203 protein-coding genes, 4 tRNA genes, 2 pseudogenes and 1 riboswitch (2 of these 210 only partly in view) are annotated in these 225,699 nt (G+C 69.2%); of the genes and pseudogenes, 103 read left to right on the top strand and 106 right to left on the bottom strand.

What is annotated here, in order from left to right:
• The 4 genes from ACV7NL_RS12830 to ACV7NL_RS12815 form a co-directional block, all read right to left on the bottom strand.
• A protein-coding gene (locus tag ACV7NL_RS12830; protein WP_056180508.1) for a DUF5076 domain-containing protein crosses the window boundary here: on the bottom strand, positions 1–159 show its 5' portion. The gene continues 123 nt to the left of window position 1, outside the view; only the first 159 of its 282 coding nucleotides appear in the window; its start codon is at positions 157–159; its stop codon lies off the left edge, out of view.
• A 59-nt stretch (positions 160–218) separates the two neighbouring features.
• Complete coding sequence (locus ACV7NL_RS12825; RefSeq protein ID WP_463355875.1) at positions 219–1,661, bottom strand: pyruvate dehydrogenase complex E1 component subunit beta; 1,443 nt, start codon at positions 1,659–1,661, stop codon at positions 219–221.
• Between the two features lie 100 nt (positions 1,662–1,761).
• The gene (pdhA, locus tag ACV7NL_RS12820; RefSeq protein WP_056180180.1) at positions 1,762–2,868 is read right to left on the bottom strand and encodes a pyruvate dehydrogenase (acetyl-transferring) E1 component subunit alpha; all 1,107 of its coding nucleotides are present in this window, start codon (positions 2,866–2,868) and stop codon (positions 1,762–1,764) included.
• A gap of 146 nt (positions 2,869–3,014) precedes the next feature.
• Positions 3,015–3,326 carry an FtsB family cell division protein gene (locus ACV7NL_RS12815; RefSeq protein ID WP_463357120.1) on the bottom strand — a complete coding sequence of 104 codons (312 nt, stop codon included), beginning with the start codon at positions 3,324–3,326 and terminating at the stop codon, positions 3,015–3,017.
• Positions 3,327–3,536: 210 nt separating this feature from the next.
• Here ACV7NL_RS12815 and ACV7NL_RS12810 point away from each other — a divergent pair, with 210 nt between their 5' ends.
• Together ACV7NL_RS12810 and mntR are read left to right on the top strand one after the other, a co-directional pair.
• Positions 3,537–4,424: a LysR family transcriptional regulator gene (locus ACV7NL_RS12810; RefSeq protein ID WP_463355874.1), complete on the top strand. Its 888-nt coding sequence runs from the start codon at positions 3,537–3,539 to the stop codon at positions 4,422–4,424.
• A gap of 106 nt (positions 4,425–4,530) precedes the next feature.
• The gene (gene mntR / locus ACV7NL_RS12805; protein ID WP_056180515.1) at positions 4,531–4,983 is read left to right on the top strand and encodes a manganese-binding transcriptional regulator MntR; all 453 of its coding nucleotides are present in this window, start codon (positions 4,531–4,533) and stop codon (positions 4,981–4,983) included.
• 40 nt (positions 4,984–5,023) lie between these two features.
• Here mntR and ACV7NL_RS12800 read toward each other — a convergent pair whose 3' ends face one another.
• From ACV7NL_RS12800 to ACV7NL_RS12790, 3 genes are read right to left on the bottom strand one after another with little or no spacing between them, the layout of a single operon-like run.
• Complete coding sequence (locus tag ACV7NL_RS12800; protein WP_056479995.1) at positions 5,024–5,941, bottom strand: transglutaminase family protein; 918 nt, start codon at positions 5,939–5,941, stop codon at positions 5,024–5,026.
• Positions 5,938–8,457, bottom strand: coding sequence for a circularly permuted type 2 ATP-grasp protein (locus ACV7NL_RS12795; protein WP_463355873.1), 2,520 nt, complete (start codon positions 8,455–8,457; stop codon positions 5,938–5,940). Before ACV7NL_RS12795 ends, ACV7NL_RS12800 begins: the two co-directional genes overlap by 4 nt.
• Positions 8,454–11,738 carry a transglutaminase family protein gene (locus tag ACV7NL_RS12790; RefSeq protein ID WP_463355872.1) on the bottom strand — a complete coding sequence of 1,095 codons (3,285 nt, stop codon included), beginning with the start codon at positions 11,736–11,738 and terminating at the stop codon, positions 8,454–8,456. Before ACV7NL_RS12790 ends, ACV7NL_RS12795 begins: the two co-directional genes overlap by 4 nt.
• Before the next feature lie 472 nt (positions 11,739–12,210).
• Between ACV7NL_RS12790 and ACV7NL_RS12785 the strand changes: the two genes are divergently transcribed.
• Complete coding sequence (locus ACV7NL_RS12785; protein WP_056180195.1) at positions 12,211–13,359, top strand: zinc-binding metallopeptidase family protein; 1,149 nt, start codon at positions 12,211–12,213, stop codon at positions 13,357–13,359.
• Between the two features lie 28 nt (positions 13,360–13,387).
• On the opposite strand, the gene ACV7NL_RS12780 is transcribed toward ACV7NL_RS12785, so the two are convergent.
• The 5 genes from ACV7NL_RS12780 to ACV7NL_RS12760 all read right to left on the bottom strand — a co-directional run bounded on the left by ACV7NL_RS12780 (position 13,388) and on the right by ACV7NL_RS12760 (position 16,598).
• Positions 13,388–13,783 carry an acyl-CoA thioesterase gene (locus ACV7NL_RS12780; RefSeq protein ID WP_056180198.1) on the bottom strand — a complete coding sequence of 132 codons (396 nt, stop codon included), beginning with the start codon at positions 13,781–13,783 and terminating at the stop codon, positions 13,388–13,390.
• A 145-nt stretch (positions 13,784–13,928) separates the two neighbouring features.
• Positions 13,929–14,060, bottom strand: coding sequence for a hypothetical protein (locus ACV7NL_RS12775; protein WP_282103519.1), 132 nt, complete (start codon positions 14,058–14,060; stop codon positions 13,929–13,931).
• 185 nt (positions 14,061–14,245) lie between these two features.
• Positions 14,246–14,542, bottom strand: coding sequence for a hypothetical protein (locus tag ACV7NL_RS12770; protein ID WP_056180201.1), 297 nt, complete (start codon positions 14,540–14,542; stop codon positions 14,246–14,248).
• A 163-nt stretch (positions 14,543–14,705) separates the two neighbouring features.
• Complete coding sequence (locus ACV7NL_RS12765; protein ID WP_056180205.1) at positions 14,706–14,891, bottom strand: YegP family protein; 186 nt, start codon at positions 14,889–14,891, stop codon at positions 14,706–14,708.
• Positions 14,892–15,098: 207 nt separating this feature from the next.
• Positions 15,099–16,598 carry a DEAD/DEAH box helicase gene (locus ACV7NL_RS12760; protein ID WP_463355871.1) on the bottom strand — a complete coding sequence of 500 codons (1,500 nt, stop codon included), beginning with the start codon at positions 16,596–16,598 and terminating at the stop codon, positions 15,099–15,101.
• Between the two features lie 444 nt (positions 16,599–17,042).
• Between ACV7NL_RS12760 and ACV7NL_RS12755 the strand changes: the two genes are divergently transcribed.
• Complete coding sequence (locus ACV7NL_RS12755) at positions 17,043–18,473, top strand: lipopolysaccharide biosynthesis protein (protein WP_463355870.1); 1,431 nt, start codon at positions 17,043–17,045, stop codon at positions 18,471–18,473.
• Positions 18,470–19,660 (top strand): GNAT family N-acetyltransferase, encoded by a 1,191-nt coding sequence (locus ACV7NL_RS12750; protein WP_463355869.1) that lies wholly within the window; start codon positions 18,470–18,472, stop codon positions 19,658–19,660. The genes ACV7NL_RS12755 and ACV7NL_RS12750 overlap by 4 nt, the downstream gene beginning before the upstream one ends.
• Before the next feature lie 8 nt (positions 19,661–19,668).
• Here the strand turns inward: ACV7NL_RS12750 and ACV7NL_RS12745 are convergent, their stop codons facing one another.
• From ACV7NL_RS12745 to ACV7NL_RS12730, 4 genes are all read right to left on the bottom strand, one after another.
• Positions 19,669–20,550 (bottom strand): prephenate dehydrogenase/arogenate dehydrogenase family protein, encoded by an 882-nt coding sequence (locus ACV7NL_RS12745; RefSeq protein ID WP_463355868.1) that lies wholly within the window; start codon positions 20,548–20,550, stop codon positions 19,669–19,671.
• Between the two features lie 201 nt (positions 20,551–20,751).
• Positions 20,752–21,135 (bottom strand): hypothetical protein, encoded by a 384-nt coding sequence (locus tag ACV7NL_RS12740; protein ID WP_463355867.1) that lies wholly within the window; start codon positions 21,133–21,135, stop codon positions 20,752–20,754.
• 16 nt (positions 21,136–21,151) lie between these two features.
• Entirely contained in the window at positions 21,152–21,406 is a 255-nt protein-coding gene (locus ACV7NL_RS12735; RefSeq protein ID WP_056180219.1) for a hypothetical protein, read from the bottom strand.
• 135 nt (positions 21,407–21,541) lie between these two features.
• The gene (locus ACV7NL_RS12730; protein ID WP_463355866.1) at positions 21,542–21,868 is read right to left on the bottom strand and encodes a hypothetical protein; all 327 of its coding nucleotides are present in this window, start codon (positions 21,866–21,868) and stop codon (positions 21,542–21,544) included.
• Between the two features lie 205 nt (positions 21,869–22,073).
• Between ACV7NL_RS12730 and sseA the strand changes: the two genes are divergently transcribed.
• Entirely contained in the window at positions 22,074–22,922 is an 849-nt protein-coding gene (gene sseA / locus ACV7NL_RS12725; RefSeq protein ID WP_056479964.1) for a 3-mercaptopyruvate sulfurtransferase, read from the top strand.
• Positions 22,923–22,932: 10 nt separating this feature from the next.
• Complete coding sequence (locus tag ACV7NL_RS12720; RefSeq protein WP_463355865.1) at positions 22,933–23,787, top strand: urease accessory protein UreD; 855 nt, start codon at positions 22,933–22,935, stop codon at positions 23,785–23,787.
• Between the two features lie 7 nt (positions 23,788–23,794).
• On the opposite strand, the gene nikR is transcribed toward ACV7NL_RS12720, so the two are convergent.
• Positions 23,795–24,292: a nickel-responsive transcriptional regulator NikR gene (gene nikR, locus ACV7NL_RS12715; RefSeq protein WP_056180230.1), complete on the bottom strand. Its 498-nt coding sequence runs from the start codon at positions 24,290–24,292 to the stop codon at positions 23,795–23,797.
• Between the two features lie 105 nt (positions 24,293–24,397).
• On the opposite strand from nikR, the gene ACV7NL_RS12710 reads away from it, so the two are divergent.
• From ACV7NL_RS12710 to ACV7NL_RS12630, 17 genes are all read left to right on the top strand, one after another.
• Positions 24,398–25,411, top strand: a complete 1,014-nt coding sequence (locus ACV7NL_RS12710; protein WP_463355864.1) for an ABC transporter substrate-binding protein — start codon at positions 24,398–24,400, stop codon at positions 25,409–25,411.
• 89 nt (positions 25,412–25,500) lie between these two features.
• Complete coding sequence (locus tag ACV7NL_RS12705) at positions 25,501–26,484, top strand: ABC transporter permease (protein ID WP_463357119.1); 984 nt, start codon at positions 25,501–25,503, stop codon at positions 26,482–26,484.
• A complete protein-coding gene (locus ACV7NL_RS12700; protein WP_056180236.1) occupies positions 26,481–27,419 on the top strand; it encodes an ABC transporter ATP-binding protein in 939 nt (312 codons plus the stop codon). The genes ACV7NL_RS12705 and ACV7NL_RS12700 overlap by 4 nt, the downstream gene beginning before the upstream one ends.
• Positions 27,419–28,222, top strand: a complete 804-nt coding sequence (locus ACV7NL_RS12695; RefSeq protein ID WP_463355863.1) for a creatininase family protein — start codon at positions 27,419–27,421, stop codon at positions 28,220–28,222. The genes ACV7NL_RS12700 and ACV7NL_RS12695 overlap by 1 nt, the downstream gene beginning before the upstream one ends.
• Positions 28,206–29,579, top strand: a complete 1,374-nt coding sequence (gene glnT / locus ACV7NL_RS12690) for a type III glutamate--ammonia ligase (RefSeq protein WP_463355862.1) — start codon at positions 28,206–28,208, stop codon at positions 29,577–29,579. Before ACV7NL_RS12695 ends, glnT begins: the two co-directional genes overlap by 17 nt.
• A 103-nt stretch (positions 29,580–29,682) precedes the next feature.
• Positions 29,683–30,489 carry an urea amidolyase associated protein UAAP1 gene (locus tag ACV7NL_RS12685; protein WP_463355861.1) on the top strand — a complete coding sequence of 269 codons (807 nt, stop codon included), beginning with the start codon at positions 29,683–29,685 and terminating at the stop codon, positions 30,487–30,489.
• 12 nt (positions 30,490–30,501) lie between these two features.
• Positions 30,502–31,137: an urea amidolyase associated protein UAAP2 gene (locus ACV7NL_RS12680; RefSeq protein WP_056180249.1), complete on the top strand. Its 636-nt coding sequence runs from the start codon at positions 30,502–30,504 to the stop codon at positions 31,135–31,137.
• On the top strand, positions 31,137–34,679 hold the full coding sequence (gene uca / locus ACV7NL_RS12675; protein WP_463355860.1) for an urea carboxylase: 3,543 nt from the start codon (positions 31,137–31,139) through the stop codon (positions 34,677–34,679). The genes ACV7NL_RS12680 and uca overlap by 1 nt, the downstream gene beginning before the upstream one ends.
• 4 nt (positions 34,680–34,683) lie before the next feature.
• Entirely contained in the window at positions 34,684–36,513 is a 1,830-nt protein-coding gene (gene atzF / locus ACV7NL_RS12670; protein ID WP_463355859.1) for an allophanate hydrolase, read from the top strand.
• 119 nt (positions 36,514–36,632) lie between these two features.
• Complete coding sequence (locus ACV7NL_RS12665) at positions 36,633–38,858, top strand: glycosyltransferase family 2 protein (RefSeq protein ID WP_244476785.1); 2,226 nt, start codon at positions 36,633–36,635, stop codon at positions 38,856–38,858.
• A gap of 118 nt (positions 38,859–38,976) precedes the next feature.
• Positions 38,977–40,296 carry an SLC13 family permease gene (locus ACV7NL_RS12660; RefSeq protein ID WP_463357118.1) on the top strand — a complete coding sequence of 440 codons (1,320 nt, stop codon included), beginning with the start codon at positions 38,977–38,979 and terminating at the stop codon, positions 40,294–40,296.
• A 167-nt stretch (positions 40,297–40,463) separates the two neighbouring features.
• Positions 40,464–40,865, top strand: a complete 402-nt coding sequence (gene sdhC / locus ACV7NL_RS12655) for a succinate dehydrogenase, cytochrome b556 subunit (RefSeq protein WP_056180262.1) — start codon at positions 40,464–40,466, stop codon at positions 40,863–40,865.
• A 12-nt stretch (positions 40,866–40,877) separates the two neighbouring features.
• On the top strand, positions 40,878–41,291 hold the full coding sequence (gene sdhD / locus ACV7NL_RS12650) for a succinate dehydrogenase, hydrophobic membrane anchor protein (protein ID WP_463355858.1): 414 nt from the start codon (positions 40,878–40,880) through the stop codon (positions 41,289–41,291).
• A gap of 47 nt (positions 41,292–41,338) precedes the next feature.
• Positions 41,339–43,180, top strand: coding sequence for a succinate dehydrogenase flavoprotein subunit (sdhA, locus tag ACV7NL_RS12645; protein ID WP_463355857.1), 1,842 nt, complete (start codon positions 41,339–41,341; stop codon positions 43,178–43,180).
• A 25-nt stretch (positions 43,181–43,205) separates the two neighbouring features.
• Positions 43,206–43,451, top strand: coding sequence for a FitA-like ribbon-helix-helix domain-containing protein (locus tag ACV7NL_RS12640; protein WP_056180274.1), 246 nt, complete (start codon positions 43,206–43,208; stop codon positions 43,449–43,451).
• A 5-nt stretch (positions 43,452–43,456) separates the two neighbouring features.
• Positions 43,457–44,290 (top strand): type II toxin-antitoxin system VapC family toxin, encoded by an 834-nt coding sequence (locus tag ACV7NL_RS12635; RefSeq protein WP_463355856.1) that lies wholly within the window; start codon positions 43,457–43,459, stop codon positions 44,288–44,290.
• Positions 44,290–45,093 carry a succinate dehydrogenase iron-sulfur subunit gene (locus tag ACV7NL_RS12630; protein WP_056180281.1) on the top strand — a complete coding sequence of 268 codons (804 nt, stop codon included), beginning with the start codon at positions 44,290–44,292 and terminating at the stop codon, positions 45,091–45,093. Before ACV7NL_RS12635 ends, ACV7NL_RS12630 begins: the two co-directional genes overlap by 1 nt.
• A 131-nt stretch (positions 45,094–45,224) precedes the next feature.
• Here the strand turns inward: ACV7NL_RS12630 and ACV7NL_RS12625 are convergent, their stop codons facing one another.
• From ACV7NL_RS12625 to ACV7NL_RS12615, 3 genes are all read right to left on the bottom strand, one after another.
• Positions 45,225–48,389: a multidrug efflux RND transporter permease subunit gene (locus ACV7NL_RS12625; RefSeq protein ID WP_056180284.1), complete on the bottom strand. Its 3,165-nt coding sequence runs from the start codon at positions 48,387–48,389 to the stop codon at positions 45,225–45,227.
• 3 nt (positions 48,390–48,392) lie between these two features.
• The gene (locus ACV7NL_RS12620; protein ID WP_463357117.1) at positions 48,393–49,706 is read right to left on the bottom strand and encodes an efflux RND transporter periplasmic adaptor subunit; all 1,314 of its coding nucleotides are present in this window, start codon (positions 49,704–49,706) and stop codon (positions 48,393–48,395) included.
• 350 nt (positions 49,707–50,056) lie between these two features.
• Positions 50,057–50,509, bottom strand: coding sequence for a hypothetical protein (locus ACV7NL_RS12615; RefSeq protein ID WP_463355855.1), 453 nt, complete (start codon positions 50,507–50,509; stop codon positions 50,057–50,059).
• A gap of 247 nt (positions 50,510–50,756) precedes the next feature.
• Here ACV7NL_RS12615 and ACV7NL_RS12610 point away from each other — a divergent pair, with 247 nt between their 5' ends.
• The gene (locus ACV7NL_RS12610; protein WP_056180290.1) at positions 50,757–51,329 is read left to right on the top strand and encodes a L,D-transpeptidase; all 573 of its coding nucleotides are present in this window, start codon (positions 50,757–50,759) and stop codon (positions 51,327–51,329) included.
• 66 nt (positions 51,330–51,395) lie between these two features.
• Complete coding sequence (locus ACV7NL_RS12605) at positions 51,396–52,196, top strand: TSUP family transporter (RefSeq protein ID WP_056180294.1); 801 nt, start codon at positions 51,396–51,398, stop codon at positions 52,194–52,196.
• A gap of 75 nt (positions 52,197–52,271) precedes the next feature.
• Here ACV7NL_RS12605 and ACV7NL_RS12600 read toward each other — a convergent pair whose 3' ends face one another.
• Both ACV7NL_RS12600 and ACV7NL_RS12595 read right to left on the bottom strand, forming a co-directional pair.
• Positions 52,272–52,484: a DUF4287 domain-containing protein gene (locus tag ACV7NL_RS12600; RefSeq protein WP_056180297.1), complete on the bottom strand. Its 213-nt coding sequence runs from the start codon at positions 52,482–52,484 to the stop codon at positions 52,272–52,274.
• Positions 52,485–52,584: 100 nt separating this feature from the next.
• A complete protein-coding gene (locus ACV7NL_RS12595) occupies positions 52,585–53,553 on the bottom strand; it encodes an SMP-30/gluconolactonase/LRE family protein (RefSeq protein ID WP_463355854.1) in 969 nt (322 codons plus the stop codon).
• Positions 53,554–53,660: 107 nt separating this feature from the next.
• Here ACV7NL_RS12595 and ACV7NL_RS12590 point away from each other — a divergent pair, with 107 nt between their 5' ends.
• Positions 53,661–54,572, top strand: coding sequence for a LysR family transcriptional regulator (locus ACV7NL_RS12590; RefSeq protein WP_463355853.1), 912 nt, complete (start codon positions 53,661–53,663; stop codon positions 54,570–54,572).
• Here ACV7NL_RS12590 and ACV7NL_RS12585 read toward each other — a convergent pair.
• Positions 54,548–55,594 (bottom strand): MaoC family dehydratase, encoded by a 1,047-nt coding sequence (locus ACV7NL_RS12585; RefSeq protein WP_463355852.1) that lies wholly within the window; start codon positions 55,592–55,594, stop codon positions 54,548–54,550. The two genes, ACV7NL_RS12590 and ACV7NL_RS12585, sit on opposite strands and share 25 nt — an antisense overlap.
• Positions 55,595–55,689: 95 nt before the next feature.
• The gene (locus ACV7NL_RS12580) at positions 55,690–55,992 is read right to left on the bottom strand and encodes a YggT family protein (RefSeq protein WP_056180307.1); all 303 of its coding nucleotides are present in this window, start codon (positions 55,990–55,992) and stop codon (positions 55,690–55,692) included.
• 121 nt (positions 55,993–56,113) lie between these two features.
• On the opposite strand from ACV7NL_RS12580, the gene ACV7NL_RS12575 reads away from it, so the two are divergent.
• Positions 56,114–56,189: transfer RNA gene (locus tag ACV7NL_RS12575), tRNA-Ala, on the top strand.
• Between the two features lie 82 nt (positions 56,190–56,271).
• Here ACV7NL_RS12575 and ACV7NL_RS12570 read toward each other — a convergent pair.
• Complete coding sequence (locus ACV7NL_RS12570; RefSeq protein WP_463355851.1) at positions 56,272–56,622, bottom strand: DUF3140 domain-containing protein; 351 nt, start codon at positions 56,620–56,622, stop codon at positions 56,272–56,274.
• 342 nt (positions 56,623–56,964) lie between these two features.
• Positions 56,965–57,372 (bottom strand): hypothetical protein, encoded by a 408-nt coding sequence (locus ACV7NL_RS12565; RefSeq protein WP_056180313.1) that lies wholly within the window; start codon positions 57,370–57,372, stop codon positions 56,965–56,967.
• 266 nt (positions 57,373–57,638) lie between these two features.
• Between ACV7NL_RS12565 and ACV7NL_RS12560 the strand changes: the two genes are divergently transcribed.
• Complete coding sequence (locus ACV7NL_RS12560) at positions 57,639–58,133, top strand: HD domain-containing protein (protein WP_463355850.1); 495 nt, start codon at positions 57,639–57,641, stop codon at positions 58,131–58,133.
• Positions 58,134–58,246: 113 nt separating this feature from the next.
• Here ACV7NL_RS12560 and ACV7NL_RS12555 read toward each other — a convergent pair whose 3' ends face one another.
• From ACV7NL_RS12555 to ACV7NL_RS12540, 4 genes are all read right to left on the bottom strand, one after another.
• Positions 58,247–58,543 (bottom strand): hypothetical protein, encoded by a 297-nt coding sequence (locus ACV7NL_RS12555; protein ID WP_056180319.1) that lies wholly within the window; start codon positions 58,541–58,543, stop codon positions 58,247–58,249.
• A gap of 339 nt (positions 58,544–58,882) precedes the next feature.
• A complete protein-coding gene (locus ACV7NL_RS12550) occupies positions 58,883–59,056 on the bottom strand; it encodes a hypothetical protein (protein WP_200940895.1) in 174 nt (57 codons plus the stop codon).
• Positions 59,057–59,196: 140 nt separating this feature from the next.
• The gene (locus ACV7NL_RS12545; protein WP_056180321.1) at positions 59,197–59,856 is read right to left on the bottom strand and encodes a 3-oxoacid CoA-transferase subunit B; all 660 of its coding nucleotides are present in this window, start codon (positions 59,854–59,856) and stop codon (positions 59,197–59,199) included.
• A gap of 23 nt (positions 59,857–59,879) precedes the next feature.
• Entirely contained in the window at positions 59,880–60,608 is a 729-nt protein-coding gene (locus tag ACV7NL_RS12540; protein WP_056180324.1) for a CoA transferase subunit A, read from the bottom strand.
• A 390-nt stretch (positions 60,609–60,998) separates the two neighbouring features.
• Here ACV7NL_RS12540 and ACV7NL_RS12535 point away from each other — a divergent pair, with 390 nt between their 5' ends.
• On the top strand, positions 60,999–62,879 hold the full coding sequence (locus tag ACV7NL_RS12535) for an AsmA family protein (protein ID WP_247634673.1): 1,881 nt from the start codon (positions 60,999–61,001) through the stop codon (positions 62,877–62,879).
• A 28-nt stretch (positions 62,880–62,907) separates the two neighbouring features.
• On the opposite strand, the gene ACV7NL_RS12530 is transcribed toward ACV7NL_RS12535, so the two are convergent.
• From ACV7NL_RS12530 to ACV7NL_RS12515, 4 genes are read right to left on the bottom strand one after another with little or no spacing between them, the layout of a single operon-like run.
• Positions 62,908–63,681: an ABC transporter permease gene (locus ACV7NL_RS12530; RefSeq protein WP_247634672.1), complete on the bottom strand. Its 774-nt coding sequence runs from the start codon at positions 63,679–63,681 to the stop codon at positions 62,908–62,910.
• Positions 63,678–64,577, bottom strand: coding sequence for an ABC transporter permease (locus ACV7NL_RS12525; protein WP_463355849.1), 900 nt, complete (start codon positions 64,575–64,577; stop codon positions 63,678–63,680). Before ACV7NL_RS12525 ends, ACV7NL_RS12530 begins: the two co-directional genes overlap by 4 nt.
• Before the next feature lie 2 nt (positions 64,578–64,579).
• The gene (locus ACV7NL_RS12520; protein WP_463355848.1) at positions 64,580–65,668 is read right to left on the bottom strand and encodes an ABC transporter ATP-binding protein; all 1,089 of its coding nucleotides are present in this window, start codon (positions 65,666–65,668) and stop codon (positions 64,580–64,582) included.
• Between the two features lie 16 nt (positions 65,669–65,684).
• Positions 65,685–66,377, bottom strand: coding sequence for a Crp/Fnr family transcriptional regulator (locus ACV7NL_RS12515; RefSeq protein WP_056180343.1), 693 nt, complete (start codon positions 66,375–66,377; stop codon positions 65,685–65,687).
• A gap of 209 nt (positions 66,378–66,586) precedes the next feature.
• Between ACV7NL_RS12515 and ACV7NL_RS12510 the strand changes: the two genes are divergently transcribed.
• From ACV7NL_RS12510 to ACV7NL_RS12485, 6 genes are all read left to right on the top strand, one after another.
• Entirely contained in the window at positions 66,587–68,461 is a 1,875-nt protein-coding gene (locus ACV7NL_RS12510) for an ABC-F family ATP-binding cassette domain-containing protein (RefSeq protein ID WP_056180346.1), read from the top strand.
• Between the two features lie 512 nt (positions 68,462–68,973).
• On the top strand, positions 68,974–69,957 hold the full coding sequence (locus tag ACV7NL_RS12505) for an alpha/beta fold hydrolase (protein WP_463355847.1): 984 nt from the start codon (positions 68,974–68,976) through the stop codon (positions 69,955–69,957).
• A gap of 70 nt (positions 69,958–70,027) precedes the next feature.
• On the top strand, positions 70,028–70,462 hold the full coding sequence (locus tag ACV7NL_RS12500) for a GlcG/HbpS family heme-binding protein (protein WP_463355846.1): 435 nt from the start codon (positions 70,028–70,030) through the stop codon (positions 70,460–70,462).
• A 7-nt stretch (positions 70,463–70,469) separates the two neighbouring features.
• The gene (locus tag ACV7NL_RS12495; RefSeq protein WP_463355845.1) at positions 70,470–72,068 is read left to right on the top strand and encodes a peptide ABC transporter substrate-binding protein; all 1,599 of its coding nucleotides are present in this window, start codon (positions 70,470–70,472) and stop codon (positions 72,066–72,068) included.
• The gene (locus tag ACV7NL_RS12490; protein WP_463355844.1) at positions 72,065–72,988 is read left to right on the top strand and encodes an ABC transporter permease; all 924 of its coding nucleotides are present in this window, start codon (positions 72,065–72,067) and stop codon (positions 72,986–72,988) included. The genes ACV7NL_RS12495 and ACV7NL_RS12490 overlap by 4 nt, the downstream gene beginning before the upstream one ends.
• The gene (locus ACV7NL_RS12485) at positions 72,985–74,067 is read left to right on the top strand and encodes an ABC transporter permease (protein WP_463355843.1); all 1,083 of its coding nucleotides are present in this window, start codon (positions 72,985–72,987) and stop codon (positions 74,065–74,067) included. Before ACV7NL_RS12490 ends, ACV7NL_RS12485 begins: the two co-directional genes overlap by 4 nt.
• Here the strand turns inward: ACV7NL_RS12485 and ACV7NL_RS12480 are convergent.
• Positions 74,051–74,305, bottom strand: a complete 255-nt coding sequence (locus tag ACV7NL_RS12480) for a hypothetical protein (protein ID WP_463355842.1) — start codon at positions 74,303–74,305, stop codon at positions 74,051–74,053. The two genes, ACV7NL_RS12485 and ACV7NL_RS12480, sit on opposite strands and share 17 nt — an antisense overlap.
• A 130-nt stretch (positions 74,306–74,435) precedes the next feature.
• On the opposite strand from ACV7NL_RS12480, the gene ACV7NL_RS12475 reads away from it, so the two are divergent.
• Both ACV7NL_RS12475 and ACV7NL_RS12470 read left to right on the top strand, forming a co-directional pair.
• Complete coding sequence (locus ACV7NL_RS12475) at positions 74,436–75,923, top strand: MFS transporter (protein ID WP_056479863.1); 1,488 nt, start codon at positions 74,436–74,438, stop codon at positions 75,921–75,923.
• 96 nt (positions 75,924–76,019) lie between these two features.
• On the top strand, positions 76,020–76,328 hold the full coding sequence (locus tag ACV7NL_RS12470; protein WP_463355841.1) for a hypothetical protein: 309 nt from the start codon (positions 76,020–76,022) through the stop codon (positions 76,326–76,328).
• Between the two features lie 4 nt (positions 76,329–76,332).
• On the opposite strand, the gene ACV7NL_RS12465 is transcribed toward ACV7NL_RS12470, so the two are convergent.
• Positions 76,333–76,821, bottom strand: a complete 489-nt coding sequence (locus ACV7NL_RS12465) for a nucleoside deaminase (protein ID WP_463355840.1) — start codon at positions 76,819–76,821, stop codon at positions 76,333–76,335.
• Between the two features lie 156 nt (positions 76,822–76,977).
• On the opposite strand from ACV7NL_RS12465, the gene ACV7NL_RS12460 reads away from it, so the two are divergent.
• The 4 genes from ACV7NL_RS12460 to ACV7NL_RS12445 all read left to right on the top strand — a co-directional run bounded on the left by ACV7NL_RS12460 (position 76,978) and on the right by ACV7NL_RS12445 (position 82,139).
• Positions 76,978–77,181 carry a CsbD family protein gene (locus tag ACV7NL_RS12460; RefSeq protein ID WP_056180530.1) on the top strand — a complete coding sequence of 68 codons (204 nt, stop codon included), beginning with the start codon at positions 76,978–76,980 and terminating at the stop codon, positions 77,179–77,181.
• A gap of 1,126 nt (positions 77,182–78,307) precedes the next feature.
• On the top strand, positions 78,308–80,332 hold the full coding sequence (locus ACV7NL_RS12455; protein WP_463357116.1) for a pseudouridine synthase: 2,025 nt from the start codon (positions 78,308–78,310) through the stop codon (positions 80,330–80,332).
• Positions 80,329–80,886, top strand: coding sequence for a 16S rRNA (guanine(966)-N(2))-methyltransferase RsmD (gene rsmD, locus ACV7NL_RS12450; RefSeq protein ID WP_463355839.1), 558 nt, complete (start codon positions 80,329–80,331; stop codon positions 80,884–80,886). The genes ACV7NL_RS12455 and rsmD overlap by 4 nt, the downstream gene beginning before the upstream one ends.
• 125 nt (positions 80,887–81,011) lie before the next feature.
• Positions 81,012–82,139 carry a spore photoproduct lyase family protein gene (locus ACV7NL_RS12445; protein ID WP_463357115.1) on the top strand — a complete coding sequence of 376 codons (1,128 nt, stop codon included), beginning with the start codon at positions 81,012–81,014 and terminating at the stop codon, positions 82,137–82,139.
• 13 nt (positions 82,140–82,152) lie between these two features.
• Here the strand turns inward: ACV7NL_RS12445 and ACV7NL_RS12440 are convergent, their stop codons facing one another.
• The gene (locus tag ACV7NL_RS12440) at positions 82,153–82,548 is read right to left on the bottom strand and encodes a winged helix-turn-helix transcriptional regulator (protein WP_463355838.1); all 396 of its coding nucleotides are present in this window, start codon (positions 82,546–82,548) and stop codon (positions 82,153–82,155) included.
• Positions 82,549–82,624: 76 nt separating this feature from the next.
• On the opposite strand from ACV7NL_RS12440, the gene ACV7NL_RS12435 reads away from it, so the two are divergent.
• Positions 82,625–83,236 carry an FMN-dependent NADH-azoreductase gene (locus tag ACV7NL_RS12435; RefSeq protein WP_463355837.1) on the top strand — a complete coding sequence of 204 codons (612 nt, stop codon included), beginning with the start codon at positions 82,625–82,627 and terminating at the stop codon, positions 83,234–83,236.
• Positions 83,237–83,839: 603 nt separating this feature from the next.
• Here the strand turns inward: ACV7NL_RS12435 and ACV7NL_RS12430 are convergent.
• The 4 genes and pseudogenes from ACV7NL_RS12430 to ACV7NL_RS12415 form a co-directional block, all read right to left on the bottom strand.
• Positions 83,840–84,926, bottom strand: a pseudogene (locus ACV7NL_RS12430) (IS256 family transposase).
• A gap of 283 nt (positions 84,927–85,209) precedes the next feature.
• Positions 85,210–88,452 (bottom strand): DEAD/DEAH box helicase, encoded by a 3,243-nt coding sequence (locus ACV7NL_RS12425; RefSeq protein ID WP_463355836.1) that lies wholly within the window; start codon positions 88,450–88,452, stop codon positions 85,210–85,212.
• Positions 88,453–88,936: 484 nt separating this feature from the next.
• A complete protein-coding gene (locus tag ACV7NL_RS12420; protein ID WP_463355835.1) occupies positions 88,937–89,329 on the bottom strand; it encodes a hypothetical protein in 393 nt (130 codons plus the stop codon).
• The gene (locus tag ACV7NL_RS12415; RefSeq protein WP_463357114.1) at positions 89,223–89,519 is read right to left on the bottom strand and encodes a toll/interleukin-1 receptor domain-containing protein; all 297 of its coding nucleotides are present in this window, start codon (positions 89,517–89,519) and stop codon (positions 89,223–89,225) included. Before ACV7NL_RS12415 ends, ACV7NL_RS12420 begins: the two co-directional genes overlap by 107 nt.
• Positions 89,520–89,995: 476 nt before the next feature.
• On the opposite strand from ACV7NL_RS12415, the pseudogene ACV7NL_RS12410 reads away from it, so the two are divergent.
• Positions 89,996–90,871: pseudogene (locus ACV7NL_RS12410) on the top strand (IS630 family transposase); the annotation flags it as partial.
• On the opposite strand, the gene mutL reads toward ACV7NL_RS12410, so the two are convergent.
• Positions 90,871–92,820 carry a DNA mismatch repair endonuclease MutL gene (gene mutL / locus ACV7NL_RS12405; protein ID WP_463355834.1) on the bottom strand — a complete coding sequence of 650 codons (1,950 nt, stop codon included), beginning with the start codon at positions 92,818–92,820 and terminating at the stop codon, positions 90,871–90,873. The pseudogene ACV7NL_RS12410 and the gene mutL overlap by 1 nt on opposite strands.
• 161 nt (positions 92,821–92,981) lie before the next feature.
• On the opposite strand from mutL, the gene ACV7NL_RS12400 reads away from it, so the two are divergent.
• Positions 92,982–94,070 carry a glycosyltransferase family 61 protein gene (locus tag ACV7NL_RS12400; protein ID WP_463355833.1) on the top strand — a complete coding sequence of 363 codons (1,089 nt, stop codon included), beginning with the start codon at positions 92,982–92,984 and terminating at the stop codon, positions 94,068–94,070.
• 4 nt (positions 94,071–94,074) lie between these two features.
• On the opposite strand, the gene ACV7NL_RS12395 is transcribed toward ACV7NL_RS12400, so the two are convergent.
• Complete coding sequence (locus ACV7NL_RS12395; RefSeq protein ID WP_463355832.1) at positions 94,075–95,103, bottom strand: KpsF/GutQ family sugar-phosphate isomerase; 1,029 nt, start codon at positions 95,101–95,103, stop codon at positions 94,075–94,077.
• Positions 95,104–95,806: 703 nt separating this feature from the next.
• Here ACV7NL_RS12395 and ACV7NL_RS12390 point away from each other — a divergent pair.
• Complete coding sequence (locus tag ACV7NL_RS12390) at positions 95,807–97,090, top strand: outer membrane beta-barrel protein (protein ID WP_463355831.1); 1,284 nt, start codon at positions 95,807–95,809, stop codon at positions 97,088–97,090.
• A 139-nt stretch (positions 97,091–97,229) separates the two neighbouring features.
• Here ACV7NL_RS12390 and ACV7NL_RS12385 read toward each other — a convergent pair whose 3' ends face one another.
• The gene (locus tag ACV7NL_RS12385) at positions 97,230–97,826 is read right to left on the bottom strand and encodes an AprI/Inh family metalloprotease inhibitor (protein WP_056180395.1); all 597 of its coding nucleotides are present in this window, start codon (positions 97,824–97,826) and stop codon (positions 97,230–97,232) included.
• 280 nt (positions 97,827–98,106) lie between these two features.
• Between ACV7NL_RS12385 and ACV7NL_RS12380 the strand changes: the two genes are divergently transcribed.
• Positions 98,107–99,219: an acyltransferase family protein gene (locus ACV7NL_RS12380; RefSeq protein ID WP_463355830.1), complete on the top strand. Its 1,113-nt coding sequence runs from the start codon at positions 98,107–98,109 to the stop codon at positions 99,217–99,219.
• Positions 99,220–99,918: 699 nt separating this feature from the next.
• On the opposite strand, the gene ACV7NL_RS12375 is transcribed toward ACV7NL_RS12380, so the two are convergent.
• The 5 genes from ACV7NL_RS12375 to ACV7NL_RS12355 form a co-directional block, all read right to left on the bottom strand.
• Positions 99,919–101,916, bottom strand: a complete 1,998-nt coding sequence (locus ACV7NL_RS12375; RefSeq protein ID WP_463355829.1) for a methyl-accepting chemotaxis protein — start codon at positions 101,914–101,916, stop codon at positions 99,919–99,921.
• 156 nt (positions 101,917–102,072) lie between these two features.
• Positions 102,073–103,317, bottom strand: coding sequence for a cytochrome P450 (locus ACV7NL_RS12370; protein ID WP_056479817.1), 1,245 nt, complete (start codon positions 103,315–103,317; stop codon positions 102,073–102,075).
• Complete coding sequence (locus tag ACV7NL_RS12365) at positions 103,314–104,606, bottom strand: NAD(P)/FAD-dependent oxidoreductase (RefSeq protein WP_463355828.1); 1,293 nt, start codon at positions 104,604–104,606, stop codon at positions 103,314–103,316. Before ACV7NL_RS12365 ends, ACV7NL_RS12370 begins: the two co-directional genes overlap by 4 nt.
• Positions 104,603–104,869, bottom strand: a complete 267-nt coding sequence (locus ACV7NL_RS12360; RefSeq protein WP_463355827.1) for a ferredoxin — start codon at positions 104,867–104,869, stop codon at positions 104,603–104,605. Before ACV7NL_RS12360 ends, ACV7NL_RS12365 begins: the two co-directional genes overlap by 4 nt.
• Positions 104,870–104,918: 49 nt before the next feature.
• Positions 104,919–105,401 carry an N-acetyltransferase family protein gene (locus ACV7NL_RS12355; protein ID WP_463357113.1) on the bottom strand — a complete coding sequence of 161 codons (483 nt, stop codon included), beginning with the start codon at positions 105,399–105,401 and terminating at the stop codon, positions 104,919–104,921.
• Positions 105,402–106,167: 766 nt separating this feature from the next.
• Between ACV7NL_RS12355 and ACV7NL_RS12350 the strand changes: the two genes are divergently transcribed.
• A complete protein-coding gene (locus tag ACV7NL_RS12350; RefSeq protein WP_463355826.1) occupies positions 106,168–108,249 on the top strand; it encodes a TonB-dependent receptor in 2,082 nt (693 codons plus the stop codon).
• Positions 108,250–108,392: 143 nt separating this feature from the next.
• The gene (locus ACV7NL_RS12345; RefSeq protein ID WP_463355825.1) at positions 108,393–108,695 is read left to right on the top strand and encodes a hypothetical protein; all 303 of its coding nucleotides are present in this window, start codon (positions 108,393–108,395) and stop codon (positions 108,693–108,695) included.
• Positions 108,696–108,844: 149 nt separating this feature from the next.
• On the opposite strand, the gene ACV7NL_RS12340 is transcribed toward ACV7NL_RS12345, so the two are convergent.
• Both ACV7NL_RS12340 and ACV7NL_RS12335 read right to left on the bottom strand, forming a co-directional pair.
• Positions 108,845–109,219: a DUF6481 family protein gene (locus tag ACV7NL_RS12340; protein WP_056180422.1), complete on the bottom strand. Its 375-nt coding sequence runs from the start codon at positions 109,217–109,219 to the stop codon at positions 108,845–108,847.
• Between the two features lie 277 nt (positions 109,220–109,496).
• The gene (locus ACV7NL_RS12335; protein WP_056180426.1) at positions 109,497–109,706 is read right to left on the bottom strand and encodes a cold-shock protein; all 210 of its coding nucleotides are present in this window, start codon (positions 109,704–109,706) and stop codon (positions 109,497–109,499) included.
• Positions 109,707–110,412: 706 nt separating this feature from the next.
• Between ACV7NL_RS12335 and ACV7NL_RS12330 the strand changes: the two genes are divergently transcribed.
• A complete protein-coding gene (locus ACV7NL_RS12330) occupies positions 110,413–112,344 on the top strand; it encodes an autotransporter assembly complex protein TamA (RefSeq protein WP_244478313.1) in 1,932 nt (643 codons plus the stop codon).
• A 200-nt stretch (positions 112,345–112,544) separates the two neighbouring features.
• On the top strand, positions 112,545–116,831 hold the full coding sequence (locus tag ACV7NL_RS12325; protein ID WP_463357112.1) for a translocation/assembly module TamB domain-containing protein: 4,287 nt from the start codon (positions 112,545–112,547) through the stop codon (positions 116,829–116,831).
• A gap of 31 nt (positions 116,832–116,862) precedes the next feature.
• On the opposite strand, the gene ACV7NL_RS12320 is transcribed toward ACV7NL_RS12325, so the two are convergent.
• Positions 116,863–117,063: a hypothetical protein gene (locus ACV7NL_RS12320; protein WP_056180429.1), complete on the bottom strand. Its 201-nt coding sequence runs from the start codon at positions 117,061–117,063 to the stop codon at positions 116,863–116,865.
• Between the two features lie 149 nt (positions 117,064–117,212).
• Here ACV7NL_RS12320 and ACV7NL_RS12315 point away from each other — a divergent pair, with 149 nt between their 5' ends.
• Together ACV7NL_RS12315 and ACV7NL_RS12310 are read left to right on the top strand one after the other, a co-directional pair.
• Positions 117,213–117,716, top strand: a complete 504-nt coding sequence (locus ACV7NL_RS12315; RefSeq protein WP_247634649.1) for a peptide deformylase — start codon at positions 117,213–117,215, stop codon at positions 117,714–117,716.
• Positions 117,717–117,823: 107 nt separating this feature from the next.
• Complete coding sequence (locus ACV7NL_RS12310; RefSeq protein WP_156633810.1) at positions 117,824–118,261, top strand: hypothetical protein; 438 nt, start codon at positions 117,824–117,826, stop codon at positions 118,259–118,261.
• Between the two features lie 74 nt (positions 118,262–118,335).
• Here the strand turns inward: ACV7NL_RS12310 and ACV7NL_RS12305 are convergent, their stop codons facing one another.
• Positions 118,336–118,479, bottom strand: a complete 144-nt coding sequence (locus ACV7NL_RS12305) for a hypothetical protein (protein ID WP_463355824.1) — start codon at positions 118,477–118,479, stop codon at positions 118,336–118,338.
• A gap of 181 nt (positions 118,480–118,660) precedes the next feature.
• On the opposite strand from ACV7NL_RS12305, the gene ACV7NL_RS12300 reads away from it, so the two are divergent.
• Positions 118,661–118,894, top strand: a complete 234-nt coding sequence (locus ACV7NL_RS12300) for a hypothetical protein (RefSeq protein WP_338011490.1) — start codon at positions 118,661–118,663, stop codon at positions 118,892–118,894.
• A 34-nt stretch (positions 118,895–118,928) separates the two neighbouring features.
• Here the strand turns inward: ACV7NL_RS12300 and ACV7NL_RS12295 are convergent, their stop codons facing one another.
• From ACV7NL_RS12295 to ACV7NL_RS12250, 10 genes are all read right to left on the bottom strand, one after another.
• Positions 118,929–119,138 (bottom strand): hypothetical protein, encoded by a 210-nt coding sequence (locus tag ACV7NL_RS12295; protein WP_056180441.1) that lies wholly within the window; start codon positions 119,136–119,138, stop codon positions 118,929–118,931.
• Between the two features lie 216 nt (positions 119,139–119,354).
• A complete protein-coding gene (locus ACV7NL_RS12290; protein WP_056180444.1) occupies positions 119,355–120,029 on the bottom strand; it encodes an HAD family hydrolase in 675 nt (224 codons plus the stop codon).
• A gap of 119 nt (positions 120,030–120,148) precedes the next feature.
• Entirely contained in the window at positions 120,149–120,436 is a 288-nt protein-coding gene (locus ACV7NL_RS12285) for a hypothetical protein (RefSeq protein ID WP_056180551.1), read from the bottom strand.
• Between the two features lie 186 nt (positions 120,437–120,622).
• Positions 120,623–121,162 carry a DUF2934 domain-containing protein gene (locus tag ACV7NL_RS12280; RefSeq protein ID WP_463355823.1) on the bottom strand — a complete coding sequence of 180 codons (540 nt, stop codon included), beginning with the start codon at positions 121,160–121,162 and terminating at the stop codon, positions 120,623–120,625.
• A gap of 65 nt (positions 121,163–121,227) precedes the next feature.
• The gene (locus ACV7NL_RS12275; protein WP_056180451.1) at positions 121,228–121,506 is read right to left on the bottom strand and encodes a hypothetical protein; all 279 of its coding nucleotides are present in this window, start codon (positions 121,504–121,506) and stop codon (positions 121,228–121,230) included.
• Between the two features lie 77 nt (positions 121,507–121,583).
• Complete coding sequence (locus ACV7NL_RS12270; protein ID WP_056180454.1) at positions 121,584–121,985, bottom strand: hypothetical protein; 402 nt, start codon at positions 121,983–121,985, stop codon at positions 121,584–121,586.
• The gene (locus ACV7NL_RS12265; RefSeq protein WP_463355822.1) at positions 121,982–122,377 is read right to left on the bottom strand and encodes a hypothetical protein; all 396 of its coding nucleotides are present in this window, start codon (positions 122,375–122,377) and stop codon (positions 121,982–121,984) included. Before ACV7NL_RS12265 ends, ACV7NL_RS12270 begins: the two co-directional genes overlap by 4 nt.
• A gap of 292 nt (positions 122,378–122,669) precedes the next feature.
• Positions 122,670–123,128, bottom strand: coding sequence for a hypothetical protein (locus ACV7NL_RS12260; RefSeq protein ID WP_463355821.1), 459 nt, complete (start codon positions 123,126–123,128; stop codon positions 122,670–122,672).
• Positions 123,129–123,196: 68 nt separating this feature from the next.
• Positions 123,197–124,453 (bottom strand): class I SAM-dependent RNA methyltransferase, encoded by a 1,257-nt coding sequence (locus ACV7NL_RS12255; protein ID WP_056479792.1) that lies wholly within the window; start codon positions 124,451–124,453, stop codon positions 123,197–123,199.
• A complete protein-coding gene (locus tag ACV7NL_RS12250; RefSeq protein WP_463355820.1) occupies positions 124,450–125,286 on the bottom strand; it encodes a TlyA family RNA methyltransferase in 837 nt (278 codons plus the stop codon). Before ACV7NL_RS12250 ends, ACV7NL_RS12255 begins: the two co-directional genes overlap by 4 nt.
• Positions 125,287–125,554: 268 nt before the next feature.
• Here ACV7NL_RS12250 and ACV7NL_RS12245 point away from each other — a divergent pair, with 268 nt between their 5' ends.
• Positions 125,555–127,246 carry a CYTH and CHAD domain-containing protein gene (locus tag ACV7NL_RS12245; protein WP_463355819.1) on the top strand — a complete coding sequence of 564 codons (1,692 nt, stop codon included), beginning with the start codon at positions 125,555–125,557 and terminating at the stop codon, positions 127,244–127,246.
• A gap of 23 nt (positions 127,247–127,269) precedes the next feature.
• Here the strand turns inward: ACV7NL_RS12245 and rlmB are convergent, their stop codons facing one another.
• On the bottom strand, positions 127,270–128,100 hold the full coding sequence (rlmB, locus tag ACV7NL_RS12240) for a 23S rRNA (guanosine(2251)-2'-O)-methyltransferase RlmB (RefSeq protein ID WP_244476781.1): 831 nt from the start codon (positions 128,098–128,100) through the stop codon (positions 127,270–127,272).
• Between the two features lie 157 nt (positions 128,101–128,257).
• On the opposite strand from rlmB, the gene ACV7NL_RS12235 reads away from it, so the two are divergent.
• A tRNA-Glu gene (locus tag ACV7NL_RS12235) sits at positions 128,258–128,333 on the top strand.
• Positions 128,334–128,552: 219 nt separating this feature from the next.
• On the top strand, positions 128,553–128,810 hold the full coding sequence (locus ACV7NL_RS12230) for a hypothetical protein (RefSeq protein ID WP_244476780.1): 258 nt from the start codon (positions 128,553–128,555) through the stop codon (positions 128,808–128,810).
• Positions 128,811–128,877: 67 nt separating this feature from the next.
• On the opposite strand, the gene ACV7NL_RS12225 is transcribed toward ACV7NL_RS12230, so the two are convergent.
• The 4 genes from ACV7NL_RS12225 to ACV7NL_RS12210 form a co-directional block, all read right to left on the bottom strand.
• Positions 128,878–129,351, bottom strand: a complete 474-nt coding sequence (locus tag ACV7NL_RS12225; protein ID WP_056185878.1) for a Ros/MucR family transcriptional regulator — start codon at positions 129,349–129,351, stop codon at positions 128,878–128,880.
• 330 nt (positions 129,352–129,681) lie between these two features.
• Positions 129,682–131,043, bottom strand: coding sequence for an NTP/NDP exchange transporter (locus tag ACV7NL_RS12220; RefSeq protein WP_463355818.1), 1,362 nt, complete (start codon positions 131,041–131,043; stop codon positions 129,682–129,684).
• On the bottom strand, positions 131,040–131,765 hold the full coding sequence (locus tag ACV7NL_RS12215; protein WP_463355817.1) for an NADPH-dependent F420 reductase: 726 nt from the start codon (positions 131,763–131,765) through the stop codon (positions 131,040–131,042). The genes ACV7NL_RS12220 and ACV7NL_RS12215 overlap by 4 nt, the downstream gene beginning before the upstream one ends.
• Entirely contained in the window at positions 131,755–132,696 is a 942-nt protein-coding gene (locus ACV7NL_RS12210) for an aldo/keto reductase (RefSeq protein WP_056479780.1), read from the bottom strand. Before ACV7NL_RS12210 ends, ACV7NL_RS12215 begins: the two co-directional genes overlap by 11 nt.
• 392 nt (positions 132,697–133,088) lie before the next feature.
• Between ACV7NL_RS12210 and ACV7NL_RS12205 the strand changes: the two genes are divergently transcribed.
• Entirely contained in the window at positions 133,089–133,460 is a 372-nt protein-coding gene (locus ACV7NL_RS12205) for a PilZ domain-containing protein (protein WP_463355816.1), read from the top strand.
• A gap of 145 nt (positions 133,461–133,605) precedes the next feature.
• On the opposite strand, the gene ACV7NL_RS12200 is transcribed toward ACV7NL_RS12205, so the two are convergent.
• Positions 133,606–134,502, bottom strand: a complete 897-nt coding sequence (locus ACV7NL_RS12200) for a GGDEF domain-containing protein (protein ID WP_463355815.1) — start codon at positions 134,500–134,502, stop codon at positions 133,606–133,608.
• Between the two features lie 461 nt (positions 134,503–134,963).
• A complete protein-coding gene (locus tag ACV7NL_RS12195; protein ID WP_463355814.1) occupies positions 134,964–137,621 on the bottom strand; it encodes an MGH1-like glycoside hydrolase domain-containing protein in 2,658 nt (885 codons plus the stop codon).
• Positions 137,622–138,036: 415 nt separating this feature from the next.
• Here ACV7NL_RS12195 and ACV7NL_RS12190 point away from each other — a divergent pair, with 415 nt between their 5' ends.
• From ACV7NL_RS12190 to ACV7NL_RS12180, 3 genes are all read left to right on the top strand, one after another.
• Positions 138,037–139,344: an alpha/beta hydrolase gene (locus ACV7NL_RS12190; RefSeq protein WP_082507974.1), complete on the top strand. Its 1,308-nt coding sequence runs from the start codon at positions 138,037–138,039 to the stop codon at positions 139,342–139,344.
• 262 nt (positions 139,345–139,606) lie between these two features.
• A complete protein-coding gene (locus tag ACV7NL_RS12185; RefSeq protein WP_056186573.1) occupies positions 139,607–140,020 on the top strand; it encodes a DUF1236 domain-containing protein in 414 nt (137 codons plus the stop codon).
• A 179-nt stretch (positions 140,021–140,199) separates the two neighbouring features.
• A complete protein-coding gene (locus ACV7NL_RS12180; RefSeq protein WP_463355813.1) occupies positions 140,200–141,078 on the top strand; it encodes a LysR substrate-binding domain-containing protein in 879 nt (292 codons plus the stop codon).
• An 84-nt stretch (positions 141,079–141,162) separates the two neighbouring features.
• Here ACV7NL_RS12180 and ACV7NL_RS12175 read toward each other — a convergent pair whose 3' ends face one another.
• Positions 141,163–142,176, bottom strand: coding sequence for a zinc-binding alcohol dehydrogenase family protein (locus tag ACV7NL_RS12175; protein ID WP_463355812.1), 1,014 nt, complete (start codon positions 142,174–142,176; stop codon positions 141,163–141,165).
• A gap of 266 nt (positions 142,177–142,442) precedes the next feature.
• Here ACV7NL_RS12175 and ACV7NL_RS12170 point away from each other — a divergent pair, with 266 nt between their 5' ends.
• Complete coding sequence (locus ACV7NL_RS12170) at positions 142,443–143,393, top strand: ketopantoate reductase family protein (protein WP_463355811.1); 951 nt, start codon at positions 142,443–142,445, stop codon at positions 143,391–143,393.
• Positions 143,394–143,866: 473 nt separating this feature from the next.
• Positions 143,867–144,697, top strand: coding sequence for an alpha/beta fold hydrolase (locus ACV7NL_RS12165; protein WP_463355810.1), 831 nt, complete (start codon positions 143,867–143,869; stop codon positions 144,695–144,697).
• A 60-nt stretch (positions 144,698–144,757) separates the two neighbouring features.
• On the opposite strand, the gene ACV7NL_RS12160 is transcribed toward ACV7NL_RS12165, so the two are convergent.
• Positions 144,758–144,904, bottom strand: a complete 147-nt coding sequence (locus ACV7NL_RS12160) for a hypothetical protein (RefSeq protein WP_463355809.1) — start codon at positions 144,902–144,904, stop codon at positions 144,758–144,760.
• On the opposite strand from ACV7NL_RS12160, the gene ACV7NL_RS12155 reads away from it, so the two are divergent.
• A complete protein-coding gene (locus ACV7NL_RS12155) occupies positions 144,896–145,348 on the top strand; it encodes a cupredoxin domain-containing protein (RefSeq protein ID WP_463355808.1) in 453 nt (150 codons plus the stop codon). The two genes, ACV7NL_RS12160 and ACV7NL_RS12155, sit on opposite strands and share 9 nt — an antisense overlap.
• A 36-nt stretch (positions 145,349–145,384) precedes the next feature.
• Here the strand turns inward: ACV7NL_RS12155 and ACV7NL_RS12150 are convergent, their stop codons facing one another.
• The 3 genes from ACV7NL_RS12150 to ACV7NL_RS12140 form a co-directional block, all read right to left on the bottom strand.
• The gene (locus ACV7NL_RS12150; RefSeq protein ID WP_244478436.1) at positions 145,385–145,903 is read right to left on the bottom strand and encodes a hypothetical protein; all 519 of its coding nucleotides are present in this window, start codon (positions 145,901–145,903) and stop codon (positions 145,385–145,387) included.
• A gap of 332 nt (positions 145,904–146,235) precedes the next feature.
• Positions 146,236–146,670, bottom strand: coding sequence for a hypothetical protein (locus ACV7NL_RS12145; RefSeq protein WP_056186580.1), 435 nt, complete (start codon positions 146,668–146,670; stop codon positions 146,236–146,238).
• A 65-nt stretch (positions 146,671–146,735) separates the two neighbouring features.
• A complete protein-coding gene (locus tag ACV7NL_RS12140) occupies positions 146,736–146,978 on the bottom strand; it encodes a hypothetical protein (protein WP_056185912.1) in 243 nt (80 codons plus the stop codon).
• A gap of 242 nt (positions 146,979–147,220) precedes the next feature.
• Here ACV7NL_RS12140 and ACV7NL_RS12135 point away from each other — a divergent pair, with 242 nt between their 5' ends.
• The 5 genes from ACV7NL_RS12135 to ACV7NL_RS12115 all read left to right on the top strand — a co-directional run bounded on the left by ACV7NL_RS12135 (position 147,221) and on the right by ACV7NL_RS12115 (position 152,656).
• Entirely contained in the window at positions 147,221–147,811 is a 591-nt protein-coding gene (locus tag ACV7NL_RS12135) for a hypothetical protein (protein ID WP_463355807.1), read from the top strand.
• Positions 147,812–147,948: 137 nt separating this feature from the next.
• Positions 147,949–148,150, top strand: a riboswitch (cobalamin riboswitch).
• Between the two features lie 106 nt (positions 148,151–148,256).
• Positions 148,257–150,407 (top strand): TonB-dependent receptor, encoded by a 2,151-nt coding sequence (locus ACV7NL_RS12130; protein WP_463355806.1) that lies wholly within the window; start codon positions 148,257–148,259, stop codon positions 150,405–150,407.
• A 245-nt stretch (positions 150,408–150,652) separates the two neighbouring features.
• Positions 150,653–151,549, top strand: a complete 897-nt coding sequence (locus ACV7NL_RS12125; RefSeq protein WP_463355805.1) for a glycoside hydrolase family 16 protein — start codon at positions 150,653–150,655, stop codon at positions 151,547–151,549.
• 36 nt (positions 151,550–151,585) lie between these two features.
• Entirely contained in the window at positions 151,586–151,867 is a 282-nt protein-coding gene (locus tag ACV7NL_RS12120; RefSeq protein ID WP_463355804.1) for a hypothetical protein, read from the top strand.
• A gap of 123 nt (positions 151,868–151,990) precedes the next feature.
• Positions 151,991–152,656, top strand: coding sequence for a L,D-transpeptidase (locus ACV7NL_RS12115; protein ID WP_056185924.1), 666 nt, complete (start codon positions 151,991–151,993; stop codon positions 152,654–152,656).
• Between the two features lie 129 nt (positions 152,657–152,785).
• On the opposite strand, the gene ACV7NL_RS12110 is transcribed toward ACV7NL_RS12115, so the two are convergent.
• Both ACV7NL_RS12110 and ACV7NL_RS12105 read right to left on the bottom strand, forming a co-directional pair.
• The gene (locus ACV7NL_RS12110; protein ID WP_463355803.1) at positions 152,786–153,139 is read right to left on the bottom strand and encodes a hypothetical protein; all 354 of its coding nucleotides are present in this window, start codon (positions 153,137–153,139) and stop codon (positions 152,786–152,788) included.
• Between the two features lie 349 nt (positions 153,140–153,488).
• Positions 153,489–153,980, bottom strand: a complete 492-nt coding sequence (locus tag ACV7NL_RS12105) for a phasin (RefSeq protein WP_056185929.1) — start codon at positions 153,978–153,980, stop codon at positions 153,489–153,491.
• 231 nt (positions 153,981–154,211) lie between these two features.
• Between ACV7NL_RS12105 and ACV7NL_RS12100 the strand changes: the two genes are divergently transcribed.
• The 6 genes from ACV7NL_RS12100 (at position 154,212) to ACV7NL_RS12075 (ending at position 163,687) form a co-directional block, all read left to right on the top strand.
• A complete protein-coding gene (locus ACV7NL_RS12100) occupies positions 154,212–156,986 on the top strand; it encodes a sensor histidine kinase (protein ID WP_463355802.1) in 2,775 nt (924 codons plus the stop codon).
• 114 nt (positions 156,987–157,100) lie between these two features.
• Positions 157,101–157,370, top strand: a complete 270-nt coding sequence (locus tag ACV7NL_RS12095) for a hypothetical protein (protein ID WP_463355801.1) — start codon at positions 157,101–157,103, stop codon at positions 157,368–157,370.
• Between the two features lie 146 nt (positions 157,371–157,516).
• Positions 157,517–159,466 carry an acetate--CoA ligase gene (gene acs / locus ACV7NL_RS12090; protein ID WP_056185935.1) on the top strand — a complete coding sequence of 650 codons (1,950 nt, stop codon included), beginning with the start codon at positions 157,517–157,519 and terminating at the stop codon, positions 159,464–159,466.
• Between the two features lie 128 nt (positions 159,467–159,594).
• Positions 159,595–159,903 (top strand): DUF485 domain-containing protein, encoded by a 309-nt coding sequence (locus tag ACV7NL_RS12085; RefSeq protein WP_056185939.1) that lies wholly within the window; start codon positions 159,595–159,597, stop codon positions 159,901–159,903.
• Entirely contained in the window at positions 159,900–161,594 is a 1,695-nt protein-coding gene (locus ACV7NL_RS12080; protein ID WP_056185943.1) for a cation acetate symporter, read from the top strand. The genes ACV7NL_RS12085 and ACV7NL_RS12080 overlap by 4 nt, the downstream gene beginning before the upstream one ends.
• Before the next feature lie 335 nt (positions 161,595–161,929).
• Entirely contained in the window at positions 161,930–163,687 is a 1,758-nt protein-coding gene (locus ACV7NL_RS12075; protein WP_056185946.1) for an MFS transporter, read from the top strand.
• Between the two features lie 49 nt (positions 163,688–163,736).
• Here ACV7NL_RS12075 and ACV7NL_RS12070 read toward each other — a convergent pair whose 3' ends face one another.
• The 4 genes from ACV7NL_RS12070 to ACV7NL_RS12055 all read right to left on the bottom strand — a co-directional run bounded on the left by ACV7NL_RS12070 (position 163,737) and on the right by ACV7NL_RS12055 (position 169,695).
• Complete coding sequence (locus tag ACV7NL_RS12070) at positions 163,737–165,113, bottom strand: DUF2252 domain-containing protein (protein ID WP_463355800.1); 1,377 nt, start codon at positions 165,111–165,113, stop codon at positions 163,737–163,739.
• A 69-nt stretch (positions 165,114–165,182) separates the two neighbouring features.
• Positions 165,183–166,781, bottom strand: coding sequence for a bifunctional phosphoribosylaminoimidazolecarboxamide formyltransferase/IMP cyclohydrolase (gene purH, locus ACV7NL_RS12065; protein ID WP_463355799.1), 1,599 nt, complete (start codon positions 166,779–166,781; stop codon positions 165,183–165,185).
• 79 nt (positions 166,782–166,860) lie between these two features.
• A complete protein-coding gene (locus tag ACV7NL_RS12060) occupies positions 166,861–168,642 on the bottom strand; it encodes a heparinase II/III family protein (RefSeq protein ID WP_463355798.1) in 1,782 nt (593 codons plus the stop codon).
• Between the two features lie 198 nt (positions 168,643–168,840).
• Positions 168,841–169,695 (bottom strand): tetratricopeptide repeat protein, encoded by an 855-nt coding sequence (locus ACV7NL_RS12055; RefSeq protein ID WP_463355797.1) that lies wholly within the window; start codon positions 169,693–169,695, stop codon positions 168,841–168,843.
• 137 nt (positions 169,696–169,832) lie between these two features.
• Here ACV7NL_RS12055 and ACV7NL_RS12050 point away from each other — a divergent pair, with 137 nt between their 5' ends.
• Complete coding sequence (locus ACV7NL_RS12050; protein ID WP_463355796.1) at positions 169,833–171,290, top strand: leucyl aminopeptidase family protein; 1,458 nt, start codon at positions 169,833–169,835, stop codon at positions 171,288–171,290.
• A gap of 7 nt (positions 171,291–171,297) precedes the next feature.
• Here the strand turns inward: ACV7NL_RS12050 and ACV7NL_RS12045 are convergent, their stop codons facing one another.
• Together ACV7NL_RS12045 and ACV7NL_RS12040 are read right to left on the bottom strand one after the other, a co-directional pair.
• Entirely contained in the window at positions 171,298–172,275 is a 978-nt protein-coding gene (locus ACV7NL_RS12045) for an EcsC family protein (protein ID WP_056480227.1), read from the bottom strand.
• Complete coding sequence (locus ACV7NL_RS12040) at positions 172,272–173,702, bottom strand: AmpG family muropeptide MFS transporter (RefSeq protein ID WP_463355795.1); 1,431 nt, start codon at positions 173,700–173,702, stop codon at positions 172,272–172,274. Before ACV7NL_RS12040 ends, ACV7NL_RS12045 begins: the two co-directional genes overlap by 4 nt.
• A gap of 316 nt (positions 173,703–174,018) precedes the next feature.
• On the opposite strand from ACV7NL_RS12040, the gene ACV7NL_RS12035 reads away from it, so the two are divergent.
• Together ACV7NL_RS12035 and ACV7NL_RS12030 are read left to right on the top strand one after the other, a co-directional pair.
• Positions 174,019–175,170, top strand: a complete 1,152-nt coding sequence (locus ACV7NL_RS12035; RefSeq protein ID WP_056479721.1) for a PAS domain-containing protein — start codon at positions 174,019–174,021, stop codon at positions 175,168–175,170.
• Positions 175,167–175,619 carry a response regulator gene (locus ACV7NL_RS12030; protein ID WP_463355794.1) on the top strand — a complete coding sequence of 151 codons (453 nt, stop codon included), beginning with the start codon at positions 175,167–175,169 and terminating at the stop codon, positions 175,617–175,619. Before ACV7NL_RS12035 ends, ACV7NL_RS12030 begins: the two co-directional genes overlap by 4 nt.
• 8 nt (positions 175,620–175,627) lie before the next feature.
• Here the strand turns inward: ACV7NL_RS12030 and ACV7NL_RS12025 are convergent, their stop codons facing one another.
• The gene (locus tag ACV7NL_RS12025; protein WP_463355793.1) at positions 175,628–176,128 is read right to left on the bottom strand and encodes a pilus assembly protein N-terminal domain-containing protein; all 501 of its coding nucleotides are present in this window, start codon (positions 176,126–176,128) and stop codon (positions 175,628–175,630) included.
• Between the two features lie 421 nt (positions 176,129–176,549).
• Between ACV7NL_RS12025 and ACV7NL_RS12020 the strand changes: the two genes are divergently transcribed.
• The 10 genes from ACV7NL_RS12020 to ACV7NL_RS11975 all read left to right on the top strand — a co-directional run bounded on the left by ACV7NL_RS12020 (position 176,550) and on the right by ACV7NL_RS11975 (position 186,506).
• Positions 176,550–176,720, top strand: a complete 171-nt coding sequence (locus ACV7NL_RS12020) for a Flp family type IVb pilin (protein WP_463355792.1) — start codon at positions 176,550–176,552, stop codon at positions 176,718–176,720.
• 197 nt (positions 176,721–176,917) lie between these two features.
• Positions 176,918–177,424 carry an A24 family peptidase gene (locus ACV7NL_RS12015; protein ID WP_463355791.1) on the top strand — a complete coding sequence of 169 codons (507 nt, stop codon included), beginning with the start codon at positions 176,918–176,920 and terminating at the stop codon, positions 177,422–177,424.
• Between the two features lie 122 nt (positions 177,425–177,546).
• Positions 177,547–178,344: a Flp pilus assembly protein CpaB gene (gene cpaB / locus ACV7NL_RS12010; RefSeq protein WP_463355790.1), complete on the top strand. Its 798-nt coding sequence runs from the start codon at positions 177,547–177,549 to the stop codon at positions 178,342–178,344.
• A 34-nt stretch (positions 178,345–178,378) separates the two neighbouring features.
• Positions 178,379–179,869, top strand: coding sequence for a type II and III secretion system protein family protein (locus ACV7NL_RS12005; protein WP_463355789.1), 1,491 nt, complete (start codon positions 178,379–178,381; stop codon positions 179,867–179,869).
• A 104-nt stretch (positions 179,870–179,973) separates the two neighbouring features.
• A complete protein-coding gene (locus ACV7NL_RS12000; protein ID WP_056185985.1) occupies positions 179,974–180,708 on the top strand; it encodes a CpaD family pilus assembly protein in 735 nt (244 codons plus the stop codon).
• Positions 180,709–180,819: 111 nt separating this feature from the next.
• A complete protein-coding gene (locus ACV7NL_RS11995) occupies positions 180,820–182,064 on the top strand; it encodes an AAA family ATPase (protein WP_247634617.1) in 1,245 nt (414 codons plus the stop codon).
• 75 nt (positions 182,065–182,139) lie between these two features.
• The gene (locus ACV7NL_RS11990) at positions 182,140–183,594 is read left to right on the top strand and encodes a CpaF family protein (RefSeq protein ID WP_463355788.1); all 1,455 of its coding nucleotides are present in this window, start codon (positions 182,140–182,142) and stop codon (positions 183,592–183,594) included.
• Positions 183,591–184,559: a type II secretion system F family protein gene (locus ACV7NL_RS11985; protein ID WP_463355787.1), complete on the top strand. Its 969-nt coding sequence runs from the start codon at positions 183,591–183,593 to the stop codon at positions 184,557–184,559. The genes ACV7NL_RS11990 and ACV7NL_RS11985 overlap by 4 nt, the downstream gene beginning before the upstream one ends.
• A gap of 97 nt (positions 184,560–184,656) precedes the next feature.
• Positions 184,657–185,619, top strand: coding sequence for a type II secretion system F family protein (locus tag ACV7NL_RS11980; RefSeq protein ID WP_056479702.1), 963 nt, complete (start codon positions 184,657–184,659; stop codon positions 185,617–185,619).
• A gap of 209 nt (positions 185,620–185,828) precedes the next feature.
• Complete coding sequence (locus ACV7NL_RS11975; RefSeq protein ID WP_463355786.1) at positions 185,829–186,506, top strand: metallophosphoesterase family protein; 678 nt, start codon at positions 185,829–185,831, stop codon at positions 186,504–186,506.
• Positions 186,507–186,616: 110 nt separating this feature from the next.
• On the opposite strand, the gene ACV7NL_RS11970 is transcribed toward ACV7NL_RS11975, so the two are convergent.
• Complete coding sequence (locus ACV7NL_RS11970) at positions 186,617–187,906, bottom strand: calcium-binding protein (protein WP_056186003.1); 1,290 nt, start codon at positions 187,904–187,906, stop codon at positions 186,617–186,619.
• 544 nt (positions 187,907–188,450) lie between these two features.
• Here ACV7NL_RS11970 and lexA point away from each other — a divergent pair.
• Positions 188,451–189,203, top strand: a complete 753-nt coding sequence (lexA, locus tag ACV7NL_RS11965; RefSeq protein ID WP_056186006.1) for a transcriptional repressor LexA — start codon at positions 188,451–188,453, stop codon at positions 189,201–189,203.
• Here the strand turns inward: lexA and ACV7NL_RS11960 are convergent.
• Entirely contained in the window at positions 189,197–191,485 is a 2,289-nt protein-coding gene (locus ACV7NL_RS11960) for a ComEC/Rec2 family competence protein (RefSeq protein ID WP_463355785.1), read from the bottom strand. The two genes, lexA and ACV7NL_RS11960, sit on opposite strands and share 7 nt — an antisense overlap.
• A 171-nt stretch (positions 191,486–191,656) precedes the next feature.
• On the opposite strand from ACV7NL_RS11960, the gene gltX reads away from it, so the two are divergent.
• On the top strand, positions 191,657–193,078 hold the full coding sequence (gene gltX / locus ACV7NL_RS11955) for a glutamate--tRNA ligase (protein WP_463355784.1): 1,422 nt from the start codon (positions 191,657–191,659) through the stop codon (positions 193,076–193,078).
• A gap of 248 nt (positions 193,079–193,326) precedes the next feature.
• Positions 193,327–194,616, top strand: a complete 1,290-nt coding sequence (gene gltA / locus ACV7NL_RS11950) for a citrate synthase (RefSeq protein ID WP_056186163.1) — start codon at positions 193,327–193,329, stop codon at positions 194,614–194,616.
• Positions 194,617–194,674: 58 nt separating this feature from the next.
• Here the strand turns inward: gltA and cmk are convergent, their stop codons facing one another.
• Complete coding sequence (cmk, locus tag ACV7NL_RS11945; protein WP_056186166.1) at positions 194,675–195,307, bottom strand: (d)CMP kinase; 633 nt, start codon at positions 195,305–195,307, stop codon at positions 194,675–194,677.
• Between the two features lie 5 nt (positions 195,308–195,312).
• A complete protein-coding gene (aroA, locus tag ACV7NL_RS11940; protein WP_463355783.1) occupies positions 195,313–196,662 on the bottom strand; it encodes a 3-phosphoshikimate 1-carboxyvinyltransferase in 1,350 nt (449 codons plus the stop codon).
• 257 nt (positions 196,663–196,919) lie between these two features.
• Between aroA and ACV7NL_RS11935 the strand changes: the two genes are divergently transcribed.
• From ACV7NL_RS11935 to ACV7NL_RS11915, 5 genes are all read left to right on the top strand, one after another.
• Entirely contained in the window at positions 196,920–197,312 is a 393-nt protein-coding gene (locus tag ACV7NL_RS11935) for a TIGR02300 family protein (RefSeq protein ID WP_082503635.1), read from the top strand.
• A 172-nt stretch (positions 197,313–197,484) separates the two neighbouring features.
• Positions 197,485–197,560: transfer RNA gene (locus ACV7NL_RS11930), tRNA-Ala, on the top strand.
• 315 nt (positions 197,561–197,875) lie between these two features.
• Positions 197,876–197,951 (top strand) — tRNA-Ala (locus tag ACV7NL_RS11925).
• Between the two features lie 164 nt (positions 197,952–198,115).
• Positions 198,116–198,676 (top strand): hypothetical protein, encoded by a 561-nt coding sequence (locus tag ACV7NL_RS11920; protein WP_463355782.1) that lies wholly within the window; start codon positions 198,116–198,118, stop codon positions 198,674–198,676.
• 135 nt (positions 198,677–198,811) lie between these two features.
• Positions 198,812–199,240, top strand: coding sequence for a DUF2147 domain-containing protein (locus ACV7NL_RS11915; RefSeq protein ID WP_463355781.1), 429 nt, complete (start codon positions 198,812–198,814; stop codon positions 199,238–199,240).
• 57 nt (positions 199,241–199,297) lie between these two features.
• Here the strand turns inward: ACV7NL_RS11915 and alaS are convergent, their stop codons facing one another.
• Positions 199,298–201,961 (bottom strand): alanine--tRNA ligase, encoded by a 2,664-nt coding sequence (gene alaS, locus ACV7NL_RS11910; RefSeq protein ID WP_463355780.1) that lies wholly within the window; start codon positions 201,959–201,961, stop codon positions 199,298–199,300.
• 214 nt (positions 201,962–202,175) lie between these two features.
• Between alaS and ACV7NL_RS11905 the strand changes: the two genes are divergently transcribed.
• The 3 genes from ACV7NL_RS11905 (at position 202,176) to ACV7NL_RS11895 (ending at position 204,324) form a co-directional block, all read left to right on the top strand.
• The gene (locus ACV7NL_RS11905; RefSeq protein WP_056186178.1) at positions 202,176–202,592 is read left to right on the top strand and encodes an MAPEG family protein; all 417 of its coding nucleotides are present in this window, start codon (positions 202,176–202,178) and stop codon (positions 202,590–202,592) included.
• A gap of 104 nt (positions 202,593–202,696) precedes the next feature.
• Positions 202,697–203,986, top strand: coding sequence for a PQQ-dependent sugar dehydrogenase (locus ACV7NL_RS11900; RefSeq protein WP_463355779.1), 1,290 nt, complete (start codon positions 202,697–202,699; stop codon positions 203,984–203,986).
• A 2-nt stretch (positions 203,987–203,988) separates the two neighbouring features.
• Positions 203,989–204,324 (top strand): c-type cytochrome, encoded by a 336-nt coding sequence (locus ACV7NL_RS11895; RefSeq protein ID WP_056186184.1) that lies wholly within the window; start codon positions 203,989–203,991, stop codon positions 204,322–204,324.
• Between the two features lie 359 nt (positions 204,325–204,683).
• Here ACV7NL_RS11895 and recA read toward each other — a convergent pair whose 3' ends face one another.
• The 9 genes from recA to ACV7NL_RS11850 form a co-directional block, all read right to left on the bottom strand.
• Positions 204,684–205,775, bottom strand: coding sequence for a recombinase RecA (recA, locus tag ACV7NL_RS11890; RefSeq protein WP_056186188.1), 1,092 nt, complete (start codon positions 205,773–205,775; stop codon positions 204,684–204,686).
• Between the two features lie 142 nt (positions 205,776–205,917).
• A complete protein-coding gene (gene cckA / locus ACV7NL_RS11885) occupies positions 205,918–208,596 on the bottom strand; it encodes a cell cycle histidine kinase CckA (protein ID WP_056186191.1) in 2,679 nt (892 codons plus the stop codon).
• Positions 208,597–208,746: 150 nt separating this feature from the next.
• Entirely contained in the window at positions 208,747–209,814 is a 1,068-nt protein-coding gene (gene flhB, locus ACV7NL_RS11880; RefSeq protein WP_056186194.1) for a flagellar biosynthesis protein FlhB, read from the bottom strand.
• A gap of 23 nt (positions 209,815–209,837) precedes the next feature.
• On the bottom strand, positions 209,838–210,602 hold the full coding sequence (gene fliR, locus ACV7NL_RS11875; protein WP_056186196.1) for a flagellar biosynthetic protein FliR: 765 nt from the start codon (positions 210,600–210,602) through the stop codon (positions 209,838–209,840).
• An 18-nt stretch (positions 210,603–210,620) separates the two neighbouring features.
• Positions 210,621–210,887 carry a flagellar biosynthesis protein FliQ gene (gene fliQ / locus ACV7NL_RS11870; RefSeq protein ID WP_056186199.1) on the bottom strand — a complete coding sequence of 89 codons (267 nt, stop codon included), beginning with the start codon at positions 210,885–210,887 and terminating at the stop codon, positions 210,621–210,623.
• A gap of 72 nt (positions 210,888–210,959) precedes the next feature.
• Entirely contained in the window at positions 210,960–211,274 is a 315-nt protein-coding gene (gene fliE / locus ACV7NL_RS11865; protein ID WP_056479675.1) for a flagellar hook-basal body complex protein FliE, read from the bottom strand.
• 34 nt (positions 211,275–211,308) lie between these two features.
• The gene (gene flgC, locus ACV7NL_RS11860; RefSeq protein WP_056186205.1) at positions 211,309–211,719 is read right to left on the bottom strand and encodes a flagellar basal body rod protein FlgC; all 411 of its coding nucleotides are present in this window, start codon (positions 211,717–211,719) and stop codon (positions 211,309–211,311) included.
• Between the two features lie 30 nt (positions 211,720–211,749).
• The gene (gene flgB, locus ACV7NL_RS11855) at positions 211,750–212,172 is read right to left on the bottom strand and encodes a flagellar basal body rod protein FlgB (RefSeq protein ID WP_056186208.1); all 423 of its coding nucleotides are present in this window, start codon (positions 212,170–212,172) and stop codon (positions 211,750–211,752) included.
• Between the two features lie 359 nt (positions 212,173–212,531).
• The gene (locus ACV7NL_RS11850; protein WP_463355778.1) at positions 212,532–213,026 is read right to left on the bottom strand and encodes a nucleoside deaminase; all 495 of its coding nucleotides are present in this window, start codon (positions 213,024–213,026) and stop codon (positions 212,532–212,534) included.
• Positions 213,027–213,389: 363 nt separating this feature from the next.
• Between ACV7NL_RS11850 and ACV7NL_RS11845 the strand changes: the two genes are divergently transcribed.
• Together ACV7NL_RS11845 and fliP are read left to right on the top strand one after the other, a co-directional pair.
• Complete coding sequence (locus ACV7NL_RS11845) at positions 213,390–215,003, top strand: hypothetical protein (protein WP_463355777.1); 1,614 nt, start codon at positions 213,390–213,392, stop codon at positions 215,001–215,003.
• An 84-nt stretch (positions 215,004–215,087) separates the two neighbouring features.
• Positions 215,088–215,846, top strand: a complete 759-nt coding sequence (gene fliP, locus ACV7NL_RS11840) for a flagellar type III secretion system pore protein FliP (protein WP_463355776.1) — start codon at positions 215,088–215,090, stop codon at positions 215,844–215,846.
• An 86-nt stretch (positions 215,847–215,932) separates the two neighbouring features.
• Here fliP and ACV7NL_RS11835 read toward each other — a convergent pair whose 3' ends face one another.
• The 8 genes from ACV7NL_RS11835 to fliL form a co-directional block, all read right to left on the bottom strand.
• Positions 215,933–216,106: a DUF3606 domain-containing protein gene (locus ACV7NL_RS11835; RefSeq protein WP_082503634.1), complete on the bottom strand. Its 174-nt coding sequence runs from the start codon at positions 216,104–216,106 to the stop codon at positions 215,933–215,935.
• A 166-nt stretch (positions 216,107–216,272) separates the two neighbouring features.
• Positions 216,273–219,710 (bottom strand): hypothetical protein, encoded by a 3,438-nt coding sequence (locus ACV7NL_RS11830; RefSeq protein WP_463355775.1) that lies wholly within the window; start codon positions 219,708–219,710, stop codon positions 216,273–216,275.
• A gap of 134 nt (positions 219,711–219,844) precedes the next feature.
• On the bottom strand, positions 219,845–220,228 hold the full coding sequence (locus ACV7NL_RS11825) for a hypothetical protein (protein ID WP_463355774.1): 384 nt from the start codon (positions 220,226–220,228) through the stop codon (positions 219,845–219,847).
• A gap of 213 nt (positions 220,229–220,441) precedes the next feature.
• Entirely contained in the window at positions 220,442–221,065 is a 624-nt protein-coding gene (locus ACV7NL_RS11820; protein WP_463357111.1) for an invasion associated locus B family protein, read from the bottom strand.
• 165 nt (positions 221,066–221,230) lie between these two features.
• Entirely contained in the window at positions 221,231–222,049 is an 819-nt protein-coding gene (locus ACV7NL_RS11815; protein WP_463355773.1) for a MotE family protein, read from the bottom strand.
• Positions 222,046–222,567: a DUF6468 domain-containing protein gene (locus ACV7NL_RS11810; RefSeq protein ID WP_463355772.1), complete on the bottom strand. Its 522-nt coding sequence runs from the start codon at positions 222,565–222,567 to the stop codon at positions 222,046–222,048. The genes ACV7NL_RS11815 and ACV7NL_RS11810 overlap by 4 nt, the downstream gene beginning before the upstream one ends.
• 10 nt (positions 222,568–222,577) lie before the next feature.
• Positions 222,578–223,795 carry a flagellar motor switch protein FliM gene (gene fliM / locus ACV7NL_RS11805; protein ID WP_056186231.1) on the bottom strand — a complete coding sequence of 406 codons (1,218 nt, stop codon included), beginning with the start codon at positions 223,793–223,795 and terminating at the stop codon, positions 222,578–222,580.
• A gap of 92 nt (positions 223,796–223,887) precedes the next feature.
• A complete protein-coding gene (fliL, locus tag ACV7NL_RS11800) occupies positions 223,888–224,394 on the bottom strand; it encodes a flagellar basal body-associated protein FliL (protein WP_056186235.1) in 507 nt (168 codons plus the stop codon).
• Positions 224,395–224,664: 270 nt separating this feature from the next.
• On the opposite strand from fliL, the gene flgF reads away from it, so the two are divergent.
• Together flgF and flgG are read left to right on the top strand one after the other, a co-directional pair.
• On the top strand, positions 224,665–225,405 hold the full coding sequence (flgF, locus tag ACV7NL_RS11795; RefSeq protein ID WP_463355771.1) for a flagellar basal-body rod protein FlgF: 741 nt from the start codon (positions 224,665–224,667) through the stop codon (positions 225,403–225,405).
• A gap of 12 nt (positions 225,406–225,417) precedes the next feature.
• A protein-coding gene (gene flgG / locus ACV7NL_RS11790; RefSeq protein WP_056186239.1) for a flagellar basal-body rod protein FlgG crosses the window boundary here: on the top strand, positions 225,418–225,699 show its 5' portion. 510 nt of this gene lie beyond the right edge of the window; only the first 282 of its 792 coding nucleotides appear in the window; the start codon lies at positions 225,418–225,420; the stop codon falls past the right edge of the window.

The following is a 225,699-nucleotide window of genomic DNA, read 5'->3' as shown; positions in this document are numbered from 1 at the left end:
GAGGTCGGCCAGCAGGCGGCCCCAGGTCGCCGGATCGTCGAACGAGCGCCGCAGCGCGATGCTCACCGCGCCGTCGACGACGCTGGCCCGCAACACTTCGATGCCACCGTTCTCGATGGCATCCGGCGGGGCGGAGAGTTCTTCGAATTTCTGGGTCATCATCTCGTCTCCGGTCTCTCCCCGGACCGGGAAGAGTTGGAGGGGAACGCGCAACGTTCTCAGCGGTAGCAGACGGCCTTCACCGCCTCGATCACCTCGGCGACGTTGGGCAGCGCAAGCTTCTCGAGGTTGGCGGCGTAGGGCATCGGCACGTCCTTGCCGGTGACGCGCAGGACCGGGGCGTCGAGGTAGTCGAAGGCATCGACCATCAGGCGGGCCGAGATCTCGGCGCCGATGCCCGATTGCGGGAAACCCTCCTCCACGGTGACGCAGCGGCCGGTCTTCTTGACCGATGCCACCACCGTCTCGGTGTCCATCGGGCGAAGCGTCCGAAGGTCGATCACCTCCGCCTCGATGCCCTCCTCGGCCAGCGCCTGCGCCGCCTTCAGGGCGTAGGTCATGCCGATCGAGAACGACACGATGGTCACGTCCTTGCCGGTGCGGTGGACCCGGGCCTTGCCGATCGGCAGGACGAAATCGTCGAGCTTCGGCACCGGGAAGCTCTGGCCGTACAGGATCTCGTTTTCCAGGAAGATGATCGGGTTCGGATCGCGGATCGCGGCCTTGAGCAGCCCCTTGGCGTCGGACGCGGTGTAGGGCGCGATCACCTTGAGGCCGGGGACGTTGGAGTACCAGGCCGAGTAGTCGTGGCTGTGCTGGGCGCCGACGCGGGCCGCCGCGCCGTTCGGGCCGCGGAACACGATGGGGCAGCCGAGCTGACCGCCGGACATGTAGAGGGTCTTGGCCGCCGAGTTGATGATGTGGTCGATCGCCTGCATGGCGAAATTGAAGGTCATGAATTCGACGATCGGCCGCAGGCCCGTGAAGGCGGCGCCGACGCCGATGCCGGCGAAGCCGTGCTCGGTGATCGGGGTGTCGACCACGCGGCGGGCGCCGAACTCCTGCAGCAGCCCCTGCGTGATCTTGTAGGCGCCCTGGTACTCGGCGACCTCCTCGCCCATCACGAAGACGGCGTCGTCGCGGCGCATCTCCTCCGCCATGGCGTCGCGCAGGGCCTCGCGGACGGTCGTGGTCACCATCTCGGTGCCCTCGGGGAATTCCGCCATCACGGGCGCGGGCGCCTTGTTGGTGATGGTGGCGGGGGCGGCCGGGGCCTTGGGCGCATCGTCAGCGGTCTTGGCGCTCGGCGCCGGCCTCTCGGCCTGGCCCTCCGCCTGCATGTCGGGTGCAGGCGCCGCCTGTGCCGGGGCATCGGCCTTCGGGGCGCCGCCACCCGCCGCGGCGGCCGAGACGTCCTCGCCCTCGGCGGCAATGACGGCGATCGGCGTGTTGACCTTCACGCCCTCGGAGCCTTCCGCGATCAGGATCTTGGCCAGAATGCCTTCGTCGATGGCCTCGACCTCCATCGTCGCCTTGTCGGTCTCGATCTCGGCGAGCACGTCGCCGGATTTGACCGCGTCGCCCTCGTTCTTGAGCCACTTGGACAGCTTGCCCTCCTCCATCGTGGGAGACAGGGCGGGCATCAGGATGTCGGTCGCCATGGAATGCTCGTCGATCGAGGATGAGGCGGTCAGCCCTTCGGAGGCAGGGGCGCGGCCGCGCATGCGGGACGCGGCCCCCGTCTCCGACACGTGATGGGTCTCAGGCGCGGGCTTCCAGCAGGATGTCGGTCCACAGCTCGGAGGGGTCCGGCTCGGGATCGTGCGTGGCGAACTCGGCGGATTCGTTCACGGTCTCGCGCACCTTGGCGTCCGTGGCCTTGAGGTCGGCTTCCGGCACACCGTGCATCTCGATCAGGCGCTTGCGCACCATCTCGATGGGGTCGTGCTCCTCGCGCATCTTCGAGACCTCGTCCTTGGTCCGGTACTTGGCCGGATCGGACATCGAGTGGCCGCGATAGCGGTAGGTCTGCATCTCGAGAATGTAGGGACCCTCGCCCGAACGGGCGTGCTCGATCGCCCGGGCGGCGGCCTCGCGCACGGTGCGGACGTCCATGCCGTCGACCTGCTCGCCGGGAATGCCGAAGGAAATGCCGCGCCGCGAGAAGTCGGTCTGGGCCGAGGCCCGGGCCACCGACGTGCCCATGGCGTAGCGGTTGTTCTCGATCACGTAGACCACGGGCAGCTTCCACAGCTGCGCCATGTTGAAGCTCTCGTAGACCTGGCCCTGGTTGGCCGCGCCGTCGCCCATGTAGGTCAGGCTGACATTGCCGTTCTTCTTGTAGGCGTCGGCGAAGGCGAGACCGGTCCCGAGGGAGACCTGGGCGCCGACGATGCCGTGGCCGCCGAAGAACTGCTTCTCGCGGGAGAACATGTGCATCGAGCCGCCCTTGCCGCGGCTGTAGCCGCCGCGCCGGCCGGTCAGCTCGGCCATGACCCCCTTCGGGTCCATGCCGCAGGCCAGCATGTGGCCGTGGTCGCGATAGCCGGTGATGACCTGGTCGCCGTCGACCGAGGCCATCTGCATGCCGATCACGACCGCTTCCTGGCCGATATAGAGGTGGCAGAACCCGCCGATCAGGCCCATGCCGTAGAGCTGGCCGGCCTTCTCCTCGAAGCGCCGGATCAGCAGCATCTCGTGATAGGCGTGGAGGTCTTCCTCGCGGGTGAACTGGGGGGAATTCGCAGCCGGGGCATGGATCTCGGCCGGGCTCGCGGCCCCGCCGGACTGGCCCGCCTTCGCAGGTTCGCTGCTCTCCGGCGGACGTGTGTCGGAGGCGGCTCGGCCTGCATCCTTCGCGGCAACCATCGGCGGACTCCCCGGGGAACATCTGTTCTCATCGGGGTTCTAGGACACGCCCTTCGGGAAAGCGAGGCCGGCATCCCGACAGAACCGGGAAGTTGTCAGGCGGGGCCGGGATGGTTTCGCCGCGCTGTCCCGTGTCGCCGCGGGGGTCAGGGATCGATGATGACCACGTCGTTGGCATGGACACGGCCGAGCATGACCCGGGCGCGCTCCTCCAGGAGGTCGCGGTCGATCTGATCGCTGCGCAGCAGGGCCACCCGATGCTCCCAGATCGCCCGGTCGGCCTTCGCGGCGTTCAGTTCCTGGTTCAGGGCCCGGGCCTGGACCTTGAGGGCGCGCTTGGCCTCGAGGCCGCGATTCCCGCTCTCGGCCTGATGCACGAAGAAGCCCACGACGAGGCCCGACACGGCGTAGAGGCCGAGGGGAATCAGAACAGCACGGACACGACGACGGACCACCATGCGGGCACGATGCGCGCGTACGGTTAAGGAAGTCCTGACGCGACGATGAGGCTGGGCCATAATGTTCGAGGCCATGATGATCAGAACCAGCATGGAGATCAGAACCGGCATGGAGATCAGGACCAGCATGGCGATCAGGACCAGGGCGAACGAGACCATGCGGTACAGGGCCATGCGGCACAGGGCTCTGCGCACGGGTATGCGGATGCGATGATGCGGTTCGACCTCGTCGATCTCGGCCTGTTCCGCCACGTGGTCGAGGCGGGATCGATCACCCACGGGGCGGCCCGGGCCAATCTCGCGCTGGCCGCCGCCTCGGTGCGGATTCGCGCCATGGAGGAGACCCTGGGGGCGGCCCTCCTGACGCGCGGGCGCCAGGGCGTCGTCCCGACCCCGGCGGGGCGCAGCCTGCTCGCCCATGCGCGCGGGCTCCTGGAGCGGATCGACCGGATGCAGGAGGACCTGGCGGCGTTCTCCGGCGGCACGGTGGGGCAGATCCGGCTGGTCTCGAACACCAATGCGCTGACCGAATTCCTGCCCGAGGTTCTGAGCGCGTTCCTGGCCCGCCGGACCGGGGTCAGCGTCGATATCGAGGAGCGGACCTCGGACGAGATCGTCGGGCTGGTGGCCGAGGGCTCGGCCGATCTCGGCATCGTCGCCGGCACGGTGGATACCGGCGCGCTGGAGACCTACCCGTTCCGCCAGGACCGCTTCGTCATGGTGGCGGCTGCCGACCATTCCCTGGCGGCGCGGGACGCGGTCGTTTTCGCGGAGGTGATGGAGCATCCCCTGGTGGGGCTCGACCGCACCAGCGCGCTGACCCGGTTCCTCGCCGACAAGGCGGCGCGCACGGGGCGCCCGCCCATGCGGCTGCGGGTGCAGTTGCGCAGCTTCGACGCGATCTGCCGGCTCGTCGCCTGCGGCGTCGGGCTCGGCATCGTGCCGGAGACCACGGCGGCGCGGGCCGCCCGCACGATGCCGCTGGCCATCGTTCCGCTCGAGGATGCCTGGGCCCTGCGCGACCTCACCATCTGCGTGCGCTCGCTGGCCGACCTGCCGCGGTTCACGCGGGATTTTGTGGCCGACCTGCGCGGTTAAGGCGGCTTTCGGACGCCTGGGGGCTCCCATCAGGGACATCGCTTCGGTACAACCCGGCTCGGGCGCCTATCCCGGGCGCCTGAATTCGGGGGAGTTCGCCGGCCAGATGCAGGATTCGACCGCCCCCGCTCCCGATACGGCCCTCGTCGATCCCGACGTCCACGTGGAGAGCTTCCGGCAGGCCCGCGAGGCGCGCCGGCTCGAACTGGTGGAGGATTACGTCGAGCTGATCGCCGACCTGATCGGCGATGGCGGCGAGGCGCGTCAGGTCGACATCGCCGCCCGCCTCGGAGTGGCCCAGCCCACCGTGGCCAAGATGCTCAAGCGTTTGGCCGAGGACGGCCTGGTGCAGCAGCGCCCCTATCGCGGTGTGTTCCTGACGGAGGCGGGTCAGGCCCTGGCCGTGCAGAGCCGCGAGCGCCACCGCATCGTCGAGCAGTTCCTGTGCGCTCTCGGGGTCAGCCCCGAGATCGCGCGCCGCGACGCCGAGGGCATCGAGCACCATGTCAGCGCCGAGACCCTGGAGGCGTTTCGGCTGTTCACGGCGAAGTCGGCCTGACCGGTGCGAAATTCTTGCGGGGCGTGCGCCGGGGACCGGCTCAGGCCGGGACGGTCTGGGGCGCGGCGGCGGCCTCGGGCATCGGCTCGCCGTCCGGCACCACGTCGACCTCGACCTTGAGCTTCTGCGGACCGGACGAGGAGACGATGCCGTCGATGGGTGAGACATCGGTGTAGTCGCGCCCGCGCGCCACCACGATGTGATCGTCGCACATGCCGATGCCGTTGGTGGGATCGAGGCCGATCCAGCTGTCGCCGCACCAGACCGAGACCCAGGCGTGGCTCGCATCGGCGCCGCGCAGGCGCGGGCGCCCGACCGGTGGGATCGTCCGCAGGTAGCCGCTGACATAGGCGGCCGGCAGGCCGAGCCCGCGCAGGCCCGCGATCATGATGTGGGTGAAGTCCTGGCAGACGCCGGCCCTGAGGGCGAAGGCCTCGGCGAGGGGCGTGTGGACCGTGGTCGCCTTCGCGTCGAACCGGAAATCCGCCCGGATGCGCTGCATGAGATCGACGGCGCCCCCGTAGGCGCTGCGGCCGGGCGGGAAGCTGACGCGGGCATAGTCCGTCACAGCCGGCACCAGGGGCACGCGGACGCTCGGGAACTGGAAATGCACCGGCTCGTCGGGACCGAGGCGGCGTCCGGTGACGGACTCGTCGCGCACCTGCTCCCAGGCGCGGCCGGATTCAGGGGCGGGCAGCGGCGCGCGCTCGACGCGCACCCGCGACAGCGCCTCGACCCGCAGTTCGGTATGGGGCGCGTCGATCGTCACCACGGTCACGTCGAGGCCGAAATAGTCGCGCCGCACCACCCGCGTGCGCGGGTCGGGCGCGATCGTCAGGCTGCTCTCCAGCACCGTCTGGCCCTCGCCGTCGCGCGGGCGCAGGCGCAGGGCGCAGCGGGCGAAGCGGACCGGGCGGGCATAGCGGTAGGTGGTGAGGTGGCGCAGCGTATAGATCACGCGAGCCCCACCAGCTTCTCGGGGCGCAGGGCGTGCGGCCCGTTGGGGAAGTAGCGGGTGGCGATGGCGTCGGCGAGGCCCTCGACCGCGTTCTCGAGGCGGGTCAAGGCCGCGCCGTCGAACTCCGCCGCCTCGCCGGTGGCGAACTCGGCCGCGAGCCTGGCGGCGAGGCGCTGCTGCGGCTCGGGCAGCCCGTCGACCCGTAGGACCGGCAACTCCCCGAGATGCCGGACGATCGCCTCGACCTGGAAGGCCACCGACCGCGGATTGAACGGATCGAGCAGCACCATGTCGCGCACCGGGTCCAGGGCCACGCCCTGCAGGTACCGGGCGCCGAACGAGACGTGTGAATCGCACAGGGACAGCATCACGCCGAGATCCTCCGCCGTGGCCTCGTCGCCCGCAAAGCGCGTCGCGAAGGCGCAGGTGTTGATCGCCCGCTCGATGCGGCGGCCGAGATCGACGAAGTGCCAGCCGGCGGTGCGGTTCATGTTCTCCTGCGCCAGACCCGACAGGGCCGCGATGTGGCTGAGCGCCCGCTCGGCGAGGCTGAGCAGTTCCGCTTCCGAAAGGACGTGGCCCGCGTCGATCTCCAGCAGGTCCTTGAGATCGGCGAGGGCCCGCCAGGCCTCGCCCGACAGGCGTTCGCGCAAGGTTGCGGCGTTGGCCCGGGCCGACAGGCTGTGGCGCAGGGCCGAGCCGTAGGCGTCCGGGCCGCTCAGCGCCTGCTGGGCCAGGGCGGCGGTGGGCAGGTTCGGGGCCTCGATGGCACCCCACTCGTCGAGCAGCGCCCGGATGCGCAGGGCCGTCGGGGCCTTGGCGTCGCCCGCCATGTCGGCGATGACGGCGGAGCCGACGCTGCCCAGATGGGCGACGACGAGGCGGATCACCGCCTCGGCCCGCTCGACGTAGCGTCCGAACCAGAACAGGTTGTCGGCGGCCCGCGACGGCAGGTGGCCGGCGATGCGGCGCACCCGGGCGGAGCCCGGCTGGATCAGCGTCGCCGTATCGACCGGATCGCGCGACAGCACCCAGACATCGGCCGACTTGATGCCGGCGCGCATCTCCAGGGGCTCGACCTCCGGCCGCTCCGAGATGCGGCAGAAGCCGCCCGGCATCACGCGCCAGCCGTCCGGAGTCGCCGCCGCGAAGACGCGCAGCACGAAGGGGCGCGGCACCAGCCTGAGACCGCCGCCGCTCCGGTCCCAGCCCGGCATGGTGGCGAGCGGCATGGTCTCCTGGGCCACGTAGTCGAAGGGCCGGTCGCGCAGGGCCGCGAGCAGCCGGTCGCGCTCGGCATCGAGGGCGTGCGGGGCCAGGATCGCGTCGCGCACCGCGCCCTTCGGCGGGGTGGCCACCGGGCGCAGGCTCAGCCCGTCGAGGTTGTCGCGCACCTGCGCCAGGGCATCCGGGTCGCCGCACCACCAGGTTCGCGGCCCGGCGATCTGCAGGTCGCGGCCGAGGAAGTGTCGGGCGATGCCGGGCAGGTAGGCGGCCAGCGCGCCGGATTCGAGGATGCCGGAGCCCGGCATGTTGCCGACCACGAGACTGCCGTTGCGCAGGGCCTCCACGAGGCCGGGTACGCCGAGGCGGGAGCCCGGGTTCAGTTCGAGGGGGTCGATGTAGTCCGAATCGATCCGGCGCCACAGTACGTCGGCGCGCTTGAGGCCCGAGACGGTGCGGACATGCAGGGCGCCGTCCTGCATCACGAGGTCGTCGCCCTCCACCAGCAGCAGGCCGAGATAGCGCGCGAGCGCGGCCTGCTCGACATAGGTCGAGCTGAACACCCCGGAGGTGAGGAGGCAGATGCGCGGGTCGCTGCGCTCGGCCCCCACCGCGAGGCCATCGCGAAACGCCTGGAAGAAGGCCGCGAGACGCTCGACCCGGAGATCGGCGTGGAGGTCCGGGAAGGCCCGCGTCAGGACGAGGCGGTTCTCCAGCGCGTAGCCGGGGCCGGAGGGCGATTGCGTCCGGTCGGCCAGGATGCGCCAGCGTCCGTCCGGCCCGCGGGTGACGTCGGCGGCGTAGAGCTTGAGGTAGCGCCCGCCCGGCGGCGTGACGCCGACGAGCGGCCGCATGAATTCGGGGCTGCCCGCCACCACGGCGGCCGGCAGCAGGCCGCCGGCGACGAGCCGGCCCGCGCCGTAGAGGTCCGAAAGGATCGATTCCATCAGACCGGCGCGCTCGACGATGCCGGCGCTCAGGGCCTCCCAGTCCCCCTGCTCGATGACCAGCGGCAGCGATCCGAGCGGCCAGGCGTGCTCGCGCTTGTCGCCGTAGATCCGGTACGAGATGCCGGTGTCGCGGATACGGCGCACCGCCGAGACGAAGCGCGCGCCGATCTCCAGTTCGTCGAGGTCGCCGAGCCGGTCGAGGAAGCGTAGCCAAGCCCCCTTCGGCCGGCCATCGCGGTCCATGAACTCGTCCGGCACGCCCGGCTGCGGCCGATAGGCGGAGGTCCAGCGCGCGAGGCGCTCGGCCCGTCCCTGTCTCTCCGCCGTAGCCGCCTCGCTCATCGGGGCGTGACGCCCGGCGGGGCCGGCATGCGCAGGTCGAGCGTCATCGGGAACTCGCGGTTGGTCTCCTCCGGCGGCATCGCGATCTTGCCCGGGGTGTGGCCGTGGGCCTGGAAGCGGGCGAGGCGACGCCCCTCCGCCTCGTAGGTGTTGACCGGGAAGGTCTCGTAGTTGCGCCCGCCCGGATGGCTGACATGGTAACGGCAGCCCCCGAGCGACCGGCCGCTCCAGGCATCGAGGATGTCGATGGTGAGCGGCGAGTGCGCGGGGATCGTCGGATGCAGCGAGGAGGCCGGCTGCCACGCCTTGAAGCGCAGGCCCGCCACCGCCTCGCCCGAGGTCCCGGTGCCGGTCATCGGCAGGCGCCGGCCGTTGCAGGCGATGATGTGCCGGCCGGGGACATAGCCCTCGACCTTCACCTGCAGCCGCTCCACCGACGAATCCACGTACCGCACGGTGCCCCCGATCGCGCCCTCCTCGCCCAGCACGTGCCAGGGTTCGAGGGCCTGGCGCAGCTCCAGCTTGACGCCGCCCTGCTCCACCGTCCCGAACACCGGGAAGCGGAACTCGCGCTGCGCAACAAAAGCCGCCGGGTCGAAGTCGTAGCCGGCTGCCCGCAAGTCTTCCAGCACGCCGAGGAAGTCGGCCCACAAGAAGTGGGGCAGCATGAAGCGATCATGCAGGCCCGTGCCCCAGCGGACACAGCCGCCGGCCTGCGGCTCGCGCCAGAGCCAGGCCACGATGGCGCGCAGGAGGAGCTGCTGCGCCAGGCTCATGCGCGGGTCCGGCGGCATCTCGAAGGAGCGGAACTCGAGCAGGCCCAGGCGGCCGGTGGGGCCGTCCGGCGAGTAGAGCTTGTCGATGCAGATCTCGGACCGGTGGGTGTTGCCGGTCACGTCCACCAGGATGTTGCGGAAGATGCGGTCGACGAGCCAGCGCGGGATGTTGGGCTCGTCGGGCTTGGGCACCTGCGCCATCGCGATCTCGAGCTCGTAGAGCCCGTCATGGCGCGCCTCGTCCATCCGCGGCGCCTGGCTCGTCGGACCGATGTAGAGGCCGGAGAACAGGTAGGACATGGCCGGGTGGCGCTGCCAGTACAGCACCAGGCTCTTCAGCAGGTCGGGCCGGCGCAGGAACGGCGAATCGTTGGGGGTCGCGCCGCCCAGCACCACGTGGTTGCCGCCGCCGGTGCCGGTGTGGCGCCCGTCGGTCATGAACTTCTGGGCGCCGAGACGGATCTGGCGGGCATCCTCGTAGAGGTCGGTGGTGATCCGCACCGCGTCGCGCCAGGTCGGGGCGGGATGCACGTTGACCTCGATCACGCCGGGGTCGGGCGTGACCTTGATGACGTTCAGGCGCGGGTCGAAGGGCGGCTCGTAGCCCTCAATGTGCAGGGTCTGCTTCAACTCGGCGGCGGCACACTCCAGGTGGCCGAGCAGTTCCAGGTACTCGTCGACCCGCTGCAGCGGCGGCATGAAGACGTGCAGGATGCCGTCGCGCGGCTCCACCGCGAAGGCGGTCCGCACGGCCACGCCGGTGACGCCGGAGCCGTTGACGGTCTCGGGCCCGGGATGGCCTTCGGGCAGCGCATCGCGCTCCTCGAGCGTGTCCTGCGGCTGGTAGTAGGGATAGTGCTCCTGCGGCACGTGGGGCAGCGCGGAGAGCGGCAGGCGATAGCCCACGGGCGAGTCCCCCGGCGTCAGGAAGGCGTGGCCGCGGCGGAACTCCCAGGGCTCGGAGATCCACAGCCGGTCGGAATCCCCGTCCTTGCCGGTGGGCAGGCTGGCCAGCGGCAGGGCGTAGCCGGCGGCCTCGCCCAGTCCCCGCTCGAACACCCGGGCCATGCGGGCATTGGTCTCGGGGTTGGGGTAATGCGGCTCGGCGGTGGTGACGTTGACGGGCAGCTCGTCGCGCTTCTCGGTCCAGTAGACCGGGTCCTCGAAGGCCGGAAACACGTAGGCGCCGAGGCCGAGGCGCTTGGCGACTCCGTCGATCAGGTCCTTGGCCTTGTGGATGGTCGCGTCGCGCGGGCCGTCCTCGGCGGCGATCAGGTCGGCATCGGTCCAGACCGGCACGCCGTCCCGGCGCCAGTACAGGGCGAAGGCCCAGCGCGGCAGGCTCTCGCCCGGATACCACTTGCCCTGGCCGTAATGCAGCATGCCGCCGGGGGCGAAGCGGGTGCGCAGGCGCCGGATCAGCTTGTCGGCGAGGCCGCGCTTGGTCGGGCCGACCGCGGCCGCGTTCCATTCGGCCGATTCGAAGTCGTCGATCGAGACGAAGGTCGGCTCGCCGCCCATGGTCAGGCGGACGTCCTGCGCGGCGAGATCGGCGTCGATGCGCTCGCCGAGCGCGTCCATGGCGGACCAGACCTCCTCGGAGAACGGCTTGGTGATGCGCGGCGCCTCGGCCACGCGGGTCACCGTCATCTCGAAGCCGAACTCGACCTTCGCCGGCTCGGCGAGGCCCGAAATCGGGGCCGCCGAGGCGTAGTGCGGGGTGGCCGCCAGGGGGATGTGCCCCTCGCCGCAGAGGAGGCCCGAAGTGGCGTCGAGCCCGATCCAGCCGGCGCCGGGCAGGTAGACCTCGGCCCAGGCGTGCAGGTCGGTGAAGTCGGTGGTGGTGCCGGCCGGGCCGTCGACCGCCGTGGTGTCTGGCACGAGCTGGATCAGGTAGCCCGAGACGAAGCGGGCGGCCAGGCCGATGCGGCGCAGGATCTGCACCATCAGCCAGGCCGAGTCGCGGCAGGAGCCGCTCTTGAGCGTCAGGGTCTCGGCGGCACTCTGCACGCCGGGTTCCATGCGAACGCCGTAGGTGATCTCGCCCGCCACCTGGGCGTTGAGCGCCACCAGGAACAGCACCGTGTTGGGCTCGGCCGGCAGGCGCTCCAGGAAGGCGTCGACTTCCGGCGCCATGGCGTCGTCGAGGACGAGGTAGGGTTTCAGCTCGGCGGTGAGGTCGTCCGCATAGGTGAAGCCGCGGGCCTGGGCGTAATCCTCGACGAAGAAGTCGAACGGGTTGATCACCGACATGTCGGCGGTGAGGTCGACCTCGATTTTCAGCTCGGTCGTCTTCTCCGGGAAGATCAGCCGGGCGAGCCAGTTGCCGTTCGGGTCCTGCTGCCAGTTGATGAAGTGGTTCTCGGGCAGGACCTTGAGCGAATAGGCCGGCACGGCGGTGCGCGTGTGCGGCGCCGGGCGCAGGCGGATCACCTGCGGTCCGAGCGCGATCGGCCGATCGTAGGTGTAGTGGGTGACGTGGTGCAGGGCGGCTTTGATCGACACGGGGGCTCCCGCTGTATCTGGACAGGGCGCCGGACATGTGCGGGGCACGCACCGGCGGCGGAGAAACGGGGCACCACCCTGCGGTGACCCGGAAGAAGCTTCACCAGAGACATACGCGAACGGCGACCCGCACGCGATGGCCTTCGGAGCGATGGCCCGCCGGGCTGCAAGCCCTCGGGGCGACCCGCCCGCCGCGCCCGCCGCCGGCGGGCCGGAAGCAGCCAGGACGTGTACGGGCGCCATCGACTAGCAAGTTTCGTGCACCGCAGGCGCTTCGTGTGTGTTCCCGTATGCTGCCGGCATCCTGCCCCGGCGGGTCGGCCGGCAGTCCCGATGCGGTGCGGGGAACAGGAACTTCGCCCTCGGCCCATGCTTTGCCCCCCTGCCGCACGCGAATAGGCTATGAGGGTTCTTTCACGGGCGGCATGCGACGCGTGATCGACAGACAGGAAAGGCGTTTCGCGACGAATCCATGAAAATCTTCCAGTGCCAGGCCTGTGACCAGCCGATCAGCTTCGAGAGCACCCATTGCGAGAGCTGCGAGCGCCGGCTGGGCTATGCCTGCGAGATCCACGAGATGTCGGCCCTGGAGCCTGTGGGCGGCCTGTGGCACGCCTATGCCAATCCCGGACGCCGCTACCGCTTCTGCGCCAACGCCGATCACGACGCCTGCAACTGGCTGGTGCCGGAGGATTCGCCGAACCGCTACTGCATCACCTGCCGGCACAACCATGTCGTGCCGGATCTCTCGATCGCCTGGAACCTGACCCGCTGGCGCCAGATCGAGGCGGCCAAGCACCGGCTGTTCTACTCGCTCCTGCGGCTCGACCTGCCGCTGATGACCCGTGACGAGAACCCCACCACCGGCCTCGCCTTCGACTTCCTGGTCGATCCCTCCGAGAGCTACCAGATCGGACCGCCCGTCCTCACCGGGCATCGCAGCGGCCTCATCACCCTCAACATCGCGGAGGCCGACGATGTCGAGCGGGAGCGCCGGCGGATGCTGTTCGGTGAGTATTACCGCACGCTCCTCGGGCATTTCCGCCATGAGATCGGGCATTATTTCTGGAATGTGCTGGTTCGCTTCGACCAGAGCCTGTGGACCTTCCGGTCGCTGTTCGGCGACGAGCGGCTGAACTACTCGGGGGCGCTGCAGCGTCATTATGCGCACGGAGCGCCGGCGGACTGGGAGGAAGGCTACGTCAGCGCTTACGCCACGGCCCATCCGTGGGAGGATTTCGCCGAGACCTGGGCGCAGTACCTCCACATCGTCGACACCCTGGAGACCGCCAGCACCTTCGAGATGCGCGTGCGCCCACGCCTGCGCCACGGCCCGGCCGAGCCGGTGGTGATCGATTTCGACCCGTACCGGACCACGGATTTCAGCCGCATCGTCGAGGCCTGGCTGCCCCTGACCTACGCGGTGAATTCCCTCAGCCGCAGCATGGGCCAGCCGGCCCTGTTCCCGTTCAAGCTGACGCCGGCGGTGATCGCCAAGCTGTCCTTCGTGCATGAGCGCATCGAATCCGTCCGCTGCATGGGCAGCAACGATTCCGATGCCGACATCCTCAAAGCGGTGATTTCCGGCCTGCGCCAGAAGGTGGCGGCCCCGAACGCGTGAGGCGCGGTCCGACCGTCGCCGCGCTCGGTCAGGCGGTTTCGAGCGGACGCGGCCGGCCCTCGTCGTCGATCGCCACGAAGGTGAAGGTCGCCTCGGTGACCTGTTCGCGCAACTGCGTGCGAAAGCGCCGGGCCCAGGCCTGAACCTCGATCTTCATCGAGCTGCGCCCGACGCGCGCGATCCGGGTGTAGACGCAGAGCACGTCGCCCACCCGCACCGGGCGGATGAAGGTCATGGCATCGACCGCGACGGTGACCGCCCGCCCCTGCGAGCGCTCGACGGCCGCGATGCCCCCGGCCTGATCCATCTGCGACATCACCCAGCCGCCGAAGATGTCTCCGTTGGCGTTGGTGTCCGCCGGCATCGCGATGGTGCGCACCGTCAGGTCGCCGCTCGGGAGCCGCACCGCCTCGGTTTCCGCCATGATCCCACTCATTCCTACGTCCACGCCTACGTCCACGCCCAATCGCGCGCCGTTTCGCCTGCATTCCGGGGGCCAGCCCGCGTGGCGGCCGATCCCGCCCCGCACAGCGTTCCTCGGGAGAGACGCCGGACCGCGCTTCACCGCCTCAGGGTATCAGGTCGGCCAGTTTGAGCGCGCCCGCAAGGATCACGGCGGTGATCGAGACGAGGAGTTCGAGGGGGATCGACTCCCAGATCGGGCGCGCGGAGGCGCGCCGGGCGGCGATGGCGTTCATCATGTTCCCTCGGGAGCGATGCCGTCTGATGCGGATCGTCTCCGGCTCGGCAGTTTAGCGCAGGATGACGCCACTTCCCATCCGAAGATACGAATTTTAGTGCTCTAAACGACGACACCCGACCTTCGATTCACGAAGGCCGGGCCGCGAGAGATCAGACGTCCCCGAAGGGGACCGGTTCGGGACGCTTAGTAGTAGAAGCGGCGCGGGCCGTAGAAGCGGCGCGGACCATAGAAACGACGCGGGCCGTAGAAGCGGCGCGGGCCATAGTAGCGGCGGCCGTAGAAGGGGCGCGGGCCGTAGAAGCGACGCGGGCCATAGAAGCGGCGGCGGTAACCGTAATACTGCACGGTCTGTACGGCGGCCGGGGCAGCCTCGCTCTGGAGGGCGAGGGCGGGGCCGATGGGGGCGGCCGAAGCGCCCTGCGGCGCCGTGGCAGCGAAGCCTAGGGCCAGCAGCGCGGCCAGCACGAGTTTCCTCAGCACGTTTTCAACTCCCTGGATCTGTCGAGACTCGACATTCCGTGCCCGCTTGTCCGCGAGGCCCGGACGCAGAAAACGCACAAACGCCGAAAGCGTTTCCCTCGGCTCACCCAAGCGTGACCGTAATGGTCAATGAAGGCTTGCGAAGCATTGGGCGCCGACGCCCTCAGGCAATCTTGAGCGTCATGTCGACGACAGCGGCCTCGGCGCTGCCTTTGACCAGCGCGATCCCATGTTCGCAATCCTCCCGGCGGACGTAAGCTTCCGCCGAATCCGCGATGACGTTTCCGTTCTGAGACCGAAGGCGCCAGCGCCAGCCCCCAGCAGAATCCCTGTAGAGTTCAAACCGCATCGTCCCGCCTCCACGCGGCCGGACGCACCGTCCGGCTCACCCTGAAATGGCGAGACGCACCGCATTGGCAATGTCTCCTCTTGGCAACGTCTCCTCTTGGCAAAGCCTCCGCTGAGCGATGTCTTCGCTGCAACGCGGGTCCCGGACATGACAGCGCCGCCCCGGCGGACCGGGGCGGCGCTGCATCACGATGTCAGGAGACTGGGTTCAGGAACGCGGGCCGCGGTCGAGCCAGCCGATGGCGCGGCCTTCACCGCCGCCCTGCGGACGCGGGGTGCGGGGACGCTCGCCACGGGGCTCGGTGCGGGCCTCGCCGGCGCTGGCCGGGCGACGATCGCCGCGCGGCTCCTGGGGACGGGCGGCACCCTCGGGACGGCTCGGGCGTCCGCCGCCGCGGTTCTCGCCGCCGCGACCCTCGCCGCCACGCCCGTCGAAGCCACGACCCTGGCCGGGACGGCCACCCGGGCGGCTGCTCGGACGCTGGCCCTGGCGCTGGCCGGGACGCTGGCCGTTCGGCGCCGGACGGCGCTCCTCGGCCTGGGCGTTGTCGGCCGCTTCCTGGCGGGACGGCGGGGTGAAGCCCTCGGGGAAGGCGCCGACGGGGATCTTCTGGCGCGTGGTGCGCTCGATGTCCCGCAGGTAGGCCTTCTCCTCGTCGTTGCAGAACGAGATGGCGAGCCCGTTCGCCCCGGCGCGCGCGGTGCGGCCGATGCGGTGGACGTAGCTCTCCGGCACGTTCGGCAGGTCGTAGTTGATGACGTGGCTCACCGCTTCGACGTCGATGCCGCGAGCGGCGATGTCGGTGGCGACCAGCACCCGGCAGGACCCGTCCTTGAAAGCGGCGAGCGCCCGTTCGCGCTGCGGCTGGGACTTGTTGCCGTGGATGGCCGAGGCGTTGATCCCGACCTTCTCCAGGCCGCGGACGACGCGGTCGGCGCCGTGCTTCGTCCGGGTGAAGACGAGCACGCGCTCGATCACCGGATCGCGCAGAATGTGATTGAGCAGGGCCTGCTTCGCGCCGGTATGGGCGAAGATGACCTCCTGGGTGACGCGCTCGGCGGTGGTGGCGACCGGGGTCACCGCGACCTGGACCGGATCACGCAGATACTGGTCGGCGAGGCTGGCGATGTTCTTCGGCATGGTGGCCGAGAAGAACAGGCTCTGACGCTCCTTCGGCAGCATCTTCACGATACGCTTGAGCGCGTGGATGAAGCCGAGGTCGAGCATCTGGTCGGCCTCGTCGAGGACGAGGATCTCGACGGCCTCGAGGGTCAGCGAGCGGCGCTCGATGAGATCTATCAGGCGGCCGGGGGTCGCGACCAGGATGTCGACGCCGTTGGCCAGCGCCTTCTCCTGGCGGGAGATGGTGACGCCGCCGAACACCACGGTGTTGGTGAACGACAGGTATTTTCCGTAATCGGAGAAGTTCTCGGCGATCTGGTTGGCCAGCTCGCGGGTGGGCGAGAGCACCAGCACGCGGCAGCCGCGACGGATCGCCTTGCGCGGGGTCTCGGCGAGGCGGTGCAGGATCGGCAGCGCGAAGGCCGCCGTCTTGCCGGTGCCCGTCTGGGCGATGCCGCAGAGGTCGCGGCCCTGCATGGCGGGGGCGATGGCCTGGGCCTGGATCGGGGTCGGGCTCTTGTAGCCGGCCTCTTCCAGGGCGCGCAGCACGGGCTGGGCGAGGCCGAAATCGGTGAATTGGGTCAAGGAGGTACTTTCAGGCAGCGGGACCGTGCCGGACGCCCTCGTGGCGAGGGGAAACGTCGAAGAGTGTGGTCGGTCCGTTGAGCTGGAGCCGCCCGCGTGCTGGGGCAGTCCGGGTGCATGCACGTTGAAGAGAGGGGCTCAGGTCGCTCGGGGGCCGCAGATGCGATCCGGCAATCCGTCACGCAGCCCTCTCAAGCGGAACCATGACGGCCGCTGACGCTGCACCTGCGATATGAGCCTTCGCGCCTGCGAAGTCAATCCGTGTGGCCGACCTTGGCCGGCGGCCCACGCAGGGCGGGTCCTCCGCCCACGCATGCGGCGGCGCTGGCGCCAATGGAGGAAGCCGATACGGAGTAGCCGGATGCGGAATGATTTGACGCCGCCGCACCCGTGGGGTGTTACCTCTGATCCCGAGCCGGGCCGCCCGGCAGGTCACGGGTCCGGATGATCGCGCGCCACACCCTCACCTATGTCGGCTCGCGGGGCGTCGCCGCAGCCCTGAACATGGGCGCTCTCGCGGTGTTCACCCGGCTCGCGCCCACCGACGTGTTCGGGCTCTACCTGCTGGTGCTGTCCTGGGCGCTGGTGCTCTACAGCGCCACCTGCCAATGGCCGAAATTCTCGTTCTTCGCCCTCTATGCCGAGGACCGGGCCGCCGTTCAGGTCGGCACCGTGGTGCGCCTGCTCGGCGGCATGGTCACCCTCGCGGCCCTGGTGGCGGCCGGCGCTGCCGGGCTCGGGCTGCTGGAGCCGCGGTCGGCGCTGGCGATCTTCACGGCGGTGTTCGGCATGATGGCCTTCGAGGGCGCCGCCGAGATTGCGCGCACCCGCCTGGAGGTCGGCGCCGTCGCCCTTTCGGTGGTGATGCGCGCGGTCCTGGTCCTGGCACTGGGCAGCACTGCCCTCCTCCTCGGCGGCGGCGCCATCACCCTCCTGCTCGCCACCGCCGGCGCCAACATGCTGGCGGCCCTGCCCACGCTCTACGTCATTCGCGCTCTGCTGCGCGGCGGCGGCAGCTGGGCCGAGGCGCGCCGCCTTCTCGCCTATGGCTGGCCGCTGGTGCTCTCGTTCGGCGCCGCCGCCCTGGCCCAGACGGCCGACCGCCTCGTCATCGGCGCCAGCATCGGCGTCTCGGAACTCGGCGCCTACGGCGCCTTCGCCGACTTCCTGCGCCAGAGCTTCGTCGTGTTCGGCGACAGCGTCGCCCTGGCGCTGATCTCGATCGCCAAGCGCGATGCCCGCGACGGCGGCATCGCCACCGCCCGCCCGGTGCTGGAGGATGCCATCCGGCTGCTGACGGTGATCGCCGCCTTCGGTGCCGTGTTCTTCCTGGCCTTCGACGACATCCTCGTGACCCTGCTGCTCGGGCCGGATTACCGCGACACCGCCCTGCGGGTGGCGCCCCTGCTGGTCGCCGCCAGCATCCTGCAGATGTTCCGGTCGTATTATTTCGGGCAGGTGATCTATTTCACCCAGAAGAGCCACCTCGACGCGATCGCGTCGGTGACCCTGCTGATCGCCATCGGCGGCCTGTCGGCGGTGCTGATTCCGCGCCTCGGCGTCGAGGGAGCGGCCATCGCCATGGCGATTGGCCAGGGCCTCGCCTGCCTCGTCTTCATCCTCGGCTCCCGCGAACGCTTCCGCATGCCGGTGCCCCTGCGCGACCTCGCCGTCATCGGCGGGCTGGCGCTCGCCTGTGCGGGGGTGATCGCCGGGCTCGAGCGGCTCCCCCTCGATCCGGGTCTCGCCCTCGGCCTCCGCCTCGGCTGCCTCGCCCTGGTCTCGGCCGGGACGGCCTGGGGGTTCAACATCCTCGGCGTCGCCGATCTGCTGACGCGTCTCCGGGGGGGTCGCTCCCGCAGGGCCACCCCGTGAGCCGACCCGCGCCGAGCGTGGTCACGCCGGACGGGCTCGTGGTCTGCCTGCGCCCGATCACCGACGACGCGCCCTGGATCGCGGCCTGGCGCGACCTCGGCCACCGGGCGCTGGTCGACAATCTGTTCTACGATCCCGATTACGCGCGTCCCGCCTCCGCGGTCTTCGGGCAGGGCGTGCAGCTGGCGCTGGTGGGAGACCGTGCGCCCGAAGAGCCGGGCCTGCGCCTCGTCGCCGTCTGGCCCGTGCGGATGCGGCGCTGGCGCTGGGGTCTGCCGGTGAGCCTGGTCATGGGCTGGATGCATGATTTCGGCATCTTCGGTGCACCGCTCCTCGACGGCGCCGAGCCGGGTCGCGCCCTGGATGCGCTGTTCCTCGGCCTGAGCCGGCTCCTCGGGCCGCGCCTGATGCTGACGCACGTGCCGACCGCCGGCCCCTTCGCGGATCTCCTCTGGGGGCGCCTCGCCGCAGGCCGGCTGCGCCATGCCCGGTTCTGGCCGCATGAGCGCGCCTTCCTCGACCTGGCGGGCCGCGACGCCGCAGCCCGCGCCGCTTATCTCGCGCATCTCTCATCCCGCAAGCAGCGCAAGCTGCGCCAGGCCTGGGATCGCCTGAGCACGGACGGACCGATCGCCTTTGAGACGATCCGCGATCCCGCCGCGCTGCCTGCCGCCCTCGACGATTACATCGCGCTCGAGGGCGCGGGCTGGAAGGGCGCGCTCGGCACCGCCATCGCGGGCGATGCGGCCCAGACCCGGATGATGCGCGACCTCGTCCTGCGCTTCGGCGCGCGCGGCGGTGCCCGCATCGATCGCCTTCGCCAGAACGGCCGGACCCTCGCGGCGGTGGTCAGCTTCGTCACGCGCGAGCAGGTCTGGACCCTCAAGATCTCCTATGCGGCCGCGGCGGCCAAGCACTCGCCCGGCGCCCTCGCCTTCCAGCGCCTGACGCAGGCCATCGCCGCCGAGCCGGCGCTCACCACGGCGGATTCCTGCGCGCCGCCGCATTATCCGCTGCCCGAGACCTTCTGGACCGGGCGGCTGCCCCTCGCCCACATCCTCGTGGAGAGCCGCAGCGGCGATCCGCTGTTCGCCCTCGCGGTCCGCCTCGAGCGCGGGCGCGCCGAGGCCAATCGATGCCTCAGGGCGTGGCGCGACCGCCTGCGCCGGTTCCTGCCGGGCGGCTGAGAGCGGGGTCAGGCGGCGCGCACCGCGCGATCCTGGAGGTTTTGATCCTGGACGTTTTGATCCTGGATGGTCTGATCCTGGATATCCGCATCCTGGATATCCGCATCCTGGACTTCCCGATTCTGCCCCTCCTGATCCTGCCCCTCCGACAGGTCGGTGGCGAGACGTGCCGCGTGGGCGACGAAGCGGCGGCGGACCGCGCCCGCATAGGGATTGGCGCGCTCGATCGCCTCGAAGACTTCGGGCGCGTCGTGGCGCACCATCGCCACCGCCTGCATCAGCAGGTCGAAGCTGCGCGTGGTCATCCGGGTCGGCAGCGGCTCCATCTGCACCATCACCTTCGCGATCAGGTGGGTCAGGCCCTGGGCGGCGGCGGCGTCGCGGTCATGTGCCTCGGGCGTCGTCACGATGACGTCGAGCCCGAGCCGGCGGCGCAGGAAGGCGGCGACCCGCCGGGGCCGTCCACCGCGCACCGGGCAGAGCGCGATCTTCAGCCCGCGGATGCCGCCCTGCGCGCTCTGCGGACCGAAGAGCGGGTGGGTGGCGACGATCGCGACGTGACCCGGCAGGCCGGCACGCATCGCGTTCGCGGTGGCCACCTTCACCGAGCCGACATCGAGCACGAGAGCGCCCGGAGGCAGGTGCGGGCCGATCTCGGCCACGACCGCCGCGATCGCCGCGACCGGAACCGCCAGGATGACGACGGGACAGCCGGCGGCCTCGCGCAAGGTCGCCTGCGTGACGTCGTCCACCGATGCCGCGGACATGGCCGGATCGTAGGCCTGGATCGCGAAATGCGGCGCCAGATGGAGGGCGATGAGGCGGCCGAAGGCCCCAAAGCCGATCAGGCCGAGGGGAGGACGGAGGTGTGCGGGGAATGCGGACGACACGGACGGAACCTTGGTTGGAGCCGGGCCGTCGACGATGGTCCTGAGGAAGAGATCAACCGCCGACGATGCAGCGGTTGAGACATGACAAGCCCCGCGCCGCTAAGGGTGCGGCGCCGAATAGGAGGCGGGGCGGAACGACGTTGTCATGGTGCGAGCTTCTAGGGCGGGATCGCCGACGCGGTCAATCCGATCCGGCGCGCCTCACCAGCCGAAGCGGGCGATCGCGTCGAGGCGCGCCCGGATAGCGGCCTCGTCGCGTCCGAGGCCGGCGATTCGCTGCGAGAGGGCGTAGCAGGTCCCGCAGAACCCGAACTGCATCAGAGGGAGGCCATCGGCCCGTGCCCGTGCCACCGAGCCGATCAGGCAGGCGATGACGGGCTCGTCCGGCGGGAGGCCGAGGCAGTCCGCCCGGGGGCTTCCGAAGAACGGCCGGTTCGGCCAGGCCAGCGAGACCGCGGTGCCGCCGCGCCGGTCGGGTGCCGGCGGCACCGTGTAGCTGCGCAGGAACAGGGCGGCGAACAGCAGGACGAGGCCGGGCATCAGGAGGCCCGGATGGACGAGGGCGCGAAGGCGGGAGGTGGGCATGGCCGATTGCTCCCCGTCAGGCCGGTTCGTCGTACCGGCTCCAGCGGAACACTTCCGTGCCGGCCCCGTCGATGACCCGCACCGCCTCGGCCGGAGCGCCGGAGCGCTGCGGGGCACGGGCCCTGGCGAACAGCGTCAGCGCCCGTTCCTTGGCCGCCTCGACGGTGCCGGTGCGCACCGAGATGCGCTGGCGCACCGGGTCCTCGCCGCGCGCCCCGGCCTCGTCCTCGGAGGCGAGGACTTCGATGTGGTAGGTCTCGCGCGGGTTCACGACGGCTCCATCCGGCTGGCTCGGTCTCCACCATCCATACCCACAGGCGCCGGTCCTTGGCACCGGCGCCGGCCCGGCTGCGACGAAAAAGGCCGGGCCTGTCGGCCCGGCCCGCACGCGGTCCGGCGCGTCGGCTCAGCGCGCCGGGGTGCCGGTGGTGGGCGCCGAACCCGGCCCGATGCCCCGGCCGGCGCTCGGGATGGGGGCGGCGCTCGGGTTGCGGACGGCCCCGGCGCCGGGCGCCGTCCCGGTGGTCGCGGGCGATCCGCCGATGCCGCCTGCGGCGGGACTGCCGATCGTGCTGCCGGCTGTGCCGGAGTTGCCGACGGTGCCAGAATTTCCGACGGTGCCGGAATTTCCGACGCTGCCCGAGCCGGCACCCGGTGCGGTCGACTGGGCCTGGGCGGCGCCCCCGAGGGTGAGCGCGGCGGCGGTGGCGAGGGCGAGAGGGAGGTGACGCATTGGCGAGGTCTCCTGAACCGGATGGGATCGATCGTACCCCGTCAACGCGGTGCGGGATGGGCCGGTTCAGATCGCCGCCCGGTCCGCAAGGCGTGCAACACGCCGCCGGATGTGATTTGGTGGTGCCTCCCGCTTGACCCGAGGCGCAGTCCGGCGGGAAGCCGTTTCCCGGCGGAGCCCTCCGCCGCATCGAACAGAGAACCCCATGGCGACGACGCCCTTTGTCACGGCAGACTGGCTCCACACCCGGCTCGGCGCGCCCGACATCGTGATCCTCGACGGCTCGTGGTACCTGCCGGCCCAGGGCCGCGACGCCCGGGCCGAGTATCTCGCCGCGCACATCCCCGGCGCGATCCGCTTCGACATCGACACGATGAGCGACGAGACCTCTCCCCTGCCCCACATGCTGCCGCGCCCGGAGGTCTTCGCCTCGCGCATGCGGGCTCTGGGCATCGGCGACGGCGCCCACCTCGTGGTCTATGACGGGATGGGCCTGTTCTCGGCGCCGCGGGTGCGCTGGATGCTGAAGACCTACGGCGTCCGCGACGTCGAGATCCTGGACGGCGGCTTCCCGGCCTGGGTCGCGGCGGGCTATCCGGTCGAGGAAGGCGAGGGCCGGCTGCGCACCCGCCGTCACTTCACCGCACGGTTCGACAACGGCGCCGTGGCGGAGGCCGGGGACATCGCCCGCGCCCTCGACACCGGCAATGCCCAGGTCGTCGATGCCCGCTCCGGCCCGCGCTTCCGCGGTGAGGAGGCGGAGCCGCGCCCCGGCGTCCGCCCCGGCCACATGCCGGGCGCCCGCAACGTCCATTATTCCGCGCTCCAGAGCGGGGGGCGCCTGAAGGACGAGGCGGCTCTGCGCGCGGTCTTCGCCGAGAACGGCGTCGACGTGGGCAAGCCCGTGGTCACCACCTGCGGCTCGGGCGTCACCGCCGCCATCGTCGGACTGGCCCTGGAGACCCTGGGGCGTCCCCCCCGTGCCCTCTACGACGGCTCCTGGTCGGAATGGGGCTCGGACCCCGAGCGTCCCGTCGCCACCGGCCCGGCCTGAAGCCTCCGCCTTGCTGAACCCGGACCCTCCGGCGTGCCCGGTCGCCGCGCCGGAGCGGCAACGCTCGCAGGGGCGGATCCACCTGCGCGTCGCCTGCGCGGACGGGCACGACACCCGCATCCTCGACATCGGCGAGGGCGGCCCCTTGCGTCTGCGCCTGCCGCGCCGGCCGAAGGGGCCGTGCGAGGCGGTGCTGCTCAACACCGCCGGCGGCATCGCCTGCGGTGATGCGTTTCGCGTCACCATCGAGGCCGAGGCGGGCGCCGACCTGACCCTGACCACGACCGCCGCCGAGAAGGTCTACCGCTCCGACGGCCCGGTGAGCCGGTTCGAGACGCGGGTCACGCTCGGGGCCGGCGCCCGTCTCGCGCACCTGCCGCAGGAGACGATCCTGTTCGACCGGTCCGCCCTGGCGCGCCGCTTCGAGGCCGATCTGGCGCCGGATGCGCATCTCCTCGCCTTCGAGGCCGTCACCTTCGGGCGCACCGCCCGAAACGAGTCGATCACGCGCGGCCACCTCTCCGACACCTGGCGCATCCGCCGCGACGGGCGCCTCGTCTATGCCGATTCCCTGCGCCTCGACGGCGCGGTGTCGGACCAGCTCGCCCGGGCGGCCATTGGCAACGGCGCCCGCGCCATGGCGACGATGCTCGACGTCTCGCCCGCGGCGGAGGGCCGGCTGGACGAGGCCCGCGCTCTTCTCGACGCGGCGGGGGCGGAGGGGGTCGCGGCAGCGGCCAGCGCCTGGAACGGCCACCTCGTCCTGCGCCTCCTCGGCCGCGATCCGGACGCCCTGCGGAGCGTCGCCCAGCGCGTCCTCACCGCCTATCGCGGACGACCCCTGCCCCGGGTCTGGCAGAGTTAAGGGGCCGTCACGCCGGCGCCCCGGGGAACGGGTGGATCGGCGGGATCAAAGCCGCCACGAGTTCGAGTCGCCCCGAAATGACGCCGCGCTCGGTGATCATCGCGTCCGCGATGGTCTGGAGCGTGTCGGCCGGACCCTGCACCAGCACGACCTCCAGGGTCTGGTTGTGCATCAGGTGCACGTGCAGCGAGGAGATCACCTCGGCGATGAAGCGGCGCTGCAATTCGGCCAGCCGCTGCTGCAGCCCATGGGCGAGGTTGTCGTAGCAGAGCGTGATGGTGCCCACCATGACGCGGTCGCCGACCTCGTGCCGGTGCTCCACCAGAGAGCGGTGCAGGATCGTCGCCACCGCCTGGGAGCGGCTGGCGAAGCCGCGCTCGCCCACCATGGTGTCGAGTTCGCAGAGCAAGTCCTCGGACAGCGACAGGCTGATCCGGCTCACCGGCCGCTTGCGCGTCCCCTCGGCCTCCTCCGGGCCGGTCGCCGCGGTCGCGTTGTCGGACATCTGATTTCCTCCCACTCCGCCCATTCTGGCACGGCTTTTGTATCCGTGAAATCCCGTCGGTATTACGATTTCCACTGATCGTATTACGCGCCCTGGAGATCACAGATGCGCCTGTCCTCGGTTCTCGCCGCCACCCGCAGGAACGTCGCCGGCGGCCTCATGGCCCTGGGCCTGCTCGCAGTGCTGCCCGGCCCGGTCGCACCCGCCTACGCCGCCGAGCCCCTGCGCATCGGCTACAGCGACTGGCCCGGCTGGGTCGCCTGGCAGGTCGCCATCGAGAAGGGTTGGCTCAAGCAGGCCGGCCTCGACGTCACGTTCGAGTGGTTCGACTACTCCGCCTCCATGGATGCCTTCTCGGCGGGCAAGCTCGACGCCGTGACCTGCACCAACGGCGATGCCCTCGTGATGGGCGGCAATGGCGCCCGAAACGTCATGATCATGCTGACCGACTACTCGAACGGCAACGACATGATCATCGGCAAGCCGGGCGTGAAGGGGCTGGCCGAGCTGAAGGGCAAGAAGGTCGGTCTCGAAGTCGGCCTCGTCGAGCAGCTGCTCCTCATCAACGGCCTGAACAAGATCGGCCTGAAGGAGACCGACGTCACCTTCGTCAACGTCAAGACCAACGAGACGCCCCAGGTCCTCGCCTCCGGGGACGTGTCGGCCATCGGCGCCTGGCAGCCCATCGCCGGACAGGCGATGAAGGGCGCCGCCGGGGCCCGGCCGCTCTACACCTCCGCCGACGAGCCCGGCCTGATCTACGACGTGGTCACGGCGACGCCCGCGAGCCTCGCCGCCCGCCGCGCCGACTGGATCAAGTTCGTGGCCGTCTGGGACAAGGTGGTCGCCTACATCCAGGACCCGAAGACCCAGGCCGACGCCGTCGCCATCATGGCGGGCAAGGTCGGCATCGAGCCCGCGACCTTCACCCGCTTCCTCAAGGGCACCCGGCTCCTGACCCTGGCCGACGGCCGCAAGGTGATGGCCGATGCCGAGGGCTTCGGCTCGCTCTACGGGTCGAGCCGCTACGCCGACGCCTTCAACGTCCGGTACGAGGTCTACAAGGCCGCACAGGACGTGAAGGGCTACATCGACCCGGCGCTGACGGACGGCAAATGAGCGCCGCGCCGCGCAGCGACGAGAGGCAGCGCCCCATTCCGGTGGCCGGCGCGCCAGCGGAGGCGACCCGTGCCCGACCGGAGCAGGCCATGGCCGCGCCGGTGCGGACCGGCGCCCGGCGCCGCTCCTGGATCGGGGTCGCCCGGCCGCTCTCGACCCGGCGCCGGACCGTGCTGGCGGTGCTCTCCTTCCTGCTGCCGGTCCTGGCCTGGGCGGCGGTCTCCTACGTGCCGTTCCTGTGGCATCCCCTGGTGGAGGTGACCGAGCCCGGCGACGTGGCCTGGATGGAGCCCGGCATGCGGGTGCCGAAAGCCGCCTTCGCGGAGGAGGTCGCGATCGCGCGGGCCGCCAACGGCGCGGCGCCTGTCGGCATTCCCGCCAACCCGGTCTACCTGCCCGCGCCCCACGCCGTCGCGGCGGCGCTCTGGGCCTCCCTCACCGCGACTCCGACCCAGCGCGACGCGATCCGCCTGCCCCTGAGCCTGTGGCACTCGATCCAGATCATCGTGTGGGGCTTCCTGCTCTCGTCGGTGGTCGGCGTGCCGCTCGGCATCCTGTGCGGAGCGCAGCCGACGCTCGCCCGCCTCACCGAACCGGTGATCGAGTTCGTCCGCTACATGCCGGCCCCCGCCTTCGGGGCGCTGATGGTGGCGATCCTCGGCATCTATGACGGGCCGAAGATCGCCATCATCGTCATCGGGACCTTCTTCCAGCAGGTGCTGGTGATCGCCAACACCACGCGGCGGATCGAGCCGCTGCTGATCGAGGCCGCCCTGACCCTCGGGGCGCGCAACCTCCGCCTGATCCGCCGCGTGATCGTGCCGGCAATGCTGCCGCAGCTCTACCGCGACCAGCGCATCCTGCTGGGCTGGGCCTGGACCTACCTCATCGTCGCCGAACTGATCGGCACCTCGTCGGGCATCACCTTCTTCATCACGCAGCAGGCCCGCTACCAGCATTTCGACAACGTCTACGCGGCGATCCTCGTCATCGGCCTCGTCGGATCGGCCACCGACCTCGCCCTGGCGTGGATCGGGCGCTGGCTGTTCCCCTACGATCGGAGCGAGGCATGACGCGCGGGAGCACGATTCCCCTGCCGGTGGAGCCCTGCGACTACCGCACCCAATGCGAGCCGGTGCGGGCGCGCTTCGCCAAGCTGAAGAGCCGGGACGTGGCCCTGAGCGTCGAGGGGCTGGGCAAGGTGTTCCGCTCCGCCGGCGGCGAGACCACGGCCCTGCGGGGTATCGATCTCGTCACCCACCGGCGGGAATTCCTCTGCGTGGTCGGCCCGTCCGGCTGCGGCAAGTCCACCTTCGTGCGCATTCTCGCCGGGCTCGAGACAGCCAGTTCCGGCGTGGTCCGGGTCGGCGGCGTGCCGGTCTCCGGCCCCGGCGCCGATCGCGGCATGGTGTTCCAGGGCTACACGCTGTTCCCCTGGCTCAGCGTCCTGCGCAACGTCGCCTTCGGCCTGGAGGAGAACGGCACCCCCCGGCGCGAGGCCGAGCGCGAGGCCCGGCAATGGCTGGCGCTGATCGGCCTCGAGGCCTTCGCGGACGCCTACCCGCACCAGCTCTCGGGCGGGATGAAGCAGCGCGTCGCCATCGCCCGCGCCCTGGCCACCCGGCCGCGCATCCTCCTCATGGACGAGCCGTTCTCGGCCCTCGACACCCAGTCGCGGGCCCGGATGCAGGCCTACCTCATCGAGATCTGGCGCAAGATCGACATCACCATCGTGTTCATCACCCACGACCTCGACGAGGCCGTGCACCTCGCCGACCGCATCCTGGTGCTGAAGGCGCATCCGGGCGAGGTGGCCGAACTCATCGAGGTGCCGGTGCCGCGCCCGCGCAGCCCGGACCAGATGCTGGGGCCGGAATTCCGCGCCACCCGCGCCCGGCTCGACGCCTTGATCCACCCGGCGAAGGACGAGGCGGAGGCCGATGCCGACGAGCCCGCCGCCACCGCCCTCGTCACCCGCATGGCGCCGGCCGGCGACGAGGTCGAGTGATGGACGCCTCCGCCCTGCTCTGGGCCGACCGCACCTGGGAGGAGATCGCGGGCGACCTCGCGGCCGCGTCGCAGGCCGCGATCCTGCCGGTGGGCGCCACCGAGCAGCACGGACCGCATCTCGGCTGCGGCATGGATTTCGTGCTGGCCGAGCGCCTCGCCCACGCGGTCTCGGCGCAGACCCGCGTGCCGGTGCTGCCGACCCTGCCCTATGGCTGCTCGCTCGGCCACAGCCGGCGCTGGCCCGGCACCATCACCCTCGATCCCCTGGTGATGACCCAGGTGGTGACGCAGATCGGCACCTCGGCCTATCATTCGGGCGTCCGGCGCCTGTTCCTGGTCAACGCCCACGTCACCAACGCGGCCCCCTTGCGCTGTGCCCTGGAGATGCTGCGCGCCGCTCATGACGACCTGATGGTCGCCCTGGTGAACTCGGCGACGATCAGCGAGCGGGTGCGCGCGGCCCATTTTGCCGATGCCGCCGACTGGCACGCCAATGCCGCCGAGACCGCGCTGATGATGGCGACCGCCCCGGCCCTGGTCCGCCCGGACCGGATCACGGCCGCCGACGATCCCGACCGGACCGAGGGGCTGGTGTTCGCCCACCCGGTCAACCGCACCAGCCGCAACGGCGTCACCGGCCGTCCGTCGCAGGCGAGCCTCGCCGAGGGCGAGCGCCTGTTCGGCTGGATGGTCGCGGACCTCGCCGCTCTCGTCCGGCGCGGCCTCGCCGAGACCCCGCCCCTGTCCCCACCCGACGACCCATCCGGTCCAGAGGAGCGAGCCCGTGGCTCACACGACTGACATCGATCCCCATATCCGCGCGCTGCAGGACGACCTGCGGGGAAAGGGCGTGAAATACGTCATCGGCGCCTATGTCGACATCCACGGGGCCCAGAAGGCCAAGGTCGTGCCCATCGACCACCTGCCCCAGATGGCCGCCGGCTCCGAGCGCTACACCGGCTACGCCCTCGACGGCCTCGGCCAGGCCCCCAACGAGGACGAACTGGCCTCGGTGCCGGACCTCGCCCACGTGATCCAGCTGCCCTGGGAGCCGAAGCTGGCCTGGACCCCGGCCGACCTCACCTTCCAGGGCAAGCCCTACCCCCTCTCCACCCGTGTCGCACTGAAATCCGTGTTGGCCCAGGCGGAGGCGATGGGCTTCGGTTTCAACCTCGGCATCGAGTGCGAGATCTTCCTGCTGCGGCAGGCGGCGGACGGCTCGCTGCACACGCCGGTGCCGGACGATAAGCTGGTGAAGCCCTGCTACGACGTCCGCGGCTTCACCGACAACTTCTCCTGGCTCGACAAGGTCGCCACCACGATCAACGACCTCGGCTGGGACCTGTATTCCTTCGACCACGAGGATGCCTGCGGCCAGTTCGAGTTCGATTTCAACTACGCCGATGCGCTGACCATGTGCGACCGGCTGACCTTCTTCCGCATGATGGCGAAGCACTACGCCAAGGAGGAGGGTCTGCTGGCCACCATGATGCCGAAGCCCTTCGCCGACCGCACCGGCAACGGCGCCCATTTCAACATGTCGCTGTTCGACCGCGAGACCGGCCGCAACGCCTTCGCGTGCGACCCTTCGGCCGATCCGCGCGGCCTCGGTCTGACCGAGACCGGCTATCACTTCATCGGCGGCGTGCTGAAGCACGGCCGCGCCCTCTGCGCCGCCTTCGCTCCGACGGTGAACAGCTACAAGCGCCTCGTGCGCCAGGGCGCGATGGCGGGCTTCTCCTGGGCGCCGGTGTTCAACTCCTACGGCTCGAACAACCGCACCAACTCGGTACGGGTGCCGGCCGGCGGCGGGCGCTGCGAGAGCCGCAACGCGGACGGTGCCGTGAACCCCTACCTCGCCGCCGCCCTGGTGCTCGCCGCCGGGCTGGAGGGCGTGCGCGAGCGGATCAATCCCGGCGCGCCGAACGAGGACAATCTCTACGATCTCTCCGACGCCGAGCGCGCCGCCCGCGGCATCGATTTCCTGCCGCAGACCCTGATGGAGGCGGTGGAGGCCTTCGCGGCCGATCCCCTGGTGGAACGGACCCTGGGCAAGGCCCTGCGCGACGAGTTCATCCGCTACAAGACCGCCGAGTGGCAGGATTATCATCTGACCGTCAGCGCCTGGGAGATCGAGCGCTACAGCCACCTGTTCTAGGCGCCCTCCGAAACCCCCTCACCTGCCCGGCCGGGACGACCCGGCCCCGCGAACAGGGCTCACCATCGGCCGGGACGACCCGGCGGACGTTTGAGGAACGGGCATGACCACCACAGACCAGACGATCGCCGCGTACCGGCAGCGCTACGAAGCGCTGAAGCGCGCCGGGCAGGATCAGGCGCCCCGCGCCCTGCCGCCGTCCTCCCCGCACGGGCTGCCGCTCCCCGGCGCGGCCCTCCATGTGGAGACCATCCCGGGAGGCTGGTACTGGACGACGCATCTGGCGCGCGGCGAAGCCCTGCGCATCGCCCTCGCGCACGGCCCGGCAAGCGTCGCCCTGGTGGCCTGGAGCGCGGCCGACCCGTCCGAGCGGTTGAACTACGCCGACACCGTCAAGGTGCAGTGGACCACCGCCCTGCAGAAGGGCCGGGTTCTGTTCTCCGACATGGGCCGGGTGATGCTCGCGCTGACGGAGGATTCCTGCGGCGCCCATGATTCGCTGGCCGGGGGGTCGAACGCCGCGTCCAACGCCGCGCGCTATCCCGGCGGCCCCCACCGCAACACCCGCGACAACCTCGTCCTCGCCACCCTGAAGGCCGGGCTCGACCGGCGCGACATCCCGGCCCTGGTCAGCGTCTTCGCGCCCGTCGGCGTCGGGCCGGAAGGCCGCCTCGTGTGGAACGAGGCCGGACGCAGGGCCGGCGACTTCGTCGACCTGCGCGCCGAGATGGACCTGACCGTCACCCTGTCGAACTGCCCGCATCCCCTCGATCCGGCTCCGACCTATGCGCCGAACCCGGTCCAGGTCACGCGCTTCCGGGCGCCCGTCCCGGGGGCCGACGACCTGTGCCGCACGGCCACGCCGGAGGCCGTGCGGGGTTTCGAGAACAACGCCCGGGCCGGGTTCTGAGGGGAGATGACGATGACCGACGCACCCACCATCCTCGACGTCACCGTGATCCTCGACGTCACCGTGCCGGCCCAGGCACCCTGGTCCGGTTTCGTGCGCCGGGGCCAGACGATCCGCATCACCGACAGCGAGGGCTGCCAGGCGGTCGACACCCTGTTCTACCGGGCTGACGACATGGGCGAGCGCTATTCCTCCCAGGACACCGTGCGGGTGCAGGGCGCCGCCTACGTCACCGTCGGCACGCCCCTGGTGTCCAGCGAGGGCCGGATCATGGCCCGGGTCACCGCCGATTCCTGCGGGCGGCACGACACCTCGGCCGGGGCCTGCTCGTGCGAGAGCAACACCGTCCGCTTCGGCCACGCCACGCAGTACCTCCATGCCTGCCGCGAGAACTTCGCTCTGGAGGTCGCCAAGTACGGCCTGACCAAGCGCGACATCCCGCCGAACATCAACTTCTTCATGAACGTGCCGATCGAGCAGAACGGCGATCTCGCCATCGTCGACGGCGTCTCGGCGCCCGGCGACTATGTTGAGGTCACGGCCGAGATGGACGTGATCTGCGTGATCTCGAACTGCCCGCAGATCAACAACCCCTGCAACGGCTTCAACCCGACGCCGATCCGGGTCACGATCCGGGACGCGGCCTGATGTTCGACACCCTCCTGATCGCCAACCGGGGCGAGATCGCCCGCCGCATCGTGCGAACCTGCCGCCGCATGGGGATCACCTCGGTGGCGGTCTATTCCGATGCCGACCGCTTCACCCGCGGCGTGCTGGAGGCCGACCGGGCAGTCCGTCTCGGTCCGGCGCCCGCTGCCGAAAGCTACCTCGACGTCGAGGCCGTCATCGCCGCCTGCCGGGCCACCGGCGCGCAGGCGGTGCATCCGGGCTATGGCTTCCTGTCCGAGAACGTCGCCTTCGCCGAGCGGCTGGCGGACGAGGGCATCGTCTTCATCGGCCCCAAGCCCGAGCACCTCTCCGCCTTCGGACTCAAGCACACGGCGCGCGACCTCGCCCGGGCCAGCGGGGTGCCGCTCCTGGCCGGCACCGGCCTGCTGCCCGACCTCGCAACGGCTCTGCGCGAGGCCGAGGCCATCGGCTATCCGGTGATGCTGAAGAGCACGGCCGGCGGCGGCGGCATCGGCATGCGCCTCTGCGCTTCCGCCGCGGAGTTGTCCGAGCACTACGCCGCCGTCGAGCGGACGGCGCGGGCCAGCTTCGGCGACGCCCGGGTCTATCTCGAGCGCTTCGTCGGCGAGGCCCGGCACGTGGAGGTGCAGATCTTCGGCGACGGCGGCGGCCGCGTGGTGGCGCTCGGCGAGCGCGACTGCTCGCTCCAGCGCCGAAACCAGAAGGTGATCGAGGAGACCCCGGCGCCGAACCTGCCCGATGCGGTGCGCGCCCGCCTGCACGCGGCGGCCGTCGCCCTGGGGGCGAGCGTGGCCTACGCCTCGGCCGGGACGGTGGAGTTCATCTACGATCCGGTGCGCGAGGACTTCGCCTTCCTGGAGGTCAACACCCGCCTCCAGGTCGAGCATCCGGTGACCGAGGCGGTGTTCGGCATCGACCTCGTCGAGTGGATGATCCGCCAGGCCGCCGGCGAGGACGTCCTGGCGGATGCCGGTCCGCTGGTGCCGCGGGGCGCCGCCATGGAGGCGCGGCTCTATGCCGAGATCCCGCACGCCAACTTCGCCCCGAGCGCCGGCCTGCTCACCGAGGTGCGCTTTCCCGAAGGCCCCCGGATCGACGGTTGGATCGAGACCGGCACCGAGGTGACGCCGTTCTACGATCCGATGCTCGCCAAGATCATCGTCACCGGGGCCGACCGTCCGGCCGCGCTCGCGGCCCTCCGCGCGGCCCTCGACGGGACGGCGGTGTCCGGCATCGAGACCAACCGCGACTACCTGCGCACCATCGCGGGCTCCGATTTCTTCGCCGAGGGCCGGGTCGCCACCACCGCGCTGCGCGACTTCGCCTTTCATCCGCGCAGCGTCGAGGTGCTGCTGCCCGGTGCCCAGTCGAGCCTGCAGGAGCTGCCCGGGCGCATCGGCCTCTGGCACGTCGGCGTGCCCCCGAGCGGGCCGATGGATGCGCGCTCGTTCCGCGCGGCCAATGCCCGGGTGGGCAACCCGCCCGACACCTGTGCTCTCGAACTCACCGTCTCCGGCCCGACCCTGCGCTTCCACGCCGACACGATCATGGCTTTGTGCGGGGCGCGGATGCCGGCGACCCTCGATGGCATCGCGCAGCCCCACGACGCCGCCTTCCCCGTTCGGGCCGGCCAGACCCTCGTCCTCGGGGCGATCGCCGGCCCCGGACAGCGCAGCTATCTCGCCCTGCGCGGCGGGCTCACGGCGCCGATCGTACTCGGATCGCGCGCCACCTTCGCCCTCGGGGCCTTCGGCGGTCACGCCACCGGCGTGCTGAAGGCCGGCGACGTGCTGCATCTCGGGGCAGTCCCGGAAGTCCCGGCCGAGACCCCGGCGCCGGCGCCGCTGACCCACGACTGGACGCTCGGGGTGGTCTACGGCCCGCACGGGGCGCCGGACTTCTTCCAGGACGCCGACATCGCCGACCTGTTCTCGGCGACCTACGAGGTGCATTTCAACTCCGCCCGCACCGGCATCCGCCTGATGGGGCCGACCCCGCGCTGGGCCCGGGCCGATGGCGGCGAGGCCGGCCTGCACCCGTCCAACCTGCACGACAACGCCTACGCCATCGGGGCCATCGACTTCACCGGCGACATGCCGATCCTGCTCGGGCCGGACGGCCCCAGCCTCGGCGGCTTCGTCTGCCCGGCGGTGATCGCCCGCGACGATTTGTGGAAGATGGGTCAGCTCCGCCCCGGCGACCGGGTGCGGTTCGAGGCCGTGGCACGGCCGGAGGACGACGCGGCGGTGGAGCCAACCGCCGCCCTCCCGACGCCTGCGATCCGGCGCGGCTCGCCCATCCTGGCCCGGGACGAATCCGGTCCCGTCCCGGTGGTCTACCGCCGCCAGGGCGACGACAACCTGCTCGTCGAGTACGGGCCGATGGCCCTCGACATCGGCATCCGGATGCGCGTCCACCTGCTGGCCCAGGCGGTCGCCGAGGCGCGGCTGGCGGGGCTGATCGATCTGACCTCTGGCATCCGCTCGCTGCAGATCCACTACGACGGCGCGGCCCTGCCCCGGCAGCGCCTCCTCGGCACCCTGCGGGAGATCGAGGCCGGCTTGCCGCGGGTGGAGGACGTCACGGTCGAGAGCCGGATCGTCCACCTGCCGCTGTCCTGGAACGACCCGCAGGCGGCGCTGGCCATGCGCAAGTACCAGGAGCTGGTGCGCCCCAATGCGCCGTGGTGCCCCTCGAACATCGAGTTCATCCGCCGGATCAACGGGCTCGCTGACGAGCAGGCGGTCAAGGACATCATCTTCGACGCCCAGTACCTCGTCATGGGGCTCGGCGACGTCTATCTCGGGGCACCGGTGGCGACGCCGGTCGACCCGCGCCATCGCCTCGTGACCACGAAGTACAATCCCGCCCGCACCTGGACGCCGGAAAACGCCGTCGGCATCGGCGGCGCCTACATGTGCATCTACGGCATGGAGGGGCCGGGCGGGTACCAGCTCTTCGGCCGCACCATCCAGATGTGGAACACCTGGCGCACCACCCGGGAGTTCGTGCCGGGCCATCCCTGGCTGCTGCGCCCCTTCGATCGCATCCGGTTCTTCCCGGTCGAGCCGGCCGAACTGACCGAGGCGCGCGCCGCCTTCCCGCACGGGGCCTATCCCGTGACGATCGAGGACGGGACGTTCTCCTACGCGGCGCACCGCGCCGAACTGGCGGCGAACGCGCCCGAGATCACGGCCGCCAAGGCGCGCCAGCAGGCAGCCTACGAAGCCGAGCGCCAGCGCTGGAAGGCGGAGGGGCTCGACAGCTTCGTGGCCGAGGAGGCGATCTCGGACGGCACGGAGGATGCGATCCCGGCCGGCTGCGTCGGCGTGCCGACGACGGTGCCGGGCAATGTCTGGAAGCTTCTGGTAGCCCCGGGCGACGGGATCGCGGCGGGTGACACCGTGGCGATCCTGGAATCGATGAAGATGGAAATCGCCGTGGTCGCGCCCGTGGCCGGGACCGTGCGGGAGATCCGGGCCCAGCCCGGCCGGACCCTGCGCGGCGGCGACCTGGTCGCGGTGATCGAGGAGATCTGAACCCATGCTGCCCACGATCCTGGACATCGCGAGTCTGCGCGCGGCCTTCGCCGACCGGAGCCTCGATCCGGTCGGTCTCGCCGAGCTCGTTGCCGAGCGGATGGCGGCCGCGTCCGACCCGGCCATCTTCATCACGCCGGTGCCGCGCGCCGACCTGATCGCGGCGGCCCGCGCCCTGATGCAGGCGCACCCGGAGCCGAATTCCCTGCCGCTCTGGGGCCTGCCCTTCGCCGTCAAGGACAACATCGATGTGGCGGGCCTGCCCACCACCGCCGCCTGCCCGGCCTTCGCCTCCGTGCCGGAGCGCGATGCCGCGGTGGTGGCGCGCCTGAAGGCCGCTGGCGCCCTGGTGACGGGCAAGACCAACCTCGACCAGTTCGCCACCGGCCTGAACGGCACCCGCTCGCCCTACGGTGCCCCGCGCAGCGTGTTCAACCCCGATTTCGTCTCCGGCGGATCGAGTTCCGGTTCGGCCGTGGCCGTGGCGGCGGGGCTCGCCTGTTTCAGTCTCGGCACCGACACCGCCGGCTCCGGCCGTGTGCCGGCGGCCTTCAACAATCTCGTGGGCATCAAGCCGACGCCGGGGGCGCTCAGCACCACCGGCCTCGTCCCGGCCTGCCGCAGCCTCGACTGCATTACGATCTTCTCCGCCACCGTCGGCGACGGCATCGCCGTGCGCCGGATCGCCGAGGGCTTCGATCCGGCCGATCCCTATTCGCGGACCGCGCGGCCGCATCCGCTCCCGGGCACGGGCCTGCGCTTCGGGGTGCTCGGCCCCGCCGAGCGGGAGTTCTACGGCGATGCCGAGACGGCGGCGCTCTACGACGGCGCCATCGCCCGGCTCGAGCGCCTCGGCGGCGTCGCGGTGCCGTTCGACTACGCGCCGTTCCGCGCCATCGCCGCGCTGCTCTATGACGGCCCCTGGGTCGCCGAGCGGCTGGCGGCCATCGCCGAATTCTACGCCGACCACCCCGACGCCCTCGACCCGAGCGTGCGCGCCATCGTCGAATCCGCGAAGCGCTACAGCGCGGTCGACGCCTTCCGCGGCCGCTACGCCTTCGAGGCCCTGAAACGCCGCACCGACACCATCCTGGCCGATCTCGACGTGCTGCTGCTGCCGACCTCCCCGACCATCTACACGGTGGCCGAGATGCAGGCCGAGCCGATCGCGCGGAACAGCCATTTCGGCCGCTACACGAATTTCGCCAACCTGCTCGGCATGGCCGCCATCGCGGTCCCGGCCGGGTTCCGCCGCGACGGGCTGCCGGCCGGCGTGATGCTGGTCGGCCCGGGCTTCAGCGACGAGGCCCTGGCACCCTGGGCCGATGCGCTGCATCGCGCGCTGGGCGCGGGCATGAGCGCGGGCATGAGCGCGGGCATGGGCATCGAGCGCGGGCGCGCCCTACCCGAGGCGAGCCGGGTTCCACCCGTCGCCTCTGGGCAGATCCCCCTGGTGGTGGTCGGCGCCCATCTCACCGGGCTCGCGCTGAACCACCAACTTCAGGATCTCGGCGCCACTTTCCTGCGCGCCACCCGGACGGCGTTCGATTACCGGCTCTACGCCCTGCCCGGCACGGTGCCGCCGAAGCCCGGCCTCGTGCGCGCACCCGGCTTCGATGGCCCGGGCCTGGAGGTCGAGGTCTGGGGCCTCGATCCGGCGGCTTTCGGGCATTTCGCCGCCGCGATCCCGGCGCCGCTCGGCATCGGCAAGATCACCCTGGCCGACGGCGAATCCGTCTCGGGCTTCCTGTGCGAGGCGCATGCGGTGGCGGGCGCCCCCGAGATCACCCGGTACGGGGGCTGGCGCGCCTACCTCGCGGCCGAGTCGGCCTGAGACGGCCCCGGCCGCCCTTGCGAGGGTCGGCGGGCATGCCCTAAACCCCGGGCGCGGCGGGCTCAGGGCCTGCCGGCCGGCTCGGCCAGCCCTGAGCCCGCATCGAAGAGGATCCGGGTTTGCCGCGCATTCTACGCTGTCGCCTCGACCCGTTCAGCCAGATCGAGGCGGACGGTTCCCCCGACACGTGGCGCGCGACCGGGTCGGACCCGCATTTCCGGCTCTGGCCGGCGGCCGGACGCAGGCGTCATCGCGGCGGCTGGGTCCGCATCCGCGCCGACCTCACCGCCCTCGACCGGACCAAGCTCGTCCCGATCCTCTACGTCGATGACGGCAAGGGGTTTCGCGAGACGCTGACCATCCCGCTCGAGGCCGATGCCGCCGGCATCGACAACCTGGTGCACCTGCCCCGTCGCGTCCGCGGCCTGCGCCTCGATCCGATGAGCGGTGCCGGCCGCTTCCACCTCGGCCATGTCAGCCTGACGCATCTCGGCGTCGTCGGCGCCACACTGGAGACCGCCCGTCGACTTCTGGACCGGCTGCCGGCGGAGGCGCGCACGGCCGCCGGCATCGTGTCCGCGATCCGGGCCGCCGCGCGCGAACGACCGGTGCGCGACCTCTGGCGCGACTTCCGCGCCAGCGCCCGGCCGCGCCCCGTGCCAGCCTCCTACACCGCCTGGATCGAGAAGGTCGAAACCCCGTCCCGTCTCAGCGTGGCGGCGATGCGCGCCGAGATCGCGGGTTTTCGCCTGCGTCCGCGCATCTCGATCGTCATGCCGGTCTACGATACGCCGAAGCGCTGGCTGGAGGCCGCCATCGCGTCGGTGCAGGCGCAGGCGTACGAGGATTGGGAACTGTGCCTCTGTGACGACAACTCGCCGGCACCGCATATCTGGCCGATGCTCCAGGCCTACGCCGCCGCCGATCCGCGCATCAAGATCCATCGCCGCGCCACCAACGGCCGCATCTCGGGCGCTTCGAACGACGCCATGGCGCTGGCGACCGGCGCCTACATGACGCTGATGGATCACGACGACCTGATCCCCGACAACGCGCTCTACGCGTTCGCCCGCGTCCTGAACGCCGACGACACGGTCGATTTCATCTACTCGGACGAGGACAAGATCTCGATCGACGGCGTGCGCTACGAGCCGTTCTTCAAGCCGGACTGGTCGCCGGAAGCCCTCGAAGCCTGCATGTACACCGCGCATCTGGCGCTCTACCGCATGGACATCGTCCGGCGGATCGGCGGTTTTCGCGATGCCTGCAACGGCGCGCAGGATTACGACTTCGCCCTGCGCTACACCGAGCACGTCCGCAACGTCGTGCACGTGCCGAAGGTGCTCTATCACTGGCGCGCGATTCCGGGCTCCACCGCCCAGACCATGGACAACAAGGACTACGTCATCGCCGCGGCGATCCGAGGTCTGGAGGACCGTGCCCGGCGCACGGGCGAGCTCGACTTCGCCCGCCCGAGCGCGTTCAAGGGCTGTTTCGAGATGCGGCGCAGGCTGACCGCGCGCCCCCGCGTCTCGATCGTGATTCCCACCGCCGGGCGCGACAGCCTCGTCGGCGGCAAGGCGGTCGATCTCCTCGCCGCCTGCCTCGACAGCGTGGCGGCCCTCAGCACCTACCCCGACATCGAGTTCGTGGTGGTCGACAACGGCGACCTGCGCCCGGCAACCGAGGCGGCCCTCGTCCGCCACGGCGCCCGGCGCGTCACCTGGGCGGAGCCGGTCTTCAACGTGGCCGCCAAGATGAATCTCGGCGCCGCCGCGGCGAGCGGCGAAGTCCTGGTCTTCCTCAACGACGACATCGCCGTCATCACCCCCGACTGGATCGAGGCCCTGCTGGCGCAGCTGCAGATCCCCGGCGTCGGCGCGGTCGGCCCCAAGCTCCTGTTCGAGACCGGCGAGATCCAGCACGCGGGCGTCTCGATCGTCGATGCGACGCCCGACCATGTCCGGCGCGGCTATCCGGGCGACGATCCCGGGCACTTCTTCTCCACGGTGGGAACGCGCAACTATCTCGCGGTCACGGGCGCCTGCGTGATGGTGCGCCGCGCCGACTTCGAGAGTATCGGCGGGTTCGATGCAGGCTTCGCGGTCAATTACAACGACGTCGATCTGTGTCTTCGGCTGCGCGAGCGTAACCTGCGCAGCGTCTACTGCCCGCAGGCCAGCCTCTACCATTACGAGAGTCGCAACCGGGCACGCATCGTCGACCCGGCCGAGCACCGGCGCTTCCGGGATCGCTGGGCGGCGAAGCTCCCCCGCGATCCCTATTATGGCGAATGGTTCGAAGCCCTGCCGCCGACCTTCGAACTCGATCCCGCGCGCTTCTGAGCCTTCGCCGCGCGCGAAGGCTGAATCGGAAAATCTCGAATTGCGAACCGCTCCAAGGTAGGAGCAGTGTCCCGGCTCATCATCGGGATGGCAGCGGTCGATGCCGGCAGGGACGTTCATGGGCGGGGAGGCGACGGTCGCGGTGACCGCGCTCCTGCTCGTGCTCTGCATGGGCCTGTGGGCGAGCGGCCTCGTCGCCGAGATCGTCACCGCGATGCTGTTCTTCGCCGGCGCGATGCTGTTCCGGCTGGCGCCCCCCGCGACCGTGTTCTCGGGGTTCGCCTCCTCGGCGTTCTGGCTGGTCCTGAGCGGCATGGTGGTGGGGCTCGCCATGACGCGGTCCGGCCTCGGCGACCGTCTGGCGCGAAGCCTCTCGGGCCATCTTTCGGCCTCCTACCCGGCTTTCATCGCGGGCATCGTCGCCCTGTCCTTCGCCGTCGCCTTCGTGATGCCATCCAATCTCGGGCGCATCGCCCTGCTGGTCCCCGTCGTCCTCGCCCTCTGCGATGCCTTCGGCCTCGGTGCCGGCCGGGCCGGCCGCCACGGCGCCGTGCTGGCGGTGGGCCTCGCAACCCCCCTCCTCTCGGCCGCGATCCTGCCCGCCAACGTGCCGAATCTCGTGATGGCCGGCACCGCGGAGACGCAGTACGGGCTGCACATCGCCTACCTGCCCTACCTGCTGCTGCACGCACCGGTCCTGGCGCTGGCGAAGGGCGCCCTTCTCGTCCTGGCCATTCTCTGGCTGTTTCCGGATCGGCTCGACCCGGGCTCGACCGGCGCCGCCTCGGCGACCGAGCCCTTACCGCCTGAACCCCTGCGCCCCGAGGCCCGGCGCCTCGCCGTGATCCTGGCCGCCACCCTGGCCTTCTGGGTTACCGACAGCCTGCACAACATCGCCCCCGCCTGGGTCGGCCTCGTCGCGGCGATCCTGTGCCTGATGCCGCGCATCGGCGTTTTGCCGGCCGAGGCCTTCGGCGCGGTCAATCTGCGGACCTGCTTCTACGTCGCCGCGCTCCTCGGCCTCGTCGCCACCGTCAACGAGACCGGGCTCGGCGCCCGCCTCGGTCACGCCCTGCTCCACGTCGCGCCGCTGACGCCCGACGCCCCGGCCGCGAATTTCGCGATCCTGACCGGGCTGGCCTCAATCCTGGCCATCGCGGTCACGGCCAACGGCGCGCCCGCGCTCTACACCGCGCTCGCCGGCGAGATGGCCCGGGCCGGCGGCCTCGACCTGATGGCCGTGGTGATGATCCAGGTCGTGGGCTACTCGACCCTGTTCCTGCCGTATCAGGCGCCGCCCATCGTCCTCGCGATCGATCTCGGAACGGTGCCGCTGCGGGCCGCGACCAAGCTGACACTTGCCATGGGCTTCGCCTCGCTCGTCGTCGTCGCACCCCTGGATTATCTCTGGTGGCGTGCGCTCGGGTGGCTGCCATGAGGGTCCGGTGGACGAATGACGAATCGGCGGCTGTGTCGCATGTGCACTGCAGCAAGCCGGGGTTGCGCATTGGCGGGTGCCCGCTAGCACTTTAGAGACAGTCCAAATTTTTCTTGTGGCCCATCTGAAAAAAGGATGGCGCCGCCCAGTCGAGGACCTTCCGCACGATGGCTCCCACCGTCCGTCCCACGGTCGCCCAACCGCTCTCGCCCCATCTCCAGATCTACCGCTGGACCTGGACCATGGCGATGTCGGTGTTCCATCGCATCACCGGCACCGCCCTCTATGGCGGCTCGGCCCTGGTGGCGATCTGGCTGGTGGCCCTCGCCTCGGGTCCGGGCGCCTACGGCACCGTGGCCTGGTTCTTCGGTTCGATCGTCGGGCGCCTCGTGCTGTTCGTCTACACCTGGATCCTGATGCACCACATGCTCGGGGGCCTGCGCCACTTCATCTGGGATTTCGGCCACGGCCTCGACCGGGAGCGCCGCATGTGGCTCGCTCGCGGCACGCTCATCGGCTCCGTGATCCTGACTGTCCTGATCTGGGCGCTCGCCCTCGTGCTGCGCTGAGGAGCCGTCCCGATGGTCGATAACCGCCAGAACACCAACGTCACCATGCGTACGCCGCGCGCCCGCGTGAAGGGCCTCGGCGCCTCCGGCCACGGCGCCGGCCATTGGTGGCTGCAGCGGCTCACCGCCGCCTCCAACGCTCCCCTGATGATCGCGTTCGTGGTCATCGTCGCGCTGATGGCCAATCGCCCCTACCCCGAGGCGATCGCCCTGATGTCGCACCCGGCGGTTGCGCTCATCCTGATCCTCGCCGTGATCTCGGTCACGCTCCACATGAGGATCGGCATGCAGGTCGTCATCGAGGATTACGTCCAACACAAGGGACTGAAGCTCGCGGCCTTCTTCGCCAACAATTTCTACGCGGTCATCGTCGCCGTCGCCTGCCTGTACGCGATCCTCCGCGTCAGCCTCGGCAAGCTCGTCTAGCCCGGCACGCTCATCTGACCCGCATCCCGAACCCGAAGGATCTGCCCATGGCCACCAACGGAACCGCCACCAACGGAACCGCCAGCAACGGCAACGGCGCCCCCGCCTACACCATCAACGACCACACCTTCGACGTGGTGGTGGTCGGCGCCGGCGGCGCGGGCCTGCGCGCCACCGTGGGCTGCTCCCAGGCCGGCCTGCGTACCGCCTGCATCTCCAAGGTGTTTCCGACCCGGTCGCACACCGTGGCGGCCCAGGGCGGCATCTCGGCCTCCCTCGGCAATATGGGACCGGACGACTGGCGCTGGCACATGTACGACACCGTGAAGGGGTCGGACTGGCTCGGTGACCAGGACGCGATCGAGTACCTCGTGCGCAACGCCCCGGCGGCGGTCTACGAACTGGAGCATTGGGGCGTGCCCTTCTCCAGAACCGAAGAGGGCAAGATCTATCAGCGCCCGTTCGGCGGCATGACCACCGATTACGGCAAGGGCACCGCCCAGCGCACCTGCGCGGCGGCCGACCGCACCGGCCACGCCATGCTGCACACCCTCTACGGGCAGGCGGTGAAGAACCACACCAACTTCTTCATCGAGTACTTCGCCCTCGACCTGATCATGGACGAGGAGGGCCGCTGCCTCGGCGTCATCGCCATCGACCAGGCCAGCGGCGAGATCCACCGTTTCCGCGCCCAGCAGACCATCCTGGCCACCGGCGGCTACGGCCGCTCGTACTTCTCGGCCACCTCCGCCCATACCTGCACCGGCGACGGCAACGCCATGGTGCTGCGCGCCGGCCTGCCGCTGCAGGACATGGAATTCGTGCAGTTCCACCCCACCGGCATCTACGGCGCCGGCTGCCTGATCACCGAGGGCGCCCGCGGCGAGGGCGGCTACCTGACCAATTCCGAGGGCGAGCGCTTCATGGAGCGCTACGCTCCCTCGGCCAAGGACCTCGCCTCCCGCGATGTGGTCTCGCGCTCGATGACCATGGAAATTCGGGCCGGGCGCGGCGTCGGCAAGTCCAACGACCACATCTACCTGCACCTCGACCATCTCGACCCAGCCATCCTGCACCAGCGCCTGCCGGGCATCTCCGAATCGGCCAAGATCTTCGCGGGCGTCGACGTCACCAAGGAGCCGATCCCGGTGCTGCCGACGGTCCACTACAACATGGGCGGCATCCCGACGAACTATCATGGCGAGGTGCTGACCCTGAAGAACGGCAACCCCGATACGGTGGTGCCGGGCCTGATGGCGCTGGGCGAGGCGGCCTGCGTCTCGGTGCACGGCGCCAACCGGCTCGGCTCGAACTCGCTGATCGACCTCGTGGTGTTCGGCCGGGCCGCCGGGCTGCGCTGCGCCGAGATCGTCGAGCCGGGCGCCCGCCAGATGGACCTGCCGAAGGACTCCGCCGACAAGGCGCTCGCCCGCCTCGACCGCTTCCGCTACGCCAACGGTGGCACCCCGACCGCGCAGCTGCGTGCCGAGATGCAGAAGACCATGCAGAACAACTGCGCGGTGTTCCGCACCGGCGAGGTTCTGGAGGAGGGCAAGACCCTCATCCACAAGGTCGCCGACGGCATTCCGGACATCCACGTCAACGACCGCTCGCTGATCTGGAACACCGACCTCCTCGAGACCCTGGAATTCGACAACCTGATCGGTCAGGCCGTCGTCACCATGGAATCGGCGGCCAACCGCAAGGAGAGCCGCGGCGCCCATGCCCGCGAGGACTTCCCAGACCGCGACGACAAGGAATGGATGAAGCACACGCTCGCCTGGATGGACGACACGTCGAAGCAGGTCAGCATCGATTACCGCCCGGTTCACACCTACACGATGTCGAACGAGATCCAGTACATCGAGCCGAAGGCACGGGTGTATTGAGGACCACGGACTGGAGGCCCTCGCCATGGGCGAACTGATGATCAGGAACGTCGACGACGAGACTGTCCAGCAGATCTCGTCTCGGGCGAGGCGACATGGTCGTTCGATCGAGCATGAGGTTCTCACCCTGCTGCGCGACGGCCTCGCTGCGGAGCGTGCGGTGGTACTGCAGGACCGGGTGGCGCGCGTCGCGCGGATTGCCGCGATGGTTCCGAAATCGATCATGCAGACCGACAGTGTGGACCTGATCCGGGAGGATCGCGACAGGTGAGGTTCGTGATCGACACGTCGGTGGCGGTGAAGTGGTTCCTTCCGGAATCAGGGCACGACACCGCCGTGGCGCTGCTTGCGACGGAGGCCACGCTTCAGGCCCCCGACCTGATCTTCACGGAATTCGCCAGGGCGCTGCAAAAGAAGATTCGCCTCGGAGAGGCGGATTGGGAGGTGGCCAAAGAAAGCTGTGCGGCCCTTCCGCACCTGTTCGTATCCATTTCCCCGACCCTCGTTCTGTTCCAAAGGGCACTGGAGATCGCCGTGGCCATGAGCCACCCCGTTCAGGACTGCATCTTCCTCGCCTGTGCTGAACAGGCGGGATCATGCGTCGTCACCGCCGATCTGAAGCTGATCGAGAAAGCAACCGAACGCAATTTCGGCCATCTGCTGCTTGGCCTTGAGAACGCCGTGTCGGCGGCATCACGGAGTCAGGCATGGGTTGCGATTCCACAGGATCGCATCGACGGCATCGTCAGCTTGAGCGCTCAGGTCGTTGCAACCTTCGAACCTCTACGCGGGTCGTCCGCGGCATTGACCGAGCGCTACGTTTTCGTTCCGGCAAACGTTTCCGGTCCTGCCGTCGAGGCGCCGGACTTCCTACGACTCAAAAGCCTGATTGCAGATCTGCCGATTTCGGATCTGCGAGATCTCGTCACTGTCTGCTGGCTCGGACGCGGCTTCGACGGTGGTGATTGGATCGACATCCGGGAGCAGGCGGAACGCCTGATCGGCCCCGAGGACCGGAATTACGTGCTCTCGCTCGTCAGCTACCTGTCCGCAGGTCTCGAACGCGCCCGGGCCTCTCCATTCTCTCCAGATATGCACAGGGGTTCCTGATGGCTGAATTCACCCTTCCCAAGAACTCCAGGGTCACCGAGGGCAAGACCTGGCCTCGGCCCGCGGGGGCCAACAACCTTCAGGAATTCCGGATCTATCGCTGGAATCCCGACGACGGGAAGAACCCGCGCGTCGACGTCTACCAGGTCGACCGGGACGATTGCGGGCCGATGGTGCTCGACGCCCTGTTGTGGATCAAGAGCAAGGTCGACTCGACCCTGGTGTTCCGCCGCTCCTGTCGCGAGGGCATCTGCGGCTCCTGCGCCATGAACATCGAGGGCCAGAACGCGCTGGCCTGCACCATGGGCATCGACGAGTGCCAGGAGCACGCCAAGGGCAAGAAGACCGGCGCGGTGCGGATCTACCCGCTGCCGCACATGCCGGTGCTGAAGGACCTCGTTCCGGACCTGACCAACTTCTTCGCTCAGCACGCCTCGATCGAGCCCTGGCTCCAGACCGAGACGCCCGCGCCCGAGGGCGAGTGGAAGCAGACCCCCGAGGACCGGGCGCAGCTCGACGGCCTGTACGAGTGCATCCTCTGCGCCTGCTGCACCACCTCGTGCCCGAGTTACTGGTGGAACGGTGATCGCTTCCTCGGCCCGGCCGCCCTGCTCCAAGCCTATCGCTGGTTGATCGACAGCCGCGACGAGAGCACCGGCGAGCGCCTCGACGCCCTGCACGATCCGTTCCGGCTCTATCGCTGCCACACGATCATGAACTGCGCCAACGCCTGCCCGAAGAGCCTGAACCCGGCCAAGGCCATCGCGGAGATCAAGAAGATGATGATCGCCCGAGAGGTGTAGCTTTTCCCTCTCCTTGTAAGACTCACTGAAAAGGGCGCGCGGTTCTGAACCGCGCGCCCTTTTTAATTGTCCATTGCCCGATGTTCGTAGCCTGCCCTGAGGCCGCGCAGCGGCCTCAGGGTGGCGGCGTCCTACTCGGCGGGTGCGTGGTGCGGCACGTGCACGGCACCGGGCTCGGCCTCCGACCGGATGCCCTCGGTGGCGTCCTTGCGCCGGAAGATCCGCATCACCACCACGAAGAACACCGGCACGAACAGCACGGCCAGCACGGTGGCCGAGACCATGCCGCCGAGCACGCCGGTGCCGATCGCCTGCTGGCTCTTCGAGGCCGCGCCGGTGGCGATCGCCAGCGGCACCACGCCGAAGATGAAGGCCAGCGAGGTCATCACGATCGGCCGGAAGCGCAGCGTCGCCGCCTCGATGGTCGCGTCCACCAGGGAGGTCCCGGGCTTCCACAGGTCCTTGGCGAATTCCACGATCAGGATCGCGTTCTTGGCCGAGAGACCGATGATCGTGATGATGCCGATCTTGAAGTAGACGTCGTTGGGCAGACCGCGCAGGTAGACCGCCGCCACCGAGCCGATCACCCCGAGCGGGATCACGAGCAGCACCGAGAACGGGATCGACCAACTCTCGTAGAGCGCGGCGAGGCACAGAAACACGATCAGGATCGACAGCCCGAGCAGCAGCGAGGCCTGCGAGCCCGCCTGCTTCTCCTGCAGCGACTGACCGGTCCAGGCGTAGCCGAAGCCTTTCGGCAGCTGCTCCATCAGCCGCTCCATCTCGTTGAGCGCGTCGCCCGAGGTGTAGCCCGGGGCCGGCTCGCCGGTGATGCGGACCGACTGGTAGCCGTTGAAGCCGATGATCTGGGCCGGGCCGACGCCCCATTTCAGGTCGGCGAAGGAGGACATCGGCACCATGGTGCCGGAGGCGTTCTTCACCCCGTAATTCAGGATGTCGGCCGCCTTCAGGCGCTGCGCGTCTTCCGCCTGGACGATGACGCGCTGCATCTTGCCCCGATTGGGGAAGTCGTTGGTGTAGACCGAGCCGAGGTTGACCTGGATGGTGTTGTTGATCTCCTCGAAATCGACCCCGAGGGCGGCCGCCTTCTCGCGGTCGATGACGAGTTCCGCCTGCGGCGCCGGGGGCAGGCCCTCGACATAGACCTTCTGCAGGACGGGGCTCTTGCGGGCGAGCGACAGCAACTGCTCCTGGGCCGCCATCAGGGCCGAGTAGCCCTTCTGCGCGCGGTCCTGGAGTCGGAAGCTGAAGCCGGAGGCGTTGCCGAGGTTGTCGATCGGCGGCGGCTCGAGGGCCTGGATCACCGCGTCCTTGTAGGATGCCAGCGCCTTGTTGGTGCCCTCGATCAGCTTGGCGGCCGAGTTGTCGGCATCGCGCTCGCCCCAGGGCTTCAGGGTGACGAAGGCCTGTGAGGTGACCTGTCCCTGGCCCGAGAACGAGAAGCCGTTGACGACGGTCACGGTGGCGACGCCCGGCTGCGCCAGGAGATGTTCCTCGACCTTCTTCACCGCCGCCTCGGTGCGGTTGAAGGAGGAGCCGGGCGGGGTTTGGATGTCGACGGTGAAGAAGCCCTGGTCCTCCACCGGCAGGAAGCCCTCCGGCAGGCGCAGGAAGGCGTAGCCGAGGCCGATGACCAGGGCGAGGTAGACCAGCATGACCCGGCCGGAGCGCTTGATCAGGCCGGCGACGCCGCGGCCGTAGCGGGCGGTCTCGCGGTCCACCACCCGGTTGAACCAGCCGAAGATGCCGCCCTTGGAATGGCCGTGGCCCTTCTCGATCGGCTTCAGCAGGGTGGCGCACAGGGCCGGGGTCAGCGACAGGGCCAGCAGCGCCGAGAAGGCGATCGAGGTCACCATCGCGATGGAGAACTGGCGGTAGATGATGCCGACCGAGCCGGGGAAGAACGCCATCGGGATGAACACCGCGATCAGCACCAGGGTAATGCCGATGATGGCGCCGGTGATCTGGGTCATCGCCTTGCGGGTGGCCTCCTTCGGGGAGAGGCCCTCCTCGTTCATGATGCGCTCGACGTTCTCGACCACCACGATGGCGTCGTCGACGAGGATACCGATGGCCAGCACCATGCCGAACATGGTGAGCACGTTCACCGAGAAGCCGGCGAGCAGCATCACCGTGCAGGTGCCCATCAGGGCGATCGGGACCACGATGGTGGGGATCAGCGTGTAGCGGATGTTCTGGAGGAAGACGAACATCACGATAAAGACCAACACCACCGCCTCGACCAGGGTGTGCAGAACCTTCTCGATGGAGGCCTCGACCGCCGGGGTGATGTCGTAGGGGATGTCCCACTTCACGTTCGACGGGAAGAACTGCGACAGCTCCTCCATCTTGGCGCGGATGGCCGAGGCGGTCTGGAGGGCGTTGCCGTCGGGGGCCAGGGTCACCGAGATGCCGGCGGCCTCGCCGCCGTCGAGGCGGGTGGTGAACTTGTAGTCCTCGCCGCCGAGCTCGATCCGGGCGACGTCGCGCAGGCGCACGTTGGAGCCGTCGGAATTGGCGCGCAGCACGATGGCGCCGAACTCCTCCGGCGCGGTCATCTGGCCCTTCACGATGATGGGGAAGTTGACCGGGTTGCTCTGCGGGCTGGGCATCGCGCCGACGGCGCCGGACGCGATCTGGACGTTCTGGTTGGAGATCGCCTTCGACACGTCGGAGGCGTTGAGCGACAGGCCGCGCAGCTTGTCGGAATCGATCCAGATGCGCAGGCTGCGCTCGGTGGAATACAGCGTCGCGCGCCCGACGCCCGGGATGCGGCGGATCTCGTTGATGACGTTGCGGATCAGGAAGTCGCCGAGGGCGATCTCGTCCATCGATTTGTCGGGCGAGACCAGGGTGATGATCTGCAGGGTCGCGGCGGAGGCCTCCTCCACCAGGGTGCCCTGCTGGCGCACCTCCGCCGGCAGGCGGGCCTCGACGCGCTTGAGGCGGTTCTGCACCTCGACGCCCGCGAGGCTCGAATCGGTGCCGGGCTGGAATTGCGCGGTGATCTCGACCACGCCGAAGGCGTCGCTGGCCGATTCGAAGCTGAGGATGTTGGCGGCACCGTTCAGCTCATCCTCGATGAGCCGGGTGGTGCCGGTGTAGAGGTTCTCCACCGACGCGCCCGGATAGGCGGTCGAGAGCGCGATGGAGGGCGGCGCGATCACGGGATACTGCGCCACCGGCAATTGCGGGATCGTGAGCAGGCCGCCCAGGATGATGAAGAGGGCGACGACCCAGGCGAAGACCGGCCGGTCGATGAAGAAGCGAGCCATGGTTCAGCGCACCTGCGACACGGGCTTGGGGGCAGCCGTATTGGGTGCCGCCGTCTGGGGCGACGCGGGCTTGGGCGACGCGGGCTTGGGCGCCGCGAGCTTGGGCGCGCCCGGCGCCTCGGCGGCCTCGGGCTCCGGAACTTCGGTGTCGCGGGGCTTCGGCTCGGCGTCGGCGGTGGCGACCCGCAGCTCGACGGTCTTCACCTGCTGGCCGGCGGTGATCTTCTGCACGCCCTCGACGACCACGCGGTCGCCGGCCTTCAGGCCGGAGCGGATGACCCACTGGTTGTCGACCACCGGGCCGACCTCCACCGGCTGAAGCATGACCTTGCTGTCGTCGCGCACCACCCAGACCTCGGCTTTGCCGTCGTTGGTCCGCTGGATCGCCTGCTGCGGCACCGCGAGCGCATCGGTGTCGATGCCCTGCTTGATGCGGGCACGCACGTACATGCCGGGGAAGAGCTCGTCGTGCGGGTTCGGGAACAACACGCGCAGGGTCACCTGCCCGGTGCTCGGATCGGCGGTGACATCGGAGAACAGCAGCTTGCCGGCCGAGCCGTAGAGCGTCCCGTCATCCATGATGAGGTGGACGTTGGCGGTGTCGGCCGAGAGGCGCGAGAGTTCGCCGCTGGCGAGATCCCGGCGCAGCTTGTTCAGCTCGCCGACCGACTGGGTGATGTCGACGTAGATCGGGTCGAGCTGCTGGATGGTGGCGAGGTTGGCGGCGCCGCCCTGCTCCACCAGGGTGCCCTCGGTGAGCAGCGCGCGGCCGATGCGGCCGGAGATCGGGGCGCGGACATCGGTGTAGCCAAGATTGAGCTTGGCCCGGTCGCGCGTCGCCTTGGCGCCCGCGACCTCGGCCTGGGCCTGCTTCAGGCCCGCATAGGCGGCGTCGTATTGCGCCTGACTCGCGGTCTGGCGCGAGAGCAGCTGCTCCAGGCGGTCGGCCTGCTGTCCGGCGAGGACCTGCGCGGCCTCGGTCCGGGCCAAGGCGGCCTCGGCGCTCTGCAGCTCGACCTCGAACGGGGCCGGGTCGATCTTGTAGAGAACGTCGCCTTCCTTGACCAAGCTGCCCTGCTCGAAGGTGCGCTTCACCACGAGGCCGGAGACGCGCGAGCGCACCTCGGCGATGCGCAGCGGCGCGACGCGGCCCGGCAGGTCGCGCACGTAGGGAATCGGCTGTTCGCGGACGGTGACGATGCTGACTTCGGGCACCGGTCCGGGGACCGGGGCCGCCGCCTGCTGTTTCTGATTGCAGGCCGATAGGGCGACCAGGACGATGCCCGCGGCGAGCGCGGTCGGCCGGGCCCCGAACAGGCGGTGGTTGAAAGACGTCACGATCGCGTCGCTCCTGCGCAATTCCGGCGGATGGCCCGCAGACACGGGCCGGCATCGCCGCGTTCAAGGTCCGGGCCCCCTGATCGCCGCGCGCGGCTGGGGCCATGGCAAGCGCCGGGCCATTCTGCATGGCCGGACGTGGGGTGGTGGCGGTCACAGGTGCGGCGGCTTGGCCCGTGCCCAGGGGGCGCGGATCGGCCGGACCCGGTCCGAATCGTCCGATGACGAGGCTGGGATGGCGCACAATCTGGGCGTTCCGACGACGCAGGTTGTATTCGACACGAAAAAGTCAGGTCGAATCCTGCGTCCGCCGGAAAGCGGCAGACGGTTCAGGCCGGAAGGACGAGCCTGGGGGGCCGATCGGGGGGCGCGACCGCCCGTGTGGCGGGCGCCGGCAGGACGCGCGGCAGGACGAGGCGATCCGTCCGGTGCTCGGTCGCCTGCGGAATGCGCAGGGCCGCGACGTTGCTGTAGCTGTCGTCGAGGTCGATCAACGCGGCCGAGATGCGCAGGTTCGTGTCCCGATTCGGCGGCAGCGTCGAAGAGGCCATCACGGCCTGACGCTCGAAACCGCGCGGGACCTCGCCCGCCATCCGCAGGAGCGGCAGCACGGCGCAGACCAGAAGCAGCATCGCGAGGAGACCCGACGCGAGCACGCCGAAAGCCCGCAGGACCGGGCGCGCCAGGATCGGCGAAGCCCGAAGACGCCCGGGCGAAGCCGGGACGCGCTCGGGCGAAGCCGGTTCGGCGGCGCGCGCGGTATGGAAATCTGCGGAACTCACGGTTCCGAGTCTGGGGTCAAAGGGCCTTGGCCGCAAGTTCCTGCGGCATTGTGTCAGGGCGGACGGGCGGATCGGAGAGCCCGAGTCGCGGGCGTTGCCGGGATCACACAGGGGCGGCGCCTTCGATCCCGGCTCGGTTGACCGCCCTCTCCCATCCCGCCAAGGCTCTCGCCCTCGACCACATGCCTTCCGGACACGCCGGGCGCTCGCGCCTGCGCTCCCCCGGTTTTCGGCTGGAGGACAGACCATGCAGACGCGCCGCGCTCTCGCCGCATCCGCCCTGGCGGCGGCCCTGACCCTGGCGACCGGACCGGCCTTCGCCGGCAACCCGTTCGACAGCGGGCCGATCGCCGACTTCATGAACATCTTCAAGGAGCAGGCGATCCCGCGCGAGACCGTCGCCTGGAAGGGCGCCGAGAAGCCCGGCACCATCGTGGTCTCCACGAGTCAGCGCCGGCTCTTCTACGTGCTCGGCGGCGGCCAGGCCGTGCGCTACGGTGTCGGCGTCGGCCGCCAGGGCTTCTCGTGGTCCGGCGAGAAGACGGTGACGATGAAGAAGGAATGGCCGGATTGGCGCCCGCCGGCGCAGATGCTGGCGCGCCGGCCCGACCTGCCGCGCTTCATGGCCGGCGGCCAGGACAACCCGCTCGGTGCCCGCGCCCTCTATCTCGGCTCCTCGCTCTACCGCATCCACGGCTCGAACGAGCCCGAGACGATGGGCGCCGCCGTCTCGTCCGGCTGCATCCGCATGACCAACAAGGACATCGTCGACCTCTACGATCGCGCCAAGGTCGGCACCAAGGTCGTCGTCCGCAACTGAGGACGGCCACCACCCCGGCGAGACCGCCGCCGGCCGGCCTCGCTGGACCTGAGACGTGAGGACGGAATGATCTTCGGAGTCGATATCGGCCTGATCGCGGGTCTGTTCGCGGTCGCGCTGGCGGCCGGCTGCGTCGACGCAATCGCGGGCGGCGGCGGCCTCCTGACCCTGCCGGCTCTGCTGCTCGCCGGTCTCGATCCCGTCTCCGCCATCGCGACCAACAAGCTCCAGGGCAGCGCCGGCGCGGTCTCCTCCACCCTCGCCTTCGCCCGCCGCCGCCTGATCCACTGGCCGGACGCCTGGAAAATCGCGGTGAGCGCCGGCTGCGCCTCCATCGCGGGCGCGCTCTGCGTCAGCCTGCTGCCGCGGCCGGTTCTCGACGCGGCCGTGCCCATCCTTCTGGTGGCGATCGCGATCTACTTCGCCACCGCCAAGCGCATGAGCAACGAGGACGCCACCGCCCGCATCACGCCGAACTGGTTCGCCCTGACCTGGGCGCCGGCGGTTGGCTTCTATGATGGCGTGTTCGGTCCCGGTGCCGGGGCCTTCTACATGATCGGCTTCGTCACCCTGCTGGGGCTCGGCGTGGTGAAGGGCACCGCCCACACCAAGCTCGCCAACGCGGCGAGCAACCTCGGCAGCCTCGCCCTGTTCGCGCTCGGCGGCCACGTGGTCTGGGCCATCGGTCTGGTGATGGCGGTGGGCGCCTTCCTCGGCGCGCAGATCGGCTCGCGCCTGGCGATCCGCATGGGCGCCCGCCTGATCCGTCCCCTCCTCGTCACCATCGCGTGCCTGATGGCTCTGCGCCTCCTGTCCGATCCGGCCAATCCGCTGCGCCGCGCCGTGGCCGGATGGTTCGGGGGGTGATCGCCGAACGCGGTCGCCAGTAAAGCCGAGGGCTTAGCGAGCTTCGCTGCACGTCGGTGTCTCGGCGGGATGGCGTCACGCTTTCCGCGTCGCCAGGACATGCGCCACGATCGCGTTGGCATGTCCATGGCCCATGCCATGCTCGGTCTTCAGCATCGCGACGAGTTCCATGTGCCTCGCCGGAAGCCTGTCGAGAACGATCTGCTGCCAGAAGGCGATGGGCCGGCCATACGTCTTCTCGATCGACGGGAAATAGGAGGCCGGACCTTTGGTCGTCTCGGTTGCCACGGCGCGTCGTCCTTCGCGTGCAGACGGATGACTTCAATGTGAACAAGCCAACCTGAACACATCCTGCCGTCTTCTCAACCATTGCGCGGAGCCGGTCGGGTCACGGGCGGCCGGGCCGAAGGTAGCGAGCGACGCGCTGGCCGGTGAAGCTGGCGACCCAGACCTCGCCGCCGACCCCGAGGGCTCCGGTCGCGCCGCCGAAGCGGGAATCCCCGCCGCGCACGACGACACGGGTCGCCAGGGTTTCGGGATCGACCTCCACCACCGTGAAGGCCATCGGGCACGGCCGTCCGGCGGCCTCGCAGCCGAACACCGCGCGCGGCGTCGCGTTCTGGCCTGCCAGCAGCAGGCGTCCATCCGATCCCCAGCGCAGGTTGTCCGGAAGGAAGTCGAGGTCGACAGCGGTGATGCCGCCCTCCCCCGTCAGCGGGAAGCGCCAGAGCCGGCGCGTGGCCCATTCGGACACGATCACGAAGCGGCCATCGCGGGTGAGTTCGATCCCGTTGGCACCGGAGAGCGGGCGTGGGGCGATCGAAGCCCATCCGCCCTCGGGCGACCAGTGCCAGACCCCGCCGGTGGGCGTGCCGGCCTCGAATTTCGCCAGGAAGTCCGGATCGCCGGGATCGAACATGCTGGTCACGACGAAGCCGCCCTCCGGGGTCGGCGCGATGCCGTTGCCCCAGGTGCCCGGCGGCATCGCCACCCGGCGCACGGCCCGTCCGCGCGGGCCGGAGGGCGTCACCGCGAGATCGAAGATGTCGACCGCTTCGCCCGCGCCGTGATCGACGACGTAGAGCTCGAACGCGCCCGGGCCGGTGGCCCGGGTGTTGATGCCGTGGGGTGAGAACGTGCCGGCGACGGGGGCGCCCGTCAGCATGTCCGCCGAGGGAAACAGGGCGAAAGGCGGGCGGTCCGGATGCTCCGCATCCACGACGGAGAGGCGGCCGCCGCCGCCCCGGGGCGACGGCATGCTGCTGACGACGATCCAGGCGGTTCCGTCGAGGCGCACGAGATCCTCGGGATGGGGAACGTTCTCCACGAAGGCGTAGGGGGGCGTCGCGTGGTCCATGGCTGTTTCCGGTCGGGATGCGGGCGCTCAGGGTCCATCGCCGCAACTTTGGAAACAATGGCTCGCCCGGGACTGGCACTGCGGACGGATACGCTATGATCCCACACATGGACCGCCTCGCCGCCCTTACCGCCTTCGTCCGCACCGCCGATGCCCGCAGCTTCGCAGCCGCCGCCCGCACCCTCGGGCTGTCCCCGTCGGCCATCGGCAAGAGCGTCGCCAAGCTGGAAGCCGAATTGGGCGTCCGCCTGCTCCAGCGCACCACCCGGAGCGTCAGCCTCACGGCGGAAGGCGCCCTGTTCCTCGAACCGTGCCGCAGGGCGCTCGATGCCTTGGCCGAGGCGGATCTCGCCGTCAGCGCGGTGGCGTCGTCCCCACGCGGACGGCTGCGACTGAGCCTGCCGACGATCGGGTATCGCTTCCTGGTGCCGCTGTTGCCGCGCTTCGCCCGACTCTATCCCGACATCCGGCTCGATCTCGATTTCAGCGATCGGATGGTGGATCTGGTCGAGGAAGGCTTCGATGCCGCGATCCGCAGCGGCGTGCCGGCGGATTCGCGCATGGTCGCGCGCCGGATCGGCGGTTTCCGGATGGTGCTGTGCGCGGCGCCGTCCTACCTCGCGCGGGCCGGAACCCCCCGTGCCGTCGACGATCTGAGCGCCCATGCCTGCCTGCGCTTCCGGCAGGCATCGGCGGCGAACCCGCAGCCCTGGGTCCTGCGCGGTATGGCCGCGACGGCCGCCGACGCCTTTCCGACCCCCCTCGTCGCCAGCAACATGGAGGCCCTGCGCGCCGCCGCCATCGCGGGTCTGGGGATCGCCGCGATGCCGCGCTTCCTGGCCGCCGAGGCGCTGTCACAGGGCGCGCTGACGGAAGTCCTTCCGGAGGCTCTGGCCGAGGGCGGCGATTTCTGGCTCGTCTGGCCCTCGAACCGCCACCTGTCGCCGAAGCTCCGCGTCTTCGTCGACTTTCTGGTCGCGAATTTCGACGCGGATCAGCGCGGCATGAAGGCCCAGTAATCCAGGTCGAGGATGACCGATGGGTCGTAGCCGTCGCCGGTCTTGTCGGGGTGGTTGCCGCAGGGCTGGTTCTTGGTGGCGACGGTGCGCAGGCGCAGGGCGCCGATGTCGGTGCGGCCGGGCAGGTCGGCGGTCTCCAGCACCTCGCTCCAGGCATAGACGGTGTCGCCGGCAAACAGAGGGGCCACGTGGCGCCCGGCATTGATGCCCGCCAGCGCGAAGGCGTTGCCCAAACCGTTGAAGCTGAGGGCGCGCGCGAGCGAGATCACGACGCCGCCGTAGATCAGGCGCCGACCGAAACGGGTGTCCTTGGCCGCGTAGCCGTCAAAATGCACCTTGGCGGTGTTCTGGTACAGGCGCGTGGCGATCTGGTGCTCGGCCTCCTCCACGGTCACGCCGTCGACATGGTCGATCTTCTCGCCCACCACGTAGTCGCCGAAGCGGTGCGGCGAGCCGGCGAGTTCGACGTCGTAGGCGCCCGGATTCAGGGGCGGCAGGGCGCTCGCGAGGTCGGCCGGGTCCACCACCTTGGCGAAGGTCGGCACGTGCTCCTGCGCGATCGTCGCCTCGGGGTCGCGCTTCTTCACCAGCACCCAGCGGCAATAGCTCAGCACGGTCTCGCCCTGGGCGTCCGAGCCGGTGGAGCGCACGTAGACCACGCCGGTCTGGCGATTCGAGCTCTCCTTAAGGCCGATGACTTCCGACACGGTCGAGAGGGTCTCGCCCGGATAGACCGGCCGGCGGAAGCCGCCCTCGGCGTAGCCGAGATTGGCCAGCGCGTTGAGGGAGATGTCCGGCACGGTCTTGCCGAAGACCACGTGGAAGGTGAGGAGGTCGTCGAGCGGGCTCTGCGGATAGCCGATGGCGCGCGCGAAGGCGTCCGAGGATTGCACGGCGAAGCGGGGGCCGTAGAGCGCGGTGTAGAGCGCGACGTCGCCGAGGGTCACCGTGCGCGGGGTGGCATGGCGGATGGTTTCGCCGAGGCGGTAATCCTCGAAGAAGCGGCCGGGATTGGTCTTCATGATTCGGGCGTCCCTCGAACGGCGCGGCGGCTCGCGTTTCTTGTTGTGTCGGGCTGGGCGGCGAACCGGGACCGGCTCGCCGCCACGGTGCCGGGTCAGCCCGGATAGACGACGGTCTGGGTCGGCACGAACTCGTGCAGCAGGCGGCTCGCGAACAGCAGAAGCAGCACCAGCACGATCGGCGAGAGGTCGACGCCGCCGAGGTTCGGGAGAATGTTGCGGATCGGGCGCAGCACCGGCTCGGTGAGGCGGTAGAGCACCTCACCGATCTGCGACACGATCGGATTGCGCACGTTCACCACGTTGAACGCGACGAGCCAGCTCAGGACCGCGCTGGCGATGAGGACGTAGATGTAGAGCTGCACGACGGTGTCGAAGAGCCAGATGAAGGCGTTCATGCGCGGAAACGATGTCCTCGTGGCCCGCGCTCGCGGGACGCATCACGCGCACGCAAAGCTGCAGGATTTCTGGAATTGACAGGTCGACGTGGGCAAGCCTAAAAGGCCGCCACCCCGGAACGGGGCTGTAGCTCAGATGGGAGAGCGCCGCAATCGCACTGCGGAGGTCAGCGGTTCGATCCCGCTCAGCTCCACCAGGTTACCCCCAGGCGCGGGGGCTGCCGGTGGTTTTTTCCAACACCCTGCTCGCGAGACTCCGCGACGGCCGATCCGGTCCGGTCAGTCGTGCTTGAGCGGATCGTGGCCCCAGTTCATCAGCGACAGGCGCCAGGGCGAGTCCTTCACCGCGCTCTTGTCCTCCGGGCCGCCCTGCTTCAGGTGGCGGTGGACGTAGCCGACGACCTTCGCCATGTGGGCGTAATCGTCGTCGCTGAGATCGGCTTTCTTGGTCCTCAGCAGCGCGACGATGCGCCGGCCCTCGCGATGGCCCGTGGCCTCGCCGCCGCCCGTCTTCTGTCCGACGGACTGGCTCTCGTCCGTCTCCAGGTAGGCTTCCAGCTTGGCCGGGGTCATGTTCACGGCTTCGTGGAAGGCCGCGTAGGTTTCGGCGTGGTCGTCGGCCTTGGCCATAGTGTCGTCTCCCGAAAAGTCGGGCGAGAAACCGGGGCGAAACCCCGCGGGTTCCGCGCCCGCGACGGCGCGACCCGCACGCCTGGCCTCAGGCGATCAGCCAGGCCACCGCCATCACGCCGGCGAGGAAGATCCCGTACGTCGCCAGGACGGCGACGATCTCACGGTGCTGGATGACGAGGTTTTCAGAGGCGGACAGCATGGCGATATGGCCGGGTGTGGAACGAACCCACTCATGTCACGGTCGCCCTGAAAATTCGATGATCCCGACTACGGTGCCGGCGAGGAAATTGCCGATGTCTCCCGGCCGCCACAGCCGGGTCCGGCGACCCCCGTCGAGCCTCAGGCGGGAACGCCGGAGGGCTGGTCGAACAGGAAGCCGTCGATCGCCGGAATGGTGACGGCGAGGCCGGCCCCGGCGCCGTAGCTCGCCTTGGTGAGGCGCCACGGCGAATCGGTCCGCGCCCGGATGGCCTCGGAGGGACGCAGGCGGCGCGCCGTGCCGTCGGTCGCGATCTCTTCGATCGTTACGAAGCCGTAGACCTGGAGCCGGGCCGCGATGAGCTTCGTCTCTCGGTCGCCGGCCGCCACCGGGAGGCTGCCGGTGGCGTAGACCGAATCCATCAGCGCGCGCTGCTCGCTGCGGCGGGCCGCCAGACCACCCCGGGGTGCGGCCGCTTCCGTGTGCTGGGTGCGAAGGGCGCGTCGGAAGGGAACCACATTGTCCATCGTCGCCGGAACGCTGCCCATACGCCACTGTCCTCACGCTGTGCCCGAAGGCCGGGGAACGCCCCCTGATGATCCCTTGATTTCGATGGTTCCGCTTAATGGGCCGCTAACGCTGCCGGACGGCGGCGTCCCGTTTCCGGGCCATCGCGTTCCAGAGGCCCCGCGCGATGCGGCGATCGTCCGCGCGCGGGATGGTTTACGGTCCCGCGGAATCGGGGCAGACACGGCGGAAGCGGTCAAAACCGGGCGTTTCCGCGCCCGGCGGCGGCCCTGCCGAAGGACGCGTCATGGCATCCATCTTCGAGGCCCACAGCTTCGCGATCGTCGCGCATGCGGGACAGATCGATAAGGGCGGGCAGCCCTATATCCGGCACCTGGAGCGCGTCGCCAACGCCTCCGTGGCGCGGGCGGGCCATGCCAAGTCGGTGGATCGCCTCGCCCTCGATCCGATGCAGGTGATGCAGGCGGCGATCCTGCACGACGTCCTCGAGGACACCCCGACGACGCCGGTGGCCCTGCGCGCCGAAGGTTTCCCGGATGCGGTGATCGCGATGGTCGTGATGCTGACCAAGCCGCCGGAGCCGATGCCCTACGACGCACGCATCGCCGCGCTGATCGCCAAGGGCAATCTCGGTGCGATCCTGATCAAGATGTCCGACACCGAGGACAATCTCAGCCCGGACCGCACTCTCAAGGGCGGCGAAGCGCGGCGCGCGGCCTATGCCGAGGCCTTCGGTCGCCTGAAGGCGGCCGCCGCGTCCCTCGGCTACACGGGTGCCTGACGGCCCGACGACAAACGGCCCCACAGCCGTTCAGGCTGCGGGGCCGGATGTCACGAGGCGGCCCGTTCGCGAACGACCGGGCCGGTTGATTCAGCGCTGAGCTGATCGCGCGCTTACTTGCCGCTCGGGGCCGCGCCGCTGCCGGTCTCGCCGTTGCCGCCGGTGCTGCCGCCGGGCGCACCCACCGTCGCGGTGCTCGGGCCGCCCGAGGTTCCGGCCGGCGCCATCGTGGAGCCCGTGCTCGCCGGCGCGCCGGTGCGCTCCATCGACTTCTCGCTGTTGCTCTTCACGCTGCCCGGGTTGTTCATGTTGCCTTCCGCAGACCCGCCGCCGGCGGCGGTCTGGGCGAAGGCCGATCCCGTCAGGGCGAGGGCAAGGGAGCTGGCGATGGCAAAGGTCTTGATGGACATGCTGCGTTGTCTCCAAGTTCTTGGTATGTGGTGAAGTTCTTGGTATGTGGTGGACAAACGCGGCCGTGTCTCATTTGTTCATCCCGGCACGATGATTTTCACCGAGCGCGACAAACATTTAGCGTCATCTCAGTAAGGTGCCGTTTGACCGGCGGACTATTCAGCCTGGGCCGGTTCGCGTGCAATCCAGAGCTGTGACCATGGCCCGATGATCCGGTCTCGACGGGCCGTGGACGCGGCCGCGAGATCGTGCCCCGAGGGGGGCGGCTGGCGCCACCGGTCCGGCACCGGCGACGGGCGCGCGAGGCGGCTTGGACCGCCCCGCTCCTTGGGCTCCGCTCAGGTGTCGCTCTCGGCCCGGTCGGTGTTCTGCTCGGGCTCGTCGACGGTATAGCCTTCGAGCCAATCCGCGCTGTTCTGCGAGCCGGCCGGGTAGGGATTCGCGTCGTCGGGCTGCCCCGCCGCCTTGGCCGCCCGGCCTTCGTCCAGAACCTGCTTCGAAATCGCCGCCATGTGGTTCGCTCCCCTGTTGTCGTCCTGCGTCAGCTAGGGCGCCGAGCACGAGCGGGGACCGGCCGGACGGCAAAAACCCGCCGCGACGGTGCGTCGGGCGGGTTTGGAGGCTTGTTTGCGAGCGAGGCTGCCTGCGGCGATCAGGCGAGCTTGGTGGTGAACCGCCCGGTGGTCTTGCTGCGGATCTCGTCCTCTGTGACCCCGTCGGCGAGTTCGACCAGCGTCATGCCGCCGTCGCCCTTCTTGTCGATCAGGAAGACGCCGAGATCGGTGATGACCATGTCGACCACGTGGGTGCCGGTGAGCGGCAGGTCGCAGGCCTCGAGCAGCTTCGGGCTCTCCGACCCGTCCTTGCCCTTGGCGGTGTGCTCCATCACCACCACGACCTTCTTGACGCCGGCCACGAGGTCCATGGCGCCGCCCATGCCCTTCACCATCTTGCCGGGGATCATCCAGTTGGCGAGGTCGCCGTTCTCGGCCACCTGCATGGCGCCGAGGATGGACAGGTTGATGTGCCCGCCCCGGATCATCCCGAAGGATTCGGCCGAGGAGAAGTAGCTGGTGGTCGGCAGCGCCGTGATGGTCTGCTTGCCGGCATTGATGAGGTCGGCATCCTCCTCGCCCTCGTACGGGAACGGCCCCATCCCGAGCATGCCGTTCTCGGATTGCAGCTGCACGGACATGCCGTCCGGGATGTAGTTCGACACGAGGGTCGGGATGCCGATGCCGAGGTTCACGTAGAAGCCGTCCTGCAGCTCCCTGGCGGCGCGCGCCGCCATCTGTTCGCGGGTCCAGGCCATGATCGTGGTCTCCTTGTCGGCTCTCAGACGGCGGCGGCGGGCACGGCGGGCTCGCCGCGCGTGCGGGTGGTGCGCTGCTCGATGCGCTTCTCGCGCACCGGCACGTGAACCATGCGCTTCACGAAGATGCCGGGGGTGATGATGGTGTCGGGGTCGATCTCGCCGGGCTGCACCAGGTGCTCGACCTGCGCGACCGTGACCTTGGCGGCGGTGGCCATCATCGGATTGAAGTTCCGCGCCGTCTTCCGGTAGATCAGGTTGCCCTCGGTGTCGCCCTTCCAGGCATGCACGATGGCCAGATCCGCGAACAGGCCGCGCTCCATCACGTAGTCCTCTCCGTCGAATTCGCGGACATCCTTGCCCTCGGCGATCAGGGTGCCGACGCCGGTCTTGGTGTAGAAGGCCGGGATGCCGGCGCCGCCGGCGCGGATGCGCTCGGCCAGGGTGCCCTGCGGGTTGAACTCGATCGCCAGTTCGCCGCCGAGGTATTGCCGGGCGAATTCCTTGTTCTCGCCGACATAGGACGAGATCATCTTGGCGACCTGTCGGGTCTCCAGGAGCTTGCCGAGGCCGACGCCGTCGATGCCGGCATTGTTCGACACCACGGTCAGGCCCTTCACGCCGGACTCGCGGATCGCGTCGATCAAGGCGTCGGGAATGCCGCAGAGGCCGAAGCCCCCGCACATGATCATCATGCCGTCCTTCAGCACGCCGGCGAGCGCCGCCGTGGCGTCCGGATAAACCTTCTTCATGGAAGCCCTCCTGGTGGGTTTGTTCTTCGTCGGCGCGACCGTCACGCGAAAGTCGCGTCCTGCCAAGCCCTTGTGACGAGGCCGCCGTTACATTTCACAGGGCGCGGCATGCCGCCCGGCCTTTGAGCGCGTCGAACTCCGGCGGGCAAGCGATGTCCGGCGATGTGCGTGTTCACCCCCTCGGCGACGTGCATGCGTCTTCGGCGTGCATCCTTCTGCGCAGTGGATGAGACTCCCGCAGCCGGCCGGCTCGGGGAGACAAGCCGGCCGTCGAGGACTATCAGGGATGGTCGCCGGTTCATCCGGCGTCGCGGCTGCCCGGGGCCGATGGGCCTTTCCCCGCGACGATCGCGCACCGCGTCGCTCGGGTCAGGCGCCGGATGGAGTGGAATGCCGCTGCGCCGCATCCTATCGATACTGAGCCTCGGGGCGTTCGGAGCCGCCCTGGTGGCGGCCTGCCTGCCCTGGTCGGTCTCGACGCCGCGGCTGAAGGGCATCGTGGCCCGGGACTTCGTGCGCGCCTACGGGCTCGCCCTGACGGCCGAAGGTCCGACCGACGTGACGCTGCTGCCGCTGCCGCGCCTCGGCTTCCGGAACGTGACCCTCGCGTCGGGGGGCCGCGACGGGCCGGTCCTGGCGCAGGGCGGTACGCTGTCGCTGCAGCTCAACCTTCTCGCGCTGCTGACCGGGCGCCTCGACGTGAACACCCTGACGCTCGACGGGGCGGCGGTGCATCTGCCCGCCGGCGACGGGGATTCACGCTGGGCCGAGCCGATCCGCCTGCTTCAGGCCCGCCTCGCGGCCGACGGCGCCGCGCATCCGCGCCGGATCAGCCTGTCGCGCGCCACCGTCACGGGCTTCGATCCGCGCGACGGATCGCCCCAGACCGCCCGCGACCTCGACCTCACGCTGTCCTGGCCGCTCTGGAGCGCACAGGCCGAGCTGTCCGGCAGCTTCCAGTGGAGCGCGATGCCGACCCGGTTCACCCTCTCGGGCCTGCGGGTCGTCGACCTCCTCGACGGCGGCGTGACCCCCTTCGCGCTCTCCGCGACCTGGTCCGCCGGAACCCTGACGGCCGAGGGCAACGGCCTCGCCCGCGCCGACGGCCTGACGCTGACCGGCCTCGGACAGTTCGAGACGCGGTCCCTGCCGGAGACCCTGGCCTGGGCCGGCGGCACCGTTGCGCTCTCGCCCTTCGTCGGGGCGTTCGGTCTGTCGGGAAGCTTCGAGGTGGACGGGCGCCGCCTCCTCCTGCCCAACGTCCGGGTGTCGTTCGGCGACAACCAGCTCGAAGGGGCCGGCTCCATCGTCTTCGGCCCGGATCGGCCGGCGGTGCAGGCGACCCTGGCGGCCGAGACGCTCAATCTCGCCCCGGCCCTGGCCGACGTGCTCCGGACCGCCGGAATCACCTCCGTCCCCGAGGGCGCGCCGGACTGGCGCACGCGTCCCCTCGCCCTCGGCCCCTACACCGGCGGCGACCTCGACCTTCGGATCTCGGCGGGGGCCGCCCGGTTCGGACCGGTCCTGGCGGAGGATCTGGCGGCGAGCGTCCTGGTCCGCGCCGGAAACATCGAGGCGTCCCTCGGCCGCGCCACCCTGGCCGGCGGCACGCTGAAGGGGCGCCTCGTCCTGGCCGCCGTGCCTGGAAACCCGGCCGCGACCGATGCGCGGTTGCAGGGCGCCTTCGATCGGCTCGACCTCGCCGCCGTCCCGGCGGACCTGCGCCCGGAGCCCTGGATTCTCGGCGCCGCGCAGGGTCAGTTCCAGGCCGAGGCCTCCGGCGCCGATCTGCAGGCCTTCCTGGGTCAACTCGACGGCCAAGCGACCTTGGCGATCGACGGGGGCACCCTGGTCGGGTTCGACCTGACCGAGGCGGCCCTGCGCCATCGGGCGCCGGTCCGGCAGGTCGGGCGCACGGCCTTCGACCGCGCCGTCCTCGGCCTGCGCTTCCGCGACGGCGTCGGCGAGATCACCGAAGGCACGATGGAGGGCGTCCTGATGGCCGCCTCCCTGCGCGGGACCGTGTCCCTGCCGGACCGCCGCTGCGACACCCTGGCGGAGATCACCGCGCGCGGCGGCCAACCGGAGGGCGCCAAGCGGGCACCGATGCGCTTCCGCATCGCCGGGCCGTTCGGTGGCCTCGACGTCCAGAGCCTGACCCGGGAGACCGAGCCCGATCTGCGCGGCGGCGCCATGGTGCCGCCGAAAGGCCCGCGCAGCCCCGCCGCCGGATGGGCGCTCCCGGCCGGAGCCCGCGCCTACGCGCCGTGACGGGCCGGGGCGGCGACCCAGCCGCCGGTCAGGCGAGGCCCTTGCGACCGCTGAGCCACGAGGCGGTGAGGACGATGGCGGTGATGAGACCGACGAGCAGCGTCGAGGCCGCGTTGATCTCCGGGTTCACCCCGAGCCGGACCTGGCTGTAGAGCCGCATCGGCAGGGTGGTGGCCCCCGGCCCGGACACGAAGCTCGCGATCACGAGGTCGTCGAGGGACAGGGTGAAGGCGAGCAGGAACCCCGCCGCCAGGGACGGGGCGATCAGCGGCAGCGTGATGGTGGCGAAGACGCGGGCCGGGCTCGCCCCGAGATCGGCCGCCGCCTCCTCGAGCGCGCCGTCGAGCCCGTGCAGCCGCGCGCCGACGATCACGGCCACGAAGCCGAGGCCGAGGGTCGCGTGCGCCACCACCAGGGTCAGGATGCCCCGGTCGAGCCCGAAGCCCACGAACAGCAGCAGCAGGGACAGCCCGGTGATCACCTCCGGCATCACCAGCGGCGCGTAGATCAGGCCGGTGAAGAGGCGCCGGCCGGCGAAGCGCCCGCCCCGGTCCAGGGCCAGGGCCGCCAGGGTTCCGAAAACGGTCGCGAGGCTGGCCGCCGCCAGCGCCACGACGAGCGAGACCAAGGCCGCCTCCCGCAAGGGGATGTCGGCCAACAGCACGCCGTACCAGCGCGTCGAGAACCCGCCCCAGACCGTGACCAGGGCCGAGGCGTTGAACGAGTACGCCACCAGCACCAGGATCGGGCCGTACAGGAAACCGAGCCCGAGAATCAGGGCGATGCGGTCGAGCGCCCTCATCGGCTCGCCTCCGCGCCACCCTGCGCTGTGGCGGCATCGCCATCGCGAAACAGGATCAGCGGGCCAACGACCAGGATGAGGACCAGGATCGCCACCGCGGAGGCGAGCGGCCAGTCGCGGTTGGAGAAGAACTCGCTCCACAGGACGCGTCCGAGTATCAGGGTGTCGGAGCCGCCGAGCAGGTCCGGGATGATGAATTCGCCGACCATCGGTACGAAGCAGAGCAGCGCCCCGGCCACCAGCCCGGGGCGGGCCAGCGGCAGCGTCACGGTCCAGAACACCCGCACCGGCCCGGCGCCGAGATCGGCCGCGGCCTCGGGCAGGCGCGGATCGCTCTTGGCCAACACGGCGTAGAGCGGCAGCACCATGAAGGGCAGGTAGGCATAGGTGAGCCCGATCAGCACCGCCCCTTGCGTGTTGAGGATCTCCAGGGGCCGGCCGATCAGCCCGAGCTTCATCAGGCCCGCGCTCAGCAGCCCCTCGGGCTTCAGGATCGCGATCCAGGCGTAGATGCGGATGAGGAAGCTTGTCCAGAACGGCACGATGAGCAGCGCCACCAGGAGCGGCTGCCGGCGCGCGGGGGCGCGGGCCATGGCGTGGGCGATCGGTGTGCCGACCAGTGCCAGGATCGCGGTGGCGAGGCCCGCCAGGGTCAGGGAGGACAGGGCGGCGTCGCGGTAGAGCGCATCGCTCGCCAGAGTCTCGAAATTGGTGAAGTCGAGGGATTCGAGGAAGCTGCCCCAGCCCTCGATCCCGGCGCTCCAGTCGAGCACCGGCAGGTAGGGCGGCTGGGCGGTGGCCGGGGTCGACAGGCTGGTCTTCAGGGTCAGGATCACCGGAAGCAGCACGAAGGCGGCGAGCCACAGGGCGGGCAGGAGCGGCAGAAGGCGCTTCATGCTCACCCCGCCGCCGGCATCAGCCAGGCCCGCTCCGGCGCGTAGGTCACGGCGACGGTCTGCCCCACGGCGGGGGTGTCCGATCCCGTGGGTGCGCTGACGCGCCAGACCGACCCGTCGGCGAGGCGGACCTGAACCCGAACCCGGTCGCCCAGGTAGGTCGTCTCGACCACCTGTCCGGCCAGTGCTGGATCGTGTCCGGAGGGGGCGCCGGCCAGGGCGATGCGCTCGGGCCGAAGGGCGATCACCCCCTCCCCCTCGGCCAGATCCGAGGCAACACGCGAGGCCCGCAACGGCCCGAGCGCGGTCTCGAGGGTGACGAGCCCGCCGGGCTCCCGCGCCAGCACCCGACCGGGAATCAGGTTCACATCCCCCAGCAGGGCGGCGACGAAGCGGTTCGCCGGGCGCTCGTACAGGCTGGCGCCGTCGCCGATCTGCACGAGGCGGCCGTCCTTCATCACGCCGATCCGGTCGGCCAGGGCCAGGGCCTCGGCCGGATCATGGGTGACCACGAGGAAGCCCGTGCCGAGGCGCTTCTGCAGGGCGCGCAATTCGCCCTGGGTTTCCTCGCGCAGGGCGCGGTCGAGGGCGCCGAGCGGTTCGTCGAGCAGCAGCACCCGTGGCTCCCGCGCCAGCGCCCGGGCCAGCGCCATTCGCTGGCGCTGGCCGCCCGACAGGGTGTCGGGCCGGCGGGCCGCGAAGCCGTCGAGACGCTCGAGGCGCAGCAATTCGGCCACCCGCTCGGCACGGGCCGCGCGCCCCAGACCGTTCAGCCCGTAGGCGATGTTGGCGGCGACGCTGAGGTGCGGAAACAGGGCGTAGGATTGAAACATCATGTTGACCGGCCGCCGGTGCGGCGGATCGGCGGTGATGTCGGTTCCGCCGAGGCGGATCGTGCCCGCGGTCGGGGTCTCGAAGCCGGCGATCAGGCGCAGCAGGGTGCTCTTGCCGCAGCCCGAGGGTCCGAGCAGGCACACGAACTCCCCGGGCTCCAGGGTCAGGTCGAGGTCGGCCAGGGCCGCATGGGCGCCGAAGCGCTTGCCGAGGCCGGTGCAGGTCAGCCGGTCGGCGGGATCGGGCGTCGACGCCATCGCGTGCGCCGGCGCCTCAGCCGTCCTCGCGCAGCGCTTCCGCGACGCGGGCCTCCAGCAGGTCGGGCCGGCGGATCACCAGGGCGCCGCGCGTCCGGTCGATCAGGCCGTCGGCCGCCATCACGGTGAATTCCCGCGTGACCTGCTCGCGGCGGCAGCCGATGCGGGCGGCGAGCACGTGGTGGTAGGGCGGCGGCGTCACCACCCGCTCGCCGTCGCCGCCGGCGCGCGGCACCGACAGGCGCAGCAGCTCGGCATAGAGCCGGTGGCGCAGATCGAGCAGCGCGTGCTCCATCAGGCGGGTGTTCAGTTCGCGCACGCGCTTGGCCAGCAGCCGGAACAACCGGTCGGCGATGGCCTCGGAGGCGAAGATGATCTGCCGGAACACCGGGGCGGGCACGACGCAGACCTCGCCGCGGGTCAGCGCCGTGACGTTGGCCGAGCGGCCGATGCCGTCCAAAGCCGCCAGCTCGCCGAAGAAGGCGCCGCCGCGCATCTCGCCGAGGATCACTTCCTTGCCGGATTGCGAGCGGTTGAGGATGCGGACCTCGCCGGAGGCCAGGAAGTACACGTCGGTGGAGACGTCGTCGTAATCGACCAGCACCTCGTTCTCGTCGAAGCGACGCCAGTGGCAGCGCGTCTCGTAGACCGACAGCTCGATTCCCGGCTCCTTGAAGAACGGGATGGTCGTCAGCCGTCCTGTGGTCACGCGTCCTGCCCCCTCGTTTGTCGGACCTGATCGATACGCCGTGCAATTCCTGGGTCAAGCTGTCCGGCTCGTCCCACCTGCCGATAGGCGTGGATGCCAAACGCGCGCCAGTTCTGCGAAACGCGCGCCAACGGCGCCAACCCTGCCGGAAGCGGGGCGCGATGCGGCGCCCGCTTGCCACTGACGCCCCGACCCCGCAAAAGCGCGCCATGCTCCGCGTCAACGATCTCACCTACCGCATCGGCGAGCGCCTGATCCTCGACGGCGCCACCTTCGTCATTCCGGACCGCGCCCGGGTCGGGCTGGTCGGCCGCAACGGCGCGGGCAAGACCACCCTGTTCCGGGCGATCCTCGGCGAATTGCCCACCGAGGGCGGTACGGTGTCGATGCCCAAGGGCATGCGCATCGGCGCGGTGGCGCAGGAGGCCCCCGCCGGCCCCGAAACCCTGCACAGCGTGGTGCTCGCCGCCGATACCGAGCGCGCCCGCCTGATGGCGGAGGCCGAGCAGGCCGATGGCCTCCGGCGCGCCGAGATCGAAACCCGGCTGGTCGACATCGAGGCGCATTCGGCGCCGGCCCGCGCGGCGGCGATCCTGCACGGCCTCGGCTTCGACGCGGAGGCGCAGGGGCGGCCCTGCGCCGATTTCTCCGGCGGCTGGCGCATGCGCGTGGCGCTGGCCGCCGTGCTGTTCTCCGAGCCGGACCTGCTGCTGCTCGACGAGCCGACCAACTACCTCGACATCGAGGGCACGATCTGGCTCTACGACTACCTGGAGCGCTATCCGCGCACGGCCGTGATCATCTCCCACGACCGCGACCTCCTCGACGAGTGCGTCGACCACATCCTGCACCTCGATCGCGGCAAGCTCAGCATCTACAAGGGCGGCTACACGTCCTTCGCCCGGCAGGTGGCCGAGAAGCGCGTGCTCCAGGCCAAGGCGAAAGCCAAGCAGGATGCCGAGCGGGCCCATCTCCAGAGCTTCGTCGACCGCTTCAAGGCCAAGGCCACTAAGGCCCGGCAGGCCCAGTCGCGGGTCAAGCGGCTCGCCAAGATGGAGATCATCGCCTCGGTGATCGAGGACGACGTGCCGGCCTTCCGCCTGCCGAGCCCGGAGCGGCCGCTGTCGCCGCCCATCGTCGCCATGGAGCGGGTGCAGGCCGGCTACCCGGACCGGATCGTGCTCTCGGGCCTCAACCTGAGCCTGGCCCCCGACGACCGGGTCGCCCTGCTGGGCGCCAACGGCAACGGCAAGTCGACCTTCTGCAAGCTCATCGGCGGGCGGCTTCCGCCCCTGAGCGGCGAGATGCGGCGCTCCTCCAAGATGGAGGTCGCGTACTTCGCCCAGCACCAGCTCGACGAATTGCGCCCGGCCGAGAGCGCCTATGCCCATGTTCGAGACCTGATGCCGGATGTGCCGGAATCGAAGGCCCGCGCGGCAGCCGCCCGCCTCGGCTTCTCGGGCACCAAGTCCGAGACGCCGGTGTCGCAGCTCTCCGGCGGCGAGAAGGCGCGCCTGCTGATGGGCCTTGCGGCCTTCCGCGGCCCGCACCTGCTCATCCTGGACGAGCCGACGAACCACCTCGACATCGAGAGCCGTCAGGCCCTGGTCGAGGCGATCAACGATTACGAGGGCGCCGTCATCCTGGTCAGCCACGACCGCTTCCTGGTGGAGGCCTGCGCCGACCGGCTCTGGCTCGTCTCGAACGGCAGCGTCAAGGCCTTCGACGGCGACATGGACGATTACCGCCGCTTCGTGCTGGCCGGCCCGGAGCGCGAGGCCGAGAAGGGCACGGCCGAGTCGACCGGCAGCGCCAAGGCGGTGGAGCGGCGCTCCAACGCCGACCGCCGCGTCGCCCTCGCGCCCCTGCGCAAGAAGCTCGAGGGCGTCGAGGCGCGGATGAAGAAGCTCACCGACGCGATGGCCAAGATCGACGCGGCCTTGGCCGACGGCACCGCCTTCCAGGCCAACCCGGCCAAAGCCGGCGAAATCGCCAAGATGCGCTCGGACGCCGCCGCCGCCCTGGAGGCGGCCGAGGAGGAGTGGCTGGAACTCAGCGGCGAGATCGAGGGCGCGACGGCCTGAGCGGGAATCGCGCCGCTCCCTGCGGGGTGGGATGTTTCCCATTCGAAAACCCGCTTGCTCCACTGCGTCATCCCGGGGCCGCGCAGCGGAGCCCGGGAGCCGGAAACACAGGGGGCAGGACTTTGCACCGTGGCCGGCTCGGGATTGCAGACCCTTGCCGCGCCCCTTTCGGGGCCGGTCTCGCCTCTGGAGCCCTGGAATGACGGCGCGGTGGCCTTCGCCTTTCCGGGGATGGCGCCGACGCACGCATCTCCGCCCCAGCGGATCTCCGGCCTGCCCAGAATCCGTCGAGCTTGCGGGGAGGCGTTGGAGGCGGGGGTGGTCGGGTGACCCTCGACCTGCTGAGGCCGGCGGAGCCACTCCCACTCCCAACCTCTCCCCACAAGGGAGAGAGGGACGCGTTCTGCTGCCGCAGACACCCGCGCGTTTTCCCCTCCATCCCGCCTCCGGCCTGGCAACATTCCCCACCGCCGGGGCGTTTCCGACCGCGTGCAACCGGAGGGAACCCGACGATGCCCCATCGACCCCGCCGCCGGATCGGGCCTCTGCTGGCGCTGCTGCCGCTCGGTGCTGCCGGCGCCTGGATCGCCTATAGTCGCCTCGGCATCGATCATCGCCGCCGCATGCACCCGGCCCTCCCCGGCCGGCAGGAATGCCTGGCCAGCGCGGCCGGCGGCCTCAGCTTCTCTGCGGCCGGACCCGCCGAGGGCGTGCCGCTGCTGCTGATCCACTCGGTCAATGCGGCGGCCAACGCCTACGAGGTCCGGCCGCTCTACCGCCATTACGCCAAGGAACGTCCGGTCTACGCCCTCGACCTGCCCGGCTTCGGCTTCTCCGAGCGCAGCGACCGGATCTACACGCCGGAGCTGATGACGCAGGCGATCCACGCCATGGCGGCGGAGATCCGGCGGCGCCACCCCGGCACGGCCATCGATGCGGTGGCCTTGTCGCTGTCGGCGGAATTTCTCGCGCGCGCCGCCCTGGAGCGGCCGGACGATTACCGTAGCCTGGGCCTGATCAGCCCGACCGGGTTCGACAAGCGCTATGCGCGCCGCAACCCGTCCGGCAGCGACACGGCCCGCGCGGTGGCGGCCTGTCCCCTCTGGGGCCGGGCCCTGTTCGACCTCCTGGTCAGCCGCCCCAGCATGCGCTTCTTCCTCGAGAAGACCTGGGGCTCGCGCGACATCGACGAGGGCCTGCTCGCCTACGACCAGGTCTCGGCCCACCAGCCGGGCGCCGAATTCGCACCCTTCTCGTTCCTCGCCGGCCACCTCTTCGCCACCGAGACCGGCCAGGTCTATCCCCGGCTCGACCGGCCGGTCTGGATGGTCCACGGCACCCGCGGCGACTTCGTCGATTACCGTCATGCCGACCGCTTCCGGGATGATCCGCGCTGGACCGTCGAGGTGCTGGAGACCGGCGCCTTCCCGCATTTCGAGCGCCTGAACGCGGTCACCGCCCGCTACGACGCCTTCCTGGCCCGGCTCGGGCGCTGAGCCCCTGGTCGCTCGCGTCGCTCCGGGTTAGTCGAGGGGGACGCCCGTTTGAGAACAGCCCGGAGCCCCGATGTCCGACCTCACCCTCGCCGCTGCCCAGACCATCGTCGCCACCGCCCTGGAGACCGCCCGCGCCCACGCGCTCAAGCCCTTGGCGGTGGTGGTCTACGATGCGCGCGGTGCCCTGAAGGCGCTGGGCGCGGAGGATGGCACCTCCCTGCGCCGGGCCGAGGTGGCGATGGGCAAGGCCAACGGCTGCCTCGCCCTCGGCCTCGGCGGCCGCGCGATCCACAAGCGCGCCGAGGAGCAGGCCTACTTCGTCGCCGCGGTCAGCCATCTCGTCGGCCCCGCCGCCCTCGTGCCGGTGCCGGGCGGCGTCCTCATCCGCTCCGGCGACGCGGTGATCGGCGCGGTCGGCATCTCGGGCGACACCTCCGACAATGACGAGCTCTGCGCGGTGGCCGGCATCGAGGCGGCGGGCCTCATCGCGCAGACCGGCGCCTGATCCGCGCATGCGCCCGCATCGGCGCCAATGGCTGGTCGGTGGTGCGGCGCTCCTGGCTGCCGGTGGCATCGGCCGGGCCGCCGCCGCACCGGCCGAGGTGTATCGGCGCGGCAACGATGCGGACCCCGAGACCCTCGACCCGCACAAATCCTCGACCGTCGCCGAGGCGCATATCCTGCGTGACCTCTCCGAGGGCCTGCTGACCTACGACAATCACGGCGCCCTGATCCCGGGCGCCGCGATCCGCTGGTCCGTCTCCGACGACGACCTCACCTACGACTTCGAACTCCGACCGGACGGGCGCTGGTCGAACGGCGATCCGGTTCTGGCTTCCGACTTCGTCTTCGCCCTGCGGCGCATCCTGTCCCCCGCCACGGCGGCGAAATACGCCGAGGTCCTGTTCCCGCTGAAGAACGCCCGGTCGGTGAACCAGGGCGCGCTGGCGCCCGAGGCTCTCGGGGCCGCCGCACCGGAGGCAAGGCGCCTCGTGCTGACCCTGGAGCAGCCGACGCCGTACCTGCTCGAATTGCTGACCCACCAGACCGCCCTGCCGGTGCACCCGCCCTCCCTGGAGCGCCACGGCGACGCCTTCGCGCGTCCCGGCAACAGCGTCACCAACGGCCCCTACCGGCTGCGGGACGTGGTGCCGAACGATCGCATCACCCTGGAGCGCAACCCGCATTTCCACGCGGCGGCCACCGTGGCGATCCCGCAGGTCGCCTTCCTGCCGACCCCGGACCTGTCGAGCGCGGTCCGGCGCTACGCGGCGGGCGAGATCGACTCGCTGGCCGACCTGCCCGGCGACCAGATCGCCTCGCTGAAGGTCCGGTTCGCCGATCAGGTGGTGCTCGGCCCGGCGCTCGGCCTCTACGCGCTGGCGGTGAATACCCGCAAGGCCCCGTTCGACGACGTCCGGGTGCGGCGCGCCCTCTCGCTGGTCATCGACCGCGAGTTCCTGGCCCAGAAACTCTGGGGCGAGACCATGGACCCGGCCTATTCCCTCTGCCCGCCCGGCCTCGACCATTATCGCCAGCCGCCCGAGACCGCCGGGCGCGACGCCCTGCCGATCGACCGCGAGGGCGAGGCGAGGGCGCTCCTGGCCGCCGCCGGCTTCGGTGAGGCCAAGCCCCTGCGCGTCGAGTATCGCTTCAACACCAGCGACAACAACCGCAACACCGCGCTCGCCATCGCCGACATGTGGCGCGGCATCGGTGTGGTCTCCCGCTTCGTCTACACCGACGCCAAGACCCACTTCGCCTACCTGCGCGACGGCGGCGACTTCGACGTGGCGCGCATGTCCTGGATCGCCGACTATTCCGATCCCCAGAACTTTCTGTTCTTGCTGGAGACCGGCAATGACGGCCTCAACCCCGGCCATTACGGCAACCCGGCCTATGATGCTCTGATGCGGCAGGCCGCCGCCGAGCGCGACATCGGCCGGCGGGCCGACCTCCTCTACGCTGCCGAGACCATCGTGGTCACCGAGCTGCCCTGGATCCCGGTGATGCACACCCGCTCCAAGGCGCTGATCGCCCCGCGTCTTGCCGGCTATCACCCGAACCTGCGCAACGCGTCGCCGACGCGCTTCCTGAGGCTGACCGCGTGATCGGTTTCGTGCTGCGCCGTCTGGTTCAGACGGTCCCGACCCTGCTCGCCGTCGTCACCGTGAGCTTCTTCCTGATCCGGCTCGCCCCCGGCGGCCCCTTCGACCTCGAACGCCCCCTGCCCCCGGCCGCCATGGCCAACCTCGCCCGGGTCTACGGCCTCGACCAGCCGCTGATCGTCCAATACGGGCGCTACCTCGCCGCCCTGCTGACCGGCGATTTCGGGCCGTCATTCTCGTTTCGCGACCTCACTGTCGGCGACCTGTTCGCCCGTGGCCTGCCGGTCTCGATGACGTTGGGCGCCCTCGCCCTGGCGCTCGCCCTCGTGCTGGGCATCGGGCTCGGCGCCTTCGCGGCTTTCCGCCGGGGCAGCCCGGTCGACCGCTTGGTCGGCCTGCTGGCCGGTCTCACCCTGGCGGTGCCGACCTTCGTGGTGGCGCCCCTGCTGCAGATCGTCTTCGGCCTGTCTTTACGCTGGCTGCCGGTGGGCAGCTGGGAGAACGGCGCCCCGGCCAACCTCGTCCTGCCGGTGATCACCCTGGCGCTGCCCCAGGTCGGGGCGCTCGCCCGGCTCACCCGCGCGTCGATGGCGGAGGTCCTGGCGGCCCAGCCGATCCGCACCCAGCGCGCCATGGGCCTGCCGCCCCGGCGCATCGCCCGCCACGCCCTGCGCGGCGCCCTGCTGCCGGTGGTGGCGATCCTCGGGCCGACGGCGGCCTCCCTGCTCACCGGGTCGGTGGTGGTGGAGACCATCTTCGGCCTGCCCGGCATCGGCCGCTACTTCGTCGATGGGGCGCTGAACCGCGACTACACCCTGGTGATGGGCACCGTCGTGCTGGTGGCGCTGTTCGTCATCGTTCTCAACCTCGTGGCCGACCTCCTCTCCGGCCTCCTCGACCCGCGCCTCAGGGCCGCCCGGTGAGGCGCGCCCTCGGGCGCCTCGTCCGCGACCCGGGCGCCGTCGCGGCCCTCGCGGTCCTGGTGCTGATCGCCCTCGCGTGCCTCGTCGGCCCGTTGCTCACCGGGCACGATCCGGCGCGGATCTATCCCGACCTCGTGCGCACCCCGCCGTCGCTCTCGCCCCATCCGCGCCCTGAGACGATCGCCCCCGCGGTGGAGCGCCTCGCCTTCCGCATGCGGGTGACGGCCGAGGACATCCGGGTCGCGGACGGGGTCCTGCACGTCACCCTGTCGGCGGCGACCCCGATCAACGAGCGGGCGCTCAGCTACCTGCCCCGCTCGGACCTGTTCGGCCCCGCCATCGTCGTCTCGCGCGCGGCGGAGGGGCGCCGCCTCGTGGTCGAGGCGCCGGTGCGGCGGCTGGTGTTTCCCCTCGGCACCGACATGCTCGGGCGCGACCTCCTCAGTCGCAGCCTCGTCGCCGGCCGCGTCTCGCTCCTGATCGGCCTCGTCGCCACCGGCGTCGCCCTTCTCATCGGCGTCACCTACGGGGCGGTGGCGGGCTATGCCGGCGGCCGGGTCGACGCCGCGATGATGCGGCTCGTCGACGGGCTCTACGCCCTGCCATTCGTGTTCTTCGTCATCCTGCTGCTGGTGTTCTTCCGGGCCGGGCTCGGGCTGATCCTGGTCGCCATCGGCGCGGTGGAATGGCTCGACATGGCCCGCATCACCCGGGCGCAGACCCTGTCGCTGCGCCACCGCGACTTCGTGCGGGCGGCCGAGGCGCTCGGCCTCTCCACCGTGGCGATCCTGCGGCGGCACATCGTGCCGAACACCCTCGGACCCGTCACCGTGGCGGCGACCCTCCTGGTGCCCCGGGTGATCCTGCTGGAGAGCTTCCTGTCCTTTCTCGGCCTCGGCGTGCAGGAGCCGTCCACGAGCTGGGGCGCCCTCATCGCCGAGGGCTCGCGCGCCATCGAATCGGCGCCCTGGATGCTCGCCGCCCCGGCGGGGTTCCTGGTCGCCACGCTGGTGGCGCTCAACGTCCTCGGCGACGGCCTCGCCGATGCCCTCGACCCGCGTCTCAGCGCGGCTCGGTAAGGCCGGGATAGACCACCCGGACCACGCGCCGCGCCTCCGGGATCGCGGAGGCCGGCCGGGTTTTCCCGGCGCGCCCGTCGAGGGTCGCCACGGCCACGTCCCTCGTTCGCAGGCGCCACGGATCGGGATTGCCCGAAGCGGGACCGCGCCCCGCCTCCGACGCCGCGGCGGGCATGACCCCGAGGGCGGTGACGGCGAGGATCAGGCAGAAGGGTCGGCGGAAGAATCGGAAAGGCATCGGGGGCGTCCGGTCGAACATCCCGAATTCAGCCAAAAGTCTTTAAGCGTTCGGGCGAAGCTTGGCGGAACTCCCGGGGCGCGGCGCGGATTGCCAACAACTGTCGTGATACAAGGTTAATGAGGGTTCGATGGCAACCAGAGCCGTGGCGGAACGGGGTGGCGCGCAAGGCGCGGCGCCGGAACGGGTCCCGATGGGCACCGTGATCGACACCGACATCTCCGCCCGGCTCGACCGCCTGCCCTGGGGGCGCTTCCACGTCCTCGTCATCGTGGCGCTCGGCATCACCTGGGTGCTCGACGGCCTCGAAGTGACACTGGCGGGCTCCCTCGTGGGGGCGCTGCGGGCCGAGCCCATGAGCTTCACCGAATTCGACATCGGGCTCGCGGCCAGTTCCTACCTCGTCGGCGCCGTCACTGGCGCGCTGGGCTTCGGCTGGCTCACCGACCGCATCGGCCGCAAGAAACTCTTCTTCATCACCCTGGCGCTGTACCTCGCGGCGACCGCCGCGACGGGGCTGTCGTGGGACATCTACAGCTTCTGCCTGTTCCGCTTCCTGACCGGGGCCGGCATCGGCGGCGAGTACACCGCCATCAACTCGACCATCCAGGAACTGGTCCCGGCCCGCGTGCGCGGCTGGACCGACCTCGTGATCAACGGCTCCTTCTGGATCGGCGCCGCGATGGGCTCTTTCCTGTCCATCGTGGTGCTGCGTCCGGGCATGATCGACCCGGCCTGGGGCTGGCGCATCGCCTTCTTCGTCGGCGGCGGCATCGGCCTGGTGATCCTCCTCCTGCGGACCTGGATTCCGGAAAGCCCGCGCTGGCTCGCCACTCACGGCTACGTCGCCGAGGCCGACCGCGTCGTCACCGGCATCGAGAAGCGCTTCACCGACGAGGGCCACACCCTGCCGCCCATCGACGAGGGCAAGCGCATGAAGCTGAGGACCCGAAGCCACACCCCCCTCAAGGAGGTGTTCGGCACCATGCTGGTCGGCCATCGCAAACAGACCCTGGTGGGTCTGGCCCTGATGGTGGCGCAGGCGTTCTTCTACAACGCTCTGTTCTTTACCTACGCGCTGGTGCTGCAACGGTTCTACGGCGTGCCGGGCGACCATGTCGGCTGGTACCTGCTGCCGTTCGCGCTGGGCTCCTTCCTCGGTCCGCTGCTCCTCGGACGTCTGTTCGACACGATCGGCCGACGCCCGATGATCGCCTTCACCTACGGCATCTCGGCAGTTCTGCTCACGATCACCGGCTACCTGTTCAAGATCGAGGTGTTCGGGCCGGTGGGCCAGACCGCGGCCTGGATGGTGGTGTTCTTCTTCGCTTCGGCAGCGGCGAGTGCGGCCTACCTCACCGTGGCCGAGACCTTCCCGCTGGAGATCCGGGCGCTCGCCATCGCGGTGTTCTACGCGCTCGGCACCGGCATCGGCGGTGTCTCCGGTCCGCTCCTGTTCGGCGCCCTCGTGGAGACCGGCTCGCGCGACAACGTGCTGATCGGCTACCTGATTGGCGCGGCCCTGATGGCGGTGGCGGCCATCGTCGGCGGCCTGTTCGGCACGGCGGCGGAAGGCAAATCCCTGGAGGACGTCTCGAAACCTTTGGCAGCGGCCTGACGCCGGCGCATCCGACGCCGGCAAAGCTTGAAACCGCCGGGGATGGTCTGTGTTGGTCTGAGACTGATGGTGTCACACTCAGCTCGGAGGGACCTCATGCGGATCATCCCCACCACGCTCGCGCTGGTTCTGGCCAGCACGTCTTTCACCCTCGCCCAGGGCAATGCGCCGGCCGAGATCAAGCAGCCCGGGCCGCCACGCCTGACGGCGCCCGGGGTCGCGGGCGGCTCGGTGGTCAAGCCCGGCGGCATCGACAATGGCGGTCCGGGTTCGGTCGGGACCATCGCGCCCGGAGCCACCGGCGCGTCGAGCATCTCGAACAATTCGGCGGCCTCCGGAAATGCCGAGCAGAACCAGAAGCCGATCGCCAACACCGGCGGCGGCGGAGGCGCCGGCGGAAGCTGAGGGTTCAGCGCTCGCGGCGGTTTGCGAAGAAGCTGCGCAGCAGGTCGGCGGCTTCCGTCTCGCGGAAGCCGCCATAGATTTCGGGGCTGTGATGGCAGGTCGGCTGCGCGAAGAAGCGCGGTCCGTGCTCCACCGCGCCGCCCTTGGCGTCGTAGGCCCCGAAATACAGGCGCCGGATACGGGCGAAGGAGATCGCCCCCGCGCACATCGCGCAGGGTTCGAGCGTCACGTAGAGGTCGCATCCGCTGAGGCGCTCGTCACCGAGGGCGAGACAGGCCGCGCGGATCGCCAGGATCTCCGCATGGGCCGTCGGATCGCGCAGGCCCAGCGGCCGATTGTGCGCCACCGCGATCACCGCCCCGTCCTTCACCACCACGGCCCCGACCGGGACCTCGCCCTTCGCCGCCGCCTTTCGCGCGGCATCGAAGGCGAGGCTTAAGGGGTCGTCGGCGTCGAGGTGGGTCGGGGGTACGACGGGGATCGGTTCGGACATCTGGAAAAGCGTAGCGCGTTCGGCAAACCACGGAAACCAACGTTAACCCATGCGAATGTTACGCCTTGGAACATCGCCGTGACGTGGCCGTTGGAAAGCCCGATGCGGCTGGATCGTTGAATGGTTCGGCTGCCAACGATAGACGAGGAGCGCACGATGAGCAGCACCACCGACAAGATCAAGGGTCTCGCCAACGAGGCCGTCGGCAACGTCAAGCAGGGTATCGGCAACGTCACCGACAACGACAAGCTGAAGGCTGAGGGTAAGGCCCAGGAGCTGAAGGGCGAAGCCCAGAAGACGGTCGGCGATGCCAAGGACGGCGTGAAGAACGCTGCCGACACCGTGAAGAGCAAGCTCTAAGCACCTCCAGACCGCGCGCCCCCTCACGCGGGCGGCGCCGTCAGGCGGTACAGGAAAGGCGGCGCGAGCCGCCTTTTCGCGTGTGGGGCCCGGTCTTAGCGCGAACCCGCGGCTCAAGCACGCGGGATCACTCGCAACAACGCGTCCGCTCTGTTATGGGGCAGGCATGACCGACAAGACTGATAAGACGATGGGCGGGTCCGAGGACGCGCCTGCCAAGATTTCCCGTTCGAAGGCCAAGGCCTCGACGAAGGCAGCACCCGAGACCGGCGCGACTCCGCCCGTTGCTGCGCCACCCGCGGCCTCCGCGAGCCAGCCCGTGAAGACGAAGTCTTCGAGCGCCAAGGCGTCTGACGCCAAAGGGGCCGGCGGCAAGGCGTCTGATGGCAAGGTTTTCGATGCCAAGGCTGGTTCCTCGAAGGCTGGTTCCTCGAAGGCTGGCCCCTCGATGACCGACGCATCCGAAGCGAAAGCCTCCAAGACCAAGGCTGCAGCCGGCAAGTCTGCCAAGGCCAGCAACGCAACAGCCGATACCTCGACGCCTGAGATCGTCGCCCCTGTACCGGCGAAGGCCAAATCCGACACGGCAGTGTCCGGCAAAGCAGTGTCCGAGAAGGCCAAGTCCGAAGTGGTCAAGTCCGACAAAGCCAAGTCCGACAAAGCCAAGTCGGCGAAGTCGGAGGCGGCGAAGGATGAACCCGGCGCGAACGAGTCCGCGACGACCAAGCCCCGGAAGCTGAAGGCGGCGCCGTCGAGCGAGGGGGCGACGCCCGAATCCGAGGCCCCCGCCTCCGAGGCGGCCAAACCGGAATCCCCCAAATCCAAAGCCGCCAAATCCAAGGCGCCGAAGGCTGCGCCGTCTCAGCCCGAAACGCAGACGGCTGAGCCGGTGGCGAGCGTGCCCGAGACTGCCAAATCCGAAACAGCCAAGCCCGAGACAGCTAAGCCCGAAACAGCCAAGCCCGAAACAGCCAAGCGCGCCAAGGCGAAGGCCGCTGACGCGGTGACCCCGCCGCAAGCCCCGGAACCGAAATCCACCGAGAAGGCCGAGGCCTGGGCGCCGGCGACCGATGCGGGCATTCCCGGGCTTTCGGCCGAGGAAAAGCCCAAGGTTCGGCACGCCGCCATGCCGCGCGGCGGCGACGCGCCCCTGCGCCGCAAGACCCCGCTGGTGAAGGCGCCGATCGCGAAGCCCGAGGCAGCCTCCGCCGATGGACCGTCCCGCGACGCCGGGACGCCCGAGGGCGACCGCATCGCCAAGGCCATTGCCCGCGCGGGCATCGCTTCGCGTCGCGATGCCGAGGCGATGATCGAGCAGGGCCGCGTCACCCTCAACGGCCGGGTGCTGACCTCGCCGGCGATGAACGTCACGCCCGACGACCGGATCACCGTCGATGGCGAGCCGCTGCCGGCCCGCGAGCGCACCCGCCTGTGGATCTACCACAAGCCCCGCGGTCTCGTGACCACGGCGCGCGATCCCGAGGGCCGCCAGACCGTCTTCGACAACCTGCCCGAGGACTTGCCCCGCGTAGTGGCGATCGGACGCCTCGACATCAACACCGAGGGGCTTCTGCTCCTGACCAACGATGGCGGTCTCGCCAAGGTCGTCGCCCACCCGGATACCGGCTGGCTGCGCCGCTACCGCGTGCGCGCCCACGGCGACACCACCCAGGCCGAGCTGGACAAGCTGCGCCGGGGCGTGACCATCGACGGCATGGATTACGGGCCGGTGGAGGCGACCCTCGACCGGTCGTCCGGCGACAACCTGTGGATCACCCTCGGCCTGCGCGAGGGCAAGAATCGCGAGGTCAAGCGCATCCTCGAGCATCTCGGACTGGCGGTGAACCGGCTGATCCGGCTCTCGTTCGGGCCGTTCCAGCTCGGCGACCTCGAAGCCGGCCTGGCGGAAGAAATTCGCACCAAGGTGCTGAAGGAACAGCTCGGTCCTGCCCTGTCGGAGCAGGCCGGCGTCGATTTCGAGAGCCCGGTGCGGGAGCCGATCGCGCCCTTCGGCTCGCCGAAGCAGCAGGCCAAGCAGCCCGCCCGCAGCGCCTCGGCCGCCCAGCGCCGCGACTCCTATGGCAGCGACGACGGGGCGCCGCGCGGCGCCCGCGGCGGCGATCGCCCGATGGCGCCGGCCAAGCCCGCCCGGGTGCCCACCGGCGGCAACAGCGCCGGTCCGCGCCGCTCGGTCTGGCGGGCCGAGGACGAGGCCCGTGCCGAGGACGCACCGCGCCGGGTGAAGATCCCGCGTCGGGGTGCCGATCCGAAGGCCGAGCGCGAAGCCGCAGCCGTCCGCGGCCGCGAGCGTGTCGGCGCCATCAGCACCGGCGAGCGCCGCGTCCTCGTGGAGCGGCTGAAGTCGAGCCCGCAGGAATCCGCTGCCGAGCCGCACCGCCGCGACAGCGCCGGACGACGCCGGGGTGACGAGGCCGCGCCCCGCGAGGGCCGCTTCCCCCGTGCCGAGGCGCAGGCCCGCCCGTTCCGGCAGACCGAAGACCGTTCGGACCGTTCCGCCGGCGACCGTCCCGCCCGCAGTTTCGGCGGTGAGGGCCGGCCGCCGCGCCGGGAGGACGACCGCCCGCGGGGGAATTTCCGGCCTCAGGACGGCGCCGAGCGTCGCGGCCCGCCACGCGGCGGAGAGGACCGCCCGCGTGGCCCCTTCCGCACCCATCCGAACCGCTCCGAAGGCGACGACGCCCGCGGCGCCCGCCCGGCCTCCCGTGGCGCGCCGGCCCGCGACGACCGTCGGGACGATAAGCCGAGTGGTTTCCGGGGCGACAAGCCCAGCGGTTTTCGAGGCGACAAGCCCAGCGGCTTCCAGGGTGACAAGCCCCGCGGCTTCCAGAGCGACAAGCCGAGTGGGTTTCGGGGTAACGATCGCTCCGGCGCCGACCGCAGCGATCGCGGCGGCTTCAAGGGCGGTTCCGCGCGCCAGGATGGCGAGCGCAGCGGCTTCCAGGGAGCCGGCAAGCCGGGCGGTGGCTTCAAGGCCGGTGGCAAGCCCGGCGGGTTCGGCAAGCCCGGCGGGTTCGGCAAGCCCGGCGGTGGCAAGCCGGGTGGCTTCAGCCGGGGCGGCGCAGGCGGCAGCAAGCCGGGCGGGAGCAGGCCCGGCGGCGGTGGTCGTCCGCCCCGCGGTGGGAGCCGGTGAGGATCGTCGGCGGCGACCATCGCGGGCGCCGCCTCGCCACGCCGAAGACCGACGCGATTCGTCCGACCTCGGATCGTCTGCGCGAGGCGATCTTCAACGTCCTCGCCCACGCGTATGACGATGCCGTCGCCGGAGCCCGGGTCCTCGACCTGTTCGCCGGCACCGGCGCGCTGAGTTTCGAGGCCCTGTCGCGCGGCGCCGCCTACGCGCTCCTGGTCGACGAGGGTGCCGAGGCCCGGGCTCTGATTCGCGAGAACATCGAGGCCTTCGGGGCGGAGGGGTCGACCCGCCTGTTCCGGCGGGACGCCACCCGGCTCGGCCCGGTCGGCACCAGCGGCACCTTCACCCTCGTGTTCTGCGATCCCCCCTACCAGCGCGATCTCGCCCCGTCGGCCCTGGCCAGCGCAGCGGCCGGCGGCTGGCTCGCGCCCGGCGCCCTCGCGGTGGTCGAGGAGGCGGCCAGCGTGCATGTCGCCCTGCCACCCGGCTTCACCGAGTTGGAGCGCCGGGTCTACGGCGACACGGCCGTTGCCTACGCGCGCTATGCCGGCTGAGACGCGACTGCGATGTTTCGCGTTCTGCGTCGTATACCAGCGCGACCTCGACGTGACCCTCGGTGTATACCGGCGGCACTTTTGCGCAGTTCGGACCCCCGAGGCGGCCGATGCGTTCACCCCGCATGGTCCTCGCCGAACCCCGAGCCGACGCCGCGGAATGGGCTCCGTCCGCATCTCCTATCGCGCCGCGCCCGACCCGCCTCTGGCGGCCGCGCCGCGTCCTTGTGACCCCCGCCGCCCTCGAGCACGCCCATGGCCGTGCCATGGTGGAACGCGCCGCCGCGCTCGGGCTGCCGGTCGAGCATCTGAATGCCAACCGATTGACGGGCCTACGTAATCCGGATCCGCGCATCGCCTATCGCGAGGCCAAGGCGACCCTCGCGATCGTCGTTGCCCCACCCACCAAGCTGAAACTTCAGCCGATCCCGCCGAGCGCCGACTGGCGCTTCGACCTCGCGGAAGGCTGCCCGGCGCATTGCCAGTATTGCTACCTCGCGGGTTCGCTCTCGGGTCCGCCGGTGACCCGGGCCTACGCCAATCTCGACGCGATCCTCGGCAACCTCCCAGCTTATCTCGGCCAAGGCGGGATAACGTCAGCCCAGGAAGAGCGCGCGCAGGAGGGAACGACTTTCGAGGCCTCGTGCTATACCGACCCTCTTGGCATCGAACACCTGACGGGATCACTCTCCGCTGCGATTGAGTACTTCGGTGCGTGGGACGCGCCGGTACAACTACGCTTCACCACCAAATTCGCGGCCGTGGCGCCGTTGCTGGACCTGCCGCATCGCGGACGCACCCGGATCCGCTTCTCGGTCAATGCCCGCGCGGCAGCCCGCTACGAGGGCGGCACCGCCAGCCTCGATGAGCGTCTCGGCGCTCTCGCGGCGGTGGCGCGCGCCGGCTACCCGGTCGGGCTCACGATCGCGCCGATCCTCCCCGTGCCGAACTGGCCGGACGCCTATGCCGCGCTTCTGCGGGACGTTGCCGATGCCCTCGCCGGATTGCCCGACGTCGATCTGACCGTCGAGCTGATCACGCATCGGTTCACTCCCGGTTCGAAAGACGTTTTGCAGGGTTGGTATCCGGGTTCCGATCTTCCGATGCGAGAGGACGAACGCACCCGGAAGATGACCAAGTTCGGTTCACTGAAATACGTCTACCCGCGTGACCTGATGCGACAGATGCGCGAGACGATCACGGCTGCCGTTGCACGCGAACTGCCACGTGCGCGGGTGCTGTACTGGACCTGACGGAGCGGGGCGGTCACGAGGTCTGCTCGCCGTCGAAGCGCGTCCGCGCATCCTGGATTGCCGGCAGATTGGCGAAGGCCCAGGCTCCCAGGGCCTGAACGGGGGCCTGCAACGAGCGACCCAACGCGGTCAGTTCGTAATCCACGCGCGGCGGGATCGTCGGATGTACTGTTCGCGATACCAGTCCGTCCCGCTCCAGGCCTCGCAGAGTAAAGGTCAGCATCCGCTGCGAGATACCGCCGATCGTTCGCTTCAACTCGTTGAAGCGCCGCGGTCCATCCGCCAGCGTCATCACCACGAGGATGCTCCACTTGTCACCAATGCGTGCCAGCACGGTCCCGACGATTCGACAGTCGTCGGGGGGGTGATCGCGTGCTGTCGCGGTATCCTCGATGTGCCCGGGTTTCACGAATGTGCCTCCTTGCGCTCGCGCGGGTCTGGTCCTCTATAGCGCCTTGGTACACTTCTGATACCGGGGATTGAACATGAAGCTTCTGCACGTCGACGGCAGCATCCTGGGGGATCACTCCGTCAGCCGCACCGTCTCGGCCGCGATCGTTTCGCACTTGAAGGCTGGGGCGCCGGATCTCGACGTCACCTATCGCGACGTGGCGGCGACCCCGATTCCGCACCTGTCGGGTGCTTACCTAGCCGGCCAGCAGCCGAACGCGAGCAACACCCCCGACATTCAGAACGACGTCGCCTTGGGGCGCGAGGTGCTTGAGGAATTCCTCGCTGCCGACATCGTGGTGATCGGCGCACCGCTCTACAATTTCACGATTTCCTCACAGCTCAAGGCCTGGGTCGACCGCATCCTCGTGGCGGGCCGGACCTTCAAATACACGGAGACCGGCGCTGTCGGTCTCGTACCCGAGAAGCGGGTCATCGTCGCCGTGGCGCGGGGCGGCCTCTACGGGTCCGGCACCCCGAATGCGGTGGCGGAGCACGCCGAAACCTATCTCCGCGCCGTCCTTGGCTTCATCGGCGTTACCAAGCCGGAAATCATTGTGGCCGAGGGCATCGCGTTCGGTCCGGAGGACCGCGAGAAGGCGCTCGCCGAAGCTCTGAAGGCCGCCGCCAACCTGCCGGCGGCCTGAGGGGCACAGACCGCGCGACTAATATCAGGGACTAAGAGCGAAGCAAATATCCGCTCTTAGTCCCTGATAACGTCGAAACGCATTCCAGAATAACAGCGGTTCGAAACGCGCTTTTCCTACTTAACAGTGAAGCCGCTCAAAATCAGTTCTGCTGAGCATTTTCGATCGGCTGGCATTCGGCCTTATGCGTGCATTCGTCCCGGATAAGGCCGAAGCGGTTTCTCGACGGGTCACCGGATTAGGCTGAAGCACGTCGCAGTCTGGAGACCGGATAACAGCGAAGCGGTTTCCGGCCTGCGACCATACGTGTATTGGGCTTCGGATGATTTCCATCGGTTTTGGAACGCCCCGGGGCAGCGGACCTTGCTTCAGGCCGGCATGGCAAACGCCAGCAGGTGCTTCGGGCGCTGTCTGGCTGAGAGAATTAGCCGCGGACACAAGCCAGGCATCCTCGCTGTCTCAGACCACAGGAGTACCAAGGCGGGTCGGATAGATCATTCCTAGCTTACACCGCAGCGGACCTGACAGCGGGAGGTGGTCGTGTCCCTGGGCGTGGTGTAGCTCGAAGAGGGCCACCGCGATCACCGGCTTGGGCCGGGAGAATCAGGCTGCCAGGGTGGGCAGGCTGACGAGGGCATTGTCGCCGATCGGGGTGATGCTTTCCAGCGTCATGTAGCGTGACCGCTTGACGGCCCACTCGTCATTCTGTTCGAGCAGGATCGCGCCGATGAGACGCGTGATGGCGGCCTCGTTGGGGAAGATGCCCACGACCTCGGTCCGGCGTTTGATCTCACCATTCAGACGCTCCAGCGGGTTCGTGGAATGCAGCTTGATCCGGTGAGCGGCCGGGAAGCCCATGTAGGCGAGCACGTCGGGCTCGGCCGTGTCCATCAGGGCCGCGAGCTTAGGCACCTTCGGCCGGAGCTGATCGGCGATCCGCCGCCATTGCGGACGGGCCGCCTCCGCGTCATCCTGAGCGAAGGTGGTGGCGATGAAGGCCGAGACGACGCGGCGGCCCGAGCGGCCGGCGTGGGCGAGCACGTTCCTCATGAAGTGGACCCGGCACCGCTGCCAGGTCGCGTTCATCACCTTGGCGACGGAGGCCTTGATGCCCTCGTGGGCGTCCGAGATGACGAGCTTGACCCCGCGCAGGCCGCGCCGGGCGAGCTTCAGAAGGAACGCCGTCCGATGCGTCTCGGCCTCCGATGGACCGACATCCATGCCGAGGACCTCGCGCGATGGGCCGGTCGAGGAACGCACCCACGCGCTCGTCGATCTCCTGGCACAGGCGCGAGACCTGGCTCTTCGACACGCCCGTGCCGCCCATGGCCTGGACCAGGTCATCGACCGAGCGGGTCGAGATGCCTTGGATGTAGGCTTCCTGGATCACGGCGGTGAGCGCTTTCTCGGCCATCCGGCGCGGCTCCAGGAAGCCGGGGAAGTACGAACCCTTGCGCAGCTTCGGGATGCGCAGTTCGACCGTGCCGGCGCGCGTCTGCCAGTCCCGGTCGCGATAGCCGTTGCGCTGGACCAGACGTTCGGCGCTCTTCTCGCCGTGGGCCGCCCCGGTCAGGCCGCCCACCTCCAGCTCCATCAGGCGCTCGCCCGCAAAGCCGATCATCTCGCGCAGCAAATCCGCATCGGCACCCTTCTCCATGAGGCCGCGCAGGGTCATCATCGCGTCGGTCATCGGGGATCTCTCGGGTGCGGGGTTGGTCGTCGCAACCCGACCCTACCCGGCAACCGCCGATGACCACCCCTCAGCTACACCACCGCCTGGGACACGACCAAGCCTTCCTCTTCCGCTACAACTGGCATCGCCCCCACATGGGCATCAATCGCCAGACACCCATCAGCCGACTCGGATTATCCGAGGACAACCTGTTGATGCTCCACACCTACTTGAGCAGTTCAAGATGCTCTGCCCATCGGCAGCCAAGCGGCTGAAAGTCGAGTAGGCTAACGGCCGAGGATCACTCAGCCGGCTCGCGGATATCACTGGCGGCCGACCAACGGTCGGCGAGACGACCGAAAACGCCGGCTTCGGCCCAGGCCGAGCGGGCCCCGACCACGTAGAGGTTTTCCTGGGCGCGGGTTGTGGCGACGTTGAGGATGTTCGGCATGCCGCCGGCCCATCCGCGCGCTCCGCGCTGCGTCGGCATCGGTGCACCGAGGACGAGGATCACGCTATCCGCCTCGCGACCCTGGACGGTGTGTACGGTCCCGACGCGCTCGCGTGTCCAGCGGTAGGGGTCCGTCGTCCAACGTGAGAGCACCCCGGATGCCATGATGCGTTCGCGTAGTCGTTGCGCGACGATGAGGAACGGGCTGATCACGTAGAGGTCAAGGTCCGGCACCCCTCCTGAGGACAGGCGGCGTAGCATATCGACGACCGCGTCGCCCTCGGACTCCGACCACTTATCCTCGGTCCGGCCACCGGTAACGTCGACCCAGTGCGACTTACCCAGGACACCCCGGATGGCGGAGGTCCGGCCCGGCGTCGCGTGGACCATGAGCCCCTGATAGGCGATGTCATTCGATAGGGTGAACATCGGCTCGGCACAGCGACGGTGGACGAGCAGGGGAAAGCCGACCCGCACCGAGCCCACGGTCTGCCGGAACTCGGCGACGTAGGCGGCTGAGGCATCAGCGACAGCCTGCACCGACGCCTTAGGTGCGTTCCAGCGCTCAGGCTCTATTCCGAAATCGGCGCAGATGGTCTCGGCGAGCTCGGTGGGCAGGGCAGTCACGGGCTCGATTTGAAGTGGGTCGCCGACCACCACGGCGCGTCGACACCGCGTGATCGCGCCGATGGCGGCCTGGGGCACGGCCTGACCCGCTTCGTCTACGAGGAGCCAGCCCAGCGTCTCGGGCGGCAGGTAGCCGAGCATGCGGGTGACCGAGGCAAAAGTCGTGGACACCACCGGGACCACGAGGAACAGCGTCGCCCAGAGGTCGGGCATGTGCGGCTTGGTCTTCGGCTGCCATGCATTGCGGCCTATGAGCGCCTTGAACAGGTTTTCCAGGTTGTTGCGAATGGGCTCCGCGGCCGCATCGATGAAGGCTTTGTGGAGCGCCAGAGATAGTTCGAACACGCGGTCACGCTGGCAGTGTGCCTCCATGTCCAGCCACGGCGCCGCCTGCTGGACGGTGTTCCGGTCCCTGGAGAAAAAGGCGGCGTCGACGGTACGGATGCCACAACGGGTCCGCATGATGGCAACGCGAGCCTCAGCGGCATCACGGGTGGCGATAGCGGTACGATGCGCTTCCCCGGTCGTAGCTTTGGAAGCCTCGGCTTCGCGAAGCCGGTGCCGGGTACGATCCGCTTCTCCGAAGGTTTGGCGCTTCTCACGATCAGCCCGGTCGAGGACCTCGGCGAGTTGCGCGTCGCTGATCGCCCAGTCCCTGGCGGCGGTAGTCCGGAACAGGCGTGTCAAGAAACTCGGTCGACGCAGGGCATGCCCCATCTTCGCATGGTGCGCGCGGTTCCGGGCCTGCGCTGCGGCGGAAACCGCATCGGTCGCTCTACGATGCTCCCGTTCGGCCGTAATGGCGCCCGTGTCCGCATCTGCTGCGGCGCGTCCGGCATCGTCCACCGCGCTCCTCAGGCGCGGAAGCGTACCGACAACCTTCCAGGCAGCCTCGATATCTGCCAGGAAAGTTCGTATCCGCTCGACCTCCTCCATGAAGGCGGTGCGAGCCTCGCGCCAGCGCCGGATCGCCTCCGAGCGGTTCCTCGGCGGGTTCTCTCGGTCGACTACGACGGGGCGCCGCCTGCGCATCGCACCCGGTTTGGCCGGGTCAGGCTCCTCGACCCATTGCGGGCTCCCGGCGACCTCGGCGAGGTAGGCGCGCAGGCCCTTGTCGGGATCAATCCACATCGCCTCCCGGAAAGTGAAGCGGTTCGAGGCGTTGCCGAGCACGGCGGCGATCAGGCCCCAGGCCTCGACGTCGCCCGAGACGTTGTCGGCGACCGTCTTGAAGTAGCGCAGGCCGGTGGCGTCCTCGGCGATGGCCTTGAGAGCCGGCAGCTCGCGGCTGACATTCTCGACGGCCTTGTTGTTCGACGAAGCGACCAGCATCTCGAAGCCGCGCAGGCTGGGGGCGACCCTGTGGACCGGGACGGTGGCATTGCCGACCTTCGGCCTATACCCGGATGCAGGAAACGCTTTCTCGGGATCATCGAAGGCGCACATTGCCTCGGCGCGGCGCACCACGAGCGACGCCACCAGATCGCGCAGAAGCGTGGTCTTACCGGTGCCGGGCCGACCGTTCACGGGGAAGAGGTCGACGCCTTCCATGTCGGACATGACGAGGTTCACGGCGCCCTGCTGTAGCAGAACCAGCGGGTGCCGACCGGCCGCCGGCCATCTGCCAGGCGGGAAGCGTAGCGGTGCTACCGCGGCGGCGATGACGGTGTCGTCGCCGAGGACGTCGTTGCGCGCCTTCGGCTTATCGCTGCCGAGGTAGCGGCGAAGATTGTTGCTGGCCTTACCCCCCAAAACCTGTCGGCGGGCATCCGCTAGATCCTCCAAGTAGAAGCTGCCGAGCAGGGGGGCTTCCGGTGGGTCCTGTGACTTCCAGTAGTGGTAGACCCGCATGGCGAAGGACGGCGGCTCGACCAAACTGCGATGGAGGCCCACCTCCGCGATGAGCCAGTCGAACGCGAACCTTATCGTACGCCCGTCGAGGGGAAGCGGCTTTCCGTCGTCTCCAACGCGCCGGATGTGGCGGTCAAGCCCTTCGTTCAGCCGTGTCTCCGCATCAGGCCAGCGCCCGAGGCCGACGAGATCTCGGCGCAGGGCGAGGGGCAAGCCCCAGGCGAAGCTGGAGATGGCCGTCGCCTCGCCTTCCGCGACGGGAACGCCGGACTTGTCGAGTGTAACGGTTGCAATCGCCGCGAGGCCGGCGGCGCCGCGACGGTCCTGGTTCTTGTCGACGAAGACGGACAGCAGGGCGTTCGTGGCCTCGTCCATGCGGATCGCGCCAAGAACCACCTGATAGAACAATTGCTTCTGGGGTTTTGCCTTCTCGCCTGGAGGTTGCCAGGGCATGGCCGCGGTAAGATCGGCGATGCGTCGCTGGTCGCCGTCCGCCATGTCGGCCGGTTTGCGGTAGGTCATCGGCGAGAGCACTTCCAACGCCGTCCAGGCCGAGAGGATGTCCTCTGGGCGGTCGCGCACCGGCGGGGGAGGCTTGCGCGGGCCTCGGCTCACCCAGGGGGGGAACTCCTCGGCATGCTGCGAAGTCCCCGCTGCAGGACCGTTGACCTCACTCACCGCTGGCGTTGGCTGGTCGATGCGGGCTTGTCTCGGTCTGCGCTCGCGGGTGCCGTCACTGGGCTGCGGTCCAGTGGCGGGCGATGACGCATCCAACAACGCCGCGACTTTGGCTCGCAGCTTGCCGGCCCTCTCCGTCGACCTCTGCTCCAGTTCTTCAAGGAGCGATTGAAGAACCTGACGGTCGTCACGGGATGATGCGAACAACCTTTCAAGGTCGACGACGCTAGACTGAATGTAGGGTGTTGTCATCGTTCCAGCCGTGAATCCGCCATGGCATTTTCGGTGGCGATCAGACCGGTGTCCAGCACAGGCTGCGATGCCACGGCCACCTGCCTAGAGACGCCGCAAGCGTTAGCCGCTCTCAAACATGGTCGCCGACCTTCATCCTACATTGGACGACCAGCGCCCGATGCCCGATTCAACGGGTTTTCGAGGCCGGGCGTTTTCGAGGGATCGTTTTCGTTGGCGTCATCGCCTTCTTTGACGCGACCTTGGGCTGACCAGCCTTTGGCTTCGCCGGTGTGGTCTTCGCCTTGGCTGGCGGCTTCGCCTTCACCGCGGCCGGCGAATGGTTCGTCTTCGCTGCCACTTTGGCGTTCGGGATGACCCGCACAGGTTTCGCTGGTCCCGCGGCCATCTCGGCACGAAGGGTCTTCACCAGCTTGCAAATGCCCTGAGCGACGTCGAGGAAAGCCGCGTCGGCGCTACGCCATGCGAGGACCGAGCGCCCGTCTTCGGGGAGAAGCTTGAACCCGGCGGCCTTCGTTTCCTTCCGACCGCATAGCCGTACCACAACGGCGACGACCCGCATGGTTCCCTTTTCCCCGTCGGGCCATCGCCCACTCGTACTCCATCTGACAATATCGGCTTGAGATGTATTCCGGGCTAAGTAGCGCAACGAGGACGTGCGCGTTTTTCAAGGCGCGGGAGATGCTCGCGTCGAGTTCGTCGCCCGGGTCGATGTTTCCATCGAACCAAGTGCGGACCCCGTCTCTGAGCAGCGGGGCCAGATGGGTTTCGAGCTTGGTGCGGGCGGCTGCGTCGAAGTGGGACTAGGAAACGAAGATCCGGACTTCGGGCTTGCCGGCCGGTGTCCGCCCGCTGGCCTTGGCCGCTGCCTGGTCCTTGGGCGCAGAGGCTTTACGCGGACCCGCCACGGCAGGGCTCGTGCCAGTCGTGGTACGTTTTCGCGCGGCCATGATGCCTCCGAGCCCGATGGCCAAGGTCCAGGATAGGCTGCGCGCTCCCGTTTTGTTCCAATAAAAGCTGTTGATGCGCAAGGTGATAGCCGGTTTACGCTGTTGTGCGACTTCGCTGGTCGCGGTGGCTGGACCGCTTCGGGGACCTGAACCGGGCGCGCAGTCCCCGATGCCTATGAACCTTCCGCCAGGTCCTCCCTAGTGGTCTGAGTTAGAAGTACGGTTTCAGATTTTGAGCTTGCACCTATGTGTCGGGGATGTCCGCATGGAGGTGACCCATGGCCCGTGGTCCAAAACCTGCTCCTCTCCATCTGACCGAGGACGAGCGCACGCGCCTAGTGGGGCTCGTCCGCCGTCGCAAGGTCGGCCAAGCCTTGGCTTAGCGCGCGCGGATCGTGCTGGCCTGCGCTGAGCCGGGATCGACCAACAGTGGCGTTGCCCGTGATCTCGGCGTCAGCCGGATGAGCGTCACAACGGGGCGCGCCCGTTTCCTCGCCCATCGCCTCGACGGCCTCGTCGACCTGCCTCGCTCCGGTGCGCCACGTGCCGTCACGGACACGGCCATCGAAGGGATGGTCACCCTTACGCTGGAGAGCCAGCCAGAGAACGCCACCCACTGGTCGACCCGCGCCATGGCCCGGCGGGTCGGCATGAGCCAGAGCATGGTCTCGCGGGTCTGGCGTGCCTTCGGGCTGCAGCCGCACAAGACCGACACCTTCAAGCTTTCGACCGATCCCGCCTTCGTCGACAAGGTCCGGGACGTGGTCGGCCTCTACATGGCTCCGCCGCATCGTGCCGTGGTGCTGTGCGTCGACGAGAAGCCGCAGATCCAAGCGCTGACGGGCACGGCCCCCGTGCTGCCGATGCGGCCCGGCCAGCCGGAGCGCCGAACTCACGATGATCGTCGCCAGGGTACAACCGACCTGTTCGCCGCCCTCGACGTCCAGGCCGGGACGGTGACCGGCCACTGCATAGGCCGGCATCGTTCGATCGAGTTCCGCGACTTCCTCGATCGGATCGAGGCGGCCGTCCCAGGCGATCTCGACGTGCACCTCGTGCTCGACAACGCGGCTACCCACAAAACCAGGCTGATCCACGACTGGCTGGTGAAGCGTCAGCGTTGGCACCTTCATTTCACACCGACGTCCGCAAACTAACGCCGGCCGAACAGCCGCTCGATGTCGTGGAGCTTCAACTCCACAAAGGTCGGGCGGCCATGATTGCAGGTGCCTGCCAGCGGCGTCGCCTCCATCTCGCGCAGCAGGGCGTTCATCTCCTCTGGGCGGAGGCGGCGCCCGGCTCGGATCGAGCCGTGACAACTCATACGTGACAGGATCGCGTCGAGGCGCCGCCCGAGGGGGCCACCGCTGCCATCGGTTCCGTCGGGACTGCTGTCTTCAAGCCCGCTCTCGGTCATCGCATCGAGGATATCGGTGACGAGACCGCGGATCGAGGCATTCACCAGGGCCGCCGGTACCTCGCGCACCAAGACCGCACCGGTACCGAAAGCTTCCAGGGTGAGGCCGAGTCGGTCTAGGTCGGGTGCCGCCGCAACCAGACGCTCCGCATCGCCCGGCGCCATCTCCACCACATCAGGAATAAGCAAGCCCTGGCGGGCAATGCCGCCAAGCGCCCGCTCGCGCTTCAGACGCTCGTAGACGAGCCGCTCATGCGCTGCATGCTGATCCACCAGCACCAATCCGTCGGCGGTCTGGGCGACGATGTAAGTTTCGTGCAGTTGCGCCCGCGCCGCGCCGAGCGGATGCCCGACTGTCTCGGGCAACTCTGCCTCCCGGTGCAGATCGGCCGAGGGCGCCGCGAAATCATCAGCGAACTGAGCCTGAGTTGGGCCGCTGCGTTGGGCCGCAGGCGCTTCGTCGATCAGCGTTTGGGGCGTTTCCCCGAACCCCGTGAAGGCTTCGGACTGGTACGAGCCCTGGCGGTAGCCAATCGGAGCCGCGAAGGACGGAAGTCCTCGGGCTTGGCTCGGGCTTGGTACCGGATATGGGCTCGCGCCCGTATGAACCTGGAGGCTCGCCGGGCGCAGCGCGTCAAGGGTTCGGGCAGCGCTTGTGGTCGAACCGCGTAGGCCTGCCTGCCGCAGCGTTTCATGAATCGCGCTGACGATCAGTCCTCGGATCAGGCCGGGGTCGCGAAAGCGTACCTCTGTCTTAGCCGGATGCACGTTGACGTCGACCAGGGCCGGATCGCACCGGATCGTAAGTGCCAGGACAGGATGCCGATCCGAACTCATGGTATCCGCGTAGGCACCCCGAACGGCACCAAGCAGGAGCCGGTCACGAACCGGGCGGCCGTTGACGGTGAAGTGGATCTGGTTGGCCGCCCCGCGATGGTAGCTCGGAAGGCCGATATGGCCCGACAGGGCAAAGCCTTCGCGCGCCATGTCGAGGACCAGCGAATTCGTGCCGAAATCAGTCCCAAACACCGCGGTAAGCCGCCGCAGCGTCGCGGCCGGACCGGTCTCGGCCTCCGCTGGGAAGACCGCCGGTGTCCCAGATTCCGAGCGCAACGCCAGACGGATCTGCGGCTGCGCCACAGCAAGCCGGCGTAGGATATCGCCGATCGCCGTCGTCTCGGCCCGGTCGGATTTGAGGAACTTCAGGCGCGCCGGGGTGGCGGAAAACAGGTCTACTACCTCGATGCGGGTTCCGCGCGCGCTCGGTGCCGGCCGAACCTCGCCCTTCACGCCGGCATCCACAGTCAGGGTGGCGCCAGTTTCGGCCTCGACCGTGCGACTCGTCAGCGTCAGGCGGGCGACGGCGCCGATCGAGGGCAGCGCTTCGCCGCGGAATCCGAGCGTCTCGATACGGGTCAGATCGCCGCCCGGGAGTTTTGATGTGGCATGGCGCTCCACCGCAAGAGCCAAGTCGTCGGCGCTCATGCCCGCGCCGTCATCGACGACGCGGATGAGCCGCCGTCCGCCGGCCTCAATCGTCACCTCGATGCTGCGCGCACCGGCATCGATGGCATTCTCGACGAGTTCCTTGACGGCCGAGGCAGGGCGTTCAACCACTTCGCCCGCTGCGATGCGGTCGACGAGAATCGGATCGAGGCGGCGGACAGGACGAAGCGGCGCGGACATGTGGGAGAAACTATAGGTGTACAAGGACCTGCCCGAAAGGTCGTCTTTGAACCGAGCCCTCGTGCCCCATAGCTATTCGGTACCATGAAGTGTCTGTCGGACCGTGGCGAGGCTGCCGGACCGATGCCTTCAAGGTCTCAGCCTTAAGGTCCGGTCCATCCATGAGTGTGACACTTCAGCGTTGCCGTACGGTCTGGGGGCGGACGGAGCATCGTGACGCCCTTCCCAGCCTTCGGGTCGTCACCGATGCCGTGTATCAACCCGTGACCGCCGACGGCCGCTGGGGCCTGCTCGATGCTGCCGGAAACACGATCGAGGCGAGTGGCGAACCGGTCGTATCGGAGGTCACCGATTGTGCGGAGGATCGACCAACTCTCTACGTCGGACCGCTGATCACCCATTATGGCCACTTCCTCTTTGGCACCTTTGCACGACTGTGGCCGCTCCTCACCTGGGACGGCCCGAAGCCGCGCCTACTGTGTCATCCGCTCGGGCCACCTGAAATACGGCGCGAGACCTGGGCGGCGCTGCCCTTCCTGATCGAGATTCTCTCCCGGTTCGACATGACGCTCGACGATCTCGCGACGTTCGAGCGGCCGACCCGCATTCCGCGCCTCATGGTGCCTGGGCCGAGCTTACGCGAGCAGGACTTCGTCCACGACGTGCACGGCACCCTGGCGCGCTTCGTCGGACAGCCTTTCTGGGACCCGGCCCTGGTCGATACAGAATCGCGACCCGTCTACCTGTCCAAAACGCGTCTGGGCACCGGAATCTCGCGCCTTCGCAACGAGCAGGTCCTATGCGAGGCGCTGGAGCGCGGAGGCGTCGACATCGTCTATCCGGAGAGTCTGCGCCTGTCCCAACTCGTGCGCCTGCTATCCGAGCGGCGCATGGTGCTCGGGACGGCAGGGTCGGCCTTCCACGCTGCTGTCTTTGCTGCGCCGGGCCGGCGCATTCTCGGCCTGAACTGGGCGGCGCATATCAACGCCAACTTCCTGCTCCTCGATGCCCTGAACGGAACCCAGGCGCGCTACTACTCCGCCATCGGCGCTGAAACAGGTGAAGAGGCTGGGTTCCACTTTGACTGGTCCCTGCCAGATCCGACCGCCGTCGCCGTCGAAATGCTGGCACGCGCGCGGGCCTTCGATACCCTTGATACCCGGGATGCGGAGGAGGACGCGGTCCGACGGCATGCCGGACGGGTATCGCCCCTCCAGCGGGTCGGGCGCTGGCTTCGGCGGCAGATCTGATCAGTCAGGCAACGCCCGAGCGCAGGAGGTCGTGGTAGTGCACAAGGCCGACCGGGCGCTCGTTCTCAACAACGATCAGCGCGGTGATCTTCATCGATTCCTGAATTTCGAGCGCCTTCGCCAGGAGTGTCTCGGGCGCGATGGTGCGGGGCCTGCCGCTCATCAGGGCCTCGACCGCAAGACTGTCGAGGTCACTGCGGAACACGTTGCGGCGCAGGTCGCCGTCGGTGACGATCCCGGCGAGCCGACCGTCGGCCTCGACCACAAGCACCGATCCAAAGCCCTTGGCGTCGATCTCGGCAATGGCGGCGCGCATGGATGTCCCGCGTGCGACCACTGGTAACTGCGAGCCACTGTGCATCACCTCCCGGACTTGTCGCAGGGAGGCTCCTAGGCGTCCGCCCGGATGATAGATGCCGAATTCTCGTGCCGAGAATCCGCGCGCCTCCAGAAGAGCGATCGCGAGCGCGTCGCCGAGCGCCAGCTGCATCGCCGTGGAGGTCGTTGGGGCAAGGCCGTTCGGGCAAGCCTCGCGCGCCTTCGGCAGCGTCAGGCAAATGTCGGCTTCGCGGCCGAGGGTGGATCCCGCATTGGCCGTAATGGCGATGAGGCCGACCCGGTATCGCCGCGCGTAACCGATGATGTCGGCGAGTTCCGTGGTTTCACCCGACCACGACAAGGCCACGACGACATCCTCCGGCTGGATCATGCCGAGATCGCCGTGGCTCGCCTCGGCTGGATGCACGTAGAGCGCCGGGGTCCCGGTGGAGGCCAGTGTCGCGGCGATCTTGCGCCCGATATGGCCGGATTTGCCCATGCCCGTCAGGATGGCGCGACCCTGCGCCCGCGCGATTCGCGAGACCGCCGCCGTGAAGGCGTCGCCGAGCCCGTTGCCGATCGAGTCCATCAGGCAGGCGAGACCGTCGCGTTCAGTCTCGATGGTGCGCAGGGCGGAGGCCACGGCGGCAGACGGGGAGCTCCCGGCGGCGTCGATGGGATGGCGCGCGGCCAAGGCGGTGTCTGCTGGAGCCATCCCGGCCCGTATCCTTCTGGTCTGATCGCGCGCGCGTGAGCCGCGACGGTGTAGGCTGGCTATGAACAGCGATTGTGGTCGGATGGCGACTCCGATGGGCCTATGCGGGTCTGGCCGCCTGCGTTGACGGGCCATTAACCGTGCTCGTTGTAGCCCTCTTAACCATGGTGCCGGGCCGCACACGCCAAGCGTGGCCACGGACCGCCCGCCAGGCGGTCCCGCCGGCGGTCCTCGTCTCGAAGCGCCGTATCCGGCGCGAAGGTCAGCGGAAAGACGTCGATCCGTGACAGGTGCAGGGCCGATTTCAGGATGGCGCGTTCGAGGCTCGGGCTTCGCGCTGGCTGCCCTCTTGATACTCCTCCCCTTGGCGGCTGCGGCGCAGACCCTGCCGTCGGGGGCCCCCGACAGCGCGTCTGGAACGGCCAATGTGGGCGACGTGCTGCCCCTCAATTCCGGCCTGCGCGGCAGCACGATCTCGGGTAGCGGCGTCCTGAACAGCAACGGCAGCGCCACCGACGACGGGGCCGGCAGTGGCGGGCTCGCCACGCGCGCCTTGACCGGCAGCCGTTCGGGCAGCGCCATCGCGTCCGGCGGGACGAATGGGGCCAACAATCGCGGCCCGACCAACATCCTGAAACTTCGAGCGATTCCGCCACGCCGGTTCGGAAGCGCCACCGTCCGTCCGGTCCGATCGATCACGCAGGTGCCGAGCTACGACCTGCGCCTGACGCCGGTGGTGCGCAGCGCCGTCAGCGGGGTGCCGCTGCCGACGCTGCTCCCCCTGGCCGGCGTGCAGACGCCGGGGTTCTTCCTGTCGACGGCTTTGCGCCGGCCGATTACCATCGACGAGGCCTACGCGCCGCTCGGTATCAAGTTCGGCACCTTCACGATCCTGCCCGCTCTGCAGCAGAGCATTGGTTACGACACCAACCCCGACCAGATCACCAACCGCCTGGCCAGGCCGTCTCTGGCGCTGCGGACGGACGGTGAGGTGAGCTTCCGGAGCGACTGGTCGTCGAGCGAACTCACTGGCGATTTGCGGGGGGGCTATGTCGATTTCCCCGATAATGAGGGAGCGAGCCGCCCCAACGGGTCGGGCGTGACCCGGCTGCGGATCGACGCGAACCGCGATACGCGGATCGATGTCGAGGGCCGTTTTCTCCTGGAAACACAACGCACTGGCACCCCCGACCTGGCGGCCGCGACGGCAACCCGGCCGCTGATTGCGAGCTACGGCACCACGCTCGGCGTCACCGAGCGCTTCAACCGGGTGCAGGTGTCGGTGCGCGGCCTGCTCGACCGGTCCGAATTCGAGGATGCGCAACTGTCCGACGGCACCATCGTGCGTCAGAGCGACCGCAACCTGAACCAGTACGGCCTGCAACTTCGGGCCGGATACGAGATCTCGCCAGTCATCACGCCGTTCGTTGATGTCCTGGCCGATACCCGCGTCTACGATCTACGGGTGGATTCCTCGGGAATTCGCCGCGACTCCGATGGCGTGACCTTAGCGGGCGGCGCGACCTTTGCGCTGACCCGTTTCGTGACCGGCGAAATCTCGGGCGGATTGCAGCACCGGACCTATGTCGACCCGTCCCTGCGCGACCTGACGGCGCCGGTCGTGAACGCGGCGCTGATCTGGAGCGCGAGCCCGCTCACCACGGTGCGGCTCAATGCAGCCACGGGCGTCATCGAGACGTCGGTGCCGGGTTCGAGCGGAGTTCTTACACAAACCGCAACCCTGGAAGTCCAACACGACCTCCTGCGCAATCTCTCGCTCATCGGCGGGATCACGTATCTGTCGAACGACTACGACAGGGTGAATATCACCGAGCGCGGATTCTCGGCGACGGCGCGCCTCGACTATCGCTTCAATCGCTGGCTGGCGATGCGCGGCAGCTACATCTATCAGCGACTGGACAGCTCATCGGCGGGATCGAGCTTCCACGCCAACACGTTCCTGCTCGGCCTGCGGGTCAATCCCTAGCGGCGATGCCGCGTCCGGAGTGACGGACGCGACGCGCGTTTCGGGCCTTTGTATACCGAAGCGACGCGTCGCGGTGACGGACCTGACGGGTGTTCCGGACCTTGGAATACCCGCAGGGTCGTGTCGCGGTCACGGCCGGTCAGCGCACCATCGCGAGGGAGGCGCCGGATTTCGAAAGTGCGCCGTCGAGGGCTGCGCCACCCTGGCGCAAACGGGCCGCGACGGTGCCGCCCGGCTGGTACAGGTAGACCTCGCCGTCGCGATAATCCCAGGCCGTGACCTTGGACAGGTCCTTGTTCGGGCAGCCCGAGGCGCTGGCCTTGTAGAGGTCGAGGGCGGGGGCGCTCGACAGCGAGACCTTGCAGCTGGCGCCGGTGGCGTCCTTGGCGTTCCAGGTTCCGACCACCGAGGATCTGCCGCTGGCGACCACCGGCGGCGGCAGTGGCGCGACGGGCGTCGGGTCGGGCGCGATCACCGGCGTCGAGGGGGCGACCGCGACGTTGGCGCCGACCGGCGGCGGAAAGTCGGCCGGTGAGGCCGAGGCGCCCGGCGGCGGGGCCAGCGGCTCGGAGGTGACGGGTCCGGACGGCATGGCCGGGGCGATCGGCTCGAGGGCGGCCTGGGGACCGGGCGCGGCCCGACCGCGCACGGGGCCTTCGAGGCGCTGCGAGGCACAGGCGCCGAGGCCGGCGGCGAGTGCGAGAATGGCGGCTGTCGACAGGAGCGAACGCGGCATCGATGGCAAAATCCGAAGGGGAGCGGGGTCGGGGCCGAGGCCCCGCGTTATGGCCTGCGTCACCGTCAATTGCGCTGGCGGCAAGGCGCCCAAGGGGGCGGGCACGGGTTTTACCGGGAGGGCCCGACATTTGCCGCCCGGTGTGGCGCTCGTGCCTCAGGACGAACCGCGGAATCCCGTGCGCCATTTACCACGCGGACGGATGCGCCTTGTCTCGGCGGGTGCCACCTGCAAGCCTCGCGCAGTCCTCAATCTCGGGGGCGCAACACTCGCGTCCGCCATGCGCCGCCTCCACAGCATCGATTCGATTCGCGGCCTCGCCGCGCTGGCTGTGATCTACGCGCACACCGTCGAGTTCGGGCTGAAGACCCGGCTCGGGCCGTTTCCCGCCGAGCAGGCCGCCCTGGCCGGGCTCACGGAGTGGCTCGACCTCGGCAAGATCGCCGTGACGATGTTCTTCGCGGTCTCGGGCTTCGTGGTGCCGTTCTCGCTGTTCAAGCCGAGCCGCCGGCCGATCCTGGCCTTCGCGATCTCGCGGTTCTTCCGCCTCTATCCCGCCTATTGGCTGTCGATCCCGTGCGGCCTGCTGGTGCTGTTCGTCTGGGCCGGGCGGGACATTCCGGCTCTCCTGGTCCCGGCCAACATCACGATGCTGCAGCAATTCGTCGGGGTCGAGAACATCATCGGCCTGTATTGGACCCTGCAGATCGAGCTGATCTTCTACGGCCTGTGTGTCGCCCTGTTCGCCATGGGTCACCTCGACCGGCGCGGCAGCGTCGTCGCCACCACCCTTCTGATGATCGCCGCCGCCGTGGTGCTGGCTGGCTTGCGCTATCACCTCCAGCGCAAGGTCCCGGTGGCGGTTCCCCTCGCGCTGGCGGTCATGCTGTGGGGGTTGTGCCTGCGCTACCATGTCTTCGAGCGGCGCCCGGGCTGGGGCGGGGCCTTGGCCCTGGTCACGGGGGCGCTGGTCTGCGCGGTGCCCCTGGTGTCGGTGCTCGCCTACGGGCGGGACATGGGCTTCCAGGAGAACTGGATGAAGTACACGATCACCTATTGGCTCGCGATGGCGCTGTTCTGGCTCCTGAGCGTCGGGCTGCGGATCGAGGGCCGGGTCTTCGTCTATCTCGGCGCCATCAGCTATTCGATCTACCTGTTCGGGCCGGTGGTGCAGGTCGTGCTGGAGCACGCGCTCGCCGGATATGAGGCGGTGATCCCGATCCACCTGTTCGCGGGCGCGACCGCTCTGGCCACCGTCGCGGTGGCGGCCCTGGTCTATCGCTGGATCGAAGCGCCCGCCATCGACCTCGGGCGCACCATCACCCGCCGCATCATCGAGCAGCCCGCGCCCGTCGCCGCACCGGCACCCGCCCTCGGTCGTTCGGAACCCTGAGCGGGACCGGATCGGAGCGAGATCGAAGCCCAGGTCCATTGACAGCCCGGCGCCGTGGAAGGGGTCGACGCCCGGTCTGCCGCCTTCCTCGGGTCGGGGTGGCTCACACGTCCCGCATCCCGACCTGATGCGGCTCCCCTGCCCCGCACCAGCTTCCCTGCCCCGCAACCAACATCCAAACCCGAGCGAAACCGTCCGGCCGTTCGCGCGACCGGGTTCGTTCCCCGTCCGGCGATACGGCGGACAACGCGTATCAATTGGGACGAAGGGGCGGAGCCGATTGCCCGACCGCCCGTCCCAGGGATTGACGGTCCGTAACGTCCAATGACCTGCTCGCCGTCAGAGGAGATCTGCCGTCGTCTCCAAGACAGGTTCGTCCGGCTTCAGCACGATCCTGCGAGATGTCGGCGGATGGCGCATGAACGACGCCGGCTGCGGTGAAGAACGGGTCGGACCGGTCCGAACTCCCGCGAGGACAGGCAACGCGATGCGGGGTCCGGCATCGATCGCGCGCATCTCCGTTCGTCCGGCCATCGGGTTCCCGTTCGGATCAGGATCGGTACGGCCGAACGGCCCCGGCGTGCCGCCACCTCGGCGGTTCGGCTGGGGCGAAGGGTGGGTTCCTCGGCGTTCCGCCGCAGGGCTTCCGGGCCGCCGCAGTGTTTTCGCGCCGCGGCGTTCGATGGAGACGTGTCCCGGTCAGGCCGCCCGGATGGCCTGGAGGAACGTCGCGACCTCGCGCTGGACGTTCACAGACTGCGTCGAGAGTTCCCCGGCCGCCATCATCACCTGCTGCGCGGCGGAGCCGGTCTCGCCGGCCGAGGCCAGCACCCCGGCCACGTTCATCGAGACGTCCTGGGTGCCACGGGCGGCTTCGATGGCGTTGCGGGAGATCTCGCCCGTGGCGGCGGTCTGCTCGACCACGGTCGTCGCGATGGAGCCAGTGATGGTGTTGACCGACACGATGGTCTGGCTGATCTGCCGGATCGCCGCGACGGCCTCGCCGGTCGCCTGCTGGATCGCCGTGATGTGTCCGCCGATCTCGCTGGTGGCTCGGGCGGTCTGGCCGGCGAGTTCCTTGACCTCCGCGGCGACCACGGCGAAACCGCGTCCCGCCTCACCGGCGCGGGCCGCCTCGATGGTGGCGTTCAGCGCCAGCAGGTTGGTCTGGCCGGCGATGCTGGAGATCATCGTCACCGCCTCGCCGATCCGGTCTGCGGCCTCGGTCAGCCGGGCCATCGTCACGTCCGTCGCCTGCGCGTCCCGGGTCGCGGCGGCGGCCACCACGTTCGACTGCTTCACCTGGCGATCGATCTCCTGCAGCGAGGCCACCATCTCCTCGGCCGCGGAGGCGACGGTCTGCACGTTGGCGGAGGTTTGCTCGGCCGCCGCGCTGGAGGCGATCGCCCGGGTGCTGGTCGCATCGGCCACGCTGGTCATGGACCGGGCGGTGGCGTCGAGTTCGGTGGAGGCGGCGGTGACGATGCCGATGGAATCCCCGATCGTCCGCTCGAAGCCCTGCACCAGTTCGTCGACGCGGTCGGCTCGGCGCTGACGGGCGGATTGCTCGGCGACCTGTTGCGCTTCCAGGTCGCGACGGGCGATCGCGTTCCGCCGGAACACGTCGACGGCCTTGGCCATTTCGCCCATCTCGTCGGTGGCGTCCTGCGACGGCACGATGACCTCGGTCTCTCCGGCGGCAAGGCGGCTCATGGCGTGGGTCATCCCGGCGATCGGCTGGATCAGGCTGCGGGTGATCACGAAGGCCATGCCGCCACCCAGGATCAGCGCCACCGTGATCAGAACCCACTGCACCCGCTCACTGAGAGCCACGGTCGCCTCGGTCATCGCGGTGATCTCCTTCATCCGCGCGTTGGTCACGGCGTGGGCCTTGACGCCGGCGGCCTCGATGGCGGCAATCTTCGGCTTGATGCTCTGCTCGAACTGGACCCGGCTCTCCTCCATGGCCTTGGCGGCCTCCTGGAACGCCTCGACATAGGTGTTCAGCGCGGTCTCGGTGCGGGCGATCGCCACGGTGAACGCCTGGTCGGGATCGAGGCCCCGCAACGCCTTGCCGGCGGCCACGGCTTTCCGGGCGTTCTCCGCAAAGGTCGCCGGACCCTTGGGGTCGAGCGTCGCCAGGAAGCGCCAGTTCGACATCCGCGTCAGAAGGATCGCGCTCTCGAACGTCTGGGCCTGGCTGATCTGGGCCGCGCTACCGTTGGCGCGGATGTCCTTCAGCAGGTCCTGACTCAGGCGGCTCAGCACGTTGCCCCCGTCGAACAGGCGGGTCCGGGTCTCGGCCAGGGTGGCACCACTCGTCCCCAATCGGACGACGTCCTGCCCCAGACTCCGGCCACCATCCGGCATCTGGGCATAGAGCTTCCGGCGCTCTTCCGAGATTGTGTTCCCCATCACCAAGTCGCCGGTCTCGACGATCTTCTGGCGAGTCTGTTCGAGGGCGACCAGGATGTCCGGCTTGGCCGTGGCCTTGTACTCGAGCGTCTGGGCGATGAATCGGTCGGTCAGGCCCGTGACGGTGTAGATGTTGCGGGTATTCGCCTCGACCCGGTTGCGGCGCCCGTACTGGTCGGTGAGCTGGGCAAGCTGGTGATTCGAGGCAATGCCCAGAACGCCGATGATGACCATCAGCGTGCCGAAGCCGGCATACAGGCGGGTGCGAATACCGAACTTCATGGCAGAGTCTCACGGTGCAAGATTTCTTCGTGAGACCTTCTATACAATATAGCCCGTAAAATTCAGTTAAAGGATCAGTATTTTAATATGTAATTGTCATGGACCTTTGCCTATAGTTCCCGCCTGATCTTCGCGATGGCCTCGTGCCGGGTTCTCCTACGGGGCGATGCCGTCGATGGCGAGGCGCAGGTGCTTCGGGCCGCGCAGGGCCGAGCCCGACCGGTAGGGCGGCGGATCGGCGGTCAGGCGCGGGTTCTTCAGGCGCCGGGCGAGCGCCACCAGGGCAGCCTCGACCTCGAAGCGGGCCAGCGGGGCTCCGACGCAGTAATGCAGGCTGCCGCCGAAGCCGAGATGGCGGTTGTCGGTGCGGTCCGGGTCGAAGCGCTCCGGCTCGGCATAGACCGCCGGGTCGCGATTGCCGGAGGCGAGCAGCAGCACCAGGGGCGCGCCTTCCGGGATGGTGACCCCGTCCTGCGTGATCGGGCACAGGGTCGTGCGGGTCCGGAACTGGACCGGGGGCTCGAAGCGCAGCAACTCCTCGACCACGCGGGGCGCGCGGGTGGGGTCCTCGCGCAGGCGGCGCAGCTCGTCCGGGTGGCGCAGCAGGGTCAGCATGCCGTTGGTGATGAGGTTCACCGTGGTCTCGTGGCCGGCGACCAGCATCAGGATGGCGGTGGCGATGAGGTCGAAATCACTCATGCGCGGGCGGCCGTCGACGCCTTCCGTCGCCAACCCCGACAGCATGTCGTCCTGCGGGTCCTTGCGCTTCTCGGCGATCAGGCCCTGCATGTATTCGGAAATGGCATCGAAGGTCCGGCTGTTCTCGGCCCGCAATGCGTCGTCCTGGAGGGTGTCGGGCTCCAGAGCGGTGGCGAGCTGCGTCGCCCAGCCGTGGAAGCGCTCCTCGTCCGAGGGCGGGATGCCGAGAAGTTCGCAGATCACCGTGACGGGCAGCGGATAGGCGAGGTCGTCGACGATATCGATGCTGGTGGCATCGCCGAGCTTGTCGAGGATCTCGTCGACCAGCACATGCGAGCGTGCCCGCATCGCCTGGACCCGCTCCGGGGTGAATTGCTGCATCACCGCCGCCCGCAGGCAGTCGTGGTCCGGCGGATCGCGGAAGATGAAGGGCCGGTGGGTGTCGGTGAGGTGGTCGCGCACCGGCTTGACCAGCCAGTCCTTGAAGGGGTTGCCGGTCTTGGGCCGGTCGGCCGGCGGCAGCGTCTCCGAACTCACCCGCGGATCGTGCAGCAGACGCGTGATCGCCGCGTGGGTGGCGGCCACATAGGTGCCGTCCTCCTGGCGCGAGACCGGGCAGGTGCGCAGCTGCGCGAACAGCGGATAGGGGTCGGGCCGGTTGGCCTCGTCCTTGATCCGCGCGAACAGGGTGTCGTCGGTCATGACCGATCCTTGCGGGCGGGTTCCGGGAAGTCGGGCGGCAGCACGGTGAAGGGGCCGGCATCGACGCCGGTGGGCTCCGGCGGGAACGGCGCGCCCTCGGCGATCAGGTCCGCATAGGCCGGGAGCCAGCGGGCGCAGTCGAACGCCACGGCGGCGATGCAGCGGCCTTCGCGGCCGTAGACCGCCAGGAAGCGGCCCTCCTTCAGGCTGCCGCGGGCGATGCAGAACCCGTCGGCGCCCTCGGTGAGTCCCACCGACTTGAGCGTGATCCCGCCCTGACTCGACCAGAAGGCGGGGACGTCGCGATAGGGCTCGGGCGCAAGCCCGGCGAGCAGGCGCCCGGCATGGCGCCCTTGCGCGACGGCATGGCCCCAATGCTCGAGGGCGATGCGGCGGCCGGGATAGAGCGGGTGGGGGAAGCGGGCGACGTCGCCCGCCGCCGCGATGCGGGGGTCGGGCGCGTCTGCCGCGTCGAGGACGTAGCCCTGCGCGTCGCAATCGATCCCGCCCGCGTCGAAGGCGAGGCCCGAGCCTTCGAGCCAGGCGGTGTTTCGCACCGCTCCGAGGGCCACCACCACCACGTCCGCCGCGATGACGCTGCCGTCCTCAAGGCGGGCGCGCACGACGCGGCCGGTGCCGTCATCCTCCAGGGCCTCGACCTTCACCCCGCTGCGCAGGGTGGTGCCGAGGCGCTCGTGCAGGGCGCCCACCACTGCGCCGAGATGCTGGCCGAGCACCCGGGCGAGCAGGGTCGGCCCGGTCTCCGCCAGGGTGACCGGCAGGCCGAGGGTCCGGCACGCGGCCGCGACCTCGCAGCCGATGAAGCCGCCGCCGATGATCAGGACGTGGCCGGGGCCGGCGGCGAGATCGCGCCGCAGGGCCTCTGCCTCGTCGCGGCCCCGTAGGGTGTGGACGCCCCGGAATGCTGCCTGCGCGGAATCGCGCCAGGGCCGGGCCGAGGCGCCGGTGGCGATCAGGAGACGGTCGTAGGGCAGGGTCTCGCCGCTCGCCAGGGTGAGGAGCCGGCGAGTCCGGTCGAGATGCGTGGCGGGAGCGCCGAGGCGCCAGTCGGCCTCGAGGGCGACGAGGTTCGGCAGGGTCGTGGCGTCGGCGGCGACCTCGCCGGTGAGCACGGCCTTCGACAGGGGCGGCCGGTCATAGGGGCGATGGGGTTCGGCCCCCACGATGGTGAGGGGGCCGGCGAAGCCCGCCTCCCGCAGGGCCTCGGCGCCGCGAAGGCCGGCGAGCGAGGCGCCCACCACCACGACCCGCGTCTCGGTATCGCTCATCGACGGGCAGCCCCGGCATCCTCGACGCGGATGGCCTGGACCGGGCAGGCGATGCGGGCGCGCTCGATGTCGTCGCGGGCCCCGGCGGACGGGGCGGGATCGTAGTGCAGGGCCTCGCGGCCCTTCAACACGAAATGGTCCGGCGCCGCATAGCAGCACTGGGCATAGGCCTGGCAGAGGTTGAGATCGACCGTGACCCGGAGTCCGCCGGCGGAATGGCGGGCATCGGGCGGGGAGGCTGCGGGTTCGGGCGCGTCGGTCATGCTTGCGCAATGGACCCGACCCGGCCGGGGTTCCGCCCCGGGGGCGTGGTTACAGGACGCGGTGCATCACCAGGGCATCGACCAGGCCGAGATCCGGGTGCCGGAACACCCCCGGCAGGCGACCGACCTCGGCAAAGCCGAGGCTCGTCCACAGGGCGACCGCGCGGGTGTTGGTGGCCACCACGAAGTTGAACTGCATCGCGGTAAAGCCGGCGGCACGGGCGGTGTCGAGGGCGTGGGCGCCCATGGTCCGGGCAACGCCGCGCCCGGTGGCGTCGGGCCGGGTCATGAAACTCGCATTGGCCACGTGGTCTCCCCCGCCCGCCTGATTCGCTCGTAGGGTGTAGGTGCCGAGGACATCGCCCTCCGCTTCGGCGACCAGAACCCGGTGGGCGGGTGCGAACCAGTAGGCCAGCATCGCCGCCCGGCTGCCGTCGCGGGGCAGCGCGTAGGTCTCGCCGGCGCGGATCGTCGGTTCGAGGATCGCCCAGACGACGTCGGCATCGGCGGGGCCGGCCGGTCGGATCGTGATCGTCATCGCGCGGGCTCCAGGTGGGGTGGTCAGGAATGCAGTGGGCAGATCGGCCGCGCTCGCGGACGGCCCTCGATCGCCACGATGCGGCAGGAAACCAGCTGCGACCGGGCCGATACCGGTTCCGCGTGAACGCCTCGGATGCGGGTGCAGGCGAAAAGGGCTGGCATGTCTGCGGGGTCTCCTCCCCGGTGGATTGGGGGTAAGCCTGAGATCCGTCGAGCTTATGGGGAGGCGGTGGAGATGTTTGGTTGACCTTCAGGCGGCGAGGCCAGCGGAGCCACCCCCACTCCTAACCTCTCCCCACAGGGGGGAGAGGGACGCGTCGAGCTCTTGAAGACGCGGAGTTGCCAATCCGGAAGCCTGCCAAGAATAGCCTGCCAAGAACAGCCTACCAAGAATAGCTTCCAACAGAAGGGGAGCCGGTGCGCCTCGAAGTCACTTGGAAATGACCTGCATCCCACTGTCCTGATCGACGGTCGCCTCGTCAGAACAGTGTCGATCGGGTCATCCGAACGGGAAACGGGCACGGCACACCAAACCGTCCGCGACGATCGGTCGGGCCACGTCCGTGATCCGAGAGACCGATGCGTCACGGTGATGCGTCCGTGCCACACCGAGCGGCCAAGCGCGGCGGGCTGCGACATCGCGATTGTAATACTATTACACTTCGGCCACGAAACATTATAACGTTTGTGTGTGAGGCGAGATGCGCGTTCAGCGATCAAGGACAGTTCTGGCCGGCGCGATGCTGGCGGGAGCCGGGATGACGGTTCAGCCGGCCGGCGCGCAGCAGGCGCAGGCGACCCTGGAAGAACTCAGCGTCACCTCGCCGAGCCCGATCGTGACCCGTCCCGTGACGGGTCCCGTCTCCGGGCCGCCCATCGGCGTGCTGCCCGTCGTCACCAACACCTTCTCGCCGGTCACGGTCGTGACGGCCGAGCAGATCGCCCGCGACCAACCGCGCACCCTGGGCGACGCCCTGTTCGACCGGCCCGGCATCTCGGGCACGAGCTACGCGCCCGGCGCGGCCAACCGCCCGATCATCCGCGGCCTCGACAACAACCGGGTCCGTATCCAGGAGAACGGCGTCGGCATCCAGGACGTCTCCGAACTCGGCGAGGATCACGGCGTCCCGATCAACCCGCTGGTGGCCAACCGCATCGAGGTGATCCGCGGGCCGGCCTCCCTGCGCTTCGGCTCGCAGGCGATCGGCGGCGTGGTCAGCGCCGAGAACAACCGGGTGCCGACCTACATTCCAGCCAACGGCGTGTCGGGCTCGGCCACCACCGGCTACTCCTCGGTGGACAATGGCCGCCTCGCCGCCGTGACGGTGGATGGCGGATCGGGCAACGTCGCGGTCCATGCCGACGGCTTCCGCACCGCCGCCGACAGCTACGCCATTCCGGGCGGCATTCAGCGCAACTCGGCCAACGAGAGCCAGGGCGGCGCGGTCGGCATGTCGTTCATCGGCGAGCGCGGCTTCGTCGGCCTGTCCTACAGTCATTACGACGCGGTCTATCAGATCCCCGGCGGCGACGCCGTCGAGAGCCGCACGCGCCTCGATCCGCGTCAGGACCGCCTGCTGGCCCGGGGCGAGTACCGCCCCGTCGAGGGACCGATCGTGGCCGTGCGCTTCTGGCTCGGCGGGTCGATCTATCGCCATGACGAGATCGGCATCGGCGAGAACGGGGTCGACGGCATCCAGGCCACCTTCAAGAACCGCGAGGCGGAGGGGCGGGTCGAGCTCCAGCACGTGCCCGTCGCCCTGCCGTTCGGTACACTCACGGGCGCCCTCGGTCTTCAGGCCGGCCGGCGCACCCTCGGGACGGCCGGCGAGGCCGGCGGGTTGCTGGCCCCGACCGATTCCCGCAGCAATGCCGTCTACCTGTTCGAGGAACTGGCGGTGGGCGGCGGCCTGCGCTTCCAGGCAGCCGGCCGCATCGAGGGCGACCGCGCCACCGGCACCGCCACGGCGTTCCCCGGCGACTACCTGCCGGTGGAGGGCGAAGAGCCCCAGGCCTTCGGGCGCCGCCGCAAGTTCGCCCCGAAGAGCGCTAGCTTCGGCGTCCTGCAGGACCTGCCTTACGGCTTCGTGGCGAGCGTCAACGGCTCGTTCGTCGAGCGGGCGCCGACCGCTTACGAACTCTATTCGCGCGGCGCGCACGACGCGACCGAGACCTTCGAGATCGGCAGCTCGACTCTGAAGAAGGAGCTGGCCCGCACGGTGGAAGCCAGCATCCGCCGGGCCGAGGGGCCGCTGCGCCTCGACGCGACCGGCTACTTCACCCGCTACACCGGGTTCATCTACAAGCGCGATACCGGCACTCGCTGCGGCGACGATTTCGCCTCGTGCGGCAGCGACGACGAGTTGCAGCAGATCGTCTACTCTCAGCGCAACGCCACCTTCTACGGCGCCGAGATCGGCGCGCAGCTCGACCTGATCCGGGTGGGCAACGGTTTTGCCGGCCTCGACGCGCAGTATGATTTCGTGCGTGCCCAGTTCGACGACGGCACCTTCGTGCCGCGCATCCCGCCCCACCGCCTCGGCGGCGGTCTGTTCGTGCGGGCCGACGGCTGGTTCGCCCGGGTGAACCTGCTCCATGCCTTCGCCCATACCGAGATCGCCCCGATCGAGACCGTCACGCCCGGCTACGACGACCTTCGGGCGGAGGTCAGCTACACCAAGCCCCTCGATCCGCGCCTCTACGGCATGAGCGAGGTGACCCTCGGCCTCCAAGGCCGCAACCTGCTCGACGATCGCATCCGCAACTCGGCCTCGTTCAAGAAGGACGAGATCCTGCTGCCGGGCCGCAACGTCAGGCTGTTCCTGACCGCCCGGTTCTGACGGCCCTCTTGTAATGGCCTTCTTCCGCCGGTCTTGGTCTCAACCTGGACACGCGAAGATAAAGGCCGACGTGTCGACGCGGGCGTGCTAGAAGAACCCAACCCCGCACGACCCCGTGTCCTGGGCAACTCCATGAGGCCCAAGTGGCTAACGCGTTCAAGAGCGGTGCGTCGCAATCGCGCTCGACCAATGACTTCAACGAGCGCGCCAAGCAGCTGTCCGAGCGGCTGGGTGCGATCGAGAAGCCGATCCAGATGAAGCGCGGAAACGCGCCGCGCCGGACCTTCAAGGCCGGTCCGCGCCCCGAGGAAGAGACCAGCGAGCAGGCCGAGCCGCAGACCGAGGGCAACGAGGGCCAGGAGGTCGAAGAATCGGAAGTCGAAGAATCGGAGGTTGCAGATTCGGAGACCGAAGACCGCGAGACCGAGGATCACAAGGACGCCTGATCGCGACCGGTTCGCATCGCCCGCTGCCGGGCGGTGCCGAAACGACAGAAGGGCCGGCGATCCCTCGCCGGCCCTTCTGTCGTTTCGAGGTGATGTCGGCCCGGAGCGGCGTGCCGGCCCGGAACCAAATGTCGGCCGGTTGCCGGATGTCAGCGGCGGGCTTTGGCCTTGCGGGCCGCATAGCGGGCATCGCGGGCCGCTTTCTTCTCGGCCAGTTCCGCCGCCTTGCGCTCGGCGGCGGCCAGAGCCTCGGCCTCCTCGCGGGCGATCTGGGCAGCGAGTTCCGCCTCCTCGCGCGCGCGCTTGGCCTCGGCTGCGGCCTTCTCGGCAGCGATCCGGGCGGCTTCCCGCTCCCGGGCGCGCTCCTCGCGGGCGCGAGCCACCTCGGCGCGGGCCTGGGCCTTGGCGATCATCTCCGGATCGTCGGCCGGCGGGCGGGCCTTGAATTTTTCCAGCAGCATCTGCTTGGCGCTGAGGGAGTTCTTACGGCGGTCGTCGAAATTCCGATAGTCGAAGGCGCCCATCTGACCTTTCTCATGTGGTGAGTCGCCCGCATCCGGCGTGGTGCACGCGCGGCATGGGGCCGTGGGGGAATGATCGTTTCGGATGGTTCAAATCGCAGCAGCCCCATGCCTGAGGGACTGGCGGGAATCAACAGAAGCCGCCCATGGGCGAGCGGCTTCTGACAGCTTGTTGAAACGATGCCTCAGTAGTTCGGCATCGCTGCGCCGAAATTCAACCGATGCGGCTCACGCCGCAAGTCCTCCAATGCGGCTCACGCCGCAAGTCGGTCGATGCGGCTCACGCCGCCTGGAGGTTGCCGGCCGACTGCTTGCCGGTGCGGCGGTCGCTTTCGATCTCGTAGGACACCTTCTGTCCCTCGATGAGGTTGCGCATGCCGGCGCGCTCCACGGCCGAGATGTGGACGAACACGTCCTTGCCGCCATCATCCGGCTGGATGAAGCCGTAGCCCTTGGTCTCGTTGAACCATTTCACGGTGCCCGTGCTCATGGGAATCCTCCTGAAGCGTTTTGGGGTGGAGCGTGATCTTGCCTGCCATCGGCTGCCCGGCACCCGCGCGATCTCGCACGGGCACCCGAGGCGCAGGGTCTTCGAATGGGATTGCGATCGCAGCGGCATCCGTGGACGGGCCTGGCGGGCAGGCTCGACGCAATGACGGATGTGCTACCCGGTGGGAACCGGCCATGGAGCGATGGGGTCAAAATTAGGAAGCCTGCGACGGGAGGACAAGGCGCTGGCGTGAATCGGGTTCCCTCGCCGATCGACGAAAGCGCATCCCGCCACAGGGGCTTACGCGATCGCGCCTTGCTGAACGGGATTCGCCAGACCGGGTTTGCGAACCGGTGGAGGACGGGGACGGCGGCATCACGTCCGGGCGAGGTGGGGGGTGACGCGGTTGCTGCCACGCCGCCGCATCGATAGGTTGACGGCCTTCACGATCTGGCCCGAACGGGCTTTGGAAGGCCGCCATGGCCTTAACGGCTTGGAGAGGGCGGCGCCCGATCCTGGGTCCGTGCGGTCGGGGCGGAGGTGGAATGACGGGGTCCGTGAGTCAGCGACGATGCATCCGGGGACCGACGCGGGGCTCAAAGCGGGGCCTGATGCCGGGCCCGGTCGGGAACAGCCATTCGTGACGCGGATTCGGGGGCGGGTTCGACACGTGACGCTGCTGAGGCTGGCGCGCGCCGCTTGGCCGCTGGCCGCCGGTCTCGCCGGGGCGGGCGGGGCTGCCGTGCCGGCGGCGGCCTTCGACCTGTTCGGGCTGTTCGGCTCCGAGGAGGAGCCGCCGGCGCCGAGCGCCGCGGCCCTGCCCTACACGGTGAAGATCTCCGGCATCGACGATGACGACGTCCTGCGGGCGCTGCAGGACACCTCGACCCTCTATCGCCTGCGCCAGGAAGCGCCGCCGGACGGCGAGGGCCTGGTCCGCCGGGCGGAGGCCGACCAGCGCCGCCTCGCCGACGTGCTGTCCGGCTACGGCTATTACCAGGGCACGGTGACGATCCGCATCGACGGCGTGGTGCTGGCCGGCGAGCCGAGCGTCGTCCCGGCCGCCCGCGCGGCGGAGGCGTCGCGCGCCCGCGCCCTGGTTCCGGTCAAGATCGTGGTCGATCCCGGCCCGCTCTACACCCTGCGCTCGATCGCAGCCCGCGACCTCCGGGGCAACCCGTTCCCCGAGGAGATCCTGCCGGAGCGCTTCACCCGTGTCGGCGCCGACGTGCCGGCCCGCTCGGCCACCGTGCTGGCCCGCGAGGCGAAGATCGTCGACCGCTTCCGGGCGCTGGGCCATCCCTTCGCCAAGGCGGCCGCGCGCGATCCCGTCGTGGACGACGCCGCCCACGTCATGGACGTGACCTACACCATCGATCCGGGTCCGATCGCCGGCCTCGGCGAGGTCGCGGTGCGCGGCACCAAGGACATCGATCCGGCGGTGGTGCGCTCGTTCATCTACGCCGAGCCGGGCGATCCCTACTCGCCCAAGGCGGTTTCCGACATTCGCCGCTCGGTCGCCAAGGTCGAGGGCCTCGGCTCGATCCGGGTGCGCGAGGGCGAGACCCTCGACCCCTCCGGCAACCTGCCGATCTTCGTCGACGTCACGGAACGCGAGAAGAACCTGATCGGCGTCGCGGCCCGCTACTCCACCGTCGATGGACCGGGCATCCGGGCCTATTACGCCAACCGCAACCTGTTCGGCGGCGGCGAGACCTTCCGGGTCGATGCCGACATCTACTATCTTGGCAACGATCTCTACGCCAAGCAGCGCAAGGCCGCCGGTATCGATTCGAACGGCCTCGGCGGGCGGCTCTCGGCCACCTTCGTCAAGCCGGCCCTGTGGGGCACCCGCAACGATTTCATCGCCAACGTCTTCGCGGGCCGCGAGGCGCAGCAATCCTACGTCAGCGATGCGGCCGGCGGCACGGTGGCCCTGCGCCACCGCTTCTCCGACACCTTCTTCGCCCAGGTCGGCCTCGACGGACAGGCAGGGCGCTCGCAGGATGCCCTCGGCAAGGTCGATTACCGCCTCATCGGCGTGCCGGTCTCGGTGTCCTACGATTCCACCGACAACCTGCTCGATCCGACCGAGGGCGTGCGCCTGACCGCCTCGGCGACGCCCTATGCGGGCATCCTCGGCTCCGACCCGTCGATCTTCGTCGCCAAGGCGCAGGGCTCGACCTACTACGCCTTCGACGACGAGGCCCGCTACATCCTGGCCGGCCGCATCGGCTTCGGCTCGATCTCGGGGGCCAGCCTGGAGGATATCCCGGCCAATATCCGCTTCTTCGCCGGCGGCGGCGGCTCGGTGCGCGGCTTCCCCTATCGGACGCTCGGGCCGCGCGGACCCTTCAACTTGCCGATCGGCGGCCGCAGCCTGCTCGAAGCTTCGGTGGAGGCGCGCATCAAGGTCACCGACACGATCGGGGTGGTGCCGTTCATCGACGCCGGCACGGCCTTCGCCGGCAGCGTCCCCGACTTCGACGAGCGCATCCGCTACGCGGTCGGCCTGGGCCTGCGCTACTACACCGGCATCGGCCCGATCCGGGTCGACGTCGCCTTCCCGATGGACCGCATCAAGGGCAACCGCGAGCGCCCCGTGGCCCTGTACATCAGCCTGGGACAGTCCTTTTGATGGGATTTCGGAAGCGTTCCCATGCGGGGATCTCGATCGCGCGGATAGCGACCCTCTCCCCTCTGCAGGCGAGGGTGCCTGCGGAGCAGGCGGGAGAGGGGGCGCCCTGTCCGGACACGTCGCTCCCCTCTCCCGACCCGCTCCGCGCGTCACCCTCCCCCGCAAGGAGGGTCGGGAAAGCGCGCCTCCTCGCCGCCACCCTGTGCCTGTCCGTCTTCGCCGCGACGCCCGCCACCCTCACCCGTGCCGATGACGGCGAGAAGACCGTGCTGGGCGGCCTGCTGTCGAAGGCCCTGTCGACGCCGGGGTCGCGGGTCGCCATCGGGGCGGTGGACGGTGCCCTGTCGTCGGACGCCACCATCCGCGACGTGGCGATCAGCGACGCCAACGGCGTCTGGCTGAAGCTCGACCGGGCGCGCCTGGTATGGCGCCGCCTGGCGCTCCTGTCGGGCCGCCTGGAGGTGGAGAGCCTGGAAGTCGGGCGCCTCGAAGTGCTGCGCCGCCCCCTTCCCGCTCCGGTCTCGGCGACGCCCGAGCCCGACGGGTCGCTGCTGCCCGACCTGCCGGTCAAGGTCGAGATCAAGACGTTCAAGCTCGCCGAACTGATCCTCGGCGAGGCCCTGGCCGGGCAGCCGGCCCGCCTTACCGCCGAGGGCCGGGCCAAGCTCGGTGCCCCGTCCGAGGGCCTCGACCTCGACGTCTCCGTGCGCCGCCTCGACGCCGAGGGCCGGTTCGGCGCCCGGTTGCTGTTCGTGCCGAAGGGCGAGATTCTGGAATTGAAAACCACCCTGGTGGAGCCCGCCGGTGGGCTCCTGTCCAAGGCCGCCAACCTGCCGGGGACGCCGGCGATCAATCTCGACCTCGACGGGCGTGGCAGCCTCGACGCCTGGAATGCCCGCCTCGACTTCGATGCCGGCCCCGATCTCGGCGCCCGGGGCACCGCCCGCATCTCCCGCATCGGTGCGGAGCGCCGGCTCGCCCTCGACCTCGCCTCGCGGATCGAGGGGCTGCTGCCCGGCCCGGCCGCGGCGATCTTCTCCGGCACGACCAAGCTCGACGGTGGCCTGCGCTTTTCCGACAGCGGCGCCTTCGGCATCGACCGCCTGGAACTCACTTCGCGCACCGCCCGCCTCGAGGCACGGGGTACCCTGACCGCCGATCGGGTCGCCGACTTCCTCGTCTCCGCCCGCGCCGTGCCCACCGAGGGCGGCGTCACCAAGGCGGCGGATGCCGAACTCGACACCCTGGTGTTCGACGGCAGCCTGAAGGGACCGATCGCGCGTCCCATCGTCAACGGCACCCTCAAGGCCGCGGGCCTGCGCGCCGGCGGCTCGGCCCTGGAGCGGATCGACGCCGCTCTGTCGATGGTGCCGGCCGGCACCGACCCGGCGGCCGCGCGCTTCGCGCTTTCCGCCGACGCCAAGGTCGACGGCCTGCGCCTCGCCGATCCGGCCCTGCGCCGGGCCATCGGATCGCGGGCTGGATTGACCTTCCGCGGCACGCTGCAGCCCGACGGCGTCGTCGATGTCGCCGCGTTCACGCTCGACGGGCCGACGGCCCGCGCGACCTATGCCGGCAAGGTCGGGCAGAACACCCTCACGGGCACGCTCGACGCGGCCCTGTCCGATCTCGCGGCCTTCTCGGAGGTGGCCGGGCGGCCGCTCTCCGGCACCCTGACGGCGCGGGCGGCGCTGAGCGGCGATCCGGCCCGCAAGGCGGTCAACGCCGATGTGGATCTGCGCAGCTCGGGCCTCGTCCTGTCGTTGCCGGCGCTCGACCGCACGCTCGGTCCCTCGCCGCGCTTCAGCGGCCGCCTGTCTCAGGTCTATGACGGCTACGCCTTCGACAATGCCCGCTTCGAAGGGGCCGAGATCGTCGGCCGCCTGGAGGGCCGCGCCACCGCGCGCCTGGCCGACGCCAAGCTGGTGGTCGACCTGAAGGACCTCTCGACCCTCGACCCGAAGCTCGCCGGCCGCGCGCTCCTCGACGGACGCCTCACCGGCACCCTGGAGAAGCCCGACCTCAAAGCCACGCTCACCACCGACGACGCCCGCGCCCTCGGGCGGCCCCTGCGCGACCTCCGGGTCGAGACGGCGCTGACGGACGTCACCGGCGCCCTCGACGGCACCCTGCGGGTGTCCGGCGAGGTGGGCGGCAAGGCCCTGCGCGGCGATGCCCACGTGGCCCGGCCGTCGCCCGATGCCTGGATCCTCGACCGCCTCGCCTTCGGCCTCGGCTCCGTCGCCCTGGACGGCCATGCCGCCCTCGACGCCCGCACCCTTCTCACCGAGGGGGCGCTGGCCCTCAAGGCCGGCAACCTCGACGATCTCGCGCCCCTGGCCCTGACGCCCATGGGCGGCAACGTCGAAGCGGCCATCACCCTGTCCCGCGCGGGCGGGCGCCAGGATGCCGCCATCCTGGCGAACGGGGCGTCGCTCCGGTTCGGCGAATTCGGTCTGTCGCGCCTTGATGCCGATCTGAAAGGGCGGGACCTGCTCGGCCGTCCGGTCGTCGACGGGCGGGTCAATGCCGACCGCATCCTTGCCTCCGGCCAGAGCCTCGACACCGTGCGGCTCGTCGCCGTGGGCTCGCCCAGCGCCAGCGACATCACCCTCACGGCCAAAGCCCGGGGCTTCGACCTCGACGGCGCCGCCCGGCTCGTGCCCGGCGAGCGCACGCGCATCGAGCTGGCCCGCTTCTCCGCCGCGCGCGGCGGCGACCGTTTCGCCCTGGCCGGCCCCGCCAGCGTGACCCTCGACGCGGGCTCGGCCGTCATCGACAATCTCGTGGTCGCCGCCGGCAGCGGCCGCCTCAGCCTGTCGGGCCGGGTCGGACAGGCCCTCGACCTCAAGCTCGGTATCCGCAGTCTGCCCCTGGCCCTGGCGCGGATCGCTTCGCCCAACCTCGCCCTGACCGGGACCCTGGACGGCGAGGCCGACCTGCGCGGCTCGGCGAGCCGGCCCGAGGGTCGCTACGCCCTGACGGTCGCCCGCCTCGTCACGCCCGAGACCCGCAAGGCCGGCCTCCCGCCCATCGACGCGCGGGCGAGCGGCACGGTGAGCGACGGACGGGCCGGCATCGACGGACGGGTGTCCGCCGGACGCGGGGCCGAGATGACGGTGACGGGCTCGCTGCCGGTGGCGCCGGGCGAGGCCCTGGCGGTGAAGCTGCGCGGGACCCTCGACGCGGCGCTCGCCAACAGCTTCCTCAGCGTCGGCGGCCAGCGCGTCGCCGGCCGCATCGCCCTCGATGCCGGCGTGGCCGGAACCCTCGCGGCCCCCCGGGCCGAGGGCAGCGCCACCCTGACGGGTGGTTCCTTCACCGACCCGCTCCAGGGCATCCGCCTCACCAACATCGAGGGCCGGGTGACCGGGCGCGGGGACACCCTGGTGGTGGAGCGCCTGACCGCCCTGACCCGCAACGGCGGCAGCCTGCGCGGCGACGGCAAGGTGGCGCTCGATCCCGCCGCAGGCTTCCCCGGCTCCATCCGGGTGATGGCCGAGCGCGCCGAACTGGTCTCCAGCCCGCTGATGACGGCGGTGGCGAGCCTCAATCTCGCGCTGACGGGCCCGCTGGCCCGGACGCCGAAGGTGGCCGGCCGCATCGACCTCGTCTCGGTCGACGTCTCGGTGCCGGACCGCCTGCCCGCCACGGTGCAGCCCCTGCCCGAGATCCGCCGGGTCAACACGCCGCCGGACGTCCGCGCCCGCCTCGCCGCGCGCGCCGACCGCCGCGCCAAGATCGCGGCCCTGGGCCGCAAGGGCAAGGCCGCCGCGCCCTTCGACGCCACCCTCGACGTGGCGGTGAACGCGCCCAACCGCATCTTCGTGCGCGGCCGCGGCATCGATGCCGAACTCGGCGGATCGCTCCGGCTGACCGGCTCCTCGCGCGACCCCGTCGCCACCGGCGATTTCGAGATGCGGCGCGGCCGCCTCAGCGTGGTCGGCCAGCGCCTCGACTTCACCCGCGGGCGCCTGGTTTTCGGCGGCGAGATCGCCACCCCCGACCTCGACTTCGTCGCCGAGACCAAGGCCGCCGAGGTCACGGCACGCATCGCCGTCACCGGGCCGGCCAACCAGCCGAGCTTCCTGCTCACTTCGGACCCGAGCCTGCCGCAGGACGAGGTGCTGTCGCGCCTGCTGTTCAAGAAGGCCTCGGGCGGCCTGTCGCCGTTCCAGGCGCTGCAGCTGGCGCAGGCGGTGGCGCAGTTCTCGGGCGGGGCCGGCGGCGTGGACGTGTTCGAGCAGGCCCGCAAGGGCCTGGGGCTCGACAGCCTCGACGTTTCCACGGGCGCCAGCGGCGGACCGGCGCTCGGCGCCTCGCGCTATCTCAGCGACCGCCTCAGCGTCGGCGTGAAGGCCGGAGCCAAGCCGGCCGATACGGCGGCGACGGTGGATTACGACGTGACCCGGCGCATCAAGATCCAGGGCGAGGCCGGCAGCGACGGCCGCACGGCGGTGGGTGTCGGCGCCGAGTGGGAATACTGAGCCTCAGCGCATCAGCCCGAACGCATCAGCCTCAGCGCATCACCCAGAGTGCCTGGCCGAACCGGCTCATCGGCTCGTGGAAATGGGTGACGAGAACGATCGCCCACAGCGTGCCGAGAAGCGTGGTGAGGCCGAGCAGGATCACCTCGCCGGACTCGTGCAGCCGCAGGAAGCGACGGGCGACGGAGGAGGACATGGAGGGAGAAACGGGATCGTGCGCGCGGTTGGCCATTGCGTCTCCGGAGCGGGTTTGATCTGACGTGTCCCGCCGCAAGGCATGGGCCAGCCTGTGTTCGAGACCCGGCTTTCGCCGGCCTCTCGCGCAACCGTGAAGGCTGCGGCTCGCCCGTCCCCACACTCCGTCAGGACACGCCCAATCCCGTGACCGCCGCATCCCTGCTGATCTACCCGGATCCCGGCTTGCGCCGTGTCGCGGAGCCTGTCCTGCACGTCGACGAGGCCTTACGGGCCGCCGCCCGCGACCTCGAGGCGGTGATGCTGGCGGTTTCGGCCCTTGGGCTGACCCTGCCGCATATCGGTCGCCCGCAGCGCCTCGTGCTGCTGCGGATGGAGCCGGGCGAGCCGGTGACCGCCTACGTCAACCCCGAGATCGTCTGGGCCTCGCCGGAGCGCGGCCCGCAAACGGAGGGGAGCGTGTCGATGCCGGGGGTGATGGAGGTGGTCGATCGCGCCGTGCGGGTCCGGGTCCGCTACCGCGACCTCGACGGGACGGAGCGGGAAGAGGAGGCGGAGGGGTTCCGGGCGGCCTGCCTGCAGCACGAGATCGATCAGCTCGACGGCGTCTTCTGGATCGAGCGCCTGTCCCGCTTGCGCCGCGAGCGCGCGATCAAGCGCTTCGCCAAGCTGCGCCGGGCCGGTGCCTGAGGCCGATCATGGCTCGGATTCGGCCGCCATGCGTTATCGCTCGGCAGCGGAGCGCCCCCTTCCCCCTGTTGAGCGCGGCTCGCGCGCAGATCGGCCCGATAGACCCGATGCGATTTCTCCTGCTCGTCCTCGCCCTCGGCGCCGTCGTGCCGGCCGGTGCCTCGGCCGCACCGGCCGCGGCGGTGGCGCCGCCCCCGGCCATCGGCTGCCCGTCGCTGGCCAATCTACGCCTGCTCCTGCGGCAGGCGAAGAACGATGCCGGCGGGGCCGCCGCGATGCTGGCCGACGACAAGGCCGATCACCTCGGCTGCGCCGTCGTCGCGCGTGAGACGGTTTCGGGGATCTCGGAGCACCTCTCGCTCAACGGCAACGCCTACGATTGCCTGACCCTGAGGACCACCGCCATCTGCCAATGGGTGGTCGCCGGCACGGTTGCGCCGTCCGGCGCCACGCCGGGCAAATCCCGATCCGGCGACAAGGGGCGTGCCCCGGAGAAAGCCGCACCGCCGGAGAAAGCCGCGCCATTGGAGAAAGCCCGCCGATGATTCGTCCCTGTCTGTTCGCAAGCTTCCTTTTTCTGGGAGCCACCGGGGTGGCGGCACCGGCCCGGGCCGCCGAATCAACCGATGTCATCGGCTGCGACACCCTGGTCGAGCTTCGGGTTCTGATGGCGCGGGGTGATCACGCGGCGATCGAAGCCGCCCTTCCCGGCCATCCAGGCTGTCGCCGGATCGCACGGGCTCGGATCGGGGCGGCGGAGCATCGCGCCATGGTCGGCGGTGCCCCGTTCGAATGCCTCGCCGTCAAGCAGGCGAGTGCGTGCGCGTGGATTCTGCCATAAGTTGAAACCGGCCGCGCGTCCGGACGGGACGACGCGAGACCAGACCATGAGGGGATTTATGTCGGGACCGATACGAGCGCGCGGTGTGGGGATCTTGGGCTGCGTGAGCCTTGCCATGGCGGTGGCTGTGGCGGCGACGGGGGCGCTGGCCCAGGGCGCCTCGACGCCGATCCAGAGCCCGCAGGACGCAGCCTGCCGCGACGAGGCCCGCGACAAGGTGTTCTCCACCCCCGATCCGAAGGGCCTCGGCCTCTACGCGATCGGTCGTCAGCTCTACTTCGCCTGCATGAAGCGGAATCCGGCCGCCCCGCGCCGGCGGGAACGGCCCCGGACCTAGCGCCGAGGCCTCATGGCGCCCCGGCGGGTCGGAATCAGACGCTGAGCGGGGCGCCGATGCGGGCGCGCAGGACGTGCCGAAGGTTCTCGTTGGCGGTGGTGTCGGCATCCAGGGCCGACATCAGGCGGAGCAGGCGGCTGATCGGCGTGGTCCGGTCCTGGACCGCCGCATCGATCAGGGAGTGGAGGGGCGCCTGCTCGCAGGGCATCTGAGAGGTCGGGTTCGTCTGGGCCGGCTGGGGCATGGTCCGCGGATCCGTGGCGTGATCGGACGCGATCACGGCCGGCTCGCTACGCCATCACTTGACGGGGCGCCAGAGTTTTTTGCCATCTATCCATAGCCGGCACGCAATCCTGTCCTGCGCACCGGAACAAACACGGATCAAGTTGGAATGTGTGGATCGCTGCAGATCCCGCACCGCCTGTGATCCGGATGCCGGCTCAGGCGATGCGAATCGACCTCACCGTGCCAGGGGAGAATCCCGGTAGCCGTCGAGAAGATCCTGCGGGTCCCGGTAGAGGGCGATGCAGCCCGCCGCGCTCAGACCCGCCTCGGGAAATCCCCCGCACAGCACGCCGACGGTGCGCAGCCCGGCCTTGTTCGCGGCCTCGGCATCGTAGGGCGTATCGCCGATGACGATCGCCGCCTCGGCCGAGAGCGGCGCGAGCTTTGTCAGGGCGGCCTGAAAGATGTCGGGGAAGGGCTTCGAGCGCTCGACGTCGTCGGAGCTGACGACGACGTCGGTCAGATCCTCGATCTCGAGGAGCGACTGATAATGCGCGACCTCGCTGCCCTTGCCGGACGAGGCCAGCGCCAGGGTGATCCCCTCCCCCTTGAGGTGCTGGAACAGGGCGCGAACGCCCGGAAACGGCTTCACCTTCGGCAGGTAGTCGCGCTTGAACAGGTCCGAGCGATAGGCCTCGATCGCCTCGCCTTCACGCTCCACCCGCTCCGCGTCGAGGAACACCGGCAGGAGCTGGTCGCCGCCCTTGCCGATCTGGCTCCGGGCCTGGTCGTGCGAGACGGTCACGCCGAAATGCGCGAAGGCGTCAACCCAGGCCTGGGCGTGGAGATCGACGCTGTCGAGCAAGGTCCCGTCGATATCGAAGATCACCGCCCGCACGGTCTTGGTCATCACGTCGTCCCGGTCCCGAAGCCGGCCTCCGGCCGACCAGCCGAGGCACCGGGGGCGAACGGGTGATGATCCCGACTGTTCCGCCGCCGCCTCGGTTTTCCGGGGCGTGCGGGGTGGGCCTAGCGCGGAAAGATGTGCAGGCCGTCGTCGGGCAGGAGATTGCGGGCCGGACCGCCGGTCTGCTGGCCGCGGCCCTGCTGGTAATAGGGCAACTCCGGGCGCCGGTCGTTGTCGCCGCCCGAATCGTACTCGTAGGGCCGGCTCCAGGGGGCACGGCCGCCGACGCCGCCGGTGCTGTCGACATCGAGGATCACCGGGCCGTCCCGCAGGGGGCCGGGACCCGCCACGGCGCCGATCGGAAGGCCCGCGATGCTGAGGGCCAGGAGGGTCGAGAGGGTGGTCTTCATGATGCCTCGCGGAGACAGGAGGGTGCGCGCAACCGGCCGGCGCATCGCCGTCTTGACGCGGTCAACGGTCAAGGTTCCGCTTCGTTCCGCCGCAGGGGCGGGGTCGCGACGGATACGAAAAAACCCGCTCCCCCAGGGGAAGCGGGCTTTTGCTCTCATCGCAGTCCGAGAAGCCTCGGGCGAAGCTCAGTGCACCGTGGCGACGCTCTCGGCACCGAGGTGACGGGCGGATGCACGGGGCGCCCGGGGGGCGGCACTCTTGGTGGAAGCGCTCTTCGTCGTGCCGGCCTTGTCGGCCGCCTGGGTCTTGGATGCAGCAGCCTTTGACGAAGCAGTCTTGGTCGCAGCAGTTTTGGTCGCAGCAGTTTTGGCCGACGCAGTCTTGGACTCCGCCTTCTTCGACGCGGACTTGCCGGCGCCGGCATCCTTCGCCGATCCCTTGTCCGAGGCTTTGGCGGCCGCCTTGGCCTTGCCCTCGACGGCGGCGCCGGCGCTGCGGCTCCGGCTCGCCTTGGCCTTCAGGGTCCCGGACAGAACTTCGGCCGGGCTGGCCGAAAGGGTCAGATCCGGGGCGACGCTGTGGACCACGGCGATCTCGGAACGCAAGCCGGCCTGCAGTTCGCGCTCGGCGCGCAGCCAGTGGGCCTCGGCCTGGCCGAAGGTCCGGCCCTCGTCCTCCCAGATGAAATAGGCGCGCTCGCGCACCTGATGGTCGAAGGGGTTCATCGCGGTTTCCTCATCCGTGCGGTCCCGTGTGCCGCCGAAGATGAAACCGGATGGTTAAGCCAGCGTTAACCGCGTCCCTTGGCCGAGGGCTCGGACAGGCGGCGGGCATTGGCCTGCACCGTGCGCCGGTAGCCCGCGACCACCCGGGCGGGAGAGCCGCCGGTCGCCATGAGCAGGACCGCCTCATTGGCGGCCATGATCTTTTCGGTGACCATGCGCTCGGCCTCGATCTGAGCCGCCGCCCCGCCCGCAGTCATCATCGCCAGGCGCAGACCGATCACCTGCTGCGATTCCATCGCCAGCAGGGTCGCATCCATGCCGAGCTTCCACCACGAACCGAACATGCAGCCTCACTCCCAAAGCCAGCGTCAAGCTTCCGTCGGGCCAATCCGTTCCCGCCGCGCCGACGGTCGCCTGGGGATCAATCGAACAGGCGGTTCTTCGCGCCCGACCCGCCGAGGCTGATCTTCTTGGCGCCCGACCCGCCGAGGCTGATCTTCTTGGGCGGCGCGGCGGCCGGGCTCGGGACGGCGGGGCGGGCCGGCTTCAGACGGGACTGGCCGTAGACCACGGAGCCGATCTCGTCGGCGACCCGCACCAGATCCTCGCGCTCGCAGGCCCGCGCCACCCGCAGGCCGAGCTGGTGCATGTGGCTCTTGCCGTAGAGGTAGACCGCGAGGCGCGCCCGCGTGGTGGTCGACATGGCGTCGAGAATTTCGGGCAGGTCGTCCTCGTCGGCCCGGTAGACCTGTCCGAGGAGTTCGAGGGAGACCGGGCAATCCGGGTCCGGAACGGCGCCGCTGGTCGGATGGGACTGCGTCATGGAGCGTCTGCCTGTGCGAGGGGTGGTGGGGTCGCGGCCGCGAGACCGGCCGCGATGGGAGTCGGTGCGTCCGCCTCCGGGCGCACCGGAACCGGCGGCGTGGCCGGGCCCAGGGGTGCGAGGCATCCCGTGCAGACGGAGGCGATGGCAATGCGGGACCGTGCCTCGGCCCGCTGCCAGACCGCCTCGCTCCGGGCCCGCGCGGCCCGGGCGATCGCGTCGTCCGAGGTCGCCGCGCCGCCGAGGCCGGTGAGCGACTCGCCGGCGGGACGGATGCGCAGGAACAGCGGTTCCTGGGCCTGAGCCATGCCCGCCGTCGCCACCCCGATAGCAGGCGCGAGGGTCGCGAGGCTACCGGTGATTGCCAGGGCGGTGCGAAAGCTCAGCTGCATCGACTCCTCGATCGGACCTGCATGGATTGGACCTGCACGGATCGGACCCGCGCGCGATGGAGACCGTCGGGGCCCGCCCCATGGTTCCGCCGAAGAGGGTTAACAGGTGCTGAAGGGAACCGGATGCCGCAGCGGCAGCGCGTCGGCTCGACCCCCGCCGGAGCCACGGCCTAACAGGACGCCATGGAACCCAACGTCTATCTCCTGATGGCCGCCGCCCTGGCGTATTCCGGCTACATGCTCATCGCCATGCGGTCGTAGATGGAGCGGGAAACCCCCGGTCGCCGGTCGCTCAGGTGCGATCACCCTTCTGGATCACCGCGCAGGCCGTGACCGGGCGACCACCCATCTCCGAGACCGAGCAGGTCACGAGGGCCGCCCCGAGGTCGACCTTGCTGTGGCGCGTCGTCGTGGCCGCCTCGTGGGCCCTGGTGGCCGCTGCGGCGATCGAATCAGCGCCCAGCCCCGTCACGGCATGCCCCGCCCGTCCGACCAGCGCGAAATAGCCGGCCGGCAGCGGCGTGCCCTTGTACTGCACGCCGGTGGCCGAGAGGTCGCCGCACGCCAGGGTCATGCCGATGCCGTCGGCGGCGCCGAGTTCGGCGAAATCCGTCGTCCGGTTCACCAGGCGCGCCTGGGTCTCGGCCACGACCCGGTCGATGAGGTCGCCGCAGGAATCAGCCGCGGCGGGGTCGGCCAGGAACAGGGCGGGCACGAGGACGAGGAGGAAGGCGGAGATGGGGGCGCGCATGTCCGTCCATCTAAGGGCCAGCGGCGGCTTGTCGAGCGCGCACGCGCCGATGCCTCCGGCCGCGAATGTCACAGGCGCTTGCGCGGCGGACGCGGACGCCGGAACACCCCCACCACCTCGAGATGGCCGGAATAGGCGAACTGATCGACGGGGGTGACCCGCTCCAGGGTGTAGCCGCCCGCCACCAGGGTGGCGGCGTCGCGTGCGAAGGTGCCGACGTCGCAGGCCACGCCGATGACCAGCGGCACCTTCGATTCGGCGAGGCGGGCCGCCTGGGCACCGGCTCCGGCACGGGGCGGATCGAACACCGCCGCGTCGTAGGCGTCGAGTTCGAGGGGCAGCAGCGGACGGCGGAAGAGGTCGCGGCGCTCGGTGGTCACTTGGCGCAGGCCCGGCACCGCCCGGACCGCCCGGTCGAGGCTCGCCAGCGCGGCGGCATCGCCCTCGACCGCGTGGACGTCGCGGGTCCGGGCCATGGCGAGGCTGAAGGGGCCGCTGCCGGAGAACAGGTCGACCACCCGCTTGGTCTTCTTGTCGAGGGCGGCGATCACCGCTTCGGTCAGGACCGCCTCGCCCGCCTGCGTGGCCTGGAGAAAGCCGCCCGCCGGCGGCACCAGCCGCAGGCCCGCGCTGGCGACCGCCGGCGCGCGGCGCTCCACCAGCACCTCCCCGTGCAGGGACAGGCGCGCGAGATCGAGGTCGTCGGCGAGGCGAACGAGGGCCGCGCGTACCCCCTCGGCGGCCGGGCCGTGGCCCCGGATATCCACGTCGAGGCCGGCTTCGGTGGCGGTGAAGGCGACGTCGAGGGGCTTGCGGCCGTGGCCGAGCGGCGCGCTGAGGGCGATGGCGACCGCCGGGGCCCGGTGCAGGGCCGGGACGGTGATCGGGCAGAGATCGATGGCGACGAGGTCGTGGCTGCGGGCGGCCATGAGGCCGGCCTGGGCGGCCCCCTCGACGGCGCGGACATGCAGGGTCAGGCGGCGCCGGCCCTCGCCCCGCGCGTCGACCACCGGCTCCGGCGCGACAGCCAGCCCCGCCTGTGACAGGGCCTGGAGAAGATGCCCGCGCTTCCAGGCGTGATAGGGCTCGGGTGCCAGGTGCTGGACGGCGCAGCCGCCGCAGGCACCGAAATACGGGCAGAACGGCGCGATCCGGTCGGGCGAGGCCTGCTCCACCGCCACCAGGACGCCGCGCGTGCCGGCGCGTCGGATCGTGACCCGCTCGCCCGGCAGGGCCAGGGCAACGGCGGTGCCGTCCTCGGCCAGGCCGTCGCCGCGCGCGCCGAGGCGGCGGATCTCGAGGGTTTCCACGGGGGACTCGGTCATGCAGTTGGGTCCAAGGGTCTCAAGGTCGGAGGGTCCGAGGCCGGGTTTTCCGAATCCGGGGTTTCCGAAGTCAGGCGCTTCGAAGTGCGCGGTTCCGGACCCAGTCTCGCCCCGATCAGGAACTCGCGGTTGCCGTCGCCGCCGGTGACGGGGGACGGGATCAGCCCCAGCACACGCATCCCGGCGGCGGCGAGTACGGCCTGGATCTCGGCGCAGACGGCGTCGTGGATGGCCGGATCGCGTACGATCCCGCCGCGCCCGACCCGCGCCCGACCGGCCTCGAATTGCGGCTTGATTAGCGCTGCGAGCGCCGCGCCGGGGGCGAGCAGCGGCAGGATCGCCGGCAGCACGAGGCGCAGGGAAATGAAGCTGACATCGATCGTACAGAATTCGGGCGCGCGCGGGATCGACGACCGGTCGAGGGCGCGGATATCGACGCCCTCCAGGCTGGTGACGCGCGGGTCGGTCCGCAGCGACGCGTGCAACTGGTCGCGCCCGACATCGACGGCGTAGACGTGCGAGGCCCCGGCGCGCAGCAGCGCGTCGGTAAAGCCCCCCGTGGAGGCGCCGACATCGAGGCAGACCCGGCCGGCCGGATCGAGCCCGAAGGCGTCGAGGGCGGCGACGAGCTTCACGCCACCGCGGGAAACGAAGGGGTGCGGGGCGGTCGCCTCGAGCCGCGCGTCGCGGTCGAGCAGGTCCGAAGCCCGCGCCACCGGCTGGTCGTCCGCCCGCACCAGTCCGGCTGCGATGGCGGCCTGGGCCCGGGCCCGGCTCTCGAACACACCCCGCTCGACCAGCAGGCGGTCGGCCCTCAGCCGGTCCCGATTCATCACCCCATCCAACGCACTGACATCCCGCCGGCCTCCGGGCCGTTGCTTCCCGCTACACCACAACATCCCGGGGGCGAACGAAATTCGTGACGATTTCGGTCGCCCTTCCGGGGCGCTCTGCGCCATAGACGTGGAGGGGATGCGACTCAGGTCGCGCGCGGAACGGTTGCGCTGGACCGGGTTTGTGCCCGGACGCAGGAGCCGAGCGGTCCGTCGCGGGCGACGGATTCGATCCGCGCCGGATCTCGGTCGAGACATAGGACGAGTCATGGGTGTGACGCAGGAATCGGGTGTGCCGCAGGAATCGGATGTGCCGCAGCAATCGGATGTGCCGCAGGAAATCGAGCTGAAGCTGCAGTGCGAGGCGGGCGACCTCGCCGAACTGAGCCGGCACCCGTTCCTCCAGGATTCGCCTCAGGATGCCGCGTCGGACCAGGATGCGCCGCGCCCGGAGACCGCTCTCCTCACCTCGACTTATTTCGACACGGCTGAGGGCGACCTGCGTGCCGCCGGCCTGACCCTGCGCGTGCGCCGCGACGGCGACCGATTCGTCCAGACCGTGAAGGCCGCCTCGGCGGGAGCGGGGCTGTTCGACCGGGCCGAGTGGGAGATGCCCGTCGCGGACGAGGCTCCGGATCTCGCGGTTCTCGGCGACACGCCGGTGCCCGCCGTGCTGGAGGCCGCCTCCGACGCCCACCTCGCGCCCGCCTTCGTCACCCGCGTCGAGCGGCGCACCCGCATCGTGCGCTACGGGGCTTCGCGCATCGAGGCCGCGTTCGACGAGGGCCGGATCGAGACCCGGAACGGCGACGCTCCCCTGTGGGAGCTGGAACTCGAACTGATCGAGGGACGCCCCGACGACCTGTTCACTCTGGCCCAGGCCCTGGCCGAGACGGTGCCGCTGCGCCTCGGCGCCCTCAGCAAGTCGGCCCGCGGCTTCAGCCTCCTCGACGGCACCCTGCGGCGGCCGAGCAAGGCGCGGCCGGTGCGGCTGTCCCCGGAGGCCACCACGGGGGAGGCCTTCCAGGCCATCGCGCAGGCCTGCCTCGCGCATCTGCGCCGCAACGAGGACGTCTTCCTCCACAACCGGCACGTGGAGGCCCTGCACCAGCTGCGCGTCGCCCTGCGCCGCCTGCGCTCCGCCTTCACCCTGTTCAAGCCGATGCTGGCGAACGACCCGGTGGCCGCGACCCTGCGCGAGGAGATCAAGCGCATCTCCGAGCCGTTCGGACATGCCCGCAACCTCGACGTCTTCCTGGCCGAGACCCTGCCGGCCGAGATGGCCCGGCGCCCGGACGAGGCCGGCCTGGACGATCTGCGCCGGCGCCTCGAGGCGGAGCGCGACCGCGCCCATGACGGCGTGATCGCGACCCTCGAGGCGCAGGAATGGCGCAGCCTCATCCTGGATATCGCCGCCTGGCTCGAGACGGGGGCTTGGCGCACCCGGCGCGAGGCCGAGGCGGCAGAGGATGCGGCGGCGGAGGGAGCCGGCCGGGAGGGAGCCGTCCCGGAGGGCGTCGACCCGCAGGCGCCTGCCCGCGACTTCGCCGCCACGGTCCTCGACAAGGTTCTGCGGCGCATCCGCAAGCGCGGCCGCCATCTCGCCCGCCTGGAGGCCGAGGAGCGGCACCGGGTACGGATCGAGGCCAAGAAGCTGCGCTACGGGGCCGAGTTCTTCGGCAGCCTCTATGCCGGCAAGAAGGCCCACAAGCGGCACAAGGCCTTCGTCTCGACGCTCTCGGACCTGCAGGACCATCTCGGCATCCTGAACGACCAGGCCACCGCCCATATGGTGCTGTCTAGCCTGGTCACCGGCCCCGATCCGTCGGAGATCCCCGGCGAGACCGTGTTCGCGGCCGGCCTCGCCGCCGGCGACAACGAGGCCGGCGCCAAGGCCCTGTTGAAGGCCGCCGCCGCGGCCCATGCCGAGCTGCTCGACGTTAAGCCGTTCTGGCACTGAGGCCGGGCGCCCCGGGGTGGGCGTCAGGCCTCGCGCGGGCTCAGGGCGTAGAGCGTGATGGCGGCCGCGTTCGACACGTTGATGCTGCGGATTTCGCCGCTGAACGGAATGCGCGCGAGCACGTCGCAATTGTCGCGGGTGCGCTGGCGCAGGCCCTTGCCCTCGGCCCCCAGCACGATCACCGCCGGCCGCTTGGGGCCGATGCTGTCGAGGGCGGTCTCGGCGTCGGAATCGAGGCCGATCCGGGTGAAGCCGCGCTTGCCGAGGTCGACCAGCGCGTCCGACAGGTTGCGCACCACGATGAGCGGCACGTGCTCCAGCCCGCCCGAGGCGGATTTGGCCAGAACGCCGGTGGCGTTGGGCGAGTGGCGGGCCGTGGTGATGATGCCGGCCACGCCGAAGGCGGCGGCGGTGCGGACGATGGCGCCGACATTGTGCGGATCGGTGATCTGGTCGAGGGCGAGCAGCAGCACATCGTCGCCGAGTTCGTCGAGGTCCGGCCCCGGCAGCGGGTCGGCCTCCAGGTACAGGCCCTGGTGAACCGCGTCCGGCCCGAGCAGGGCGTTGATGGCGCTCGGCCGCACCATCTCGGGATCGATCCGCAGGGGACCGATCTCCTCGGCGAGCCGCGTCATGGCGTTCTCGGTGGCGAGCAGGCGGTGGAGCTTGCGCCCCTCATTGGCCAGCGCCTGCGCCACCGGATGCCAGCCGTAGAGCACCACGTGGTCGCCCGACGCCGCCGCCACGCTGGCGGCGCCGCGCTGGTTCTGCGGGGGACCGCGCCGGAAGGGGCCTCGCGAGAAGCCGGGCTTGTTCGTCCTCGGGCCCGGCGGGCCGTCGCGTCGCGTCGTCATGGGGTGTCGATCCGCTTTCCGGCCGCCCCTGAAACAGGCGCGCCGCGTCTGGGGTTCGACAAACCGGCCGGGGCCGTTTTCGTCAAGCGGCAAACTAGCGTCGCCTCCCCCGTTGCCCCCGCGGCCGAAGCCGCCTATAGAACCGCTCACCGCAGCAGCGCCCTTCGTCTAGCGGTCCAGGACGTCGCCCTTTCACGGCGAAAACACGGGTTCGATTCCCGTAGGGCGCGCCATTCTGCTCAGGCCTACGGGCCGGTCGACCGCCCTTCCATCGCTGACGTCTTCGTGACCGCTGTCGCAACACGCGTCCGCGTGCCGCCCTATGTTCAGGCGATGGGTCCGATGTCTCGCGAGCGCTGCCCGACGACCGAACTTCCCAAGCCGGCCTGCGCGGGATCGGACCGGCGCGAGCCCGTGTCGCCCCGGCACCGCGCATGGCCGGATCGGCGATCGTGAGCGGCGGGGCTCGTCCGCCGCGCTGCGTCCACTACGTCGGCTTCCGCGACGATCGCTACCAGAACGCCTACCGGGTGTTCGGCGGCCCCCGCGTCATCCACCGGCGCTGGGATTTCTACGCGACCCGCGATGTCGGCCCGGACGACGTGGTGATCTTCGCCGAGGGCGACGAGACCCAGGCGATGGCCACGCGGAACGCGACCGATCTCGACGAGCGCTGGCTGTTCGGCGCAACGCCCCTGCCCGACCCCTGAAAACGAGGAAACCCCGCGCCGGTGACGGCAGCGGGGCTTCGGACGTCTCGGCGCGCGGGGACGCGCTTCAGGCGGCCTTCTTGCCGCCCTTGGCCTTCGGCTGCACGTCCTCGTCCTCGTTGCGGTTGGCAACCTGGCCGAGGCCGATCGACTTGGCCAGTTCCGAGCGCATGGCGGCGTAGGACGGTGCGACCATCGGGTAATCGGCCGGCAGGCCGTAGCGCTGGCGGTAGCTGTGCGGGTCGAGACCGTGGCTGCTGAGGTGACGCTTCAGGGTCTTGTAGCTCTTGCCGTCGAGGAAGCTGACGATGCCGTCCGGCGTCACCGACTTGCGGATCTGGGCGGCGCTCGGCTTCTCGATCTCGGCTTCCTCGGAAACCGGAGCGACACCGCCGGCGAGGCCGCTCAGGGACGCATGCACGTTGCGGATCAGATCCGGCAGATCGCTCGGGCGAACCGGGTTGTTCGAAACATAGGCCGCCACGATGTCGGCCGCGAGGTCGACGAAGTCAGTTGTTTGAATTTCGGTATTTTCGGACATGCGAACTTTTCTTTTCCTGCGCCCCCAGACGGCAAATCGCCCATCCGAAGGCATTTATCAAGCGCCAGCCGCCAATTCGGTCGACCAACAGGGCAGATATGCACGATTCGGATAGGAGATGTCCACAACTCCGAGGCTACCGTGAAGGTTGTTCCGCACGAATATTGCTGGATTGTTCCAGCGCGAAGCGGTGAATCTGTCGGGTGCAGGGCACTCTGCCATGCGGATCGCCGCCTGAGCGGGCCTGATCGCCACGCCCCGGAACGGCCGGTATCGCACCGGAGCGATGGCGCGCGCGGCGGCCTCGACAGGAGAGTCCGCCCCGGATGCTTAAGACTTCGTGACTTCGGGTGCGGTCCGCTCGTCCGTCAGCGCCGCCCGCTGGCGTTCCGACTGCCGGCGGCCGAGCCAGAGACTGTTCAGGAGCCAGAGCGCCGACAGGGGAATGGCGGTCACCGCGACCGCTGTCGAGCCGAGCCCCAGGGCGCCGATGCCGGCGAAGGACCAGGCGCCGAGCTGGTCGCCGGTGCGATACACCACCGTGTCGATGAAGTTCTTGGCCTTGTAGCGATCCTCGCGCGGCACGACGGTGAACAGCACCTCGCGGATCGGGCGCGCGATGGCGAAGTTCCCGGCCCGCCGCAGCACCTGAAACACCACGATGGCGGTGATGGTCGGCGAGACCGCGAGCGCGGCGAAGCCGAGGATGCTGGCGGCGGGCAGCAGCGCGAGGGCGGGGCCGACGCCGATCCGGCGTACGATCCGCCCCGTGAGGAAGAACTGCACCCCGAGCGTCAGCAGGTTCACCAGGAGGTCGACGCTGGCGAAGAAGGCGGTCTGGGCGCCGCGATCGGGGAAGCTGCGCTTGGCGATGCCGGCCTGCTCGAAATACAGGAAGGTCGAGGTCACGGAGAACAGCAGCAGGAACAGGCCGATGTTCAGCAGATAGGGCGAGCGGACGGTGCGGGTGATGCCCGCGAAGACGCTGCCGCCGATCGCTTCCGCGGGGTGCGCCTCTGCGCCGATCGCCGCGCCGGCGCCTGGGGCCCGGTGCAAGCGGTCGGACAAGCGCGCGAGCCCGCGCATGCTGAACACGGCCACTTCGAGCAGGAGCGCCGCGCCGAGCAGGAGCGCCCAGGTCGGGGCGTCGCGGGCCAGGATGGCGGTGGTGGCCGAGCCCGCGATGGCGCCGAGGGTCGCGCCGGCGGCGATGAAGCCGAACAGGCGCTTGCCCTGCTCGGTGGAGAACACGTCGACGATGGTGGCCCAGAACACCGAGACCACGAACAGGTTGAAGATCGAGAGCCAGATGAAGAAGGCCCGGCCGATCCAGACGTCGCCCTCGGGGCCGGCGAGATAGAGCCCGCCGGCGAACAGCAGGATGTTGGCGGCGAAGAACCGGTAGGTCAGCGGCACGAAGCGCGCGCGCGGCAGCGTCTTGACCAGCCAGGCGAACGGAACGTTGAGCGCCAGCATGCCCACGAGCGTGCCGGTGAACAGCCACGGCAGGTTCTCGATCCCGCCGGCGACGCCCATCTGGTCGCGGATCGGGCGCAGGACGTAGTAGGCGGCCAGGATCGAGAAGATGTAGGCCCACGACCAGGCGAGGGCCGGCGCCTCTCCCGGTCGCACATCGACCAGGCGCCCGAGCCAGGTCGATGCGCGCGGGTCGGCGCCGGCCCCGGCCGTCACCGCGACACGCCCAGACGGGTTGCCAGTTCCGGCGCGGTCAGGTCCAGGCCGAAGCCCGGCGACCCCATGGCGAAGCTGTCCGCCTTCGCCAGCGGCCCGACCGGTACGGGATCGAAGCCCGCATCGGTCACGAGCTGCGCCACGCTCTTCAGCGCCTCGGCGTCGTCGCCGGCGATCGGGATGGCCATGCGGCCGCCGTCGCGGCGGGCGTTCTTGGCGAAGACCTTGTAGTTGGCCGCGTTGAAGGCCCGGACGACCCGGGTGCCGGCGAGATACTTGGCCGAGACCGCCGCGATGCCGTTCGCCTGTACCTCGCCGTAGACCTCGCCGTCGCGGGCCTGGGTCGCGTTGCCGGCATCGATCACGACCTTGCCCGTCCAGGCGCCCGCGTAATCCTGCGCGAGCTGCGGGTAGGCCTTGTAGGGCACCGCGACCAGGATGACGTCGCCGAAGGCGATCGCCTCGGCGGGCGTGCCGGCGCGGGCTTTCGGTCCGAGTTCCTCGACCAGGGACGTCAGCGTCTCGGGATGGCGGGAGGACAGCATCACCTCATGCCCGGCCTTCGCCCACAGCCCCCCGAGGGTGCCGCCGATATTGCCGGCGCCGATGATGCCGATCCGGGCCGGCTGTGCCGCCGTCTGAGCCTGGGCAGGCGCCGCCGATCCGAGCGCGAGGGCGGCGAGCGCCAGGATCGTGCGGCGGGAAATGAACCTAGAGTGCATCGACGAAGGCCTCCATTCGGGTGCGTTGGGCGGCATCGGGCAGGCGGCCGCGCGCGGCCCCGAGGTTGTCCTCGACATAGGCGGCCTTGGCCATCCCGGGGATCGGGCAGGTCACCGCCGCGTGCCCCAGGACGTATTTCAGGAAGAATTGCGGCCAGGTCGCGCAATCGAACTCGGCGGTCCAGGCGGGAAGCGCCCGCCCCTGCACGGCCTTGAACAGGCGGTCGCGCCCGAACGGCACGTTGACCATCACGGCCATGCCGCGTTCGGCGGCGAGCGGCAGGATGCGCTCGGCGGCGCGGCGGTCGTCGAGGGCGTAATTGACCTGAATGACGTCCAGCGTCTCGCGCTTCATCAGGGCTTCGAGGTCCCCGAACTGGCTGTCGCGCCAGACCGTGACGCCGACGTAGCGGATCTTCTTCTGCGCCTTCAGCTCCCGCAGGGTGGCGAGATTCGCCGACGGATCGATGAGGTTGTGGACCGCGATGAGGTCGATCATCCCGGTGTTCAGGCGCTTGAACGAGCGGGCGATCTCGGCGGCGCCGGCCTCGCGGCCCGGCGTTCCGACCTTGCTGCACAGGAAGACCTTTTCGCGCAGGCTGCCCTGCCCGGGGATGCCATCGGGAGCGAGGATCAGGCCGAGCACGTCTTCGGCGGTGCCGTAGCTCGGCGCCGTATCGATGACGCTGCCGCCCAGGGCCACGAACCGCTGCACCGCCTCCCGCAAGGGGGCGATCGCCTCAGCGGTGGGCTCGACCTCGTAGCGGCGCGAGGTGCCGATGCCGATCACCGGAAGAGTCTCGCCCGTGGACGGGATCGGGCGTCGCAGCAGGGCGGCCGGCTCCGCCGCGACGGCGGACGTGCCGAAGCGGGACAGCGACAGGGGCAGCAGGCCGGCGCCGGCCAGGACGGCGCGTCGGGAAGGAGGCATCGGCAGGGTCTCCGGCGGGACGAGTGCGGAGCTTCATCTAGGGCCGTGCGTCGGACTTCGACATGGGCCGACTTTGACATTGGCCGACTTCGAGATGGGCCGAGTTCGGCTTCGGTGTCGCCTCGAAGAGCAGGGGGCTGCCGCCGGGAGACGTTGCCGGCGGCGCTCTGATCGGAGCGGCCCCGACCGCAGAGGCCATCGTCGACACGTGGCCGGGTTCCCGATGCCTGTGCCGATCGCGCCCGGCGGTCTTCCACTCTGGTCTGTCGGGGTTGTTGGTGCGTCACCGGGAGGCGGAGCCGAAATTCAGTTTCGTTTCCGATACAGACAAGGCATGATTGAATACCGATGGTCGGGTGGTATATTGACGAGAAGAGCCTGGGAACAGTTCTTTGACTCAAGATCAAGATGCTGCGTTGCACGAAGATCGGGCAAGCAGGAGCAAAACGGAATGGATCGGTCTGATCAGGACGCAGGAGGGAACTGAAATTCCCTGCAGCGTGAAAGATGTTTCGGCGACCGGAGCCAAGCTCAGTGTCTCCGAGAACATCCAGCTCCCGTACGAATTCATGCTCAAAGTTGTTGGAATGGATTATGTGTGCGCGGTGGCGCTCGCGTGGCGCGTGGGAAATCTCGTCGGCGTGCGGATCGTGAAGTTCGCGAAGCTGGTCCCCAAGCGGGTTCTTCCCGCGGACTCGCGCGAAGCGACGGATTGGGCGCCGCATCAACGCCATGGCACCCGCCGCTATCGCCGGCTCGACTGATTCATCGCTTTGCCGTGACGATCGGAGGCGCGGCCCGCCACCGACCCGGCATCGGCACCTCCCTCCGATGCCGCGATCAGCGATGGCCGAAGCGGAACGCGGGTGGTCCGGGATCGCGTGTCCGAGCCCGCGGCGGGAGGCGCGATCAGACGAACTCGGTCGTCAGCTTGGCGCTGGTGACGGCGACGCGATCCCGTCCCGCGGCCTTGGCGGCGTAGAGCGCGAGATCCGCCCGCTTGAGCAGCGTTCCGACCTCGTCGCCCTCGACCCAGCTGCTCACGCCGATGCTCACCGTGAATCGCAGCGAATTGGTCCGGTCGAGCATCCGGCGTGCGGAGCATTGCCGGCGGATGCGGTGCGCCACCACCGAGGCGCCGCCGAGACTGTGCCCCGGCATGACCAAAGCGTATTCCTCGCCCCCGATCCGGCCCGCGAGGCTTCCGGTTTCGCGCAGGATCTGGGCGACGCTGCGGATCACCAGGTCGCCGACATCATGACCGTGGCGATCGTTGATGCTCTTGAAATGGTCGATGTCGATCTGCAGCACCGAGAGGGGCTGATCGGCGGAGGCGGCGTGGAGTTCCGCGCGGGCCAGACGCAGCAGCGCGCCGCGATTGAAGAGTTGCGTCAGGTGATCCGTGTCGGCCTGCTTGATCAGGGCATGCTGCAGCTTCAGGACCCGCTCGGCCGCGCGCAGCCGTCCGTACAGCTCCCGCGAACTCGGCGGCTTGGCCAAAAAGTCGTCTGCCCCGCTGTCCAGGATTTCGTCGATGGGTCGGGTGTCGCGTGCCGACGACATCGCCAGGATCGTCAGCGGGCGGCGGTCATCCGCGAGGGCGCGCAGGGACCAGCAGAGTTCCAGTCCATCCAGGGGGTGAACCTCCAGGCTGGTGAGGACGCAGGTCGCGGCCGGATTGCCCGCGACATAGGCGAGCGCCGCCGCCGAATCGGCGAACTCGACGACCGTATGGCCCCCGTTCACCAGCATTCGGGCGATCGCCTTCCGCATCAGCCGGCTCGAATCGACCAGGACAACGTGCATAACGATCCTTCTGCAGACTGATCGAGCGAACCGGATGCCGGGGCGGGTGCGATCGGGTGGAGCGTATCGGCGGACGCCTGAATCAGGGTGGGTTCGAGCCGTCGCAGGTTGGGTGCGGCCCGGACTTCGGAGAGGATCGATGCCTCCGGCGGCGGGCCTGCCTCGCTTGAAGTCGACGGCTTCGGTCCACAATGCGGGGTAGAATTTACGAGATTCCTAATGCTACCGGTTGAGTTGGCCGGGTTTCCGCCGAACCGCCGCCCATTCCGTCACGGCGTCCCGTTTCTTCGTCCGGTCTCTTCTCTTTGGCCGGTCCGTTCTCTTCGCCCGGTCCGTTCTCTTCGCCCGGTCCGTTCTCTTCGCCCGGTCATTTCACCCGATGTCGTCACCCGGTATCGGTACCCGATGTCTTCGTCCCCGGAAGGGACCTCGGAGATGGCGCGGGGCGGTGCGGGCCGCCGCTACGTGGGCGCCCGCCGGGCGCGGGTGTGCAGCAGGTTGAGGATCAGGGCCGTCCAGCCGGTCTGGTGCGAGGCGCCGAGGCCGCGGCCGGTGTCGCCGTCGAAGAACTCGTGGAACAGCAGCGCCTCTTCGGTGCCGGGCGCCGGCGCGATCGGGGGCCGATCGCCGAAGATCGGGCGCCGGCCCTCGGAATCCTTGGTGAACAGGGCGATCAGCCGGTCCTCCAGGGCGTCCGCGATGGCGCTGAGGGTGAGGTGGGCGCCGGAGCCGGTCGGGTATTCCACCAGGAAGTCGTCGCCGTAATAGGTGTGGAAGCGGCGCAGCGCCTCCACGATCAGGTAGTTCATCGGCATCCACACGGGGCCGCGCCAGTTCGAGTTGCCGCCGAACATGTTCGAGGTGGAATCGGCCGGGTCGTAGCGCACCGTGAAGGAGGCGCCGAACTCGTTGAGGGCATAGGGCTGGTCCCGGTGCGCCTTCGACAGCGAGCGCACGCCGTGGGCCGAGAGGAACTCCGCCTCGTCGAGCATCCGGCGCAGCAGCGCCTTCATGCGATGGCCGCGCAGCAGCGACAGCAGCTTGCGGTCCTGCACGCCGCCCTCGTCCCAGCGCGACACCAGGCAGGCGAGGTGCGGGCGGTGCTCCAGGAGCCAGTTGAGGCGCCGGGCGAAGTCCGGCAGGCGCTGGAGCACCGAGGGCTCGATCACCTCGACGGCGAAGAGCGGCACCAGACCGACCACCGAGCGCACCCGCAGGGGCAGCATGCCGCCGCCGGGGATATCGACCTCGTCGTAGTAGAACTCGTCCTCCTCGTCCCACAGTCCGAAGCCCTCGCCGCCCATGTCGGTCATCGCCTCGGCGATGAGCAGGAAGTGCTCGAAGAACTTCGACGCGGTGCTCTCGTAGACGTCGTTGTGCAGGGCCAGCTCGAGGGCGATCCGCATCATGTTGAGGGCGTACATCGCCATCCAGGCGGTGCCGTCGGCCTGGTGGATGCGGCCGAAGCCGGGCGGTGGGCGCGAACGGTCGAACACCCCGACATTGTCGAGGCCGAGGAAGCCGCCCTGGAACACGTTGCGGCCGTCCGCGTCCTTGCGGTTCACCCACCAGGTGAAGTTGATGAGGAGCTTGTGGAACACGCCCTCCAGGAAGGCGATGTCGCCGCGTCCGCCGCGCCGGTCCCGATCGATCTCGAACACCCGGTAGGTGGCCCAGGCATGGACCGGCGGGTTGGCGTCGCCGAACTCCCATTCGTAGGCCGGCAGCTGGCCGTTCGGGTGCATGTACCATTCGCGGGTGAGGAGCAGGAGCTGCTTCTTGGCGAAGTCCGGGTCGAGCAGGGCGAGCGGCAGGCAGTGGAAGGCGAGGTCCCAGGCGGCGAACCAGGGATATTCCCACTTGTCCGGCATCGACAGCACGTCCGCCCCGGCGAAGTGGCGCCAATGCACATTGCGGCCGCTGTCCCGCTCCTTCGGCGGCACCGGCTGGAGCGGGTCGCCCTTGAGCCAGAGCCGGACGTCGTAGGAATAGAGCTGCTTCGACCAGATCAGGCCGGCGGCGGCCTGACGGTAGATGGTGCGGGAGTCGGCATCCACGAGGCCGTCCTGGAGCGACTCGTAGAAGGCATCGGCCTCGGCGACCCGGCGATGCACGATGGTGCCCTCGCGGTCGACGGGACGGGCGCGGGTGCCCGCGGACAGCCGGAGCGTGACCCGCGTGGTCTCGCCGGGTTCGAGCTGGCGGAAGTAATGCAGGCCGAGCTTGGTGCCGGATTCGCGTCCGACGGCGCCGTCGTCGCCGTCGACGATCGCCGCGTGCAGCCCGTCCTTGAACGGGCCGGGGGCGTCGGGCTCCCAGCCGTGCAGGCGCAGGTTGGTGTCGTTCTCGCAGAACAGCGGATCGGGATAGCCGTCGAAGCTGAGCCGGTAGAGCCCGAGGCGTGGGTGGTCGCAGGCGATCGCGCCGTCCGGGCGCAGGGTCAGGGCGGGGCGGCGATGGCTCGCCTCCTCGCGCCACGACCAGGTGTTGCGGAACCACAGCTGCGGGATGATGTGCAGGTCGGCGGTCTCCGGCCCCCGGTTCACCGCCGTGATCACCACGTGGATGTCCTCCACGTCCTCCTTGGCGTATTCCACAGTGACGTCGAAGAAGCGGTTCTCGGCGAACAGCCCGGTGTCCTCGATCTCGTATTCCGGCTGGTCGCGCCCGCGCCGCAGCCCCTCCTGCACCAGATCGTCGTAGGGGTAGGCGCCCTGCGGGTAGCGGTAGAGGAACTTGAGGTAGGCGTGGCTCGGGGTCGCGTCGAGGTAGTGATAGACCTCCTTCACGTCCTCGCCGTGGTTGCCCTCCTCGTTGGCGAGGCCGAACAGTCGCTCCTTCAGGATGTGGTCGCGCCCGTTCCAGAGGGCGAGCGCCAGGCACATCTGCCCGCGCTCGTCGCAGATCCCCGCCAGGCCATCCTCGCCCCAGCGATAGGCCCGCGAGCGCGCCTCGTCATGCGGCAGCGAGCGCCAGGCATTGCCGTCGCGGCTGTAATCCTCCCGCACCGTGCCCCACTGACGCTCGCTGAGATACGGCCCCCAAAGCGACCAGGGGCGTTCGCCGCGTCCCTGCTCGGCGATGCGGCGACGCTCGGCCCAGCCGTCGAGTTCGCTCACGCCCGCCCCCGTTCGCCGCCGGCCGGACGCGGCGCGCGGATGCGGGCCGCCGTCGCCGCGAAAGGGAGGGTCGGCGCGGCGACGGACGGTGAAGCGGGCAACGGTGAGGCGATCATCAGGTCCGGTGGGGTCGGGGTCAGGGCAGGCGCCGATGCATCATCAGCGCCAAGCTCACCCGACGCGTCGCGATTTCGCAACCACGGCGGCCCAGCAGGCGGGGCGGCGCCTTCACGTCATCGTGTGATCGCCCGTTTCCTGGCAGGTCGCGAGGCGATTCGGAAGGCGGAAGCGCCGTTTGGCGGTGCGGCGACCGCGTCCCCGCCGCAATACCGGTCCAGGGCTCCAGCCCGGGCTTAACCTCTGGTTAACCGATGGGCCGTCTCGGTCCGGTCACAGGGAGACACGCGTGGCGAGCATGACCATCGGGACGACAGCGGACCGTAGGGTCCGGGCGCGACGGCTGATGCCGGTCCTGGTGCTGCTTCTCGCCCTGCCCGCCTGCGCCGGGCGCCCGACCGGCGTGCTCCTGCCGGTGGCCGCCGGGGTGACGGCGCCCGGAACCTCGCAGGTCGAGATGCTGGTGGTGACGAACCGCAAGAGTGCGGGCGCGCCCGGGGAATTGTTCTCCGGCGAGCGCGGCGCGGCGGTGAGCTACACCGATCTCGCCGTCTCGATTCCGCCCGATGCGACCCGCGCGGCCGGGACCGTGCAATGGCCGAAGGCCCTGCCGGGCAATCCCGCCACCGACTTCGTCGCCCTGCGGGCCGATCCCCTGGCGCGCAAGGACGTGCCGGCCTGGACCGGGCGTGCCCTGAAGCAATCGCGCAAGCGCCAGGTGCTGGTCTTCGTGCACGGCTTCAACAACCGGTTCGAGGATGCGGTCTTCCGCTTCGCCCAGATCGTGCACGATTCCGGGGCCGAGGTGGTGCCGGTGCTGTTCACCTGGCCGTCCCGCGGCAGCGTCCTCGCCTACGGCTACGACCGCGAGAGCACGAACTTCTCCCGCAACGGCCTCGAGACCCTCCTGCGCGATCTCGCCAAGGACCCGAAGGTCGGCGAGATCACCGTCCTTGCCCATTCCATGGGCAACTGGCTCGCGCTGGAGAGCCTGCGCCAGATGGCCATCCGCGACGGCCGCGTCGCCGCCAAGATCCGCAACGTGATGCTGGCCGCCCCCGACGTCGACATGGACCTCGCCCGCGCGGCGTTCCACGACATGGGCAAGGACCGGCCCCGCCTTACCCTGATGGTGTCCGGCGACGACCGGGCCCTGGCCGTGTCGCGCCTGGTCTGGGGCGATTCGGTCCGCCTCGGCGCCATCGACCCGAACCAGGAGCCCTACCGCTCGGAACTGGAGCGGGAGAACATCGGCATCCTGAACCTGACCGGGGTGCAGTCGGGGGATTCGCTGAACCACGGCAAGTTCGCCTCGAGCGAGGTGGTGGCGCTCCTGGGCAAGCGACTGGCCGATGGACAGCCGATCTCCGACAGCCATGTCGGGCTGGGCGACAAGCTGGTCCAGACGGCGGCCGGAGCGGCCTCGACGGTCGCCACCGGAGCGGCGCTGGCGGTGGCTGCGCCGGTGGCGATCCTCGATCCGCAGACGCGGGAGACCTACGGGCAGCACCTGTCCAATGTCGGCCACGGCGTCACCGATACGGTCGGCTCGACGGTGGATCTGGCCGGCGCCCCCATGCGGGCCGTCACCGGCACGCCCGAATGATGCCCTTCGGTCCGCTCCGCTATGCGTCCCGGGATGTCGTCGGGGTCTTCCGCATCAGCCGAGCCCCGCATCAGCCGAGCCTCGCATCAGCCAAGCCCCGCGTCAGCCAAGCCCCGCATCAGCCAAGCTCCGCATCCTGGCTGCCGCCAAGGGTTACCGGTCTCCGCCGCGCCGTGGTGAGACCGTATCCCAAACCGTTCATCCCCCCCTCGTTGACCGGCCCGGTTCGGGCCTGCCTGGAGTTGATCCCATGACCCTCCCCATGACCCTCGCGCGTTTCACGGCCGCATCCGCCCTGGTTCTGGCGGGCCTCGCCACCGCGCAGGCGCAAGGCCTCGTCCAGGGGGCGGAGGAAGGGGCGGCGCGCGGCGGGATGGCGGCCGGGCCGCTCGGGGCCGTGGTCGGCGGCGCCATCGGGGCAGCGGTCGGCACGGCCAACGGCATCCTGGGCATCGACCGGCGCGAGCGCTTCCGGATCTACACCACGGCCGAGCGCCGGCCCTCCTATGCCTATGCGGGCAACCTTCGGGTCGGCTCGGTGCTGCCGGAGGACGGCATCGTCTATTACGACGTCCCGGCGGAATTCGCGATCTCGGGCTACAACTACACCATCGTCAACGATCACCCGGTGCTGGTGGAGCCGCGCACCCGCCGGGTGGTCGAGATCATCGACTGATCGGCTCGGCGCGGTCCGAACTCAGGGCAAAGGCGGGACGCGCTCCGGCAGCGACGCGTCCCGCCACGGGGATACGAGCCCGATCTCGTCGGGCGCACCCGGAGATGACCGGGTCCGTGTTGCGAGCGATGCGACATCTGCATAGATGGATCGACATCCAGCAGAATCGCGATTGAGCTATGCGCCGCCCGGATCTCGAGATCGATCTCCTGCGCGCCTTCGTGGCCGTGGCCGAGACCGGCAGCTTCACGGCCGCGGCGGACGTGGTCCACCGCTCGCAATCGGCGGTGAGCCAGAAGGTCCTGCGCCTGGAGGAGATCCTGGGGCGGCGCGTCTTCGAGCGCACCAGCCGGACCCTCGGCCTGACCCCGGACGGCGAGCGCCTGCTGGTGGCGGCCCGGCAGATGCTGGAATTCAACGATGCGGTGATCCGAGCCTGGCACGAACCCCCGGCCAGCGGGACGCTGCGTCTCGGGGTGGCGGAGGATTTCATCCCGGGCCAGTTGCCGAAGCTCCTGGCCCGGTTCGGACGGCTCTATCCGGGCGTGCATATCGACCTGATGACCGGCCTGAGCTGCACCCTGCTCGAGGCCTACGACGCCGATCGGCTCGATGCGGTCATCGCCAAGCGCAGCGGCGCGAGCCCGCGCGGCCGGGTGATCTGGCGGGAGCCGCTGGTCTGGCTGGCGGCCGCCGACTACCAGCCGGATTTCAGCAGACCCGCCCGTCTGGTGATGCTGCCGGCCCCCTGCAGCTATCGCGACATGATGATCGCGGCGCTCGACTCGGTCCGTTGCGAATGGGTCGCGGCCTGCACGGCAAGCAGCCTGATGGGTGTGCAGGCTGCCGTGGCCGGCGGCCTCGGGGTGACGCTGCTCGGCCGCTCCTTCCTGCAGGAGGGTTTGCAGATCCTGCGCGCGCCCGACCTTTGGCCCGCCCTGCCGATGACGGAGGTCACGGTGATCGGCGAGGACCGGGCCGGCGCCCTGATCCGGCCGCTGATCACCTTCCTGACCGAGAGCCTCGCGGGCAGCGACGGCCTCTCCCTGGTGGCCTGACGCGGAGATGGCGCCGCCGTTGCGGCCCTTGCCGCCTTGCGGCCCTTGCGGTCCTTGCCCCCTTGCGGCCCCTGCCGCCCGTGCTCAGAAGCCGGTCAGCACGGTCTTGCCGATGCTGCGTCCGCTCTCCTGCGCGGTGTGGGCCCGGCGCAGGTTCGCGGCGTTGATCGGGCCCATCTCCTCGCGAAACGTGCTGCGCAGGAGCCCGGCATCCACGAGACGCGACACTTCGGTCAGGATACGGTGCTGCTGGTCCATGTCCGGCGTGCTGAAGAGGCTGCGGGTGAACATCAGTTCCCAGTGCACCGACAGGCTCTTGCGCTTGAACGGCACGATGTCGAACGTCTCCGGATCGTCGATCAGCGCCAGCGCACCCTGCGGCGCCAGGGCGGCGACGAGGGCGTCCCGATGCTGGTCGCTGCCCGCCAGGCTGGCGGCATAGCGAACCTGCGGAATGCCGATCCGGGCGAGTTCCTGGTCGAGGGGCTGGCGGTGATCGATGACGTGGTGGGCGCCCATGGCGCGGCACCACGCCTCGGTCTCGGGACGCGAGGCCGTCGCGATGATGGTGAGCCCCGTCAGGCGCCGGGCGATCTGGGTCAGGATCGAGCCGACGCCGCCGGCGCCGTTGACGATGAGGAGCGCGTCGGAGCCCGCCATGACGCCGTAGGGCACGCGCAGGCGATCGAACAGCAGCTCCCAGGCGGTGAGCGCGGTGAGCGGCAGGGCGGCGGCCTGTTGCGGGGTCAGGGTCTTCGGGGCGAGACCGACCAGGCGTTCGTCGACGGCGTGGAATTCCGCGTTGGTGCCCGGCCGGTCGAGGGCGCCAGCATAGAACACGGCGTCGCCCGGTTGGAACAGGCGGACCTCCGGGCCGGTCGCCGCGACGATGCCGACCGCATCGTAACCGAGGATGTGGGGCCGGCCCGGTTCGGGCGTGACGCGGCCCCGGACCTTCACGTCGACGGGATTGACCGAGATCGCCTGGATGCGGACGCGAAGATCGCGCGGGCGCAGATCCGGCTCCGGCAGGTCGAGATCGATCAGAGCCTCGGGCTCGGTGATGGGCAGGGAGGTGTGAAACCCGACGGCCTTCATGGGGATGCTCCTGATCGGCGATGCGGAAAGCTGCCGATACCTGTCGGGTCGGCTCCGCGGGAGGACCCTCGCTCGAACGCGATCATTTGAGAAACGCATAGTTCTGATGGCTGCGATCGGATTTCCGACTGCATCGCGCCCGCTCCGCTCCGCCGCGCGGGCCTGCTGTCCCGCGCCTGCGTCTGGTCCCGGCCGCCCGGCGGGTCCAGATTGGCGCTCCGGCCGGCGTCGCGCCGGCACCGGTTCGCCACGAGGTTGCCCAGGGCATGACGGTCGCCATCAAGAAGGTTGCCAGCAAGAAGGTCGCTATCGTGGGGGCGGGCTCGGTCGGATGCTATTACGGCGGCCTGCTGGCGCGGTCGGGGCTCGAAGTCGTCCTGGTCGGGCGGCGCCCGCTCGTGGACGCGGTCGAGGCGCGTGGGCTCTGGCTGGAGATCGGCGACGAGCGGATCGTGGTCCCGGTTCGGGCCACGACGGCGGTCGACGCCGTCGCCGGGGCCGAATGGGTGCTGGTCTGCGTGAAGTCCGGGGATACCGAGGCGACCGGACGGGCCATCGCCCCGCACCTGCGGCCCGATGCGACGGTGCTGAGCTTCCAGAACGGGGTCGACAATCCGGAGCGCCTGCAGGCGGTTCTCCATCGCCCGGTGGTGCCGGTAGCGGTCAACGTCGCCACCGAGATGGTGGGGCCGGGCCACGTGAAGCACCATGGGCGCGGAGACCTGGTGATCGGCGCCTCCGCGACGAGCCTGGAGATCGCCGCCGCGTTCGCCGCCGCGGGCATCCCCACGCAGGTCTCCGCCCGGGCCGTCGACGCCCTGTGGGGGAAGCTCGTCGTCAATTGCGCCTACAACGCCCTGTCGGCGATCACGCAGCTCCCGTACGGACGCCTGCTTGCGGTCCCCGGCATCGCCACCGTCATGGCCGACGTGGTGGCCGAATGCGTTGCCGTCGCCGAAGCTTCCGGCGTCGCGGTGCCGGGCGACATCCTCGACCGCGTCCTCGCTCTCGCGGCCGCCATGCCGGACCAGCATTCCTCCACCGCGCAGGATCTGGCCCGGGGCCGGCCGAGCGAGATCGCGCATCTCAACGGTCTGATCGTCCGGAAGGGGGCGGAGACCGGCGTGCCCACACCGGCGAACCGGCTGCTGAGCACCCTCGTGCAGGCGGCCGAAGCCCGGGCCGGCGAAGCGCGGCGCGCCGAAGCGACGGGCTGAGCCGCTGCCCTGACGCACCGGGGACGTCGATCATCGGAGGCGCCGGTACGTGAGGGTCGCCTGCGCGGCCGACACGTTGTGGGGAGAGGAACCCTCTACCTTCGTATGGTTTCGCCCGTCGCCCGCAGCTTGTATCGCTTTGGCCGGGTCGCTTTCGCCGACGACATCGACGCTGCCGGCAAGACGATCTGCGATGATACCGTCAGACATCATCGGCGATACACACGAAGACTGCATGATCGGGCGGATCGAATTCTCCATCCCGAAGTCGCAATTCCGAACCCTGTCGTCGGTCTGCGGACGGAGACCGGCTGATCGCGAAGGCCCGGGCCTGTGCCCTCAGCGTCCAGCCGGGCACGCCTCCCGTTCGCGCCGGCCAGCCCGAGCCGGCACCCGTCAAACAGGGCTTCGTCGGGGCCGCGGGACAGACTTCACCCCACCACAGAGTTCACCCTCGAGGAAGGACCGAGACCATGGATTTCCTGACGACACGGGACGGCACGCGGATCGCCTACAAGGACTGGGGTCCCAAGGACGCGCAGGTCATCGCCTTCCATCATGGCTGGCCGCTCAGCGCCGACGACTGGGACAACCAGATGCTGTTCTTCGTCAACCAGGGCTACCGGGTGATCGCGCATGACCGCCGCGGCCATGGCCGCTCCTCGCAGACGGCGACCGGCAACGAGATGGACACCTACGCCGCCGACGTCATCGAACTCGCCGCGGCCCTGGACCTGAAGAACGCCGTCCATATCGGTCACTCGACCGGCGGCGGCGAGGTGGCGCGCTACGTCGCCCGCTCGGAGCCCGGTCGCGTGGCCAAGGCGGTGCTTATCGGCGCGGTGCCGCCCGTGATGGTGAAGTCCGAATCCAATCCCGGCGGCTTGCCCCTCGCCGTCTTCGACGGCTTTCGCGCCGCGCTGGCGGCCAACCGGGCGCAGTTCTACCGCGACGTGCCGGAAGGCCCGTTCTACGGCTTCAACCGAGAGGGCGCGAAGGTCTCGCCCGGCGTGATCGACAATTGGTGGCGCCAGGGCATGATCGGCGGTGCCAAGGCCCAGTACGATTGCATCAAGGCCTTTTCCGAGACGGATTTCACCGAAGATCTGAAGGCGATCGCGGTGCCGGTCCTGGTGATGCACGGGACCGACGATCAGATCGTGCCGATCGCCGATTCGGCGATGCTCTCGCACCCCCTCCTGCAGCAAGGCACGCTCAAGACCTATGAGGGCCTGCCGCACGGCATGTGCACGACGCATCCGGAGATCATCAACCCGGATCTGCTGGCCTTCGTGCGCGCCTGAGGCCATCGGGCGAGCCACGCCGCGAGACCTCGCCACCTGTCAGGGGGCCTTGCCGACCTGTCAGGGGGCCTTGCCGACCTGCCAGGAGGCCTTGCCGACCTGCCAGGGGGCCTTGCGGCGTGCCGCCGCAAACCGGAACTCCCGGACTCCCGCGGCCCTTTCCTCGATATCCAACACGGAACGGTCGAGGTCAGTCACATGCGCCATGGTTTGCTCGGATTGAGCGCGCTCGCGGTCACGTCATTCGCCACGGGGGTCTTCGCGCAGAGCAAGCCGTTGCCGCCCGCCTCCTCCGATGTGATGCCGCCCGTCGAACTCACCATCCGGATGGAGGGGGGCAAGCCCGTCTGCGCGCCGGCCGAGCTGAAGCTTCCGGCCAACACCAACGTCGAGCTCCACATCGTCAGTCAGGCGGCCGAGCCCGTGACGATCACGGCCCCGGGGCAGTTCGAGAACGCGAACGTGCTGCACGCCGATGGCGATCTCGTCCATGTGGCGAGCGAGAAGGGCTATCTCGTCAAGCAGAACGGTAAGGGCGTTCTGCGCATCCGCACGCTCAAGGCCGGGCAGGAAACCTATGCCTGCACCAGCAACCGGAACCAGAAGGCCCCCTTCGAGGGCAAGCTGGTCCTCACCGATCCGGCGGGATAGCGCGCGAACCGGGCCGCCTGAGACGCGCCGGCGGGATCACAGCGCTTCGACGGACATCCGGAAGCTGTCGAAGATCGCGTTCAGGTCTGTGGCATAGCGGGTCCCGCCCTGGGGCAAGGCCCAGACGCTGACCAGGAGTTGGCGCTTGTTCGGGTCCTTCGGCGAAACCGCGACGTAGCGCAGAAGGGTTGGTTTGCCTTCGTAGGTCGCGGGAACGTCCGTGATCTTGAGGAAATAGGTCGGAAAGTCCTTCTCCTCGATATTCGCTTCGCCGGTGACCGTCACGCCCCGGCGTTTGAAGTCGCTCTCGTGTTCCGCGAGGAGCTCCTTCAGCTCGGCCGGCCTGAAGCTCTCGAACCAGACGAAGACCTCCGCGTCGGACGTCTTGGCCTGGATGCCACGCTTGATCGCCGAGGATGTCCAGCCGGCCGGGAGGTCCACCGTGACCGGTGGTTGTCCGGGGACGACCGTGACGGGTTCGGCGATCGCGACGGCGCCCATCAGCAGGACGGCGAGGGCGGCCACGCTGGCGGATTTCGACAGGCTTGTTGTCACGGGCTGACTCCAGGGCAAGGTCAGGCTCTGTGTAAAGCATCGCCGAGACGGGCGCTTCTGTATTTTTGCTGAAAAAATCCTCCGGATCGGAGTCTATTCGGTTGGATGCGAACCGAGATTAGTCAAAAAGACCGATAAGTCTTGCGCTCGGACGAGGCTGAGCAGATTTGGTCATGGAATCAAATCGAGCGGCATCGTCGGTGGAGCACAAGGTATCGCGGCGGCCGATCCGGTCCTCGATCAGGGGACAAACCGTTCCGCACCGGAATCCTCGTCTTGACGTCCTGTCGCGCTGTCTGATGTCCTGTTCGAAACCAGCCGTTCCGCGCGTTTCAGGGGCTGGGATACGGGCCGCGAAACAGGTCGCCCAACGCCTTGCGCCGGAACAGGGTGCGCCAGCGCCGGCGTTGATGCTCCGGTCGGTCGTGGTTGATGTGGCAGCGCTGGCAGAAGGCCGCGAGGTTCTTCGCGGCGTTGTTCGCCGTATCGTGGTCGCGGTGGGCCGTCGCCAGGACCACGCGCGTCGTCCGCACGGTTCCCAGCACGTCGTCGATCCCGACCGCGAGGCAGACGAACCGCCCTGCCCCATCGCGCCAGGCGCTGGCATCGTCGTCCCACCAGCGCCCATCGCCGAGATGGAAGACCCGCCGGCCATGCGGCCGTCCGCAGGACTCGCACCGGCCCCGCGCGCGGGTGAACCGGATGACGGCCGACAGTTCGGGCCAGTCGATCGGATAGAAGAAGCGATGCTCGCGGCGGATCGGCATGGTCGGCAATGGTCACGGCACGATTGGCGCTGGCAAGCGCCGGGTTCGACCGGCGGCGCTGAATTTCAGCCGGAATGGCTGGAGGGCGCCTGCCACTGCACGCCGGCATGCTCGCGGATGTCGCCCGCCGCGCTGCCGGTGTCGGCGTCGCTGGCCCAGCCGCTCGGCTCCGCCACGTCGAGGATCTCGTCGTCCGGATAGGCGGCTTCGAGAAACAGCCTGGCTTCGCCCTCGGCGGCGGCCCGCACGGTCACCAGCGGTTTGGGTCCCTCGGCGGTCCTGATGTTGGCGATGAACAGCTTCGTCATGTCCGATGTCTCCCGGCGGTGATGACCGCTCACAGAGGGCGGTGACGGGCGAACAGCAAGAGGGCCGGCATCGATCGGCCGCTCGCGGGGGCGAGCGCCCGCGCCGCCTCGGTGTCCGAGACCGGGGTCCCCGCGGGATCGGGCCGGGCACTGGATCGTCAACCAGGGCGTGCATTCCGCCACCGAAACTCGCGGATCGTCTCAACCAGACCGAAACCTCCGGGCGCCATGCTGTCCGGCGGATGATCGCCCCACGTCGCGCGATCGCGCTTGGATGGGGCCTGAGCCAGATTTCCAGACGTCGCTTCTTCCTCCAACGGGTTTCCTGCCGGATTTCGGGCCAAGCCCTGAGGCCGCTGGCCGTCGACGCCGAGTTCACCCGCGACAACGTCGACACGGCCTGTCAGGCCCTGTCGTTGAAGCTGGTGAACCTCGTCGAGGAGGACGACGAAGGCAGCTATGCCTTCCGCCTGACGCGGCCGGGCCTGCTTCTCCTCAACGGCCAGATCGAGGCGGCCGCTGCCCTGATCGACCAGGGCTTTGGTTTGCGCCGGATCAAGACACCGCCCCTCTGGGGCGCGCTCGGCAGCAAGCTCCGTCCGGGCGGACCCGGCATGTCCCTCAAGGGCAGCGGTCCGAGGGCCTACGCCACCCAGTTGATCGTGGCGGTCGCCTCCGGACACGCGATCGTCGCCGGGGACGTCGTCCGGGGCAATGCCAATGGCCCCCGCACCTGGCTGGAGGACGAGTCGGCGCCCCGCGCCGAACGCCAGATCGGACCCTCGCCGCTGCGAAGCTGGAGCCCGGATCAGGATCGGGATCGCCCGCTCTGATCGGAGGGGCGGCCGCCCATCCAGCCTTCACCCGGCTGTCCCCGACCCACCGGCGCTGGGCTTGGCCCTGGCTGTCGCACAGGGAGCACAGGACGCCGATTTCCCGCGCGTTCGATTGACGCTGTCGGGCTTCGTCTGGTCTTCTGACCTCGGACGGTTCCTCGGATCGAGGATCAAAAGGGAACGCGGTGCGGGCGAGAGCCCAACGCCGCGGCTGCCCCCGCAACTGTAAGCGGCGAGCCCATCATCAACACGTCACTGGGTGCCCCGGCACCTGGGAAGACGATGAGAGGGCGGTGACCCGCGAGCCAGGAGACCTGCCGTCCATCGTGGTCACACGCGAAACGCATCGGGCGGGGTGTCCTGGTGGGTGTCGGGGCGTTCGCATGCGGCGAACGGACCGACCTCGTCGCGGTGACGTGCCACAGACGTCGCCCGAGGTCCCATGTCGCCCGCCCCGTCACGGCCCCCCTACCGAACGCTCCTTCTGGTCTCCTGCGCCGGCCTGGTGCCTTACGGCGCGCAGATCCGGCCGGTCTCTGGCCAGGCGGCCGAGGCGAACCTGGCTGAACTCTCGGTCACGGCGGAGGCATCGGCGCCGCCCGGAACCGGACCGGTCGCGCAGGCGGGCTTCGTCGGCGGCGTCATCGGCATCGGCGGCGGTCTCAGGCCCGTCGATGCGGCGAGCGCGGGGGTGATATCGGGTGCGCAGATCAACAGCCGCCCGATCACCCGACCGGGAGAGGTGCTGGAAAGCGTGCCCGGTCTCATCGTCACCCAGCATTCCGGGGAGGGGAAGGCCAACCAGTTCTTCCTGCGCGGGTTCAACCTCGACCACGGCACCGACATCGCGCTCTCGATCGACGGCATGCCGGTCAACATGCGGACCCACGCCCACGGACAGGGCTATGCCGACCTCAACTTCCTGATCCCGGAACTCGTCGGCGCGGTGGAGTTCCACAAGGGTCCCTACTTCGTGCGCGATGGCGACTTCGCCTCGGCCGGTTCGGTGCGGATCGACTATCTCGACAAGACCGACCGCAACCTCGCCCTGACCTCCTTCGGCAGCTTCGGCTACAAGCGGGCGCTCACCATCGCGTCGGCACCGCTCGGGCAGGGCACCCTTCTGGTGGCGGGCGAGGCCCAGACCTATGACGGCCCCTGGGACGTGCCGGACCGTCTGGCCAAGCTCAACGGCGTCGTCCGCTACAGCCAGGGCACGGCCCTGGACGGCTTCGCCCTGACGGGCATGGCCTACTGGGCCCGGTGGAACGCCACCAACCAGATCCCGGAGCGCGCCGTCACGGAGGGGATCATCGGCCGCTTCGGCGCCCTGAACCCCACGGATGGCGGCGACACCGGCCGTTTCTCGCTCTCCGGACGCTGGAGCCGGACGAGCGACGCCGGCATCACCCGGGCGAACGCCTACGTCATCCGCTATGGGATGAACCTGTTCAACGACTTCACGTATTTTCTCAACGATCCGGTCAGCGGCGACCAGTTCCGCCAGCGCGACAGCCGGGTTCTGGGCGGCGGCGAGATCAGCCACATGGTCCAGGGCGACCTCTTCGGGTTGCCGATGGAGACCGAGATCGGGCTTCAGACCCGCACGGACTCGATCCGCGTCGGCCTGTTCAACACCACCGCGCGGCAGGTCCGCTCGACGGTGCTGGACGACCGGGTGCTGGAGGCGAGCGCCGCCCTCTACGTCGAGAACCGGGTGCGCTGGACCGATTGGCTGCGCACCAGCGTCGGTGTCCGGGCCGACGGATTCACCGCCGATGTCCGCTCGGACACGCCGGCCAATTCCGGCACGGCACGGGACGGCATCGTCAACCCGAAGCTCGGCCTCGTGCTCGGTCCGTGGTTCGAGACCGAGCTGTTCGTGAATTACGGCGGCGGCTTCCACTCCAACGACGCCCGCGGCGTCACCGCCACGGTCGATCCGACGAGCCCGCTCTTCAACATCAGCCGCTCGCCCTTCCTCGTGCCCTCGACCGGCTCGGAGATCGGCCTGCGCAACCGCAGCATCGCCGGGCTCGAGACCGCCGTCGCCCTGTTCCAACTCGATTTCGCCTCCGAGAACCTGTTCCAGGGCGACAGCGGCACCACCGAGCCGAGCCGCCCCACCCGCCGCTTCGGCATCGAGTGGACCAACCGCTACGCGGTAACGCCCTGGCTCTCGCTGGAGGGCGACCTGACGGTCACCAACGCCCGCTTCTCGGACCGGGACCCGATCGGCAACCGGGTGCCGGAGGCGCCGACCACCATCGCGTCGGCCGGATTCACCTTCGGTGCGGGTCCCGGCTGGTTCGGTTCGATGCGCTTTCGCTACTTCGGGCCGCGTCCGCTGATCGAGGACAATTCGGTGCGCTCGAAAGCGACGGCTCTCCTGAACGGACGGATCGGCTACGCCTTCGACGACGGAATCAGCCTGTCCCTCGACGTCTTGAACCTGACCAATGCCAGGGCCGACCAGATCGCTTACTTCTACACCTCGCGCCTGAGCGGCGAAGGCCCCGCGGGCGTGGCCGACCCGCATGTCCATCCGGTCGAGCCCACCGCGTTTCGCCTAACCCTCGCGGGGCGCTTCTGAAGCCGCGCCCGCGATGTCCCTGCCGGGATCTTTGCGATGCGACGCTGTCGCTGTCCTTCCGAAGAAACGGGAGAATGCGCGATCCCGCTGGCGCCATGAGATCGCCGCGTTGTGACGTCGTCGTGGCACCCCTGCGCCGGCCATAGGCCTCCCTGCACTGGCTCGGACCCTTGCGGCGCCCTATCAAGGATGGGGGCGGAGGCCCGTCGGCGTCAGTGGTCCGGCATCGTTTCGAGGATACTGTGATGTTCCAACGCTTCGCCTGTCTCGTCGCCGCGACGCTTGCCGGCACCGTCCTGGCGCAAGCCGCTCCGCTGCCCGGCAAGATCGATCCGGCGACCTTCGGGGCTCCGACCTTCGACGAGCGCTGGCAGACGCTCGATGCCTCGGAGATGGCGAAGAAGCCCCCTTCCCCGACCCGGTGGCGAACCGTGCTCGGCTCGGGCGGTCCGACGAAACTCGAGTACCGCTCCGGCAGCGCCGGCAGCATCTACGTCGACCCGAGCTTTACCGGCGTGAAGGACGACAAGGTCCTCGACACGCCGCTCGGTCTGAACCCGTTTAAGCTCGATCCGGGTAAACACCTCACCATCCTGGGTTCGAAGATACCCGAGAACCTGCAACCGCTCGCGCATGGAAAGCAATTCATGGGCGGCGTGCTGACCACGCGGTTCAGCTTCTCGCAGCTGTTCGGGTACTTCGAGATCAAGGCGAAGCTGCCCGTCGGCAAGGGCGTCTGGCCCGCCTTCTGGCTGATGCCGACGAAGGGCAATTGGCCGGAGAACGGCGAACTCGACATCTTCGAGGGACTGGGTGTCCCCAATGAGATCTGGTGTTCCCTCCACACCGGCGAGGCGCCGAAGCAGCGCAATCAGAAGGTCACCCTACCCTTCCCGGTGGGCGGACCCGGGGCGGACTGGCACACCTACGGCGCCGCTTGGACCGCCGACGAAATCGTGTGGTACGTCGACCGCAAGGAGGTCCGTCGCATTCCGACGCCGTCCGACATGAAGTCCGTTCCGATGTACATCCTGGTCAACCTCGCCATCGGCGGATCGTGGGGTGGGTATCCCGACGCCTCGACGCCCATGCCGGCCGAGTACCTGATCCAGCGCGTCACGGTCTGGCGCCTGCCGGGCTGAGGCCGCTCAGGAGGGACAGATCGGGAGATGCGACGCATGACGACCAGACCTGATGGAAAGACCCGCCGGTGCCGAAGGGCCGCTGCGATCGGCCTGACCCTGGCGCTCGTGGCGGGGACCGCAGCCGAGGCGGCCGAACGCTACGGCTCCTCGCTGTCGGCCGAGCGCAACCGGGAGCGCGATCTCGTGATCGATCAGGAGCGGGCGAAGGCCCGGGCGCGGAACGACTTCTCGGTCGGGTGCTCGCGCTATCGCTATGGCTGCGGATACGGCACCTCACAGGGATACGGGTCGCGCCGGTCTTACGGCGATCGTTAAGCACGATCCTCGCCGGGCGACCGGCTCTGCCGCAATGATGACGAAATCTGCGCGGCCGGTGGAACCTCCGCTCTATGCTTACGCTTGTATAGCAAAGGTTACGGCATAGGTAAGGGACCACAGATGAAGACCTTGGCGACCGCCCTGGCTGGCATACTCGGTGTCTGCGTCCTCTCGACGAGCCCTGTTCTGGCAGCTCCCTACGATCCCTTCGGCGGCAATGCCGGCGATGACTACTATTCCGCCGATCCGGCCTATGCCAACGGCCGTCTCACCGACGATCCCTACAGCTTCCCGGGCGCCGTCGGTCAGGGCTATCAGGCCGCCCCGCAGGCGCAGGTCGCCCCGATCCCGCGCGAGATCGTCGCCTTCGACGGCAATTACAAGCCGGGAACGGTCGTGGTCTCCACCGCCGAGCGTCGGCTGTACTTCGTGATGCCGAACGGCGAAGCCATCCGGTACGGCGTCGGTGTCGGTCGTCCCGGCTTCACGTGGTCGGGCGTCAAGACCGTGACCGCCAAGAAGGAATGGCCGTCGTGGACCCCGCCCGCCGCGATGATCGCCCGTCGTCCCGACCTGCCGCGCTACATGGCCGGTGGTGTCGAGAACCCGCTCGGCGCGCGGGCCATGTATATCGGCAACACCGAATATCGCATCCACGGCTCGAACGAGCCTGACACGATCGGCCAGGCCGTGTCGTCGGGCTGCATCCGGATGACCAATGAGGATGTGACCGACCTCTACGAACGCGTGAAGGTCGGCGCCAAGGTCGTCGTGCTGAACAACTGATCGAGACCCGTCGAGCGGCGTTGCCTCGGCAGCCACGCTCGGACCGTCAGATGCAAGAAGGCCGCGCCGTCCGGGAGGATGGCGCGGCCTTCTTGTTGGAGACGATCGGACGTCAGACGTGGCGACCGGTCAGGGGGCGACCCGGCCGACGGCCGTCTGCGGTGCGCTCAGCGGCGCGATCGGCATGTTGCAGAAGCAGCGCGCGCCAAGCGGGCGCGGACCCGGTAGCGGGCAGGAATAGGGCTGATACCCGGTGAGGCCCGACTGGACGGCATCGCAGTTCAGGCCGACCTCGCGGCGTGGCGCCCGGCGCTCGTAGCGATCGTCCCGGTCATAGGGGCGCGGCGGCAGCCGGCGTTCCTCGTACCGGCGCGGCGGCGGCTGGTCGTAGCCGTCATCGTAGTACTGCGCCTGCGCGGTCTGGGCCGTGAGCAGTCCGGCCAAGAGGCCGAGGATCAGACAGCGTCCGGAAATGCGTCGCATGGATGTGCACCTCTGTTGGAGTCGTGCGCCGCTGGAAGATGTCGGCGCCCCTGCCCGCCACTCCCGCTTTGGGCGGGAGGCGGAAGAGCCGAGCGGCCCGAATTCGGAACGCTGCCAGCGGTAGGAGACGGGTCGCCTGCGGGCAAGTCCTCTGGCCTGAGGCAAGCCCTCTGGCGCGGGGCAAGTCGTCCAACACGGGGCAAGTCCTCTGGCCTGAGGCAAGTCCTCTGGCTGATGGCCGTCCGGCGCCGCCCGTCGAACGAGAACAGCCCGCCGGCCAGGGGCCGAGCGGGCTGAGACTGGACGCCGGGTGGGCGCCGTTGATCAGGACGTCACGCGCGGAGCGCGATCAGGAGTTGGTGGCGTTCCGCATGGCCTGCTCGGCGTCGCTGCCGGCCTTGCGTGCCGCCTCGGTGCCCTGCTCCATCGCCTTGCGGGCGTGCTCGGCACCCTCCTGCATGGCGCCCTTGGCCTTCTCGGCGCTCTGCTGCATCGCCGTCTGGGCGAGGCCGCCGAACTCCTTGGCCTGGGCCTGGATCGCGGCGAACTGGCTGCGCACGAATTCAGCCTGATGCTGCATGGCTTCCTGCAGATCGCGGGAGCGGACGAGTTTCTGGGCGAGATCGAAGGCGGCGGTCACGTTCTGCTCGGCGAACTCGAAGCCGCGCGCCGAAACGTCGTGGGCGTTGGTGCGCGCCATCTCGGCGGAGCCCTGAACGGTATCGGCGGTGCGGCGGGCGGCGCTGATGAAGGTGTCGAACGCTTTGCGCGCCTGATCGACACTCTTCTCGGCAAAGTCGCGCATCTCGGCGGGAACCTCGTAATTCGGGGTGCTGCTCATTATCCTCTCCTCACAGGTGATTGTTGATGGCTTGTTGTGCGCTGCACAATAGCACAGGCCCAGCCCTATGCCACCCTGCTCGGGCGCATTAAGGTTGACAACAGGTAAACGCCCGCCTGAGACGCTGGTGGCTTACGAAGAGGCCGTGACGCACTAAAAAGGACGTCACGTTGCAAAAATCGTCACGCGAAACAGGTGCGGATGTTCGAGACTGGAGCTTCACGGCCGGGCTTGGTTGACGATCCGGCGCTGCAGGCCGTCTTGCGCCGGTGCGCCCATGATTCGCGCCTCGCGACCCGCATGGCCGATCCATCGACCGCAACCTTGATCCTCGATGCGTCCGGCGCGCGGGTTCTCCATGCCTCCGCGGGCACGGACCCGCTGCTCCGCGCGATCAGCGATGCGGACGGGTTGATCTACCCGGATCTGCGGCTCGGCGAGCAGATCGCCCGTGCGCGTCTGCGCCGGGATCATCCCGTGCTGGTACGGCTCCACCTCGACCCCCGGCGCCTCGCTCCACCGGTGACGGTCAGCCTCCTGCTCACGGCACTGGCCGAAGACGGCGAGGCGGTGGTCCTCGTCGCCGGCGCGCCGCTCCCGAACCTTCGCCCCCGGCGGGCTGCGGAGAGCCGCGCGGAGCCGGTGCCGCCCTCTGCCGCGATCCCGCCCGTGCCCGACGCGATCGAGATCGCAGACCAGGACCAGGACGCAGACCAGGACCAGGACCAGGACCCGAACCCGGACCCGGACCCGGACCTCGAGGGCGATGACCCCCTGGTGCTTCGCCAGCGCTTTACCTGGGAAAGCGACGCGGGCGGCGCCATCGTGCGGATCTCGCAGGAAGCCGGTTCGGCGTTTCGCCGCCGATTCCAGGGCCGGACCTGGCGCGACCTCGCGCAGGCGGAAATTCTCCGCGATGCCGGCGGGTTGCTCACCGCCCTGGAGGGGGCGCGGACGTTCCGGGCCGTTCCGGTGACGCTGGTCGAGCCGGACGGCGCTCTCTGCGAATTGGAGCTGTCCGGCGCCCCGATCGACCGGAGCGGACATGGCTTCCGCGGCTTCGGACAGGTCCGTTCGATCGTGCGGCCCGCCGTTTCCGTCGCAGCGGCGCCCCCGGCCGCGCCAGCGATGCCCATCCCGGTGTCTGCGCCCGTTCTTGCGCCCGTTCTTGCACCGGTTCCAACGCCTGTCCCGGCTCCGGCCGAGGTGGAGGAAGCCCTTGGTGCGATCGTCCAGCCTGATTCCGGCCCCGTAGAGGCACCTCTGCCCGAGCCCGATCCGCACCTGTCGAGCCATGAACACGCGGCCTTCCGCGAGATCGCCCGCGCCCTCGGTGCCCGTTTCGCCGGCGACGACCGGGCGGAGCCCGAGTCCGAGCCGGGTCTGCCCTGCGCCGTGATGCCGTTCCCGGTCCCGCCCGCGCGTCCGGTGGACCCCGCCGCACCCGATGCCGCGATGGTGGCGACGCTGGAGCGCATTCCCTCCGGCGTCCTGGTCTACCGGGACAATGCGGTGCTGTTCGCCAACCGGCCGCTGCTCGACCTCGTCGGGTATGCGGACCGCGATGCACTGGCTGCGGCCGGCGGGGTCGGACATCTGTTCGGAGGCCTGGACCCCCACGCGCGTTCGAGTGTCGATACGCCCCTCGTCCTGGTCACCCGGGACGGCGGCCGTGCGAGCGTCCTGGTCGAGCATTCGGTCCTGGATTGGGCCGGGCAGCCGGCCGAACTGCTCCTCGCCCGCGATGCCGAGCCGAGCGAGGAGGCCCGCGCCGCCACGGCGGTGGCCATCGCGCAGGATTTCGCCGCACGGCGCGGTGCCGACGCCCTGGCGGTGCTCGAAACACTGGAGGACGGGGTCGCCCTCCTCGACGAGCGCGGCCGCATCCTGACGCTGAATCGCAGGACCGCCGAGGCTTTCGGGCTCGATTCCCGAGAGGTCGTCGGGGCGAGCTTCCTCAGCCTGTTCGCGGCCGAGCACGCCGTCGCCCTGTTGGCGCGCCTGCACGCCGACCCCGCCTCCGCCGCGATGGACGAGATCCCGGTCACCGCGCGCGGAACCGGGGTGCGCCTCCGGGTCAAGATCCTGCCCCTGGCGGGCGATGCGCAGGGCCGTCTCTGCGCCGTGATTCGGAACGACGGATTGCGTCCCGAGAAGGGTGGGTCGGACGTTCGGGACGAGGCGTCGCGCGCGCGCGCGTCGGAGGCCGGCAGCGTCCGGCAGGCGGACGTCCTGGCCCGGATCAGCCAATCCGTCCAGGCACCGATCACGTCCATGATGGGGCTGACCGACGGTCTGCTCGACGCGACGTTCGGGCCGCCGGATTCCGAACGCCACCGCGCGGCCCTGCAGGAGATCCGGGCCTCCGGAACCCACCTCCTCGACCTCATCAACGATCTCCTCGATCTGGCGCGCATCGAGGCCGGGCGCCTCGATCTCGACATCGCGGAGGTCCCGCTGAACGACGTGGTGTCGCGCTGCGTCGCCCTGCTGCAACCCCAGGCTGCGCGGGAGCGGATCGTGCTGCGCACCAGCTTCTCCGTCGATCTGCCGCCCCTGCTGGCCGATGAGCGGTCCGTGCATCAGGCCACGCTCAACGTTCTCGCCCACGCCATCGCCCTGACCGAGGCGGGCGGCCAGGTCATCGTCTCCACCACCATGGCGGATCGCGGCGAGATCGCCCTTCGGGTCCGCGATACCGGAGCCGGGATGACGCCGGACGAGGTTGACGGCGTGCTCAATCCGTTCCGGCAAGAGCTGTCCTCCAGCGAGAGCCTGCCTTCCAGGGAGGGCCTGCCTTCCAGGGAGGGCCTGCCTTCCAGGGAGGGCCTGCCTTCCAGGGAGGGCCTGCAGGCGGATACGCGCAGGGGAACCGGGCTGGGCCTTCCCCTGACCAAGGCTCTTGTCGAGGCCAATCAGGGGCGGTTCCGGATCGACAGCCGGAAGCACGAGGGCACCCTGGTCGAGATGTCGTTCCCCGCTCGCCCCGCGACGATGCGGGCCTGATTCCGGTTGTACCCGCGCAACCCGCGATGTCAGCGCGCGTTATGTGGGCAGCCAGGGAGGCGGGCTCTCCTGGGATCGAGAACCTGGGATCAAGAACCTGGGATGGAGAAACCGATGCGGACGTTGCCCCTGATCGCCCTGCCCCTGATCGCCGGTCTCGGCCTCGGTGCTCCGAGCCTCGCCCTGGCTCAGCAGACCGGCACAGGACCGACCGAACAGAATCTCAATTCGGCCGGCCAGTTCCGTAACATCACCTCCACGGGGGTGACGAAGCCGCCGGGCCGGGCCGGCGCAGGTTCCGACGATATCGGGTCGGATGCCGTGCAGAAGCAGAAGTCCCTGGATCGCAAGATCGAGACCGGGATCTGCATCGGTTGTAACTGAAGCACCGCGTAGAAACTCGTCAATCTGTCTCCCAACAGGCCGCCTGAGTGCTTGCGGCCGATATGTCGTTGAGCCTATGACGATATTCGGAAGTCCCGGCTGCGTGAACAGTCGCGATACGATCGGGCGCCGACAGGGAAAACGCGATGGACGAGAAGGTAGTCGAAGTGCGTCCGACGTGGAGCGAAGGCGCTCACGTCGATGATGCCAAGTACCTGGCCATGTATCAGGCCTCCGTCGCCGATCCAGAGGCATTCTGGAGCGAGCACGGCAAGCGCATCGATTGGATGACCCCCTTCACGACGGTGAAGGAGACCAGCTTCGAACCTGGCAAAATCTCGATCAAGTGGTTCGAAGACGGGCGTACCAACGTCGCTTACAACTGTGTCGACCGTCATCTCGAGACGCGTGGCGATCAGGTCGCCATCATCTGGGAGGGTGACGATCCGAACGAGTCCAAGCACATCACCTATCGCCAGCTTCATTCCGAAGTCGGCAAGATGGCGAACGTGCTGCGCAACCGTGGCGTGTCCAAGGGCGACCGGGTCACCATCTACCTGCCGATGATCCCCGAGGCCGCCTACGCCATGCTGGCCTGTGCGCGGCTCGGCGCGATCCATTCCATCGTCTTCGGCGGTTTCTCGCCCGATTCGCTGGCCGGCCGCATCGAGGGCTGCGCCTCCAAGATGGTCATCACCGCCGACGAGGGCCTGCGCGGCGGCCGCAAGGTGCCGTTGAAGGCCAATGTCGATGCCGCCATCGCGCGCCTGCCGAAGGACAGCGTCGACCACGTCGTCGTCGTGCGCCGCACCGGCTCGTCGATCGCCATGGAGCCCGGCCGCGACGTCTATTACGACGAGGCCGCCGCCCAGGTGACCGACGAATGCCCGGCCGAGCCGATGGAGGCCGAGCACCCGCTGTTCATCCTGTACACCTCGGGCTCGACCGGTCAGCCCAAGGGCGTCGTCCACACCACCGCCGGCTATCTCGTCTACGCCTCGATGACGCATCAATACGTCTTCGATTACCGGGAGGGCGAGGTCTACTGGTGCACGGCCGATGTCGGCTGGGTCACGGGGCATTCCTACATCGTCTACGGACCGCTTGCGAACGGCGCGACGACGCTGATGTTCGAAGGCATCCCGACCTATCCGTCGAATTCCCGCTTCTGGGAGGTGGTCGACAAGCACAAGGTCAACATCTTCTACACCGCCCCGACCGCGATCCGCTCGCTCATGGGCGGCGGCGAGAACCCGGTGAAGAAGACCTCGCGGGCGTCCCTGCGCGTCCTCGGCTCGGTCGGCGAGCCGATCAATCCGGAAGCCTGGGACTGGTACTACAAGGTGGTGGGCGATTCCCGCTGCCCCATCGTGGATACCTGGTGGCAGACCGAGACCGGCGGCATCCTCATCACGCCGCTGCCGGGCGCGACCAAGCTGAAGCCGGGTTCGGCGACGCGGCCCTTCTTCGGCGTTCAGCCGATCGTGGTCGATGCCGAGGGCAAGACCCTCGAGGGTCCCTGCGAAGGCAATCTCTGCATCAAGGATTCCTGGCCCGGCCAGATGCGCACGGTCTATGGCGACCACGAGCGTTTCGAGCAGACCTACTTCTCGACCTATCCGGGAAATTACTTCACCGGTGACGGATGCCGCCGGGATACGGACGGCTATTACTGGATCACCGGCCGGGTCGACGACGTCATCAACGTCTCCGGTCACCGCATGGGCACGGCGGAGGTCGAGTCCTCCCTGGTCGCGCATCCGAAGGTCTCCGAAGCGGCCGTGGTGGGCTATCCGCACAGCGTCAAGGGCCAGGGCATCTACGCCTACGTGACCCTGATGGAGGGCGAGGACGGCTCGGACGAGCTGCGCAAGGAGCTCGTCACCTGGGTCCGCAAGGATATCGGGCCGATCGCCTCGCCCGACCTGATCCAGTTCGCTCCGGGCCTGCCCAAGACGCGTTCGGGCAAGATCATGCGCCGGATCCTGCGCAAGATCGCCGAGGACGAGTTTTCGGCGCTCGGCGACACCTCCACCCTCGCCGAGCCGGCGGTGGTGGACGACCTGATCGAGAATCGCCAGAACCGGACGCACTGAGCGCCACGGTCCCTCCGATCGCGCGGACACGGTGACCCCGTGTTCGCGCGTCCTGCTGTTCCCACAATCGAACGCCTGCAATCCGGACGCCGCCCTGCGAAGACGCGGATCCCTGGGAAAGACACGTCATGGCCGATCTCGAGACTGCGCGGATCGCGCAGAGCCCGCATTTCAAGGAACTCGTCCACGAGCGCACCCGCTTCGGCTGGACGCTCACCATCATCATGCTGCTGATCTATTTCGGCTTCATCGGGTTGATCGCCTTCGACAAGGCGCTGCTGGCGGTGAAGATCGGCGGCGGTACGGCCTCCCTGGGCCTGCTGCTCGGCGTCACCGTCATCGTGCTCGCCTTCATCCTCACCGGCATCTACGTCCAGCGCGCCAACGGCCGCTTCGACCAGCTGACCGCTGCCCTCAAGCGGGACCTCGCCCGATGATCCGCGCAAAGCACCCCCTCGTCCTCGGCACCGTGATGGCGGCGCTCGCCGCAACGGTCGCCTATGCGGCCGGACCGGATCTCGGCGCCGTCAAGCAGTCGGCGACGAACTGGCCGGCGATCGGCATGTTCGCGTTCTTCGTGCTCTTCACCCTCGGCATCACCTACAAGGCCGCCAAGGGCACCAAGTCGGCCGCCGATTTCTACGCCGCCGGCGGCGGCATCTCGGCCGGCACGAACTCCCTGGCGATCGCGGGCGACTACATGTCCGCCGCCTCGTTCCTCGGCATCTCGGGGCTCGTCTACACCTCGGGCTTCGACGGCCTGATCTACTCCACCGGCTTCCTGGTCGGCTGGCCGATCGTACTGTTCCTGATCGCCGAGCGCCTGCGCAACCTCGGCAAGTTCACCTTCGCGGACGTGGCCAGCTTCCGCCTCGACCAGACCTCGATCCGCATCATCTCGGCCACCGGCACCCTGGTGGTGGTGGCGTTCTACCTGATCGCCCAGATGGTCGGCGCGGGGAAGCTGATCCAGCTGCTGTTCGGCCTGCCCTACCTCTACGCCGTCATCATCGTCGGCGTGCTGATGATCGTCTACGTGGCCTTCGGCGGCATGAAGGCGACCACCTGGGTTCAGGTGATCAAGGCCTGCCTGCTGCTGGGCGGCGCCACCTTCATGGCCGGCGCGGTGCTCTACCAGTACGGCTTCAACCCCGAGGCCCTGTTCGCCGCCGCCGTCGCCACCCACCCCAAGGGCGACGCCATCATGGCGCCGGGCGGCCTCGTCAGCAATCCGGTCGAGGCGATCTCGCTCGGCGTCGGCCTGATGTTCGGCACCGCCGGCCTGCCGCACATCCTGATGCGCTTCTTCACGGTGTCGGACGCCCAGGCCGCCCGCAAGTCGGTGTTCTACGCCACCGGTCTGATCGGCTATTTCTACATCCTCACCTTCATCATCGGCTTCGGCGGCATCGCCCTGCTGATGTCCGATCCGGCCTATTTCAACCTCGACGCGGCCGGCGCCTTCGACAAGCTCAAGGGCATGGTCGGCGGCACCAACATGGTGGCGGTGAACCTCGCCAACGCGGTCGGCGGCCCGTACTTCCTCGGGTTCATCTCGGCCGTGGCCTTCGCCACCATCCTGGCGGTGGTGGCCGGCCTCACCCTCGCGGGGGCCTCGGCGGTCAGCCACGACCTCTATGCCCAGGTGATCGCCCGGGGACGCACCAACGAGGCGGCGGAAGTCCGCCTCTCCAAGATCGCCGCCGTCGTCATCGGCATCGTGGCGATCTATCTCGGCTACGTCTTCGAGAACCAGAACGTCGCCTTCATGGTCGGCCTCGCCTTCTCTGTGGCGGCGAGCTGCAACTTCCCCGTCCTGACCATGTCGATCCTGTGGAAGGGCACCACCACCTGGGGCGCCCTCATCGGCGGCCTCGTCGGCCTCGTGGCGGCGGTCGGCATGGTGGTGCTGTCGAAGGCCGTCTGGGTCACGACCTTCGGCAACCCGGCCGCGATCTTCCCCTACGACAACCCGGCCCTGTTCTCGATGCCGCTGGCCTTCCTGACGATCATCGTCGTCTCGAAGCTCGACAACACCAAGCGGGCCCAGCGCGAGCGGGCACTGTTCGACGCGCAGTTCGTCCGCTCCGAGACGGGAATCGGTGCCGACGGAGCCCACGCGCACTGAGCCGAAGCTGCTCCGAATCGGGTGGGGATCGAGGGGGCGCGACGCAAGTCGCGCCCCTTCTCATGTCGGCTGGCCGGTCTAATCCCGGCGCGATCCAAAAAAGACTTCCTCAAGACTCAAAAAATATCTGAATTCGGTACTCCTCGGCCGCGATGGGGACTTGGGCGAAAACGTGGCATGGCCTAGCATCGCCACGCGGGTACTCAGACTAGCCGCCGGCACGCGAGGGACTGATCAGTCCGCGCGGGCTCGGCAGCAATGCTGCGGCATCCGCAGGGTCCAACACGTCACGGGCGGACTACGCCTGGGCAAAACAAGACTTGGAGAAACGTCCCATGGTTGCGTCCAGCGCAATTCCCGTCAGCGATTCGGCCACACGGCCGATGAGCGCCGGCGAGAAGAAAGTCATTCTCGCCTCATCCCTCGGTACCGTGTTCGAGTGGTACGATTTCTATCTCTACGGATCGCTCGCGACGATCATCGGGGCACAGTTCTTCTCGGCCTACCCGGAAGCGACCCGCAACATCTTCGCGCTGCTGGCCTTCGCGGCGGGCTTCCTGGTCCGGCCCTTCGGCGCCCTGGTGTTCGGTCGCCTCGGCGACATGGTCGGACGCAAGCACACCTTCCTGATCACCATCCTGATCATGGGCATTTCGACCTTCATGGTCGGCCTGCTGCCGTCCTATGACACGCTGAACGCCTACGGCATCGGCTGGGTCGCTCCCGTGACCCTGCTCGCCCTGCGCATGCTCCAGGGCCTCGCGCTCGGTGGCGAGTATGGCGGCGCCGCCGTCTACGTGGCCGAGCACGCCCCCCGCGGCCGTCGCGGCTTCTACACCGCCTTCATCCAGACCACGGCGACGCTGGGCCTGTTGCTGTCGCTGGTGATCATCCTGTCGACGCAGGGCTACGTGAACGGCGCCTACGCGCCGACCGTCACGACGGCCGCCGACGGCACCCAGACCACCATCACGGCCTTCCAGGCCTGGGGCTGGCGCATCCCGTTCCTCGTCTCCTGCGTCCTGCTCGGCATCTCGGTCTGGATCCGCATGCAGATGAACGAGAGCCCGGCCTTCAAGAAGATGAAGGAAGAGGGCACCCACTCGAAGGCGCCGCTCTCGGAGGCCTTCGGCCAGTGGCGCAACGCCAAGTGGGCGCTGCTGGCGCTGCTCGGCCTCACCGCCGGTCAGGCCGTGGTCTGGTACGCCGGGCAGTTCTACGCCCTGTTCTTCCTGCAGAGCATCCTCAAGGTCGACCAGTTCACCGCCAACGTGCTGATCGCCTGGTCGCTGCTTCTCGCCACCGGCGGCTTCCTGTTCTTCGGCGCGCTCTCCGATAAGATCGGGCGCAAGCCGGTGATCCTCGGCGGCTGCCTGATCGCGGCGCTGACCTACTTCCCGCTGTTCGAGCAGCTCACCGCCAACGCCAACCCGGCCCTCTACCAGGCGCAGTCCACGGTCCCGGTGGTGGTCAAGACCAACCCGGATGCGTGCTCGTTCCAGTTCAATCCGGTCGGCACCGCCAAGTTCACCAAGGAGTGCGACGTCGCCAAGGCGCTGCTCGCCCGCTCAGCCGTGAACTACACCACGGAGCCGGTCGCCGCCGGTGCGCCGACCATCGTGACCATCGCGGGCAAGGACTTCCCGGTGGCCGATCCGGCCTTCGCCAAGGCGGTCCCGGCCGCCCTGACGGCCGCCGGCTACCCGGCGCCCGCCGGCAACGCCACCATCGTGAAGGTGGCCAACCCGATCGACATCTTCACGGGCCAGAAGCTCATCGTCATCGGCATCCTGACGATCCTCGTCCTCTACGTGACGATGGTCTACGGCCCGATCGCGGCGGCCCTGGTGGAGCTGTTCCCCACCCGTATCCGCTACACCTCGATGTCCCTGCCCTATCACATCGGCAACGGCTGGTTCGGCGGCCTTCTGCCGGCCACCTCGTTCGCCATCGTGGCCCAGACCGGCAACATCTATAACGGCCTGTGGTACCCGATCGCGATCGCCGCGATGACCTTCGTCATCGGCCTCCTGTTCATCCCGGAGACCAAGGATCGCGACATCTTCACCTACGACGAGAACCCGGTTCGTTGATCGCCGGGTTCTGAGGAAGGCCCCGCCACCCGGCGGGGCCTTTTTTCGTTCAGGCGGCCTGCGGCGTCGGCGTCGTCAGGAAGTCGGTGATCAGGAGGGCGTGGTCCTCGACGCTCTGGCGCGCATACGCCATGGCGAAATCCGCGATCGCCTCGTCGAAGGCCGAGCCCTTGCCGAGATAGCCGGCGATCATCACGGCGTCGCCCGACCGGGCATGGGCGCGGGCGAGCGTGGTGCCGCAGAGCTGGGCGTAGGCCTTGGCCCCGCTCTCGGACAGGATCTCGCCGACGGCCGAGAGCTTCCGGTTCTTGAGCTGGCGCACGTAGTAGGAGCGACCGCTCGCCTCGGACTGCGCGGTGCCGAGGAAAAGGTCGCTCGCCGCCTGCATGATCCGCTGGCCGTCGATCACCCGCTGGCCCTCGGAGACGATCGAGAACGGCTTCAGGGCGAGCTGCCCGATCACGGAGGGCCGGGCCTCCTTGATCTGCAGGAACAGCGGCGCGCCATCGGCATCGGCATAGATGCCGACCGCGCAGACGAGGCCGACAGAGCCGATCCCCACGACCTTGAAGGCGACGTCGCGACGGGCGTAGCGCGAGACCAGGGTCCAGCGATCGGCGCTCAGGGCGTCGGGATAGGCCTGGATTGCCGCTTCGGCGTCCTGCACGGCCTCGGTCAGCCCGTCCGGACCCTCGTGGAAGATCGTCCGATCCTTGTCGGCGATGCGCCAATCGGCCGGGTTCTGGCGATCCGGCTCGGAGGCCAGCTTGGGGGTGTCGCCGCGGCTCAGGCCGTCGGCATTCTCCATCGAGGCTTCCGCGAGCAGGCGCCGGCACAGGTCGCCGTCCCCGAAACGTCCGACCTCACGGTCGATATCGATGCGGCTGTGCCAGATCGCCAGCGGCGACAGGTTGGACAGGTCGCGCATGTGCTCGCGATAGGCGCAGGCACTGGCCTTCGCAGCCTTGCGGGCCTTCTCCACGCCGCGCGGAAGGGCCGCCAGGGCCACGCTGGCGGCGAGGCGCTTCACATCGACGGTGAAATCGACGTTCCAGAGGGTCTCGTCGAAGTCGTTGATGTCGAACAGGGTCTGCCCCTCGGGGCTGCGGTACACGCCGAAATTGCCGACATGGCAATCGCCGCAGGCCTGGACCGGAATACCCGGGACCGACACGCCCTCGAGATCGGCGGCCATCACGGCCGCCGCCCCGCGCAGGTACGCGAAGGCATTGTCCCGCATCCGTTCGTAGCGCAGGGGGATCAGGCTCGGCAGCCGACCGGCGTCGCCTGCCCGCAGCACCGCCAGCGGATCACGCTGCGGCGTGGGCTGCCACTGGCCGTGGGATTCCCGGGACACGTGCTCGCGCAGGCGCTTGCCGGCCGCGCGGCGCTCCTCGCGGCTGGACAGGATGGGCATGTGGGTCATAGGAGGCCTCGTCGATGCGGCGGGCGTGGGCGCCCGGCCGTGTTCCGGTGGCAGGTGCGCTGCCGATCGTCAGTGCCGGAAATGGCGGTGACCCGTGAAGACCATGGCGAGGCCGGCCTCGTCGGCGGCCTTGATCACGTCGGCGTCGCGCATCGAGCCGCCGGGCTGGATGATGGCCGTGGCGCCGGCCTCGGCCGCCGCGATCAGCCCGTCCGCAAAGGGAAAGAACGCGTCGGAGGCCACCACCGAAGCCTTGGCCAGGCTCTCGGCGGCGCCGATGCGACTGGCGCCCTCGGCGGCCTTCCAGGCGGCGATGCGAGAGGAATCGACCCGCGACATCTGTCCGGCGCCGATGCCGACGGTGGCGCCGTCGCGCACGTACACGATGGCGTTCGACTTCACGTGCTTGGCGACCCGATAGGCGAAGCGCAGGTCGGCATATTCCCGGTCGGTGGGTGCGCGCTTCGTGACCACCTGGAGCGGCATGTCGTCGACCACGGCGGAATCACGCGCCTGGACGAGCAGCCCGCCCGAGACCGTCTTCACGGTCTCGCCGCCGCCGCGCGGGTCGGGCAGCCCATCGGCCAGCAGCAGGCGCAGGTTCTTCTTGGCGGCCACGATCGCGACCGCCTCCTCGGTCGCGTCCGGGGCGATGATCACCTCGGTGAAGATCTCGACGATCCTGCGGGCCGCGTCGGCGTCGAGCGTCCGGTTCAGGGCGACGATGCCGCCGAAGGCCGAGGTCGGATCGCAGGCGAGCGCGCGCTCGTAGGCTTCCAGGAGGCTGGCCCCCTCGGCCACGCCGCACGGATTGGCATGCTTGATGATCGCCACCGCCGCCGACCGCGCCGGTTCGAACTCGGCCACGCATTCGTAGGCCGCATCGGTGTCGTTGAGGTTGTTGTAGGACAGTTCCTTGCCCTGAAGCTGGCGGGCGGTGGCGACGCCGGGCCGGGCCGGGCCGGGCATGCGGTAGAAGGCGGCGCTCTGGTGCGGGTTCTCGCCGTAGCGCAGCGACTGGGCCAGGGTCCCGCCGAAGGCGCGGAAGACCGGCGTCGTCTCCGTCTCGATCTGGCTGCCGAGCCAATTGGCGATGGCGGCGTCGTAGGCGGCGGTCCGCGCATAGGCCTTCTGAGCGAGGCGGCGGCGGGTGCGCTCGCTCAAGGCGCCGCCCTGCGCCGCGAGTTCGCCGAGAAGGTCGCCGTAATCGGCGACGTCGACCACGACCGCGACGTCGGCATGGTTCTTCGAGGCGGCGCGAATCATCGCCGGGCCGCCGATGTCGATGTTCTCGACGCAGGCGTCGTAGTCGGCGCCCTGCGCCACGGTGGCCTCGAAGGGGTAGAGATTGACCACCAGCAGGTCGATGGCGCGGATGCCGTGGGCGGCGAGCGCGGCCTGGTGTTCCGGGTTGTCGCGCACCGCCAGCAGTCCGCCATGGACGCCGGGATGAAGCGTCTTCACCCGCCCGTCCATCATCTCGGGAAAGCCGGTCAGTTCGGCGACTTCCGTGACGGGGAGTCCGGCCGCCCGCAGGGCCTTGTGGGTGCCGCCGGTCGAGACGAGTTCGATCCCGAGTCGGTCGAGGGCCGTGGCGAACGCGACGAGGCCGTCCTTGTCCGAGACGGAGAGAAGCGCGCGGGTAACCCGCACCTGATCGTGCGACATGGCATTTCGTCCGAGGCAATCGACGGTGGAACCTGCGCCGCGCCTACCACGGATTTGTGCGCTGCGGCCAGACGCCTCGTCAGCCTTCGCGGGCGGGCGCCCTGGCGAAGCCCCACCGGACCCGGGTGTCCTCCGTCACCGAGACATAGAGCACGATCTGGTCGGTGCGCCGTGCCCCGGTGAGACCGGCGAAGTAGACGCTCTCTTCCAGGGCGACCTGCGCGCCCTCGGCTCCGAAGTGCCAGATTTCGCCGATCGGCGAGGTGAGTTCGAGCCGGCCGTCGTCGAGGCCGCGGGCCGCGATGGCCGGGTGGAGATGGAAGCGCACCGCCACCTCCTGCGGCCGGTGCCGGGCCTTGCCTGACCGGGCCTTGCCAGACCGGACTTTGCCAGACCGGACTTTGCCGCGCCGGGTCGGCTGGGGCCGCACGAAGGCGTCCTCCCCGTCGAGCAGGTGGCCGTTGCTGGTCAGGCGCCAGCGCCGCTCGTGAATGATGCCGTGGTCGCCGGCATAGCCGTCGTGGCGGGCCGCCAGGATCGTGGCGCCGGGCTCGGTCGTCCGCTCCGCCTTCACGTCGCGGGGGCCGCGCAGGATCACCGGGCCGATACGCCGCGAGAGCCAGGTCACGGCCCAGCGCTCGTACCAGGCCCCGCCCCCGACCAGAAAGCGGCAGGAGGAGGTGTCGGCCACCGTGGCGGTGGAATGGGCGGCGGTGCTGCGGGCGAGGCGGCGCAGTTCCGGGCCGCTCGCCGGCAGGCCGCAATTGACCACGATGCGCTGCGGGCCGCTCGACATCTCGAACGACAGGCAGCCGGCCCCGGCATTGATCGAATCGGGCAGCGGAGGCGGCGCGCCGACATCGGTCACGACCAGCACCCGCCCGCCTTCGAGGCGCTCGTAGCCGGAATTCGGCGCGTGCATCATCGGCTGGGCCAGGGCGCCGTCATAGACCAGGAGCGTGGCGAGGTGGTCGGCCGCCGTCGCGCCCATGCCGTTGAAGTGGCTGAGCGAGGCATCCGGGTGGCGCAGCAGGCGCAGCAGCGGCAGCATCCGGTCGATGGCGTGCAGCAGCGCCACCGGTGGGTCGACGCTGCGGGAGAGGAAGCTCTGGCGCAGGGGGAGCAGGTCCAGCAGCAATTCCATGGCGAAGCGCGGGTCGCGGCTGCGATGGCCGCCGTCGCGCAGGATCTGCCGGTCGAGTTCGCGCACCAGGATGCGCGTGGCCCGACGCAGGATCGGCTGGATGCCCTCGCAGCACAGGCCCGCGTAGCAGAGGGCGACGGCGGCCAGAAGCCGGGATTGTGGAGAGATGCCGCGGCGCAGATCGCCCTCGAGGTCGCGGGCGGCCTTGCCGAGGCTCTTGAGAAACGCCTGGTAGAAGGCGTGGTCCGCACCCTCCAGGACGAGGGGCGATTGACACAGAAACGAGATCAGCCGCCGGGCCGCGACCGGGGTCGGACGGGCGAACGTCGCATCGCCGCGTCCGGCGATAAAATCGGCCACGAAGGCGCGGGCATTGGCCCGGGCCAAAGCGGTGTCGGCGGCCCTGAGGTGGCGCAGCCATCCGAAGCCGTAGAGGATGTCGGCCCATTCCGGCGAGGGCGGCGCGTAGTCGAAGGGCGAGCGGCCGCTGACCGAGAGCGAGCGACCGGCGAAGACGAAAAGGCCGGCATAGATGTCGTCGGCGAAGGTGGCGTCACTGGTGCGCAGATCGTGCGGGGCGATGACCAATCCGGTCACGCGGGCGCGGCTGAGGATATCGGGCCGGCCGGTGAGGCGTGCATAGGTGTTGCGCACCGAGCCCGCGATTTCGCGTCCGATCAGCCGATAGAACCGCCAGCGATCAGCCCCCCAACGCACGCAGTCTCCTCTTTCAACGTAACGCCTGCGAACCGGCGCCGCGCCGAGTCTTGTTCAGGTCGAGTCCGATCCAGGTCGGATCTTGCCGTTTCGGATCTTGCCGGCTTCTCTTCCGATCGAGCCCCGTCCGGTCCTGGCTAGGCCGTGCGCCTTAACCTTCGGTTAACCTCAAGTCACTGGCCCCGTCCATGCGAAGGCTCATTCGGTCGGCGTTTCCGCCAGCCGGCGGACGGGCTTCGCCGCGCGGGCATCGGCCGTCTTCAGGGCCTTCCAACTGTTGGGCTGGGCCACGAAGGCGCGCAGGGCGGCGGTGTTGGCGGCGGCCTCGTCGGGCGAGAGATCCTGGCGCGCCACGGTTTCCGCATCGGCGAACTTGCCTTGAAGGCCGAGCACCAAGGCGAGGTTCTGGCGAACCCGCACGTCGGCGCGCGGCTGGGCGGCGGCCCGCCGCAGGGTCGCTTCCGCCTGGGGCAGCTGACGGCCGAGCGCGTAGGAGAGCCCGAGATTGGACAGGATGACCGGGTCGTCCGGCTGGATCTTCAGGGCCGCCTCGTAGAAGGCCTGAGCGCGGGCGTTGTCGCCGAGCTGGTCGGCCACGGCGCCCTGCGCCGAGAGCACCCGCCAATCGGGCCGGGCGGGCGTATGGGCGTTCTGCAGGACGTCCGATGCCTCTTGGAAGCGGCCGACTTCCGAGAGGCTCTTGCCGTAGGCTGCCAGCACCGCGGTGTTCTTGGGGTTGCGCAGGGCCGCCTGCTGCAGCACCGCGACGGCCTGGGGCTTCTGGTCGGTGGCCCGCAGGGCCTGCGCGTAGCGCAGCGCGAGGCGCAGATCGTTCTGGTCCCCGGCGTATTTCTCGCCCAGGCTCTCGACCTCGCGGCGGCTGATCACCGCCGGGTTCTGCGCCCGGCCGAAGCCCGGCAGCGAGAGGCCCCCGATGGAGCCGGTGGTCTCGGGCGAGCGGGACTGGCATCCCGCCGCGAGGGCGGCCACCAGGACCGCCACGGCCAGCCGGGCCGGCCGGATGCGAGAGGACTTCAACAGCGGCGTGACCATGGCGCGCTCCGCGACGACCCCTCGGGTCTGGACGTGACCGGCGGAACGCTTCGCGCCGCCGTAGAGCCGGTGATAGAGCGTTAACCCTAACCCGCCGTTAATCCCCCGGCGGTCCGTTTCCTGCCTGTGCGAGAGCCATGAGCCAGACCCTGTCCCGCCTCGTCCGCGAGGCCGCCGATGCCGTGCCGATCACCTGCGTCACCCGGGAATCCTGGCCCGGGATCGAGGCGGCGCTCCCCGCCCCGCAGGCGGCTTACGCGCGCGCGACCGACTTCAGCCCGAAGGCCGGGTGCCTCGCCCTCCTCCCCGATGCGGAGGGTCGAGTGGCCGCGGTTCTCTTCGGCCTCGGTGACGATGCGGACCCACTTCTCGCAGGCAAGCTCCCCGGCCTCCTGCCCCCCGGCACCTACCGGTTCAGCCCGACGCAGAACTCCGTCGTGCAGGGCTCCGTCGTGCAGGGCTCCGACGTGCAGAACTCCGACGTGCAGGGCTCCGAGCTGCGTGGGTTCGACGTGCAGGGTGCGACCCTGGCCTGGCTGCTCGGGAGCTACCGCTTCGGACGCTACCGGGCTGCGGGTGCCGAGCGCCCTGCCCTCGCGGTGTCCGAGGGCGTCGATGCCGAGGCGGTGACCCGCATCGCCGAGGCCGTGGCCCGTGGCCGCGACCTCGTGAACACTCCCGCCAACGACCTCGGCCCGGCCGAGATCGAGGCCGCGATCCGCGCTGTCGCGGACCGTCACGGCGCCGCCGTCACGGTGGTGATGGGAGAGGATCTGGCGCGGGACTTTCCCCTCGTACACGTCGTCGGCGCCTCGTCGCCGCGTGCGCCGCGCCTGATCGACCTGACCTGGGGGCCGGTCGATGCGCCTCGGGTCACCCTGGTGGGCAAGGGCGTCGCCTTCGACACCGGCGGCCTCGACATCAAGCCGTCGAGCGCCATGCTGCTGATGAAGAAGGACATGGGCGGCAGTGCCGCCGCGCTCGCGGCCGCCGAGATGGTGATGGGGTCCGGGCTGAACCTGCGCCTGCGCCTGATCGTCCCGGCCGTCGAGAATGCCGTGTCGGGAACCGCGTTTCGACCGGGTGACGTGATCCGCAGCCGCGCCGGCCTCACGGTCGAGATCGGCAACACCGACGCCGAAGGCCGCCTCATCCTGGCCGATGCGCTGGCGCTGGCCGATGCGGAGAAGCCCGACCTGCTGATCGACTTCGCCACCCTGACGGGGGCGGCCCGGACGGCGCTCGGCCCCGACCTGCCCGCCTTCTTCACCGAGGACGAGGCTTTGGCGCAATCCGTGGCCGAGGCTGGAGCGGCGGTGGCCGATCCGGTCTGGCGCCTGCCGCTGCACAAGCCCTATGCGAGCCTGCTCGATTCCAAGATCGCGGACCTGAACAACGTGTCCGGCGGCCCCTTCGCGGGGGCGATCACCGCCGCTCTTTTCCTGCGCCGCTTCGCGCCCGCGACGCGGGCGCATGTCCATTTCGATCTCTACGGCTGGAATCCGTCGACCAAGCCGGGACGCCCGGAGGGGGGCGAGGTCCAGACGGCGCGTCTGGTCCACACCCTGCTGTCGCGGCGCTACCCCCGGGCGTAAGCCTGGGTCACACCCCCAGCATCGCCTTCTCCGACTCGTAGGCGGCGCGCACCGGAGCGGCTCCGTAGATCCGCTCCAGGCGCCGCACGGTGAAGTGGGCGCGGGCGGTGGACTGGAAATGGTCCATGAAGGCGGCATTCACGGCTGCGCCGCCGAAGGCCCCCAGGATCGGCACGGCCTGAGCCGCCACCTTCTGCGAGACGACGAGGCCGAAGCGCGCGGCGATCTGGGTCGAGAACCGGATCAGGGCCGGGGCCGCCTCGTCGAGCAGCGCCCGGTTGCCGGCGTAGCGGGCGGCTTCCACCATGGTCTTGGCGAGCGCGGCGCGGACCGCGAAGTAGCCGCTCTCGGTGAGCGCGCTTCCGGCGGCCTCGCGTCCGCCGAGGGCGAAGACCTGGACGCAGGCGAGCGCGTTTTCCGGGTCGCTCAGGTCCTCGCCCTCCTCCTGGGCGATCTGGGCGATCGACCGCAGCATCAGGGTGGTCGAGAGGGGCAGTTCCACCGCCAGGGTAGCGAGGCCGAAGGCGCCGCCGACCGCACCCGAGGCCGCCGCCATGGCCTTGTGGCCGAACGTGCTCGACGGAAGGTACTTGGCGAGACGCGTCACCGTGCGCATCGCGGCGGACGGCTCGGCGACCGGACCTTCGAGAAGGGCTTCGGCGCTCGCCGCCAGCGGACCCTCCCGGCCCGCCGCAACGGGCGCCGCAACGTGCGCCGGAAGCGTCGCCAGCGCGACCTTGAGGGAGGCCCGCATCGCACTCTCGGTCGCCTGCGACACCGCGTCGGTCACCGGTGCGGGCAGCGCCCGTCCGATGAAGTCGAGGGGCGCGCCGGCGATCCCCGAGAGGCGGGCGGCGAGGCCGGGTTTCTCCAGGGCCTCGACCGCCCGGCGCAGGGCTGCGCGGTCGGCGTCGCTGAGCGGCGGTGCGCCGGGGGCGATGGCGGGTGCGGTGGTGTTGTCGTCGACGAGTTTGATGTTGCTCACGTCTGCGGTCTCATCCGTGTGCCGGGCGGGGACGTTCGGGACGACCCGTCCCAGGTTGGTCGGTGCCGGTGGAAGCAAGCTCGGGGCCTCGGAGTTGGTTCCCGCCGATCTCGTCGCCGGCCGCGGCCTCCGGGCGGACGGGATCGCGCGCCGGCGCGACCGACGAGGAGGCATAGGATCACCACCGGAATGCCGACGGCGGCCGTGAAGGCGAAGAACACCGGGTAGCCGTAGGCCGAGACGATGAAACCGGAGCTTCCGGCGATGAGCTTGCCCGGCAGCGCGTAGAGCGAGGAGAACAGGGCGTATTGCGTTGCGGCGAAGCCCGGCGCGGTCAGGCTCGACATGTAGGCGATCAGCGCCATGCCGGCGAAGGAGCCGCAGAAATTGTCGATCGAGATCGCCGCCGTCAGGCGCCATACCTCGGGGCCGCCGAAGGAGAGCCACGAGAAGGCGAGGTTGGAGGCTGCGCCCAGGAAAGCCCCGACCACGAGGGTGGGAAACAGCCCGAACCGGGTCATCGCCCACCCGCCGACGAAGGCGCCGGCGATGCCGATCCAGATGCCGTAGAGCTTCGAGACGGCGCCGATCTCCACCAGACTGAACCCCACCTCCCGGTACAGGGGGCTCGCCATCACGCCGGAGATGAAGTCCGGTAGGCGATAGAAGGCGACGAGCAGCAGGACGGCCCACAGACTGGCGCCGAACCGGGTGTGCAGCTCCGTCAGCGGTTCGAGGACCGCGCCCCGGAAGGTCCAGACCTTGAGGGGAGCCGCCGTGGTCGTGACGGCGCGGTCGTAGGCCGGTGCCAGCAGGGCCGCGATCATGCCAACGCCCATCAGGGCCGCCATCGACAGGTAGGCCACGGGCCAGCCGTAGGCGCTGGCGATGAACAGGGCGCCGGCTCCGGCCGACATCAGGGCAAGGCGGTAGCCGAGGTTCGAGGTCGCGGCCATCACGCCCTGCAGGTCGGTGCCGGCGGCGTCGATGCGCCAGCCGTCGATCACCACGTCCTGCGTCGCGGCACAGAAGGCGACGAGGAATGCCCCGAGGCCGAGCAGCGCGAGGCTGGTGCCCGGATCGGCGAAGGCCATCAGCGTCAGCGCCAGGGCCACGGCACACTGACTCGCGATCATCCAGGCACGCCGCCGCCCGAGGGCGCGGCTCAGGACGGGAACGTCGAACCGGTCGATGATCGGCGCCCAGAAGAACTTCAGCGTGTAGGGAAGCGCCAGGTAGCTGAACAGGCCGATGGCCTTGATGTCCACGTTGGAATAGGCGAGCCGTGTCGAGAAGGTGCCGAGCACCAGCAGCAGCGGCAACCCCGAGGAGAAGCCCAGGGCCAGCATCAGCAGGATACGCGGGTCCTCGATGATGTCCTTCAGGCGAAGGCGGCTCCGAGCACCCCGCACGTCGCTTTGAGCCATGACATGGAACTCCTGAGGTCCGAACGGCTTGATGCCCGCATACTGAGCAGGCCTCGTCGCCGGCCCGATCGTCGGGCCGGCGACGAGGATGTCGGCCGTTTACGGCCGATTACCGTCCACAACATGCCTTCCGAATTCTTAACGCGAGGTCTCGCATCTTCCTGTTAGCGGTCTGCCAGCCCTCCGGGGGTTCAGCGATCCAGGTGTTGACGGCGGGGCATCCCGGCAGTTCAAGTCTGGGTTCGCCTCCGGAAGGACGTGCGACGGATCGGCGTCCAGGTCTACAACGGGTGTTTCGTCTTGGCTGAAGCCGATCATGACGCATAGGGAAACGCCGGTCACCAGGGCACGCGGTCTCGGAGTCAATGCGGGCGCGTTCGTGGCGGCCTTCACCGCGAGTCCGACGCCCATGGTCCTCACCGATCCGCGACAGGCGGATAATCCCATCGTCTGGGCGAACGACGCGTTCCTGGCCCTGACCGGGTACGAGTGGGACGAGATCGATGGCCGGAACTGCCGGATGCTGCAGGGGCCCGAAACCGATCCGCGCGCGATCAGGCGCTTGCGCGAGGCCGTGACGGCCGGTCGCCCGCTCGAGGTCGAACTCGTCAATTACCGCAAGGACGGGTCCTCGTTCTGGAACGGGATGACCGTCGCGCCGGTCCATGACGAGACCGGCCGGATCGTGCATTTCTATTCGGCCCAGGCCGACATGACGGGCAAGCACCGTCACGAAGTCGCGATGAGGGATGCCCACGACGAACTCGAGCGGCGCGTCGGCGAGCAGACGGCCGACCTCAGGGCCGCGTTGGAACAGAAGACGGCGCTGCTCCACGAGGTCGACCATCGCGTCAAGAACAACCTCCAGGTGATCTCGTCGCTGATGCTGCTGAAGGCACGGCGCACGCCGCAGGGCGAAGCCCGCGACGCGCTGCAGGGGATGGCCGAGCGCATCGGCGCCCTGTCGACGGTCCACCGGATGCTCTACTCCACCGGCGACGTGACGAAGTTCGACCTTCGGGAATTCGCGGAGGATTTCGTCTCGGAACTCGTCGCCGGTCTCGACACCGACCGCACCGCCGTGAGTGCGGAGATCGACTCGATCGCGGTCTCGGCCGCCATGGCGGCGCCCCTCGCGCTGATGATGCACGAGCTTGCGACCAACGCCGTGCGCCACGCCTTTCCGGGTAGCCGGCCGGGTCGGATCACGATCACGGCGCAGCGCAGCGCGGGCGGCCTGCGCATGCTGATCGAGGACGATGGGATCGGCATGGCCAGTGGGACGCCGAATCCTGCCGGCTTCGGCCGATCCCTGGTGGAGATGGTGGTGCGCCAGCTGCGCGGGGTGATTGCCTGGAGCGACGTCTCGCCCGGCACCCGTGTGGAGATCACCGTGCCCCTGGATGCCATCTCGCTGCAGAGCGTGATGTCCGATCGCGCCGCCGAGCCGGATTGGGCCTCCCGATGACCGATATCCCCCTCCGCATCCTCGTCGTCGAGGACGAGGCGCTGATCGCCCTCGAACTCGAGTGCCTTCTCGACGATCTCGGTCATGTCATCGTCGGGGTGGCGGGGAGTTCGGTGGAGGCGATCGCGCTGGGGCAGTCGACGGCTCCCGACGTGGCCTTCGTCGACATCCATCTCGTCGATGGCCCGACCGGAGTGGACGTCGCCCGGGCTCTCAGCGCCGATCCCCACACGACGGTGGTGTTCATGACGGCGAACGCCAAGCGCATCCCGGACGACTTCGCCGGCGCGGTCGGCGTGATCGCCAAGCCCTATTCGGAACGGGTGGTTGCCGGCGCTCTGCGGTATGTGGCCGACCGGCGCGCCGGCCTCGAGGCCACGGTCGAAGGGTTGGACGGGTTTCGCCTGGCGGCGCGCGAGGCGCTCGATCGGCATCCGCTCATCCGCTGAGCGGGCGCCTACCGGCTTCCAGCTGCGGCCGCGCCCGTGGCCATGTTGCGGCGCGACTCGGCCTGACTGCTGACTTCCCCGTAGAACTTGGTGGCGTCCCCGAGCTGGATCGAGGGCTGACAGTTCGGGGTGCAGGAATAGGATTCGCGCTCCAGACCCCGCTGCACCGTGATCACGGAGGCCTGCGGCGCCTGAACGCTGATCGTGGATTCGGCCAGCATGGTCCCGGCGGCATCGAGGGCGATCAGGTTGGTGCTGCCGAAGCTCTTGCCGGTCAGGATGAGGACGCCGTTCTTCTGGAGCGCCACGTCGGCGACCATCGGGTTCCCGACGATCACCATCTGGGTCTTCTCCGGAAGACGCATGACCTTGGCGTTGTCGACGGTGACCGCTACCACGGTCGGAACCGCGACCGCGTCCTGGGCTCGGGCGTCGCCGCATCCGAAGATCCCGTAAGCCGCGACCAGAAGCGCGCTGATGCACCGGACAGGGATCTGGGTGGGATTCATGGACAGCGGCATCGGATGCTCACTCGGACCTGATGGCACGACGCATGTCGTGATCGTTCTCCGCGTCCGAGGACGGACCCCGTCGCCGCGAGTGAGCCGATATCAACCACGGACACGGTAAACAAACCGATAAATTACCATTCGACAGCAACGTCGAAAGCTCAGGATACCCACGGTAAATTTGTCTCGAATCGATGAAGCATCGGCGGGCTGTCATCAAGGTGCATTCGAACAAAGCGAATGTCGAAAGGCCATCCTATTGCCTTAAGGATTGTTTCACCATGGTGAGAACCGCTCAGCCGGGTGCCAGTTTCACCGGCCGATTTAACGCTATCGCAACAGGGTCTGGGCATAGTGGGGCCGTGGCCGAGGATGACGCTGAGAGCGTGACCGGCACAGCTACTTCCAGGGGAACTTTGCCATGTCGTCCATCTTCAAGCGTTTCGCAGCCGACGAGTCCGGCGCCACCGCCATCGAGTACGGCCTGATCGCGTCGCTGATCGCCGTTGCGATCATCACCGCCCTGACCACCCTCGGCACCAAGCTGTCCTCCACCCTGACCAGAGTCGCTAACAACCTGAACGCCTCCTAATCCCCGAGCGCAGGTCGGACGCATCCGGCAACGATAAGTCGCCAAAATCCTTGGATAGCACCATATCTTACGCATCGACGGCTTCGAGGAGCATTGCGGACAACCCGCAATGTTCCTCGCTCCGTTTAGGGTCGACTTAAGACTTCATGGCCATGATTGTGCCGCGGCTTCATTGAACGGCCCGGGATGCAAACACGATGACCAGCATCAGTCTCCTCGTTATCTTCCCGTTTCTGATGGCTTATGCCGCCGTCAGGGACCTGTTGACGATGCTAATCCCCAACACCGTCTCGATCGCCCTGGTCGTCGCCTTCGCGGCCTTCGCCGTTTCCGGTGGATTGGGGTGGGACGTCGTCGCGTGGCACCTCGGCGCCGGATTGGCAGCGCTCGCGGTCACCTTCACGCTGTTTGCCCTTGGCTATATCGGCGGTGGCGATGCCAAGCTCGTCGCCGCCACGGCGCTGTGGATCGGCTTCGATCAGCTTGGCGACTATCTCATCATCGCGTCGCTGGCCGGGGGGGCACTGACGCTGGGCCTGCTGGCGATCCGGGCGCATCCGCTTCCGTTTGCGGTCGCCCGGCTGCCTTTCGCGCTGCATCTGCACGACGCCAAAACCGGTGTCCCCTACGGCATCGCCCTGGCGCTGTCGGCCCTGATCGTGCTGCCCGATACCGCGATCTGGCTGCGGATGCTGCCGGCCTGATCGGTCCCAATAGGCCAAGCAAAAGGCTTAGCTGAAATTACCACTTGTTAACCGTAATTTGAGGAATGGCGGGCCATTCTCGACCAATACGGCGTCCTGCCGTTCCGGGGTCGAGTTCGGCGATGAAACCAGCCAGACTAGCCGTCCTTGCCATTGCCCTCTTGGCAGGTGGCGGAGCGGCATTGTTGATCAGTGGGGACGATCAACCGGCGGTGCAGCCGGCGGCCGTCGTTCCGCCGCCCGTCGTCGCCATGACCGACGTGCTCGTCGCGGCCGCCGAGCTTCCCATGGGCCAGAATATCCAGGCGCCTGACCTGCGCTGGCAGCCCTGGCCGAGCGAGGCCGTCACCACGGGCTACATCACCCGCGAGAACGCCCCGAAGGGCATGGAGGAGATCGTCGGCTCCATCGCCCGGTCGAGTTTCCTCGCCGGCGAACCGATCCGGCCGCAGAAGCTCGCCCGCTCCGATGGCGGGTTCATGGCGGCGATCCTGCCGACCGGGATGCGCGCGGTGGCGATCAACATCGACACAGCGGGCAGCAACACCGCCGGCGGGTTCATCCTGCCGAACGATCACGTGGACATCATCCGGACCTATCGCGACGAGGATTCCGCGCGCGGGACCACCGACACGCAGCTGTCCGAAACCCTGCTCCAGGATGTCCGCGTCCTCGCCATCGGGCAGCTGGTGCAGGAAAAGAACGGCAACACCGTCGTCACCGGCCAGACCGCGACCCTGGCGCTGACCCCGGGCCAGGCCGAGACCGTGACCCTGGCGCAGAAGGTCGGGCAATTGTCGCTGTCCCTCCGCAGCCTCGTGGATAGCGGCCGCTCCGCCGACGCGAACGTCGATGGACGCCCCGAGACGGCCCTGACCGTGGTGCGGTTCGGCGTCGCGAAGCAGCAGTCGCGACGCTGAGATCGGCGCCCGCACCATGATCGAGGAAGCGTCGATGACCCTCATTCCCCAGCCAGCCGCGGGCCGTTCCCGAATTCAGGCTGGAATCCTGGCCGGGCTTCTCGCCCTGTCGGTGCCGACGCCGAGCGTCGCTCAACCATCGGGCGGTCTGACGGCCGCCCCCGTTCTGGCGGTCGGCGGCAACGAAACGGCGACCTCGCGCCGGGTCGATCTCACCATGGGCCGCTCGCTGGTCGTCGACCTCCCGCGCGACGCCAAGGAGGTCTTCGTCGCCAATCCGAAGGTCGCCAACGCGGTCGTCCGCTCGACCCGCAAGGTGTTCATCATCGGGATGGAGAACGGCGCGACCTCGATCTTCATCATGGATGCCGAGGGCCGGCAGATCACCGCCCTCGACGTCACGGTCGCGCGCGACCTCAACGTCCTGCGTCAGACGCTGAACCAGAGCATCGCCGGAGGACGCTTCGATGTCCGGGCCGCGGGCGATTCGGTCGTCCTGACCGGCACGGTCAACTCGGCCTCGGAGGCGGCGCAGGCCCTCGACATCGCCAATGCCTTCGTGGGCATCTCGGGTACCGGACCGGCCGCACGCGGGGCCGTCATCAACAACCTGACGATCCGCGGCAAGGATCAGGTGATGCTGCGCGTCACGGTGGTCGAGGTCTCGCGGACGGTGCTGAAGCAGTTCGGCGTCAACTTGAGCGGTGGATGGTCCGGTCTCAACCTCGCCAACACGACGCCCCTCGCCATCAATGGCGGCCAGTTCCCCAACGGCAACCTGCTGTCCGGCACGATCAACGGCGCCGGCGGCGCGAACCTGACCGCCACCCTGCGGGCCTTCGAGCAGGCCGGCGTCTCCCGCGTCCTGGCCGAGCCCACGCTGACGGCGATTTCCGGCGAATCCGCCACCTTCACCGCCGGCGGGCAGATCCCGGTGCCGTCCAACCTGAGCTGCACCACCATCGGGACCAGCACGGTGCAGTCCTGTGTCCCGAGCCTGTCCTACAAGGACTACGGCGTCAGCCTGAACTTCACCCCCGTCGTCCTGGCGGAGAACAAGATCTCGGTGCGGGTCGGAACCCAGGTGACCGAGATCGACCAGCAGAACGCCCTGAACCTCAATTTCACCGGCACCACGACGGCGGTGCCGGGCTTCACCGTCCGCAAGTCCGAAACCACCATTGAGCTCGCCTCCGGCGCCACCATGATGACCGCCGGCCTGATCCAGCAGCGCAACAAGGCCGCGATCACGGGCCTGCCGGGCTTGGTCAACCTCCCCGTCATCGGCGCCCTGTTCCGCTCGCGCGATTACCAGCGCCAGGAGACGGAACTGATGATCATGGTCACGCCCTACATCGCCAAGCCGATGGAGCCGCGCCAGATCGCCCGCCCGGATGACGGCTTCGTCGATGCGCAGGACGCGCAGGCGATCCTACTCGGGCGCTTCAACCGGCTCTATGGCGTCGCGGGCGCGAAGCCCCTCGGCACCGCCTATCGCGGCCGCGTCGGCTTCATCACCGACTAGGCCCGCGCCGCACGGGCTCAGAGTCCCGCTTCGAGATCTCTTCAGAATCTCCGCGTCCGAACCCCATAGCGCCGCGGCCCCGGCATCAGCAGGACCCGACCCCGATGTCCCACTCGTCCCCCCGTACCCCGATGGCTCTCGCAGCGATCGCGGGTCTTGCCGCGCTGCTCGGAGCCTGCCGCGCCAATCCGGTGGCGACCACGGGCTCGCTCTATCCGGTCGATTACCGCGCCCGGCACCCCATCGCCCTCACCGAGGGGGTCCGCACCCTCGACGTCTTCGTCACCGGGACCGGCCATCTCGATCCGCGCCAGGCCGCCGACGTCGATGCGTTCCTGCTCGAGTTTCGGCGCTACGGCCGGGGGACTCTGGTGCTCGACCTGCCGGGCGGCATCGCCCCGGCCCAGGGGGCGGCGGTCGAGCGGACGGCCGCGGCCCTGCGCCGGATGGGCGCGGATGGCGGCGTCCCGGGCCGGCAGATCGTGATCTCCCACTACGCCGTGGCCAACCCGAACCTCGCCTCGCCCCTGCGTCTCAGCTTCCAGCGCATGGAGGCGAAGGTTGCCAGCCAATGCGGGACCTGGCCGCAGGATCTCGGCGTCGGCGATGCGCCCTTCAACGGACGCAACGAAACCTACTGGAATTTCGGGTGCGCCTCGCAGTCGAACTTCGCCGCCCAGGTCGCAGACCCCGTCGACCTCGTCCGGGCCCGGCCCGAGGGGCGCATCGACACCATCCGGCGGACCAACGACATCGGCAAGATCCGGGACGGCAAGGATCCGTCAATCGAATGGCGTCAGGATGGGAAGACCTCGGTCAAGTCGCAGGTCTCGCAATAACCGCAAGGGGCGGGTGGCCCGGCGCCACCCTCTAAGTTACCCGCCACGTCGCTCATCACGTCATCCGCCTTCGCTCCCGCCTCTGCACCAACCTGAACCGGAACCACCCTCATGACGGATCTGAACGAGACGTCCGAGCGCATCATCGCCCCCGTGCCCCGCATCACGATCCAGGCGTTCTGCGAGACGCAGGAGAGTGCGACCCTGGTCGAATCGGTCGGCTTGGATCGACGCATGAACAAGGCGCACATCAAGGTTCAGATGGGGGGCGGCGCCGCCGCCGTCGAAGCCTACCGCCACGCGCCGACGCCGAACGTCATCGTCATCGAAACCCAGGGCATGAAATCGCGCCCGCTCGAGTACCTCGATTCACTGGCGGAGGTCTGTGACGAGGGAACGAAGGTCGTGGTCATCGGCCACGTCAACGACGTGGCGCTCTATCGGCAGTTCATCCAGCGCGGCGTCAGCGAATACCTGATGGCGCCCGTGCGCCCGATCGATCTGATCCAGGCCATCTCGGACCTCTTCACCGCTCCGGGTGCCAAGCCGGTGGGGCGGACGGTCGCCGTCGTCGGCGCCAAGGGTGGCGTCGGCGTGTCCACCCTCGCCCACAACCTCGCCTGGACGATCGCCCGCGAGCAGGACACCGCCACCGTCATCGCCGATCTGGACATCGCCTTCGGCACGGCGAGCCTGAACTTCAACCAGGACCCGCCCCAGGGCATCGCCGAGGCGGTGTTCGCCCCGGACCGTCTCGATTCGATTCTTCTCGACCGCCTCCTCTCGAAGTGCAGCGACCGGCTGTCCCTGCTGGCAGCGCCGGCCACCCTCGACCGGACCACCGATCTGGGCGAGCCGGCGTTCGACCACCTGCTCGACCTTCTGCGGGCCGCGGTGCCGTGCGTCGTCCTCGACGTGCCGCATCAATGGACCGCCTGGTCGCGGCGCCTGATGATCAGCGCCGACGAGATCATCATCGTCGCCAGCCCGGAACTCGCGGCCCTGCGCAACACCAAGAACCTGCTCACCCTGCTTCAGCAGAACCGGCCGAACGACCGCAAGCCCCGGGTCATCCTCAACGGCGTCGGCGTTCCGAAGCGCCCGGAGATCGCCCTGGCGGAGTTCGCCAAGTCCCTCGATACGACGATCGGCGCCGCGATCCCGTTCGACGCGGCCCTCTTCGGAACGGCCGCGAATAACGGCCAGATGATCGGCGAGGTGCAGGCCGGCTCGAAGGCGGCGGAAATCTTCTCTTCCCTCGCCGCCTCGATCACCGGCCGGGCGGAGCTGAAGCGCGCGCGTCCGAACCTGTTCGAGCCCCTGCTGTCCCGGCTCGCCCGGCGCAAGGCCTCCTGATGCGCCATCTGTCGTCCAAGGACCCGATCCTTAAGGACCCGATCCCCAAGGACCCGATACCCAGGAGCCCGCGCCATGTTCGGTAGACGATCGGGCAGTGCCGCGGTGCCGGCCCCGCGGCCGATGACGGACCTTGCGAAGGCGCCGGTCTCCCTGCCGATCCACGATGATTCGATCCTGCGCCCGAAAGCCGAGGCGCCCCGCCGGCCCGAGCCGGTGCAGATCCAGGAGACCTCGAAGTCCGAGGACTATTTCCGCACGAAAAGCATGATCTTCGGGGCGCTGATCGAGGCCATCGATCTGTCCCAGCTCTCGCGCCTGGATGCCGAATCGGCGCGCGAGGAAATCCGCGACATCGTCTCGGAGATCATCGGCCTCAAGAACATCGTCCTGTCGATCGCCGAGCAGGAAGAACTGCTCGACGATATCTGCAACGACGTGCTGGGCTATGGACCGCTCGAGCCGTTGCTGGCGCGCGACGACATCGCCGACATCATGGTCAACGGGGCGACCCGGGCCTTCATCGAAGTCGGCGGCAAGATCCAGCTCACCAACGTGCGCTTTCGCGACAACCAGCAGCTGATGAACATCTGTCAGCGGATCGTGAGTCAGGTCGGCCGCCGCGTCGACGAAGCCTCCCCAATCTGCGACGCGCGCCTCCCCGACGGGTCGCGCGTCAACATCATCGCGCCGCCGCTCGCCATCGACGGGCCGGTGCTGACGATCCGAAAGTTCAAGAAGGACAAGCTGACCCTCGATCAGCTCGTCTCCTTCGGGGCGATCTCGCCCGAGGGCGCCCGCATCCTGCAGATCATCGGGCGCGTCCGCTGCAACGTCGTGATCTCGGGCGGTACCGGCTCGGGCAAGACCACGCTGCTGAACTGCCTGACCCGCTACATCGACGCCGATGAGCGCATCATCACCTGTGAGGACGCGGCGGAGCTGCAATTGCAGCAGGCCCACGTCGTCCGCCTGGAAACCCGGCCGCCCAACATGGAGGGGTCGGGTCAGGTCACCATGCGCGATCTGGTCAAGAACTGCCTGCGCATGCGCCCCGAGCGGATCATCGTCGGCGAGGTCCGCGGACCGGAGGCCTTCGACCTCCTCCAGGCCATGAATACCGGCCATGACGGCTCGATGGGCACCCTGCACGCCAACTCGCCGCGCGAGGCCCTGGCGCGCATCGAATCGATGATCACCATGGGCGGGTTCAGCCTGCCGTCGCGAACTCTGCGCGAGATGATCTGCGGGTCCATCGACGTGATCGTGCAGGCGACGCGCCTGCGGGACGGCTCACGCCGGATCACCCACATCACCGAGGTGTTGGGCCTGGAGGGTGACGTCATCATCACCCAGGACCTCTTCCTCTACGACGTGCTGGGCGAGGACGCGAACGGCAAGCTGATCGGCCGCCATCGCTCCACCGGCATCGGCCGCCCGCGCTTCTGGGAGCGCGCGCGCTATTACGGTGAGGACGAGGCGCTGGCGGCCGCGCTGGACGCGGCCGGAGAGGGCGGGAGCGGATCGTGAACGCCAGCGGCCTCGCCCTCGCCTCCGGTCTCCTGGCCCTGACGGCCGGCGGACTGGCCTATGTCTTCGTGTCCCCCTACCTCTCGGGCGAGCGGCGCTCCGCCGAGCGGCGCCGGACCGTGAGCGTCGTCGCGGCCCCGGGCGCCCGTGCGGCGACGGTCAGCCGGCGGGATCAGGTCGCGAAGAGCCTGAAGGAGGTCGAGGCCAAGCGCGAGGGCACCAAGGTGACCCTGGAGCTGAAGATCGCCCGCGCGGGCCTGTCCTGGTCCCGCAACCAGTATTACCTGATCTCGGCCGGGATCGCGCTCGTCTTCGGCGCGATCATCTTCATCACGACCGGCAACCCCCTGGCCGGTCTCGGCGCCGTGTTCGCCGGCGGCTTCGGTCTGCCGCTCTGGCTCCTGACCTTTCTGCGCAAGCGCCGGATCGCCGCCTTCATCAAGGAACTTCCGACCGCGATCGACATCATCACCCGCGGCGTGCGCGCCGGCATCCCGGTGGGCGACTGCTTCCGGATCATCTCGCGCGAGGCCGAGGAACCGATCCGCAGCGAGTTCCGGCAGGTGGTGGAATCTCAGACCCTCGGGGTCTCGCTCGGGGACGCCCTCCTGAAGATGTACGAGCGCGTGCCGGTCTCCGACGTGAACTTCTTCGCGATCGTGATCAGCATCCAGGCCAAGTCCGGCGGCAACCTCTCGGAGGCCCTGGCCAACCTGTCCCGCGTCCTGCGCGAGCGGAAGAAGATGGCCGGCAAGATCCAGGCGATGAGCATGGAGGCCAAGGCCTCCGGCGGCATCATCGCGGCCCTGCCCTTCATCGTGGCCACCCTGACCTACCTGTCGAGCCCGGATTACATCTCGCTGCTGTGGCGGACCGATATCGGCAAGCTCGCGCTGGTGGGCTCCGCGATCTGGATGTCGATCGGGGTCTTCACGATGAAGAAGATGATCAACTTCGACGTCTGATGAGGCCGCCGACCCGCACTCTCCGCCGTCCGCGCTCCACGCGCGGGCTCCCCGCTCACCCCCATCCGCGCCCGGCGGGATCGTACGGAGACACCGCATGCTGGACCTGATCGCCGCCAAGGTCACCGAGCCGCGCTTCCTCGGCACGGTCCTGGCCGGCGTCGCCGCCGCGGCGACCGCCTTCGCGCTGCTCCAGCCGATGTTCGAGCCCGACCGCCTGGGCAAGCGCATGAAGCTGATCGGCGAGGAGCGGGAGGAGATTCGCCGCCGCGAACGCGAGCGGATGTCCTCGAAGGTCACCCTGCGGGTCGCGCCCAAAGCCTACATGAAGCGGGTGGTGGAGCGGTTCAGCCTCGATCGCTGGCTCGGGACCGAGACGGCCCGCAAGCAGCTGATGATGGCGGGCTACCGTTCGCCGGGCGCCGAAACCGCCTTCCTGTTCTTCCGCCTCGTGACGCCGGTCGTTCTGGCGGTGGTGGCGATCTTCTACCTGTTCGTGCTCGGGGTTCTGGACCAGCCCTTCGCGATCCGGGCGATGATCGTGATCGCGGTCCTTCTCTTCGGGATCAAGGCGCCGGAACTCTACCTTCTCAACGCGTCGAGCAAGCGCCAGACGGAAATTCGCTCGGCCTGGCCGGATGCGCTCGACCTTACGTTGATCTGCGTCGAATCCGGCATGTCGGTGGAGCACGCCTTTCGCCGCGTCAGCGCCGAGGTCTCCGGGCAGTCCATCGTTCTGGCCGAGGAACTCGCGGTGCTGACCGCCGAGCTGTCCTATCTTCCGGACCGGCGCATGGCCTTCGAGAACCTCGCCAGCCGCATCGGCCTCGACCAGATCAAGGCGGTCACGACGGCGCTGATCCAGGCCGAGCGCTACGGCACCCCGGTCGGCCAGGCCCTGCGCGTGCTGTCGCAGGAAAGCCGGGACATGCGCATGAACGAGGCCGAGAAGAAGGCGGCGGCCCTGCCGCCGAAGCTGACCGTGCCGATGATCCTGTTCTTCCTGCCCGTGCTCTTCGTCGTCATCCTGACGCCCGCCATGATCCAGGTCTTTCGCTGACCCACGCCGGAGCCCGATCCGACCCGTGCGCGGCCCTGACCCGGCATTCCCCGCTCACGGTGGCGGGTCAAACCCCTGAGGAGCCCCGACCGGGCGAGCGGTGCGGCGGCAGCCCGGGCGCGTCGAGGATTTTCGTGGCGCCGAATTCCTGCCATGCGGGTGCGATGCTCAGTCCAGCCACTCCGCACGCCCCGCGCCCCGACACCCCCATGAACGACCTGACTTACGCGATCGGCGACATTCACGGATGCGCCGATGCCCTGATGCGGCTGCTCGAACGGATCAACGCCCATCGGGGCGACCGCAGCGCCCGCATCGTCTGCCTCGGCGACTACGTCGATCGCGGCCCCGACAGCGCACGGGTCGTCGCGATGCTGAGCCACCTGCAGGCCTCGGCACCGAACGCCGTCGTCTGCCTCATGGGAAACCACGAGCGGATGATGATCGATGCGTATCGCGATGCGGCGGACGCGGCGGTCTGGCTCGCCAATGGCGGCGATGCCACGCTCCGCTCGTTCGGCGTCACGGAGCCGGACGCACTTCCGTCGGAGGTGGTGCGCTGGATGGCGGCGCTTCCCACCTTTCACGAGGATGCCCTGCGCTACTACGTTCACGCCGGCTTCCGCCCGGGGCGCACCGGACCGGATCCCGATGTCGCCAACCATCTCTGGATTCGCCAGCCTTTCCTCGGCGCCGGTTTCGACTTCGGCAAGCACGTGGTCCATGGGCATACGCCGCAGCGGACCGGAATTCCCGATCAGAAGCGCTACCGGACCAATCTCGACACCGCCTGCGTCTATGGCCGGCAGCTCACGGCCGGCATCTTCGACCAAGGGCAGGCCGGCCCGATCGGGTTTCTCCACGTCGATCGCGACGGATCGGCTTGAGGTGACTGCGTCCGCGCCCCGCTTGCCCCGGCCTGAAGGCCGCGACGAGGCCAGGAACGAAGAGCGAGGCTCGTTCGAGGCGGCCCGATGCAGGCCGCCGCGACATCGGATCAGGCGAACAGGAAGTCGTTCAGCGTCAGCAACGGGCCCAGGGCTCCACCCGCGCTGACCTGAAGCTGCCCCTGGGACCCGCCCGCGGCGTCGTGAACCTCGTAGACGCGCGCGTTGCCGGACGTTCCGATGAGGTCCAGGGTCGAGGCGACGGCGAACCCGCTGAACTGGATCACATCGCCGCCCGATTGCCCCGCGCCCTGGAAATCGACGATCAGGTCGCGAATGCCCTTCGTCTCCAGATCGCCGAAGGTGATGACGAAGGTGTCATCCCCGGCTCCGCCGGCAACCCGGTCGCCGCCGCGACCACCCATGATGAGATCGGCGCCGGCGCCACCGTTCAGGATATCGGTGCCGTCGCCACCTTCCAGAACGTCATCCCCCGCGTCGCCACGCAGGTTGTCGTCGCCGAGGCCGGCATAGAGCCGATCGGCGCCGGTGCCGCCCTCGAGAAGGTCATCGCCCTCGCCGCCATCGAGCCCGTCGGCGCCCGCACCCCCGAGAAGGGTGTCGTTGCCGACGCCGCCATAGAGCCAATCCTTGCCGGCCCCACCGTCGATGTGATCGTCGCCCCGTCCGCCCTCGACGTAATCGTCGCCGCCGAAGGCCGAGAAGGTGTCGGATTTGCTGCCGAGCCAGATCTGGTCCTTGCGATCCGTTGCGATCGGAAGGCCCTTGTCCTGAAGGAGAGCGAGGTCGAGATCCGAGATCTGCGGGCGCCACCCCCAGGGCGAATAGGGGTCCATCAGATCTTCGACGCCCGAGACATGCGCCCGCGCATCGTCGAGCTTGGCAGGGCCACCCAGGACCGTGGTTGTATTCTCGTCGTAATACACCATCGATCCGTTTTCATACCAGGCCGGCTGGAAATCAATGAACCCGATGGCATGGGCGATCTCGTGCTGGAACAGCCCGAACGCGTCGATCTTGTTGGACGGGACACCGGCTTGTCCCTGCGGATCGAAGAAGAGATCGCCCAGCTTGTCCTGGCCCAGGGTGACCTTGCCGTCCGCCTCGCCTCCATTGCCATCCCAACCCTCGCGCGCTTCCAGGATCGGGGCGAAGGTCCATCCCTGGCCGTCCCAGGCATAGCTGGGACCGGCATTGGCCAGGACATTTCCGCCGGCGAAATTGCCCATCGCGATGGCGATCTCGATCACGGCGTCGCCCTGGATGTGTTTCGCCCAGCCATCCGCCGCGCCTTGCGCCGTCGCCAGGATGAGGTCTGCTTGGCCGCCAGCGGCATTGCGGGAACTTTCACTGTCCCAATACGCAATGATTTTCGACATGTTTGCTTGGCCTTGTCGTTGTTCTGGCGTTTTTCTATAAGGGGAATATCTATCTATAGGCAGTAAAGGACACAACGACGGGGTTTTCTCTTGGTTAAGGAGAGATGAGAGGCAAGGCTTGCAGTCTATGATGCTTTGTAGCGCGAGCCGTCCATCGCATCGCATCGCGCCGTGCCTTTGCGGAATGCGGCGAACGGCCGATCCGGGTGCGACAGAGTCGAGAAACGCGCGCCTTCCCGGTTCATGCCTGCCCGACGCGCACGAAACCTGAGCGCCGTCGATCGCGGGGCAAGGTCAGCGCTCTGGCGGCCTTTCCGCCCGATCCGGATATTGCCAGAGTTGCGTCCGGATGCTCTGGTGACCGGTGACCGGTGACCGGACCAACCCGACCGGCCCTGAATTGGGATCGGACGCGCGCCACCGCGCACGAATTCCGCCTTCTTTAAGGAACTCTTGCAGAACACTTGCGGAACGTTTAACGTGTTCGTGGTTTGTTTCTGTGGTCGTCCGCCGCAGCCAATGTCTCCAACGAAGAGTGTTCCGCATGTTGACGCGTAAGCAACTGGATTTGCTCCAGTTCATCCAGCTTCGGATGCGCGAGAGCGGCGTTCCCCCGTCCTTCGACGAAATGAAGGACGCCCTCGATCTGAAGTCGAAATCGGGCATCCACCGCCTGATCACGGCCTTGGAGGAGCGGGGCTTTCTGCGGCGTCTGCCGAACCGGGCCCGCGCCATCGAGGTGATCCGGATGCCCGAGAGCCTCGGCGGTCAATCCGCCTCGGCGCGGACCGCGCCTGCGGCGGAAGTCCGTCGCTTCACCCCGAGCGTGGTCGAGGGCGGCAAGGGGAAGGGTGTGCCGGCCGGCGCCTCCATCTCACGCCTGCCGACCACCCAGGCGACCGACGAGAGCGGCCGGGCTGTGACGATCCCGGTGATGGGGCGGATCGCGGCCGGTACGCCGATCTCGGCCATCCAGGAGCAGAGCCATTCGGTGACGATGTCGCCGGACTTCCTCGCGGGTGGCGAGCACTATGCCCTGGAGGTGCGCGGCGATTCGATGATCGAGGCCGGCATTCTCGACGGCGATCTCGTGGTGATCCGCAAGCAGGACACGGCGAACACCGGGGACATCATCGTGGCCCTGATCGATGACGAGGAAGCGACCCTCAAGCGCCTGCGCCGACGGGGATCGTCCATCGCTCTCGAGGCCGCCAATCCGGCCTACGAGACCCGCGTGCTCGGCCCTGATCGGGTGCAGATCCAGGGGCGCCTCGTCAGTCTCGTGCGTCGTTACTGAGGCTCTTCGCCGGTCCCTTCGCCAATTCCTTCGCCCGGCCCTTCGCCGGGCGAACCTGGTGCGTCCTTTGCTCGCCCGATCGGCGCTGCCGGCACGATGTCCGGTGCGGCACGCGCCGGTGCGTCCGTGTTGGCAGGTGCCACGGGTCGCCAGGGAACGGCTTCTCCCGGGCGCCGGGTCGTAACGACGCGGGCGCCCTCGCGCGTGAGGCGCAAGGCCGCCGCGCCGTGTGCCGCCAGGAAGGTCCGGTCGAGGACGAACGCCGCGGCGCAGCCCGGCGGGGCCGATTGGCGGCTGATCAGGATATCGGCCCGGGCGCAATCCTCCGGGAAGGCGCGCTTGTCGGTGACGAGGGCGACCCTGCGCCCATCCGGCAGGGTCAGGGTACAGCCGAGGCCATCGCACCGGGCGTCCGGAAAGGCCGGGACGGCGCCGGCCTTCCGGGCATCGCCATCCGCTTTCAGCCATTGTTCGAGCACGAAGGCCGGCGGACGCCCCAGAGTGGCGAGGTGGCCGCTGCGATCCCGGATCGCCGCCCCGGTGCCTTCCCGATCGACGTAGATGTCGAAGCGATCGGGCGACGCCGCGAAGGCGATGCCGATCGCCGCCGGGATCAACCCGAGCCAACGCAGGGACGAGGCCGGAAGGGTGAGCAGGAGGAGGCCGGCCGCCAGCAGCCCCAACGCCCCCGCCCCGAAGGCCGGCACCACCACGACGGCGTGTCCGAAGCCCGCGATCCAGGTCGAGATCGACAGCATTCCGCGCACCGCCAGACCCATCGCCCACCACACCGGCTGATCCAGGGCGAACGGATAGGCGAGGATGCCGAGCACCGCCGCGGGCATCACCGCCAGGGAGACCAGCGGGAGGGTGAGCGCATTGCCGACGAGGCCGAAGGGCTGCACCGTCTGGAAATGATAGGTCGCAAAGGGCGCGGTGGCGATCTGCGCCACGAGGGTCGTGGCCAGCGTTCCGACGATCGCGGCGATCAGGAACGCGACGGCGCGGGTGACGGGACCGGCGCCCTCGCGGCGGCCGCCCTGTCCGGCGATCAGCGGTGCGCAGGCGATGAGCCCGGCAACGGCGCCGAAGGACATCTGGAAGCTGGGGCCGAGGAGCCCGTCCGGATCCCGCGCCAGGGCGATCAGCGCGGCGAGCGCGAGGTTGCGCATGCTGAGGGCCGGCCGATCGACCAGAATCGCGCCGAGCATCACCAGGGTCATGATCAGCGAGCGTTCGGCCGCGATGTCCCACCCGGAGAACACGCAATAGGCGGTGACCCCCACCATGGCGATGCCGGCGGCGATCTTCTTGATGGGCCAGTGCAGGGCGGTGAACGGCACGATCGCCAGCCCGGCCCGCACCAGCCAGAACACCACGCCGGCGGCCAGCACCATGTGGAGTCCGGAGATCGACACCACGTGATAAATCCCGGCCGCGCGCAGCACGTCGTTGGTGTCGCTGTTGATCAGGCCGCGTTTGCCGGTGACCAGCGCGGCCGCCACCGCCCCCGCCTGCCCGCCATTGGCGTCGGTGATCCGTCGCGTGAGGGCGTTGCGCGCGTCGTCGACAGCGGCCGCGAGGCGGTCAGTCCACGGCGTCGGGAGGACCGGCGGCCGCCGCTCGATCGTGCCGACGAGGGAGCCGACCGCGCCGATCTGTCGGAAGAAGGCGTCGCGAGCGAAGTCGTAGCCGCCCGGGCGGGCCGCATCCGGGGGCGGAAGCAGGCGAGCGGTCGCGGCGATCCGGTCGCCCGGCTTCAGCGGGATGGCCTTGCGGTAGGAGACCCGCACGCGCCTCGGTCGCACCCCGTCGGCAAGGGTTCCGAAGCTTTCCACCCGCACGATCAGGCGCGCGCCCTCCTCCCGCTCGTCCAGCCCCTCGATGGTGCCGACCAGCGGAGCGATCGTCGTCCGGGCGAGGATCGGGCCGGCGACCTGCTGGACGCGGAACGTCGCGGCGGCAAAGCCCAGGACGGCGGCGATGCCGGCGAGAACCAGCGCGAGCCCGACCGGACGCGCCACCAGCCGGGGCGTGAGGGCACCGAGGAGCGCTGCCGCCACGAGGGGGGCTGCGAGGGACGGCGCGCCCTGCGTTCCGAGGAAGAAGACCAGGATGCCGGCCCCGAAGGCGACCGCCAGCCAGGCGAACAGGCGACGCTGCTCGATCTCCCGGGTCCAACCGGCCCGGACCCAGTTCGCAACGAGCCGCCAGACCGCCCGGCGCACGGCGAAGCGGCGCGTCCATCGCCCCACCGCTGCAACCGCGCGCACCTGCGCCATCGTTCACGCTTTCCGGTCGCACCGTCGGGCCGGCGACCTCAGTCCATTTCGGAAGACATGATTTCCAGGGGACGATTTCTTAACGCTGGGCGTCGCGCATGCTACACGCGCCGCTCCAGGCCGGTCGATCCGCTTCCCGCCTGTTCCACTAGGCAGTTCAAGTCCAGATTGATGTCGTCAGCCGTCGTCACGCGCTTTGCCCCCTCGCCCACGGGCTACCTGCATATCGGCGGGGCCCGTACGGCCCTGTTCAACTGGCTTTATGCGCGCCGATTCGGCGGTCGCATGCTGCTGCGCATCGAGGACACCGACCGCGAACGCTCGACTCAGGGTGCCATCGACGCGATCCTCGACGGCATGCGCTGGCTCGGCCTCGATTGGGACGGCGACGTCATCTATCAGTATGCCCGGGCCGCCCGACACCGGGAGGCGGCCGAGAGCCTGCTGGCCACCGGCAACGCCTACCGCTGCTACGCCACGCCCGAGGAGTTGACGGCGATGCGCGAGGCGGCGCGCGCCGAAGGCCGGCCATTGCGCTACGACGGCCGCTGGCGCGACCGCGATCCGTCCGACGCGCCCGCCGGGGTCAAGCCGGTGATCCGCCTGCGCGCGCCGACCGAGGGCGAGACCGTGGTCGAGGATGGCGTGCAGGGCCGCGTCGTCTGGCAGAACAAGGACCTCGACGATCTGGTCCTGCTGCGCTCGGACGGCAACCCGACCTACATGCTCGCCGTGGTGGTGGACGACCACGACATGGGCGTGACTCAGGTGATTCGGGGCGACGACCATCTCACCAACGCGGCGCGCCAGCGCCAGATCTCCGACGCCCTCGGCTGGGCGGCGCCCGCCATGGCGCATATTCCGCTGATTCACGGGGCGGACGGCGCCAAGCTCTCGAAGCGCCACGGGGCGCTGGGGGTCGATGCCTATCGCGACCTCGGCTACCTGCCGAGCGCGCTGCGCAACTACCTCGTGCGCCTCGGCTGGAGCCACGGCGACCAGGAGGTCTTCTCCACCGATGAGATGATCGCGGCCTTCGACCTGAAGGCGATCGGCCGCTCCCCGGCGCGCTTCGACTTCGCCAAGCTGGAGAACCTGAACGGTCTCTACATCCGCGGCGCGGCGGATGCGGATCTCGTCCGGTCGATCGAGGACGTGCTTCCGGCGCTCGGGCCGGCCCGCGGCATCGCGGTGCCGCTGGCACCTGCCCTGCGCGAGAAACTCCTGGTCGCGATGCCGGGCCTGAAGGAGCGGGCCAAGACCCTCGTGGAACTCCTCGACAGCGCCTATTACCTCACCGCGGCCCGGCCCCTGGTCCCCGACGAGAAGGCCAAGGGGCTCCTCGGCGACGAGGCCAAGGCGCGGCTCGCCGCCCTCGTCCCGGCCCTGGAAGCACTGCCGGACTGGAGTGCGGCGGCGACCGAGGGCGCCGTCCGGCTTTTCGCCGAGACCGAGAGCCTGAAGCTCGGCCAGATCGCCCAGCCGCTCCGCGCGGCGCTGACCGGCCGCGCCACGTCGCCGCCGGTCTTCGACGTCATGGCGGTGCTCGGGCGGGAGGAATGCCTCGGCCGTCTCCGCGACCAGACGGGCTGAGGGCGATCCCGAAACGGTGACCGGACCAGGCGTTCCCCGGGCGCGGAGGCATGACAAATCGGCCTGGATTTCGCTTCGATGCCGGTGAGAGGCGGACCGTCGGTTGATGACGGTTCGCCGATCCGCTACCCCCATGCTCGTGTGAGCAAGTGCAGCATAGGCTGCAGTTGCGCCCCGGATCCGGGTGGCTGACTGCATCGCCACGCGGGCCGGCGCCGCCCCGCTGTCACGAAAGGGTCCAGGTCTCCATGAGCGCCTCCAGCACGATCACCGTGGGCGACGACCACGTCGAGCTTCCCATCAAGACCGGCACGATCGGCCCCGATGTCATCGACATCGGCAAGCTCTACGCCAAGACGGGCAAGTTCACCTTCGACCCCGGATTCACCTCGACCGCCTCCTGCGAGTCGAAGATCACCTACATCGACGGCGATGCGGGTGTTCTCCTCTATCGCGGCTATCCGATCGAGCAGATCGCCGAGAATGGCGACTTCCTCGAGACCTGCTACCTGATGCTGTTCGGCGAATTGCCGACCCCGTCCCAGAAGGCCGATTTCGACTACCGGATCACGCGCCACACCATGGTGCATGATCAGATGAACCGCTTCTTCCAGGGCTTCCGCCGCGACGCGCACCCGATGGCGATCATGGTCGCCTGCGTCGGCGCCCTGTCGGCATTCTACCACGACTCGACCGACATCTCGGACGACCAGCAGCGCATGGTCGCGTCGATGCGGATGATCGCCAAGATGCCCACCCTGGCGGCGATGGCGTACAAATACTCGATCGGTCAGCCGTTCGTCTATCCGAAGAACGACCTCGACTACACCTCGAACTTCCTGCGGATGTGCTTCGCGGTGCCGTGCGAGGAGTTCAAGGTCAATCCGATCTTCGCCCGCGCGCTGGACCGGATCTTCATCCTGCACGCCGATCACGAGCAGAACGCCTCGACCTCGACCGTGCGTCTGGCCGGCTCGTCGGGAGCCAACCCCTTCGCCTGCATCGCCGCCGGCATCGCCTGCCTGTGGGGGCCCGCCCATGGCGGTGCCAACGAGGCGGCCCTCAAGATGCTCGAGGAGATCGGCCATCCGGAGAACGTGGCCAAGTACGTCGCCAAGGCGAAGGACAAGAACGATCCGTTCCGCCTGATGGGCTTCGGCCACCGGGTGTACAAGAACTACGATCCGCGCGCCCGGATCATGCAGAAGACCACCCACGAGGTGCTGGGCCAGCTCGGCATCAAGGACGATCCGCTGCTCGAAGTCGCGGTGCAGCTCGAACAGATCGCCCTCAAGGACGATTACTTCATCGAGAAGAAGCTCTATCCGAACATCGATTTCTATTCAGGCATCACCCTCAAGGCGATGGGCTTCCCGACCTCGATGTTCACGGTGCTGTTCGCCCTCGCCCGCACCACCGGCTGGATCGCCCAGTGGGCCGAGATGATCGAGGACCCCTCGCAGAAGATCGGCCGTCCGCGCCAGCTCTATATCGGCCCGGACAAGCGCGAATACACCCCGATCGACCAGCGCGGCTGAGCCGGTCCGCCTCGCCGGACGGCAGTCCGGCGAGGGATTTGGCGTCCGTCGCGCAGGTTCAGTGCGGACGGGCGCGGTCGACCACGGCCCGCGCCGCCGCGAAAGCCTCGTCGGCGTCGAGGTCCGTGGTGTCGAGCACGACGGCGTCGGCGGCAGCCTTGAGGGGCGCCGTGGACCGCTGCGCGTCCCGTGCGTCCCGGGCCACGATATCGTCCAGGATGGCGCCGAGACTGGCCGACTCGCCCCGTCGCAGCAACTCCAGGTGACGGCGCCGGGCCCGCTCCTCGGGCGCGGCCGTGATGAACAGCTTCACCTGCGCGTTCGGGCAGACCACGGTGCCGATGTCGCGACCGTCGAGCACCGCTCCGCTGGCGTTGCCGGCGAAGCGCTGCTGCCAGGCGAGAAGCGCCGCGCGCACGGCCGGAACGGCCGAGATACGGGAGGCTGCCTCGCCCATGGCACGCTCGCGCAGGCGCGGGTCCGCGAGGCGGTCGGCGATCAGGCTGGAGGCGGCGCGCGCCGCGGCCTGATGGTCGTCCAGGTTGCGGCCCGCATCGATCACCGTCAGGGCGACCGCCCGGTACAGCAGGCCGGTATCGAGATGCGGCAGGCCGTAATGCTCGGCCAGGCGCTTGGCGAGGGTGCCCTTGCCCGAAGCGGCCGGGCCGTCGATCGCGATCACCATCGACATCGCGCTCAACCTTCGATCCGGCCGCCGAGGTCCTGCATCGTCGGCAGGAAGCTCGGGAAACTCGTGGCGATCATCGCGCCGTCATCCACGGTCACGGGCTCGCGGGTGGCGAGCCCCATCACCAGGAACGCCATGGCGATGCGGTGGTCGAGATGGGTCGCCACCGTGCCGCCGCCGCGCGCCGGCTCACCGGTGCCATGGACGATCAGATCGTCGCCCTCGACGAGATAGGCGACGCCGTTGGCGCTGAGGCCGTCCGCCACCGCGGCGAGGCGGTCGGATTCCTTGACGCGGAGTTCATGGAGCCCCTGCATCCGGGTCGTGCCCTCGGCAAAGGCGGCCGCCACCGCCAGCACCGGATATTCGTCGATCATCGCCGGCGCCCGCTCGGGGGGGACATCGACGCCCCGCAGGCGGCTCGCCCGCACCCGCAGGTCCGCCACGGTCTCGCCCCCCTCCTCCCGCTCGCGCAGGCGCTCGATATCGGCGCCCATCTCCAGCAGGGTGGTGATCAGCCCGATTCGCAGCGGGTTCATCATCACGCCCTCCAGCGTCACCTCGGAGCCGGGCACGATCAGGGCCGCCACCAGCGGGAAGGCCGCCGAGGACGGGTCGGCCGGCACGATCACCTTGGTGCCGCGCAGGGTCGGCTGGCCCGTGAGGGCGATCGCACGGCCATGGCCCTCGGGACCGTGCGGCGTGACGGTGACCTCGGCTCCGAACAGGCGCAGCATGCGCTCGGTATGATCGCGGGTGGCCGCCGCCTCGATCACCGTGGTGATGCCCGGCGCGTTCAGCCCGGCGAGCAGAACCGCCGACTTGATCTGCGCCGAAGCCACGGGGGTCTCGTAGGTGATCGGGATCGCCTCGCGAGGGCCCCGCAGGGTCAGGGGCACGCGGCCGCCCGCCTCCTCGCTCACCACCTCGGCGCCCATGCGGACGAGCGGGTCCAGGATGCGGCGCATCGGCCGCTTGCGCAGGGAGGCATCGCCGTCGAACGTCGCCGTCACCGGCTGGCCGCCGACGACACCCATCATCAACCGGGAGCCGGTGCCGGCATTCCCGAAATCCAGGGCCTCCTCGGGATCGGACATGCCCCCGAGGCCGACCCCGCGCACGCGCCAGAGCCCGTCGCCGACGCGCTCGACGTCGGCGCCCAGGGCTTTGGCGGCGGCGGCGGTCCTCAGGACGTCGTCGCCCTCGAGCAGGCCTCGAACGTTGGTCTCGCCGATGCTGAGCAGGCCCAGGATCATCGCCCGGTGCGAGATCGACTTGTCGCCGGGCGGTCGCAGGCTGCCCTTCAGGGGCAGGCCCGCATGGGCGGTCAGCGGCTGGGGCTCGGAATCATGGGACACGGGCAACGACTTTTCAGCTGGGCAGCGGCGCGCCGGCCTTCGCAGGCCTGCACGTCCTTTGTGACGCCGGTTAACACGCGGGGGTGCCGACGTCATCCGAGGCCTTCGGCGTGGCGATCCGGGGATCCGAAAACGCTCGGGGAAAGTTCACGGCCGCGCTCCGGCATGCTGCGGTGATCGAGCGGATTTGACAGGAGCGTCCCACGCGACTAACGGGGCCGCTCTCCCAAAAGATTGCACGTATTAGAGGTTCACCCGTGGCCAGACCGGAACTCGGCTTGAAGCGTCAATGCATGAGCTGCGGCGCCAAGTTCTATGACCTCGACAACGATCCGCCGACCTGCCCGAAATGCGGGACGATCTATCAAGTGGCGGCGGCCTCCGGTCGCGCCGCTCCCGCCCTGGCGGCCCGCGCCGCCGCCGTCCCGGCCGACGACGACGAGGATACGGACGCCGAGAAGGGTGGTCCGGAGATCGTCTCCCTGGATGAGGTCGAAGCGGCCGAGGACGATGCCGATACCACGACCGAGGACGTGGATGGCGACAGCAACGACGATGCCGACGACACCTTCCTGGAGGAAGAGGACACCGGCGACGACGACGTCGCGGACCTGATCGACAGCGACATCGAGAACGACGAGGAAAGCTGAGTCTCGTCCGACGACCGCCGAAGCCCCGCCGCGAAAAAAGTTTGCCGGCGGGGCACAAAGGGGGTTGAGGCGGCGGACAAGCCCCAGTACATCACCGCCATCGACGGCGGCCAACGTGGCCGGCGACGACGAAGACCACCCCGTGTGTTCCAGACGCCGGTGTGTTGAGAGTGGGGCCTTAGCTCAGCTGGGAGAGCGCTTCCATGGCATGGAAGAGGTCATCGGTTCGATCCCGTTAGGCTCCACCAATCTCGCCCGTCCCACCGGGCTGCTGAACGCCCCGATCATTCTTCCAACGCGCCGACATCCGATGGGTGGGTCGCCTTGATCTTTCCTGGCTGGTTGCGGGATCGCGCCTGTTGGCGTGAGCCGGCGCGACGCACCGGCTGCGCGGCGCATCACAACGGCACCGGACGGTGACGCGGCAGGAAAGCGCCGCGGACGCGAAATAGGGGTTGAGGCGCGGCCCGACCGCCAGTATACACCGCCATCGCCGGCGCGGTTCAGACCCTGCCCGTGCGAACGACCACCCCGTGTGTTCCAGACGCCGGGGTGTTGAGAGTGGGGCCTTAGCTCAGCTGGGAGAGCGCTTCCATGGCATGGAAGAGGTCATCGGTTCGATCCCGTTAGGCTCCACCAAATCTTCCTTCTTCGACATGATGCTCTTCGTGATGGGTGCGCGCTTCGACATGGACGGGCGCCGTCCGGCTGCGTATGGCACAGCGCAGGGGCAGCACGGGTAAGGCGGGCGCGGTGGCCACGGCACGGCGTTCTGTCATGGGATGGGACGTGGTTCGGTGTTCATGGCGACGTTCCCTCCTGGTGAAGCGGCCCCGGCCCGGTCCGCGTCGGCCGATCTGAAGGTTCTCTGCGACCGCCTGCTGGCCGGTCCGAGCGCCACCCGGGTTCTCGAGGACTGGTCCCGCGAACGCGGCCTCGCGCCCGCCTCCGGCCTCGTGGCCCACGCCGTCGCGGGCCCGGATCGCCCCGCGAGCCCCGCCATGCGCGCGCGCCTGAAGGTGCCGCCGGACGCCCTCGTGCGCTATCGCCGGGTGCGCCTCGCGTGCGGAGCGCTCGTCCTGTCGGAGGCCGACAACTGGTACGTTCCGGACCGGCTGACCCGCGACATGAACCGGATGCTGGAAACGAGCGAAGTGCCGTTCGGCCGCGTCGTCCACGCCCTGGCGCCTTCCCGGCAGACCCTCGCCCTGCGCCTCCTGCCGGGTGCCGGCAGGCCGGAATCGGTAGGCCCGGACGATCCCCTCTTCGCGATCGAGGCGCTCCTGCTTCGCCAGGATGGCTTGCCGCTGTGCGAGGTCGCGGAGATCTACGCGGGCGCCGTCCTGGGCCGGGCGCTGCCCTGAGCGAGGCGCTATCCTGAGAAAGGGTGAGCCTCAGCCTCCATCGCTGGCGGTGTGGAACCGCAACGCTCTGGAAAGCCGGGATCGGGCACGCTATGGCCTTCGCCCCGATCACCTGGGGGATGAGGGACATTCGATATGACGACCAGAGGGTGGATCTGGCAGCGCGCCGGTTGGGCGGCGGCCGTGACGCTGATGCTCGGCGGCACCGCGCTGGCGCAGCCGGGACGGGACCCGACCGGGCTCTGGCTCACGGAGACCGGCGGTTCGAAGGTGCGGATCAGCCGGTGCGGCAACGGCTATTGCGGCGTGCTGGCCGGCGTCTCCGGTCCGGGCCTCGACGCGCAGAACCCGGATCCGTCGCTGCGCTCCCGCAGCCTCGTCGGCGTGCAGATCATGAACACCCGGACGGCGGCGGGCAGCGGCTTCGAGGGAACGCTCTACAACCCGAAGGACGGCAAGACCTACGCCGGCACCATGACCATCAAGAGCCCGGACGTGATCGAGGTCTCGGGTTGTGTCATGAGCGTCTTCTGCAAGAGCCAGACCTGGAAACGCGCGAACTGAGCGCTCCCACCCGGTCGGCCCCGGCCCCCAGGCGCGTGGGGCCGGCGTCCGCTGCGATCAGGCCGTGAGCGCGGACCGGATCGCCGCGATGGCAGCTTCGGCACCGGCGCCCTCCGGGCCCCCGGCCTGGGCCATGTCGCGGCGTCCCCCGCCGCCCTTGCCGCCGAGATGCCCGGCGCCGGCCCGGACCAGGGCCACGGCGTCGTAGCGCTCCGTCAGGTCCGGGGTCACGCCGACCACGAGGCCGGCCTTGCCATCCGGAGCGACGCCCACGATGGCGACGATGCCGGAGCCCAGGCGGGTCTTGCCCTCGTCGGCGAGGCTCTTGAGGTCGCGCATCTCGACGCCCTCGACCACCCGCGCCATGACCTTCACGCCGCCGATCTCGACGATCCCGTCGTCGCCGGCGCTGCCGCCGCCGCCCATGGCGAGCTTCTTGCGGGCCTCGGTCAGATCACGTTCGAGCCGCCGACGATCCTCCAGCAGCGCCGCGAGCCGATCCGGCACGTCGGTGGCCGACGCCTTGAGGAGGCCGGCGACCTGCGCCAGGGTCCGGCTCTCCTCGGCACGGTAGCGGCGCGCCGCCCCCGCCGTCAGGGCCTCGATGCGGCGGACGCCGGCGCCGACCGCGCTCTCGCCCACCACCGAGACCTGCCCGATGTCACCGGTGCGGCCCGCATGGGTGCCGCCGCAGAGTTCCACCGAGAACGCCTTGGTGCGTCCGCCCTCGCCGGCGATCGGCGCGCCCATCGAGACGACCCGCACCTCGTCGCCGTATTTCTCGCCGAACAGCGCGCGCGCACCGGATTCGATGGCCTCGTCCACCGCCATGAGCTTGGTCACCACGGGGGTGTTCTGCAACAGGACCGCGTTGGCGATGTCCTCGACGGCGCGGATCTCGGCCTCGTCCATCGGCTTCGGATGGCTGAAATCGAAGCGCAGGCGGTCGGCCGAAACCAGCGATCCCTTCTGGGCGACGTGATCGCCCAGGACCTGGCGCAGGGCCTCGTGCAGCAGGTGCGTGGCCGAGTGGTTGGCGCGGATGGCTCCCCGGCGCCCGTGGTCGACGGCCAGCTCCACGGGCTGGTTCGGCGACAGGCTGCCCGCGTCGACCGTGACGTGGTGGACGAACAGGTCGCCCAGCTTCTTCTCCGTCGCCGTCACCCGCGCCTTCAGGCCCGCGCCCGTGAGGGTGCCGGTGTCGCCGACCTGACCGCCCGACTCGGCGTAGAACGGTGTCTGATTGACGAGGACGAGGCCGGTCTCGCCGGCCTTCAAGGTCTCGGTCTCGGCGCCGTCGCGCAGGAGGGCGGTGACGATGCCCTCGGCGCTCTCGGTCTCGTAGCCGAGGAATTCGGTGGCGCCGACGCGTTCCTTGAGGCCGTACCAGACCGTTTCGGTGGCGGCCTCGCCGGAGCCCGTCCAGGCGGCGCGCGCCGCCTTGCGCTGGCGCTCCATCGCCTGCCCGAAGGCGTCCGTGTCGACGCCGATGCCGCGCGCCTTCAGGGCGTCCTGCGTCAGGTCGAGGGGGAAGCCGTAGGTGTCGTAGAGGGTGAAGGCGGTCTCGCCGGAGAGGTTCTGGCCGGCACCGAGGGTCCGGCTCTCGGCATCGAGGATCGCCAGGCCGCGCTCCAGGGTGCGGCGGAACCGGGTTTCCTCCAGGCGCAGGGTCTCGCCGATCAGGCCCTCGGCGCGGGTGAGTTCGGGATAGGCCTGGCCCATCTCGCGCAGCAGCGTCGGCACCAGGCGGTACATCATCGGCTCGCGCGAGCCGAGCAGCTCCGCATGGCGCATGGCGCGACGCATGATGCGGCGCAGGACGTAGCCGCGGCCCTCGTTGCCCGGCAGCACGCCATCCGCCACCAGGAAGGAGGCGGCGCGCAGGTGGTCGGCGATGACCCGGTAGGAAGCGACGGTGCCGGGCTCGGGCGGACGGCCGACGGCGTGGGCCACCGCATCGATGAGCGCCCGGAACAGATCGGTGTCGTAGTTGCTCTTCACGCCCTGGAGGATCGCCGCCATGCGCTCCAGGCCGAGGCCCGTGTCGATGGACGGGCGCGGCAGGGCGAGGCGGTTGCCCGGCTCGACCTGCTCGTACTGCATGAACACGAGGTTCCAGAACTCGAGGAAGCGGTCGCCGTCCTCGTCCGGCGAGCCGGGCGGGCCGCCCTTGAGGTCCGGACCCTGGTCGATGAAGATCTCCGAGCAGGGGCCGCACGGGCCGGTATCGCCCATCTGCCAGAAGTTGTCGGAGGTGCCGATCCGGATGATGCGGTCGTCCGAGAACCCGGCGATCTTGCGCCAGAGCCCGGCGGCCTCGTCGTCGTCGGCGTAGACCGTCACCAGGAGCCGGTCCTTGGACAGGCCGAACTCCCGCGTGATCAGGTTCCAAGCCAGCTCGATCGCCCGCGGCTTGAAGTAGTCGCCGAACGAGAAATTGCCGAGCATCTCGAAGAAGGTGTGGTGCCGGGCGGTGTAGCCGACATTGTCGAGGTCGTTGTGCTTGCCGCCGGCGCGGACGCATTTCTGGGCCGTCGTCGCGCGGTCGTAGGGGCGCTTCTCGATGCCGGTGAAGACGTTCTTGAACTGCACCATGCCGGCATTGGTGAACATCAGCGTCGGGTCGTTGCGCGGCACCAGCGACGAGGACGGCACCACTTCGTGGCCCTCTTTCGCGAAGTAGTCGAGGAAGGTCGACCGGATCTCGTTGACGCCGCTCATCGCATCACAACTCTGTCGTAGGGTGCCGCCGGCATGCCGACGCGCCGGAATGCTCCGGTGCGCGGGATGCTGCGCGCCGAACACCCCGTGTCCGGGGGCTCCGCCGCGCAGGCGCACTCATAAGGAGCGTTCCGGCGCAAGTCACGACCGGGTTTCGTTTTTGCCCAGGGCCGAGCTAGGAACACGTCTTCGCTGATCTCAGGGACATCGTTTTATGCCGGTCGAAATCCGCCTTCTCGCCTGGTCCTGCCTGCTCGGGCTGGTCCACATCATCGCCGCTTCCGCCAGCGGCGTGCAGCAGCGCGGCGGGCTCGCCTGGGCCTCCGGCAACCGCGAGGGCAAGACTCCCGAGGTGACGGGCGCGGCGAGCCGCCTCGAGAAGGCGTCGAAGAACTTCTTCGAGACCTTTCCGATCTTCGCCGCCCTGGTCCTCGCCTGCGTGGCGACCGGCCGCCACAACACCGCGGTGGTGCTCGGAGCGTATCTCTACTTCTTCGCCCGGCTGGTCTACCTGCCGGTCTACGGCTTCGGCATTCCGAAGGTCCGGTCCCTGATCTGGTTCGTCTCCATCATCGGCATCCTGTTCATCCTCTGGGGCCTGTTCATCAAGCTCCTGCCCTACACCCCCTAAGGCCGCCGCCGATCCGCAACTCGGACTCTTGCCGGCCCGTCTGCGAGGCTCATATCGTCGGGGCAACCGCCCCGACCATGCGGGCGGAGTTCGGGAGAACATCCATGCGAACGGTCCTCACCGCGACGCTGCTGGCCGGCTGTGCCGGGCTGGCGCTCTCCGCCGGCGCCCTGGCGCAGGGCGCTTCCTCGGCCGACACGAAAACCAAGGCCGACGCGCTGGAAAAGCTGACCGGCATGCAGACCACGGGAACCGCGGAGGCGCCGGAAATTCCTCAGACCGGCCGGCGCGCCGACGCGCTGCGCCGGACCCTCTCCAAGATCAAGCTGCCCGAGGGCTTCAAGATCGACCTCTACGCCGTGGTGCCGGATGCACGCTCGATCGCGGTCGGCCCCAATGCCGGCGTGCTGTTCGTCGGCACCCGCAAGAGCAAGGTCTACACGGTCACCGACCGCGACAAGGACCGCGTCGCCGACGAGGTTCGGGCCTTCGCCCCGGGCATCGACTTCAAGATCCCCAACGGCGTCTGCTTCTCGAAGGACGGCGTCCTCACCATCGTCGAGCAGAACCGCGTGCTGTCGTTCCCGGCGGCGGAGTTCTTCTACGAGAGCCCGGACGTGGCGGCCGGCATCCTGGTCAAGCAGGGCGAGCTGATCCCGGCGTCCGAGGAGAGCTACAACCACACGGCCCGGATGTGCAGCGTCGGACCGGACGGCAAGACCTACATCTCGCTCGGTCAGCCCTACAACGTGCCGCCGGCCGCCAAGCGCGACCTCTACGCGCGGACGGGCATCGGCGGCATCATCCGCATGGAGGCGGACGGCAAGAACCGCGAGGTCTACGCCACCGGCATCCGCAACTCCGTCGGGATGGATTTCAACCCGGCCGACAAGGCCCTGTGGTTCACCGACAATCAGGTCGACGGCATGGGCGACGATACCCCGCCCGGTGAGCTGAACCGCATCGCCAAGGCGGGCGAGAATTTCGGCTTCCCGTGGTTCGGCGGCGGGCATGTCCGCACCGTCGAGTACAAGGACGAGACGCCGCCGACGGACGCGGTGTTTCCGCAGGCCGAACTGCCGCCGCACGCCGCCGATCTCGGCATGACCTTCTACACCGGCCGCCAGTTCCCGGATTCCTACAAGGGCGGCCTCTTCACCGCCGAGCACGGCTCCTGGAACCGGACCCAGCCGATCGGAGCCCGGATCATGTTCGTGCCGCTCGACAAGGACGGCAAGGCCGGGACGCCCAAGCCCTTCGCCGAGGGCTGGCTGACGGCGGACGGTGAATATCTCGGCCGTCCCGCCGACGTCGCTGTCCTGCTCGACGGCTCGCTCCTCGTCGCCGACGACACGGCGGGGGCGATCTACCGCATCTCGTACGAGGGCCAGTGACGATGGCCCGCCCCGGCCTAGGCGCGGCCCTGTTCGGCCTCCTCGCATCGGTCCTGCTCCCGGCGGCGGCGCAGGCGGGCGATGCCAAGGCCGGGCGCAAGGCCGCCATCGCCTGTCAGACCTGCCATGGCCTCGATGGGGTCTCGAAGCTGCCCGAGGCGCCGAATCTCTCGGGTCAGGTCGAGCCCTACCTGGTCAAGGCGCTGACGGAATATCGGGACGGTGTCCGGCGCAACGCGATCATGAACGTGGTCGCCAAGCCGCTCAGCGACACCGAGATCGCCGATCTGGCCGCCTATTATGCGGCGATCCAGGTCGACGTTCTTCCCCCCGGATAGGCCTTACGGGGTTCGATGGTGGCTTCATTCAGAGGGCTGGTTGCTGGCGAGCACGGGGTCTCTGTCCCGCACGGATATGGCATTCCCCCGTCTCAAAGGGCGTTGCAGGTGGGGGTGGTCGGCCGACCCGCGTGCTGCGAAGGCTGGCGGAGCCACCCCCACTTCGAACCTCCCCCTACAAGGGGGAGAGGGACGCCACTGCTTGCGAAAACGGGTGGGTGAACACCGTCGCCCATACGGGAGCGAGGGTCTTTTCCAACCGACCGGTCAGGTTTGAGAACGAGAAAGGCCGCCGGACGAAGTCCGGCGGCCTTTCGCTGATCCAGACGGCCTCCGCGGGAACGGCGGAGGCGTTGATCTCAGGCTTCGCCCTCGTCGAGGTCGTCCTCGGTCGGCTTGGCGTTTTCGAGGATCTTCTCGGCCACCAGTCCGGAATTCTGGCGGATCGAGGCTTCGATCTTGTTGGCGATCTCGGGGTTGTCGCGCAGGAACCCCTTCGAGTTCTCACGACCCTGGCCGAGGCGCTGGCTGGCATAGGAGAACCACGCGCCGGACTTCTCGACGATGCCCGCCTTGACCCCGAGGTCGATCAACTCGCCGACCTTCGAGACGCCCTCGCCGAACATGATGTCGAACTCGACCTGCTTGAAGGGCGGCGCGACCTTGTTCTTCACGACCTTGACGCGAACCTGGTTGCCGATCGCCTCGTCCCGATCCTTCAGGGTCGAGATCCGGCGGATGTCCAGGCGCACCGAGGCGTAGAACTTCAGGGCGTTGCCGCCCGTGGTGGTCTCGGGGCTGCCATACATCACGCCGATCTTCATGCGGATCTGGTTGATGAAGATGACCATGCATTTCGAACGCGAGATCGAGCCCGTGAGCTTGCGCAGGGCCTGGCTCATCAGACGGGCCTGAAGGCCGGGCTGCGAATCGCCCATCTCGCCCTCGATCTCGGCGCGCGGCGTCAGGGCCGCCACCGAATCGACCACCAGCACGTCGATGGCACCGGAGCGCACCAGCGTATCGGTGATCTCCAGGGCCTGCTCGCCGGTATCGGGCTGCGAGATCAGGAGATCGTCGAGCTGCACGCCGAGCTTGCGCGCATAGACCGGATCGAGGGCGTGCTCGGCATCGACGAAGGCGCAGACGCCGCCCTTCTTCTGAGCCTCCGCGATGGTGTGCAGGGCCAGGGTGGTCTTGCCGGAGGATTCCGGCCCGTAGATCTCGATGACGCGGCCGCGCGGCAATCCGCCGACGCCGAGCGCGATGTCCAACCCGATGGAGCCGGTGGAGACCACCTCCACTTCCTGGACCTTGTCGTTCTTGCCAAGGCGCATGATCGAGCCTTTGCCGAAGGCCCGCTCGATCTGCGACAGAGCGGCGTCGATCGCCTTCGCCTTGTCCTTATCCACCATCGGGGAATCCACAACTTTCAGCGCGGGCTGGGCCATTCGTCGGCATCCTTATGCATGGGGGAGGTGCAAGGCTCAATGCGCCCCGGTTGCCGATTATGTACCTGTTTTGTTCTCACGGAACAAGGGCGGCGATGCAGATTCCCTGGACTCCGGTCCAGGAATCTGCGTCGCCGCCGGCTCAGCGCGCGATGATCTCCTTCACCGTCTCGACGAGCTGCTTCAGGCTGAAGGGCTTGGGCAGGAAGTTGAAATCCTCGCCGTCGGGAAGGTTCTTGCGGAAGGCGTCCTCGGCATAGCCCGAGACGAAGATGACCTTGAGGTCGGGCGATTGCTTGCGCAGTTCGCGCAACAGGGTCGGCCCGTCCATCTCGGGCATCACCACGTCGGACACCACGAGGTCGATGGTCTCGGTGGTCTCGGCGATGATCCGCAGGGCATCGAGGCCGGAGGCGGCCTCCAGCACGGTGTAGCCCCGCGCCGACAGGGCACGGCTGTTGACCGCGCGCACCGGGTCCTCGTCCTCCACCAGCAGGATCACGCCCTGCCCGGTATGGTCCGGCGCGGGCTTGCGCGGCGCGGGCTTCTCGGCCTCGGCCCGGCTCGACGTCACCTTGAGTCGGTCGGCCGCGATGGCGGCGGTCGTCTGCGGGCTCGGGGGTGCCAGGGCGATCTCGGGCTCGGGCGCCGGCTCGGCGGCGGGCTCGTGGCGCGGGAAGGAGATGCGGAAGGCGGTCCCCTCCCCCACCGTGGAGCGCACGTCGATGGTGCCGCCGCTCTGTTTGACGATGCCGAACACGGTCGAGAGCCCGAGGCCGGTGCCCTTGCCGATCTCCTTGGTGGTGAAGAACGGCTCGAAGATCTTCTCCATGACGTCGGGCGGGATGCCCTGCCCGGTGTCGAGCACCTCGATCAGGACATGGTCGCCGGTCGGCATCCCGTCCCGGTTCTCCGTGGGGACGGCGTCGTGCGCGATGTTGGCGGTGCGGATGAGGAGGCGGCCGCCCTCCGGCATCGCGTCGCGGGCGTTGACCGCGAGGTTGACGATGACCTGCTCGAACTGATTGACGTCGGCCTTGATCGGCCAGATGTCCCGTCCGTGCTTGAGGTCGAGGTCGACCCGCTCGCCGAGCAGGCGCTTGAGCAGCAGGGTCAGGTCGGACAGCGCCTCGCCGACATTCATCACCTCCGGGCGCAGGGTCTGGCGCCGCGAGAAGGCGAGCAGCTGACGCACCAGGCTGGCGGCCCGGTTGGCGTTCTGCTTGATCTGCATGATGTCCTGGAAGGCCGGATCTGTCGGCCGGTGGCTCGCCAGCAGCAGATCCGAGTAGCCGATGATGGCCTGGAGCACGTTGTTGAAATCATGCGCGATGCCGCCGGCGAGCTGGCCCACCGTGTCCATCTTCTGAGCCTGGGCCACCTGCTGCTCGAGCTGGCGCTGGGCCGTGGTGTCGAGGGCGTAGAGGATCACGCGCTCGCGGTCGCCCTGGTCGGCCTCGGCGCCGTCGCGGCCGACCGCGGCCGGTTCGCCACCCGCCGGGCTCAGCCACACCCGGGCCGAGCGGTTGCCCGGTCCCGACAGGGCGATCTCGATCGGCAGCACCTCGGCGAGGCCGGCGGCGGCCTTGCTCAGGGCCGCTTCGAGGGCCGCGCGATCGCGCTCGGCCACGGCCTCCCACATCGTCGGCTCGCCGTGCAGGTCGTTGCGTCCATCGGGCAGCGCCTGGCGCGGCACGCCGCCGAACAGCCGCGCGAACGAGGCGTTGGCCCGGGCGATGTGGCCGCTCTGGTCGAGGGTCGCGATGGCGATGGGGCTGTTGTTGAGGAAGCGGGCGAGGCGCACCTCGGCCACGCGCTGCGGCTCGTCGCTCTCGGCGCCGGCCGAGCGGTTGAGCACGAAGGTGCGGGACGGGCCCGGCCGCCCGTCCTGGCCGAACGCGACGCGATGGTACAGGCGCGTCGGCAGCGGATGGCCGTTGCGGCGGCGCAGATCGAGGTCGAAGCGATCGGTGCGGACCTCCCCGGGCAGGCCCTCGGAGGCGGTGAGGACATCGGCGCCGGGCGCGATCTCGGCGAGGCGGAGCCCGCCGGAGCCGACCGTGGCGAGATCGTAGCCGAGCCAGGCGGCCAGGGTCGCGTTCATGTAGACGATCGAACCGGCGGGATCGATCGACAGGAAGCCGGCGGGGGCGTGATCGAGGTAGTCGATTGCGTGCTGGAGTTCCTGGAAGACGTTCTCCTGGCGCTCGCGCTCGTGGGTGATGTCGCTGACGGTCCAGAGGGTGGCGGCCCGGCGCGGACGCTCGACCGGGCGCACGCTGATGCGGAACCACGCGAAGGCCCGCTCGGCGGCGCTGCCCGGTGGCGGCGCCATCCGGATCTCCTCGGCGTGCCCGAGGCCGTCGCGGGAGGCCTGGGCTAGGCGGTAGACGGCCTCCGACACCTCGGGCGAGCCGACGAAGACCCGCTCCACCGGCCGCAGGCTGGCGACGGTCTCGCCGCCCGCGAGGCGCAGGTAGGATTCGTTGGCGTAGATCAGGCGGCCGCCCTCCTCCACCACGATGGCGCCATCCGGCGCCGCATCGACGATCGCCTTGGTGATGTCGTCGCGGGTGGTCTGGCCGGCGAACTGGATCGCGCCGATCGCCAGGGCGAACAGGCAGAACACCCCCGCCATGGCGAGCAGCGCCAGCAGGCCGAGGATGAGCGGCTGGGCCTGGTCGCTGGCGACGAAGGACAGGCCGACCGCCGCGCCGACCAGCAAACCGGCGAGCACCAGCAGCAGCCCGACGCGCCCCGGCCGCTCGGAGCGATCGATCGCGTTCGACGCGGGCTTTCCGTGTCCGCTGAACTCAACCATCCGCCGCCGATCCACCCCTGAAGCCATTCCGGTTAGCGCCCTGCTTCCGTTCGCAGCAAGGGCCAACCGGCGCAAGTCGCCGCGAATTCTCGCGAAAGACGGTGCATAAAGGGTGGCGGGCGCGCGCGCCAATCGTCACGCGGCTCTCCTTTACGCCGCGCGCCGGCGCAGGCGCATGACGTAGCCGATGACCTCGGCCACCGCACGGTAATGCTCGGCCGGGATTTCCTCGTCGATCTCCACGGTGGCGTGCAGCGCGCGCGCGAGCGGCGGGTTCTCGAGGATCGGGACGTCGTGGTCCTTGGCCACCGCGCGGATCTTGAGCGCCAGCGAATCCACGCCCTTGGCGACGCAGACCGGCGCCGCCATGCCGGCCTCGTAGCGCAGCGCGACCGCGTAGTGGGTCGGGTTCGTGACGATGACGGTGGCGGTGGGCACGGCGGCCATCATGCGCTTCTTCACGCGCTGGGCACGGAGCTGCTTCAAGCGGCCCTTCACCTCGGGGCTGCCCTCGCTCTCCTTGTGCTCCTGCTTCATCTCCTCCTTCGACATGCGCAGGCGCTGGCGCCAGCGGAAGCGCTGGTAGACGGCGTCGCCGAGGGCGATGGCCACGAACACCGCGAGCATGCCCGCCATCATCTTCAGGGCGAGGGTAAGAATTCCGGCCAGGACGGCACTCGGGTCGAGGCGCGCGAACACCTCCATCCGGTCGCGCTCGCCCCACAGGATGGTGCCGGCGACGACCCCGACCATGCCGAGCTTGGCAAGCCCTTTCACGAACTGGAACAGGGCTTCCATGCCGAAGACGCGCTTGACGCCGGCCATCGGCGAGACCCGATCCCATTTCGGGCCGAGCGCCTCGGTGCTGAAGACGAAGGGGTGCTGGATCATGCCCGCCGCCAGGCCCGCGACCACGACGAGACCCACTGGTATACACAGGGCCTGCGCGCAGATGATCAGCGTGCGCAATCCCATCTCGGTATAGGCCGTCGGGTCCGACGGCACCATGTGGGCGTTCATCAGGAACCCGCGCATGCTCGCCACCATATCCTTGGCGATCATGCCCGACACCATCAGCAGGGCCATGGTGAAGGCCGCCAGGATGAAGAAGGTGTTGATCTCCGGGCTGTTCGGGACGTTGCCCTGCTCGATCGCCTTCTCGATGCGCCGCGGAGTCGGGTCTTCGGTCTTGTCTTCCGGATCGGAATCGTCGGCCACGGCTCAGGACTCCGTGCTGCGCGTCAGCGCCCGGCGAGGTCTGCCAAGTAACGCCCGATATCGTCGAGGAAGACACCCATCATCACGCCGAGGCTGCCAAGCAGCAGAAGCATCCCGATGAGGACCGAGGCCGGAACGGCGACGAAGAACACCTGCATCTGCGGCATCAGCCGCGCCAAGACTCCGAGCCCGACATTGAACAGGATGCCGAAGGCGATGAACGGGGCCGAGATCTGGACGCCGAGCGCGAAGCCGCGCGCGATCGCCTTGAGTGCGAGGCTCGCCGCCTCGCCCATACTGGGCAGGCCGGTCGGCGGCAGCAGGACGTAGCTGCGTCCGATCCCGTCCAGGGCGATGTGGTGCAGATCGGTGGCGAGGATCAGCGTCACGCCGAGAAGGGCGAGGAAATTGCCGATCGCCGCCTGCTGCCCGCCCTGGGTCGGATCGACCGTCATGGCATACGACAATCCGAGCTGCTGCGACACGATCATGCCGGCCGTCTGCAGGGAGGCGAGGACCATCCGAACCGTCAGCCCGAGCACCAGCCCGATCAGCAATTCGCCGATCAGGAGCGTGATCAAGTCCGGCCCCGCGATGGCGCCGCCCTGCATCGGCAGAAGCGGCCGCACGGTCGGGAACAGGATGAGCGAAAGCAGCAGCGCGAAGGCGAGTCGCAGGCGCGGGGAGATGAGTTGTTCGCCGACCCCCGGCATCAGCATCACCAGGGTGCCGATCCGCGCGAAGGTGACCAGGAAGGACGCGGCGATGCCCGGCAGGAGGAGATTCATGCCCCGTCATAACAGGCTTCAGCCGCCGGAAACGATGCGGGCCGCGATGCGGGTCATGTAGCTGCCGAGGGCGTCGCCCATGAAGGGCAGCATCAGCAGAAGCGTCGCGAACACCGCCACGATCTTCGGAACGTAGATCAGGGTCTGCTCCTGGATCTGCGTCAGGGCCTGTAGCAGGGACACGACGAGACCGACTACGAGGGCGACCAGCATGATCGGCCCCGCAACCTTGAGGAAGACGAAGATGCCGTCGCGGGCGACGTCGATGATGGCGAGACCGGTCATGGGAGGAATGTCATCTTGCGTCTGGGGTAAAGTGCTCGATTCAAAGGGAAAAGAGATGTCCGACCCGTTGCCCTAGATCTGCATCCGCATGATTTCCTCATAAGCCGAGATCACGCGATCGCGGACGGCCACGAGCGTCTGGAGGGCGGTTTCACTCTCGGCCACTGCCGTCACGACGTCGACGACGTTCGCCTTGCCGCCCGCCACCGCCAGGGCCTGAGTATCGGCCTTGCGGCCCGCCTCACCGATGGAGTCGAGGGTGGAGGTCAGCAGCGAGGTGAAGTTCGATCCCGTTGCGCCCGTGGGCGACGCGATCTTGGGAGCGCCCTTGGCCCCGATGTTCTGGATTGCCGAATAAGCCCCGGCGGCAAAAGCGTTGGTCGTCATGGGATGGGGCTTTCAGTGAAGATCGGGGATGGGATCAGGCCTTGAGAATTTCCAGGGTCTTGGCGACCATCCGGCGGGTGGCCGTCACCATGTTGAGATTGGCCTCGTAGGAGCGCTGGGCCTCGCGCATATCCATGTTCTCGATCAGCCCGTTGACGTTGGGCATCGCCACCTCGCCCTGGGCATTGGCGCTGGGGTTGCCCGGGTCGTACTTGGTCCGGAACGGCGAGGTATCGCGACGGACCCGTCCCTGCTCGATCAGCGCCGCGCCGGTCTCGCGATCGACCTGCTGGGTGAAGGTCGCGATCTTGCGTCGGTATGGCTGCCCGCCGACCGTGCTGGGGGCGGAATCCGCGTTGGCGATGTTCTCGGCGATGATGCGCATCCGGCTCGACTGAGCCTTGAGCCCCGAGGCGGCAGTGGTGAGCGATTTCAGGAAATCCATGACAAGCTCCGACAAGAGATCGATGGCCGCTCAGCGCTTGCCGATGGCGATTTTGAGGGTGTCGATGCTCTTCTGGTAGAGCGAAGCCGCCATCTGGTAGTCGGCTTGGTTGTCGCCAGCCTTCATCATCTCGTCCTCGAGATTGACGCCGTTGCCGTTGGGACGGATCTCGAACTCCTTGACGCGCCGGGGATCGGCGCCGGGGCCATCCGGCCCCCCGCCGGGCGCGATATGGGCGACGTTCGTGATCGCCAGGCTGTTGCTCGTCGTAGACCCCGACGGTTGCGCCAGGACGGGGCCGGTTCGACCGAGATTCGGGTCAGCCAGATCACGCGGCTTGAACCCGGGGAGATCGACATTGGCGACGTTCTCCGCCAGAAGTTTCTGGCGGCTCTGGTGCCACTGCATGCGTGTGCGCAACATGCCGAGAACTGGAAGGTCGGTGATGGACATGGGTGAAACCCCCCCCTCACCCGGAAGACTCTGCCCGGTAGGACCGGCAGAATTTGCCACTGCTATGGTTAATGCACCGTTAAAAATCGAACCGTCTGCTCTCTAAAGCGTACGGCGCCTACGGTTTCCGCTCCGTCGGCTGCCGAACCTGCGGACAGTCGGCCGGAGGTGGGCCATTGGGATTGAGCGGTGCACAGGCCGCTGGCGCGCCGCCGCCGCGGGCATCTTCGCTGGGGTGCCGCAAAGCGCCCCGGCTCCAGAGGAGCCCGAGGGTGACCGCTGCCGCGAGAAAAAGCGCAATGGCCAGGAAGGAGATCCAACGCGGGACAGTCATCGCGTCATCCTCAATCAGTGTGTGCTCAATCCGTGTTTGCTCGATCGGTGATTGTCTGACGGTCGCGCCAGAGGGCGTAGGGATGCTCGGCCACGGCGACGGGCTGGTGCTCGACGCGCATCGGCTGTTCCGCCAAGGGCTGGCAGAGTTCCGCATAGATGCCCGCACCGATCAGGCCGTAACGCTCGCCCTCCTCCGCGCTAAAGGCGAAGAAGGCCTGGGTGATTCCAGCCAGACGCATGGCCGCGTGACACATCGGGCAGGGTCGTCCGCTCGCGTAGACGATGCAGCCGTCGAGCTTCGTGCGTCCCAGGGTTCGGCTGACTTCCCGGATCGCCACCATCTCGGCGTGATCGGTCGGATCTTGGGTGATCGCCGTCGTGTTGACCGCCCGCGACAGCACTTCGCCGTCCCGTACGATCACGGCGCCATAGGGCCGGCCGCCCTGAAGGACGTTGTCACGGGCCAGCGCGACGGCGTCGCGGAGATGGTGCTGGTGGTGGTCATCCGCAGGCGTCACGTCGATCCTCGCTCGAGTCTGTGCCGTAGCAACGCGCCGAGCTCGTCAACGGGTCCCGTTTCGAGACCGTGGCGCAAATGCACGTTGAAGCGCGGCTAACCGCACCTGCTTCAGAACGCACTCAAGCCGCGTTGCGTATCGGCTTCGTCGTGTGGACACGGCATGCCCTGCCAGCCCGTGATCAGATCGGGCGGCAGGGCACCTGACCTCTCCTAAATGCTTCTCACTGCTACGGGTCCGGGAAGCTGAAAAGGAGCTGTTAACGAAGTCTTAACGTTGTTGCCCGCGCCGCTGCCGCGCATGATACTGGTCCCTCTAGTGTTGCGTCGGGCCACGAGCCCCTAAAAGCGAGAGACCCCGGTCTTGCCATCGTTCTTCAGCTCGGAAGGCTCGTTCCCTCTCCAGTTCGCGATCATTTTCGCCGTGATCTTCGTGATCCTGGCGGCCGTCGTGTTCGTGATCCGGCGCCTCGGCGGCAAGGGAATGCCCTTGTCGGACAAGAACTCGGCACGGGGACGCCAGCCGCGGCTCGGCATTGTCGACATCTACGAATTGGATCGTCAGCGTCAGCTCATCCTCCTCCGACGCGACAACGTCGAGCACCTCCTGCTTGTCGGTGGTCCGAACGACGTGGTGATCGAACGCAACATCCTGCGGGGCATCAGCGCTCGCCTGCCGCCCGAGGAGCCAGCGTTCGACGAGGCGCCCGAGCCGACACTGAATCCGCTGCCCGAACCCTCGATCGCCCACCAGACGCAACCGGCTCCTGCCCCCGCGTACCAGCCGATCGCGCCCTATCGCGAGCCAACCTTCGAGATGCCGGTGGTGGTCTCTGCGCCGGTGCCAGGCTCCGACGCCCCGCCCCGGACGGTCGGTCGGCCGCTCGGTGCCCTCGGGCATTCCGAACCGGTCACCGAGCCCCTCACCCCAGAGGTCCCTGTCTCGGAGATTTCCGCTCCTGAGGCTCCGCTCCCTGATCCGGGCCTGACAGCACGGCCGCGGGAATCTCAGCTGGCGCGCGTGATCAGGCGGACGCCGCCGTCGATCGCGAATCTCGTCCCGGCCGGTCTTGCCGAGCGGGTCGGCTTTCCGGGAACGCCCGAGCAGGCAAGCCCCCGTGCTCCGGTTGCTCCCCCCGCAGCTCCTCCGCCGGCACCCGTCTCATCGGCTCCGGCGACGCGCGGCATCGATGCGGCGATCCTGTCCGATATGGCGCGGCAGCTGGAAGAGGCGTTGCGCCGTCCGTCCGCGGCGGTCCGTCCGGCCATGCCGGTCCAGCCTGCGCCCATTCCACCGGCCGAGGCCGAAGCCGGCATGACCGCGGGCGAACGCGAACCAGCGCCACACGGCGTAAGGCCGGTCTCGATCGATCCGATCGCAGCCGCCATGGCTGCAACGGCGCGGGGCCCGGCCCCGACGGAACCCGCGGCGTCCGAAGCGTCCGCCGGTCAGGATCTCTTCTTCGCCGACATGGTCGAGGCCATCGCGACCGATCGTACGGCAGGCGACCAGCCTGCGTCCGCCACGGACACGTCTTCCGGGTCTTCGGCCGGCGAGTCTGAGTCCACCCCGTTAGAGAGCGTCAACAGTCCCGAGCGCGAGAATATCCCCGAGCCCGTCCGGGAGCGCGATTCTGATGAGGCGCGTGAGGCTGTCCAAGAAATCCAGCCTGTCCAAGAAGATCAGCCTGTCCGAGAAAATCAGCCTGTCCGAGATACCCCGCCGGTCCAGGAGCCCGAGCCCAGCGAGGACTCGACGGCGGTCGTCCACGAGGTCGTTGCGGACGCGCCGAAGCCCACGGACAATCCTCTCGGATCGACGGCAAACCAGACGGACGACCAGCCTCCCCTCGTCGCGCCCGTAACACCGGCGCCGAAGCCGACGAAGGCAGCGCCAACACCGAATCCGTTTTCCGTGGAAGAGATCGAGGCCGAGTTCGCGCGCCTTCTCGGTCGGCCGCTCGATCGGAAGTCGTAGGTCAGGCCTCGCGGGGATGCGCGCGGGAGTCCGGGTGCTATGAGAAGCGCGCGGCAACGCTGCGTCGCACCACCCGGAACCCCTATGATCATCGAGCCCCGACCCTCCCTGCCAAGGCGCCTGCGCCGCCCAATCCTGATCGGCGCGGGTCTGGCGTTGAGTACCGCGGCTGCGCAGGCTCAGAGCCTGTCGGTCGATCTCGGCACCGGGGGCGTGACCGAACGCGCGCTGCAGCTCGTCGCACTCCTTACCGTCCTCGCCCTGGCGCCGTCCGTGCTGGTGATGGCGACGTCGTTCACCCGGATCATCGTGGTGCTGTCGATCCTGCGGTCGGCGCTCGGAACCCAGAGCGCACCGCCGAATGCCGTGGTTACCAGCTTGGCCCTGTTCCTGACGGCCTTCGTGATGGCCCCGGTCGGACGGGAGGCCTACCGAAACGGCATCGAGCCGCTGATCGCCGGACAGATCACCCAGAGCGTCGCGTTCGAGCGCGCTTCGGCGCCCTTCAAAACTTTCATGCTCAGGAACGTGCGGGAGAAGGACCTGAAGCTCTTCCTCGACATGGCCAAGGCGCCGGTGCCCGCCGGGCCCGAGGCGGTCGGCCTGGAAGTGGTGACGCCAGCCTTCATGATCTCCGAACTGCGCCGCGCCTTCGAGATCGGCTTTCTGCTGTTCATTCCCTTTCTCATCATCGACCTCGTCGTCGCATCAATTCTGATGGCGGTCGGCATGATGATGGTGCCGCCCGCAACGGTGGCGCTTCCGTTCAAGCTGATCTTCTTCGTCCTGGTCGATGGATGGACCCTCGTCGCCGGTTCGTTGGTGCAGAGCTACGGGACCTGACGGGCCGCGATCTCGGCCCGAACGAGCCGGACATGAAAAAGGGCGCCCGAGGGCGCCCCTGTCCGACATCCGCCCTGCGTGACCGGTCAGCGCTCGAGATAGCTTTTCAGGGTCGAAATCCGGTTGCCGACGAGCCGCACGGCGCGCTTCAGGCGATCTTCGGAGACCCCGAGGCGCGATGCGATCGAGCTGCGCTGCTGGCTGTCATAGATGTCGAGGTGGGTCTTGCCGGTATTGGTGTCGAGCGGTTCCGTGTACATGGTAGGCCTCTGATGTGCCGGGCTGGAACGTGCGCCGCACTGATCGATGCGATTGGATTCAGAACGTCGCCGCACCGCGTTTGTTGCGCGACGCTGAATTGAAATCCGCGAATCTGATCAGACTTTTACGAAGCGCTTCGCCGGCGCCCCGGCGAGGCGTTCCCGTTCAGCCCGGCGGTGGCGCGCTCGCCTGTGCATCCGCCCTCGCATCGGTGTCACGCTTGCTCGGCGTCGGGACGGCACTGTCCGGATAGCGCTTGCGGTATTCCGAGAGGAACGCCTGCAGCGTCTCGGCGCTGGTGGCTTTCTGGGCGATCTCCCGGAAGCCGGGCGTGCGCACGGCGTTCGCCTGAGTGAGCAGCGCGAAGGTGCGGGCGTCGCCGCTCTCGGCCATCGCATCGGCGAATTTTCCGCGCAAGCGTTCCATGTCGAGGGTTTCGCCGGCAAGCCCGTAGGCGATTGCGGCCCGCAGGATGTCGGTCCGCGCCGCGTCCTCCAGGGGAACACGCCGCCGCCAGGCGTCGCCGACCAGTCCCTCGTGGGCCTCACCGGCCTCGCGCCAGCGCCGGCCGGTCCAGAGGATGTCCGCTCGCAAGCGCTCGGCGTCCGCGCCGGTCTCGCCCTCAATGGTCTCCAGGGCGAGATCGGTGCGGGACAGGTCTGACAGCGCGCGTGCGCGCAGGAGTGCTCGGGCGCGGCGAAGATCCTCCGGCAGTTCCGGCAAGTAGGTGTTGTCCAGCGTCTGCAGGGCCTGCAACGGCTTGTCATCCATCAGACGGATCGCGGCCAGACGCGTCGCCACCCCCGCGCGGCTCGCGCCCGTGAGGCGGCGATCGACCTGATGCTGCAAGAGTTCGCCGGCGGAATCCAGCAGGTCGAGCTCGACCAGACGGTCCGCCAGGCGGCGCACGATCTCGTCGCCGCGCCGGCCCATCGGGGCGAAATCCTTGAAATCGAAATACAGCGCCAGGGCCTCCACGCCCGAGAGCTTCGGGCTGCGCTCGCCGAGGAAGAGATCGTCGAACAGATTCTGCGCGGTGTCGTGGACCTCCCGGACCAGGGGGGAATCCGAGCCGAGGGCATCGGCCCGTCGCGCGGTCATCAGGGCTTGGCGCCACCGGCCGGCCTCGATGTAGAGCTTCGTGAGGCCGGACAAGGTTTTCGGCTCGAGATCGCCGCCGTGCCAAGACAGCGACAGGGTTTCGAGACGCTCGATCGCATCGGCGACCGGGATCTTGCCTGAGGCGTGCCCCAGCAGCGTCGCGCGCAGACGGGCGGCTGCAGCGGTCTGCGCCTCGGTGCTGTCGCTCAGCCGGTCATAGGCGTCGAGGGCCGCCACGGTCTGACCCGTGACCTCGTCGATCCGCGCTCGCAGCAGCGCGAGGCGTTCCCGAGTCGGGTGATCGGCGGCGCGGGTGGCCGCGATGATCTGCCGATTGGCGGCATCCCAGTCGCCCGTCTCGATCGCGGCTTCGGTTGCGGCCGTGCGCAACAGCGCCTGAAGGTCGTCGGGGTAGCGATCGAGCACGCTCGCGGTCGCGCGGAACGATGTGTTGGCGGCGCTCCAACGACCCTCCAGCGATTCGAGGTAGCCTTGCCACGCTCGCGCCTCGGGATCGTTGCGCAGGATCTCGGCGGCGAGGTGCGTGCGCATGTCGCCCGTGCGCCCCAGCAGGGCATCGGCGATTACCGTCAGCATCGGGATGTCGCGCTGGCCGGCCAGAACGGGGTCGTCGGCGAAGGCGGTTTTCAGAACGCCCAGGGCCTCGATCGCCAGACGGTTGGCCAGCATCGTGCGGGCCAGCACCATTCGCAGAGGGCCGCGCGCCGCGCGCGGCGCTTCCGCTATGGCCTGCATCTGCGCGTTGAGAACCTCGCGGATGTCGCCGCGCTGGGACGCTTCCCATGGGGTCCGATCGACGGCGAGGTCGCTCAACGTCGCGAGCGGAGCCTCGTCCTGGCGTGCCACCCCGGAGACCGCCATGCCGCTGTCGCGCGAGATTGCGACACCGTCGAGATCAGGGCGCACGAGAAGATCATCGGCCTGCGCCAGCACCGCGACGCCCTGGCGGCTCGGCAACAGTTCGAAATCGACGAAGACTTGGCGCTTCGGGATTCCGGCCGGCTTCGGACCTTGGCCGGTGACGACAGCGATGCGCTCGCCGTCGAGGTTGAGCCAGGACGCGACGCCGGGATGGGGGAGCCGGATGCCGACGCCGATCCGGCCGGCCGCGTCGGTGACGCGGACGGCCGAGAGCGCGACGCTCGCCGCCAAGTTCTCACCCGCCACGAGCTCCCAGCCGGTGGGTGCTTCTGCGGGACCAACGGGCACAAGATCGAGCAGCCGATCACGCGGGACCGGAAACCGTAGGAGGACGACGCGTCCGGTTCGCGTCGGTGGCCCGAGCGGCGTGAGCAGCGGATCGCCGCTCGGAACGACCACCGGTTCCGTGGTTTCGAAGACCAGATGGGCGATGCCGGCGCGCTCGAACAGGGCCGCGGGCGGCCGGGTACGGAAGGGAAACACGAGGCCTGGACCGGCGGGTCTCTGAATCGCAGTTTGAACTGGCTCGGGCGGATGCTGCCCAAGCGCTTCCGTCATTGGCGACGAGGGTATCGCAGAGGTGCGTTCCGGCTTCGTATCGGTTGGCTTCAAGTCGGCCGGCTTGGCGTCGCTCGGCTTGGCGTCCATCGGTTTGGCGTCGGCCCGGGCGGACGGCTTCGCGTCAGGGTCCGCCGCGCCAACATCCTGCGGCGGCGATCCGGCGGCGGCTGCGGACATCGCTTTGGGATCGGTCGCCTTCCGTGCGACGTCGATCGTCGCCCCGTCCTCATCGTGGAAGGTTCTGATTTCAAAGCCCGCCGCCGGAGTGACGAGGAGACGCGCGCCGGCCACGCCGTTCTCCACCGACAGCGCGGCGATCGCCGGCTTCAGACGCCCGCGCGTCGCGATGTCGTCGATCCGCCAAGCGCCTGGGAGAACGAGACGGGTCGCTCCACCGACCGCATCGAATTCGAGGGGCGCCGATGCCGGCATGCGCAGGCTCAGACGCGTGAGCGTCGACAGGTGGGCGAGTTCGAGGCGCAGAGGCGTCGGTTCGGTGGGGGGCTTGGCTGCGCGAAGGGCCGCCTCGGCCGCCTGAGTTCGGCGAAACAGTTCGGCGATCACATCGGACGGCAGGGGCGGCGGCAGACCGCTCCAATCCTGCGGCAGGAGATCGACGAAGACGGTCTCGCCGGCCTGCTGCACATTGACCCGATAGGGCCTCTGGAGTGCGAGCCGCAAACCCGTGCCGTCCGGATCGCGCCGAACCGCCGAGACGAAGTCCGGCATCTCGGAAGCGATCCGCTCCGGACCGGTGCTGGCTTTCTCGGAAAAAGTCAGGACCAGCACGGAGCCGGAGACACGCGCTTTCACGGAGACGACGCCGTCGAAGTTCAGGACGATCCGTCCGTAACGTTCGATCTGGGCCCCCTTGACGGCCGTGAGTCGCGCAGCGGAGGCGGCTGTCGCCCCCCACAGGGTGGCTGCCGCGACTGATATCGCGGCGAGGCCGGTCCGAAGCCGACGCCGTTGTGTCGCGATATCGGCGCCGAGTGCCATCGCAGTTTTCACCAAACCTAAAGGGACGAACCCGCTCGCTACCGAGCCGTTTCGCCGAACGCCGCACCAGTGAGGCATCCTCCCTCTTCGGGGCTAACGGGCGCTTAAGACCCCCGGTCGCTTTGTTCGAACTCCTAACGTTTGACAATTAAATCCGGTATCGTCCGGCCTTTGGGACCGAAATTCTCCGTCGCACGGGCGCAGTTGGCGGCGATATCCTTGCTGTAGACCTCCGTATAAGCTTGAGCGCGAATCCGCAGTTCGCCGCTTGCGAGATCGTCGTACGCGACGCCGAGACCGGAGACGACGGCCTTGAAGCGCTCGGTGTTCGGCCTGACGTCCGGGCAGGACGCCACCACGAACGCCAGCAGGCCGGCGAGCTTGGCGGCACTGTTTTTCTGTTGCTCGGCCTTGGCTTCCGCCGCCGTCGGTGGAGGACCGGGCGGCCTTTCGGGGGGCGATGCGTCCTGTGCGCTGGCGTGACCCGTCAGGACGCCGACCACGACCAGGGCCGTCAAGCTTCGCGTCAGCGCAGCCGATCTCGTCATAGGTGTCTCCTCGAGCGTCCGCCCTGATGCCAGATCCCATCGCAGGTCCGGCACGTGGTTTTTCTTCGAAGTTCGATCCTGCGGTCCGCTTCCATCTCGAGAGCGATGGCGTCGCTGGCTCGAAGCAAGGGTGGGACACAGGAGGTGCGCACAGTCCCGCTGGAGTGCTCGCTCGCTTGCCGATTAGCCTGCCAGGGCGGCGGCGCGCGCCAGGGCATTCGCGAACCCTTCGAGCGGGACCGTGATGACGACCGGCTCCTTGGCATCCGGCTTCGTGGCCGAAACCAGCAGGTTCTTGGCCGTCTTCATCGTGTCGGTGGCCAGCGTCGGCAGGCTGACCGGCACCAGGCAGCCTTCCTGGCTGCAGGACATGAATGGGGCACCCTTGCCCAGCACGGCCTCGTCGAGCTTGAACGATACGCCCGGCTCGATGGCCAGACCGAGCGGCATCAGGATGAAGCCCTGAGCCCGTCCGTCGCTGGGCGGCCGGATCTCCAGAGCGAATTCACGACGGCCCTTCGCCCCCTGCGCTTGCATGACGGCGCATTCGACCTTCGTGTCGGCCTTCGCACAGGTCACGGTCCAATCTCCGTAGACCTCGCTCACGGAACTCGCACCACTCGGCCACCCCGCAACGGCCGCAGGAGTGGCGGCGGGCGTGGGCGCTGCCGCCTTGGTGGGCGCAGGCTTGGCAGGCGTCGCCCTCCGGGGCTTCGGTTTGACGGGAGCCTCCGCCGGCTCCGATGCGGTCGGTGCGGCCGCATCCTGCGCGACGACGGGCCCCGCCACGAACAGCGCGAGGCTCATCACGGCAAGGGAACGGATCAAGCTGCTGGACGACACGTAGTTGGCTCCCCCGAAACCACGCGGTGGATATCTGTTCCGTCCGCGAACCCTGCCCCTAGTCGGGCGCGGCGCAGCGCGCAATGGAGCGCGGCATCACGCCGTGGACGGAGCCTCCGATTCGTCATTTCATCGGCGCGGTGCGGGAGACCCCGGCGCGTCGATCGCCGGAAGCTCGTTGGCGCCGAGCCCCAAGGCGACGGTGGGCGCCGTCACGCCGCCCTGGCCGCGCGCACGGTTGGCGAGCGCAACCGTCAGCTTCTCGGCAGGTTCGGACTGCATGAGGGCAAGCACCTCGGCCATCTTGCGGGGATTCATTGCGAGGACGATGGGCACGAGAATGTCGAGGCCGAGCCTGTCGAACACCCGTGCGGCATCCTTCGGCTTCATCGTCTCGTACATCGTGACGATGTTCTTCAGGGCGACCCTCTCGGCTTCGGCCCGCTGGGCACTGTTGCCGTCTGCCTTGTCCTCGCCCTGCTTCAGCGAATCGACGCCCTCCTCCAGCTTGCGTTCGGCCTTGCCGATCAACTGCTCGCGCAGGTCCAGGGCATCGCCGCGTTGCTTGAGGGTATCCCGCCGTGTGGCCAGACGCTCGAGAATGGCGCGTTCGGAAGCGGGCATCGCCTCCGGCGGTGGTGGCGGCCGCACGGCGGGTTTCTCGGGCTCCGGAGCTGGTTTCTCCGGCTCCTTCGGCGTGACCGATCCGGTGGTCGCAGGGTCGGCCGGCTCATAGTTGGTTCGAGCCTTGGCGAGAACACGCGCAAAATCCGGCATCGGCGCACCGGGCTGCAGGGTCGATTCCTCAACGGTAATCGCTGCGAGCTTGAGCACCAGCAATCCGACGGCTGCCAGGGTCACGGCATCGATCAGGCGCAGCTTGATGGGCCGCTGTTGGCGGAGCCGCACCAAGCGGCTCGGTTTCTGGGTGCGAGCCGGAATCGTCACGCGGCTTTGCTCCTCAGGCGGCCCAGGGCGCGCTCGGACATGGCGAGAGCAGCGGCAGCGGCGACGCCGAGGCGCTCACCGTTGGGACTTGTCGGCCCGGCCGGGGCGATGCGGACGGGGGCGACCACGCGCTCCATGTCGCGCGGCTCCTGCGTCGGTGGCGCGGCGGCGCGGACAATCTCTCGTCCCGGGGCAGCCTGCGCGACGATCGACGCGATGCGGGCGATGACCGTCTCGCCGGCCTCGACATGGGCCGCGAGATCCGTGGCGTAACGCTCGGCGGTTCCGAGCCGGTCAGCCAGGGTCCGGTCGCACTCGTCGAGCGTTGCGCGCAGGCCCACGATAGCGCGCTCGGCGGTGGAACTCGCCATGACGAGGTCGCCGATGGTCTGGCGAAGCGCCGCCTCGTCGGCCTTCAGCTTGGTGATGCGTCCGCTGAGCCGCATCGACGAAACGATGCTGGCAACCAGGAGGACGGCGACGAGAATGTCGGCGGCGAGTGTGACGAGGAGGCTCATGGTCGGTCGCTCACCCGTCGTTGCGGTTGTTCATGGAGGCCTCGAAGGCCTGGAGGGTGGTGCGCGACCGGCGCAGGGGCCGGGTGAGTTGCACCGCGATGTTGTCGTCGATCCGGCCGATCCGCCCTTGGGTCAGAGCCCAGTCGCCGCACCGGACCGCGATCAGGTCGGAGGGCTTGGTGTCGAACATCAGTGTATCGCCGACCTTGAGGGACAGGACCTTCTTCAACGGCAGCATCATCTCGTGCAGCACCGCCTCCATGGTGGCGTCGGCCTGCCAGATTTCGGTCGCGAGGTGACTTTCCCAGACGTGGTCGCGGCCGAGCTTCTCGCCCATGAAGCTCTGCATGAGCAGTTCACGGATCGGCTCGATGGTGGCGTAGGGAAACAGGATCTGCAGCAGGCCGCCGCGTCCGTCCATGTCGAGCTTGAGGCTGATCAGGATGGCGGCGTTGGCGGGCCGGGTGATGGTGGCGAAGCGCGGGTTGGTCTCGATCCGGTCGATGGCGAAGCGAACCGGCGAGAGCGGCTGGAAAGAGAGTTCGAGGTCGGTGAGGATGATCTCGACGAGGCGTCGGACCAGCTGCATCTCGATGGTGGTGAAGGGGCGTCCGTCGAGGCGCGTCGAGGATCCACCGCGCTTGCCGCCGAGCAGCAGGTCGAGGGTCGAGTAGGCCAGGTTCGATTCCACCGTGACGAGCCCGGAATTCTCCCAGGCATCGGCTCGGAAGACGCCCAGCAGCGTCGGCAGCGGAATGGCGTTCAGGTAGTCGCCGAAACGCACAGAGGTGATGTTGTCGAGAGTGACCTCGACGTTGTCCTGGAAGAAGTTGCGCAGGCTTGTCGACAACAACCGGATCATCCGGTCGAAGACGATTTCCAGCATCGGCAGGCGTTCGTACTGGACGACGCCGGAATCGACGATCGCCCGGACACCGCCGGCTCCCGATGCGGAGAGTTCGCGCAGGGAGAAGCCCAGGACGCCGTCGATCTCGTCCTGGTTCAGAATCCGGTCGTTGCCGGCAAGTTCGGGGAGGTTGTCGGTCTCCCCGTCCTCGATCATCGTCGCCCATTCGGCGGCGACGTCGCTGGCATGGGTCGTCGTGCCCTGCTCGGCCAGGGCCGCCCCCCACTCGTCGGCGAGCGATGCTTCGCCGCCCTCGGCGTTCTGGGCGATGAGCGCGGCGGCCCAATCGTCTTCGTCGATCTCGTCTTCCGGTCCGGCCATCAGACTCTCGTTACCTGCAACGTCTCAGACAATCTGGTTGGTCGCTCGGGATGAACGCGCGCGCTTTACGCGCGCGCTGAGGCGCGGATCGCCTATTGGATCACCACGTCCTTGAACAGTACCGCCTCGGCCCGAGCCGGGTGGATGGCGACGTTGACCCGGCGCAACAATTCCTCGCGCAGGCGGTAGATGCCGGCCGAGCCAGCGAGGTCGCTTGCCCTGAGATCGCGCAGGTACACCTGGAGGGTATCCTCGATGCGCGGCATCAGGGGCTTCACCTCGCTTTCGACCTTGGCATCCTTGAGCTCGATTGCGACCTTGACCTTGGCGAAACGCGTCCGATCCTGACCGGGCTCGTTGGCGAGATTGACCGTCATCTCCCGCACATCGAGGAACACGACCGGCTTCTTCACCTCGGCAACCGCGTCGGCGTGCCCGTCGCCCCCAGCCTTCTTCTTCATGAAGAAGAAGCCGCCGCCCGCCGCCAGCGCCACGACGACCGCGCCGATGATGAGGATCTTCTTCTTGCCGGCGGGCGGGGCATCGCCTTCCACACCCTCTTCACCCTCGGCGACGGCCTTTTTCGGCTTCTTGGCCATCGGTGGACCTCGCAGGTGGATCGGTAGCGCGACGGGCTGCCGCTCAATTCCCGCGGCTCCCACAAAGGTATCGAGCAGATAAGGTTAACGCGCCGTTAAGGCGGCAAAAGCTGCCGGGTTGGAGTTGCCGTGCGGCCGGTAATGGGCAGCCTCCGGAAGCTCCTCAATTTCATGTAACGCTCTCATTTTAAACGATAAAAGACTCCGAACCGGTTTGGCACGCCGCATGCGGAGATGTCTGCGTCGTCGCTCGTCGGGACTGAGAGTGTCATGCAGAACGCATTGCTCGTGGGGGTTTCAAGCCAAGTCGCGCTTCAGCGCGAGCTGGACGTGATCGCCAACAACATGGCCAACATCTCCACCAACGGCTTCAAGGGGCGAAACACCCGCTTCCAAGAGTACCTGATGCCGGTGGCGAGCGCCGAATCGTTCAAGAAGCCGGACCGACCCGTCTCCTACGTGATCGACCAGGGCACTGCCCTCGATCTTGCCCAGGGCCCGATTGAGCAGACCGGCAATCCCCTCCACGTGGCGGTGCGGGGTGAGGCTTTCCTGGTGGTCCGCACGCCGAACGGAGACCGGTACACCCGCAACGGCGCATTCGAAACCGACGCCCGGGGCACGCTGGTGACCAGCGACGGCTATCCGGTTCAGGGTGACGGCGGTCCGATCCAGATCAATCCGCAAGAGACCGGCATCGCCATCGGCCCCGACGGAACGGTCTCGACCAATCTCGGCATTCGCGGACGCGTCCGGCTGGTGACCTTCGCCAATCCTCAGGCGCTCACCAATGAGGGCGCGAACCTGTACGCCTCGACGGCACCACCCCAGGCCGCCGGCCTCGCCGGGCGGGTGGAGGCCGGTGCCCTCGAGCGCTCGAACGTGAAGCCGGTCCTGGAAATGACCCGGCTCATGGACGTGAACCGCACCTACACCATGGTTTCGGGCGTGATCTCGCGCCTCGACGACCTGCGCGGCACGGCGATCCGCCGTCTCGCCGACGTCGCGTAAGGATCTCCGCAGATGCGCGCCCTCTACGCTGCCGCCACCGGCATGGCGGCCCAGGAACTCAACGTTCAGGTCATCTCGAACAACATCGCGAACCTGCGCACCACCGGCTACAAGCGCCAGCAACCGCACTTCCAGGATCTGCTGTATCAGAACCTGCGCCGGGCCGGCTCATCGACTTCCGACCAGAACACGCAACTTCCCGCCGGCCTCGCCATCGGGTCGGGTGTGAAGACCACCTCGACTGCTCGGGTGATGTCGCAGGGCACTCTGACGAGCACCGAGAAGGAATATGAC

Source organism: Methylobacterium sp. Ger2507 (assembly GCF_055231875.1).
Note: the sequence above shows the minus strand (reverse complement) of the source record. Positions and strands in the feature narration are given on the sequence as shown.

Excerpts from the sequence above, each read along its gene's own strand:
- ACV7NL_RS12825 (WP_463355875.1), bottom strand. The coding sequence starts at position 1,661 with ATGGCGACCGACATCCTGATGCCCGCCCTGTCTCCCACGATGGAGGAG.
- pdhA (WP_056180180.1), bottom strand. The coding sequence starts at position 2,868 with ATGGTTGCCGCGAAGGATGCAGGCCGAGCCGCCTCCGACACACGTCCG.
- ACV7NL_RS12815 (WP_463357120.1), bottom strand. The coding sequence starts at position 3,326 with ATGGTGGTCCGTCGTCGTGTCCGTGCTGTTCTGATTCCCCTCGGCCTC.
- ACV7NL_RS12810 (WP_463355874.1), top strand. The coding sequence starts at position 3,537 with ATGATGCGGTTCGACCTCGTCGATCTCGGCCTGTTCCGCCACGTGGTC.
- mntR (WP_056180515.1), top strand. The coding sequence starts at position 4,531 with ATGCAGGATTCGACCGCCCCCGCTCCCGATACGGCCCTCGTCGATCCC.
- ACV7NL_RS12795 (WP_463355873.1), bottom strand. The coding sequence starts at position 8,457 with ATGAGCGAGGCGGCTACGGCGGAGAGACAGGGACGGGCCGAGCGCCTC.
- ACV7NL_RS12785 (WP_056180195.1), top strand. The coding sequence starts at position 12,211 with ATGAAAATCTTCCAGTGCCAGGCCTGTGACCAGCCGATCAGCTTCGAG.
- ACV7NL_RS12780 (WP_056180198.1), bottom strand. The coding sequence starts at position 13,783 with ATGGCGGAAACCGAGGCGGTGCGGCTCCCGAGCGGCGACCTGACGGTG.
- ACV7NL_RS12775 (WP_282103519.1), bottom strand. The coding sequence starts at position 14,060 with ATGATGAACGCCATCGCCGCCCGGCGCGCCTCCGCGCGCCCGATCTGG.
- ACV7NL_RS12765 (WP_056180205.1), bottom strand. The coding sequence starts at position 14,891 with ATGCGGTTTGAACTCTACAGGGATTCTGCTGGGGGCTGGCGCTGGCGC.
- ACV7NL_RS12755 (WP_463355870.1), top strand. The coding sequence starts at position 17,043 with ATGATCGCGCGCCACACCCTCACCTATGTCGGCTCGCGGGGCGTCGCC.
- ACV7NL_RS12740 (WP_463355867.1), bottom strand. The coding sequence starts at position 21,135 with ATGCCCACCTCCCGCCTTCGCGCCCTCGTCCATCCGGGCCTCCTGATG.
- ACV7NL_RS12730 (WP_463355866.1), bottom strand. The coding sequence starts at position 21,868 with ATGCGTCACCTCCCTCTCGCCCTCGCCACCGCCGCCGCGCTCACCCTC.
- sseA (WP_056479964.1), top strand. The coding sequence starts at position 22,074 with ATGGCGACGACGCCCTTTGTCACGGCAGACTGGCTCCACACCCGGCTC.
- nikR (WP_056180230.1), bottom strand. The coding sequence starts at position 24,292 with ATGTCCGACAACGCGACCGCGGCGACCGGCCCGGAGGAGGCCGAGGGG.
- ACV7NL_RS12710 (WP_463355864.1), top strand. The coding sequence starts at position 24,398 with ATGCGCCTGTCCTCGGTTCTCGCCGCCACCCGCAGGAACGTCGCCGGC.
- ACV7NL_RS12705 (WP_463357119.1), top strand. The coding sequence starts at position 25,501 with ATGGCCGCGCCGGTGCGGACCGGCGCCCGGCGCCGCTCCTGGATCGGG.
- ACV7NL_RS12700 (WP_056180236.1), top strand. The coding sequence starts at position 26,481 with ATGACGCGCGGGAGCACGATTCCCCTGCCGGTGGAGCCCTGCGACTAC.
- ACV7NL_RS12695 (WP_463355863.1), top strand. The coding sequence starts at position 27,419 with ATGGACGCCTCCGCCCTGCTCTGGGCCGACCGCACCTGGGAGGAGATC.
- ACV7NL_RS12685 (WP_463355861.1), top strand. The coding sequence starts at position 29,683 with ATGACCACCACAGACCAGACGATCGCCGCGTACCGGCAGCGCTACGAA.
- ACV7NL_RS12680 (WP_056180249.1), top strand. The coding sequence starts at position 30,502 with ATGACCGACGCACCCACCATCCTCGACGTCACCGTGATCCTCGACGTC.
- uca (WP_463355860.1), top strand. The coding sequence starts at position 31,137 with ATGTTCGACACCCTCCTGATCGCCAACCGGGGCGAGATCGCCCGCCGC.
- atzF (WP_463355859.1), top strand. The coding sequence starts at position 34,684 with ATGCTGCCCACGATCCTGGACATCGCGAGTCTGCGCGCGGCCTTCGCC.
- ACV7NL_RS12660 (WP_463357118.1), top strand. The coding sequence starts at position 38,977 with ATGGGCGGGGAGGCGACGGTCGCGGTGACCGCGCTCCTGCTCGTGCTC.
- sdhC (WP_056180262.1), top strand. The coding sequence starts at position 40,464 with ATGGCTCCCACCGTCCGTCCCACGGTCGCCCAACCGCTCTCGCCCCAT.
- sdhD (WP_463355858.1), top strand. The coding sequence starts at position 40,878 with ATGGTCGATAACCGCCAGAACACCAACGTCACCATGCGTACGCCGCGC.
- sdhA (WP_463355857.1), top strand. The coding sequence starts at position 41,339 with ATGGCCACCAACGGAACCGCCACCAACGGAACCGCCAGCAACGGCAAC.
- ACV7NL_RS12640 (WP_056180274.1), top strand. The coding sequence starts at position 43,206 with ATGGGCGAACTGATGATCAGGAACGTCGACGACGAGACTGTCCAGCAG.
- ACV7NL_RS12630 (WP_056180281.1), top strand. The coding sequence starts at position 44,290 with ATGGCTGAATTCACCCTTCCCAAGAACTCCAGGGTCACCGAGGGCAAG.
- ACV7NL_RS12625 (WP_056180284.1), bottom strand. The coding sequence starts at position 48,389 with ATGGCTCGCTTCTTCATCGACCGGCCGGTCTTCGCCTGGGTCGTCGCC.
- ACV7NL_RS12610 (WP_056180290.1), top strand. The coding sequence starts at position 50,757 with ATGCAGACGCGCCGCGCTCTCGCCGCATCCGCCCTGGCGGCGGCCCTG.
- ACV7NL_RS12605 (WP_056180294.1), top strand. The coding sequence starts at position 51,396 with ATGATCTTCGGAGTCGATATCGGCCTGATCGCGGGTCTGTTCGCGGTC.
- ACV7NL_RS12595 (WP_463355854.1), bottom strand. The coding sequence starts at position 53,553 with ATGGACCACGCGACGCCCCCCTACGCCTTCGTGGAGAACGTTCCCCAT.
- ACV7NL_RS12590 (WP_463355853.1), top strand. The coding sequence starts at position 53,661 with ATGGACCGCCTCGCCGCCCTTACCGCCTTCGTCCGCACCGCCGATGCC.
- ACV7NL_RS12585 (WP_463355852.1), bottom strand. The coding sequence starts at position 55,594 with ATGAAGACCAATCCCGGCCGCTTCTTCGAGGATTACCGCCTCGGCGAA.
- ACV7NL_RS12580 (WP_056180307.1), bottom strand. The coding sequence starts at position 55,992 with ATGAACGCCTTCATCTGGCTCTTCGACACCGTCGTGCAGCTCTACATC.
- ACV7NL_RS12570 (WP_463355851.1), bottom strand. The coding sequence starts at position 56,622 with ATGGCCAAGGCCGACGACCACGCCGAAACCTACGCGGCCTTCCACGAA.
- ACV7NL_RS12565 (WP_056180313.1), bottom strand. The coding sequence starts at position 57,372 with ATGGGCAGCGTTCCGGCGACGATGGACAATGTGGTTCCCTTCCGACGC.
- ACV7NL_RS12560 (WP_463355850.1), top strand. The coding sequence starts at position 57,639 with ATGGCATCCATCTTCGAGGCCCACAGCTTCGCGATCGTCGCGCATGCG.
- ACV7NL_RS12555 (WP_056180319.1), bottom strand. The coding sequence starts at position 58,543 with ATGTCCATCAAGACCTTTGCCATCGCCAGCTCCCTTGCCCTCGCCCTG.
- ACV7NL_RS12550 (WP_200940895.1), bottom strand. The coding sequence starts at position 59,056 with ATGGCGGCGATTTCGAAGCAGGTTCTGGACGAAGGCCGGGCGGCCAAG.
- ACV7NL_RS12545 (WP_056180321.1), bottom strand. The coding sequence starts at position 59,856 with ATGGCCTGGACCCGCGAACAGATGGCGGCGCGCGCCGCCAGGGAGCTG.
- ACV7NL_RS12540 (WP_056180324.1), bottom strand. The coding sequence starts at position 60,608 with ATGAAGAAGGTTTATCCGGACGCCACGGCGGCGCTCGCCGGCGTGCTG.
- ACV7NL_RS12535 (WP_247634673.1), top strand. The coding sequence starts at position 60,999 with ATGCCGCTGCGCCGCATCCTATCGATACTGAGCCTCGGGGCGTTCGGA.
- ACV7NL_RS12530 (WP_247634672.1), bottom strand. The coding sequence starts at position 63,681 with ATGAGGGCGCTCGACCGCATCGCCCTGATTCTCGGGCTCGGTTTCCTG.
- ACV7NL_RS12525 (WP_463355849.1), bottom strand. The coding sequence starts at position 64,577 with ATGAAGCGCCTTCTGCCGCTCCTGCCCGCCCTGTGGCTCGCCGCCTTC.
- ACV7NL_RS12520 (WP_463355848.1), bottom strand. The coding sequence starts at position 65,668 with ATGGCGTCGACGCCCGATCCCGCCGACCGGCTGACCTGCACCGGCCTC.
- ACV7NL_RS12510 (WP_056180346.1), top strand. The coding sequence starts at position 66,587 with ATGCTCCGCGTCAACGATCTCACCTACCGCATCGGCGAGCGCCTGATC.
- ACV7NL_RS12505 (WP_463355847.1), top strand. The coding sequence starts at position 68,974 with ATGCCCCATCGACCCCGCCGCCGGATCGGGCCTCTGCTGGCGCTGCTG.
- ACV7NL_RS12500 (WP_463355846.1), top strand. The coding sequence starts at position 70,028 with ATGTCCGACCTCACCCTCGCCGCTGCCCAGACCATCGTCGCCACCGCC.
- ACV7NL_RS12495 (WP_463355845.1), top strand. The coding sequence starts at position 70,470 with ATGCGCCCGCATCGGCGCCAATGGCTGGTCGGTGGTGCGGCGCTCCTG.
- ACV7NL_RS12480 (WP_463355842.1), bottom strand. The coding sequence starts at position 74,305 with ATGCCTTTCCGATTCTTCCGCCGACCCTTCTGCCTGATCCTCGCCGTC.
- ACV7NL_RS12475 (WP_056479863.1), top strand. The coding sequence starts at position 74,436 with ATGGCAACCAGAGCCGTGGCGGAACGGGGTGGCGCGCAAGGCGCGGCG.
- ACV7NL_RS12470 (WP_463355841.1), top strand. The coding sequence starts at position 76,020 with ATGCGGATCATCCCCACCACGCTCGCGCTGGTTCTGGCCAGCACGTCT.
- ACV7NL_RS12465 (WP_463355840.1), bottom strand. The coding sequence starts at position 76,821 with ATGTCCGAACCGATCCCCGTCGTACCCCCGACCCACCTCGACGCCGAC.
- ACV7NL_RS12460 (WP_056180530.1), top strand. The coding sequence starts at position 76,978 with ATGAGCAGCACCACCGACAAGATCAAGGGTCTCGCCAACGAGGCCGTC.
- ACV7NL_RS12455 (WP_463357116.1), top strand. The coding sequence starts at position 78,308 with ATGCCGCGCGGCGGCGACGCGCCCCTGCGCCGCAAGACCCCGCTGGTG.
- ACV7NL_RS12445 (WP_463357115.1), top strand. The coding sequence starts at position 81,012 with ATGGTCCTCGCCGAACCCCGAGCCGACGCCGCGGAATGGGCTCCGTCC.
- ACV7NL_RS12435 (WP_463355837.1), top strand. The coding sequence starts at position 82,625 with ATGAAGCTTCTGCACGTCGACGGCAGCATCCTGGGGGATCACTCCGTC.
- ACV7NL_RS12420 (WP_463355835.1), bottom strand. The coding sequence starts at position 89,329 with ATGCGGGTCGTCGCCGTTGTGGTACGGCTATGCGGTCGGAAGGAAACG.
- mutL (WP_463355834.1), bottom strand. The coding sequence starts at position 92,820 with ATGTCCGCGCCGCTTCGTCCTGTCCGCCGCCTCGATCCGATTCTCGTC.
- ACV7NL_RS12400 (WP_463355833.1), top strand. The coding sequence starts at position 92,982 with ATGAGTGTGACACTTCAGCGTTGCCGTACGGTCTGGGGGCGGACGGAG.
- ACV7NL_RS12395 (WP_463355832.1), bottom strand. The coding sequence starts at position 95,103 with ATGGCTCCAGCAGACACCGCCTTGGCCGCGCGCCATCCCATCGACGCC.
- ACV7NL_RS12385 (WP_056180395.1), bottom strand. The coding sequence starts at position 97,826 with ATGCCGCGTTCGCTCCTGTCGACAGCCGCCATTCTCGCACTCGCCGCC.
- ACV7NL_RS12380 (WP_463355830.1), top strand. The coding sequence starts at position 98,107 with ATGCGCCGCCTCCACAGCATCGATTCGATTCGCGGCCTCGCCGCGCTG.
- ACV7NL_RS12375 (WP_463355829.1), bottom strand. The coding sequence starts at position 101,916 with ATGAAGTTCGGTATTCGCACCCGCCTGTATGCCGGCTTCGGCACGCTG.
- ACV7NL_RS12370 (WP_056479817.1), bottom strand. The coding sequence starts at position 103,317 with ATGACCGACGACACCCTGTTCGCGCGGATCAAGGACGAGGCCAACCGG.
- ACV7NL_RS12365 (WP_463355828.1), bottom strand. The coding sequence starts at position 104,606 with ATGAGCGATACCGAGACGCGGGTCGTGGTGGTGGGCGCCTCGCTCGCC.
- ACV7NL_RS12360 (WP_463355827.1), bottom strand. The coding sequence starts at position 104,869 with ATGACCGACGCGCCCGAACCCGCAGCCTCCCCGCCCGATGCCCGCCAT.
- ACV7NL_RS12350 (WP_463355826.1), top strand. The coding sequence starts at position 106,168 with ATGACGGTTCAGCCGGCCGGCGCGCAGCAGGCGCAGGCGACCCTGGAA.
- ACV7NL_RS12340 (WP_056180422.1), bottom strand. The coding sequence starts at position 109,219 with ATGGGCGCCTTCGACTATCGGAATTTCGACGACCGCCGTAAGAACTCC.
- ACV7NL_RS12335 (WP_056180426.1), bottom strand. The coding sequence starts at position 109,706 with ATGAGCACGGGCACCGTGAAATGGTTCAACGAGACCAAGGGCTACGGC.
- ACV7NL_RS12320 (WP_056180429.1), bottom strand. The coding sequence starts at position 117,063 with ATGGCCAACCGCGCGCACGATCCCGTTTCTCCCTCCATGTCCTCCTCC.
- ACV7NL_RS12310 (WP_156633810.1), top strand. The coding sequence starts at position 117,824 with ATGCGATTTCTCCTGCTCGTCCTCGCCCTCGGCGCCGTCGTGCCGGCC.
- ACV7NL_RS12305 (WP_463355824.1), bottom strand. The coding sequence starts at position 118,479 with ATGCTCCGCCGCCCCGATCCGAGCCCGTGCGATCCGGCGACAGCCTGG.
- ACV7NL_RS12295 (WP_056180441.1), bottom strand. The coding sequence starts at position 119,138 with ATGCCCCAGCCGGCCCAGACGAACCCGACCTCTCAGATGCCCTGCGAG.
- ACV7NL_RS12290 (WP_056180444.1), bottom strand. The coding sequence starts at position 120,029 with ATGACCAAGACCGTGCGGGCGGTGATCTTCGATATCGACGGGACCTTG.
- ACV7NL_RS12285 (WP_056180551.1), bottom strand. The coding sequence starts at position 120,436 with ATGAAGACCACCCTCTCGACCCTCCTGGCCCTCAGCATCGCGGGCCTT.
- ACV7NL_RS12280 (WP_463355823.1), bottom strand. The coding sequence starts at position 121,162 with ATGAACCCCTTCGACCATCAGGTGCGCGAGCGCGCCTATTTCATCTGG.
- ACV7NL_RS12275 (WP_056180451.1), bottom strand. The coding sequence starts at position 121,506 with ATGTTCGGTTCGTGGTGGAAGCTCGGCATGGATGCGACCCTGCTGGCG.
- ACV7NL_RS12270 (WP_056180454.1), bottom strand. The coding sequence starts at position 121,985 with ATGACGCAGTCCCATCCGACCAGCGGCGCCGTTCCGGACCCGGATTGC.
- ACV7NL_RS12265 (WP_463355822.1), bottom strand. The coding sequence starts at position 122,377 with ATGCAGCTGAGCTTTCGCACCGCCCTGGCAATCACCGGTAGCCTCGCG.
- ACV7NL_RS12260 (WP_463355821.1), bottom strand. The coding sequence starts at position 123,128 with ATGCGCGCCCCCATCTCCGCCTTCCTCCTCGTCCTCGTGCCCGCCCTG.
- ACV7NL_RS12255 (WP_056479792.1), bottom strand. The coding sequence starts at position 124,453 with ATGACCGAGTCCCCCGTGGAAACCCTCGAGATCCGCCGCCTCGGCGCG.
- ACV7NL_RS12250 (WP_463355820.1), bottom strand. The coding sequence starts at position 125,286 with ATGAATCGGGACCGGCTGAGGGCCGACCGCCTGCTGGTCGAGCGGGGT.
- ACV7NL_RS12245 (WP_463355819.1), top strand. The coding sequence starts at position 125,555 with ATGGGTGTGACGCAGGAATCGGGTGTGCCGCAGGAATCGGATGTGCCG.
- rlmB (WP_244476781.1), bottom strand. The coding sequence starts at position 128,100 with ATGACGACGCGACGCGACGGCCCGCCGGGCCCGAGGACGAACAAGCCC.
- ACV7NL_RS12225 (WP_056185878.1), bottom strand. The coding sequence starts at position 129,351 with ATGTCCGAAAATACCGAAATTCAAACAACTGACTTCGTCGACCTCGCG.
- ACV7NL_RS12215 (WP_463355817.1), bottom strand. The coding sequence starts at position 131,765 with ATGCACTCTAGGTTCATTTCCCGCCGCACGATCCTGGCGCTCGCCGCC.
- ACV7NL_RS12210 (WP_056479780.1), bottom strand. The coding sequence starts at position 132,696 with ATGCCTCCTTCCCGACGCGCCGTCCTGGCCGGCGCCGGCCTGCTGCCC.
- ACV7NL_RS12200 (WP_463355815.1), bottom strand. The coding sequence starts at position 134,502 with ATGCACGTTGTCCTGGTCGATTCGAGCCGGCTGATGCGGAAGGCGATC.
- ACV7NL_RS12190 (WP_082507974.1), top strand. The coding sequence starts at position 138,037 with ATGACCATCGGGACGACAGCGGACCGTAGGGTCCGGGCGCGACGGCTG.
- ACV7NL_RS12185 (WP_056186573.1), top strand. The coding sequence starts at position 139,607 with ATGACCCTCGCGCGTTTCACGGCCGCATCCGCCCTGGTTCTGGCGGGC.
- ACV7NL_RS12180 (WP_463355813.1), top strand. The coding sequence starts at position 140,200 with ATGCGCCGCCCGGATCTCGAGATCGATCTCCTGCGCGCCTTCGTGGCC.
- ACV7NL_RS12175 (WP_463355812.1), bottom strand. The coding sequence starts at position 142,176 with ATGAAGGCCGTCGGGTTTCACACCTCCCTGCCCATCACCGAGCCCGAG.
- ACV7NL_RS12170 (WP_463355811.1), top strand. The coding sequence starts at position 142,443 with ATGACGGTCGCCATCAAGAAGGTTGCCAGCAAGAAGGTCGCTATCGTG.
- ACV7NL_RS12165 (WP_463355810.1), top strand. The coding sequence starts at position 143,867 with ATGGATTTCCTGACGACACGGGACGGCACGCGGATCGCCTACAAGGAC.
- ACV7NL_RS12155 (WP_463355808.1), top strand. The coding sequence starts at position 144,896 with ATGCGCCATGGTTTGCTCGGATTGAGCGCGCTCGCGGTCACGTCATTC.
- ACV7NL_RS12160 (WP_463355809.1), bottom strand. The coding sequence starts at position 144,904 with ATGGCGCATGTGACTGACCTCGACCGTTCCGTGTTGGATATCGAGGAA.
- ACV7NL_RS12145 (WP_056186580.1), bottom strand. The coding sequence starts at position 146,670 with ATGCCGATCCGCCGCGAGCATCGCTTCTTCTATCCGATCGACTGGCCC.
- ACV7NL_RS12140 (WP_056185912.1), bottom strand. The coding sequence starts at position 146,978 with ATGACGAAGCTGTTCATCGCCAACATCAGGACCGCCGAGGGACCCAAA.
- ACV7NL_RS12135 (WP_463355807.1), top strand. The coding sequence starts at position 147,221 with ATGATCGCCCCACGTCGCGCGATCGCGCTTGGATGGGGCCTGAGCCAG.
- ACV7NL_RS12130 (WP_463355806.1), top strand. The coding sequence starts at position 148,257 with ATGTCGCCCGCCCCGTCACGGCCCCCCTACCGAACGCTCCTTCTGGTC.
- ACV7NL_RS12125 (WP_463355805.1), top strand. The coding sequence starts at position 150,653 with ATGTTCCAACGCTTCGCCTGTCTCGTCGCCGCGACGCTTGCCGGCACC.
- ACV7NL_RS12120 (WP_463355804.1), top strand. The coding sequence starts at position 151,586 with ATGACGACCAGACCTGATGGAAAGACCCGCCGGTGCCGAAGGGCCGCT.
- ACV7NL_RS12115 (WP_056185924.1), top strand. The coding sequence starts at position 151,991 with ATGAAGACCTTGGCGACCGCCCTGGCTGGCATACTCGGTGTCTGCGTC.
- ACV7NL_RS12110 (WP_463355803.1), bottom strand. The coding sequence starts at position 153,139 with ATGCGACGCATTTCCGGACGCTGTCTGATCCTCGGCCTCTTGGCCGGA.
- ACV7NL_RS12105 (WP_056185929.1), bottom strand. The coding sequence starts at position 153,980 with ATGAGCAGCACCCCGAATTACGAGGTTCCCGCCGAGATGCGCGACTTT.
- ACV7NL_RS12095 (WP_463355801.1), top strand. The coding sequence starts at position 157,101 with ATGCGGACGTTGCCCCTGATCGCCCTGCCCCTGATCGCCGGTCTCGGC.
- acs (WP_056185935.1), top strand. The coding sequence starts at position 157,517 with ATGGACGAGAAGGTAGTCGAAGTGCGTCCGACGTGGAGCGAAGGCGCT.
- ACV7NL_RS12085 (WP_056185939.1), top strand. The coding sequence starts at position 159,595 with ATGGCCGATCTCGAGACTGCGCGGATCGCGCAGAGCCCGCATTTCAAG.
- ACV7NL_RS12080 (WP_056185943.1), top strand. The coding sequence starts at position 159,900 with ATGATCCGCGCAAAGCACCCCCTCGTCCTCGGCACCGTGATGGCGGCG.
- ACV7NL_RS12075 (WP_056185946.1), top strand. The coding sequence starts at position 161,930 with ATGGTTGCGTCCAGCGCAATTCCCGTCAGCGATTCGGCCACACGGCCG.
- ACV7NL_RS12070 (WP_463355800.1), bottom strand. The coding sequence starts at position 165,113 with ATGACCCACATGCCCATCCTGTCCAGCCGCGAGGAGCGCCGCGCGGCC.
- purH (WP_463355799.1), bottom strand. The coding sequence starts at position 166,781 with ATGTCGCACGATCAGGTGCGGGTTACCCGCGCGCTTCTCTCCGTCTCG.
- ACV7NL_RS12055 (WP_463355797.1), bottom strand. The coding sequence starts at position 169,695 with ATGGTCACGCCGCTGTTGAAGTCCTCTCGCATCCGGCCGGCCCGGCTG.
- ACV7NL_RS12050 (WP_463355796.1), top strand. The coding sequence starts at position 169,833 with ATGAGCCAGACCCTGTCCCGCCTCGTCCGCGAGGCCGCCGATGCCGTG.
- ACV7NL_RS12040 (WP_463355795.1), bottom strand. The coding sequence starts at position 173,702 with ATGGCTCAAAGCGACGTGCGGGGTGCTCGGAGCCGCCTTCGCCTGAAG.
- ACV7NL_RS12035 (WP_056479721.1), top strand. The coding sequence starts at position 174,019 with ATGACGCATAGGGAAACGCCGGTCACCAGGGCACGCGGTCTCGGAGTC.
- ACV7NL_RS12030 (WP_463355794.1), top strand. The coding sequence starts at position 175,167 with ATGACCGATATCCCCCTCCGCATCCTCGTCGTCGAGGACGAGGCGCTG.
- ACV7NL_RS12025 (WP_463355793.1), bottom strand. The coding sequence starts at position 176,128 with ATGAATCCCACCCAGATCCCTGTCCGGTGCATCAGCGCGCTTCTGGTC.
- ACV7NL_RS12020 (WP_463355792.1), top strand. The coding sequence starts at position 176,550 with ATGTCGTCCATCTTCAAGCGTTTCGCAGCCGACGAGTCCGGCGCCACC.
- ACV7NL_RS12015 (WP_463355791.1), top strand. The coding sequence starts at position 176,918 with ATGACCAGCATCAGTCTCCTCGTTATCTTCCCGTTTCTGATGGCTTAT.
- cpaB (WP_463355790.1), top strand. The coding sequence starts at position 177,547 with ATGAAACCAGCCAGACTAGCCGTCCTTGCCATTGCCCTCTTGGCAGGT.
- ACV7NL_RS12005 (WP_463355789.1), top strand. The coding sequence starts at position 178,379 with ATGACCCTCATTCCCCAGCCAGCCGCGGGCCGTTCCCGAATTCAGGCT.
- ACV7NL_RS12000 (WP_056185985.1), top strand. The coding sequence starts at position 179,974 with ATGTCCCACTCGTCCCCCCGTACCCCGATGGCTCTCGCAGCGATCGCG.
- ACV7NL_RS11995 (WP_247634617.1), top strand. The coding sequence starts at position 180,820 with ATGACGGATCTGAACGAGACGTCCGAGCGCATCATCGCCCCCGTGCCC.
- ACV7NL_RS11990 (WP_463355788.1), top strand. The coding sequence starts at position 182,140 with ATGTTCGGTAGACGATCGGGCAGTGCCGCGGTGCCGGCCCCGCGGCCG.
- ACV7NL_RS11980 (WP_056479702.1), top strand. The coding sequence starts at position 184,657 with ATGCTGGACCTGATCGCCGCCAAGGTCACCGAGCCGCGCTTCCTCGGC.
- ACV7NL_RS11975 (WP_463355786.1), top strand. The coding sequence starts at position 185,829 with ATGAACGACCTGACTTACGCGATCGGCGACATTCACGGATGCGCCGAT.
- ACV7NL_RS11970 (WP_056186003.1), bottom strand. The coding sequence starts at position 187,906 with ATGTCGAAAATCATTGCGTATTGGGACAGTGAAAGTTCCCGCAATGCC.
- lexA (WP_056186006.1), top strand. The coding sequence starts at position 188,451 with ATGTTGACGCGTAAGCAACTGGATTTGCTCCAGTTCATCCAGCTTCGG.
- ACV7NL_RS11960 (WP_463355785.1), bottom strand. The coding sequence starts at position 191,485 with ATGGCGCAGGTGCGCGCGGTTGCAGCGGTGGGGCGATGGACGCGCCGC.
- gltX (WP_463355784.1), top strand. The coding sequence starts at position 191,657 with ATGTCGTCAGCCGTCGTCACGCGCTTTGCCCCCTCGCCCACGGGCTAC.
- gltA (WP_056186163.1), top strand. The coding sequence starts at position 193,327 with ATGAGCGCCTCCAGCACGATCACCGTGGGCGACGACCACGTCGAGCTT.
- cmk (WP_056186166.1), bottom strand. The coding sequence starts at position 195,307 with ATGTCGATGGTGATCGCGATCGACGGCCCGGCCGCTTCGGGCAAGGGC.
- ACV7NL_RS11920 (WP_463355782.1), top strand. The coding sequence starts at position 198,116 with ATGGCGACGTTCCCTCCTGGTGAAGCGGCCCCGGCCCGGTCCGCGTCG.
- ACV7NL_RS11915 (WP_463355781.1), top strand. The coding sequence starts at position 198,812 with ATGACGACCAGAGGGTGGATCTGGCAGCGCGCCGGTTGGGCGGCGGCC.
- alaS (WP_463355780.1), bottom strand. The coding sequence starts at position 201,961 with ATGAGCGGCGTCAACGAGATCCGGTCGACCTTCCTCGACTACTTCGCG.
- ACV7NL_RS11905 (WP_056186178.1), top strand. The coding sequence starts at position 202,176 with ATGCCGGTCGAAATCCGCCTTCTCGCCTGGTCCTGCCTGCTCGGGCTG.
- ACV7NL_RS11900 (WP_463355779.1), top strand. The coding sequence starts at position 202,697 with ATGCGAACGGTCCTCACCGCGACGCTGCTGGCCGGCTGTGCCGGGCTG.
- ACV7NL_RS11895 (WP_056186184.1), top strand. The coding sequence starts at position 203,989 with ATGGCCCGCCCCGGCCTAGGCGCGGCCCTGTTCGGCCTCCTCGCATCG.
- recA (WP_056186188.1), bottom strand. The coding sequence starts at position 205,775 with ATGGCCCAGCCCGCGCTGAAAGTTGTGGATTCCCCGATGGTGGATAAG.
- cckA (WP_056186191.1), bottom strand. The coding sequence starts at position 208,596 with ATGGTTGAGTTCAGCGGACACGGAAAGCCCGCGTCGAACGCGATCGAT.
- fliR (WP_056186196.1), bottom strand. The coding sequence starts at position 210,602 with ATGAATCTCCTCCTGCCGGGCATCGCCGCGTCCTTCCTGGTCACCTTC.
- fliQ (WP_056186199.1), bottom strand. The coding sequence starts at position 210,887 with ATGACCGGTCTCGCCATCATCGACGTCGCCCGCGACGGCATCTTCGTC.
- fliE (WP_056479675.1), bottom strand. The coding sequence starts at position 211,274 with ATGACGACCAACGCTTTTGCCGCCGGGGCTTATTCGGCAATCCAGAAC.
- flgC (WP_056186205.1), bottom strand. The coding sequence starts at position 211,719 with ATGGATTTCCTGAAATCGCTCACCACTGCCGCCTCGGGGCTCAAGGCT.
- flgB (WP_056186208.1), bottom strand. The coding sequence starts at position 212,172 with ATGTCCATCACCGACCTTCCAGTTCTCGGCATGTTGCGCACACGCATG.
- fliP (WP_463355776.1), top strand. The coding sequence starts at position 215,088 with ATGATCATCGAGCCCCGACCCTCCCTGCCAAGGCGCCTGCGCCGCCCA.
- ACV7NL_RS11835 (WP_082503634.1), bottom strand. The coding sequence starts at position 216,106 with ATGTACACGGAACCGCTCGACACCAATACCGGCAAGACCCACCTCGAC.
- ACV7NL_RS11830 (WP_463355775.1), bottom strand. The coding sequence starts at position 219,710 with ATGGCACTCGGCGCCGATATCGCGACACAACGGCGTCGGCTTCGGACC.
- ACV7NL_RS11820 (WP_463357111.1), bottom strand. The coding sequence starts at position 221,065 with ATGAGCCTCGCGCTGTTCGTGGCGGGGCCCGTCGTCGCGCAGGATGCG.
- ACV7NL_RS11810 (WP_463355772.1), bottom strand. The coding sequence starts at position 222,567 with ATGAGCCTCCTCGTCACACTCGCCGCCGACATTCTCGTCGCCGTCCTC.
- fliM (WP_056186231.1), bottom strand. The coding sequence starts at position 223,795 with ATGGCCGGACCGGAAGACGAGATCGACGAAGACGATTGGGCCGCCGCG.
- fliL (WP_056186235.1), bottom strand. The coding sequence starts at position 224,394 with ATGGCCAAGAAGCCGAAAAAGGCCGTCGCCGAGGGTGAAGAGGGTGTG.
- flgF (WP_463355771.1), top strand. The coding sequence starts at position 224,665 with ATGCAGAACGCATTGCTCGTGGGGGTTTCAAGCCAAGTCGCGCTTCAG.